Raw genomic sequence first — 230,686 nt, 5'->3', positions numbered from 1 at the left:
AGCATTCAAAGTACCGCCATTAATATCAATATTACCACCTGTATATGTTACCCCTTGAGGGCTAATAGATCCATTTATAGTTAAGGAAGCACCAGCCTTTAGTTCTAATGTAGAAATTGTAGATACTGTGGTTGCTGCAATAATGGGATATTTTGCAACAACAGGAATTATTACAGCAGCAGCTGCATCTGGTACAACACTATTATTCCAGTTCGTTGCTGTTTCAAAATCAGTATCTGTTGCGCCTGTCCATGTTTGTGCATTTAAATTAATGCTTGCCATAAAAGCGATTACCAAGATTGATAGCGCTTTCTTTTTTTCTAATTTTTTAATCATAATGAGCATTTTTTTTTTCATTTAACATTTTTAATAATCAACAAATGGTAGCCATATTTCAGAGTCATATTTTGTCTTTTTTTTTTTTGAAAAAAATTTAAAATATTTATTTGATCTATTTAGTTTTTCTAACATTTGAGCAGGCAAATTTCCGGACTATTTGCACATTATCTCTACAAAAATAGATTATTCATATTAACTACATGTATTTAGTATAGTTTAAATTTTTAATAAATGTAATTAATACATTTGTTGCTTTTTTAAATGATTTTTTTTTTATTTTTCATAATTTTTATTCAATCTAAAATGAAATATGCAAAAAAAATTATTCAAAAAACATGAGTCAAAAAAAAAACACTAGTTTTTCGGCTAGTGTTTTCTGTGATTTTTTCCAGGTTTTAGTTTATGTAAAGCTTTTTATGTCGAGCTAATCGGTAGTATTGCTTATTTTTTGCACATTATTTTTTTGAATAAGTTTACTATTGCTAAAACAATAAAACCAATTACAAGTCCAAAACTAAATTCTTTTACAACTGAAGGCCATTGGGGAAATAAATGATGTAAAAAATCAATTTTGTGTACAAATATCCCCCCTGCGACAAGCAGTAAAGCTATTGTGCCTATAATGGCTAGACTTTTGATAACTTTTGGTAAGGCCTGCACGAGTATGTTTCCTATGATTTTTAATAAACTACGGTCTTTGGTGCTATGTTTAATGAGTTTATAACCCAGTTCGTCCATACGTACAATCATTGCTACAATACCATAAACTCCCACTGTTGCGAGTATTGCAATTATAGAGACAACAATAATTTGTGAGAGTAGGGGTTTTTCGGTTACTGTGCTCAATGCAATAATTACAATCTCTACTGATAAAATAAAATCGGTTACTATCGCTGATTTTATTTTATCCTTTTCATGAGCCAGAATTTCTTCTTCTGAGAACTTTTTAAGTATTGTTTCAGTTGCTGCATGCTCACGATGAAATAGGAATTCATATATTTTTTCGGCACCTTCATAGGCTAAGTAAAGTCCGCCAAGCACCAAAACAATTATTACTGCTAAAGGGAAAAAAGCACTTAACAGAAATGCTATTGGTAAAATAATTATTTTGTTAATAAGAGAACCTTTTCCAATAGCCCACAATACAGGAAGTTCTCTTGAAGACATAAATCCTGAAGCTTTTTCGGCATTGACCGCTAAGTCATCTCCTAAAATACCAGCTGTTTTTTTTGCTGCAATTTTACTCATTACAGCAACATCATCCATAATTGCTGCGATATCATCCAATAGTACAAAAAAGCCTGATGCCATTATAATTGTTTTAGAAACTACGTTTGAATTTGGCATTATTCTGTCCAAATTTCTTTTCCGAGCTTTGATTATTTATGGATACTAATTTACTGGTTTTGATTGAATGTATGGTTATAACGAAAGTTGTTGTTAGAAACTATCCTTATATTTAAATAATAAACACCAGCCTTTCGACTGGTGCCTGTTATAATGATTCTTATTTATCAATGCTTTTTTTTGATAAAATTATTGAAAAGAGCAGTTCCGACTGCCTTGATGTCTGTTGAATGTTTTGAAACTACATTTGTTATTGCAAATTGCATAATTGTCCCCAATACTTTTTTTATGGGGCTGCTTTTGTGAGCTACCATGAAATTTTTAGCAATAAATCCACTAACTAAGCCCATAACATTCCCAAGTACATCTTCTTTTATTTTGGGTGATGTAGCAACGTCATGAACAAGATTCTGGATGAGGTTGAGAGGTTTTACACTTTCATATGCAATATGGAATTGTTCCTTTAGTAAGAACAAGTCAGTGTTGTATTGTTGCTCTGTAAGTAGTATTAATTCATTTAATGAATCGGTTTCGTTTGTCTTTTTCATAACGCTTTTTGTTTCATCATTTGTTTAATAATAGAATTACTAACTGGATATTTGAGCCATTGTTCTCTGAAAATTCTAAGAAAAATAGCAACTAACAAATAGAAAGCTCCAATTATAAAGAAACCATAAAATGCATCGCCTAATAGTTTGCCCAACCATAATGCTACACCAATGCTAATAATTATGATTGACAATACAACCGTCATACTAACAACAAGTATTGAAAAGAGTGATGAAACTATTTCGGCAGATTTATCTACAGCGTTTAGTTTTAACAATTTTATGCTTGTTTTGGTGTAATCTTCTGCTCGCTCAAAAAGCGTTGCTATGGGTGTTGTATTGTCATTCATAATATATTATTTAGAATTAAAAATTTTTTGCCTCATCATTGAATTCAGCTTGAACTTTCTCAAATTTATCAAGCTCATTTTCGGCTATGTTTTTTGCCTCACTTTTTACAGCTTGAATTTTTTCTTTCAAGGTATCTGCAATGCTGTTATATTTAGATTTTAACTCCTCTGCATAATCATGCCCTTTATCCGCGATTTGTTGACGGGTTATTGAACCTTTTTCAGGTGCAAATAAGATTCCTAATATTCCACCTACTGCAAGTCCTGCTACTGTTCCTAATACTACTTTACCTGTGCTCATGATATTTGATTTTGAATGTTAATGAATTTATTTATATGAATTTGAATTTTTAACTGCATTGACCTAAAAGAAACCAAAGAATTACAAAAACTAAAATAGTTCCAAAGCAACCACCGCCTAGTTTTTTTGCTCCATAACCTGCAAGTAATCCTCTGAATAAATTGTTCATGATTTTTGTTTTTATAAAGTTGCTAGTTTCAAGTCAATTATTGCTTTATTGCAATGATGTAAAGTTCAATTACTTTGCCTAAAAATATTTTATATTACTTTTTAAAAAAGTTATAAAATTTCTATGTAAAAAAAAAACACTGATTAAAAGATCAGTGTTTTGTTAGCTATTCCAAATGCGGAATTATTATTTGAATAATGAGTTGCAATTTTATTTAGTTACAACAGTAATTGTTGTTGTCTTACTATTTTTGTTCAGCTGGAATGTAAATATTAAAAATGGCACCTTTATTTAATTTACCGCTTGCAGTGATAATTCCATTATGATTTTCTACAATCTTTCTGGCAATGGTTAGACCAATACCAGTACCTTCATAATTACCCTTTTCATGTAAACGTTGAAAAATTTCAAATATCTTATACTTGAATTCAGGTTCGAATCCTATTCCGTTATCAGCAATACTAATATGATGATAGTCTAGTTTTAGAGCAAATTTTTTAGCGTTTAAAGCATCGTATTTTATAAAATCACATTTAATGGTAATATGACATTTCAGATCTGGCTTGCAAAATTTGAGCGAATTATTAATAAGGTTTTGTAGTAATTGGCGAAATTGAAACGGAATGATGTTAACATCACTAAGTTTATGAACTTCAATGGTGGCTCCTTTTTCCTGTAATTGTTCCTTAAGCGAAGCCATTACATCTTGAACAATTTTATTGAGATCACTGATTTCAAACTTCCTTTGTGCAACGGTGGTGCGGGAATAAGCAAGTAAATCGTTTATGAGCGTTTGCATGTGTAATGCCGAAAGCCTAGTGCGTTCTACATAATGTTTTCCTTTTGGAGATAAATTGTCATATTCTTCATCCAAAATCCTTCCGGAGAAAGCTTGAATTTTTCTCAAAGGCTCTTGTAGATCATGACTTGAAATGAATGTAAAAGATTCCAGTTCTTTATTGGCAATAAGTAATTCGGCAGCACGTTTTTCTTTTTCTTTGTTCTGAAAAGCAAGCTCTTTATTAGCAATGATTAATTCGGCAGCACGTTTTTCTTTTTCTTCATTTTGAAAAGCAAGCTCTTTATTGGCGATGATTAATTCGGCAGCACGTTTTTCTTTCTCAATAATTTGAAGTGCCAGTTCTTTGTTGGCAATCACTAATTCTGCTGCTCGTTTTTCTTTTTCTTTGTTTTGAAAAGCAAGCTCTTTATTAGCAATGATTAATTCGGCAGCACGTTTTTCTTTTTCTTCATTTTGAAAAGCAAGCTCTTTATTGGCAATGATTAATTCGGCAGCGCGTTTTTCTTTTTCAATAATCTGAAGTGCCAGTTCTTTGTTTGCAATCACTAATTCTGCTGCTCGTTTTTCTTTTTCTTTGTTTTGAAAAGCAAGCTCTTTATTAGCGATGATTAATTCTGCTGCTCGTTTTTCTTTTTCTTCATTTTGAAAGGCAAGCTCTTTATTGGCAATAATTAATTCTTCGGCATAATTTGTTTGATCTTCAGTCTGAGAATCATTATTTTTAGTTGCAGTAAGTAATTTTTTGCTCATTCACTTTAGATAATTCTCAAAGGTAGTCAAGTAGATTTACATTTTACGATTTTTACTGTCTTTGGTTTGAATACTGCTATGGTTAAATAGTTTCAATTACACTCTCTTGCAATCTTCTGGATTTTGGTGTGGCTTCAATTCGGTTGAAATCATCTTCGGATGCATAACCTACAGCCATTGCAAATAGTGGTTTGTATGCTGTCATATTTAGAATATCCATGTATTTATCTGATTCGATGCCTTCCATTGGTGTAGAATCCAGACCTAATGCAATACTAGCTGTTAAACCAACTCCCAAAGCAATATAAACTTGTTTAGACAGCCATATTTTCAAATCTGCTTCTGGCATAGTTGCTTTAATCTGTTTGTACCAGTCACTTCTAGCTTGCGGTAATTCGTTTTCAACCACTTTTTGAAAGGCATTTAGATCGTCGGCTACACTAAATACAACTAATAATGGTGCCTGATTTACTTTTTCTGTATTGTGCATTGAAACAGAAGCTAATTTGGCTTTGATTTCTGGATTTTGTACAAAGGTAAATTTCCAGGGCTGAATATTTATAGAAGATGGAGAGAGGCGCAGTATTTCTTTCAAAGCTTCAATTTTTTCTTGAGGTATTGTTTTATCTGCGTTATATTTCTTTGTACTGTATCTTTTTTCTATTAACTCTAAAATATTCATGGTTCTATTTTTTGATGTTTTATGGTATTAATTTATTAGATACAAAGTTAAGCCTTTTATTATTTATGGCTCTCCTTTCGATTTTGTAGGCGACACCTTTGTTTTGGATAGGCGTTCCTTTGATTTTTGGAGGCTCGCCTTTAGTTTAGGTAGGTGTTGTAGTATCTGTAGGGGAGTAGTCATTAGATTGTATAAACTTTTTTCAGGACGAATACGATCGCTCTTTATTTCCATAATCAATAACGCAGTTTTACTTCGTTAGTTCGCTATCGCTCGTGTGCAAACTGCGCCCATCCCAATTGGCAACTAAAACATTTCTATTGTCTACTCTCGTTTGTGGGCACAGTTTGTAAAACTGAACTATCATTAGCGAAAATATTTAATGCATATTCTAGGACGTTGGGGGGCTCCTATACTTTGTAATAGGTTCTCCTATGTTTTTGATAAGATCTCCTATAGTTTTGGTAGGAGCAGCTATGATTTTGATAGGAGCTCCTATAGTTTTAATAGGTTCTCCTATGTTTTTGATAAGAGCTCCTATAGTTTTGGTAGGAGTTCCTATGATTTTGGTAGGAGCTCCTACAGTTTTGATAGGAGCTCCTATGTTTTTGGTAGGAGGACTTATAATGGGAGTTGTCATTAGATTTTGTAAACTTTTTTTAGTACGAATACAATCGTTCATTATTTCCATAATGATAGTGCAGTTTTATAAACTGCGCCCATCCCAATTGGCAATTAAAACATCTCTATTGTTTGTTCTTGTTTGTGGGCACAGTTTGCACACGAGCGATAGCGAACTGACGAAGTAAAACTGCGCTATCGTTAACGAGGATATTTATTGCATATTTAGGACGTCGGGTAAATTGATTCTAACCCGGAATGATTTTGATAGTGAATGACTATTATTGTTTGGGTCATTGTCAAGAACGAAGCAATCACGCTAACATAAGTAATCATCATTAATTAATTTGAATTGATATACAAAGCATACATGCTAAAATGGTGACCAATTAGTAAATTATTAAAAGGTTTTACTAAATTAGATAAATTAATTATTCAAAATAATCTCACAAATAAAACATGAAACCAGGATTTGTCTACATAATTACGAATAAATACCAAACGGTAGTTTACACCGGAGTTACTTCAAATCTCCCTCAAAGAATTCTGGAACATAGAGAAAAAAAATATCCGAATTCGTTTTCAGCACGTTATGATGTAAACTTATTAGTTTACTATGAGCAATTTCAATGGATTGAAGATGCGATAACTCGGGAAAAACAAATAAAAGCAGGTTCAAGACAAGTGAAAAATGATTTAATACGTTCAATGAATCCAACTTTGAAAGATTTATTTGATGAAATCAAGGATATAATGACTGAGTAATAAAAAATAAAACTCCATAAAAACATCATTGGGAGGAACAAAGCAAATGTATTTAGTTTATGTAGAGCTAATCATTGTTTTAGTCTTTACAAGGAACGAAGTAACCTCATTTTGCTATATCTGTTTCAATGAATTACAGGGCTTGCTTATGATAGTGAGATTGCTTCGTTCCTCGCAAGGACTTTGATTGGGGAATTGTATTGGTTGCTCAGCGTGCGTGACGAAGTCGGGAGACTTCGAGGAGCGTGAGAATTTTTACGTTCGCTGAGTCCTTGCGAGGCACGAAGCAATCACATTTGCTATATCCGTTCCAAATGATTTGCTGGACTTGATTATGATAATGAGATTGTTTCGTGCCTCTCAATGACTTTGATTTCGGAATTGTATTGGTTACTCAGCGTGTGTGGCGAAGTCGGGGACTTCGCTGAGCGGAGAATTTTACGTTCGCTGAGTCCTTGCGAGGCACGAAGCAATCACATTTGCTATATCCGTTCCAACTGATTTGCTGGACTTGATTATGATAATGAGATTGTTTCGTGCCTCTCAATGACTTTGATTTCGGAATTGTATTGGTTGCTCAGCGTGCGTGACGGAGTCTGGAGACTTCGCTGAGCGGGGCTTGCTTATGATAGTGAGATTGCTTCGTTCTTCTCAATGACTTTGATTTCGGAATTGTATTGGTTGCTCAGTGTGCGTGACGAAGTCGGGAGACTTCGCAGAGCGGGGGAATTTTTACGTTCGCTGAGTCCTTACGAGGCACGAAGCAATCACATTTGCTATATCCATTCCAAATGAATTGTTGGGCTTGCTTATGATAGTGAGATTGCTTCGTTCCTCGCAAGGACTTTGATTTCGGAATTGTATTGGTTGCTCAGCGTGTGTGGCGAAGTCAGGAGACTTCGCAGAGCGGAACTTTTGCTTTTTTATTTATCGTTTTAATTCAGTTTCTATTTTCTTTATTATTCTGCGTCCAACATAATCTTTAAGTTTACAATTCCATTTAAAATATTCTCCCCAATAACTTGTAATTCTACTTTTTGTTAAATTCCAATACTTTGGATTTTCACGAATAAATTTCAAATAACTTTCAATTGATTTTTCATTTATTTGGCTTTCAATTTCACTAATTATTTCGATTACATATTCTGATAAAACTTTCATTTTATATGGAATTACAAAATCTTCAAAATTGTCTTTTAGTATTTCTAATCTTTGCTGTCTTAAAAAGCCATTTTTATGAGTTAGATACACACAGTTTAGAATTACGTTTTGAGTTTCTGTTAATTCATCTTCAAAATTGTGTTTTGGCTCGTTTGAGTAAATTCTGTTTGGAATAATAATAGTTTCGCCATTAATGAAAATTGGTTTTTCTAAATTTAGATGTATTTCTAATTTTTCATTATTCAAAAAATCTATTACGATTTCAACATCATTTTGTAATTCACTTGGGAATGAATTCATCAAAACGTTTCTGTTATTTTCGTTAATGTCTTTTGAAACACTCATTTTTCGGTACGGTTTTTCGAAAGTGACGCCCAACTCGTTTATAGTTCTGATAAAATCCAACTTTCTCACCTTAAATAGGGTCGCTTAGTCTTATACCTGTCAGGTTTTATTTGTTTTCAAATGTATAAAAAAAGTATTATAAATTTTAATGGTTTTCACTTTGCAGTAAAGTCAAATTGAAAACAAGTTTTGGAATAGTTTTTTGAAAAACAAAAGTTTTCGCTTAGCCCCGATGGAAGGGAAAATCCTTTTTAATCTCTTTTTTTGAGATTAAAAAGATTGGAATGACAGCGGGAGTGAAGTTGATGAAAAATCGAACACTTCTGCTCCTAAAACAAAAAAAAACTGCAAAGTGTTGCCACACAATGCAGTTTTAAAAAATTGATTCTGTTTATTTATTCGTGTACCAACTCCGTTTGATTTCTGAAAACCAATTCGCCATCAAAAGAATCCAGTAAAATAACACTATCCGTTTTGATGTTGCCAGCGAGGATTTCTTTGGACAATTTATTCAAAACGTCTCTTTGTATCACACGTTTTACTGGTCGGGCACCAAATTGCGGATCATATCCTTTTTCGGATAGATACTGGATAGCTTCAAGCGTTGCATTCATCGTAATGCCTTGTTGTTCCAACATTTTGGTAATGCTTTTTAATTGCAAACCAACGATTTGGGTAATATTGGCATTGGTCAATGGTGTAAACATCACGATTTCGTCAATACGATTGATGAACTCTGGACGCACGGTTTGTTTCAATAATCCGAGGACTTCTATTTTTGCTAATTCCGTAGCGGCTTCGACACTTCCTTTTAGGTTTTCAAACTTATCCTGTATGATTTGGCTTCCCATATTGGAAGTCATAATGATAATCGTGTTTTTGAAATCGGCCAAACGTCCTTTGTTATCCGTCAAACGTCCTTCGTCAAGTACTTGCAACAAGATATTGAAGGTATCAGGATGTGCTTTTTCGATTTCATCCAGCAAAATCACAGAATACGGCTTTCTACGGACGGCTTCGGTCAATTGTCCGCCTTCGTCATAACCCACATATCCCGGAGGTGCACCCACCAAACGGCTCACGCTGTGGCGTTCCTGGTATTCGCTCATATCGATTCGGGTCATGGCGTTTTCATCGTCGAATAAATATTCTGCCAAGGCTTTTGCTAATTCAGTTTTTCCAACCCCTGTAGTTCCAAGGAAAAGGAAGGTTCCTACTGGTTTTTTCATGTCCTGCAATCCCGCACGGCTTCGGCGTACGGCATCACTTACCGCTTCGATAGCTTCTTCTTGACCAACAACACGTCTGTGCAATTCTTCTTCAAGGTGCAATAGTTTTTCGCGTTCTCCCTGTAACATTTTCATCACAGGTATTCCAGTCCATTTGGCAACTACTTCGGCGATATCTTCTCGTGTCACTTCTTCTTTTATCAACGAAGTTCCCGATTGGTTTTCTTGTAATTGTTTGGTAAATGTAGCCAATCGCTCTTGAGCTTCTTTGATTTTTCCGTAACGGATTTCGGCTACTTTTCCATAATCACCATCACGCTCGGCACGTTCGGCTTCGTATTTGAAATCTTCGATTTCGGTTTTTACGGTTTGAATATTGTCTACTACATCTTTTTCAGATTTCCATTTGGTGTAAATGATGTTTCGGTCTTCTTTTAAATTAGCCAAATCCAAACCTAATACTTTAAGCTTGCTTTCGTCTTTTTCACGTTTGATAGCTTCAATTTCGATTTCCAACTGCATTATTTTTCGATCCAAAACGTCTAATTCCTCAGGTTTAGAGTTGATTTCCATGCGCAGTTTAGAAGCAGCTTCGTCTATTAAATCGATGGCTTTATCTGGAAGAAAACGATTGGTAATATAACGTTGCGAAAGGGTTACGGCAGCAATAATAGCATCGTCCTTGATTTGTACTTTATGATGTGTTTCGTATTTTTCCTTGATGCCTCGAAGGATAGAAATAGCACTTTCGGTATCGGGTTCTTCAATTATTATTTTTTGAAAACGACGCTCGAGTGCTTTGTCTTTTTCAAAATATTTTTGGTATTCGTCCAAAGTTGTAGCACCGATAGCACGCAATTCTCCACGAGCCAAAGCAGGTTTTAAAATGTTTGCGGCATCCATAGCACCTTCGCCACCGCCAGCTCCTACGAGAGTGTGAATTTCATCAATAAAAAGAACAATATCTCCTTCGGCAGCGGTTACTTCTTTCACTACCGATTTCAAGCGTTCTTCAAATTCGCCCTTGTATTTTGCACCAGCAATTAAAGCTCCCATATCCAGAGAGAAAACTATTTTATCTTTTAAATTATCAGGTACGTCACCATCTACAATACGGTGTGCCAATCCTTCAGCAATGGCCGTTTTACCCACACCAGGTTCCCCAACCAGCATCGGGTTGTTTTTGGTTCTTCGGGTCAGAATTTGCAATACACGTCGAATTTCTTCGTCACGGCCAATTACAGGGTCTAGTTTTCCAGTTCGAGCTAGTTCGTTGAGGTTTTTTGCATATTTATTTAATGAATTGTATGTTTCTTCGGCTGATGCTGAGGTTACTCTTTCGCCTTTGCGCAATTCTGCTATCGCAGCTTTCAATCCTTTTCCGGTCGCCCCTTGATCTTTTAGGATTTGAGATACTTTGCTTTTAGAGTCAAATATAGCCAGAATCAAATGTTCAATCGAAACGTATTCATCATTCATTTTTTTGGCAATAATTTCGGCCTCGTTCAAAGCGGTATTGGCCGCTCTCGAAAGCTGTATTTCGCCTCCTGAGACTTTTGGAAAACTCTGAATGGTTGCATCCAAAATTTGAAGAAACAATGGTACATTGACATTGAGTTTTTTCAAAAGGAATGGTGCCACATTTTCATCTACTTCAAAAATAGCTTTGAAAATGTGTTCGTTTTCTATTTGTTGCTGACCCAAACTCTGAACCAATTGCTGTGAAAGCTGAATGGCTTCTTGCGATTTAATAGTGAATTTATTAATGTTCATGATTAAAGGTTTTATATGTTTTTATATTGTTTAATAATTAACTTTGCAAAATAATCATCAAATGATATTCCACTATAAATTTACGGACAATTTGACGTTTAAGTGATGATTTTTATCATATTATAAAGACAAAAAGACATAAAATAAGACAAAATGAGTATATTCAATTCCCTATTTGGTAGTTCAGAAGAAAATAAAGAAACAGGAAGTAAGATCAATTGGATTCCACTTCAGTTTATGGGGCAATTGGATGAAATAGTTGGCTTTTCGAATCAAAATCCTGTAGTTATTTTTAAACATAGTACGCGTTGTAGCATAAGCAGGTTTGCCTTAAAACAATTTGAAGCAGAGGCGTCGCAATACAACGTCTTTACTGAGAAGAATGTTTCTATGTATTTCTTGGATTTATTGGAATACCGCGATATTTCTAATGAAATTGCAACTCGTTTTAATGTGTATCATCAATCGCCTCAATTATTGTTGATTAAAGAAGGAAAATCTGTTTATGATGTTTCGCATGATGCGATTAATGCGGGAGATTTAGCGGAGAGATTGTTGTAATACTGATGATATAACCGACGTAATTGGCCACAGATTATACGGATTTAACGGATTTGCACAGATTTCAATCATACTTTTAAAATCTGAGCAAATTTGTGTTATTTTTTTTTATTCTAAAATTCCCCACTCGAACCGCCACCGCTAAATCCACCACCACCAAACTCCATTGGAGATTCCTCAACTTTTACTTCAGGTTCAATGCCAAATTGCGATGCAACTACAAGAGTTTGTAGATTGGCAAAAGCATTTGGATTCGAAAAGCGATCTGCTTTGAAAGTTATTCCAGTTTCGTTGTATTTTGTTTTTTTTATCGAAAAATATGTAAATGCAAATAATACTAGTCCACCAATAGTCAAAGCTACTTCTGGTGGTAAAATATGATGATATGTTCTGAAAGTAAAAAAGCTAAAGCAAAGTGCCAGAAAGCCAATCCAAAGCATTATTCGGTCTTTGTTTTTTAAAGAATAAACGAGATACGTTACCGGTATTATAAATGTGAATGCCCAAAAGAGTAAAGCAAAAGGAATTTCAGGACTTAAACCACTGTAATATTCTCCAGAAAGTGATGCGTTTAATTCTCTTACCACATAATAATTCCCTGCTAAATAAAATAGAATTAAGCAGAATCCTTTAGTTAGTTTTAGTCCGTTATAATAATAGGGTGCAGTTAGATTTTGTAGCTTCTTTTTAGAGATAAAATAACCAATTCCAGATAATAACATCATAACGAAAGGTAATATGGCTTTTCCAATTATAAGATAATCAAAAAACAAATAAGCTACACTTCCTGTTATTCCAATGCAGGCCAGAAGCGCCAAAGGAAGATTGAGATACCGCAAATACGCTACACTTGATACAATTGCCATTACAATAATTACAGCCAGATAATTTGGATCGTAGTTTTGTTGAGATGTAAGTCCAATAGCAATTAGCAACGCTAAAATAGCACCCAAAATAAAAGCATCATCTAAGCCATAACCGAAAAAAAACATTTCTCGGGACATAAATTCTTTGACTCCAAAACCAATTAAGGCAAAGAGATAGATGAAAAATAAGTAGGCATTGTCGATGATACCTAATCCTAAAAGCGATAAAAAACCACATATGGAAGAATACAACATGCAGCCCAGAATAAAAAAGCCAATTCGAATAAAAATATTGTTTTGACTTTTAAGTTTTACTATCTGATTACTATGTGTTTTGTATTGTTCTGCACTAATAAAACCCGATTGTTTCAATCGATGGGCTTCTTCGTCTATATATACATTATCCAAAAGAGTTTTATCGTATGCTATCATGACTAGTTTTTTTATTAAAATGTTTGATCAGTTTTATGCAACTAACTATAGAAAATCCCAAGTATATAGGGATTATGAAGAAAAACATCACTATAAAATCATCAAAATGAACCAAACCAATAATCCTTACAAAAAAGATATTCATCCCTATATAACCATATAAAATAGTGAAAAGAAAGAAGGAAATGGATCTAATTTGAAAACTTAGATTATAAAAATAATATGTAGTTATTCCCAATATGAAGCCAAAAGGGAACCAGTAATCATCGCATAAATTCACCATACAAGCAATACCAACTAAATGCAAGGAAAAAGTGAGATAAACCAAATTAAAGTGTTTTTTTAAATTGATTTTACTGGCATATAAAGTCCAAAGCAACAATGTCAAACCAAAAGCCAGACCAATATAACTCAACGTTCTGTTATTAAATATCTCGTTTTCAAAATAATGTTTTGGATCGACTGAAAGTCCTAAATAAGCTGCCATCCCTGTTATGCCGATGGATAAAACACTTTTGTTATCAAAATAATAGGCACAAAAAAGGCTAATGATTGTTGGAATTAAAGTAGCCAATCCGTAATGAGTTCCAAAAGTTTGGTATTGAAACTGCAAATATCCAACAAATGTACAGCTCAAAATAACCGCAGTTAGTACCAAATAATCATATAGCGGATTAGGAAAAGGAGCTTCTTCTTTTTTGAAACCCAGATGATTTTTAAAACAAAAGTAAAAACAGATGAATGTAACTAATAGCAATAGTCCAAGAAGAACCGTATGTCCAATTGTATCGATATTTTGATAAATTAAAATTCCAATGCCGGAAGTAAACATAAGCATCGAAAGATATAATAAGAGTTTCAATTCATTATGAACCGAAAACAAATTCAAACTTCTATAGGTCTTAACGGCTTCAAATTGCTCTTTGGTTATGTGATTTTGGTTAAAAAGCGGTTGCGTTGCTTGTTCTTCTAAATTTGCCATATCATTTAGTTAAGATGTTTATCAAATATATACAATTTTTAGTACTAATTGACGACAAGTATTTACTGAAAAAATGCTTTTCCCAACCTGTAGTGCAATCGAGGATTTATCTCAGAAATAACTAAACTATTTTAAGTAAATTGTATTCTTCAACACAATGACGTATATTGCTAAGTCATAAAACATACTTGATGAGCGATTTAAAAAAATATACAAATAAAACGAAAGCTGCTTTTATTCTACTGATTGTTATGGTAATTATCTTATTGAGTAATTTCAATACGTTACATAATTCCAAAAAAACGAATGAGGATATCAATGCCATCTTTAATGATCGATTGGTTGTAGAGCATTATATTTTTCAATATGCAAATGAACTTCATTCGATAAAAGCAAACGCGATAAATCCTCAATTGAATGAGCTTCAAAAAATGGAGGGGATTGCAATAGCTTTGGGTAATATGCAAAATATTGATGCACTATATTCAAAGACGGTTTTAACAGCAAATGAAGGACTATTTTTTAAGTCCTTTTTATCTTCTTGTACTACTATTAAAGAACGGAACAGAAATAAAAACTGGAATCAAATTGTAAATTCTAGTAATCAGGCATTACAAACATTAGGGAAACTTTCTCATCTTCAAATTAAAGAAGGAAAATCTAAATTAGATCATTCTAATGCTTTACACAGCGGAAATAATAGCTTGGGAGAGCTTGAAATTGCCCTGCTTGTTATTCTAAGCGGCATTACAGTCTATTTGTTGATGGCTAAGAAAGATAAAATAAAAGTCAAAATACCTGAAGCACCAAGTTTGAATTAAGCGATAATTTAAAAAAAAGACATTAGAATTTACTTGAGAATCCTAATGTCTTTTTTTTAAAGTATAAGTTTATGAGAGCATGATTTAGCTTAATAAGCTTTTGCCATTTTCTCTTTAATTTCAAACAAACAAAGATTATTAATACTGCCTTCGTGTGTATGTTTGGTTTCTTTTGGTGATTGATAAGCGCCAGCTTCCAATTGTTCAGCAACGGCTTTATATGCATCTCTAAATGGCATTCCAGCTACTACCATTTCATTTAAAGTGTCTACAGTAAACAAATAATCGTATTTTTTGTCTGCCAAAATATTATCTTTTACTTTAATATCCTTGATAGAGAAGATAGCAATGTCTAAACAAGCTTTCAGGTTTTGAATCGCTGGGAACAAACCTTCTTTCAATAATTGAAAATCCCTGTGGTAACCACTTGGTAAATTATTGGTGATTAAGGTAATTTCATACGGCAAGGCTTGAATTTTGTTGCATTTTCCACGAATTAACTCAAAAACATCTGGGTTTTTCTTGTGAGGCATAATGCTCGAACCTGTTGTTAAATGAGAAGGTAAACCGATAAAATCAAAATTCTGACTCATATACAAACAAACGTCCATTGAGAATTTTGCCAAAGTTGCAGCAACACTGCTCATAGCAAAAGCTACTGTTTTCTCCGATTTTCCGCGGCTCATTTGTGCCGCAACCGAATTGTATTTCAACGTTTCAAAACCTAATTCTTTGGTAGTAAAAGTTCTGTTGATAGGGAATGAACTTCCGTAACCTGCAGCTGAACCCAATGGGTTTTGATCTACTACTTTCAAAGCGGCATTCAACATTGTAATATCGTCAATAAGGGTTTCGGCATAAGCAGAAAACCACATCCCGAAAGAAGATGGCATTGCAATTTGTAAATGTGTATAACCTGGCAACAATACGTTTTGGTGTTTTTCTGCCGATTCCATCATTAAATCAAAAAGCGTTTTTACCTGCTCTTTTAATTCTTTGACAGCATCTTTTAAGTATAAATTCACATCAACCAAAACCTGATCGTTACGGGAACGTGCGGTGTGGATTTTCTTTCCAGCATCGCCTAATTTTACAGTTAGTAAATATTCAATTTTAGAGTGAACATCTTCAAAACTATCTTCAATTTCGAAATTTCCTTTTTCGACATCAGCGATGATATCCTCTAAAGCTAATACTAAAGAAGTAGTTTCTTCAGAAGTTAATAAACCAATTTTACCCAACATTTTGGCGTGAGCAATTGAGCCTAAGGCATCGTATTTAGCTAAAACTAAATCCAATTCACGGTCATTTCCAACGGTGAAATGTTCTATTTGTTTATCTGTTGGTATTCCTTTTTCCCAAAGTTTCATAATAATGTTTTTTGTTTTGTAAATACAAGTCACAACTTGTACTTACGGCAAATTATTTTTTATTTATTTTTAATATCTCTTTATCAAAATCCGAAAGATAGTCTCTATCTTGGATTATCCTGAATTTATCAAATTCTGATTCTGCTTTTAATTTGGCTTCTAATTGTGTTATTTTTCCTCTGTCTAACAAAATTGGATAATTTGAAAGTTGTAAAAAATTATTCAAAAAAGTACTCCAATCCTCCATTTTCATTAACAATTGTCGTTTTGCATTATTTTCGGCTAAATCCAAATAAGCAGAAACAATTCGGTTTAATTCTTGAATATGGCTTTCGCTCAAATAGTTTTTAGCAACAACAACATCTGTTTTCTGAATTTTACCTTCTGGTGCGTCTTTCCAAGTAGTTAAACCCATGTATAACTTAGTTGCATCAGCCTCTGTATAAATTATTTCAGCGGCTGTTTTTCCTGTTATCGCCCAATGCAATTTGTTTTGTACCGAAGCAAAAAAATCTTTAGTTTCTAAAGCTCCTTTTTCATAATCGGCAGAAAGGGCATAAATATCTGTTATTTTTTGATAAAATCGTCTTTCTGAAGAACGAATTTCTCTTATTTTACCTAATAATTCCTCAAAATAATCTTTACCGAATGAGGTACCATTTTTTAACATTTCATCATTTAAAACAAATCCTTTAATGATAAATTCTTTCAAGGTTTTGGTTGCCCAAATTCTAAACTGTGTAGCTTGTTTGGAATTGACTCGGTAACCAATGGCGATTATGGCGTCAAGATTATAGAAAGAGGTATTATAATTTTTTCCATCTGTAGCAGTTGCTCGAATTTTTCGAGTAACTGAAATCTCTTCTAATTCTTGACTTTTAAAAATTTCTTTTAAATGATACGTTACCGTATGAGATTCTACTCCAAATAACGCTGCAATTGCTTTTTGTGTTAACCAAAAACTCTCATCTATATAGGTTACTTCGACATTGATTTTGCTGTCGCTAGTTTGATATAGTAAAATGGGTTTTTGCATGGTTATTATTTTATAAATTGACTTAGCTTTCCTAAATCCTTAGCCCCGATTGCTTCGCCAGCTCGCTGTCGCTCATGTGTAGTGAAAATCCTTTTATGGCGGGGTTCGCCATAAAAGATTACTTCACTTTGCATCTTTTTTTATAGGAGTTCAATGAACTTCTTTTGTAACGAATAGCGGGATTAGCTCCTGAAAATTATTTAATTCTTCAAGAAGTCTCCAAGTATTTTAATATACAATTGGATTCCTTCTTCGATTTCGTTTATAAATATAAATTCATCTGCTGAATGTGACCGCAAGCTTTCTCCTGGCCCTAACTTCAAGGATTGACAGCTCAAAACTGATTGATCAGAAAGGGTAGGTGAGCCATAAGTGGTTCTTCCTAACTTAATTCCTGCTTGTACCAATCCGTGCGAAACTGGAATTGATGAAGCATTTAAATGCATTGAGCGAGGCGTAACTTCGGCGTTAACATTGGCTCTTATGGTTTCTAAAATTTCGGTATTATTGTAACAATCAGTCACCCGAATATCGACAACCAAATGACATTCTGCAGGAACAACATTGTGTTGTTTTCCGGCTGTAACTTGGGTTACGGTCATTTTTACAGGACCTAAAACGTCTGATATTTTTTCGAATTGAAAGGTCTTAAACCAATCAATTACTGGCATTGCATTATAAATTGGATTGTCAGGATTGTTATGTGCGGCGTGACTTGCTGTTCCTTTTACTACAACATCTAGAACCAATAATCCTTTTTCGGCTACTGCCAATTGCATCAATGTTGGTTCACCAACGATAGCACATTCTAATTCTGGTAAATGTTTTAAAACACTATTTAATCCATTTTTTCCGCTGCTTTCTTCTTCTGCTGAAGCAACAATAACGATGTTATAAGGCAGATTTTTGGTAGCATAAAAATGTGTGAAAGTTGCGATTAGCGATACCAAACATCCGCCGGCATCATTGCTTCCAAGACCAAATAATTTTCCATCTTTTACAATCGCTTCAAAAGGATCGTTAGTGTAGCCTTGGTTAGGTCTTACCGTATCATGATGTGAATTGAGTAAAAGTGTAGGTTTGGATTTATCAAAATGTTGATTGTAAGCCCAAATATTATTGTTTTCCCGCTCAAAAGGGATGTTATTTTGTGTAAACCAATTTTCGATTAAAAGGGCTGTTTGATCTTCTTCGCTCGAAAAGGAAGGAGTTTGAATTAGCGATTTTAATAACGCAATGGCTTCTTGTATAAGAGTTTCTATGTTTTTCATAAAGTTATTGTGGTATGCAATGCAGCCTTGTTTTGTAACATTCTATGATGACCAATTTTTATTTGTTGAACGCCTTTAGACAAGCTATTGAAACAGTTGTCTAATTTAGGAATCATTCCAGAGTGAATGGCTCCTTCTTCTTTTAATTTCGCATATAGCGCTGAGTTTATTTGTTGAATTACCGAATCTTCATCTTCAACATCCGTTAGAACTCCCGCTTTTTCGAAGCAATAATTCAAAGTCACTTCAAAAACTTCGGAGGCTGCAATGGCTAATTCACTAGCAATCGTGTCGGCATTCGTATTCAATAATTGTCCGTTTTTATCGTGAGTGATAGCACAAAATACAGGAACAATTCCATTAGAAATCAAAGTTTCTAATAGAGGAGTATTGACTTTTTGCACATCTCCAACAAAGCCATAATCAATGGTTGGGTGATTTCTTTTGGTGGATTGAATTAAATTCCCATCAGCACCCGAAAAACCCATTGCATTAGTGTTATTGGCTTGTAATTGAGCGACAACATTTTTGTTAATTTCACCCGCATAAATCATTACTACAACATCCAGCATTGGTTTGTCGGTTATACGTCGACCCTCAATCATTTGAGGAATCAATCCGATACTTTGTGCCATTTTGGTAGCCGATTTTCCGCCACCGTGAACCAGGATTTTGTAGCCTTCAATCTTAGAGAAATCCGCTAAGAATTGTGACAATTCAGTTGGATTATCAATGATGTTTCCACCAATTTTTATGATAGATAATGGTTTTTTCATTTTACAAGTTTAAAAGTCTTTACTTTTTATTCTATTATCTATTTGTCTAATTTTTTCAAAATCTTCTGCAAAACCAATTGCGCTGAATACGTTCTATTATTCGCTTGCTCAATCACAATAGAATTTTCGCTGTCTATTACTTCGTCAGTAACGATGACATTTCTTCTTACAGGTAAACAGTGCATGAATTTAGCATTGTTTGTTAATGCCATTTTTTCGGCAGTAACAGTCCAATTTGGGTCGGAATTTGTAATTTTTCCGTATTCCTTATAATTGCTCCAGTTTTTAGTATAGATAAAATCTGCGTTTTCAAAAGCTTTGTTTTGATCGTGTTCGATTTTAGAATCTTTAGTAATTTCAGGATTCAGTTCGTAACCTTCTGGGTGCGTAATGACAAAATCCATTTCAGTTTGCAGTTGCATCATTTCTACGAATGAATTGGCAACAGCTTGAGGCAAAGCTCTTGGGTGAGGTGCCCATGATAATACCACTTTTGGTCTGTGTTTGGTTTTGTGTTCTGCCATTGTGATAGCATCGGCAAGGGATTGTAAAGGATGTCCCGTAGCACTTTCCATATTTACAACAGGGACAGTAGCGTATTTCAAGAAACCTGAGATTACGGTTTCGGCATTGTCTTTTTCTTTGTCTACTAATCCTGCAAAAGCTCTAATGGCAATTATATCTGCATATTGTGAAACTACTTCGGCAGCTTCTTTGATATGTTCCGAAGCACCTTGATTCATTACGGTTCCATCCTCAAATTCTAATGTCCAGCCTTCGCTTCCAAAGTTCATTACCATAACGTTCATTCCTAAATTTATGGCTGCTTTTTGAGTACTCAAACGGGTTCTCAAACTAGAGTTGAAAAACAACATTACTAAGGTTTTATTTTTTCCTAGTTTTTTATTTTTGAGTGGTTTTTTTTTGATATTTATGGCTTCTTTCACCCATTTTTGGAGTGAATCTATTTCTTTTATTGAAGTGTAGTTCATTTTTTTATAGTTTAATCGGGTTAATCGTTAATTTGTTTAATCGATTAAACGAATTAACGATTAACCAATTCAACTTTTTTTATAATTATAGTTTTAATGCGTATTGAGTCAATAATCCCACCAACAAAGCAATTCCAAAACTCAATAATGTTCCTATTAATATATATTCTGTCAATTTCCGTTCTTTGGATTCTTTTAAATCGCCAAATCTGAAAACTGATTTTGTGGCTAATAAAAAGCCAACTGCTTCAAAATGGTTGGTGCAAATAAATAGAAAAACCAATAATCTTTCGAGTATTCCAATGTATTTGCCAGCATTCTTTAGCGACTGCTCTTTTTCATTGGAAATCGCATCCGACCATGGTTTTATTAAAACACCCAAGATAATTGAAACGGGCTGTGTTAAAAAAAGAATCGCCGTTGCAAGTATTATAAATGTATCTGAAAGTAAAAAATCAAAAAGTTGTTTCTCGCTGTTTTGCCAATAGAGGCCTAAAAAAACAATTACAATGAGATGAAGTATTTGGTCAGTAATAAACCAAGTAATCTTAGAACTTTCTTTTTGAAATTTTAACTTGATATAATCGATAATCAAGTGGCTAAATGCTATGCTTGCTATTAATTTCCAACTGCTTATGTCAAATAAAAGAAGTAAAGACAGTAATCCATGTATGGATGCATGAGCATATAATTGCCACGCCAATCCTTTTTTTTCTTCTTTTGCTTTAACCCAACTATTGGGTTGTAATAAAAAATCACCCAATATATGTGCTAAAATTAATTTGACAAGAATCATCATGATAGTATTTCTTTTAGCTTAAAACGATACATTTTGTCTAATTCTTGTATTTCATCAACATGGGCACGTTTGAACCGGCCACTCACTGAATTTTGTCCAATACCTAAAATGGTTCCTATTTCAGTTTGTTTTTTTTCTGGATCTTCAAATAGGGTAGTAAACAATGTTGCCGAATTTACTGTCCAGGCATCCATTTGTATAACGGCTAATTTTAGATATAAATTCATCTCATAATCAAAATTTGGAAATGAGGACTGAATCGCTAATGTTGTTTTCTCTTTTTTTAATTTTTCAAATTTTTCACCCGAATTGATAAAAGCAGTACCATTACTTTCCGAAATTCTATCGGCAGTGTACTCTTTTGTACCTATGCCTATAGCCATCCGGACATCAATTGAATTGGCTTTTTTTCGGTCTTCATTCACATTAATACTTTTTATCAATGCTTTTATTTTTAATGCTAAAAGCAAGGCTTCTTCGGCATTCTCGATTTCAATTTGAAAATAATCACCTCTATAAATTTCCCATTTCTGAGGTGTTGAACCGTAATCGGCTAACAGCTTTTTTAAAGGAGTTATCCAAATTTCCTGATTCACTACTTTGCGTGAATTGATAATGTCGGCGGTTATAATTGCTATCATAATTCAAATATCGCATTAATTAGTGATATTTCAAAATATCGTGTAATTTAATGATATTTTAAAATATCGTTCAAAACAGTGATAAACTAAAATATCATCTTATCAACCGATATCATTAAATTATCTTCGTGAATTTAATTTTTGCCTCTATAGCTTTCAGCATAAAATTATCTTCGAGTCCGTTAACAACCCAAGTTTCGATGTTAGCAGCTTTGGCAATAGCTGCTGAATCAATTTTAGATTGCATGCCACCTGTTCCATGAGACGATTTTTTGTCGCCAATTTCCTTTTGCAACAGTGATAAATCGGTTACTAATTCTATTGTTTCAGGCACTTCATCGTTTATTGACGATTTAGTGTAAATTCCGTTAGTATTAGTTGCAATTATGAGAATATCAACGTTTAATAAAACAGCGGTTAATGCTGCTAACTTATCATTATCTCCAAATTTAATCTCATCGGTCGCAACCGTATCATTTTCATTGATAATCGGAATATAATTATTTTTGACTAATACATTGATCGTGTTTACAATGTTAACTTTGGATTGTTGTTTCTCAAAATCAGAGTAGGATAGAAGACATTGCGAGATATGCAATCCTAAATCACTAAAATTTTCATGGTAAATCCGCATCAAATGAGGCTGACCAATCGACGCTAAGGCTTGTTTTACAAAAACATCTTTATCATTATTGTCTAATTTTACAAATTGTTTGGCTGCAGCAATCGCTCCAGAGCTAACAATGATAAATTCATATTGGTCTTGTAAAGCGGCTATCTGCATCCCAATATCCTCAATCTTTCCTCTCGAAATATGATTGGTTTCTTTGGTTAAGGTGTTACTGCCTAATTTTAATAGTATTCTTTTTTTAGCCATTTTTTTTAAGTCTCTAAGGTTCTGAGTTGCTAAGATTCTAAGTTTCTACTTTGAATCTGAAATCAACAATCTGCAATCTAAATTCTGCAATCTGTCTTAGCGAATTTGTCCTTCACCATAAACATACCATTTATTGGTCACTAAATGCTGTAATCCAATTGGTCCGCGTTGGTGTAATTTATCTGTACTGATTGCCAATTCTCCTCCTAAACCAAATTGACCACCATCGGTAAAACGAGTGGAGGCATTTTGATAAACTGCTGCAGAATCTACATTGTCCATGAATTCTTGCGCAACAGCATCATTTTGTGTAATTATTGAAGCAGAATGTCCACCACAATATTTATTAATTTTTGCAATTGCCTCTTCATCAGAATTTACGACTCCAACAACAATTTTATAATTCAAAAACTCTTCGTACCAAATTTCTTCGTTTGGAATTACAGGCACCTGAGTCGCATTTGCGAAAGCAGTATCACCTAAAATTTCAACCTTATACTTTTTCAATTCATCAACTAATTGTTTGGCAAAAACTTCCCAATTAGGTAATTTGGTATCAATTAAAACCTTGTCTAAAGCATTACAAACACCAATATTGGTTGTTTTTCCATTGATAATAATGTCCAACGCTTTTTTCAAATCAGCTTCTTGATTTACGTAAACGAAGTTATTTCCACGACCACTTACAATAACTGGGCAAGTAGCGTGTTTTTTTGTAAACTCAATCAATTTTTCGCCGCCACGAGGCACGATTAAATCGACTTTTTGTGTTGGTTTTTCTAAGAAAGCCTGAGTTTCAACACGGTTGTAATTCAAATATTCAACCCAGTCTTTAGATATATCATTTTCTTCCAAGGCTTGGTGCCAAAGAGATACAATTTTCAAATTCGACAACAAAGATTCTTTTCCGCCTTTCAGCAAAATTTTGTTTCCGGATTTAAAAGCGATTCCTCCTGCTTCAACAGTTACGTCAGGACGTGATTCATAAATGATCATTATTGTTCCGAAAGCAGCCGTTTTATTGCTTACTTTCATTCCGTTTTCATGAGTGAAATTAAAACGAACCTGTCCAATAGGATCTTCCTGACTAGCCAATTGCTGCATCGACAAAATCATTCCGTCAATTTTAGCATCGTCTACCAACAAACGTTTTTCCATAGCCAAATCATCTCCAGAATAATTGCTCATATCCTGTTGATTAATTGCTTTAATGTCGGCTCTTTCTTGTTCTAAAAGTACAGCCATACGGCTTAAAACAGCATTTCTTTTTTCTATGGATAATAATGTGTTCATTTTTATAAAATTATAATCTTTGTCAAAGTTTTGAACTTTGACAAAGATTTATTGATTTTTATGATTTTAATTCAGCCAGTGATTCTTGTAATGCCACGATAAATGTATCTATAGCATCAGTAGTAATCGTCAACGGAGGAAGGATTCTCAATAGATTTTTATTGTTGGCTCCGCCTGTAAAAATGTATTTTTCAATGATCATTTTCTTTCTCAAAGCACTCACATCAAAATCAAATTCAACTCCTAGCATCAATCCTCTTCCTTTTACTTTCGTGATTTCAGGAATAACTTTGATTGCTTCAAAAAAGTATGCTGATACTTTGTTTGTATTTGCAATTAAGTTTTTATTTTCCATCACGTCCAAAACGGCAATACCCGCAGCACAAGCCAAATGACTTCCGCCAAAAGTAGTTCCTAATAATCCGTAACTCGCTTTGAATTTATGAGAAATCAAAACGCCTCCAATTGGGAAACCGTTCCCCATTCCTTTAGCAGTGGTTACAATATCTGGATTGATTCCGTGGTGTTGAAAAGCAAAAAACTTCCCGCTTCTTCCATAACCTGATTGTACTTCGTCTAGAATTAAAACGACATCATTAGCATTACAAACTTTTTCTAAAGCTTGAAAGAATTCTGTTGTTCCTTGGTCTAAACCACCAACTCCTTGAATTGGCTCGATAATTACGGCACAAACATCTCCTTTTTTCAATTCAGCTTCTACCAAATCAATTTGATTCAAAGGCAGGAAAGTAACTGCTTGTTGTGCGTTTAATGGCGCAACAATTTTTTTGTTATCGGTAACTGCAACAGCTGCAGAAGTTCTTCCGTGAAATGAATTATCAAAAGCGATTACTCTTGATTTATTGGTATGAAAAGAAGCTACTTTCAAAGCATTTTCATTCGCTTCAGCTCCAGAACTACAAAGGAATAAGCTGAAATCAGTCAAGCCAGAAGCTTTTCCTAATTTTTCTGCCAATTCTACTTGTAATGGATTCTGAATCGCATTTGAGTAAAAACTCAAATTATCCAATTGTTCTTTTACTTTGGCCACATAATCTGGTTGTGTGTGACCGATAGAGATTACTCCGTGACCAGAGTATAAATCTAAATATTCGATTCCTTTATCGTCTGTAATGGTACAATCTACTGCTTTTACAGGGGTAATAGGATATAATGGGTAAACGTCAAATAAGTTCATTTTTTTTTGTTTTTAGTTGATGGTTTTTGGTTGATAGTTGATAGCTAAGTTGGAAATCCCAACAACTAACAACTATCAACCAACAACCAATTTTAGAATCCGCTTGGTTTCAGGTGTAAACCTGTAGTTTCTTCAAGTCCAAACATTAAATTCATATTCTGAATCGCTTGTCCTGAAGCTCCTTTTGTTAAATTATCGATTACCGAAGTAATCAAAATCCGGTTTCCTTTTTTCATTAAACTGATGATACATTTGTTCGTTTGCACCACTTGTTTCATATTGATATCAGTAGTAGTAACGGTTACGAATGGCTGATCTTTGTAAAACGCTTGGTATTTTGCAACTACATCTTCCAAACTTTCTTCGATTGTTGTGTACAGTGTAGCAAAAATTCCTCTTGAGAAATCTCCTCTATTTGGAACAAAAATCAATTCGTCATTATAGGAAGCCTGCAATTGATTCACGCTTTGGTTTATTTCGCCCAAATGTTGGTGATTGAAAGCTTTGTAATGTGACATATTGTTGTTTCTCCAACTGAAATGTGTTGTATCAGAATGGCTTACTCCAGCTCCGGTACTTCCAGTTGTAGCGTTGATATGCACATCATCATTCAATAATCCGTGGGATGCTAATGGCAATAAAGCCAATTGAATTGCTGTTGCAAAACAACCTGGATTAGCGATATATTGTGCGCTTTTAATGTCGGCTTTGTTCAGTTCTGGCAAACCGTAAACGAAAGATTTTCCGTTGAAATGGTTGTCTTTTGTCAATCTGAAATCATTTCCTAAATCGATGATTTTGGTTTGGGCTGAAAACTGATTGCTTTCCAAAAATGAAATTGATTTTCCGTGCCCTAAACACAAGAAAACAACATCCACATTTGGATTTACGGTGTCGGTAAAATCCATTTCAATATCGCCCATCAAATCGTGGTGTGCAATAGAAAGTGGTTTTCCTGCATTCGTTGTACTGTATACGAAATCAAGTTTTGCATTTGGGTGAAACATCAATATTCTGATGAGTTCCCCTGCTGTGTAACCTGAACCGCCAATTATTCCAATTGAAATCATAATTTTAAATTTTTAAAACATTTTTTTTAACCATTAAGATATTAAGTTTCATTAAGCTTAATTTACTTAATATCTTAATGGTTAAAAATGGTTAAAAATGGTAAAAAAGCTTTAAAAAACTTTTTTATTTTGATGAAAACTATTCGTAAGTTTCGTTGTTTACAGATGAAAATATGTTTTGAGCATTACCTAGAATTTTGATAAACCCTTTTGCATCGTCAGACGTCCAAGCGTTGTTCATCTCTCCGTATTGACCAAAACCAGTGTTCATCAAATCATTTGCAGACTCAATTCCGTCTAATGAAAAGTGGTAAGGCTTCAAAGAAACAGTCACAGTTCCATTTACAGTTTTTTGAGTATCTTCAAGGAAAGTTTCGATGTTTCTCATTACAGGATCCAAAAATTGACCTTCGTGAAATAACATTCCGTACCAGTTTCCTAGTTGTTCTTTCCAGTATTGTTGCCATTTTCCAAGAGTGTGTTTCTCTAATAAATGGTGTGCTTTGATGATGATTATAGGAGCAGCAGCTTCAAAACCAACTCTTCCTTTGATTCCGATAATAGTGTCACCTACGTGAATATCTCTACCAATAGCGTAAGCACTTGCCAATTTTTCTAAAACTACAATATTGTTCGAAGGTTTGTCAGTTACACCATTTACGGCAACTAATTCTCCTTTTTTGAATTCTAAAGTTACTTTCTCTTCACCTTCTTTTGTCAATTGTGATGGATAAGCTTCGGTTGGTAATGGTTGCCCAGAAGTCAACGTTTCTTTTCCTCCAACACTTGTTCCCCAAAGTCCTTTGTTAATAGAGTATTGTGCTTTTTCCCAAGAATAGTGAACACCGTTTTTTGCTAAATAATCAACTTCTTCCTGACGAGATAATTTTAAGTCACGAATAGGAGTGATGATTTCAATTTCTGGAGCGATGGTTTGGAAAATCAAATCAAAACGGATTTGGTCATTTCCTGCACCAGTACTTCCGTGAGCGATAGCAGTAGCGCCAACGGATTTAGCGTATTTGATAGCTTCAATAGCTTGGAAAACACGTTCAGCACTTACTGACAAAGGATACGTATTGTTTTTTAATACATTTCCGTAAATCAAATATTTAATAGCTTTGTCGTAATATTTATCTAAAATGGTAAGGTTAGCGTGTTTTGCACTTCCTAATTCATAAGCTCTGTCTTCGATAGCTTTCAATTCAGCATCGTCAAATCCTCCTGTATTGATTAATACAGTATGCACTTCGTATCCTTGTTCGTTTTTTAAATATTTTAGACAGTAAGATGTGTCTAATCCTCCACTATACGCTAATACTACTTTTTTACTTCCCATTGTTTGAACTATTATTGACTATAAGCTATTTGTTTTGTAATTAGCTTTTAGCTGTTTATATTTATTTTGTTATTTTAGTTTCTTTATCTTTTTTTTCTAAAAAAAGTGCTGCTTTGATTTCTTTTAATCTATTCCAAATCCTTACATTAAAAGGGTGTTTTGGCGGATCCTTTGGTTTTTCTGCCGGATCGTAAAGCATTCCCGTACACAAACACATTTTATAATCTTTACTTTTTAAGATTTCAAAATTGGTGCAGGTTTGACAGCCTTTCCAAAAACTAGGATCGTTGGTAAGTTCTGAAAACGGAACTGGTTTGTAACCCAAATCCGAATTGATTTTCATTACCGCCAAGCCAGTTGTGATTCCGAATACTTTAGCATTTGGATATTTTTTTAACGAATAATCAAATACGAATGATTTTATTTGTTTTGCCAGTCCCAAATTTCTGTAATCAGGGTGTACAATCAAACCTGAGTGCGCCACATACTGACCGTGTTGCCAACTTTCGATATAGCAAAAACCAGCAAAGATTCCGTTATTAAGCGCAATAACAGCATCTCCTTTTTCCATCTTTTTTTGGATGTATTCTGGTGTTCTTTTGGCAATTCCAGTACCTCTCAACAGGGCAGATGATTCTATTGTGTCACATATTTCTTGTGCATATTTATAGTGTTCTTCCTGAGTTACTACAATAGAAATATTCATTTCAAGAGTTAAATTTTAGGTTAAAAAATGTACTGTAGCCCAATTTAGAATGTAATTGTTTTGCATTATCAAATATAGAATAAATGATAGAAATAACAATCCAATATATTGAATTACAGAGAGATAAAATTTGTTTGGTGTTTTTATTTGGATGTATTAATCCAAATAAATATGGAAATAATTTCAAAACGATAAAATAAGAAATGGATAAATATATTACGATTACACTATGGAAGCTATAATTATAGCATCCGTACTTCGGGAGAAGTCGTAGGTGTTATTATCCGAGAGATAATTGTTATATATGTTTCTGTTTTTTTCATCGGTGCAAAATTACAATTATTTTTTAAACCAAAGGCTAGTTTTTTCTTTAAAAGTCAATTTTTTAACAAATCGAAAAGTTTTTGTGGTAAAAAATAAAATTTGATTACAAAAGGCTGTTTTACAGAGCTATTTTTTCTTTTTTATCAAAGAAAAAGTCAGAATTTAAAATTGAGTTTTCTAAATTATTTATGTTGTTAGTTGGCAACAGTTTCTTTGGGCGTAACCCCCGCTAGAAAAAAGGGCTAGTTACTTTGTCGTCATTGCCCTTTTTTCTAGCGGGGGTCGTGCTATACGCGCTACTTCGGTAGCTAGCTTCTATCACTTACGCGGTCCTATCACCTTTGAGGAAAATGAAAAGATTTTGTTTTTTATAAGAACAGTAATAGTTTTGGCAAATAAAGACCTTTTAAATATTTGTAAGGGATATTGTTTATATTTGGGAAAGTTAAAAATGTGGTATAAAGCTTTGCTAATCTTCCTGATGATGGGGATATGGAAGGTCTTTTTCATATATATACAAGTTGTAAGTAAGTTTACCCCAAACTGCAAAAAGTCAACCAAAATGGAAAAATACCTGATTGTAATTATTATGAGTCTAAGTTTCACTTCTTTTGGACAGAATTGTTCTATGCTGAAAAATGGAAAATACGAAATGCGATATGACACAAAAGACAGAAATTCAAGCTTAATTGAAATAAACGGAAATCACTATTACACTTTCCAAGATAATGTCAAAAAAGATTATGAAATTAAAACATTAAGTAATTGCAGTTTTCAACTTGAAAATAATGATAAAGTTGACGAATCAAAACTTACAGAAGTTCAAAGAATGTTAGCTAAACAGAAACCATATTTTGAAATAATAAAAGTTGAAGGAAACGTGTATCATTTTGTTTGCAGAATAGATTTACACGTTCAATGTGGAAGTGGAAAGTTTATCCGAAAAGAAGAATAAAACCTGCTTACAACAGCTACAACGGATTTGGGCAATTGGCTTAATGGAAAGTTGGTTTTGTATTTGTTGAGATGATTTGGCAAATCCGAAGAATGGGCTTAATTTAGTCCCAAACCCGCAGTAATACCATAACGTTGGCTGATATTTAAAAAACAAAACATGATAGATAAAGAAACTTCCAAAGAGATAATAAATGAAGTAAAGGCTTTAACTACAGAAGTCTATAAAGATACCGCAAGCCCAGCTTTACAAGAGGTTGGAAGTGTAGCAGGAAGAACTGTTAAGGCTCTTTTGTCACCATTGAGAGGAATGCTGTGGGGTTGGGAAAGAATTGAAGGATATGTTGAAGAATCTGTAAAAAAGAGACTTGATAAAATACCCGAAGATAAAAGAAAATCACCTGAGCCAGAGATTGCTGTTCCATTGCTACAAGCGCTTACATATACTGCTCACAATGAGACTTTGAGAGAAATGTATATCAATCTTCTTGCAAATTCAATGAATGCAGACAAAGAAAATATTGTCCACCCTTCTTTTGTGGAGCTAATTAAACAAATGAATTCTTTAGATGCAAAAGTTTTCGATGAACTTTCCAAAACAAACCATTATCAAAAAATATTAAATCCTAAAATTATGTTGAAAGGACAAGGGAAATTCTTTTCAAATGCTACCCCCGAATGGTATGTAGGATGGACAATTGAAGGTTTTTCTGAATTTGATGTATCAGCTAGCTTCGTGAGATTAAGTAAATTTGGGCTTATTGAATTAATGTTTGATAGAACGGCTGGAAAAGATGGATATGCAGAAATTCGGAACACTCAATTTTTGCTGGCAATATTGACTAAATACCAGTTGGCAGATACCAATTCAGAATTAGAAATTGGAGGGACGGAAAGTATCGTATATGTGAATGAATATGGTTTACAGTTTAAAAATGCTTGCAAATAAAGACATCAGCTAATAGGTAGCTATTACAACAGATATGGACAATAAGCTTAATGGAAAGTTGGTTATGTGTAAATTGGAAAATTCGAAAATAGGCTTAATTTAGTCTCAAACCCTTTTTAAACAGTTCCCCCTTTTAAATTAAAAAAGTCAAATAAACCACCCATCATATAAATGGAAGAAAAACAAAGAAAAAAGAAACTGCTCATTAGAAAAATAATCAAAATCGTAATTATTGTAGTTATAATTGGGGCTGCTCAATACTATTTCATAAAGGAGCAACCTGTTAGTAATGAATTGACGGCTTTGGTGACCCAATACAATAGTGCTTGTCCTATAATGATAAGTGATGATATTCGTATGGAAAGTGTTAGTCAATTGCCTGATAATACGGTTCAATATGATTTTACTTTGGTACGGGTTCAAAAAGAAAGCATTGATGTTGCCGCTTTGAAAAAGTCTGTAGCAAAAGAAATTTTGAGTACCGCTAAAACAAATCCCAGTCTTGAAGCTTTTAGAGATAATGATTCGACAGTGATGTATGTCTATAGAGATACGAATCAAAAAATGCTGTTTAAAATTGAGCTAACACCAGAGTTGTATCAATAAATTGGTTTTACTTTATATTTGATAAAAAAAGCAACTCCAAACGGAGTTGCTTTTTTTATGGAATATAAAATTGTTTATTTTCTAAATGAATTACGACTAATAACCGAGTTGATTTTAGCTTTCAAATCTTCGCCTGTGTCATAAACCATTTGTTCACTTGTTGGGAATGGCACAATTTTTTTATCAAAATAATTATAATAGGAATCATCAGCAGCACGACGATCTCCTTTGTAAGTAGAGTAGATGTTTTCAAATACAAACTCGCTTGCAATTGGGAAAGATTCCAATGATTGATTGGTTTTATTGTCTACAAAATCAACTTTGGCGGTGATTTGGCATGATTTCAACTGTCGGACTTCATATATTCTTACCGATGCATTAACGAGATTGTCTACCATGACCGGTTTTCCGCGTCGGTCGAGAACTATTTTTCCGTTAGCGTCAACTTGTTGTTTTTGTCCGTCTACTATTTGACGTTCTTTTACAAATTCTCTTTCTTTTATTTGCTCAGGCGAAATTAAAATAGACCTAAAATTGATTAGCATTCCGTAATCGTAGTAAGTGTTTTTTTGTTTTACACTGTGATAAATAGTCCATTTGTCATTCAATTTATAACTTTTGAAGTCTAATAAATCATTTTGTAATTGAACAGGAATAATCATGTTGGTTTCGTTTTGAGTATTCACAATTACATAATCAGTTCCCTTAAATTGAGCTTCTTCGATGATTTTGTTGGCATCTTTGTAATTTGGATTTATTTTCTCCAAATACGTTAAATCATCATATACTTTGCGGTAATTCATTTTGTTTTTGGTGAGCATCAAAGCTTTTGAATTGGTATACAAATAATTAGACAAAGCGTTTTTGCTGCTAATAATTCCGTCGTTGTAATTATCAAATGGGAATATCGCATTTCGTCCTTCTTTGATTAATTTTAGAGGAAGTAATGGTTTTATTTTCTCTTGGCGGTCATTTAAAGCTAAGTAGGTATTGTATATTTTTTCCAGATTGCTTGGAATATTTTCTTTGCTTAAAAAACTGATAGTGTTTAGATCTCGTTCTTTAGCTTTGGCGAAAGCCTCTTCCAATAAATAGATATAATCCTGTTTGCTTTTTTTGTCTTTATTGGTGCGTAAATTAGAAAGAGCAATGTCGATTGCTGGATCATAATTTCCAGCAGATACATTGTTTTTAGTTTGTTTTAAACTACAAGAAGTGAGTAGGATGAAGAGTGTAATTATAAGCGTAATTTTTTTCATTTTATGGGGGATAACGAATGGTATTGTTGCAGTTTTTAGATTTTTTTGCAAACTTACTATTCCTTTAGGGGATTCTGCTTAAAAGATTTCAAAAAAAAACCGACAACTATAAAATTGTCGGTTTGTATAAAAAGAGTTTGTTTATTGTCTTACAAATGGAGGTAGTAATTTGCTCGAACATTCACCAAAACCAATACGAACTTGTCCGTTTTGACTGTGTCCTTTCATAATTACGGTATCGCCGTCGTTTATAAATTTACGTTCAGTACCATCATTTAATTGTATTGGATTTTTTCCGCCCCAAGTCAACTCAAGCATTGATCCAAAACTGTCTGGCGTTGGACCAGAAATCGTCCCAGATCCCATCATGTCACCAGAATTAACACGACAGCCGTTAGAGGTGTGATGTGCTAATTGTTGGCTCATTGTCCAATACATATATTTCAAGTTAGATTTAGTAACAACAGTTGGTTCCGAGTTTTCGGGAACAATGGCTACTTCAAGATTGATGTCGAATGTATGTTTTCCTTTTTGTTGTAAATAAGGGAAAGGCGTTGGTTCTTGTTTTGGTCCTTTGGTTCTAAAAGGTTCTAAAGCATCCATAGTGATGATCCAAGGAGAAATAGAAGTGGCAAAGTTTTTTGCTAAGAATGGTCCCAGCGGTACGTATTCCCATTTTTGAATATCACGAGCACTCCAGTCATTCATTAAAACCATTCCAAAAATATAATCTTCGGATTCGCTAATAGGAATATTTTCTCCCATAATGTTGCAATCAGTAGTAATGAAAGCAGTTTCCAATTCAAAATCAACGGATCTCGATGGTCCAAAAACTGGAGAAGATTCACCATTTGGAACGATTTGTCCCATCGGTCGGTGTACCGGAATTCCTGATGGAATAATAGAGGAACTTCTTCCGTGGTAGCCTACAGGAATGTGAAGCCAGTTTGGTAATAAAGCATGTTCGGGATCACGAAGCATTTTACCTACATTGGTAGCGTGTTCTTTGCTGGAATAAAAATCAGTATAATCACCAATTAATACTGGAAGTTGCATTTCTACATCATCCATCTTGAAAATTACTATTTTTCTATGTTTAGGATTGTCTCTTAATTCGGGATTTGTTGCGTCAAAAATATCGGCAATTCTGTTTCGAACCAATCGCCATGTTTTTTTACCATCTGAAATAAAATCATTCAGCGTATCCTGCATAAACATATCATCAGTCAATTCGATTCCTTCAAAATAATTTAATTGTTGTAGCGCCCCTAAGTCGATTGCGAAATCACCAATTCTAGTCCCTACTGTAACGACGTTCTCTTTGGTAAGAAAAACTCCGAACGGGATGTTTTGAATGGGAAAGTCACTATCAGAGGGTGCTTCTAACCATGATTTTCTTGTAGTATCGTTTGCAGTTATTGGCATGATAATGTTATTGTTTGTTGAAAAATTACTTGTCAAATATATTATAATCTAATTGTTTACCAAACGTTTTTTTGTATTTTTGCATCGAATTAACGAAAATCAAAGAAATGCAACGCGACAAACAAATTTTTGACCTTATTTTAGAAGAACAAGACAGACAAATTCACGGACTAGAGCTTATCGCTTCAGAGAATTTTGTAAGTGATGAAGTAATAGAAGCTGCTGGTTCTATTTTAACAAACAAATATGCTGAAGGATATCCTGGCAAAAGATACTACGGAGGTTGCGAAGTAGTTGATGTTGTTGAGCAAATTGCTATTGACAGAGCTAAAGAATTGTTTGGTGCTGAATACGCAAACGTACAGCCACACTCTGGTTCTCAGGCTAATGCTTCTGTGTACCATGCTTGTTTGACTCCTGGAGATAAAATATTAGGATTCGATTTGTCTCATGGTGGTCACTTAACTCACGGTTCTCCTGTAAACTTTTCAGGACGTGTTTACAATCCTGTTTTCTACGGTGTAGATAAAGAAACTGGAAGATTAGATTATGATAAAATTCAAGAAATAGCTACTAAAGAACAACCAAAATTAATCGTTGCGGGTGCTTCGGCATATTCTCGTGATATGGATTTTGAGCGTTTTAGAGTAATTGCTGATAGCGTTGGAGCAATTTTGATGGCTGATATTTCTCATCCAGCTGGGCTTATCGCAAAAGGTTTAATGAATGACCCAATTCCTCACTGTCATATTGTAACAACTACTACTCACAAAACATTACGTGGACCAAGAGGTGGTTTGATTTTGATGGGTAAAGATTTTGAAAATCCTTGGGGATTGAAAACTCCAAAAGGTGAAATCAGAATGATGTCTTCTTTATTAGACTTAGCTGTTTTTCCTGAAAATCAAGGTGGACCTTTAATGCATATTATTGCAGCAAAAGCAGTAGCTTTTGGAGAAGCTTTACAAGATGAGTTCTTTACTTATGCTATGCAATTGCAAAAAAATGCAAACGCAATGGCTGATGCTTTTGTAAAAAGAGGATACAATATTATCTCTGGAGGAACTGACAATCACATGATGTTAATTGACCTTAGAAACAAAAATATTTCTGGTAAAGAAGCTGAAAATGCTTTGGTAAAAGCAGAAATCACTGTAAATAAAAACATGGTTCCATTTGATGATAAATCACCATTTGTAACTTCTGGTATTCGTGTAGGTACTGCAGCAATCACAACTCGTGGTCTTGTTGAAGAAGATATGGAAACTATCGTTGATTTAATCGACAGAGTTTTATCAGATCATACTAACGAAGATGTTATTGAAGCTGTAGCTGCTGAAGTTGACGAAATGATGAGCGAAAGAGCTATTTTCGTTTTCTAAATTTTTGTTTAAAGTTTCAGGTTTAAAGTTTAAAGTTTTGTGTTTACGGAAACGTAGCACAAAATTTTAAACTTTTTTAGTTCTTAACAGAACCTGAAACTTAAAACCTGAAACAAAAAAAACTAAAAAAAAATGGGTGTATTACGATTACAACTGCCAACCGATCCTAGATGGGTAAATATTGTAGAAAAAAACATAGAAGAGATTCTTACCGATCATGCTTGGTGCGAACAAAAAGCGGCTACCAATGCTATTACGATTATAACGAATAATTCGGAGCATCAGGATTTGGTAAAGGATTTATTGGCTTTGGCCAAAGAAGAAATCGATCATTTTGAACAAGTTCATAACATTATCATTAAGCGTGGACTGAAATTAGGTCGCGAGCGCAAAGACGATTATGTAAATGAATTGTATTTGTACATGAAAAAAAGCGGTGATGGAAGCAGAGTTTCGGGTTTGGTGGAACGATTGCTGTTTTCGGCTATGATTGAGGCCAGAAGCTGTGAGCGTTTCAAAGTTTTATCCGAAAATATCCAAGACGAAGAATTAGCTGTTTTTTACAGAGAACTGATGGAAAGTGAAGCGGGACATTACACAACTTTCATAACCTACGCTAGAAAATATGGTGTTGGAATCGATGTTGAAAAACGTTGGAGAGAATGGCTGGCTTATGAAGAATCGGTTATCGCCAATTATGGTAAAGGAGAGACAATTCATGGATAAGTGTTTTTAGTTTCAAGTTTAAGGTTTTACTTGTGGATGGTTTCTAAAATCTGCATTCTAAAATCTAAAATTTAAATTTGTTGATAAAAGGATAATTAGTTTTCTTTTGCTTTTAATGTGTTAACTTTCAAAAACATTATATTTGAGAGTCACCAAAACGTAAAGCCATGAGAATAGAAACTGATTTGAAATTAGGGTTTAAAGATGTAATGATTAGGCCAAAAAGATCTACGTTAAAAAGCAGATCGGAAGTCTCTTTAGAACAAAATTTTAAATTTTTGCACAGTACAAGTACTTGGACAGGAATTCCAATTATGGCTGCGAATATGGATACTGTTGGCACTTTTGAAATGGCGGCAGTTTTGGCTAAAGAAAAGTTGTTTACAGCCATTCATAAACATTATTCTCCTCAAGAATGGAATGATTTTTTGCAAAATGTTTCTCCAGATTTCTATAATTATATTGCAATAAGTACAGGAACCGGAAAAGAAGATTCTTTAAAAATTACTACGATTATAAAAGCAAATCCATTACTTCGATTTATTTGCATTGATGTTGCCAACGGATATTCAGAACACTTTGTTCAGTTTTTAAAACAAACTCGCAAACAATTTCCAGATAAAGTTATTATTGCCGGCAATGTGGTTACTGGCGAAATGGTTGAAGAACTATTGCTGGCTGGTGCTGATATTGTAAAAGTCGGAATTGGCCCTGGCTCTGTATGCACAACTCGTGTAAAAACAGGAGTTGGATACCCACAGCTTTCGGCAATAATAGAATGTGCAGATGCGGCACATGGTTTAGGCGGACATATTATCAGCGATGGCGGTTGCGCTATTCCTGGTGATGTTGCAAAAGCTTTTGGTGCGGGATCCGATTTTGTGATGTTGGGCGGAATGCTAGCCGGACATACCGAAAGTGGAGGCGAATTGATTGAAATAAATGGACAAAAATTCAAACAATTTTACGGAATGAGTTCTACTACCGCAATGGATAAACACGTTGGTGGTGTTGCAGAATATAGAGCAAGCGAAGGTAAAACAGTTCAAGTGCCATTTAAAGGTCAGGTTATAAATACACTACTGGATATTTTGGGAGGTTTGCGAAGTACTTGTACTTATGTAGGCGCTTCAAGATTGAAAGAGCTTACCAAGCGAACCACGTTTATAAGAGTAAGCGAGCAGGAAAATCAGGTTTTTACGAATTAATTTAAAAATACTTCTTTACAAAAAATGATTGCAATTTCAGAAGCGGTTAGAAACGATATAAAAACAATTCAAAATATAGCTCATAAAACATGGCCACTTACATATGGTGAAATTCTATCCGAAGCGCAATTGCAATATATGCTGGATTTGTTTTATTCAGAAGAAGCTTTAACAGATCAATTTGATAAAAATGAACAATTATTTTATTTAATTAGCGAAGAAGAATCAATTTTGGGGTTTATTGGAATTGAGCATAATTATCAGAATCAAAACATTACCAAAATTCATAAAATATATCTTTTGCCTGAAACCCAAGGCAAAGGAATAGGTAAGATTGTTATTGAAGCTATCTCAAAATTAGCTTTAGAAAATAATGCAACTTCACTTTTATTAAATGTAAATCGATTTAATAAAGCTTTAAATTTCTATCAAAAAATTGGCTTTAAAATTATTGATGAAGTAAACATCGAAATAGGGAATGGTTATTTGATGGAAGATTATGTTATGGAGAAAGTTATTTAGAAAATATCAATTTTAAAAATTAGAAAACCGAAGCAAATGTGTTTCGGTTTTTTTATGTCTAATATCAATTTTTAAAAGAATTTCCGATGTTAATACTTTTAAAATTAATTATTAAACTTTAGTTATAATGTTTTGTTATACAGGTATGTATGTGATTTTTTGGTAATTTTAAAACTTGTTTTATTATAAATTTTAAATTAGAAAAACATGGAAACTTCACACATTTATCCAGGAGCATATACATTGAATGCGTATATAGCAGTTAAAGATTGCAATGATGCAATTGAGTTTTACAAAAAAGCATTTGGCGCAATAGAAAGAGGCAGATTATTGATGCCCGATGGGAAAATTGGTCATGCAGAAATATTAATAGAAGGCTCTTTATTGATGCTGGCCGAAGAAAATAGTGATTGGGGAAATGTAAGCCCCAAAACGATTGGTGGAAACCCTTTAATTTTTGGATTGTATGTTAAAGATGTAGATGCCGTATTTCAGAAAGCAATTGATACTGGTGCAACTGTTTTGATGCCTATTAAAGATGAATTTTACGGAGATCGTACCGGACAAGTACTGGATCCATTTGGCTATAAATGGATGATCGCTACTCATAAAGAAGATGTGAATTTTGAAGAAATGCAAAAACGATTCGATAAAATGTGTCAATAAAATAATCAATTTGTGTTTTTGTAGAATGTTGAAAATGAGTTTAAAAGAAAGAATTATTGTGTATTCATAAAGTTAATTAGTACTATATTGACAACTTAAAATGGTAACTTTACTAAGAATAGTATGATACAGATTAGCCGTTATAAGTAACTTAAATATATGTATTATGAAATCACAAATTGCTGTTTATGATACCCATGATAAAGCCGTCAACGCTATAAAACGATTGAGCCAGGAAAAATTTTCTATGGATCATGTTTCGCTCTTGGGTAAAGCAGAAGTAGTAGAGGATCACATTCAAATTAAATCACTAGATACTATAGATAAAACACCTGCAATTGTTGGAATGGGAGCAGGGACATTAGTAGGATTGCTTAGTGGTATTGGAGTTTTTGCTATTCCTGGTTTTGGTTTTTTATATGGAGCTGGTGCCCTTATTGGGATAATTGCCGGACTTGATTTGGGGTTAATTGCTGGTAGTTTAGTTTCACTTTTATCTTTTACCGGGCTAAAAGAGGAAGAAGTAGTTAAATGCCAAGAGCATGTAAAAGAAGGGAGATTTATTGTAATTGTAAAGGGAACTCTTGATGAAATTGAAAGAGCCAAACACATTTTACATACCGAAGGAAATCATTTGGAATTTATCAGTTAGGACATTCTTCAAAGTCCATGTTTTGAGATGGCTACACTTAGCTGTCTGATGTTTTTTTGTGTTTTTATAACATTACTTCACTATAATTTCATGTTTATAAAGCAGTCCTTTTAGGCCCTCTAATGAAAAGATAGCACGCTTCAATTTTGTGGTTTTTGGGTCAATGGTGTAATTATAACTGGTTTTAAAACTGGCTTTGTTCGCAATGGCTTTTGCAAATTCAGAGCGGTATAAATCGCAGTTATCGAAAAGGACTTCGGTCAAATCGGCAGCCATGAAATCTACAGCAATCAAACTGCAATTAATAAAAGGCGTTCCCTTTATTTTTAGGGTATAAAATTTTGAAAAATCAAGAATACAATCGTAAAAACGTACTTCAAAAATAAGTTTGCTGCACATCGCAAAATTAACTTCTTTGATTTTGCAACGATTGAATGTTACTGTTCTCAAAGCGACATGATTAATTTTGGCTTCGTTAAAAATGCAATCATTGAAAACACAATCGATAAAGGTTACATCCATAAAATTACAAGCAGAAAACGTACAACGATTAAATGTACAGCATTCAAATTCTTTGAAATTAACTTCATCCACATCATAAGTGTGGTTGTTGTATTCTAAATCGAAGAAGTATTCAGGCATGAAGGGATTTATACGGTTTGTAATATTTCAATCTTATAATATGGAACAAAGAAACAAAATTATAAATGGAAATAATATGGGTATTATGTAATTAAAAACCGAAATGGTGTAAAGCCTTAGTATTTTCTTTTCTCTATTTTTGGTAGCCAAATCAATAAATTATTGATTAACAAATAAAAACAGGTTATATGTGTTTTTTATTTTTCAGAAAAAAATAGCCCCATAGATATGATATTAATTGTTGATGATATACGGGCAAACCTTGTAGCCTTAAAAAAAGTATTAGAACTTCATAATTTTGACGTAGATACTGCAGAGTCGGGAGACGAAGCTTTGAAGAAAATCCTAAAAAAGGACTATTGTTTAATTATAATGGATGTTCAGATGCCAGGAATGGATGGTTTTGAAGTTGCTGAAATCCTAGCCGGTAGTAATCGTACAAAAGATATTCCTGTGATTTTTTTATCTGCGGTTAATAAACAAAAAAAATTCATTTTCAAAGGCTATGAAACGGGAGGGGTAGATTATATAACCAAACCTGTAGATTCAGATTTATTGATTTTAAAAGTAAAAACTTTTTTAAAAATCTATCATCAGAAAAATGAATTAAAATCAATACAAGATTTATTGTCAAAAGAAATTGAGATTAGAAAAGAAGCGCAAAATAATCTCGAAGAAAAAATAGCTGAAAGAACCAAGCAATTGGTTATGAAAAATGAAGAACTGGAACTTCGAAATCACGAATTGCAACAATTTTCTTGGGTGGTATCACATGATTTAAAAGAACCGATAAGAAAGGTTCAAATGTTTATTAAGATTATTAATGAACGATATCTTGTGAAAAATGAAAAATCAGTAGATTATGTGGCTCGAATTATACGCTCTGCAGAAAGAATGGAGGCTCTAATTACTGATTTACTGGACTATTCAAGGCTTTCTTCTACAGTAATTCCAGAACCAACAGATTTAAACGATATTTTACAGGAAATAGTAGCCGATTTCGATTTTTTAATTGACCAAAAAAGCGCAACGATACTAATTGATCCTCTTCCAACACTAATTGCAATTCCTAGTCAGCTCCGACAAGTATTTCAAAATTTGATTGGGAACTCCCTTAAATTTTCCAAAAAAGATGTTGCTCCCATTATAGAAATAACCTGTGAACGCATTGAAAATAAAGAATTCGACAGTGTTCCTTCGGCAACAGGAAATTTTGTTCGGCTAATTGTTAAGGACAACGGAATTGGCTTTGATGAAATTCATCTTGATCGAATTTTTATGATATTCCAAAGTCTGCACGATCGTCAAACGTATCAGGGAACAGGAATTGGATTGGCTATCACCAAAAAAATAATAGAAAAACACAATGGTTTAATAACGGCTAAAAGCGCAGAAGGAGAAGGAGCAAGCTTTATCATTATTTTGCCTATTGAAAGTGAATTAAAATAAACGTTATATAGTTAAAATTATAAAATACGCAGAATAGAAAATTGTCAGTAAACACAATTGATATGCAAATTACATATAACCAATAAATAGTTATTTATGAAAGATAATTTCAAGAGAAATCTCTTAATCAGTTCCTCCATTTCGTTACTTATTTTAATGCTCAGTTCCACAGCATCTTTTTTAAGCATACAGAATTTGTTAAGCAGTAATGCATTAGTAAATCACACCCAAGAAGTGATTTCTGATTTGAATAAAGGGAATTCACTTATGCTAGAGGCTCAATCTGCAATGAGGGGTTTTTTGGTAACAGGTAATGAAGGCTTTCTAGAGGATTTTACTGATATTGAAAAAGAATCGAATAATTATTTTAATAAATTAGAAACACTTACAGTTGATAATCCTAGACAACAGCTCAACTTATCGCGCTTGAAACCTTTGCGCGCTAATTTTTTTAAATATCTCAAAAAACGTATTGCACAAAAAAAAATTGATGATCCAGGTTTAAGTTATGATTTGACCATGGGAAAAGAACTGATGGCAGACATAAGTGTGATCAGCAAGGATATCGAGAATAATGAAAACAAGCTTTTAGCCGAAAGAAATTTAAACTCAGCTAACTATGGTTTTTATACGGTTATCTTGATTATAATTGCATTTATAATTTCTTTTGTTATTACGATTGTGTTTTTTATTAGGGTATTGAGAGATTATAATGAACGAACATTACTGCAAAATGAATTACTAAAAAAGGATGCTGAAACAGCTGAAAGAATTAGAGTTATTAGTGCTGTAGCAGCTGATATTTCGGATGGTAATTTTGAGATTAAGGTAGAAGATTTGCAGAGTGATGCATTGGGCAGTCTGGGAGAATCCCTAAATGTTATGGGACTTTCTTTGAAAAAATCATTTCATTTATTATCTGAAAAAGAATGGCTTCAAACAGGTATTGCCAGTATTAATAATGTAATGCTAGGCGAAAAACCAATGCGAATCCTAACAAAAGATGTCATAGAATTTTTGTGTGTTTATACCAAAAGTAGTGCAGGTGCTTTGTATATTGTAAATGGTGACGAACTAGAATTGTCAGGTACGTATAGTTATATTCCAAATAAGGATAGAGAGCGCATTAAAAAAGGGGATGGTTTGGTAGGTCAGGCTCTAGTTTCGGGTAAAGTTTTGGAATTAAAATCATTTTCTCCAGAAAATATCAAAGTTACTTATGCTTTGGGAGAAATGAAACCCGCTCATATTATAGCTGTGCCTTTGTATGATAATACCGTTGAAGGTGTTGTAGAATTGGCAAGTCTTAATGAATATTCCGAATTGGATTTGGAGTTTCTAACTAGTGTTGCCAATAATATCGGTATCACTTTAAAAGCAACTCAAAACCGTTTTAGACTGAATGAATTATTAGAAGAAACCCAAAGTCAGTCTGAAGAATTACGACTTCAGCATAGCGAAATGGAAGCTATTAATTCAGAATTGGAAACCCAAACCGAAAAACTGCAGGCTTCCGAAGAAGAATTACGAGTACAGCAGGAAGAACTACAACAAACCAACGAAGAATTGGCCGAACGCTCTGTTTTATTGGAAGAAAAAAATACTGAAATTCTAAAAAAATCGGAAGATTTAGAATTAAGTACTCGTTACAAATCAGAATTTTTGGCAAATATGTCGCACGAGTTACGAACGCCTTTAAATTCTATTTTATTATTGAGTCGTTTACTTTCTGAAAACAACGATGCCAATATGAATGAGGAACAAATCGAATTTGCCAAAGTAATTCAGAGTTCAGGAAACGGATTATTAGGACTTATTGATGAAATCCTTGATCTTTCTAAAATTGAAGCAGGGAAAATGGATTTGGAATTGATGGATGTTTCTACAAAAGAAATTACAGACAGCATAAAAAGCCTTTTCACGCAAGTAGCCAAAGAGAAAAAAATCCAATTTAAAATCATTGACGAACAAGCACCAATTGTGATTAAGACGGATAAAATGAGATTGGAACAAATTCTTAAAAATTTGGTTTCAAATGCTATAAAATTTACCGATGCAGGAGAAGTAACATTAGAAATTAAAAAAGACGACCACAACGATAAAACCCTTTGTTTTATAGTAAAAGATACAGGAATTGGTATTCCGCTCGAAAAACAGCCGTTAATTTTTGAAGCATTTCAGCAAGCCGATGGTTCTACAAAACGTAAATATGGCGGAACTGGTTTAGGATTATCAATAAGCAGAGAATTGGCAAAACTGTTGCGTGGAGAAATTTCAGTTAAGAGTAAAGTTGGTGAAGGAAGCGAGTTTACTTTATGTTTATCATTGACAGGTTTTTCTATTTCTAAAAATAGTAAAACTGCATTGTTGCCTGAAACAGAGAAAACAGAAACAGAGAAAACTGCAAAAGATGATGCGAAAGATAAGTTTATAAGTTTAGTCATTCCTGAAGAAATTGAAGACGACAGAAATTCAATTGTGCCAGATGATAAAATAATTTTGATTGTTGAGGATGATATTAATTTTGCCAAATCGTTACTTACTTTTAGCAGACAAAAAGGGTATAAAGCAATTGTGGCGGTTCGAGGTGATTATGCTTTAAGTTTTGCATTATTGTATAAACCCGTTGGAATATTACTAGACTTAGAACTTCCAATTTTAAATGGCTGGCAGGTGTTAGAAGGTTTGAAAAATAATATCCAAACCAAACACATTCCAGTTCATATTATGTCTTCGCATAAAGTAAAACAAGAAAGTTTATTGAAAGGTGCTATTAACTTTTTAGAAAAACCTGTCGCGTTTGAACAGATGCCTGAAATTTTTAAAAGAATTGAAACAATAATTAGTAAGCAATCGCAAAAAGTGCTGATTATAGAAGATAACACCAAGCATGCTAGAGCATTGTCTTATTTTTTAGAATCTAATAATATCAATTCAGAAATTAAAAGTGATATTGGTGAAAGTGTCGAAGCATTAGCCAAAAATGATCTTGATTGCGTTATTCTCGATATGGGAATTCCTGATAAAAATTCCTATGATATATTAGATATTGTCAAAAAAAATCCAGGATTGGAAAACTTGCCTGTCATTGTATTTACAGGTAAAAGCCTTTCGATAAAAGAAGAAGTGAAAATTAAAAAATATGCCGATTCTATTGTTGTAAAAACGGCACATTCTTTCCAAAGAATGTTAGATGAGGTTTCGCTTTTCCTTCATTTGGTAGAAGAAAATAAAAATTCGGATGGCAAAAATGAAGGGCACAAAAAACTTAATTTACTGAATAATGTTTTGGCCGAAAAAACCGTTTTAGTGGTAGACGATGATGTTCGAAATATTTTTTCACTGACCAAAGCTTTGGAAGTTTTTAAAATGAAAGTGATTACAGCTATAGATGGTAAAGAAGCGTTGAAAGCTTTAGAAGAATACCCTCATACTGATGTGATTTTATTGGATATGATGATGCCAAATATGGATGGATACGAAACGGCTCAAAGGATAAGAAGCAACCCGAAATTTAAAAAACTGCCCGTAATTGCGGTAACTGCCAAAGCGATGACAGGCGATAGGGAAAAATGTATTAATGCCGGAGCTTCAGATTATATTACAAAACCAATTGACATTGACCAACTATTGTCTTTATTGCGAGTTTGGTTATATGATAAGAATTAAAGTGATTACAGATGGATAAAAAAAGAGTTTTAATTATAGACGACGATAATAGAAATATTTTTGCTTTAACAGCCACATTAAAAACCAGATCCTTCGAATGTGTTTCCTGTTTGAGTGCCGAAGAAGCATTAGCAATGCTAAAAAATAAAGAGCAGTTTGATGCTATATTAATCGATATGATGATGCCAGAGATGGATGGTTATGAAGCTATTCCGCTGATAAAAGAAATTCCATCACAGGAAACTCCATTGGTAGTTGCTGTAACGGCTCAAGCGATGGTTGGAGATAAAGAAAAGTGCTTGGAAGCAGGTGCCGATTATTATATTTCAAAACCAATAGACGTAGATAAACTGTTGGCTATTTTAAGCACAATTTAGGATGATTGAAGATATTGAATTAGAAACGCTTATTAACGTAGTATATGAATATTACGGTTTTGATTTTGGAAGTTATTCCAAAGCCTCTTTAAAAAGGCGTGTCAACAGGCTTTATCATTTGGATGGCTTTCATCATTTTCACGAATTTTTAGCCAAAGTGCGGTCCGATGCTGAGTATTATAAACGAATGGTCGAAGAAATTACAGTAAACGTTACTGAAATGTTTCGCGATCCATTATTTTATGCTACACTTCGAAAAGAAATTCTTCCGCAATTGGGTACAAAACCCTTTATCAGAATTTGGCATGCGGGTTGTGCCACAGGCGAAGAAGTGTATTCGATGGCTATTTTACTTAAAGAAGCCAACTTGCTTCACAAATCATTAATCTATGCTACAGATATTAACGATCTGGTATTGAATACGGCTAAAAAAGGTGTTTTTCCTTTACGGGCGATGCAACAGTATTCCGAAAATTATTTGGCTTCCGAAGGCAAAGAAGATTTTTCTATTTATTACTCCGCCAATTATGGCATTGCAAAGTTCAATGAAGAGTTGTCCGAAAAAATGGTGTTCTCGCAACACAACTTGGTTTCGGACAGTTCGTTTAACGAATTTGATTTGATATTATGCCGAAACGTATTGATTTATTTTGATAATGATTTGCAGGAAAGAGCTTTAAAACTCTTTGATGACAGTCTTCCAAAACTTGGTTATCTGGTTTTAGGCACAAAAGAAACAATAAAGTATTCCGAATTACAAAGCAAATACAAGCAGTTTGGAAAAGAAAAAATATGGAGGAAAATAAAATAATATCAGGATGTAAGGTGGTGATTATTGGAGGTTCGGCTGGGAGTTTGAAAGTTTTGCTTCAAATTCTGCCACATTTTGTGTCCATTCCAACTTTTTCACTTGTTATTATTCTCCATCGAAAAAATGCAGAAGACTCTACTTTAGAAGAATTGATTGCTATGAAAACAGTTTTATCAGTAAAAGAAGTGGAAGATAAAACGTTGCTGGAACCCGGATTTATTTACATTGCTCCATCGGATTATCATTTGTTATTTGAAAAAAACGGACTCTTGTCTTTGGATATTTCTGAAAAAGTAAATTATAGCCGTCCCAGTATTGACGTTTCTTTTGAGTCTGCTGCAGAGGTGTATCAATCCTCGCTGGTAGGAATCCTATTATCTGGTGCCAATAGCGACGGAACGCAAGGACTCAAAGTAATCCAAAAGGCAGGAGGAAAAATAATTGTGCAAAAGCCAGCTACTGCCGAAATGCCTTTTATGCCAAATCATGCAATCCAAAATAGTTCTCCCGATTTTATTTTAGATGCAAATGAAATATTGTCTTTGCTTATCCATATTAATACCTCTTTTTAATAAATGAAAAGCAGTCATTTTGAAAAACTTAAAAGGAATAAGAAAGTATTCTAAATGAATTTTTAATTATTTACTTTAGGCAAAAAGCAATTTATAACTTAAAACGAAATTGGGTTTTGCTACTATTTTGAAATTTTAAAGTGTTTTGTTAGATAATTGAGCGCTGCTTTGTAAGGTAATACTTTTTTAAATCTTGAATAAATGTTCTAATTATCAAAAAATCAAATTGCAAACAAAATATTTGTAATCCTTAAACTACTAAAATAGGTGCTGATATTGTTAATAATGCATAAAGTATTGTAAAATATAGACGAGAGAAAACGTTTTCGTTGGCTTTTTTGTGTTTTCAAGTTTAAAAAAAGTTTTTTTATTTTAATCTTTTATTACTTTTGGTGTCATTATGAAAGGAGCTATTGTATATATCTATTATTTGTTTTTTCTGCTAATAGGCGGAGGACAATATATGCATGCAACTACATCTCCTAAATTCATTATAGCTGAATCACCTTCTTTTGATTTAATAAAAAATCATCAGGTAAAAGTTAAGAAAGCCGAAGCAGGCAATGTTTTAATTGAGGAAGCTGATACCGATTTAGATGAGGAGCTACATAGCGAAAATTTAAATAAAGGTAATTCCAATAAAGGCCTAGTTGCTAATAAAAATGTATTAGCAAACATGTATTTGACAATCTCAAATCAATTACATTACAAGGATAATTCCAAACAATTTAGTTTTTTTGCGCCATATTATGGCCGCTACAATCCTATTTATCTTAAAATAGGAGTTTTAAGAATTTGATTCTATTTCATATCACTTACTAAAGGTGTGATTTAGAGATGTCCAATGTTTGTATATTAATGTTGGTTTGTTATGTATTTTTCATCTTCGACAACTTTAAGTTTCACCTTGGTAACTGATGGTCACTTCTTGATCTAAGGAATTTCTATATTCCAAAATTTCCATTCGCTTAATTACCAATTTTATACTATGAAGAGAATTATCGTTTTCACTGGCTTAATTGCCGTGTTGTCACTTGCTAGCTGTAATAGCAAGAAAGAAGAAAAAGAAGAAGTCGAAACTTTTGCAGTTACTAATCCTGTAAAAATTGATACTTCGCTTACGAAGCAATATGTTGCACAAATAAAGTCTTTCCGAAATATCGAGATTCGTGCACAAGAAAAAGGATTTCTACAAAATATTTATGTTGATGAAGGTCAGTTTGTAAAAGCAGGCCAAGTATTGTTCCGTATTATGCCAAAAGTTTACGAAGCTGAATTATTAGGAGCTCAGGCTGAAGAAAAAGCAGCTGAAATTGAGCTTAAAAATGCTAAAACATTGGCAGACAAAAATATAGTTTCAAAAAATGAACAAGCTGTAGCCCAAGCCAAATTAGATCAGGCAAAAGCTGAAGTTGCCCTTGCAAAAGTTCATTTATCATTTACCGAAATCAGAGCTCCATTTGATGGAACGATCGACAGAATCCCTAAGAAATTGGGAAGTCTTATTGATGAAGGGGAGTTGCTTACAAGTCTTTCTGATAACAGTCAGATGTTTGCTTACTTCAATGTTTCTGAACCAGAATATTTGGATTATGAAACCAATATCAAAGGGAGATCTCAAAGTACAGTAGGTTTACTTTTGGCAAATGGTAACACATTTAAAGAAAAAGGAAATGTAGAAGTTATCGAAAGTGAATTTGATAATGAAACTGGAAATATTGCTTTTAGAGCGCGATTCCCTAATCCAGGTAAATTATTGAAACACGGAGAAACCGGAAAAGTATTAATGGAGGCTCCACTTCCTAATGTAACTGTGATTCCACAAAAAGCTACTTATGAAATTCAGGACAAAAAATATGTTTTTGTCGTGGATAAAAATGATGTTGTATCGTCTAGAGAAATTACTATCAAAGGAGAACTTCCTGATTTGTATTTGATTGACACTGGTATAACTGTAGGTGACAAAATCTTACTGGAAGGTGTTCAGAAGGTTAAAGACAATGACAAAATTCACTATAAATACGTAGCACCTCAAGAAGTTATCACTCATTTGCGATTAAAAGCAGAATAGAGATAGTTTCCAATTTGGTTTAATCATAAAAAATAGAAACAAATGTTTGATAAATTTATCCAAAGACCAGTTATGTCGATAGTAATATCGCTTATAATTGTCTTTTTAGGGGTGTTGTCGGTGATGAATTTGCCAATTACCCAATTTCCGTCCATATCGCCTCCAATGGTGAATATTACTGCGGATTACCCTGGTTCTAACGGGGAATTGATGATTAAGTCAGTAGTTATTCCTCTAGAAAGAGCTTTGAATGGAGTTCCGGGAATGAAATACATGACTTCTGATGCAGGAAATGACGGTGAAGCAAGTATACAAGTAGTATTCAACTTAGGAACCGATCCTAACCAAGCTGCTATTAACGTTCAAAACCGTGTAGCTTCTGTTACGAATAAGCTCCCTCCGTTAGTAGTTAGAGAGGGTGTGAAAATTACCCGTGAGGTTCCAAGTATGTTGATGTACGTGAATCTTTTCAGTACTGATAAAAATACGGATCAAAAGTTCTTGTATAATTATGCTGATATCAATGTTTTATCTGAATTAAAAAGGGTAAATGGTATTGGTTCTGGAGATATTTTAGGAACTCGTGAATATGCGATGCGTATTTGGTTGAAACCAGATCGTATGTTGGCTTATAAAATTTCTGCCGAAGAGGTAATGGAAGCATTATCAAGCCAAAGTTTGGAAGCTTCACCAGGAAAAACGGGTGAGGCATCTGGAAAACGCTCTCAAACATTCGAGTATGTATTGAAATATTCAGGAAGGTTTACTACCAAAGAGCAGTATGGAAATATAATAGTGAAATCCAGTCCTAATGGAGAGATTTTACGTTTGAAAGATATTGCCAATATAGAGTTTGGAAGTTCGATGTATGATATTTATTCGAATTTGAATGGAAAGCCATCTGCGGCAATCGTATTGAAACAATCTTTTGGAAGTAATGCAAATCAGGTTATTAAAGATTTAAAGACCAAATTAGAAACCATTAAGAAGAAATTCCCAAAAGGAATGGATTATGAGATTTCGTATGACGTTTCTAAATTCTTAGATGCTTCTATCGAAAAAGTAATTCACACTTTGATTGAAGCTTTCGTTTTGGTAGGATTGGTTGTGTTCCTTTTCTTAGGAGATTGGCGTTCTACGGTTATTCCTGCGATTGCGGTACCGGTTTCATTGATTGGAACTTTTGCGTTCATGCAGTTTTTTGATATTTCATTAAATTTAATTACGCTGTTTGCATTGGTATTGGCGATTGGTATTGTTGTTGATGATGCGATTGTGGTTATTGAGGCCGTTCACGCCAAGATGGAGGAAGAACATCTTTCGCCTTTAAAAGCGACTAAGAAAGCAATGCACGAAATTTCAGGAGCTATTATTGCGATTACATTCTTGATGGTTGCCGTATTTATTCCTGTTACATTCATGTCTGGTCCAGTTGGAATGTTTTACAGACAGTTCTCTATAACAATGGTAACTGCGATTGTACTATCGGGAGTTGTGGCATTGACGTTAACGCCTGCACTTTGTGCGATGATGTTGACTAATAATCATGGAGCGCCTAAAAAGAAAACACCTATAAATAATTTTGTAGATGGTTTTAATAACTTGTTTAACCTTACACAGACTAAATATCAAAATGTACTTGGAAAAATCGTAAACAGAAGAGCTGTTACTATTGTAGTGCTTTTAGGATTTTGTGCAGGAACATGGTTTGTAAGCAGCACGGTTCCTTCAGGATTTATTCCAAATGAGGATCAAGGGATGTTTTATGCAATTATTCAAACACCTCCGGGTTCATCGTTAGAAAGAACAAATAATATTTCTGAGAAACTTCAAAAAATTGCTGAAACTGTAGAGGGAGTACAATCTGTTTCTTCATTGGCAGGTTATGAAATTTTGACTGAAGGTACAGGTTCTAATGCAGGTACTTGTTTGATTAACCTTAAGGATTGGAGCGATAGAAAACAATCTGTTCAGGAGATTATGACCGAATTGGAAGAAAAGTCGAAAGATATTCCAGGTGCAAATATTGAATTTTTCCAACCGCCAGCGGTACCAGGATATGGAGCAGCAGGAGGATTTGAGCTTCGTTTATTGGATAAAACAGGTTCAGGTGATTACAAGAAAATGGAAAAAATCAATACTGATTTTGTAAAAGAATTGAACAAACATCCTGAATTGTCGAATGTATTTAGTTTCTATAGCGCCAGTTTCCCTCAGTATATGATGAAAGTGGATAACGATTTGGCACAACAAAAAGGAGTGTCTATCGAAAATGCGATGAATACATTATCTACGTTAGTGGGAAGTAACTACGAAATTAGTTTTATCAAATACGGAATTAACTATAAAGTTATCGTTCAGGCGTCTCCAGAATATCGTGCGAAGCCAGATGATATTTTAAAACTTTATGTAAAAAATAGCCGAGATGAAATGGTGCCTTTTTCTGCCTTTATGAAATTAGAAAAAGTATACGGTCTGTCAGAGATTACGAGACATAACATGTATACTTCTACTGAGATCAGTGGTGCAGCAGCTCCAGGATATAGTAGTGGAACTGCGATTAAAGTGATTCAGGAAGTAGCTGAGAAAACATTGCCTAGAGGATATGATATTGACTGGGCAGGTATTTCTGCCGATGAGGTGGCGCAAGGAAATCAGGCTATTTGGGTTTTCCTTATCTGTTTAGGTTTTGTTTACTTGGTTTTGGCAGCTCAATACGAAAGTTTTATTTTGCCTTTCTCAGTAATTTTATCTCTACCAGCAGGTATATTTGGAGCTTTCCTTTTATTGAAATTTACAGGTTTGGAGAACAATATCTATGCTCAGGTTGCCATGGTAATGCTTATTGGTTTACTAGGTAAAAATGCCGTTTTAATTGTGGAGTTTGCCATTCAAAGGCATGCGGCAGGAAAATCGGTGTTAGAAGCAGCGATGGAAGGTTCAAAAGCCAGGTTCCGTCCTATTTTGATGACTTCATTTGCTTTTATTGCAGGTTTGCTTCCATTGGCATTTGCAACAGGACCGGGTAAAATTGGTAATAGAACTATTGGTACTGCAGCAGCAGGAGGAATGTTGATAGGAACAATTTGCGGTGTATTTATTATACCAGGATTGTATTATGTTTTCGGTAGAATAGCTGAAAGATTTACCTATGTAAAAAATCAAAAAGAAAATCCATTAACCGAAGAATTTGACGATAATGATGCAGAATAAAAAGTCATTTAAATATATTATCCCGCTAGGTATTTGCCTGGCGGTGGTAAGTTGTACACCAGCTCTTGCCCCTTTGGCAGAAACTAAAGCTGTTCCGCAATCTTTCGATAAGAGTACTGATACAACCAATACATCTACCACACCTTGGCGTACTTATTTTAAGGATCCAAACTTGGTGAATCTGATTGACACTGCTTTGAAAAATAATCAGGAGCTGCAAATTACTTTGCAGGAAATCGAAATTGCCAAAAATGATATCCGCGTTAAAAAAGGGTTACTATTACCACAAGTTGGAATAGGAGCAGGGGCAGGAATTGAAAAAGTAGGACGTTATACGAGCCAAGGTGCCGGAGACGCTTCAACTGAAATACGTCCAGGTCAGGAAACGCCAGATCCATTAGGTGATTTTAAAATTGGTGCTTATGCGAACTGGGAAGTAGATGTTTGGAAAAAACTTCGTAATTCCAAGAAAGCAGCCGTGAGCCGTTATTTATCAACGGTTGAAGGGAAAAACTTTGTAATTACAAATCTTATTGCAGAGGTTGCCGATTCGTATTACGAATTGTTAGCTTTAGATAGTCAATTGGAAATTGTAAAACAGAATATCACTTTGCAAAGTAATGCTTTGGAAATCGTTAAAATTCAGAAAGATGCTGCTAGAGCAACTGAATTAGCTGTTCAAAAATTCCAAGCTGAAGTTATGGCTTCCAAAAGTATGGAGTTTGATATTCTTCAAAACATAAAAGAAACAGAGAATAAAATCAACTTTTTGCTAGGACAATATCCACAGGAGATTAAGAGAGATAAAACTGCTTTTGTAGATTTACTACCTGCTGAAGTTAAATCGGGTATTCCATCTCAAATGTTGGCTAATCGTCCTGATATCAAACAAGCTGAGTTAGAATTAGAAGCAGCAAAATTAGATGTAAAAGTAGCTCGTGCAGAGTTTTATCCTTCACTTGATATTTCTGCAGCAATAGGATTCAATGCTTTTAAACCATCTCTATTGTTCACGCTTCCTGAGTCATTGTTATATTCATTAGCAGGAGATATTGCAGCACCTTTGATTAACAGAAACGCGCTTAAAGCAGAATATAGTTCGGCAAATGCAAGACAAATTCAGGCTTTGTATAATTATGAGCGTACGATTTTAAATGCTTATATCGAAGTAGCTAATCAGCTTTCTAAAATTAATAATTTAGAAAAAAGCTATGATTTAAAATCACAACAAGTAGCCGCTTTAAATCGTTCGATTGATGTGGCGGGAGATTTATTCAAATCTGCCAGAGTTGATTATTTTGAAGTTTTAATGACACAGCGTGATGCTTTGGAATCTAAACTTGAATTAATTGACACTAAAAAAGAACAACTAAACGCTTCAGTCTTTGTATACAGAGATTTAGGTGGTGGTTGGAAATAATGCTATATTTTTTTTTTAAAGCCCTAAACATGTCAAAAGTGTTTAGGGCTTTTTTATTTTTGTAATCAAATATCTAGGTATTTGAATCCATTTTTTGTTGCAATTTTTTCGCTTCTTTATAATGATTTGTTAATAAAACAATTTGTTCTGAAGCCCATTCTTTAATATCATCATCAGTTGCTTCTTTAGAAATTTGAGTCATTTTATCAATTGCTTCGTTATGTCCTTCGGTCATCATATCAATAAATTTCTTATCAAAATCTGCACCAGATACTTTATTTAAACTATCATATTCTTTACGTCCCTCATCATTTACTGAAGTAGGAATCGTAATTGTTTTGTCGATTGCCAACATCTTTAAATCATTTAATGATTTTTTGTGATCTGCAAGTAAAGTCTCTGCGAATTTTTTTACGTCTTCACTTGATCCATTCATTAATTCCAATTTTCCAATTTGTATTTCGGATAGTTTTATAGAAGTTGCATCGTGCAATAAAGTAGAATCTTTTTTTACGCTATTTGTAGCAACGTTTTTAGAATTTTTAGTTTCATTTTTGCACGAGTTCATTGTCAATAATAATAATCCAGCGCTTAAAATAATTTTACTTAAATTGAATATATTTTTCATCTTTTCTATTTTTTTAAAGTTTAATAATAATATTTCAAACAAAGTTATAGTAAGAAGATACTTAAAATTTTATAGCTTTTAGCTGAAATATTACATTATTAACAGTTTAAATTTAAAAATGAAGAGTATTATAAAGGTGTACCCCAAAGCGATTTATTTAATTCGGCCAGAGTCGATTATTTTGAAGTTTTAATGACACTGCACGATGCATTGGAGTCTAAACTTGAATTTTTAGGAGCAGAAGTTTTCGGTTTTCATCAAGACTTCTCCTGCTGTCCACTATATCTCTTATGGCGAACCCCGCCACAAGAGGATGCCGTTTCCATCAGGGCTAGACGACAATTGCAGTAGTATAATCAACTTTTATAAGAGAAGAAATTTAATACACAATCGGATAATTAAAAGCAAATTCGGATTGTAATTGATTCTTAATTTAAATTTCTATATTCGATAGGGGTGTAGCCAGTATTTTTTTTAAACATTCGATTAAAATGTTGCGGGTATTTAAAACCAAGTTCATAAGCGATTTGACTAATTGATTTTTCGGTGTCGTAGATTTTTTCTTTGGCAAAATCGATAAGCTTTAATTGAATATGTTCCTGTGCTGATTTTCCAGTTTCTTTTTTGATTAAATCTCCAAAATAATTAGAAGATAAATTCAAACAATCAGCAAAATACCCCACAGACGGCAAACCTAAATTTTCAGAGGTTTCAGATTGAAAATAGTCATTCAATAGGCTTTCAAATTTGGATAAAATATCAGTATTGAGGTTTTCACGCGTTATAAACTGTCTGTCGTAAAAGCGAATACAATAGTTTAAAAGCAATTCAATGTTATTAGCAATAATATCTTTACTGTGTTTGTCTATAGATTGATCAATTTCGTATTCAAGTTTACTCAGTAAATCTTTTACAATTTGTTGTTCTTTTAAAGATAAATGAAGCGCTTCGTGCAATTCATAAGAGAAAAATGAATATTGACTCAGCTTTTTTCCCAATGAAGTTCCTTTTAATAAATCAGGATGAAATAATAAAGCAGATCCTGACGGTTGATAATCAGGGTCGTTAACTATTTCGACAACTTGACTAGGACCAATAAAAACAAGAGTTCCTTCATCATAATCATAGGTATTTCTGCCATATCTTAATTCTCCGCAATGTCCACCTTTCAAAAAAACAGAATAAAAATCTGTACTTATTTTAATATTGTTGGGTAAGGGTTTTGCATCGGCATTTTCAAATACACTTATTAGCGGGTGTTTGGTTTCGATACCTCTTAAAGCATTATACTCCGAAATTTTCGAAACTTTTATAATCTTGTCCATAATCTTTCCTTAAATTTATTATACAAATATAACTATCAAAATAGTAGATAGTTACGTTGTTTGTTCAAATCAGTAAAAATGGTAATAATTACAGTAATATGTATTATAGAAAGCACTTCGTATTGAGGGAAATTTGTATGGATTAAAAAAGGTTAAAAAGAAGTATTAAATAGCAAAGAAATACAAATGGAGAATAAAAAGAAAGTTTTATTGATCAATGCACATTTAACGTATCCAAATTGGACGGAAGGAACTTTAAATAATGCTTTTCAAAATGTAGCTAAAGAATTTTTTCAAGCGAAAGGGTATGAAGTTCTTGAAACTAAAATAGAAAGTGGTTATACTATCGAAGAGGAAGTAGAAAAACATTTAGAAACTGCCATAGTGATTTTACAAATGCCTGTTAATTGGTTTGGCGCTCCTTGGATTTATAAAAAATACGCTGATGAAGTTTTTAATAGTGCTCTTCACAGTCAAAAGTTCTTGTCAGGCGATGGAAGAACACGAGAAGATATAACTAAACAATATGGTAGCGGAGGAAAAATGCAAGGCAGAAAATTTATGATCTGCGCTACTCTAAATGCTCCAAAAGAAGCTTTTGATAATCCAGAGCAAAATTTATTGCAAGGAAAATCAAGCACAGATTTATTTTTGAATATAACCAGTAACTATCGTTTTTGCGGGTATGATATTGCACCAGAATTTAACTGTTATAACATTTTCAAAAGAGATGATATCGCAAAAGATTTAGAAAGTTATCCGCTTCATTTGGAGAAATTGCTAGCATCGTAAAAAGTAATACAGTGTTGTTATTGCGGACAATTATTCTTCACTATAAATTTAAAATTATAGATAGTATGCATATTGAAAATATTGATTTTGAAAAGCAGCAGATTCTTGAAGTAACCAGAAAACTGACAGATTTGATGATTGAAAGAAATCTGTTAGAGTTAAATAAGATTTTAGATAACCATTTTACCCTGACTCATATTACAGGCTACGTACAATCAAAAGAGGAATGGTTTTTGGAAATTGAAAGCGAGCGAATGAAATATTACTCTTTTAAAGAGGTGAAAACTTCGGTTAAAATCGAAGGAGACAAAGCTATATTTACTGGTCAGAATCTTTTGGATGCCAGAATTTGGGGAACGCGAAATAATTGGAGATTGCAACAGACGATGAATCTTGAAAAACGAAACGGGAACTGGATTATTTTAAAATCGACTGCAACTACGTTTTAAAGAATTTAAAAAAATAAAAACATGAAAAAGAGAATATTAGGACAAAATGGATTAGAAGTATCAGCTCTCGGAATGGGCTGTATGGGACTTAGTTTCGGTTATGGCCCAGCAACAGATAAAAATGAAGCTGTAAAATTAATTAGAAGTGCCTACGAGCAAGGAATTACTTTTTTTGATACCGCCGAAGCTTATGGTATTGCAAATGAAGAATTAGTGGGAGAGGCTTTGCAACCTTTTAGAAAAGAGGTGGTTATTGCAACTAAATTTGGTTTTAAAGAAGGAATTGTTGCAAAAGGCATGGACAGTAGACCTGAAAATATCAGGGCAGTTGCTGAGGAATCCTTGAAACGATTAAAAACGGATGTGATTGATTTATTCTATCAGCACAGAGTAGATCCAAACGTGCCTATGGAAGATGTGGCAGGAACTGTTAAAGATCTTATTAAGGAAGGAAAAGTAAAACACTTCGGGCTTTCGGAAGCAGGAGTTACATCTATTAGAAAAGCTCATGCAGTACAGCCTGTAACGGCTTTGCAAAGTGAATATTCAATTTGGTGGAGAGAACCCGAGCTGGAAATTTTGCCTGTGCTTGAAGAATTAGGGATTGGTTTTGTACCGTTTAGCCCTTTGGGAAGAGGATTTTTAACAGGTGCAATTAATGCAGATACAAAGTTTGACTCTGACGATTTTAGAAATATTGTTCCTCGTTTTACAGAGGAGAACAGAAAAGCTAATCAAAAGCTGATTGATTTATTAGCAGAGACTGCTTTTCTAAAACAAGCGACTCCGGCACAAATAGCTTTAAGTTGGTTATTGGCTCAAAAACCTTGGATTGTTCCTATTCCAGGAACGACAAAATCTCATCGTTTAACAGAGAATATTGGAGGAGCTACTGTTGATTTATCTCAAAAAGATATTCAGGCCATTGACGATGCTTTCGCAAAAACTACTATTCAGGGAGATCGTTATCCATCGCATTTACAAAAAGCAGTTGGTAATTAAACTAAAAATAAAAAAATGAAAAAAAGTTCATTCATAGAAAAAGGAAATCCAGCACCCGCAGATTATTTTTTGGGAGATGTCAATGTCAATTTGCTGCTTAAGGCGGAAGATTACAACACCATAATGGCAATTGTATCTTTTGATGCAGGAGCAAGAACCAATTGGCATACGCACACCAACGGTCAAATTTTGATTGTAGCAGAAGGCGTTGGTTATTATCAAGAAAAAGGAAAAGCCATTCAAGTGATTAAAGTGGGTGATGTGGTTCAGATTCCAGTTAATGTAGAACATTGGCACGGAGCTTCTCACGAAACTGCAATGAGGCATTTTGCAATTATCCCAGACAGCAAAACCGATAAAACCGAATGGCTGGCTCCAGTTACTGAAAACGAATACAATACTGAAATTATAAACGAACAATAAAATAAAATATGGAAACAATTAATATAAAAGCATTTGGAACAGCCGCTGCGGATGCGCCTTTAAAAGGATTAAACATAGAACGTAGAGTCGTACAATCAAACGATATTGAAATACAAATTTTGTATTGTGGTGTCTGCCATTCTGATTTACACACTGCCCGAAATGATTGGGGCGGAACTTTATATCCAGCTGTTCCTGGACACGAAATTGTGGGTAAAATCACTAAAGTAGGGAGTGGTGTAAGCAAATTTAAAGTTGGAGACTTAGCAGGAGTTGGCTGTTTGGTAGATTCTTGTAAAACTTGTAATAGCTGTAAAAACGATTTAGAGCAATATTGTTCTAATGGTTGGGTTGGAACCTATAACGGACAAGACAAACATCTTGGCGGACACACTTTTGGCGGTTACTCTGAAAAAATTGTTGTTAATGAAGATTTTGTTTTAAAAGTACCCGCTAATTTAGATTTGGCAGCTGTTGCTCCGCTGCTTTGTGCAGGAATTACCACTTGGTCTCCGTTAAGACATTGGAAAGTCGGAAAAGGAAGTAAAGTAGCTGTTGTTGGTTTAGGAGGTCTGGGTCACATGGCGGTAAAATTAGCTAAAGGTTTAGGTGCCGAGGTTACTTTGTTTTCAAGAACACCAGATAAAATTCAAGATGCGAAGGATTTAGGAGCTGATAAAGTAATCATTTCGACTGATGAAAATCAGATGAAAACTGTAAATGGGGAATTTGATTTAATTATTGATACCGTTCCTAATATTCATGATATCAACCCTTATGTTGCGACTTTGAATTATAGCGGAACTTTGGTTTTAGTGGGGTATCTTGGGCCATTGGATCCATTTTTGAATACAGTTCCATTGATTTTGGGAAGAAAATCAGTTGCTGGTTCTTTAATTGGTGGAATTGCCGAAACACAAGAAATGTTAGATTTTTGTGGCGAACATAATATCGTTTCAGATATCGAAATCATCAAGATGCAAGAGATTAATGAGGCGTATGAAAGAATGCTAAAAAGCGATGTAAAATATCGTTTTGTAATTGATATGGCTTCTTTATAAAGATTAATATATCGAAGATTTTCCACTTAAATCGAAACCAATAAGCACTAATAATAGCTTGGTTACGCTGTGGTGGTTGAAAATAAGGCTATATTTTTTTAAAGCCCTAAACATGTCAAAAGTGTTTAGGGCTTTTTGTTTCAAAAATAGTATGAAAATAATTTTTTGGAGCAGAACATTTCGGTAGTAATACCAGAAGTCCCGCTGTCCATTATATTCCCGATTAACAAAAACTACGGCAAAAAAGCCTTGTTTTTCTAAATCGGGAGATGCCATTTCCATCGGGGCTAGGCGACAAGTTTAGTTATTCAAAAATACAAAACCAACTTTCCATTAAGCCAAATGCCCAAATCCGTTTTAGTGGCTGTAGGCAGTAGTTTTTTTAGTTCTCAATTTTTACGATTATCTTTTTTTCAAAGTTTCTATTGTCGGATGTGCTACAACTAAATGTAACTTCGTAGTTGTCAGAAGTGAATACACTTTCTTTTTTTAGTTTTTTGCTAAATTCAAATACTTTATTTTCATTATAGGTATCATAAATTTCTATTTGATTTTTTATTTCTTCAATTGCAAATAAATTTTGATTTGCATTTATAGTTACATTTTTATATTTAAAAGGGTGGTCAAATTTTAATGAATATGTATTTTCTAGTAAAGAATTATCATAGACTCTTCCTCTTTTAAAGGCATAGCATTTTGTAGATAAACCTAAATCTAAACTAGCAATAAACTTGGTGTCATATCTAATTATAAAAATTATATCGTTTTTTAATACATCTGTTTGTGTGAAAGTATTATATTCTTTTTCTTTATTTATTTCATCAATTGTAGCTCCATTAAACTCAATATCTGAAATCAAATAATGTTGTGGCGAACAACTTTCACTTATAACAATTAGAGAAAGATAGATTCCTATTATCTTAAATAGTTTTTTCATATTCAATAATATTATTTTTTTCCTTTTCGGGAAAAATTACTGCCAACATTCCAGAACTACAGCGGTTAGGGACTAAATTATGCCCATTCTTCGGATTTGCCAAATCATTCAAATACAAAACCAATTATCCCATTAGGCTAATTGCCCAAATCTCTTGTAGTTGTAGTTGGTAGGCGCATTTCTATGAAACCCAATTTTCTGATATTTTAATTATTTTCCACTTATTCTTTACTTTCTTGAAATAGATACTATTTCCATAACCACATAGTCCTCCACAAATATATTCAACATTAAGATTTCCGCTTTCTTTGTTTTTATCAAATTTTATTTTTGAAATCTTTAATACTCCTGAAAAGTTAAATTTGTATTTTCTTTCAACAATATTTTCTTTAGGAAATTCATTTATGTTTTTTAGCTTGAATTTGCCATTCAATTTAATGTTTTTAAAATCAAGAATATAATCGTATCCGTAACACGAAATTTTTGGATCAAAAGCAATAATTACTTTAGAAGTGTCTTTTTCCACATCAGAAATTTGTTGTTTCCATTCTTTTAAATTTTTGATTTCTTCTAGAGTTGCTTTCGTTGAGTCAGTTTTAACATAATAACCTTCTTTGTTAAATATTAGTTTTCCATATCTAGGCGGAGGATTTGAAAATATTCTTACATCTTGACAAGTTGAGTCTACTATGCTTGGCAAAATCTCTGTCAAGACATTTCGGTTAAATTCAATCTCTCTGTTTATTTCAATCTCATTCTTATTATTTTTACAACTCGAAAAAAGAATAATAATAATTAAGAGAAATGTTATTTTTTGAAGTTTCTTCATAATATATCTGTCAATGTTCTAATACTATAGTGGGTTTAGAACTAAATTAAGCCCATTCTTCGGATTTGCCAAATCATCCCAAATACAAAACCAACTTTCCATTAAGCCTATTACCCAAATTCGCTGTAGCTGTTGTGAGCAGGCATTATTTTTCCCAATGATCTACCCGAATATTAGTTAAAGTTGAGTCTGCACTAAAATTTACAATCAAAGTTTTTGTTTCTATTGGGTCGATATCACTTCCATAATATGTGTAAATTTCATATTGAAGTTGAAGCGAATCCTTTTCGTCGCTCAATTGTTTTTTCCCTAGTAACTTCTCAGTGTCAGCGAATTTCATTCCAGGCTTTAAGTAGTTTTTTGAAAGGTCTTCAATCATTAATTCTCTATGATTATAGTCTAAATCATCTGGAGTATTCCATTGGATTTGATTAAATTTTATTTGTTCCTGTTTGCAGGAAGCAAATATTAGAATTATGACAAAAAAAGATAAGTATAGATTATTTCTCATTAGCAGTATGTTTGTTTATGCTTGCTCACAACGTTCTAGTATTAAAGCGGGTTTGGGATTAAATTAAGCCCATTCTTCGGATTTGCAAAATCATCCCAAATACAAAAACATTTTTCCATTAAGCCAATTACCCAAATCCGTTGTAGCTGTTAGCGGAGGTTTCTTTACTCCAGTATACCGAATAGCATCGGAAATCTTTTCTCTTTTATGTATAAACTTCTATCGGTATTATAGGTATTGTTATTACAAAGTCCAACTCCAAAACTTGGTGAAGGACTAATTTTCAAAATATATGTATCGCCATCTTTATACTTAGTTTCTGTACACAATGCAGATATATTTAACAATTGATTTTTATATTTCCCATCTAATATTTTAACTAGACTTGTTGAGCCAAATGCCATCGTTTCACTTTCACACCATTTTGGATTTATGGAACAAGTGGTTATAACTTTAACATGTACAGTTGACATTTTTAAATCATTTTCCATAGCATTTATTTCTTCAGAATTTAGTGAAAAAGATTCATTTCCATAGTTTTCTACTGTTTGTGAATAAATGTTATTGAAAGAAAACAACAAAATTAGAATATAAATTACTTTCATGGTTTTTGGGTGTTTTGTTGGAAATCTCAGCTAACGTCTTGGTACTACAGCGGGTTTGGGACTAAATTAAGTCCATTCTTCGGATTTGCCAAATCTTCCAAATACAAAACCAACTTTCCATTAAGTCAATTGCCCAAATCCGTTGTAGTAGTTGTTAGGCGTTTGGTTGTTTATTTATTGAATTTTCAATCTAGGATAAATTCAATTGCTGACTTTGAATGCAAAAGTGTTGTGTCAAAAATTGGAACTTTTACATCATTTTCTTTGATAATCATTGGTATTTCTGTGCAACCTAAAATAATTCCTTCGGCTCCATCTTCTATTAGTTTTTCAATAATTTTTAAATATTTTGCCTTAGTTTCTGGTTTTACTATTCCTTTCCCCAATTCATCAAATATTGTGTTGTGAAGAAATTCCCTGTCTTGCTCATTTGGAATAATGGCAGAAATTCCTTTTCCCTTAAGCTTTGATTTAAAGAAATCTAATTCCATGGTAAATTTAGTTCCCAACAGACCAACTTTTTTAATTCCTTTTTTTTCAATTTCGTTTGCAGTTGAAGTTGCAATGTGAATTAGTGGAATATCAATTTCCTTTTCAAGTCTTTCAGCAACTAGATGCATTGTATTTGCACACAAGACAATTGCTGTTGCTCCGCATGATTTTAAATGATTAGATGCTTTTAGAAGCATTTGAAAAGTGTTTTCCCAATCATTTGAATCGTTGTTTTTCTTAATATCTGCGTAATTAAACGAATAAATAATACATTCCGAAAAATTTAGGCCTCCTAATTTTTCATTTACGCCTTGATTTATTAAAGTATAATAATCAACGGTTGAAACCCAACTAATTCCGCCAATAAGTCCTATGATATTCATAATATATTCGTTTTTTTTCACTGTTAGGTTCTTGTCAACTGACGCATAACGTCTTGGTACTACAGCTTGTTTGGGACTAAATTAAGCCCATTCTTCGGATTTGCAAAATCATCACAAATACAAAACCAACTTTCCATTAAGCCAATTGCCCAAATCCGTTGTAGCTGTTAGTGGCTGTGTTTTATGTTCAATAAATTTTTAGGTGGGGTGGAAGTTTGTGGTCAATTTTTTTAAGCAAATATGGAGCTAGTATTATAGCTGAGATATTACAGAAAAACGTATAGTCGTAGAATAAACGAGTTTCTTTTGTTAAAAATATAGTAAGTATAACCGAAATAATCAGAAAGACAATCGTATTAGTAACACAAAAAAACCTAGGACTAAAGTCTTCACTTAGATAATAAACTATGGCTAAAGCCCAATAATAAAAAATAAAATGACAACCTTTTAAAAGTAATAGAAAAAATATATTAGCTTTTATTAATAGAAAGGCTGGAACACATAAAACAATAGCAATTATGGCTTCTGTTAACCATATAATCATTAAAGTTCTTATAATTTCTGATATTTTCATATTTTTTACTATCGTTTTTTTTCCAAGATAGCCACTAACGTCTTGGTATTACAGTGGGTTTCGGACTAAATTATGCCCTATTTTCGGATTTGCCAATTCATCCCAAACACAAAACCAACTTTTAATTAAGCTAATTGCCCAAATCCGTTGTAGTACCTATTGGCAGATGTATTTTTTAGGAAATCCAAGTTTCTTCAACTTTAGTAATTACCCATTTACCTTTTATCTTTTTAATGAAAACCAAATAGCCCAAGCCACATTTTCCTCCGCAACTGTAACTTACATCGAGGCTTCCAGATTCTTTTTTAGTGTCGAATTTTATGTTGGAAAAAGACATAGCACCAGCAAATTTACTATAGTTTGTTTTCCAATCCGTATATTCTAAATTTTGACCTCTTGGATGTTCACTTAAATGTCTAAGGGTAAATTTAGAACTTTTATATTTACCTAAGTCGGTTTTCTCATTAATCAATCCTTGGTTTCCTAATGCGATTATAAGGTTTAATGTGTCTTTTTTTAATGCAGATCTTTTTATTTCACATTCTAAATCTCTCTTGTGTTGACCGACAGAATCCAATCCAATCCACTTTCCATTTTTATCATAAATAGGTTTGCCTTGTTCTGGGAAACAGGTATAAAGTCTTTGATCCATGTATGTTGAATCAACAATTGTGATAAATAATTTATCAAAAATGGTTTGTTCGAATTCTTTATCTGTGATTTTGTTGTCACATCCAAAGAAACCAAAAATTAGTATAAATAATATGATGTTTACTGTTCGTCTCATAAATAAGTTTGCTAACGTTCTCGCGCTACAAGCAGTTTGGGACTATATTAAGCCCATTCTTCGGATTTGCCAAATATTCCAAATACAAAACCAACTTTCCATTAAGCCAAATGCCCAAATCCGTTGTAGAGGCTGTTACCAGCAGTACATTATTATCGTTATTCACAGTGACTTATTTTATAATTTTGAAGTTTTTTAGATGAATTAATCTTCAAAATATTCACCATGAGCTATTCTTATAATTTTGGAGTTTCTTGCGTCAATGATTATTAAAAAATTTCCATTGGATTTATTAGTTCCAAAAATAATCCAATAATTTTCTACGAAGATAATTTCATAAGGTTTTTGTTTTTCTATATGTTCTTTTCCGTATAGATTAAATAGAACTGGTTCGGCAACTTTTATTGCAATAATGCTATCCGTTATTATGTTAGTTTTATTATCTATGCGATTATCAAATTTAGGATATTGCAATGCATTTTTTAATTCTCTTTTAGCGTATTCTCGTTCTAAAATATTGTTTTTATTTTGTGAGTTACAATTAAGTGAAAACAGTAAAATAATAAAGAATAAATATTTCATATGTTTGGTTTTTAGCTTTCTACTGTTGTATTGCTGGTAACGTTCTGGCACTACAGCGGGTTTGGGACTAAATTAAGCCCATTCTTCGGATTTGCCAAATCTCCCAAGTACAAAACCATCTTTAAATTCAACCTAAAGCCCAAATCTCGTGTAACGGCTGTTAGCTGATGTTTCTTTCTTTAGTTTATCAGTTTTTTCAAAAATATCAACTTACATTGATAAAGCTAAAAATTGCAATTTTTTATATACGATGTTAGCTCAAGTTTTTTTTATCAGATATATCGTGATGAAATTCATATAATGTTTTTCCGTTTTTTACTTTTCGCCATTGTTTTCTGATTGGTCGTGATGCTAACCTTATTTTTCCTGCATTGAACATTCTACTTCTAAAAATTCGGTCAATCAATTCCTGTTCCGTTAATTTTATCCATTTCCCCTTGAGTTTAAATCCTCCGTGATTTCCCAATCTTGCTTTAAAATCAGTTCCGTCTTTTCTGATTTCTGTAAATGCGCCTGAATCTCCGTGAAGTGTAGGTATTTGATTCGGTTGTAATTCATAAAAAGCGTCATAAAAATTTAGAATACAACGATTATCAATTTCAGCAATAATATTTTTTATTCGTTCAATAGTAGAGTCGTTGTTCAATTCCAAATCAACAACAGTTTTTTCTCCATATTTCACACCTTTTATTCTGTCATAAAAGATTTGAAGAAAGTTTTTAAATGGATTAACTTTTGTGTTCATTTTTTCTAAAATATCAGCTAACTTATTTATACCCGCTACAAACCAGCGATAATCTACCTGATTTTTGAGGTATACTCGCTATTTTAATAGCGTATTTTCTCCAAATATAATGCTTTTCGTAATAAATTACTCTTTAGCTCCAATCACCTTTAATAATACTTGATTTTCATTTTCAAGCAATTTTATTTTTTCTTTCAAAGCTTCGATTTCATTGGTTGTTATTGCATCTGTCGGAGCATCTGTAGTATAGTTTTTAGGCAATTGCACAGCTATGTCCATCAGGAAATTGTGTTCTAAACCTTCGGAGAGTTTTAGGATAATATCGAGTGATAAGGTATTCACAGATATAAATTTTATTTGAATGAATTATAATTTAAAATTCATGCAAAAAATAATTTTATATTGTACATTTGTATAGAAATTAATGAGTTATGACAAAAGTAGAGGAGCTTAAAAAACAGTTGGAGCGAGGAAAAGTATATCGTCGGTCTGATTTGGCTAAATGGTCCAAATCGGTAGATCGTCATTTGGATGTGCTTTTAAAAGAGGATACTTTGCAAAAATTATCTCAGGGTCTGTATTATTTTCCAGAAGAAACAACTTTTGGTCAAACTCCGCCTGAAGATGAGGTGTTGGTGCGCAGTTTTCTTAAAGATGATCGTTTTTTACTCACTTCTCCAAATGCTTATAACAGTTTGGGTGTAGGCACCACACAGCTTTATAATCAAAGAATTGTTTACAATCATAAAAGACACGGTGAATTTAAATTGGGGAATAAAAAGTTTTCTTTTCGGGTAAAACCTCATTTTCCTAAAAAAGTAACACAAGAATTTTTAATAGTCGATTTGGTCAATAATCTGGAAACACTAGCAGAAGACCAGAAAGAAGTTTTGAAAAATCTGTCTGCCAAAGTTCGTTTGATGGATGCAGAAAAAATTCAAGAATCTGTTATGGAATACGGAAATGCCAAAACAAAAAAAATATTTGAATCTTTATTATCTTCTAAATAGCCATTATGTCTTCTGATTATCTACACAACCATAAAGATTTCTACAATTTACTGCGCATTATAGAAGATGAGACGGGAATTCAATCTGGATTAATCGAAAAAGATTATTGGATTATGCATACCTTATATGGTTTGAAAAAACAAGATTTTCAATTTGAATTAAAAGGAGGAACTTCTTTATCCAAAGGCTATCATATTATTGACCGTTTTTCGGAAGATATTGATATTCACATCAAGCCTCCTGCGGAAATGAATATTAATGAAAATCCTAAAAACAACAAACTAAATAATGTTGAAGCTAGGAGAAAATTTTACGATTGGTTAGCTCAAACAATACAAATTGCTGGAATTATTTCTGTTGAAAGAGATTATGCTTTTGATGATGTTGTTTCCTATCGAAGTGGCGGTGTGCGGCTGATTTATGAAAGTCAAACTAACCCAATTGATGGAGTTAAGGAAGGTATTTTATTAGAAGCAGGATTTGACAAAGTCACACCAAATTTTCCGCTAACGATAAGTTCATGGGCATATGAAAAAGCAAAGGAAAATAAAACAATTGATATTATTGATAACAGAGCTGTTGATATAATTTGTTATCACCCAGGTTTTACATTTGTTGAAAAACTGCAAACCATTGCTACAAAATTTAGACAGGAACAAGCCGATGGAAATCCACGAGCCAATTTGATGCGCCAATATTATGATGTGTATTGCTTGTTAGAAAATGAGGAAGTAAAAAAGTTTATTGGCACGCCAGAATATGAAAGTCATAAAATAGAACGGTTTCCAACTGTGGATTTAGAGATTCCTATAGCTGAAAATATGGCTTTCTTGTTAAGTGATACTGATTTAAGACGGGAATTCAGAAAGAGATATGTGGCTACAGCAGCATTATATTACAAAGGACAACCTGATTTTGATATAGTGTTGGAAAGGATAAATAAGTATTTGAAAAAATTATAGATTCAACGGAATAGTAAAGCCCTAAATAGGGCTTTTTTATATTTTAATTTAAAAACTCAGTACTTCCAATCCTCAAACAATGCTCGGTTCCTAAATAGAGTGGGTCTCCATGTTTTTCGGACCAAAAACCTTGTAATACATCTTTGGTGATGCATTTGTAAACAGCCACGCCTTTATACGTTTTGTTGTCTCCTCCTTCATAGTTAAAATTAATTACCAAAATATTGTCTTTAAAGAAGCCTTTGCCCTTTTGCTCTTGCTCATTATTAATAAGCCATTGCGCAATTATTCGGTTATTTTCGTCCAGTGATAAGCTCAAAATGCCTTTGTAAGTCATTTCGATGGTATCATCTTGATTGCTTCCGGAAATGGCATAATCGCCGATTAAATCTTGTATAGTCATTTGTTTTTTTAAGTATTTAAAATCACCAAAGTAAAAAGGTGATTAATAGACAATCAATTTTAGTCATATTTAAATTTGACATATAAATTAATGTACGAATACAATCCAAAGCCTTCAAGAGCTAATTTTTTCATGTTTTCAACGTGGGATTCTCCTGCTTTACCATAGCTGTACTGATAAGTGTTTCCTGAAGAAAAACTTACCTTAATATAGTCTGAACCAATTTCATATGATGAAACTCCTGAATCACCACATACATTTGCATATTTTTCCATAATTAAAACTTAGTATAAATTTTTGATATTTTTTATCTCTAATAATCTTGATTACTTCCCGAAATGGCATAATTGCCGATTAAATCTATAGCATTATTTGAAATAAAACCGTTGAAAGATAGGTTATTTTATCTTATCAATTAATACAAAGTTTGTTTTTGAAAATATAAAACGCATGAATTTGTATTCATCAACAGAAGTAATTATTTGATTTTGATAACAGTAAAACAAGGAAAAACTTTTGCATTTTTTTATTATTATTTTGAATGTGAAAATTATATAAGTAATTGATAAATGGATGTAAAATGTTAGAAATAGGAGTGTTATACATTTGAAATATCATAAAAAGGAATTTTTTTGATTTCAAATATTTATAATTTAATAAAAACAAAAAAGATGAAAAAGTTAGTATTAATGCTACTCCTTGTAGCAAGTTCAGCGAATATATGGGCACAGACTCCCAAAGTAGTTACGAGTGATAAAGATGGCTGGCATAAAATTGGTGAAACTACAGTTAGCTTAGATAAAGAGACTGATAAGATTCCAATTGTGGGTGCCAATCGTTTTGCTGCTATTAAACTTAAAGTTACCGATGCTTCCATTCGTTTAGAATCATTTGATATTTTTTATGGCGATGATGCAAAGAAAAGTGTAAAAATAGGAAAGGAAATAAAAGGTCCTGGAGAAACTTCAGTAGCCTATCTTGATGGTGAAAAAACTGTTAAAAGAGTAGACTTGTTTTACCATACTATTAGTCAGGGCAGCAATAAAAAAGCTCATGTTGAAGTTTGGGGATTGAAAACAAATCCGGATAAAAAATAATTTTTCTGTTGTAAAATATTCATTTAAAATAAAGTGTTATGCCTTGGACTAATAAAGATTATCCGCCTGCAATGAAAAATCTTCCAGTTAAAGTGCGCCACAAAGCTATTGAAATAGCAAATGCAATATTGGAAGACGGAAAACTCGACGAAGGTGCCGCAATTGCTACTGGTATTAGCAAAGCTAAAGATGTAGTGGCAGACCGAGAGAAGAAAAAAAGCTAGTTCAAAAAAGAACTCCTATTGCTAATCTGAAAGATTGGGGCGTCTTAAGATTATTAAGCAAAAGAGTGTATTAATGAAATAGCTAATCCATCGATAGTATCAGCTAAGTAGATTTGGTTTGAGAGATGGAAATTTTGACTTAAAGCAACTAAGTCAAAAATAGAAGGGTTAGGATAGTATTATTCTAACCCTTTTTCTATTCAGTTTTTTAATAAACTAATTTGAACTTCATGTCGATTATAAAAATTATGAAACTTTATATATGAATTGTATAACGCTATGGTTTAGTTTATTACGAAATTTGAATATATCAAAAAGGGAAAATTTACAACCATTTAATTAATTCCTATTTAGAGCAAAATGTTGAATTTATTTTAAAACACATTAAAAATGAAAAATTTATACTTAAAAGCTGGAAAAGCGCAAGATGTTTTTAATGATTTGAAAGATAATTTCAACGGTACATTAACGTACAATAATGATCAATATAATTTAGCATTAGATTCTAAATTGGCCAAAGGAAATATCAATGGAATCGTCTTTCCAGACGGAATGACTTACATGCAGTTTGATGTAATTTTTTATGATGATGTGAGACTAAGTATGGAACCATTTATGAATTTTCCGATTTTATTTGCGTACTGTAAAGAAGGAATCCTGAAACATAGTTTTGGAGAACATGGGGAAAGAAAAATGATTAAAAAACAACAAACAGGAATCCTTAAAAGTACTTCAAGTCTAAATAGTATACTGCATTTTGAAAAACGTATTCCAGTTAAATTTCATGCAATTGTAATAAATACAGTTGCTGATAATGAGTTTAATGGTCAGTTAGTTAAGAAATTAAAAAAAACATTTTTAGATGTAAAAGGAGATTATCTGGATATCAGTTTTCAAAATTTTAAAATTGCTCAAAAGATAGAAGAACTGAATATGTTGCTTCACAAAGGGATTGTTCGTAATTTATTAATAAACCGTATTCTGGATAAAATTATTGAAATTGAAATTGAACAACATACGGATGGTTTTACTTTGATGGCGCAGGCAATTAGTTCTTTCACAATAAAACAAATTGACGAAATAAAAAGAGTGTCGGATGTTGTTATAAATCTTTCTTTAGAATTATTTACAACCGATTATTTAATTCAAAAAGCAAAATTATCTGTATACAAATTGCAAAAAGAATTTAAAATACTGTTGAATAGAACAGTGCATGAGTTTCTAATTTATGTACGAATCGAAAGAGAAAGAGTATAACTCGAGTTAGCTGAAACAGCACGCAATATATATAGAAAACGGCTTTAACTAAGCTGTTTTCTTGTTTTCAGTAATTTGTATTTAAATCAGTGTATTAAGTTAAAATAAAGTTAGTTATGGAAAAGATAAAGAAATTCCCAAAACAAGAACAAACACTTCCTGGTCATGAATATAAAATGAATCCAGAGCCAGAAATTATTCGGGAAAATTATAAAGGAAGCGGTAAACTCAAAGATAAAGTTGCCTTGATAACAGGAGGAGACAGTGGGATTGGCCGTAGCGTTGCTGTACATTTTGCCAGAGAAGGGGCGAATGTGGCTATCATTTATTTGAAAGAAGATAAAGACGCTAAAAAAACCAAGGAATTAGTAGAACAAGAAGGAAAGGAATGCCTGATTATCAGTGGAGATTTAAAGGATATCAAATTCTGCGAAAGTGCTGTAAAGAAATGTATAAAAACATTTAGCGAATTGAATATAATTGTGAATAATGCTGCGGTGCAATTCCCTCATGAAACGTTCGAAAAAATTACGGCAATACAATTACAGACTACTTTTGAAACCAATATTTATCCTTATTTCTATATTACAAAATTTGCTTTGCAGTATTTAAAAGAAGGGGATTGTATCATTAATACAAGTTCGGTTACAGCGTATAGAGGAAGTGAGCATTTGGTAGATTATGCCAGTACGAAAGGCGCTATTGTTAGTTTTACCAGATCATTATCAGCTACACTTGTTGAAAGAAAAATACGTGTCAACGGTGTAGCTCCGGGACCTATTTGGACTCCTTTAATCCCTGCTAGTTTTGATAAAGATAAGGTCGCTGTTTTTGGGCAAAATACGCCTATGGGAAGAGCAGGACAGCCCTCAGAAGTAGGACCTGCGTATGTGTATTTAGCGTGTGAAGACAGCAGTTATGTGACAGGACAATTTATACATGTAAACGGGGGTGAAATGGTTGGCGGTTAAGTAAAACAGTTATTCTCCTGTTTTACTGTTAGGCGCATCAACGGGTTTGGATTGCGGAGATCCTTTTTGACGCAAATAAATAGAAAGTACTACAATAGCAAACACCGATAAGAATTCGCTTTGCCAGTTTTGGAATGATTCAAACCAAAATCTTGAATCGATAATATAGTTTTGAGCCGTTTTTATGGGTAGTTTTTTTAGCGAAAGCAATTTATTCTCATCGGCTAAACTGCCATAAAAATGTAAAATAAAACTAAGAAGAAACAATGCAAATAAGGCTATCGACAGAGAATGTTCGTATATGGCCAATATAAAGCCGCCTTTTTGAACAGGCCATGGGGCATCTTTTTTCGGGGATGAAAAATCTTCTTTATCCGCTTTATCTTTTGCATCAAAATCTTTCGACTCTGAAGAGCCTTTTTGCTGTAAAAAAATGGTAAAAACTACAAAAAACAACATTTGCAAAAATTCGCTTTCCCAATTCTCAAAAGTAGATTCTATAAAATGTCCAGAATGTAAATAGTCAAGATAGTTTACAGCAGGAGCACCGTTTTCTATCAGAAGTTTATTGTATTCCTTTAATCCAAAAATAATTTGGAATAGTATCGAAACTATAAATAAGAGAAGAAAAGAAAGTGATAATCCGTTATTTTTTAAAAACTTTTTCATTTGGGTTGATTTATTTTTTTCATTTCTAAAGCATTTAAAATTCCTGCTGTACTTGCCGTATTATTGAAATAAATGAAGGTCTGTTTGGTGTCATTTCGAGAAATAATATCATTTATCGTATTCAATTTTTCAGTGGAATAATCAGAATAAAACATTTTAGTATTTCCGTGAAGCCGAATATAGATAATTGGAAATGTAGTAAAAATGGTTTCTGGTAATTGCGGATGGCTTACACTACAAAAAGTAATATTGTTTTTATCTAATTCTTTCCATACTTCTGGAATCCACCAACTTTGATGACGAAATTCAATAATATTATCAAAATTCAAGTCCAACTGATTGATAATGAAAAGCAATTTTTCGGCTGAATACTGATAACTAGGAGGTAACTGAAATAAAATAGGGCCTAATTTATCTTTTAATCCGTTATCACAAATAGAGTAGAAGTCATTAATTAGTGCTTCACAGTCAACGAATTTTTTAGTGTGTGTGATTTCCTTAGGTGCCTTTACTGAAAACAAAAAATCTTCAGGAGTTTTTTGATACCAATCTTCCATTGTTTTCAAGGTTGGAAATTTATAAAACGTCCCGTTCATTTCATACGTATTAAAATGGGTGCAATAATACTCGAACCATTTGGAAGAAGGAATATCTTCGGGATAAAATACTTTTTTCCAATAGGAATTATAAAAACTAGAACAGCCGATGTATGGAATTTTTTTCATGAGTACAATGTTTGGCAATTTGGACAATAAAAACTTCTACGATTCTTAACGCCCGTCTTTTTATACTGAATGGGCAAATTGCATCTTTGACAGACTTTTTTGGTATACACTAACCAATGGTTTCTGAGTTGATAAATTTTTTTCCATTCCAAAAACTCAAAACTGTATTTGGAACATTCATTAATGATTGTATCTAATGTATCAGAAGAAATCTTGCCTGTTAAAGATTCCGGATGAATGAAAGTTCTATAGAGTACTTCGTTCTTAATTATATTTCCAACTCCTGCAAAAATGTTTTGATCTAGTAAGGCATCACAAATCATTTCGTCCGGAATTTTTTGGAGTTTTTTCTTTGCTAGTTTAGGATTCCAATCCTTGTTCATAACATCTGCAGACCAATCATAATGCAAATTAACATTGCCTTCCAGGAGTTTTATGGAGCAGGTATATAGATTTAATTCACCATTAGAAAAAACCAAACTTAGTCGGGGAGCACTATCTTTTCTTTCATTGATTCTATAAGTTCCAAACATTAATAAATGAACTTTTAGAGTAAAATCTTCGAAACAGATTAAAAAATGTTTTCCCCAACTCTTGAAAGAAATTATATTTTGATCTTTTATTCGATCCATATCAATTTTGCTATTACCAAAAGCGGAAATAACTTTCTGTCCAGTAAATTGCTGAACAGCTTCTTTTAAAATTACTATGGAAGGACCTTCTGGCATATTACGTTGAATAATTTTGAACTCTTGTCAAAATTACTTTCAGAAGTACTGATTTGCCTTATATTATTTATAATGAAGATTATATTATTTGCATTTTAAAAGGAAATTGTCAGTTTGTAATGTTTTGTTTTACAACGTATTATTCAGAGTAATTATGAAGTTTTAAACTCTTCTATAGTCACCTTTCCAATGTTTAATGGATTTTTTAATTGCTGTAGCTGAAAGATTTTCTAAAAGTGTTTTTTCAATAAGATTGTCTAGTTCTTCATCGGAGGCAAATCGTAAAGCAAATAATTGTTCATCGCTTAACTGATCCTCAAAGTTCTCCATTCTTTTTCCTGTAATAGAAAAATAACGATAGCGCAGTTCTAAAATTACAATTCGGTTTTGTAAAGTCAGGGCATAATGTTGTCGGAGCATAAACGCTAGGCAGAACAAAACAACAAATATAATACTGATAAAAATCCAAATCAATTTATCTTCAGTAGTATATGCAAAATACACACTAAAGCTTAGCAACAAAATTATAATTGGATAATACACAAAATGATGCGGAGTATAATAGCGGATATGATTTTGAAAGGATTGTTTTTCCATGATTTTGTTTTTTAAAATATTCAAAATCACTCTTTACTTTTAATTTTTAGGACAAGTATTTATGTTAAAATTCAAAGGAAGAAGATTTGTTTTTATGTATGCAGATTCATTACATCATTAAAAAGACCAAACACTTTCAGTAACCAGATGATTACAAAGATTACAACAACGATGTTAAAGATGTTTTTAATTTTAGGATCCATCGGAATGTAAGTGTTAACAAGCCAAAGAAGAACACCAATAACAATTAAGACGAGCAAGACGGTAACTAATGGCATAATATGTTTTTTTTAAGTTATATTCAAATGTACCTTAGTTTTAATCAATGAAATTATATAATTCTGACATTCAGTTATATAATTCTATCTGTGTTTTTTCTTGTACGTTTGAACCATAATAACTTTGAAAGAAAGTTTCATTAAAAACAATTAACTTCGTTAGATCTGGATGTTTTTATTTTTGTTTTTTTGATTTTATACGGAACAAAACACCCGAATTAACGTTTGAATAATTACATTCAAGGGTTAGATTCAAAAAACGGTTTCCAATTGAAAAATATACTTATTTATGAAAAGCACTAAATTACAAGCGTTTATTCCTCTTTTTTATGTGGTATGGTCAGATGATTTATTGACCGAAAAAGAGTTTGTGACTTTACAGGAATTTATTAATTCGCAGGATTGGTTTTCGGCAGAAGAGAAAGAAACATTACTTTCAAAAATCAGTATTTCTAATCCTCCATCCCGTCAGGATATTACGGATTGGAAAAATAAAATAGAACAAACCATTAAGGAGAATCCTGCTTTAAAATCTATTTTTGAAATAGCCGTAGCACTTTCCCAAAACGATGCTACGATTCAAAAATTAGAGCCCTCATTTGTAAAACTCGAAAATGATTTAGGAATTCTAGGAGAAGAAGCTATTAGTAATTTCAAAACAAAAGCAAAATCTCATACCGTTACTCAACAAACGGAAGCTAGTTTTGATATTCAAAAAATAACAGATCTTTTGGATGGGGAACAAGCGCCTATTATCAACAAAGTAAAATCTATTATTTCGAGACCTGAATTTAAATATGAAACGTCAACGGATATTGGTGTGCACCGTCAGAAAGTGTACGATTGGTGTAAAATTTTGGCCAACGAAAATCTTGGCAATATGGCATATCCGAAGCAATATGGAGGAGGAGAAAACATAGCCGATTATTTTTCGATTATGGAAACGTTGAGTTATCATGATTTGAGTCTGGTAATTAAATTTGGGGTGCAATTTGGGCTTTGGGGAATGAGTGTGCAATCGCTCGGTACAGAGAAACATTATGCTAAATATCTAAAAGACATTGGCACGCTAAAATTGCCTGGCTGTTTTGCAATGACCGAAACACATCACGGTTCGAATGTAAAAGGACTGGAAACCACAGCAACATATCATCACGAAAACCAGACTTTTACAATTCATACACCACACGAAAAAGCCCAAAAAGAATATATTGGCAATGCTGCACTTCATGGGCAAATGGCAACCGTTTTTGCCAAACTTATTATTGCAGGACATGATTATGGTGTGAATGCTTTTATTGTTCCTCTGCGTGATGAAAATGGTGTAGTTTTAAAAGGGATTACCATTGGAGATTGCGGTCATAAAATGGGATTGAATGGTGTAGATAACGGAACCATTCGTTTCGATGAAGTGGTAATTCCAAAAGAAAATATGCTGGATCGTTTTGCTTCGGTAAATGATAAAGGGGAGTTTGAAAGTCCGATTCCGAGTGATAACAGACGTTTTTTTACGATGTTGGGAACTTTAGTAGGCGGTAGAATCGGGATTCCACGTTCGGCATTGGCTGCAGCCAAAAGCGGACTTACCATTGCCATAAAATATAGTGACCAACGGAGACAATTTGGACCCGAAGGAGGTTCAGAAGTTTCTATCCTGAATTACCGTATGCACCAACGAAGATTATTGATTCCTTTAGCCAAAACTTATGCAGTACATTTTGCTTTACAATATTTGACTAAACGTTTTTTGAATAAAAAAGAAGTCGAAATGCAGGAAATAGAAGCTTTGGCAGCAGGATTAAAATCGTATTCAACCTGGAGTACTACGGCGATTTTACAGGAATGCAGAGAAGCTTGTGGCGGAAAAGGCTATCTATCAGAAAACAGAATTGATGCTTTAAAAAACGACACCGAAATTTACACCACTTTTGAAGGCGATAATACCGTTTTGATGCAATTAGTAGCAAAAAACCGTTTGTCCGAATTCAGAAAATCGTTTGGAGAAATGGGTTCTTTTGGTATCATTAATTATGTTTATGAAAATACCAAATCAGTTATAGCCGAAAAAAATCCTGTAGCTATTCGAAGAACAGATGTAGAACATTTATTAGATAGTGAGTTTCATTTGCAGGCTTTTCAGCATCGAGAAAAAACAATTTTGGCTTCGGCTGCTAAGCGTATAAAAAAATTAATTGATAATGGTTTAGATGCTTACGATGCTTTTAACGTGGTGCAACACCAAATGATAGATGTGGCTGAAGCATATTTAGACAGAGTAGTTTTGGAACAATTTCAAATTACTATTGCAGCAATTAAAGATCAAAATAGCAAAGCAATTTTAACCAAACTGAATCAATTGTATGCACTTTCGCAAATAGAAAAAAATAAAGCCTGGTATTTGGAAGATGGCTATATGGAAGCAATAAAAACGAAAGCCATCCGAAAAATAGTCAATCAGCTTTGTTGGGATATTCGACCAGATGCAGTGGCTTTGGTCAATGCTTTTGCAATTCCGGATTCCTGTTTAGCAGCTCCAATTGCTTTTTGAGTAGTTGAGTAAATGTTAACGAAGCCCCAAATAGTGTAAAGTATTTGGGGCTTTTTTGTGCTGTTCTAAAAAAAAATATAAAAATATTTGCGAAACCGAAAAGTTGCATATATATTTGCAATCAAATGGTTGCTTAATAAGAATTAAAAATGAGAAGAGATGTATTTCAAGCGATAGCTGATCCAACAAGAAGAGCTATTATTACTCTCATTGCCTTGCAAGCAATGACACCTAATGCTATTGCAGAACATTTTGAGACTACACGGCAAGCTGTTTCAAAACATTTAAAAATATTAGCAGAATGTGAGCTAGTAAAGCAGGAACAGCAGGGAAGAGAAATTTATTATAGCCTTGAAATTGACAAAATGAAAGAAATAGACCAATGGTTGGAACAATTTAAAAAGATTTGGGAAACCCGATTCAACCAACTCGATGATTTACTAGAAACAATTAAAAATAATAAAAAATGATGAATAGTAATCTAACATTCGATTTTACTGTAAACAAAGAAACGAATACAGTATATGTGAAAAAAGAATTTGCAGCTAAACCCGATTTGGTTTGGGATGCTTACACTAAACCGGAATTGCTTGATCAATGGTGGGCACCAAAACCTTGGTTGTCCAAAACCAAGTCAATGGAATTTAAAGAAGGTGGACGAAGATTGTATGCTATGTGTGGACCAGAAGGCGAGGAGCATTGGGCATTGGCAGATTTTATTTCTATTACGCCTAAAACTAGTTTCAAATTTTCGGATGCTTTTTGCGATGCAGCAGGAAATCTAAACATTGATATGCCTCGTTCTGACTGGGATGTAGACTTTGTTGATAAAGGAGATTCGACTTTGGTAAATATTACTATCAAACATAAAACCTTAGCCGATTTGGAAAAAATAATTAGTTTTGGCTTTAAAGAAGGCTTTACAATGGCATTAAATAATCTAGACGAAATTTTTGCTAATTCTTAATTAATAAAAATCTAAATATGAAAAATAAAATCATCTTCGTTTTAAGTCTATTATTTGGACTTATGTTTATCAATGCCGGACTTAATAAGTTTTTTTTCTACATGCCTATGCCTGAGAATTTGCCTGAAAAAATGCAAAAAGCTATGAGTGCTTTTAATGAAATTGGCTGGATTATGCCACTTGTTGGAACAGTCGAAGTTTTGGGCGGTTTATTAATCATCCTGCCAAAAACACGAGCATTAGGCGCTTTAATGATTCTGCCTGTTATGGTTGGAATTGTATTAACCAATATTGTGCAAGATACAAGCGGCTTACCATTTGCTTTAGTTTTAAGCGCTATTTTAATTTGTATTATGTATCAGAATAAAGAAAAATATGCGCCTTTGTTTTAAATAAAAATTAATAAAAAAAAAGATTTTAATATGCCGAATTTTAATCCAAATGTAGATGAGTATTTTGCTAAATCAGAAGAATTTGCAATACCCATTATGGAATATTTGCGTAAAATAATTCATGAGACTTGTCCAGAAGTTGAAGAAATAATGAAATGGGGATTGCCACATTTTGATTATAAAGGTGATATGATGTGCATTCTCGGATCATTTAAAAAACATTGTTCATTCAGTCTTTATAAGGCGGAATTAATGAGTGATGCAAAGATAATAGCAAGCGTTGAAGCGGGACAAAAAATGGGATATATGGATAAAATTAAAAGCTTATCTGATTTGCCAGAAGAAAAAAAATTGGTTGCTTATATAAAAGAAGCAATGGCTTTGAATGAAAAAGGAATCAAAAAAATTAAACCAAAATCTGAGCCAAAACAAGCGATTGAAATTCCTGACTATTTTAGTGAAAAACTGGCTTTAAATCCAAAGGCCAAAGAAGTTTTTGAAAACCAATCTCCTTCTTTTCGTAAAGAATATTTAGTTTGGATAATTGATGCAAAAACTGATGCAACCAGACAAAAAAGAATAGAAGAATCGTTAGAATGGATAGCCGAAGGAAAAGGCAGATTTTGGAAATACAAAAAGTAGAATAAGGACCAACTAAACCTAAACATTGACTGTTTAGGTTTTTTTAATTTCGGAGGTTATCTATTTAACATAGTTTGGTGATACAGATGTTTTCCAATAATTGACAATAGTTTTAAGTGCTATTTTGATTTCTTTAATGTATCAGGAGAAAGAAAAGTATTTGCATTTGTTTAAATAAAAAATTAATAATTGAAATAGAAATTATTTATTCAAAAATTATTCAGATTTAAGATATTACTTTGCCTCATAAATTTATCAATATGCGCTATTTTATCTTAATTTTTGTTTTCTTTTTGTCTTTTGCCACTTATTCACAATCTACTAAAAACAAAGGGAAGGTTACTGGAAAGGTAATGGATTCACAAACAAAAGGGCCTGTTGAAATGGCAATTGTCAGTATCTTCAAAGTAGGAGAAACCAAAGCTATTAACGGCATAAGCACAAATAAAAATGGGGGTTTTGCGATTGATAATCTTCCTAACGGAACTTACAGCATCACTATAGATTTTATCGGTTACAATAAAAAAGTTTTTGATACTGTCGATATTACTGCAAGCACGGCGGTTGTGAATTTGGGAACTGTTTTTCTGTCCCCATCTACAAACGAGCTTGATGAAGTAAAAGTAGTTTTGAAAAAAGCTACGATTCAAAACAAAATTGACAAAATGGTGTACAGTCCTGCTAATGACCTGACAAGCCAAGGAGGAGTTGCCACCGATGTTTTGAAAAATGTTCCAATGGTCAGTGTTGATATTGATGGAAAAATTGAGTTACAGGGAAATTCCAGTATTCGTTTTTTAATTAATGGAAAACCTTCCAGTATGTTTGGTGCAAGCATTACAGATGCCCTGCAAACCATACCTGCTGATCAGATAAAAAGCATTGAGGTTATTACCAGTCCCGGAGCCAAATATGATGCGGCAGGCACAGGAGGAATTATAAATATTATTCTAAAAGACAATAAAGTTGAAGGAATCAACAGCAGCATTAATCTGTCGGCTGGAACACGTTTGGAGAACGGATCGTTTAATTTGAATGCACGTCGAGGCAATTTCGGCGCAGGCATTTATTTTAGCGGCAACAAACAATTAGAGACAGAAACAAAAAGTTCCAGTGATCGAATATCTTATAATGACACTAGAGACACCATTAACAGACTGTATCAAAGCGGAATAAATCCCTTTACAAGAAGCGGTTACCGAACAGGAGTTAATTTAAATTGGAGTATAAGCCCGAAAGACGAATTGACAGCAACTCTGGGGTATGATTCCTTTACAAATAACTCAACGGGAATGACCCAGCAAAATCAGACTTCCTCTTTGGCTGACGGGACGATTTTTTCCCAGATTATCAGTGACAGAAATTCTACCAGTAATATGAAAGAGAATGCGACAGATTGGAGTTTAGAATATAAAAAGACTTTTGAAAAAGAAGATCAGGAATTGAATTTTCAGGTTACATCCAGCAATGGTAAAACCTCAATGAATTCTGGTAATAAAACTAGTTATGAAAATTATATTTATCCCGTATCAGGACTTAGAAACAACAATCCGGGAAAAGATCATCAGGTACAATTAGCTTTAGATTATGTACAGCCAGTAGCTGAAGATTTTATTATTGAAATGGGAGCGAAAACAGAATTTGAAAATTTAGAAAATAACGTGGTTACCGACACATTGAATGTTGATGGTTCGTATATAAACAATAAAGGGCAAACTTACGGATTCAATTATAAGCGCAATATTTATGCAGCTTATATCTCAAGCTCTTTTGCTTTATTCAACAGTTTTTTAATTGGTAAGGCTGGTCTGCGATATGAACGTACCAATACCATGGCAGATTTTGTAGGAGTGACTATACCGGATTACAACACTTTTGCTCCGTCTTTTACAATTCAGCACAAGTTTAGCAAAGATGAGTCTATAAAATTTGCATATAGTTATCGCATTGAAAGACCGGATTATGAGGATTTAAATCCATTTTTTAATATTAGTGACCCGCACAATATTAGTACAGGAAATCCTTTTCTGAAACCAGAAATAGGCAATCGATATGAATTGGGTTACAGTAAAAATTTCAGCAAAGGAACAAATATCTATTTTTCAGGATACTACCGCTACAATACGGATGACATACAAACCATGACTACATTTGAACCATTACTGACTATTGGAGGTACTGATTATACTGATGTGACTCTGACTAGACGTTACAATATTGGTTCTGAAACCACTATCGGAGCCAGTATTTTTGGAGCAGTTTCCATTGGCGACAAACTAAGCATCAAATCTAACTTTGATTGCGGAAACAGAACCAACAGCACGCCAGGTCTGGAGAGTGTTACCAGTTTTATTTATAGAGCCAATTTAAATTTAAGTTATACGTTTAGTCCAACCATGATGGGAGAAATATCAGGAAATTACCGTTCTTCTCAAAAAATCCTGCAAGGGGAGCGTCCAGCATCTTACTTCTACAATTTGGCATTGAGAAAACAGTTTTTTAATAAAAATGCAAGTGTAGGGATTACGATGGCCAATCCTTTTAGTAAATACATGACTCAAAAATCAAAAAGTTATGGCGAAAATTACGATCAGATAAACATCAAGGAAATTCCTGTTCAGTCTTTCGGTATTTCTTTTAGTTATAAATTTGGAAAACTCGAATTCAAAAAAGGAGAAAATGAGCAAAATGGACCGCAGGAACCAAACGTGCAATAACCTGATCCAGATAATTGTTTTTTGAAGTAGAAAGATTTGCTGCCTGTTCGCTATTGTTCAGGTGGCTTTTTGTTTTTAGAGAAAACCAACAAGCCTCATAACAGCACCCTACCTTTCATCAAATAATTTAAAGTATAATTTTTTGCATTAAACCAAACCAACTCTCAAAATACAGAATTAATTCAGAATCGTGTCGGTATTTTGTACTGATATTAGAATATTCAAAATGAAATACTTGTGTTTGCTTTCCGTGATATTATCGACTTCTCTTTTAGTCGCTCAAAACAATGTAACCGACACTATTGTCGTAAAAGACAGTGTGAAAAATTTAAGGTTTAATTACAAACAATTGATCATTCCCACTATATTAATTGGCTATGGTATTATTGGACTTAATAGTGATCAACTCAAAGGATATAATCTTGATGTTCAGGATGAAGTAACTGAAAATATCGATAAGAAATTTTCGATAGATGATATTATGCAATACGCACCTGCAGCCGCTGTTTATGGTTTAAATGCATGTGGCGTTGAAGGAAAAAATAATCTGAAAGACCGATCAATTATTCTGGCAAGTTCATACCTTATGATGAGTGTTACAGTTTTGGCTTTAAAAAGCATTACAAAGGTCGAAAGACCCGATGGTTCTTCGAATAATTCATTTCCTTCGGGACATACAGCAACTGCTTTTGCCGGAGCTGAATTCATGTACCAAGAATACAAAGATAAATCCATTTGGTACGGAATAAGCGGCTATGTTGTGGCTACTGCAACAGGTGCTTTTAGAGTTGTAAACAATAGACATTGGGTTACCGATGTGGTTGCTGGAGCTGGAATCGGGATACTAACTACTAAAGCTGCTTATTGGATGTATCCGTATTTGAACAAGAAAGTTTTTACTAAAAAAGAAAAAGAAAAAGAAAAGAAAGTTTCTTCGATGGTACTTCCTTACTACAATGGAAAGCAAATGGGTTGCGGCTTAGTAATGCAATTTTGATTTCATTAATAAACAACAAATAAAAATGAAACATTTACCCCAAATAAATAGTTTTTATTGGGCATTAATTATTAGTGCCAATACAATGGGAGAAACCGCGGGTGACTTAATCTCACAAACATTTAATTTAGGTTATGGTGGTGGGACAATTGTTTTACTTGCATTCTTTTTTATTGCGTTGGCAATTTCAATTGGTTCAAAAAATCAAAAACTACTTTTATATTGGATAGTAGTAACTTTGGCAAGTACAGTTGGAACAACAATTTCAGATTTCATAAGTAGGTCATTCTTTCATTTACAATTAGGGTTTACAGAAAATCAGGGATACACATTCGGTACAATACTATTAGTTGTTCTATTGATATTTACATTTGGCATTTGGAAATATCATTCAAAAACAAACACGATAGAAAACGGGCTAAATAAACGAACTGAATTTTTATACTGGATAGCAATCTTAACCTCAAGTACATTAGGAACTGCTTTTGGAGATTTATTGGCACATAACACACCATTAGGTTTTGACGGAGGAACTTTACTTTTATTAATACTTCTTATTTTTGTTATTGGACTTGTCTATTTGACAAAAATATCAAGAGAGTTTTTGTATTGGTTAGCAATCATTTTGACTCACCCAATTGGTGCTACAATGGGCGACTATTTGACAAAACCAGAAGGCATGAATTTGGGTAATATACATGCCTGTTTGGTATTAGTTGTTGTATTTATAGTAGTTATTGTCACAGGACAATTGACAAAAAAACAATTAGCTTAAATAAAAAAACTCCACTAATTTATTTATAAAAGTGAAGCATTTTTACTAAATTAGAACTGTAAATTTTTAAAATTTATAACTATATCCAAATCGTATTACTTGAGTTTCGTAGTAATCTTTACTAGTGTAACTAAAACCTTCTCCCTGAATTTCTTTTTGTATTACTAGTGTATTAAAGATATCCGTTGCATTTAGAAAAACTTCCCCTTTTCCTTTTTGAACTGTTTTTTTGATTCCTAGATCAACAGAAAATCTCGAATCTATTTTTCCTTGCGGGATAATATCTGGAGCAAGATAAATAACCGATACCTGACCTTTTACCGTTTTATTTAGTTGGAGGCTATTGTTCCATTTTAAATTTCCAGATACCATTTGCTGACGTTCGCCATAATAAGTGCTTGGAACAGGATATAAATTGGTTACAGTAAAAGCATCTATCGTATTTTGATACAGGTTTCCGTTTATATTGAAAGAATACCAAGGGTTTATTTCTTTTGAATATACCATTTCAACTCCCATAGATGTGCTTTTATCTGCATTTTGGAATACATTATAAATAAGTTTGCTGTCAGGGACAGTTGTAGCAATACGAGATATAGTTCCGTTTACGATTCTATAATAAAGGGAAGATGTAAAATAACCTTTTTCTAAATTTCGTTTATAACCTATTTCAAATGCATTCGTAAATTGTGGGCGAAGTCCTGGATTCCCTACTTTTATAATTTCGGCATCATCGTATTTAGGAAAAATACGAATATCTACTTCATTAGGTCTGTCCACTCTACGGTTGTAAAAAGCGGTTATTTTATTTTGATCATTTATTTTATAGCCAAATCGTAGGTTGGGAAAGGGTTCGGTGTAATTGTAACCATCACTTTTATAAGTAGGGTGATTTGGATTTACTTCATATTTTAGGTTTACATATTCCAGACGAAGTCCCAGTTCAGCTTCAATTGTATTCGTTTCATAAATGTAATTGGAATACAGCGCAGGAATGATTTCTTTATAAGTGGCCCAACCGCCAGCATTTTTGTCAATAGGAGAATTTTCTCCTGAGAAAAACTGCATATTGGTCGGGATTTCTCTGTTTCTAAATTTAAGACCTGTTTCAAAACGACCATATTTTAAAGGCTGAATATAATCGAAATTTACATCAACCACTTTTTCATCAGACAGGAGCTTAAAAGCATCTTTGCCTGTGAAAGTGAGCATGATATTATCAAAGAAGTATTTTTCATCTTCTCTGTGGTATGTATAATTGATTCCGGCATTCAATTTATGTCCCGCTTCTTTAAATTTATGTTCAAAAGAAACACTTGCCATAACGGTTGTTTTAAGTTCGTCTTCTAAGAATTGCCAAAGGCGCAGACGCTGAGAATAATCTTCATTAAAGAAAGGTTCTTCTCCGTGATCTATAATTTTTTCACTGCCAAAAAGCCCCGAAAAAGCAAAAGTATTTTGTTCATTATAATTCCAGTCGATACCCGTTTTAAGGGTTGTGAAATGAGTATCACGGTTTCTTTTAGTCTGCTGATTGATAACAATTCCATCGTCATAAGTCCTCGTTACAAATTCGTTTTTATTAAGCGTTTCTGTGTAGAGATAATCGGCTTGTAAATAGGTGTTTATTTTGTTCTTTCTATAGTTTAGCGACAGCGAAGGATTTATTTTTGGCGTGACTTGATATTGAGGGCTAATTGTTGGTAAATTTTCTTTACGTACCCATAGCGCACCATAACCAGAGCTGATTCCTATTTTACCATTAAAACCATCTTGTTTGTTTTTCTTGTAAATGATGTTGATGATTCCTGCGTTTCCATTAGCATCAAATTTAGCTGATGGATTATTTATAATTTCTATTTTTTCAATGGCAGATGCCGGAATATTATCCAAACCCGATTGATTTCCAAAACCAGTCAAGGCAGTTTGTTTTCCGTCTATTAGCACCATTACTTTATCATTACCTCGGAGTTGTACTTTACCATCGTGCATAGTAACACCAGGTAAATTTTGCATGGATTGTAAAACAGATCCGCCGCTTTGAGTAATATTGTCGGCAACAGAAAAAACTTTCTTATCCATTTTTGCACTTCCTTCTTGAGTTTTGGTGTTTACTATTATTTCAGATAATATGGTACTATCTTCTTCAAGATTTATACTATGTAAATCAAGAAAGGCAGACAGGTTTCCAACAAATATTTTTTGCACTATCGTTTTATATCCTGTTGCGCTGACTTCTAATGTATAATTTCCAGAAGGCACAGCAGAAAAGTTAAACCGACCTTCTTCATTACTTATAGTTCCAAAAATATTTTTTTGTTCTTTGGCTGATTTTAAAACAACATTCGCATACGGAATGGTACTTTTGGAAGTATTGTTTTTGATTAATCCGGAGATAGTTGCTGTATTGGTTTGTGCTATTCCATTAAAAAAAATCATTAACAGAAAGAATAGTGGTAGCGTTATTTTTAATTTCATTTTAAAGAAGTACTATTATTTAATAATAAAGAATAGTACAAATTTCAAAATTGATTTTGTAGTAAGTTTGAATTTTTAGAATTGAACGCTAAAACAATGCAATTGGTTATCAAAAGTATAATTGATTTCCCATTGATTGATTTCCGTTATTTTTTTTATGATGGCCAAACCAAGTCCATTTCCTTGTGAAGAAGGATTTATTTTAGAAAATCGGTTAAATAGTTTCTCGATTGTTAATGGTGTTTGCTGTCCCGTATTCAAAAAAATCAACTTACCGTCTTTTATTTTAATGATTATTGTTCCATTTTTTTCGTTGTGACGAATGGCATTCAGAAACAAATTATTGATTAAGACTTCTGTTAAGGCAGGATTTCCTGTAATCTTAAGTTCAGTATTGAATTCGGTAGTGATGGTAATGTTTTTGGCTTTGGCTTGTTCAATAAAAAAGTCAAGATGTTTTTCGATGTAGTCATTCAAAACGAAAGTGCTTTTCTCAAGATAGTTTCCACTATCAATTTTAGAAAGCAACAAAAGGTTTTTGTTAAGTCTGTTGAGTCTGGAAACATCATTATTCAATGAACTTAATACAGAAAGTTGTTCTTTATTTAACTCCAATTGGAGTAAAGTATCAATTTTGGTTTGAAATAAAGCCAGAGGCGTTTGTAGTTCGTGCGCTGCATTTTCTACGAATTCTCTTTGACTTTTATATATGGCAGTGTTTTTTTCAATAAGCTGTTCAAGGCTTTTGTTCAGTTGATTAAATTCATTTATATCAGTAGGGATAAAATGGGGAGGTTTATTTTTATCGATTTCAAAATCGTGTATTTGACCAAGCGTGTTGTAAAAAGGCTTCCATATTTTTGCAGCAGATGTTTTTGATATCCAAATGATTCCGATAAGCAAAATAACTATAATAAACAGAAACATGGCAGCTATATTTACTACCATTCCTTCCATCTCAACAAGATTTATTTTCTCTATATAAGTATATTTCTTGCCGTTTATAATGACTGGAGCATAAAGTATGCGGAATGGCTCTTTATCTTTAGCAATAGAATCGAATACTCTTTTACCAACAATAGAATCTTTCGTAACGCCCATATCGGGAACAATCATTACATCTTGATTGTATTTGTTCCATAGATTTATATCTTCCTGAGTAAAATCATTATGACTTTCTTTAACAAATGCACCTTTGTGGAAATGCAGGACTTCATCAGTTTCAAAAACATAAAGCATTTGACTAATGTAATAAAATAGGGGTGCCGATACCAACAGTGTAATAACAGCGAATATAAGAAAGCTGCTGGTTGTTTTATGAAGTAGTTTTTTACTCATTTTCCCATTTATATCCTAAACCATACGCTGTTTTGATGTAGTCACCACTTCCTGCAGCGTGAAGCTTCTTTTTTAGATTTTTAACATGTGCATATATAAAATCATGATTGTCAAGCATATCTGCCATATCTCCTGAAAGGTGTTCAGCAATAGCACCTTTGGACAAAACTTTATTATTGTTGCCAATTAAAAACAGTAGTAAATCTATTTCTTTTTTGGTTAAATCCAGTTTTTTATTGTTGACAGTTACTGTTTTAGATAAAATATCAATACTAATTTCATTAAAAATAATGTTGTTATTTCCTTGAAAGTTTTTGCGACGAATGAGTGCCTGCATTCGGACTAAGAGTTCCGAAAGATGAAATGGTTTTGTTAGAAAATCATCGGCACCAAGATTGAAACCTTCAATGCGGGTATCTAGAGTTTCTTTTGCCGATATAATGATAACGCCTTCTGTTTTGTTTTTGCTTTTTAATTCTTTTAGAATATCAAAGCCGTCGCCATCGGGCAGCATTAAATCCAATAAAATGCAGTCGTAATCGTAATTATCAATTTTTGTAAGTGCCAATGCGTAATTGCCAGCTGTTTCGCATTGAAAGCCATTGGTTTTAAAATAGTTTTTAATGCTTAGAGCAATTTCCTGCTCATCTTCTATAATTAGAATTTTCATACTGCAATTTACAAATCAATTTTGAAGAAAAACTGAATTTTAATTAAACTTTAAACTCATTTTGATAAAGTAAAATTCACAATAAATAGGAACTTGATTTATAAATTTAGCTCAGATATAACAATTATAGAGAAAGTTTTGATCAAGTGAACTTAGTTAAAATAGTAAAAAGAGTGAATGAAAAACGTTCTTTGTTTCCACAAAAATGAATAAATTTACAGCAATGGAAAAGACTTCAGTTTTCACTCTCACAATGTTGGAAACGTTACGATCTTCGAAATATTAGTATTTTTAAACCAGACTATACTTAGAATAAACTTTTAAAATTTTTATAATTATGATTGCTATTACCGCTATACTAAAAAGCAAAACCGATAATTCCGAGCAAGTTTTATCAATGCTTACTCATTTGGTTACTGAAACCAGAAAAGAACTTGCCTGCATTCGTTATGATTTGCATTATAACGAAAATGAGTTTGTTCTTTGGGAAGAATGGGAAAATCAGGATGGATTAGATTTGCATAATAAAGCACCTCATTTGCTAAATTTCATTGATGAAATTGGTGGTTTAGTAGAAGGTGGGATTCAGATTTATAAAACATTATCTACTTTTTAATTTCTTTTTTTGAAATAAAGCCAAAAGATTGCAAAACGGGGGATGTTAGAATTTCTCAAAACACAAAGAGCACTAGTATTTTTTACTGGTGCTCTTTGTGTTTTATAGAATATGGTATGTCTATTTAAACCTAAATATTTCTAAAATTGCATTCAAATCTATTTAAAAAAAACAAATTGATTTCTAATATTTTCAACTATCGTATGCTTCTATATTCTGAAATTGTCAAATTCAGAACAATATTTTCTCTGTTTTTACTTGTGTTTACTAATCATATCTAGCCATTTTATATCATATTCGGTCAGATGTCAATTTATGAATGGTTATTGCAATTTATGATAATTAAAAATAAAATTAAGGAAGCTACTTTTGTAAAGAATATAAATAGGTCACGATTAAATTAGTTAGCAGCCTATCTAAGTATCCTATTTTACTTAGATAGGCATTTTTTAATGTGTAATTTAAAAAATACAATTGTTTTAAGATAGAATTTACTATCCTATTGTGTTGACAGTCAGATAATTTTTGTTAAGATTAATGTGTTAAATTAGGTGATAATTTGGTTTTTGTTGTTAATTGTCTATCAAGTAAGTGGTTTTACTGTGATAGGCAATTTTTTTAATAAAAATTTAAAAACACAATTTTTAATAGAAAGAATAGTATTTTATTATATTAGTTTTGAATGAAATTGCATAACCGAGATAAATAATATGGGGTTACCAGCAATGATTTTAAAGTAAGTGTAAATTAAAATAAACAGATAAATAAATCAATAATTAAAAACCACATTATGAAGTATCTAAAAAATTTCTTTGCATTTTTTCTTTGCATTACAATGTTTTTCAATGCAACAGCGCAAAAGAAAGAACCAACCAAAGAATTTAATTTTGGTGAAAATACCAATAAAAAATCTGGTATAGCCATAGATAAAGCAGTTGTATATACAGACGCTGTTGGCTACGGATTCGATTTAGAGTCCGATAAAGAGATAACATTTGATAAAAAATCAATATCTGCTAAGAGCCCGTTCTATTTTTCGGCAAAACTTCCTGAAGGGAATTATATTGTTGAAGTAGTTTTGGGCGGGAATAGCAGCGGCGTGACAACTGTAAATGCGGAATCCCGAAGATTGATGGTGCGAGAAATTAAGACCGCTGAAAAAGAAACTAAAACGGAACGTTTTATAGTTAATGTAAGGACAGCAAAATTTGATAAAAATAATAGCATACGTCTTAAGCCTGCTGAACTTAGCGGTTTGAATTGGGACGATAAATTAACCTTAGGTTTTTTGGGAACTCCGATTATTCAAAGTATTAAAATCACAGCTGTTTCAAAAATTAAAACCCTCTATATTGCAGGAGATTCCACGGTTACGGATCAAGACAAGGAACCTTGGGGATCTTGGGGGCAATTTTTCCCTAATTATTTGACTGATGATGTAGTCGTTGCAAATTATGCTTGTTCTGGTTTAGCGCTTAGCTCTTTCAAATCAGGAAATCGATTGGAGAAAATTTTATACTTGATGCAACCGGGGGATTATCTTTTTATTGAGTTTGGACACAATGATGAAAAAGCAAAAGGCGAAGGCAAAGGTGCTTGGGGAGAATATACGACTTTATTGAAAGAATATGTTACAAGAGCAAGAAGTAAAGGTGGAATTCCAGTTTTGATAACTCCAACGCAAAGACGTCATTTTAATACTGATGGAACGTTAAATCCTACTCACGGTGAGTTTCCAGATGCAATGCGAAAAGTGGCTCAAGAGCTGCAAGTTCCTTTAATAGATGTGACTAATATGACCACATCTATGTATGAAAGCTGGGGAGAGAGCCTTTCAAAAAAAGCATTCGTTCAATATCCTGCAAACACTTTTCCAGGGCAAACAAAAACATTGGCAGACAATACACACTTTAATAGTTTTGGTGCCAACGAAGTTGCTAGATGTGTGGTACAGGGTATTAGAGATTTAAAATTGGATATTGCTAAAAATATAAAAACGACTGTTCCTAATTACGACCCAAAAAAACCTAGCCAGCCAAGTGATTGGACAGTACCTATGAGTAACAGATTTGAAATCACTAAACCAGATGGGAATTAAAATTTGAAATACTGAATAAAGCATTATTCAACATTACAGGATAACAAAAAGATTTCGCAGATTTAACGCAGATTCCGCATTAGACTTTATTATAAAGCCTAATGCGGAATTTGCGTTTATAGGAATTCAAATAGAGCTTAATTTGCAATTATTATTTAGGTTTTAGAAAAAAAACAAAAACAATAATGCTTTAAAGTATTGATTTTTAACATTTTGAATTCTAGTGTCTGATTTTGATATGCATTGGCAAGCTATGATAATGGATAATAGGAGGGTAAAATTAATTTTGAATCAATAATTATTGATCATTAAAATTAATAATTATTCAAACTATTAACCATTAAATTATTTATTATGAAAAAACAATTACTTTTTAATTTCTCAAAATCTCTTGTGAGAAAGATGCCTTTTAGAATAGCTGCTTTTGTAGCGTTGACACTTTTAGTTGGACAGTCTACTTTTGCTCAAGGTACATCATATGCATGGGTAGGGGGAACATCTTCTGAATTTACTACCTTTAGTAACTGGAACCCTGCACCAACAGCTTTTGTAGGTGGTTCTAATGGTGATAATTTTACTATCACTGCTACTGGTAGCAATAATAATGAGATAACTAATACAGCTGCAGTTAATTGTAGACAAATAACTATTGCTACAGGAGTAACTTTTATAGCAAATGCGGACATCACAACTAATAAAGCGGCTACAAGTTCGGCTAATGGTACATTAAATATCATTGCAGGTACAAGTAATTTTCCAAAATTTTATACGGGTAATAGCGCAGGATTTTCGGGTATTGTAAATGTTGCAACTGGTGCTATTTTGACAGGAAATGATGTGTGGAGAGTAGGTGCTCTTGGTACATCTCCTGGTACTATTAATATCAATGGCGGTACTTTGACTTTGGGTACAGCAGGTGGGTTGGTTTTAGGATATGCAACTTCAGGAATATTAAATATCAATTCTGGGACAGTAAATGTAAATTATACAGCCTTTACATCATTTGGGATTACTGCCAATGGTCTTGTTACTATCGATAATGGGAGTATGATAATTCCTGGAAATCAGACAGCTGCTGTTCAGACGTTCATTGATGCTGGTAAAATAAAAGCAGTAGCAGGAAAAACAATTTCGCTTGTGTATGATGGTGCAACCAAAACAACAGTTAGTGCAATAATACCAACAACTCTTGGCATTAATGATGTTAAAATTGATGAAAATGCGATTGTGATTTACGCACAAAACGAAAACATCAAAATTCAGTCAGGAAATATAATTTTGTCTGATGTCGTAATATATGATTTAAATGGTCGTTTGGTTGCTAGTAAAAATAACATTGGATCAAATGAAGCTAGCATTGCTGTAAATGGATCGAATAATGTGTATGTGGTTAAAATAACTACTACAGATGGTCGTATTGTGACAAAAAAAATAATTCAATAATAAACTCCATACAGGAACTTAAAAAACGTTCATATAATTGTGAAAATCCCGTTTTTGACGGGATTTTGCATTTTCCAAAAAGTCTTTGAAAGTCTATTTGCTAATTGGTCAGTCGAAATATTTTGATACACCATCTGCGAAGATTTCAATTCATTTGAGGCAGAGTTTAATTTGAATTCGTTTCGTATTAAAAGCAGTTAAAATAATAGCATCTTTTTAATGTAAGGTTGTTTTTTGCTCTTTTTATTATTGTTTTTGAAAAGAATAACATAATCCATGTGAAGGGTAATGTTTTTATTCTTTTTTGAGTTGAGTCTTAAAAAAATATTTTTGCTGTAGAGAAACGAAGAAAGGTTTGAACTGTATATTTTATTCCATCAGAACTTACCCTTTTTTTGTTGTAATTGTTTTGCAATGTGTAGAATATATCTTCAAATAATTAAAACCGTTTTTTTCTCCATCAAAGTGAATCCAATGTTCTTTTCGAAAAGGAAATCTCTTTTTTATAATTACTAATGCTAGATAATATGTAATAAAACCTCTGATTTTACTGAACTAAAATAGGTAAAACGATGACATACCCATTCATAAATACATTCTATAATTCTAGTCATAGTCTCTTGAAATTTTTATTTAAGGAAAAATAAAGTAATAAAAATTCTATATTCGTAATAAATAATAAAATAGTCCATTTGTTTCGATATATAATCCATTTTAAAATAAATTGTTAAATGTATTTTTGTTTTATTAATTAATTTAACCTCAATTCTATTTTTATGGAAGACCAAAATAAACAATTCAATAATTTCTATCTATTTGCCATCTCCATGGTTTCTGCCATGGGCGGATTGCTTTTCGGTTATGACTGGGTAGTTATTGGCGGTGCAAAACCTTTTTACGAACGTTTTTTTGACATAGCAACATTGGCAAACTTGCAAGCTTGGGCCATGAGTTCTGCTTTGGTCGGCTGTATTTTGGGTGCAGTTGTATCTGGTGTAATCAGTGATAAGTTTGGTCGAAAATGGCCATTGTTGCTTTCTGCTTTCCTATTTACAGTGGCTTCAGTTGGTACGGGATTAGCTTCAACCTATGTTGTATTTGTTTCTTTTAGGATAATTGGTGGTGTGGGTATCGGACTTGCTTCAGCTCTTTCGCCAATGTATATTGCCGAGGTGGCTCCATCTCATTTGAGAGGGCGTTTTGTTTCACTTAATCAAATGACTCTTGTTATAGGTATACTTGCCGCACAGATTGTTAACTTACTTATTGCCGAAAAAGTTCCGGCAGGAGTAACAGATGAATTCATTCGTAATTCATGGAATGGACAAATGGGCTGGCGTTGGATGTTTTATGCCTGTGCAGTACCTTCGGTTGTGTTTCTTATACTGGCATTTACGCTTCCTGAAAGTCCACGTTGGTTAATGAAAGCTGGTAAACAAGAAAAAGCGTTTCCTACATTGAACAAGATTGGAGGTGAAGCTTATGCTCGTGAAGAAATGGCTAATATTCAAGCTACTTTAGATGATGTTTCTGAAAAAATAGATTTCAAGGCTCTTTTCAATCCTAAATTCCGTAATGTACTTGTTATTGGTGTTGTAGTAGCCGTTTTCCAACAATGGTGTGGTATCAATACCGTTTTTAATTATGCTGAAGAAATTTTTACAGCCGCAGGTTACGGCGTAAGCGACACCTTGTTCAATATTGTGATTACCGGAACAGTAAATTTAGTATTTACATTGGTTGCAATGTTTACAGTTGACAAATGGGGACGCAAAAAATTGATGGTTTTTGGAGCAGCAGGCTTAGCCCTGACTTATTTACTTTTAGGAAGTGCGTTTTATTTTGAATTAAAAGGTGTAGCAGTTCTTTCATTAGTGGTAGTTGCTATTGCTATTTATGCCATGTCATTGGCACCGATAACTTGGGTAATTCTATCCGAGATTTTTCCTAATAGAGTGCGTGGAGCCGCAATGGCTTTGGCTACTTTTGCTTTATGGATTGCTTGTTTTATTCTGACCTATACTTTTCCATTACTTAATAAATCGTTTGGTGCGGCGGGAACATTCTGGGTGTATGCAGTAATATGCGTGCTTGGATTTGTATTTGTGCTTATAAAATTACCTGAAACAAAAGGAAAAACATTGGAAGAGATTGAGAATGAATTAGTGAAATAATATTTTCTATTCTTTTGAGAAAAGTAGCCAAAATATATAAGTTTTTAAGATGTACATCAGTCTAAAGGCGATGTAGCATCTAATAACTTTAGCCCAAATAATAAAGCGGAATAATATACATTGCAATTGTATATTATTCCGCTTTATTATTTGGGCTATTTTTATGCAAATATCAATTATGCAGCACTTACTTTAATTAATAAATTGGTCACCGATGTCACAGACTCCACTGATCTACAAAGGGCTCTATTTATGTTCTGCTTTTTACATTAATAAACAATCTGTTTTATCAGTCAAATCCGTGGCCAATGCCTTTGTTTTTAATCCGAGCTTTGTTTTTTCTCACGAAGGCGCAGAGACGTTAAAAATGAAAACATAATACAAGTGATATCTGTTTATAGTTCATATTAAGTTCTTCATAATAAGTATCAAGAATTATTGTTAGTTAAATAAAAGCTTTTTTAATGGAGCTGCTTTTTAATGATTTTTTATCAGCAAGATATCATCCACTTGACAAAAAGCATTGGCTGTACCTTCTGCCAAGAAACCGATTTCAACTTTTCCACCTTTGATAACAACATTTGTTATGCTAATTGTGTACCAAGATGGGTTTTCATTCTTAATGCTGTAATTGAATTTGCTTTTATTGCTTATAGCATACATTTCTAAATTAGTAAAACCACCACTGTTTTTAACTTTTGCAGACATTGTATATACTCCATCTGTCAGTTTCACATAAGGAGAAGAGGAGATGGTTTGGGATATTTTTCGCTTAAAATTAACTTTATCGCTGATATTCAGGCTTTTTTCACCTATTACAATCTTTCTGTCGCTTTCAGTATTATAATAGTTTAGTACTGGGGAATTAGGGTCAAGTCCAATTTTATTCCCTTCAATTATCTGAGTAGACCAGCCTGTTAACTGTGTTTGTACTGGTTTCGCTTGGCTGGGAATATACTTGCGGTCTGCTTCAAAGCTTCCGTTTTTTACATAATTGTTGTCTTCGGCTACATTCCATGTACCTGTTTTGGCATCAAGATTCCAAGAACCAAGGGAATTAAAATAAGGCGTCTTTCCGTTAAATGAAAGTGGGAACCATTGGTTGTATCCTAAACCATTCCCTGCAAAATCAGCCCATCTGTCTCCACAATAAACCACAGTTTCCTGTTTACTGCCTTTAACATTAATAAAAAATCCTGTTTGAGTAACATGTGCATAATCTTCTGAAGCACCATCCATAATCAACATTTGATTAGTTGGCAGGTAGGGTCCTCTAATGTCATCGGCCACTAAATAATAGGCATGAGAAGAATCCCAACCGTATATATTGGACGCAAACATATAATACTTGTTGTTGTACTTGAACATACAATTGCCTTCACGGCTTTCTCCTTTAAAAATCTGCGTGCAGTCTAACAGATTCACTTTTCCGTCTTTTACGCCAATTTCTGAAACATATATTTTGCTTCGTCCTTTTCCATAAGAATAAACAAGATAAGATTTGCCTGAATCTTCATCCGTAAATACCGTTTGATCGCCAGTATTGGTGGTTCCAATCATTTCTTCCATGCTTATTTCCTGATGCCAAGTAAATTTCCCTGTCGGCGAATCGGAAACGGCAAACAATACCTTATTACCATGCTGAACAACCATAGTATATTTATTTAACTCTTTAATGTAAGCTACTCCTAAGCGTCCCACCCAGGTCTTACCTTTTTTGTTTGTTTCGTCCTTAGTTAAAACATCTGCCTCAAATTTCCAGTTAACTAAATCAGTGGAAGAATAGCAAGTTACTGATTGAAATGTGGCATCAGGTCTAGTTATAGATGGATTTTTTCGATAACTGTCGGCTTCCTCATATTGAACACCATACCAGTAATATTTTTTTACGCCAGTCGTAGGTTCAATAAATTTAAAGATGCCGCCACCTTGACTGTAAATAGGTTGTCCATCTTTGGTGTCCCAGAATATATCATTTTTTATATTGGTACTTTGTCCATAATTAGGGACAGATATTCCTATGATACAAGCCAGTAACAACACAGTTACATTAAACGAATTATTTTTTATAATTTTCATATTTTGTTTTTATAAAATCAATTAAATATTTAGTGCTTTTTTTAATAATTTTCTATTTTTTTATTCAGGTTTTATCTGTTTTTAAAATCCTTTTTATATTAACGATATTAGAGCTCGCAAATATAAATATCCCTGCTAATCTCGTATAATCATGCTTTGCCATTATCAATCATTTTAGGACACATTAGCTATTAATGGTACTATATAAATTCTGTCGAATGAAAATCGTACTTGCACAATTCTCATTATTCTGAACTTATGGCGAAAGTGTTCAAATGAATGAAGTATAACTGAAAAAAAAACTCAACCCTTTTTCTTTTTTCTATAATCACTCGGAGATTGTCCCATAGTCTTGGTAAATATTCTACTAAAATAAAATGGATCATCAAATCCAACAAGCACGCTAATTTGGTTCATTTTCATATTTGAAAAGTCAATCAAATGACACGCTTCCTGAATTTTCAGATGAATAAGATAATTCAGTGGTGAGTAACCCGTTTTGCGGTGAAATAAGAGTGAGAAATGTGAAGTTGAAAATCCAACATAATCGGCTATTTCTTTCAGAGTAATTCGTTTTCGAACATTTTCGCGCATATAATGAATAGCTTCTTCAGCAACGTCTCGTTGTTGGGTTGCTTGATTAAAATCATTATTTCCTCGATAAGCGCCCAAATATTTTAATGATCCAAGAAAATAAAATAATGAAATGGTACTAAAATCTAAATTGCTTTTACTGTATCCGTTTTTAAGGGTTGCAAATATTTCTTCAAGTAATTTAAATCGCTCTTCAATTCTGGAATTTTTTTCTGCTAAAACTACTAATGGTTTGTCCATACTTTCAGCAAAATAATCCGCTTTTTCTCCATCGAAATGAATCCAATAAATTGTCCATGGTTTGTTACTTTCACTCCCGTAGGAATGTGCTTTTCCTTTTGGTAAAATAAAGACTTGATTTGCCGCTACTTTATGGATTTGATTGTCTATTTCAAACCAACCTTTACCTTCAATGCAATATATCAAAACATATTGTGAAGCTTCAACCGCAGTTCTTTTTCGAAAATGGAAATTCGCATTGGGATAGAAGCCTATGTCCGTAATATAGAGTAAACTTCCCAGCTCACTATTCTTGTATTCATCGATAATAGGATTGGGCAAAATGATAGCACGTTCTCCCGCAAAACCACTTTTAATTTTTGCCATAACTGCAATTGATTTTTAAAGTAACAGCCAAAAATAAAAGAAATTTTCGACATGAGCATAAATAATAATATAGTCCATGTAAATAGTAATATGTTCTATTAAATCAATTCAAGAATTGGTTTTAATTTGTAAAGAAAAAATAAACTTTACTAAAGTTAAATTTTCCTGAAATTATAAATTTCAATTGAGATTAATTAACTGATAATCTTCTTTATAAGTACATCTTGTGATAGTAATTATAATTAATTTCGAAAAGATTACATGGGATTTTAATTTTAATAAAATTCTTATTTTTTTTAATAACATTTTATAAGCAAGTAAACTGCATAAATAAGAGTTTGAAACATTAATATAAAGAATAATAAAAATATAAAATAATGAGTGTAAAAGCCTGGCAAGAGGATGTAATCATTCCAACATATGAAATCGGCAAAGCAGAGAAAAATCCAATATTTCTTGAAAAACGTGTTTATCAAGGAAGTAGTGGGGTAGTTTATCCTTATCCTGTGGTCGAGAAAATTGAAGATGAAAAAACAGACAAGATCTATCGTGCTGTTTATCTGGAAAATGAATATATCAAGGTGATGATTTTACCTGAGTTGGGTGGCCGCGTTCAAATGGCTTATGATAAAATCAAACAACGCCATTTTATTTATTACAATCAGGTGATTAAACCTGCATTGGTTGGGCTTACTGGTCCATGGATTTCGGGCGGAATAGAATTCAACTGGCCGCAACATCACCGTCCGAGTACTTTTTTACCAGTGGATCATACTATTGAAAATAATGCTGATGGCAGTATTACCGTTTGGGTGAGTGAAAACGAGAAAATGTTCCATCAAAAAGGGATGGCTGGATTTACTTTGCATCCTGGAAAAGCGTATTTGGAAATTAAAGGGAAATTATACAATCCAACTCCTGTTCCGCAGACTTTTCTTTGGTGGGCAAACCCAGCTGTTGCGGTAAATGAACATTATCAATCGGTTTTTCCACCGGATGTACATGCGGTTTTTGATCATGGAAAAAGAGATGTATCTACATTCCCAATTGCTACAGGAACTTATTATAAAGTAGATTATTCTGCTGGTGTCGATATTTCAAACTATAAAAACATTCCAGTTCCTACATCATATATGGCCATCAACTCGGATTTTAACTTCGTGGGAGGTTACGAGAATGATACCAAAGCTGGTGTACTGCATGTTGCCAATCATCATATTTCACCAGGAAAAAAACAATGGACTTGGGGGAATGGTGATTTCGGAAAAGCATGGGACAGAAACCTTACTGATGAAGACGGGCCTTACATCGAATTAATGGCAGGAGTTTTTACCGACAACCAACCCGATTTCAGCTGGATGCAGCCTTATGAAGAAAAAACATTTACACAATATTTCCTGCCATATCGCGAACTGGGAGTTGTAAAAAATGCTTCACAGGATTTGCTTTTAAATATCGATAAAGAAGGAGATAAAGCCATTGTGAAGATTTTCGCAACCTCTTTACAAAAAAATGCAAGGATTGTACTCGAAGGCTTTTTCGAAGAAACCTTGGATTTAAGTCCTGAGCAGGTTTATGAACGTGAAATTTCAGTTGGAGACATTGCTGCAATTACTTTAAAGCTATTTGTATATGCAGCAAATGGTAGACAATTATTAAGCATTAAAGCAGAAGAGCAAGAAGGAAAAGAAACTCCTGAAGCTGCAAAACCTGCTTTTTCTCCAGAAGAAACGCCTACATGTGAGCAATTGTATCTTACGGGCTTACATTTAGAACAATACCGTCATGCTACTTACGTTGCCACTGATTATTACTTGGAAGCGTTAAAACGTGACCCCTCAGACGTGAGAAACAACAATGCTATGGGACTTTGGCAGCTTCGACGTGGAAAATTTGCCGAATCTGAAAAGTATTTCAATGTGGCAATCGAAACCCAATTACAACGCAACCCGAATCCATACGATGGCGAGCCACGATACAATCTAGGTCTTGCCCTTCAATACCAAGGTAAAAACAAAGAAGCATACGACGCTTTCTATAAATCGTGCTGGAATGCTGCTATGCAGGATGCTGGATATTTTGGATGCGCACAGATTTCATGTAAAAAGGACAATCTAGACGATGCACTTCATGAAATCGACAAATCGTTGGTACGCAATTGGCATAACCACAAAGCCCGCGCTTTGAAGACAGCTATCTTACGAAAATCAGGAAAAGAAAAAGATGCTTTGACATTAATTGAAGATTCGTTGAAAATCGATTTATTCAATTTTGGATGTCGTTTTGAACATTATCTTATTTCAAATTCTACTGCTGTTTTGGAAGAAATGCATAGATTAATGCGTGGTGAAATCCATAATTATGAAGTCGTTGCATTGGATTATATTGCTGTTGGAATGTACGATGAAGCAATTCAATTGTTGGAAGAAGGAATCAAAGTTTGTCCAACAACTCCAATGACTTATTACTATATGGGTTGGGCATTGAGTTTGGCTAACAAAAATGCTAAAGCCGTGTTTGAGACAGCTGCGAATCATGCTCCTGAATATTGTTTCCCAAATCGCTTGGAAGCAATACTTGCATTGGAAGCGGCACAAAAAATAAATTCAAAAGATTCAAAAGCACCTTATTATTTGGGTAATTTATGGTACGACAAGCGCCAATATCCTGAAGCTATTGCCAGCTGGGAAAAGTCGGTTGAAATTGACGACACATTCCCAACAGTAGTGAGAAATTTGTCTTTGGCTTATTTTAATAAATTACAGCAAGAAGAAAAAGCGTTGCAATATCTTGAGAAAGCATTTGCTTTGGATACCACTGATTCCCGAATCTTGATGGAATTAGACCAATTATACAAACGTCTTTGTAAACCACATGCAGAACGACTGGCATTTTTGGAAAAATACTTCAATCTGGTAATCCAGCGTGATGATGTTTATCTGGAATATGCTACTTTGTGCAATCACCTTGGAAATTATGCGAAAGCGATTGAATTAATTGACAATCGTATTTTTCATCCTTGGGAAGGCGGCGAAGGAAAAGTTCCGGCTCAATACCAAACGGCAAGAGTGGAATTGGCTAAGCAATTTTTGGCTGACAAAAACTTCGAAAAAGCAATCAACTTATTGGAAGAATGTTTAATATATCCACATAATCTCGGAGAAGGAAAACTATCAGGTGCACAAGAAAATGATTTCCATTATTGGTTGGGTTGTGCCTACGAAGGTTTGGGGCAAATGAATGAAGCCCGCAAATACTGGGAATTGGCCAAAGACGGAAATACAGAACCTGCTGCAGCTATATTTTACAATGACCAAAAACCAGATAAAATATTTTATCAGGGATTAGCATTGCTAAAATTAGACTCACAAAATCAAGCCAATATCAGATTCGACAAGTTGATTGCTTTTGGAGAAAAACATTTGAACGAAAAAATAAAACTAGATTATTTTGCTGTATCATTACCTGATTTATTAATCTGGGAGGATGATTTAACTTTCCGAAATAAAATCCATTGTCATTATATGCTTGGTTTGGGATATTTGGGATTAGGTGAAATTGCCAAAGCAAAAACACATTTGCAAGAAGCTTCAAAAATGGATTTAAACCATCAGGGAGTTCAGGTACATGTGTCCTTAATCAATGAATATAAAGAAACTAATCAATTATCTAAATAGTTCCTATTTTATGAAATAAGCATGGTAGTAAATAGGTCGCAAACACCAATGATGATATGCGACTCGAGCGAAAGCGATTGGCGAAGCAATTACATATGACCCATAAAAAACAATATATATCAACATATGAAAAAAAATATAATCTCAAAATCATTATTGAGTTTAACTACGGCAGCTCTGGTTTCCTTTACGGTATCTGCTCAAAAGAACTACCAGGTTGACGTAACTAAGGTTCGAACCGATGTAAAACGCGGTCATCTCGATTTGGGTGGACGCAGTGTAAAAGGCGATACTATTGGTGTAAATAGTTTCTATCTAGAAAAAAACGGTAAGCCTTTTATTCCGGTTATCGGGGAGTTTCACTTTAGTCGTTTTCCACATCAATATTGGGATGAAGAGCTAAAAAAAATGAAAGCCGGTGGGATTACGATGGTGGCTACCTATGTTTTTTGGAACATGCATGAATTTAAAGAAGGTAAATTCGACTGGACGGGCGATTTGGATGTTCGTCATTTTACGGAACTGTGTGCCAAAAATGGACTCGATGTATTAATGCGTGTTGGTCCTTTCGATCATGGCGAAATACGCAATGGCGGATTGCCTGATTGGTTGTACGGAAGACCTATTGATGTACGAAGCAATGACCCTGCCTATCTGACTTATGTAAATCGATTGTATCAGGAAATTGGTAAACAATTAAAAGGTTTAATGTTTAAAGATGGCGGCCCTATCCTTGGAGTTCAAATTGAAAATGAATACCAACACTCGGCAGCGCCTTGGGGATTTACCTATCAGGATGCTCCGCGTGAAAATACAGTTGCACAACGTGACAAGAATATTACGCAAATAGGTGTTGGAATAAATAATGTTGGGAATGAATTTGCTGATGTTGGAAAAGATCATATGAAAACACTCAAATCATTGGCTATTAAGGCTGGATTGGTTGCACCAATATACACTGCAACTGGTTGGGGATATGCTTCCATTATAGAAAAAGGTTCTATTCCAGTAATGGCTGGTTATGCATTTCCATTTTGGGAATCGAGCATTAGGCCTTCTCCGTTTTATTTATTTAAAGACATTCGCCAAAAACCTGATTATTCTCCGGTAAGTTATGATGTGAATTTATATCCGTCGTTAGCCGCTGAACTAGGTACAGGTATGGCTGTTACTTATTCGCGCAGACCGCATGTACCTGGTGAAAGTTTCCTGCCTATGATGGTACGTACTGTGGGAAGCGGAACTAATGGACTTGGATTTTATATGTATCATGGCGGTACAACGCCTTCTGTTGGAAACTACTTTTTTGCGGAAGGATTTGGATTGCATAATAAATCCTATGATTATCAATCTCCTATCGGTGAGTTTGGAAAGATCAGCAGTGGTTTTTATTCATTAAAATTAATCAATTATTTTCTTAGTTCATTTGGTAATGATTTAGCACCACTTTATACTGTTTTGCCTGCAACGAATGATGCAATTAAAGCTGATAATGCTACGACTTTGCGTTATTCAGTAAGAACAGATGGAAATAAAGGATATGTATTTATGCATAACTATCAGGATCACTTAGTGACTTCTGATATGACGGGACTTAAAATTGATGTTACTACTAAATCTGGTGTAATCACATTTCCACAAACAGGAACTTTTACGCTTAAAGCAGGAAGTTCGGCAATTTTTCCTTTCAATACCAATTATGACGGCATCGATGTGAAGATAGCTACTGTTCAGCCATATACTCGTTTTGTTAATAATAGTAAACCTTACAACGTATTTGTTTCGATTGACGGTATTGCTCCAGAGATGGTGTTTAAGGGCAAAGTGAAAGTGAGCGGCACAGGAATCAAAACAACAATGAGAGAAGGTAATACCGTTGTGGCTTTTGCTGCTGGAAAAATTAATGATTTTCAGATAAATGGTGTTTCGTTTTTGATACTTCCATACGATCAGGCTCTAAATGCTTATGTAGTTGGAACAAAAGATGCACATCTTGTTATTAGCAAATCATTGGTTCTTGAAGAAGGACAAAACATTTCTTTGACTACTACTGATGCAACATCAATAGAATTGGGTGTTTATCCAGCTGTAAATAAAATCACAACTTCAGGCAACAGTACTGCAAAAGTTCCATCTTCTATAAAAAATATCAGTCAATGGAAATTAAACGTTTCTAAAATTGAATCAAATATTGAGCTTGTCAAAACTGACGATCGTCATTTTGTACTTAAAGCACAGAATGTTGATTGGACAAAAATGAATGATGTTTCTATCACTTTTGATTATCGTGGTGATCGCGGTGTATGTATGATGAACGGTGAACTTCAAACCGACAATCTATATACCAGCGCTCCTTGGAATATTGGTTTGAAGCGATTTGCGGAAGCATTGAAAAATAACGAAATGTATTTTTACTTTATACCAATGGCAAAAGATGCTCCTTATTTAAGTTATCTTGACAAAGAAGTTGTACCTAATTTCGGTGATAAAAAGGAATTTCTAGAAATTAAACAACCTCAGATTTCTGTTGAATATAAAGTAAATGTTGAGTTTAAATAAAACACAGAATTTGATTTAATCAAATATTAAAACTGACTTTTTTAATGTAGAAACCATCTTAAAAAGTCAGTTTTTTATTTGAAGACACATTAGTATTTATAGACTTTGATTGACATCCTAGATTAAGGAAATAGATTTTGAAAGTCGACAAACAGTTATGCAACTCGACTGTGCTCGTTGTGACAAAATAGTATTGGACTAAATTTTAGCAACGTTTGGTATAAATTTATAAATAGGATTACTAAATTTTGTGATAAAATAAAATTTATAAAAATAAAACTCCCAATAATTTCCATAAAATACAAAGTAAATGTAGTTTTGGATAAAAAGTAATTGAATAAAATAAAAAATGAAATTATCTAAACTAATATTTGTCATTGCCATCTTTATGACAATGATTTCCAAAGCACAAGTTTCGGGAAAACCAGGCACATTTATTGCTGACGACAAAAGCTTCCTGTTAAATGGAAAACCATTTATTGTGCGTGCAGGCGAAATCCATTTCCCGAGAATTCCACGCGAATACTGGGAACAACGCATTCAAATGTGCAAAGCCATGGGAATGAATACCATTTGTATTTATCTTTTTTGGAATTTTCATGAACAGCAGCCTGATAAATTTGATTTTACAGGTCAAAAAGACGTCGCAGAATTTGTGAAGCTAGTTCAAAAAAACGGAATGTATTGCATTGTCCGTCCTGGACCTTATGCCTGTGCTGAATGGGATATGGGCGGTTTGCCTTGGTGGCTTTTGAAGAAAAAGGATATTCAGGTACGTACCAAAGATAATCCTTATTTTATGGAGCGTTCCATCAAGTATTTGAAGGAAGTGGGGAAACAACTAGCACCTTACCAAATTCAAAATGGTGGAAACATTATTATGGTTCAGGTAGAAAATGAATATGGTGTTTGGGGTACTGATACTGCTTATATGGGGCAAGTTCGTGATGCCATTCGTGCGTCAGGATTTGACAAAGTACAATTGTTTCGCTGCGATTGGAGTTCTAATTTTTTCAAATATGATGTGGATGGGGTTTATACGGCATTAAATTTTGGAGCAGGTTCGAATATTGAAAAACAATTTGAAAAGTATAAAGAAGTTTATCCGAAAGCTCCGCTAATGTGTAGTGAATATTGGACTGGTTGGTTTGATTACTGGGGACGAGCACATGAAACCCGATCAATAAGTAGTTTTATCGGAAGTTTAAAAGACATGTTGGATCGCAATATTTCGTTTAGTTTGTATATGGCACATGGTGGAACTTCTTTTGGTCAGTGGGGTGGAGCCAACGCACCTCCTTTTGGTGCAATGGTATCATCATATGATTATAATGCTCCAATAAATGAGGGAGGACAACCTACAGATAAATTTTATGCTGTTCGTGATTTAATGAAAAATTATCTAAATGCAGGCGAAACTATTCCAGAACCACCTGCAAATTATCCTGTAATTTCAATTCCTAAGATTACATTTAATGAGTCTGCTCAACTATTCGAAAATCTTCCGAAAGCCAATCAATCGGAAACTATAAAACCTATGGAAGAGTTTAACCAAGGTTGGGGGCGAATTTTGTATCGCACCAAATTACCAGAGTGTACTACTTCATTTGATATAAAAATTACCGAGTTACATGATTGGGCAGCTGTTTATATCAATGGTAAATTAATTGGCAATTTGGATCGTCGCAAAGATGAAAAGACAATCAAAATACCTCCGGTAAAAAAAGGAGATATTCTGGATATTTTAGTAGATGCTTTGGGTAGAGTGAACTATGGAAAGACTATCATTGATCGAAAAGGGATAACCGAAAAAGTAGAGATGCTTACATCTGCCAGTACAAATATTCTAAAAGATTGGGAAGTTTTTAATTTTCCAGTAGACTATGAATTTCAGAAAAACTTGAAATTTAAAAAAGCGAAAGCAAGCGGTCCAGCTTGGTATAAAGCCACTTTTGATTTAAAATCTACTGGTGACACTTATATCGATATGAGCACTTGGGGTAAAGGAATGATTTGGGTTAATGGCTATAATTTGGGCCGTTATTGGAAAATTGGACCTCAACAAACCATGTATATGCCAGGATGCTGGTTGAAAAAAGGAAAAAATGAGATTATTATTCTCGATTTAGAAACTCCTAAAGACAATCAAATTGTGGGTATAACTACACCTATTTTGGATAAAATAGTCGTTGATGAATCACTTTTACACCGTAAAAAAGGAGAAACATTGGATTTATCAGCTGAAACTCCTTCTGATGAGGGAACTTTTACTAGCGGTCAAGGTTGGAAAGAAGTAATTCTTAAAAAAGAGTCTGAAGGGCGTTACTTTTGTTTTGAGGCGTTAAGTTCTCAAAATCCTAAAGATCAAAGCAGCAGTATTGCTGAATTAGAACTAATTGGTGCTGATGGTTTGTCAATTAATCGTTCTAATTGGAAAATTATTTATGCTGACAGTGAAGAGGTTTCGGTAGGGAACTATTCGGCCGAAAAAATATTCGACCAACAGGAATCTACTTTTTGGTCTACCGCTTGGACAGTTTCAAAAACACCTCATCCACATCAGGTGGTAATAGATTTAGGTAATACAATTAAAATTAAAGGATTTAAATATTTGCCACGTACGGATAAGAGTACCAATGGTAATGTATTATCTTATCGTTTTTATATTAAAGAAAATTCGTTTACCATTAAAAAATAAAGGATTTTTGGAAGGAGCAATTTTCCAGCTCCTTCCAAATTTTCTCCAAATTTGATGATAAGTTAGATGCCAAAGTTGTCGAAGATACCTCTATACTTGTAGTTAATGAATTAAATAATTGCATTTTTGTTTTGATAAAATAGCTGCCATTGTTTTTTCATTATTCCGATTAGCTTTTCATACATTACTCATACACTATCTATACTTTATCTATACCTTATCTATGCTTTGTTTCTTCCTATGGAAATAATAATCTAATTTTTTTTTAAATCCATAATTTTATTCCAAAAAAAATAATTTGGTGTGCCTGCACCTATAATTTTTACGTTAAACTCTATTTAAATTTTGATTGATATTTCTAATATTATATTTATTTAATTATATTTGATAGCTATGAGATAACTCAAATCAATGTTTATTATTATATAAGTCAAACAGTAAAGATTATAAAACAAGCAATATGAATTATAAAAATATATTACACGTTGATGATGATTCTGATGATTGCGAATTATTTATGGAAGCTTTGCAAGAGGTTTCAGGTGCATTGTATACAGCTATTTATAATCCAGTAGAAGCCCTTAGAAAATTAATAGATAAGGAGATTAAACCAGATGTAATTTTTCTGGATTTAAATATGCCTTTTATGTCCGGACTGGAATTTTTAACTGAAATAAAAAAAAACGAAATAATAAAAGAAATACCTGTTATTATTTTTTCTACGTCACAATTTAGTGACATAATTCAGGAAGCTAAAGAGTATGGTGCACATGATTTTATTTCGAAACCAAATAACTTTAATGACCTAAAAGAAATTTTAAGCAAATATGCACATACTCTTTAAGGTGCATTATTTTGTGTTCATGGTTATTGGCCACATTGAAATAAAATTATTCTGTGCATAGTCCTTTTTATACATAAAAAGTATTGCGTATTCTAAAATATTTAATTTTTTGGAATGAAATGAAATTATCTACTCAAATTCTTTTAGCATTTACTCTGATAATTTTGTTGTCAGTTGCAGATTCCTATACGAATTATACGCTGTCGAAAAAAGTACAGCTTAACTCGCAGTTTCTTGCCAGATCTGAAGAGATAATACGAACTTCTAATAAAACTCATAAAGCTATTATCGAGATGCAAAGTGCCTTTCGGGGTTTTCTGCTCACGGATGATCATACTTTTCTCCATTCCTATTTTATAGGACTTAAAAAAGTGCCTTTTTTGATAAAAGAGCAGCAAATTCGCATTAGAAATAATAATACACAACGTGCTATATTAGATTCTATCAGCACACTTCATAATAGCTGGATTCGATATTCGGAACAATTAATAAAATCAAGAAAGGAAAAACCGGACTCTTATAAAAATCTTTTTGATAGCTCACTAAAAAGATATGTAGGAAAGAAAATAAACGATGCTATTTCCGAAAAATTCTCAAGATTTGATAAAATCGAATATAGAATGAGGAAATATCATACCGAAACCTTACTCGATTCTTTACAATATGCCCGTACTTTTTCGCGTATTTTCCTCACTCTGACAATTATCGTGGGACTTTTGAGTACTATTTTTATAATGTATGTTACCAATAAAAGAATTACTTCGATGGTTCGGCTTGCTGAGGATATTTCAAAAGGGAATTTTACACGAGTAAAGGACACGAGAAATGATGAATTATCTGCTTTGGTAATTTCTCTTAATTCGATGTCTGAAAAATTAGATAAAAACATTCGGGAACTAAAAAATAGAAATGCCGAGCTCAATAAGTTTGCCTATGTGGTTTCTCATGATTTAAAAGCACCAATTAGGGGAATTCATAATGTAGTAAGATGGATCGAAGAAGATCATGAAAAGGAACTCTCGCCGGAGCTAAAAAAATATCTTACCATTATTCCACAAAAGACTATGCGAATGGAAGCTTTGATTAATGGTTTACTGGATTATGCAAGATTAAATATTCAGGCTCCTTCAGAGCATATAAATACCAATACTTTGGTTCAGGAAATTGCAGCTTCAATTGTTCCTAGAAACTTTACATTAGAAATAGGCAATCTTCCCGATTTGTTTACTGAAAGAATTAAATTAGAGCAGGTTTTTGCTAATTTAATCAGTAATTCGGTGAAATATACTCCACAAGAAGAAGCTGTAATTCAAATAACCTGCAGAAAACTGCCAGATTGTTATGAGTTTTCAGTGAAAGATAATGGAATTGGAATTGCAGTAGAATATCATCAAAAAATATTTGAAATATTTCAGACACTTCGCGAACAAAATGAACAGGAAAGTACCGGAGTAGGTTTGGCAATTGTAAAAAAAATAATCGACGATCAACAAGAAAGCATTACTGTTAAATCAACATTGGGAAAAGGTGCAGCGTTTATCTTTACCTGGAGAAATAATTAAACTATGAAAAAGCCAACAATTTTATTAGTAGAAGATGATGAACTTGACATTATAAGTGTGGAGCGTTCTTTAAAAAAAATAGAAAGTGAGTATGTTCTTTATACTGCTTATAATGGTATAGAAGCATTAAAAATACTAAGAGATAAAAATTTAGGACTAATTCCTGATGTAGTTCTCTTAGACATAAATATGCCCAGAATGAACGGAATAGAATTTTTGAAAATTATTAGAGAAGATAAAAATTTTAGTAGTTTGAAGGTTTTTATAATGACGACCTCTTCTGAAAATGACGACCGATTTGAAGCTGAACAATTAGGAATATCAGGTTATATTATAAAGCCATTAAATTATACCGATAATTCAAAGAGGACTGACTCTATGGATGCCTTTGTTCAATTTCATCTAAGGAAAATATTGCTGAATGAAAGTTTATAAAATAGTATTAAATTGCTGTAATTGAATTTTAATGAATGTATAAGATTTTTTGAATCACTTTATATAAAGAAATTGGAATATGAAAAAATCAAAAGAAAATACTACTGAAAACCCTGAAGGCATATTAGTACTTCCGGTCGTTTCTGCAGAAAAACCATTAAAAATAAAAGCTAAAAAAGTAGATTCTGAAGAATCTATTTTGACCGATGCGGAATTTTTAAAGATTTTGATTAAAGTGAAAAATGGCAATTTTAGCCAGCGTTTTCCAACGGATCAAAATGGAGTCAAAAGATCTATTTGTGATACTTTAAATGAAATCATCGATCTTAATGAACGTATGTTTTTTGAGTTTCAAAAGGTAGGAAAGAGTATTGGTAAACAGGGTAAACTTACGAATAGAGTAGCTTTGGATGGTGCAAGAGGTTCTTGGAGTTCCTGCGTTGATTCGGTAAATACACTTATTTCTGATCTTGTGCATCCAACTATCGAAATTGCTCACGTAATTACTTCGGTAGCAAAAGGAAATTTGTCACAGGAAATGCCACTTTCTATTGAAGGAAATCCATTGCAGGGAGAATTCCTTAGAATTGCAAAAGAGGTAAACGGAATGGTAAAACAGCTGAATCTGTTTTCGATGGAGGTAACCCGTGTGGCACGTGAGGTAGGAACAGAAGGAAAATTGGGTGGTCAGGCAAAAGTACGTGGTGTTGGTGGAGTTTGGAAAGATTTGACGGATTCTGTAAATAAAATGGCGAGTAACTTAACTGGTCAGGTACGAAATATTGCCGATGTAACAACGGCGGTAGCAAAAGGAGATTTATCTAAAAAAATTACCGTTGACGTAAAAGGAGAAATCCTTGAACTTAAAAATACCATCAATACGATGGTGGATCAGCTGAATTCGTTTTCATCTGAGGTAACCCGTGTGGCGAGAGAGGTAGGAACCGAAGGAAAATTGGGTGGTCAGGCGCAGGTAAAAGGAGTTGGAGGAACCTGGAAAGATTTAACCGATTCGGTAAATCAAATGGCATCCAACTTAACAGGTCAGGTGCGTAACATTGCCGATGTAACAACGGCGGTGGCAAAAGGAGATCTTTCTAAAAAAATTACTGTTGACGTAAAAGGAGAGATTTTAGAATTAAAAAACACTATCAATACGATGGTGGATCAGTTGAACTCATTTTCATCTGAGGTAACGCGTGTATCACGTGAAGTAGGTTCGGAAGGAAAACTCGGTGGTCAGGCAAGAGTACGTGGGGTTGGTGGAGTTTGGAAAGATTTGACCGATTCGGTAAATCAGATGGCATCCAACTTAACTGGTCAGGTGCGTAATATTGCCGAGGTAACAACGGCGGTAGCAAAAGGCGATTTATCTAAAAAAATTACAGTAAACGTTGCGGGAGAAATCCTGGAGCTTAAAAATACGATCAACACGATGGTGGATCAGCTGAATTCATTCGGTTCCGAGGTAACTCGTGTGGCGCGTGAAGTAGGTTCAGAAGGAAAACTGGGAGGTCAGGCAAAAGTAAAAGGGGTTGGTGGAACATGGAAAGATTTAACCGATTCGGTGAACCAGATGGCATCCAACTTAACTGGTCAGGTACGTAACATTGCCGAGGTAACAACAGCGGTAGCAAACGGAGATTTATCCAAAAAAATTACTGCTGTGGCCGAAGGGGAAATTCTGGAGCTGAAAAAAACCATTAATACGATGGTGGATCAGCTGAATTCCTTTTCATCTGAGGTTACTCGTGTGGCACTTGAGGTAGGAACAGAAGGAAAACTGGGAGGTCAGGCAAAAGTAAAAGGTGTCGGTGGAACCTGGAAAGATTTAACAGATTCCGTGAACCAAATGGCATCGAACTTAACGGGTCAGGTGCGTAACATTGCAGAGGTGACGACAGCGGTAGCAAAAGGCGATTTATCACGCCAGATTACCGTTGATACAAAAGGAGAAATTCTGGAGCTTAAAAATACGATTAATACGATGGTGGGCCAGCTGAACTCTTTTGCATCTGAGGTAACTCGTGTAGCGCGTGAGGTGGGTACCGAAGGAAAACTGGGAGGCCAGGCACAGGTAGAAGGTGTTGGTGGAACGTGGAAAGATTTAACAGACTCCGTAAACCAGATGGCATCGAATTTAACTGGTCAGGTACGTAACATTGCCGAAGTAACCACAGCAGTAGCAAAAGGAGATTTGTCGCTCCAAATTACCGTTGACGTAAAAGGAGAAATCTTAGAGCTTAAAAATACAATTAATACTATGGTGGATCAGCTTCGAGGATTTGCTTCGGAGGTAACAAGGGTATCAAGAGAGGTAGGAACCGAAGGAAAACTGGGAGGTCAGGCGAATGTGCCAGGAGTTGCGGGAACCTGGAAAGATTTAACGGATTCGGTTAACCAGATGGCAGGTAACTTAACCGCTCAGGTACGTAATATTGCCGATGTGGCGATTGCTGTAGCAAATGGGGATATGTCCCGAAAAATTACCGTTGACGTTCGTGGAGAAATTCTTCAATTGAAAGAAACGCTGAATACAATGGTGGATCAGCTTCGTGAGTTTGCATCCGAGGTAACCCGTGTGGCGCGTGAGGTAGGAACAGAAGGAAAACTAGGAGGTCAGGCGAATGTACCAGGAGTTGCCGGAACGTGGAAAGATTTGACCGATTCTGTTAACCAGATGGCGGGTAACTTAACCACTCAGGTACGTAACATTGCCGAGGTAACGATTGCCGTAGCGAATGGAGATATGTCGAAAAAAATTACTGCCGACGTTCGTGGAGAGATTCTTCAATTAAAAGAAACCGTAAATACGATGGTGGATCAGCTTAGAAGTTTTGCTTCGGAGGTAACAAGGGTATCCAGAGAGGTAGGAACCGAAGGGAAACTGGGAGGACAAGCATTCGTACCTGGAGTTGCGGGGACTTGGAAAGATTTAACAGATTCGGTTAATCAGATGGCTTCTAACTTAACAGGTCAGGTGCGTAATATTGCAGATGTAACCAAAGCGGTAGCCAATGGTGACCTTTCTAAACAAATTACCGTTGACGTAAAAGGAGAAATTCTGGATTTGAAAAATACTTTTAACACGATGGTGGAACAGTTAAACTCGTTTTCATCCGAGGTAACACGTGTGGCGCGTGAAGTTGGTACCGAAGGAAAACTGGGAGGACAATCTGAAGTAAAAGGGGTTGCGGGAACCTGGAAAGATTTAACAGATTCGGTTAACTTGATGGCTTCGAACTTAACTTCTCAGGTGCGTGGAATCGCAAAAGTGGTAACATCAGTAGCTAAAGGAAATCTAAAACAAAAATTATCAATTGATGCCAAAGGCGAGGTGGCGCAATTGACTGATACAATCAATGAAATGATTGATACACTTGCAACTTTCTCTGATCAGGTAACAACGGTTGCCCGTGAGGTGGGAGCAGAAGGAAAACTAGGAGGTCAGGCGAATGTACCGGGAGCATCAGGAACATGGAAGAATTTAACAGAAAACGTAAACCAGCTGGCGGCAAATTTGACCACGCAGGTACGTGCGATTTCTGAGGTGGCATCGGCGGTAACGCAGGGAGATTTAACCAGAACCATTGGTGTTGAAGCAAAAGGTGAAGTTGAAGCCTTAAAAGATACGATCAACCAGATGATTTCGAACCTTAAAGCAACGACTTTAAGAAATCAGGAACAAGACTGGCTGAAATCGAATTTGGCTAAGTTTACCCAAATGCTTCAAGGGCAAAAAGAACTGAATTCGGTTACCAAAAAAATCCTTTCGGAGTTGGCGACGGTTGTTACGGCTCAACATGGATTATTTTATATTTTGCAGGAAGGTGAAAATTTTGATGATTCAAAACTGAATCTGATTGCATCATACGCTTATATTAAAAGAAAAGATTCTCCAACGCAATACGCCATGGGCGAGGGATTGATTGGTCAGGTTGCGGTTGAAAAAGAGAGAATTATTTTGAGTAATGTTCCTAAAGATTACATCAAAATAAACTCCGGACTTGGAGATGCTAAACCAAAAGATGTGATCATTTTACCCGTATTATTTGAAGGACAATTAAAAGCCGTTATTGAATTAGCTTCATTGGATACTTTTAGCGAAACGCACTTGGATTTCCTTGAAGGATTAACAGAAAGTATTGGTATTGTATTGAATACGATCGAATCAAATTCAAGAACGGAAGAACTTTTGGTACAATCACAATCATTAGCAGGAGAGCTAAAAAGCCAGCAGGAAGTATTGAAAAACACCAATGAGGAACTGGAAGAAAAAGCCTTTTTATTAGCTAATCAAAAAGAAGAGGTAGAGCTTAAAAATCAGGAAGTTGAGGTTGCCAGAAAAGCTTTGGAAGAAAAAGCCGATCAGCTGACTTTGACATCCAAATATAAATCAGAGTTTTTAGCGAATATGTCGCACGAGTTAAGAACGCCATTGAATAGTTTGCAGATTTTAGCGAACGAATTAATTGCGAATCGTGACGGAAATTTATCTGAAAAACAAATTCAGTTTGCGAAAACAATTAACTCTTGTGGTGATGACCTTATTCAGCTGATTAATGATATTCTTGACTTATCTAAAATTGAATCCGGATATATTTCGGTGGATTATAACCCAATCAGTTTTGAAGAAATCAGCCGATTTGTGGCTTCTACTTTCAATCCAATTTCTGAAGCCAAACATCTTCGTTTTAATATTACGATGGATGATAATCTTCCGGAATTGATAGAAACAGATTCACAAAGGTTAAATCAAATTTTGAAAAACCTGCTTTCAAATTCTTTCAAATTTACCGAAAAAGGAGAAGTAAAACTTAAAATTTACAAAGCACATAACAACTGGAAAATTAATAATATCAGTCTTGAAAATGCAGAAGATGTCGTAGCATTTGAAATTTCAGATACTGGAATTGGAATTTCCAAAGAAAAACAAAATATCATTTTTGAAGCTTTCCAACAGGCCGAAGGTTCAACAAGTCGTAAATATGGAGGAACAGGTTTAGGACTTTCTATTAGCCGCGGACTTTCTGATTTATTGGGAGGAAGTATTGAATTGGAGAGTGAAACAAACATCGGAAGTAAATTTACTTTATTTCTTCCTTTAAAATATGTTCATATTCCTGAAATAGAAGATATTGATGTCGAAGAAGAAACCGATATTAAAGGCCGAATTAAATCATTGCCATCAGAAAAATTTAATAGATCTGATATTGATTTGTTTTTCGTTGATGAGGTAGGGGATGACAGAACTGATATTAAACCCGATGATAAAGTGCTCTTGATTGCTGAAGATAATCTGACTTTTGCCAAAATTATGCTGGAGCAGGCGCATCTCAATGGAATCAAGGCGATTGTTACCACAAAAGGAAATGATGTCATTGATTTCATCAATCAGTTTCGTCCTCACGCAATTACGATGGATTTGAATATGCCGGATACCAGCGGCTGGAAAATTCTCGACAGACTAAAAACAGATTTTAACCTGCGTCATATTCCGGTTTATATTATTTCGGGTGAAGACGAAAGAAATAAAGGGCTAAAACGCGGGGCAAGAAACTTCTTTCTGAAACCAGTAAAGAATGATTCGCTAAACTATCTGTTTAATGATATTCATGATTTTAAAAACAAAAAAGCTAAAAATCTTTTAGTTGTTGATGATAATCAGGATGAATTAGACCGAATATTAAAAGCTATTGAAGGCGATGATATTACTGTTTTTAGTGCCAAAACAGCTAAAGAAGCAGTGGAGCAGATACAACAAAAATCATTTGATTGTATTATTTTAGACTTGGTTTTGCCAGATGCAGATGGTCTTGATATAATTAGCGATTTAGAAAATAATATAGCAGGACAGGAGACGGCAATTATTATACATTCGGCTGGTGATGTCAATAAGAAACAAAGAGCAAGACTTAATAGATTTGCCCATAGTATTATTTTAAAAAGTGCGGTTTCGATGGACGAGCTAATTGATCAGACCGCTTTATTTATGCACCGTGTCCATAAAGAACTGCCTGATGCGATGAGAAGCAGTATAGAATCTTTTTATTTAAAAGAAGATATTTTGCCAGGAAAGAAAGTATTACTCGTAGATGATGATGTTCGTAATTTATTTGCCTTAACAACTGCTTTAGAACGTTATGGATTAGATGTTATCAGTGCAGAAAGTGGTCAGGAAGCGATTGATATTCTTAATGAAAAGAACAATATTGATATTGTCCTGATGGATATTATGATGCCGGAAATGGATGGTTATGAGACTATGAAACGTATTCGAAAAGATGCCAGACATAAAGATCTTACTATTATTGCCGTAACAGCAAAAGCAATGAAAGGTGACAGACAGCGTTGTATTGAATCGGGAGCTTCGGATTATATAACCAAACCTGTAAATGTAGAACAGTTATCTTCGCTAATGCGTGTGTGGCTTAAATAATAATTTTATTTTTAATGCAGATATAATGGAAGATAAGGCAGTTAAAATATTAATAGTGGATGACAAAAAAGAAAACTTACTTTCTTTGCAAGTCATTCTGGCTAATAGAGGTTATCAGTTTGTTGAAGCAACATCAGGAAAAGATGCATTGCGAATCTTACTGAAAAATCAGGATTTTGCCATTATACTGATGGATGTACAAATGCCGTTGATGGATGGTTTTGAAACAGCTGAATTAATTCGGCAAAGCGATAAACTAAAACATGTTCCTATCATTTTTCTAACTGCCAATATGAATAGTTCGGAATACATTTTTAAAGGGTATCAATCGGGTGCTGTTGATTATATGATTAAGCCGTTATCGCCCGAAATATTACAAGCCAAAGTCATGGTTTTTACCGAATTGTTTCGAAAAAATCAGGAGTTAAAAAAGAAGGAAGAAGAAACCCATGCACTTAATGAAATTATTTTAAAAACCAATAAAGAACTCGCTTCTCAATATGCCGCAATAGAAAAACATGCGGAAGAACTTAAAAAGAAAAACATGGAATTGGATGCTTTTACTTATATATCCAGTCATGATCTTCAAGAGCCTTTACGAAAAATTCAGACTTTTACGAATCGCATCCTTCATAATGAATATCCGAATTTGTCAGAAGACGGTAAACAGAAATTTGACAGAATTCTTTATGCCACTAATAGAATGCGTGAACTAATCAATAGTCTTTTGACTTTTTCCCGCGTCACTATTGTAGAGCGGAGATTTGAAAAAGTAGATCTCGATACAGTTGTTGATGACGTAAAGGAAGCATTAAAAGAAAATCTATTAGAAACAAACAGTGTTATTACAACCGAGTTTCATGATTCAGTCAAAATTATTCCTTTTCAATTTGTACAGCTGATGGAAAATCTAATTCACAACTCAATTAAATTTGCAAAAGCAGAAGTTCCATTGCATATACATATAAAAAGCAGGCTTATAGATGGTACTGAATTAGAGAGAAAAACGAATTACTATCACATTAGTTTTGCTGATAATGGAATTGGATTTGAGCCACAGTACAATGAAAAAATATTTGGAGTTTTTCAGAAATTACATGGCAGAGATATTTATGAAGGTACTGGTATTGGGCTTGCCATTGTCAAGAAAATTGTTGAAAATCATAACGGTATCATAACAGCCAATGGAGAGAGTATGCAAGGTGCGACATTTAATATATACTTGCCAGCTGAGTAAGATATTTACATAGCGTAGAGAATATTAATGAAACTGTTTTTTTAGCAAATCAGCAATAAACGATATTCTCCTTCATTTTCTATTGGTGCTCTGTGAATACATGGTGGTACTTGTTGTTTTGGATGATCCACTGCCAGACGCCAAAGATGTCCTAATCCTAAATTAATAGGCACTATATGGGGTTGTGCCTCATAATGCAGATCAAAATAATTTTCTTTCAAAAAGTTTTCAAATTCCTCCGATGGTCCGTTATGTAACGTTGCCAGCTTTTTTCGAATTTCAGGGATTAGAATTTTTTGTACCGCTTGTTCATTAGAAATAATATCACTTGCAGCTCCGTGATAGGTGCATAGAAAAGTATCCGTTGCAATTGGTGAACGATCTACATGATACGAATACACATCAGTGGATATGAAATCAAATTCATCATCCCGTTCATAGCATTTAAGTAAATTAAGAGAAGGGGATGCTCCAAAATCGGTTAATAATTGTAAATCATTTAAAATGATTTCTCTTGCTATAATTCCCTTTTCAGATAGTTGGAGTGCCAATAGATCTTCAGGATAAACTTCTGTTATATTTTCTTTTATCTGCAGTTGACTTACAATGTCTTCAAAATCACCTTCCAAATTTCTGTACCAACATAGCGCATTCATTTCTCCGTTAAAATCAGTATTTACAAGTTCAGAAAAAGTGGATGCTATTCCTATTTGTCTGTTGTTAGAAAATGTATTGCTCATAGTATGATATCAAGAAGCTGGTTACTTAACGCATTACAAAATTATGCAATTCCGAGTGTACTTTTGCAACTAAAAAATTGGAATGAAGAGAAAAGAAGCAGGAGGAAGGGGAACCGCTTTACAAACGCTTCATTTAGTATGTGGGATTGAGAAAAAATTAGCCACAGATTGTACGGATTGAACAGATTGTCACGGATTTAATTATAATGGTATTGTTGGTTTAAAAAAAGTAAATCTTTGTCACCCATTTTTAATACTTGATTATATTATAGTATTAGGACATCAATAATGAGTATGAGATCGATATATGTATGAAGAGGCTAGTTTACTGTATGAAATATCAATAATAGCTGTTCAACTAATTTGACGAATGTCTACCAAAAACTCTTTTTAATTTTAATTCATTTATATAACCGAAACCTTATAACTCATTATGAAATTTAGAAAAACCTTTTCCAGTTTAGCTCTTATGATTTTTCCATTAGTGATTTTGGCGCAGGCCAAAGTGACTGTTTCCATCCAAAACAATTCGTCTTTGGAACGAAAAGCAGCCGTAGTGGCCATATCTTGGAAAACGATTACATCTCATTATCCTCAAATTGATACTACCAATTTTGTTGTCATTAACTCAATTACCAAAAAGCAAATTCCTTTTCAGTTGGAACACCAAGGACTGCCTGAAATTCAAAATTTATTGATACAGCTTGATTTTAAAGCAAAAACTACACTTCCTGTTTTTATACAAAAAGGAAAACCAGAAACTTTTATTGCTAAAACTTATGCTCGTTATGTCCCGGAGCGTAAAGATGATTTTGCTTGGGAAAATGACAAGATAGCCTTTCGTGCCTACGGAAAAGCATTAGAACACACCGAGTATGATGCCTATGGTTTAGATGTTTGGGTAAAACGAACCGATAGGCTCATAATCAACGAAAGATATAAGCGAAACGAATACCATATCGACCATGGTGACGGAATGGATTATTATCATGTTGGATTTTCATTGGGAGCGGGGAATATGGCACCTTATGTAAAAGACTCCATTTATTATTCGGCAAATTACCGTCAATGGAAAGTATTGGACAATGGACCTTTGCGCTCTACTTTTCAATTAACATTTGATACTTGGAATGCTGGCGGAATAAAAGTTAAAGCCACAAAAACTATTTCTCTAGATGCGGGTTCTCAACTCAACAGAATAGAAAATCTTTATTCTTTTGACGGTGATAAACCACTACCTGTAGTAGTAGGTATAATCAAAAGACCTGAAAATGGTGTTATATCATTAAATGAACAACAGGGACTTATGGGGTATTGGGAGCCTGTTCATGGCCAAGATGGTACAACTGGTGTTGGTGCTTTATTAACCTCACCTGTGACGAATATGATGGTGACCAACAAACAAATTTTGGCAAGAACTGAAGTTAAAAACAATGTTCCTGTCATTTACTACAGTGGAGCTGCTTGGGATAAGGCTGGAGAAATTACCGATGCCAAAAAATGGCAGAACTACTTGAATAATTTTTATCAGCAAATAAAAGAACCTTTACTTGTAAGTGTAAAATAATCCTAATCTTTTAAAATTATTAAAATTTCGGATATGCTAAGATTCAAATGTTTGTAAAAGAATTAAATTAAAGCATATAAACTGATTTAAAAGCCCATTTCGTAAGAAGTGGGCTTTTGGGCTTATACTCTCACATACAAATTCCCGTTGATGTAGTACTTACTTTTCAAAATGAATCAGAAATGATTATTATTGAAAAGCTTTTTTTTTGTAACAACGTTGTGAATTTATGTGTTTTTTATCTTAAATATCTAGTGTTTTTAAAATTTTATAGATACCTTTAAGGTACAATTAAGGTATATTGATTCTAAATTATTTAATTTTTATGTTAATGCTTCGCTATGACTTTTAATGGTAAATTTAAAGGAATGTAAAATTTACTAAGTGGTAAAGTGACTAATTCCAGAATATTGGAGACTTGAATACTGTCTATTGAATTTGCAATATTGATTCATTTTATAAAGTTTCTACTATTTCCTTGGCTTTTACAAATTGCAGATTATCGTAATGTGAAATTTTTGTTATATTTAATTGATAAATCATAATATTTTATAAAGAATGAATTATATCTTATAAAATAATATATTTGGCTCGAAATTTGGCAAAAAGAAATACCACAGATAAATACTATTAATCCTAAGCGGTTTTATGAAATTAAACGATATACAAATTCTTGAAAGACTTAAAGAAGATGATCCTATTGCATACAATCAATTGTTTGATAAGTATTATATGCCTTTGTGTACTTATAGTTTTAAATATTGTGATTCGTTTCAGTTAGCCGAAGATATTGTACAGGATTTATTTATAAAGCTTTGGGATGAAAAGTTATATACGAAAATCGACAATGCTATAGGACCTTATTTGTTCAAATCTGTAAAAAATAATACTTTACAGGCTATCAAAAAGGAATCTAAGTATCAATTTAAAGATATCGAAAATGTTGTCAATAAATTAATGGAGGAGGAACAATTAGATTTTGCTACTTTGGAAGAAGAAAAAAAGAAGCTTTTTGAACAAGTAGAAGCTTTACCTGAAAAAAGCAAGGAAGTTTTTAAAGCTATTGTATTGGATAATATGAAATATAAAGACGTGGCTGAACAGCTTGATATTTCAGTAAATACGGTGAAAACTCATTATGCAAGAGCCTTAAAACAACTTCGCGGTAAACTTGATGTAATTGTAATATTAATGTTAGTTTAAAAAAAAGTAAATTTTTTGTCACCCATTTTTGATCTTTGATTATATATATAATATAACACATCAATAATGAGTAAAATTAGCGCCCATATTTTAAAACTTATTTCGTTATACACGACGAAAGAAATAAGTGAAACCGAATTTAACGATTTGCAAAAATGGTTAGATGAGGCACCTGCAAACAAAGTTCTGTTTAAGGATATATTGTTACTGTATAAAAAATCCAGACAAATAGCATTTGCTGATCATATCGATAAAGATAAAGCATGGACTAAAATTGTCTCTAGACTAGAAAACCCTTTAGTGCAAGTTGTTAAAGAAGAGCCTAAGGTGATTTCTATTAGAAATCGTTGGTTCAAATATGCAGCTGCAGCCGTTGTGGTTGGAATATTAGCCACTACCTACGTTTTTAGAAATAATTTATCTACTACTACACCTATAGAGGTTACTCCAGCAATTGTTACTACTGCTATTGAACCTGGAACGGATAAAGCAACATTAACCCTTGAAGACGGTTCTGTAGTGGTATTAAAAAGTGGCAATAGTTTCCATACACATAATGCGACCAGCAACGGAAAGAATATTGTTTATAAAGGTGCACAACAAGAGCAAACAAAAATTGCCTACAATTACCTAACTATACCGAGAGGAGGACAATTCTCAATTAAATTATCGGATGGAACACAAGTATGGTTAAATTCGGAATCTCAATTAAAATTTCCTGTAGCTTTTGTTGAAGGTGAACTTCGTCAAGTGGAGCTAGTGTATGGTGAAGCCTATTTCGATGTTTCTCCTAGTACAGCACATAAAGGTGCTAAGTTCCAGGTTTTGAATAAATCTCAAGAAGTAGAGGTGGTAGGTACGGAGTTTAACATTAAAGCCTACAAAGATGAAACTAATGTTTATACAACCTTGGTTGAAGGTAAAGTGGATGTAACTGCCGAAAACAGCAAACAGAGATTAATACCGAACCAACAGTCAAATCTAAACCTGAAATCTAAAACATTAGTGGTTAACACTGTTGATGTCTATAATGAAATATCCTGGAAGGAAGGGGTTTTTAGTTTCAAAAGAAAATCTTTGGAAGACATAATGAAGGTACTATCCAGATGGTATGATTTGGATGTAGAATTTGCAAATCCTGAACTTAAAAAATCCGGATTCAATGGTACTATAGGAAAAGACCAAAAGATAGAAGAAGTTTTAGAAACTATTAAAGGTTTTGGAATTATTAAAGATTATAAAATTACAGGTAAAACTGTGATTCTGAAATAAAATAAAATTATTTAAAAGAAAAGGGAACGAAGTCAAACATTTGGCGGTGCATAGACTTCGACCCTCTAAATGAGTATTAATTAAACCATTATTCAACTAACACAATGCAAAATTATGAAATTTAAATTAACCAAGGGACATTCGTTATTTCGAAAACGAATATTATTTACTATTATGAAAACATTTCTTTTCTTATTAAGTATAACGCTATTTAGCTTCACGACCGAAAAATCATTTTCTCAACAGAAAGTGACTATTGAGGAAGATAGAATGGTGCCGGTAGATGAAGTTTTTAACATTATTCAAAAACAGACTAAATATCGTTTTATTTACCCTGAAGATCTGTTTGCGAATATGCCGAAAGTAAAATTGAAAAAAGGCGCAATCGAAGTTTCAAAATTATTGGAACAAAGTTTATTGGGCGGTAATTTTAATTTTAAATTATCGGGTGATAATAATATTATTATCAAAGAAAATATCAAAACTAATAATGCAAATAGCAAGGTACAGAAGCGTCGTATATCGGGAAAGATTACCAATCAAGCTGGTGGCCAACCTTTATCTGGTGCAAATATTCTGGAAAAAGGAACTACTAATGTTGCTCAATCAGACTATACCGGAAATTTTTCTCTTGAGCTGAGCAGTGAAAACGCAGTTCTTGTAGTAACTTATATCGGTTTTGATAAACAGGAGGTTAAAGTGAATGGTAGAACTACTGTCAATATTTCCCTAAAAGAAAGCACAGGAACTTTGAATGATGTTGTAGTTGTAGGGTACGGTACAGTAAAAAGAAAAGATATCACTGGTTCTGTTGCTTCGGTATCTATGACAGACATAATAAAAGCGCCTGTGCGTTCATTCGATGAAGCTTTGGCAGGACGTGTAGCAGGGGTACAGGTTAGCTCAGGTGATGGTCAACCTGGAGCAGGAATAAATATTGTAATCCGTGGAAACAACTCGGTTACCCAATCCAATGCTCCTCTGTATGTTATTGATGGTTTCCCTATAGAAGGTATGGACAACAACAGCCTTAATCCACAGGATATTGAAACTATTGATATTTTGAAAGATGCCTCTGCAACCGCCATTTATGGAGCAAGGGGAGCCAATGGTGTTATAGTAATCACCACTAAAAAAGGAAAAGTGGGCAAACCCGTGTTTACCTTCATGAATACCACAGCCATTCAGCAATTGAACAACAAAGTGCAAGTGATGGACCCTTACGAATTTGTGAAAATGCAAATTGAAAGAGACCCTACACCTATTGGTGCAGCACCTTTCAAAAGTCCAACACAACTTTACTTACCACCAGGAAGAACTATAGATAGTTACAAAACTATGGAAGGTGATGACTGGCAGGATAAAACGTTAAAAAGTGCTTTCATGAATACTTACGATCTATCCGTAAGCGGAGGAACCCAAAAAACAAAATATTTTCTATCAGGAAATGTTGTGGATCAAGATGGTATCGTAATTAATTCCAACTACATTAGATACCAAGGCCGCTTAACTTTGGATCACCAATTTAGTAAAAAATTTAAAGTGGGAATCAATACGAATTACAGTTATACGAATGCAAGTGGAAACGTGCCTTCTCAAAATACTGGTAGTTACTCGAATTATACTATGTACTCTATTTGGGGGTATCGTCCTATCACAGGATACGGCACTTCTTCAATAGATCCGGATACTGAACTTACAGATCCAGATATCAATCGTTCTGCAGATTATCGTGTTCAGCCGGTTATTAATTTAGAAAATCAACTCAATGAAAGAGTAACAAACAATTTAATTGCCAATGGGTATTTGGAATACGAGTTTATCCCTAGTTTAAAACTTCGCGTTACTGGTGGAATTGTTGACACCAAAAATACAAATAACATTTTCAATAACCATTTGACCTCAGGCGGGATGGCTGGAAGTGTTAACGGGATTAATGGTAGGATCATGAGAAATAATACTCAAAACTTGCTGAATGAAAACACCTTGACTTGGAGTAAAACATATAATAAACACAGCATAAATACATTGGGTGGTTTTACTATGCAAAAAGGAACTAGTGAAAATTATGGAGTAATAGGTAATTTTCTTCCAAATGAGGAAATGGGGCTTGATGCTTTACAGTATGATACTCCGCTAGAATATCAAGGTGTTCGACCAAAGGTTGATAATACACATTCTGTTTGGACAATGGCTTCTTTTCTTGGAAGGGTAAATTATAACTATGATTCAAGATATTTACTTACTGCATCTATGAGAGCTGACGGTTCGTCTAAGTTTTCTTCTAAAAATCACTGGGGATATTTCCCATCGGGAGCTTTCTCATGGAGATTTAAAAATGAAAAATTCCTGAAAAAGAATAAGACATTATCAGATGGTAAGTTTAGAGCTTCTTATGGTGAAACTGGAAATAATAGAGTAGGTGATTTTGACTACCTGACTAAATTTAATTCTCCGTATGATAAAGGTTATGTATTTAACAATGAATATGTGGATGGTATTGTTACGTCAAATTTAGGGAATGAAAATTTGAAATGGGAAACTACGGCACAAACCAATTTTGGTATTGATTTAGGATTTTTTAATCAACGCATCACCTTTGTTGCCGATGTGTATAAAAAAGAAACCAAAGATTTATTATTAAAAGCTGATCTTCCTGCTTCTTCAGGTTACTTAAACGCTTCCAAAAATGTTGGTTCGATGGAAAATAAAGGTTTGGAGCTTACTTTAAACACCGTAAACGTAAAAACGCCTACTTTTTCTTGGTCAACGTCTTTTAATATTTCATTTAATGAAAATAAAATAACTGGATTGGCAGATAATCAGACTGAATTGAAATCCAATATCTACTGGGATGTTGCATGGCAAAATGTACCTTATTCAATTGCAAAAGTTGGAGAGCCAATTGGACAAATGTATGGTTATGTATATGAAGGAACTTATAAAACCAGCATGTTCGACTATGATGCTAGCGGTACTCCTCTACTAAAATTAGGTGTTCCAGATAACGGTAACGTAAGAACTGCGATACGTCCAGGAGATATCAAATTTAAAGATATCAACGGCGATGGAAAACTTACTGCTGATGATGCGGGTGTAATAGGACATACTTTACCAAAACACGTAGGAGGTTTTACTAATAATTTTACTTACAAAGGATTTGATTTGAATGTGTTTTTTCAATGGTCATATGGTAATGACCTGATGAATACCAACCGTATTTTGTTTGAAGGAGGAAGTAACAATGCTAACCTTAATATGTTTGCAACTTATGCAGATCGTTGGAATGCTGGTAACCCGGATTCTAATATACCTCGTCTTGGAGGAACTACTGCAGCTATTGCTGGTTACTCTACTCGTACAATAGAAGACGGTTCGTACATCAGACTTAAAACAGTTTCTTTTGGTTATAATTTTGATGAAAAATTGGTTAGTAAATTTAAAATGAAATCATTAAGACTTTATACTTCAGCTCAAAACCTAATTACTTGGACTAAATATACAGGTATGGATCCTGAAGTAAGCACTTACAGTTCTGCTTTGGTTGCAGGGTTTGATTTCTCAGCCTATCCTAGAGCTCGTACAATAGCAATTGGAGCCAGAGCTTCGTTTTAATATTTAAAAATAAAAACAAATGAAAAAGATATATTTTTTAGTTGCAGCCTTGGCACTTACTACAGTGTCTTGTGAAGATTTTTTAAACACTGAGCCTATCGATACCGTTTTTGCCGACCAATTTTTTACTGATGAGGCTGGGCTTACAAAAGGTTTGGCAGGGGTTTACGATGCCTTGAACAATCAAAGTTCGGATTGTTATTATCAAGATATGCTATGGGAATGGACTGATGTAACTACTGACGAAAGTGTTTATGTAAGCAGTACAATATCCGGTGTTAGGGGGAACAATTTTAATACTGCAGATGCTGTAGTAGGTAAGTTATGGAATACTCTTTATATGGGTATTGACCGTGCCAATCAAGTGATTGCGAATATCAACAAACCCGTAATGGACGAAACAAAGCGTCAGGAGATATTGGGTGAAGCCCTATTTTTAAGAGGCTATTATCATTTTCTTTTGGTCGAACATTTCCGTAATATTCCGTTGAAATTGACGGCTACGACAGGTCCGGATGATGTGTATATTGCTCAGTCAGCTCCTGCTGATACTTATGCTCAAATCATTAAAGATATGACCGATGCCGAAAGTAAAGTGTATGAGTCAACAGCACCTGAGTTAGGAGGTTCTTCTGGCCGTATTACAAAAACCGCAATACAAGGAATTTTAGCGCGAGTTTATTTGACAATGGCTGGAGTTCCTAACAATGACCCAACCGCATATGCGGAAGCATTGAAGTGGGCTACCAAGGTGAAAAATTCTGGGCAGCATGCTTTGAACACCACTTTTGATGCGTCATTAAACACGCCTGCTGTTACTCTAGTCCCTGCAACTGGTGCGAATATCAATGTTCTTGCTTTTACTAATAATGCCTATGCCCAAACTTTTATTAATATGTGCCAGAATAAGTACAATATTAAGGAATCTATGTGGGAAGTTGATTTTAAAGGAAACAATACGGATGGTAAAGTGGAATTTGGTCGTGTAGGTAGTACTATTGGAATTTCAATGCAAAATCTTGCCTTCCAGAACTCTATCGGATTCTGTTATGGAACATCAGCGGGTATCGCAAGATTATGGGAAGCTTATAAACCGGGTGATTTGCGTCGCGACTGGGCAATGTCACCGTTTACCTTTACGGCAGTAACTTTAAAAGGTGATAAAGATGTTTCTATGGTACAAACTCCTTATGCCACAACCAATCATTATAGATATATTGGTAAATGGAGAAGATTATACGAGGCAGGAGTAAAAGATAAAAATAATACCTCGATCAACTGGCCTATATTGCGTTATTCAGATGTATTGTTAATGTTGGCCGAGGCCGAAAATAAAGTAAATGGTCCTACTGCAATTGCATACGATGCCGTTAATCAAGTAAGAAGAAGAGCTTTTGGATTAAATATTAACGTCGCTTCTGCTGTTTCTGATTTACCTGCCGGTTTATCAAAGGATAATTTTCAATTAGCCATTGAACAAGAGCGTACTCTTGAATTGTGTTTCGAAGGCTTCCGTCGCTTGGATTTGATTCGTTGGGGTAAATATGTTTCCACAATGAAATCAGTGGGTGCTGAAATACGTAATAACACACAAAACACGGGATATAAAGTTTATGCTGCTGGAGCAGAAAACGCTGCAGACAAATACACGTTATTTCCTATTCCTTTGAGAGAAATGGGAGTAAACACTAAACTGGTTCAAAACGAACTTTGGAAATAGTAAAACTAGCTTAGCTCGTTGGGTGTAATTATTTAAGACTTTAATGAATTACACCCATCTGAGTTAGCTTATAAAAAATATAATTCGTTTTTAAATAAAAACTTTTTAACAATACAAATCATGGGAAAAAAATCTCTTAAAAATATAATTCACAATATTTTGGGGCTATGTCTGATAGGTCTTTTAGCATCTTGCTCAACAGATGACAATGAAGCTGTGGCAATTAACAGCGTTACAGTGACTAAAAATAATGCCTACATCGAAGAAAAAATAACTTTGAATATTGACGGAACCGGCTATACAGACGCAAATCTATATAGTCTTAATACTGCAACACCACTTAAATTTGCCAAAACAGCAGCTACCACATTTGATATAACGTCAGCTGTGGCCGCTCCGAGATCATTAGTATTTGCGCAGTTAAAGAACGCTGACAGCAAAACAGAAAGTGGTATAGAAGTGGGTTTTTTTACTCACGGAGTTGACGCTACTTATACTTACGCAGAAGGAATTAGACCGACCGATCCATCTTCTAAAGTTTTGGAACTTTTGGGAGCGCCAACCAACAAAACAACTTCAACTACGGATTCTTCAGTTGAGTTATGGGCATATCCATCAAAAGGAATTTCTGTTGCAATTAGAAAAACAACTGCAGGTACGTTTGAAGTAAACAATATAAATCTAAACAGTTCTAATTTTTTTACTACCATGCCTGATGGTACTAAAGTGAATTATACAAACTATGCTGGTGACTTGGGAAATGCTTGGAAAATAAACAACACAAACACAAAAATGGATGCTATTATTACTAAATTTGGAGCCCCAACTGTAAAAGCCAGCGATCCTAATGATCCAACATCTCAATTAAGAACTTATACTTTCTCCAATAATACCAGATTTAGTTTTTATGGAGCTACAGAAAATGATTACGTAGGTAAAGTGGTTCAATCTTTTAGTTTGTAAATCTATTGAAAATAATTATTTATTCAAAAAGCCTCAAATATTGGGGCTTTTCGATTAATAAATACCCACTTTAAAATAATAATTACGTTAAAATAACTATCCGTGACTAATACCAATTTTGAAAATGGCACACGGATGACACGGATTTAAGCCGATAAAAACGGATTTTTACATTAATATCAGCGACCCGAACCCAAAAGGCAGACTGGCCAAGCAAAATCCGTGTCATCTGCGTGCTTTATTGGGTTATTAGTCCGCTTAGCGAACAGTCATATAAAATAATCTATAAAATGAAGAAACTTTTAGCACTATTAATTATTTCCCTATGTCTAAACAACGTTAAACTGTTGGGGCAAAATGATGGCACTACCAATAAAGTCATTGCCGACAGAATCATAAAAGTGGATTATAATAAATCGACAGGAGCACTTAATACCATGTTCAAAGAATGTATTGGAGCAGGAAGAGCCAATGAAGGATTGCGGGCAGACTGGCAGCAACAACTGACTTTGCTAAAAAAGGAATGTGATTTTAAATACATTCGGATGCATGGTTTATTGACTGATGATATGGGGGTTTATCGTGAAGACAAAAATGGAAATCCCGAATACAATTATCAATATATTGACGCTCTTTTTGATTTTCTTTTGAATATCAAAATGAAGCCTTTTGTAGAATTAGGATTTATGCCTTCGGCATTGGCCAGCGGAAGCCAAACCATTTTTTGGTGGAAAGGAAATATAACGCCTCCGAAAGATTATAAAAAATGGGAAGACCTAATCCGTAATCTAACACAGCATTTTACGGAACGCTATGGTGCCGAAGAGGTAAAGACTTGGTATTTTGAAGTTTGGAACGAACCCAATTTAGCAAATATTTTTTGGAAGGGAACTCGAGAGGACTATTTTAAATTGTATGATTATTCGGCAAGAGCCGTCAAGAGCGTAAATCCAGCTTATAAAGTGGGAGGTCCCGGAACTGCCGGAGCGGCTTGGGTTCCGGAAACAATTGCATTTTGCAACGAGAACAATGTTCCGATAGATTTTATTTCAACACATACTTACGGGACTAAGAGTGGTTTTGTGGATGAATTTGGAACTAAGGGACATATTTTGAGTAAAGACGAAGAAAGTGTAAGCAGGAATGTTATTAATTCTCGCAAGCAAATTGCAAGTTCTGCAAAGCCAAATCTTGAATTGCATTATACCGAATGGAGTACATCACCAACTCCGACTGATCCAATTCACGACAGTTATCATTCGGCGGCTTTTATTCTTCAAAAACTCAAACAAGTGGGTAATGCGGCAAATTCTATGTCTTATTGGGTTTTTACTGATATTTTTGAGGAAGCTGGTCCAAGATTTACTCCTTTTCACGGTGGATTCGGATTGATGAATACTCAAGGGATTAAGAAACCGGCTTATTTCTCCTATTCTTTTTTGAACAAATTGGGAGCAACGGAACTTCAAAATAGCGATACGGAATCTTGGGCTACCAAAAACAAAAAAGGAGATATGCAGCTGCTATTTTGGGATTATACGAATACGCATCCCGGCGATGCAGTTAATAATCAGCAATATTATAATAAAGATTTACCTTCCAAACCAAAAGGAAGCGTAAAAATTGAAGTAGCTGGACTCCAAAAAGGGAAATATACTTTGGAAATATACAAAGTTGGATACAAAGTTAATGATGTTTACACAGACTATTTAGGAATGAATAAACCACATGATCTAACTAAGGAACAAGTAAATATCCTGAAACAAAAGAATAATGGCGAGCCAATTGCCATAGAAAAAATAACTATCGATTCCAAAGGGAAATACAGCAGAGATATTAAGATTAATGAAAATGATGTGGTATTCCTGAATTTTATAAAACAATAAATCTAAATGAAATCGCCATTAGCAAAAGGTTTGCGTAAGCAAATGAAATTCGCTGAACACCTATGAAAAATATTAACTCAGTGAAGCAAATACCAATAAATAAATAGGCGACACGAGCGTTAGCGAAATGGCGAAGCATAATATATATGCCTATAATAAATAACTTTTACATATATGAAAAAGAGATACATTACTAGTTTACTAGCCATCTTATTGATTTCGCAAACACAATTTGCAAAATCAATCCTAACTTCTTCTTCAAAATGCAGCAACACCATACGAGGGGTTATAAAACCAACCAATACCCATCTTAGCTTAAAGCCAAAAGATGTCAACTGGCCTGAAAAGCTAATCAAAGAAATAACGCGTCATAAAACTAAAGCTGGGGCAACCGACACTTTATTTATTGATTTTAAGCCAGGCACCTATACGCTCACTCAGCCAATTATATTAAACTTAAAAAATGAGAATACAGCTCCTGTGCTGATCAGCGGATTAGGAAAAGTAATTATTAGCGCTGGAAAAATAGTAAAGAACAACTTTTTTAGAGAAATCTCAGACTCCCAAATAAAGGCCCGCATCATTAGCCCAGAAGCCAGGAACAAAGTACTAGAGTATGATCTTAAAAAGGACGGAGCCCTTGATCTGGGAGAAATTAAACCTATTGGCTTTGGGCGTCCTGATGAGACTCCACCAACCCAGTTGTTTTATAATGGCTCAAGGATGACCCTTGCCCGTTACCCGAATGCGGGGGATCCTTACTTGTTAAAAAAGAGAACCACTGTAATACCTATCAATAAAGTGGTCGATCCGGGATTGGAAAAAGTAGAATTACCCGTGGAGGGAGTGCAAGCATCACAAAAAGCCTACAGTGGCACATTTGAATATACCGACGCAAGGGTTAAAAAATGGCTAAATGCAAATGATGTCTGGGTTGACGGTATTTTTGCGAGAGATTGGGCATGGTCATTAAACAAAGTGAATAAGATCGACACGATTAATAAAACGATTTCTTTACTGTATAAAGAAAAATATGACCTAAAAGCGGATGGCTCTTTTTTCTTTGCCTGCAACTTGCTTGAAGAGATTGATGTCCCAGGAGAGTATTATATAGATAGGGCTGCTGGCAAGTTATATTTTTACCCGCCTTTAGATTTTGATTCAAAAAAATCTATCCTACAATTAACTGATCTCCCGAGTGACATGATCCAGCTCAAAGGAGTTAGCCATGTCACGTTTAAGCAAATTGCTTTCCAACTTGGTAGAAGTCGGGCAGTTAATCTTGAAGAATGTAATGACATTGCTTTTTTGAACTGTGAGTTTAGCAATTTGGGCAAAGGAGCGCTGGCGGTAAAAGGCAATAACGTAGTAATAGACAATTGCCAGATCCATGCCATTGGCGGCACTGCTATAAGCCTTAATGGTGGCGACACTGAAACACTAACTAAGTCGAATAACGTGGTTCAACATTGTCAGATATATGATTGGGCCTATTATAATAGGGTTTACACGCCTGCCATTGCATTGGCCGGAGTTGGTAACAAAGTGTTAAAAAACAACCTATTTAATGCACCACATGGCGCGATCACCATCTCAGGAAATGACCATTTGATCGAAAGCAATGAAATTCACGACATTTTGTATGAGTTTAAGGATTTTGGTGGCATCTATGCTTTTCTGGGTGCTAATCAGCTCATGCGTGGGCAGGTGATCAGAGGTAATTATTTTCATGACATCGGTTTGTTAGATAAACATGTTCACGCCGTTTATGCTGATGAGGGAACCGCAGGGTGGCTGGTAGATCATAATCTTTTCTATAAAATTGGTAATCCAGGTAATCAGGTTATCGCAGTATTTACCAATACAGGTTCTCACATCATTGTTCAGAACAACATTTTTCTAGATTGTAGTGAAACCTTCGAAGTTAGTTTTCATTTTACAACCTGGGGTAAAAAACGCTATTCCGATTATTTTACAAAACAGTGGAATGAAAAATACTCAAAGGATGGTTCGATATCCAGTGTTTATCTTGCCCACTATCCAGAACTTGCAAATTTCATGAAGGAAGAACGGATATATGTGAATACTAATTCTTTTATCGGTAATACCGTTGGAAATTTCACAAATCCATTGGGGCATAAAAATTATTTTAGAACGGTAAGTGATCTACCCAATGCGGATTACCTAGTTACCGCAAGGGATAATAATTTTACCACAGACACGAGCTTACCTGCATTTTTGGATGAATGGAATAAGAGTAAGGATAGGGAAATGCTAAAGAAAAGTGCACCTAAGCTATTACAAGACATCTTAAATAATCTTCAGTGATTCAAAGCACTGTTTCGTAAGATAGTAATTAAAACCAACGGTTACTTTGAAAAAATTAATTGATGATAATAAGTAACTCGGGGAATATTCTCGGGTATTCGCCGCAATAGTAAACATAAACTAAGTCTTCACACCACAGATTCTCCAAAGTTAAGGTTAATGTCATTACGTTAAGGGATTGTTTTTTTTGCACGCAGATTTGCTTCGCCAGTTCGCTATCTCGTGTGCAAAATCGTGCTATCCGTGCGAGATATTTATTACATATCCGAGCGATCGGGTTAAATAGATCTAAAATATACACTCCAATAAACAAAAAATCACGACTATTGAGTCGTGATTTTTTGTTTTTGTTTTCATGCAATTTTCAGATTTTATCCTTAAAAAGTCTTTCTAAATATTCTGTTTTTTCCTTCTCTGCTTGTACTAAACGTTCGTACAATTCCACAACTTTATCAAGGGGATTAAATGTTGCAAACATACCTTGATTGAAACTATTTCCTTGACTGGAACTATTATCATAAAAATTATTAAAAAAATTAAAAACAGCATCCTCAGAAAAATTAGTAATGGCTTGTGGAGTAACTCCTAATGCTTTTGCAATTTCTTTCAATTTTTCTTCCTCTATAGTCTCACTATTTTCCATACTAGAAACCGTTTGCTGACTTACTCCCATAGCAATTGCCAAAGCTTCTTGTTTCATCCCTCTCAATTCTCTGATTCGGCTAATATTACGCCCAATGTGTTTTGGCTTAGTGTTTGTTTCCATGCAGTAAAGGTATTAAATCGTTGCGAAATTTCTAATTGGTAAAATACCAATGTTTCTTGTAAAATACAATCCTCATTAGTTTGGCATTGTAAGAACTGTTTGGACTTACTGTGACCAAAACAAAAATACACATTTGTTAGATAAGTTTCATTCAAAAAATAAAATAATGAATCTCTAGATTTCAACTTACTGTAGCATGTTGAAACTTTTATTGCTTACTCTCCTTTATCGGCACGGTTTACTTCGTCAGCTCGCTAAGGCTCGGGTTGCAGATTTACGCAGATAAATGAGTAAAAAAATCTGTTAAAATCTGCGTGCTGTTTTTTATAAATGCTCTTAACTTCATGATGTAGAGCTAAGAGAGACTAATCTATGAGATCTCCTAATATATCACTGTTATCCTAAACTCCAATATTCAGGTTTTATTTCCCATTCCCACTGCAGAAATCCAGTATAATCCCAAATTGGTGCAATATCAAAATGGTAAAAGTGTTTTAGAACAACTTCAATATGAACTTAGCAAAATTATAATGTTAATGTTTAATTAAAAAAAAGTAAATTTTTTGTCACCCATATTTGATCTTTAATTATTTATATCTAATAGTAAAGCATCAATAATGAGTTAAATAAGCATTTATGTTTTAAAACTTATTTCGTTGTATCAGATAAATATTGCTCTCAGGAATTTTATAAAATTTGCTTTTAATGACAACCTTTTCATAAAATTAATTATTTAACCTAAAACAAAAACAATGAAAAAAATTACACTTATTTTACTTCTACTTATTTGCAGTTTTACTAACAAAGCCCTTGCTGCAGCTTGGTATACCAATACAACGTCTAGCATCACAGCGGCTGGAGCCGCCACAAACTGGACAAATGATCCTACTGGAGCTACAGGTTACAGCAATCCTGCCTTTGCAGCTACCGACACTTTTACTGTTTTAAGCGGAGGAGTAGTTACAATTACCAACACAGTAGCCATGACTATTGGTGCTTTAACAATTAAATCAGGGGGAAGCGTAACCGCAAATATGACCACCGCCATCACTACTACAATTACAGGGAATTTAACAATCGACCAAGGAGGTTCAATTACCACAAATACAGTCTCTGGAAGTGTATTTAGAACTAATGGAACTCTAAACTGGAATGGGACAATAAGAACAAATGGAGATGGAGTAACGTTAACTGCAGGTGGTAATTTCAGCACATACGGAAATATTACAGGAGCAACAGCTATGCACGACGTTAATAGCGACAGAGCTATATACATAGTTGGTTCTGGAAAAACTATTAATTTAAAACAAGTTCCAGGATTAAAAGATAAATTTGCAGGCCTTCAAATTGCTCTTAACCCTGCTGGAAATCTAACCTTAGCTGGAGATTGTGTCATTTATGACCCAATATTCTTTAATAACGCTAACGCAAAAAACCTTGACCTTGCAGGATTTAGCCTACAGACAACTTTAATCAGAAATGAATCACCCACTACTGGAACAGGCACGATAACAGGAAGCGCTACCTCAAATCTTACCATTTCAGGCGGATACACTACTTCTTATTTCAAATTAGCTACTGGAGGCGAAACCTTCAACAGTATTAATTTAGATACCGCATTCAACGCTGGAACAGGAACCACCACCATAACCGGAAACCCTACTGTAAACACCTTAACTTTTGGTCTACCTACAGGAGATACAAGTGTAAAAAAATTAATCGTAACTGGAAATTTTACATTAGCCGATAATGGTACTATGCGCGTAGAAGCAAAAGGAACTGCTGTAGCAGGTACTGACTACAGCCAATTAGCAGTAACTGGAAACACAACCATAGGCACCAACACAACACTTAAAATTGATTATATTAACGGATATACCCCAGCACTTGGAGCTGCCTTCAATTTTGGAACCTATACTGTTGCTAACACAGGAACATTTACTACAATGACACCATCAGCAGGTACAGGTACAACAATTTACACATCAAATAAAATTACCTACACAAACAACACTAGCTTATCTACACAAAAAAATACTATCGCAGAAGGAATCCAGATGTATCCTAATCCAATTACTAATGTTTTAAACATTAACGCTCCAAGAGCAACTGCAGCTATCGCTGTTCAGGTAGTTGATTTATCTGGAAAAACAGTAGCTTCTACAGTTAGTAACACTACTTCAGCAACTGTTTCTTTATCAAGCGCAGCAGCTGGAATTTATTTAGTAAAAGTAACAGATGGCAAATCATCTTACACTCAAAAAGTGATTAAAAAATAATAAGCGAATTTAGAAATTAAGCTTCAAAATAAAGAAGGCGTCTAAAATTTTTAGGCGCTTTCTTTGTTTAAAAAACTTCTATTCTTTGTAATCTTCAAGTCTTAGCTCAAGAGCACAAAATAGGACGGTAAAAGAATCGTCAGTTCGGGGTTTATTTTTTTTACACAAAAAAAAAACATCACCACAAATAAATCAAAATTGATGTTTTATGTTTTCTCAAGAGTATCCTTATACCATTTAAGTTTAAAAATTACTGGAATAAATTTGATAATATTCTATCTAACTCTTTTTATTTACCGCAAAGTACGCAAGGTTTTTATTGCAATCTCTATATTTCGTAAGGCTCGCAAAGTGTTGTGTTCGTTGTGCTTTTTTAAGAATCAAAATCCTTGCGTTCCTTGCTGTTAAAATTATTTAGCCTTTATTAAAGTTAGCTCTCCATTGTCAAAGTCCCAAAGCTACTTTCTTGAAATCTGGGTTAAAACAACTTCGATATAAACTCCGTCTAATTATAATGTTAATGTTAGTTTAAAAAAAAGTAAATTTTTTGTCACCCATATTTGGTATTTAAGTATATACATAATAGTAAAGCATCAATAATAAGATAAACAAGCATTTATGTTTTAAAACTTATTTCGTTGTACCGGAGAAATATAACTCTCAGGGATTTTACAAAATTTGCTTTCTTTTTAACTACACAAAATAAACCACTAGAATTTTAAAAATGAGAAAATTAATCCTCTTATTCCTCTTCTTTTCTTGTCTTGGCTCCTTGGCTCAGAAATCAAAGAATAGTTTAGAAATGAAAAAAATAATTGCTGATAATTTTAAACTGGCTGTAAAACAATACCAGCTTTTGGAGAAAAATACTCCATTGGACTCCATGCCGAAAACATTTGAAAAAAATCGCAATAAAAACAGTGACATCTACTGGTGGACCAGCGGTTTTTTTACGGGTTCTTTATTGTATATCTATGAATACACGAAGAATCCTGTTATTCTAAGCGATGCTAAAAAACGCCTTGCACTTTTGAAGCCGGTACAAAATTATACCGAGAATCACGATTTGGGTTTCATGATGTATTGTAGTTATGGAAATGCGTATCGTCTTTTCAAAGACCCTGCCTATAAAGACATAATCATTCAATCATCAAAATCATTGGTAACACGTTATCGTCCTAATGCCAAAGTAATCCAATCATGGAATGTTGATGAGATAATGAAAAAGCATGGCCTTATTGGTCCAGTGATTATTGATAATATGATGAATCTGGAGATGTTAGAATGGGCCAGTCAAAACAGCGCCGACAAAAGTTTTGCCGATATTGCCAGAAACCATGCCAACACTACGCTCAAAAATCATTTTCGTGCAGATAATAGCAGTTACCATGTGGTAGATTATAATTTAAACACTGGGGAAATTCATAAAAAAGTTACTAATCAAGGTACTGCAGATGAAAGCGCCTGGAGCCGAGGACAAGCTTGGGGGTTGTATGGTTATACGATGATGTATAGATTTACAAAGGATAAACGCTATTTGGATCAGGCACAAAAGATCGAGAAATTTATCTTTACTAATCCCAATATGCCATCCGACCTTGTCCCTTACTGGGATTTCAATGCTCCTGGTATTCCCAATGCCTACCGCGATGCATCTTCGGCTGCCATCAATGCTTCAGCATTATTGGAATTGGCACAATATGTTGGCAAGGAACAAAGTAATACATACGTTAAGACTGCTGAAAAAATTATTCGCAGTTTATCCTCTGCAACTTATCTGGCTAAACCAGGAGAAAATGGAGGTTATTTGTTGATGCATAATGTAGGGAACATCCCTGCTCATTCTGAGATTGACACAACGCTAACTTATGCCGATTATTATTTCTTAGAAGCATTGCTGAGATATAAAAAATGGTATCTGTAATGTTCCATCCCATAAAAGAGAAATAATATTTTAAACTCTTTAGGATTAAGTTCTTGTAGTTCTACTTCAAAAAAATAATGTCAATTAATAGCTCTGGAGCCTGTGCCCCAAGGTAGCTTGTATAAAAAAAACTCTTTATTCAAATGAAAAAAAAATATAATCAATTCCATTTTTCTCACGCTGTATTGTTTGTGTTTTTCCTTATGGGAGGAATTAACACTGCTTTTTCTCAAATGAATAAGAGCATAGTTTCCCAAACAATTACTGATAAAATAGTAAAGGACTTGACACGCAGCCTGCCGGACAGTAAGTTAGTTGATAAAAATTTAGCTACTATAAAACCAGATGGAAGCTGGCCGGACATAGAGTATTCGAGTAAAGAATTTGCTGTTTGGCCTCCAGAGAAACATTTGGTAAACATACAAACGCTTATTAAAGCTTATGTCACAAAAAATAGCAGCTATTATGCCGATGATAAAGTATTTAAAGACATCACTAATGCATTGCAATATTGGTATAATTTAGATCCAAAAAGCGATAATTGGTGGTGGAATCAAATCTGTACACCCAAATCGATAGGTGAATCGCTTATTATGATGAACTATGGCAATAAGAAAATCGATGCTTTACTGCAGCAAAAACTTATTGAAAGAATGAAACAGAGTGATCCTGAAAAATGGACCGGAGCCAATAAAACAGATATTGCACAGCATTTTTTCTACAGAGCTTTATTGACTGAAGATGATGCCTTACTGAATTATTCTTTAAAAGAATTTTTTAGTCCAGTTAGTTTAGTTTATAAAAAAGAAGGTATGCAGTACGATAACTCTTATATGCAACATGGACTACAATTGTATGTTGGAGGTTATGGTACCGTATTTCTAGAGGGTGTTTTTAAAGTAGCTAATTATGTAAATGGGACTCCCTATACCTTAAGTTCTGATAAAATGGCACTTCTGTCCAAATTTTTTAAAGACACCTATCTTAAAACCATTCGTTCGAAATACTCTGATTTTAGTGTTATGGGACGTAGTTTAAGCAGGCCAAATGCGTTGGATATGAGTGGTGCAGGTGGTAAATTATTGCTTGCAAAAGAGGTCGATCCTTTAAACAGGTCGGAATGGGATGCTGCCCAACTGCGAATCAGCGGAAAAGAAACACCATCTTACAAGATTACAGCGGCACATAATCAATATTTTAATTCGGATTATGCCTTGCATCAAAGACCGAGCTATTCGTTTAATGTGCGCATGGCAAGTAAACGCACTATACGTTGTGAAACAGGTAACAATGAAAATTTGTTAGGCCGATATATATCTAATGGAGCAACCAATATCCAAATTACTGGTCCGGAATATTATAACATCATGCCTGTTTGGGAATGGGATAAAATTCCAGGTATAACCAGCAGAGATTATGTGAATGACAAAATAGAGACGATATCTTGGGGTGAGTCCGGCAGTAATGATTTTGCTGGAGGAGTTAGTGATGGAGTTTATGGGGCCAACGGTTATATGCTGAATTTTGATAATCTTCAAGCAAAAAAAGCCTGGTTCTTTTTTGATAATGAAATTGTGTGTTTGGGAACGGACATTAAAAGTGATGAACCAGAAAATGTTAACACAACCATTAATCAGTGCTGGTTAAAGGGGGATACAGAGAGTTCATTAAAAAATAATCCAATAGCAAAAGATACAATAGTTACAAGTAAGGATAAATCAAAAACTTGGTTTTTACACGACAATGTTGGTTATTATTTTCCACAAGGCGGCGATATCACTTTGAGTACAAATGTCCAAAAAGGGAACTGGTATCATATCAATAATTCTTACTCCAAGGATGAGATTACAGGGAATGTATTTAAACTGTGGCTTGATCATGGGGTAAAACCGCAAAATGCCGAGTATGCCTATATCGTACTTCCAGGAGTAAAAAGCGAGAAAGAAATGAACAAGTTTAAAGCGAATGAACTGGAGATTATTGCCAATAATTCGGCTATACAGGCGGTTTACCATAAGCCTTTGGACATACTGCAGCTTGTTTTTTATGAACCAGGTTCCATAAAGGTGGCTTCTACAGAAATAAAGGTTGATAAGCCTTGTATTTTGATGATCAAAAACTTTAGCGGTCAACGCATAATAGCAATGGCTGATCCTTTGTATAAGGAAACAACAGCAACGCTAACCCTTACAAATACAGGTACTAAAGAAGCAACTGAGTTTAAAGTTGATTTTCCTCAAAATGAGTATGCGGGATCTACTGTTGAAGTTAAACAATAAAAGGAGCTCAAATAAAGAACATATATTTTTGATAATGACTTTACTGGTGTCATTAATTTCTATTACTAATGATTTTTAAAAACTAAAAATGAAAAAAACGACCTTTTTAATAATAGCAGTAATGCTCTTATTTACGAAAAAATCTTTTGCAGCCGATGGCTATACGGTTACTTCGCCTAACGGCAAACTTAAACTCAATATTCGCACAGCAGATTCTCCAAAAGCTAAGGGAGAGTTAATTTATGATGTCTCCTATAAAGGAACCCCCGTTATTTTAAACTCCAATATGGGAATCAACGGTTGGGACAGTGGCTTTACAATAGAAAAAGAAGAAAAAAGTACAAATAATACGGTGTGGAAGCCCATTTACGGCGAGCGTTCCGAGATACATGATAATTACAATCAAACCATATTCATCGTTAAGCGAGAAGGGAAAGATTCAAAATTGCATGTTGTCGTACGTGCTTATAATGAGGGAATCGCTTTTAGATATGTATTTGCAGAAAGAGAAAACGCAACAGGATACAGAAGAGGGGGAGATTTTATGAAAATTACCTCAGACAAGACCACGTTTGCGGTTCCCGAAAAGACTTTTTGTTATCTGACCTATACGGCTCAGGGGATTCCGGAATTATTGCCGATTAAGGATTGGAAAGGGGAGGCAGAAAGACCTTTGACATTAAAATTCGATAATGGGCTTTATGCAGCATTGGGTGAAGCTGCTTTAGTGAATTTTTCACGTACCAAATTCAGGGTTGAAAAAGGAGAAGAAAACATTATCCGCAGCTCTATGTATGATATGGTCGAGGAATTTGCTCCTCTTGAAATGCCTTGGAAACTGATTATGGTTGCTGAAAAGCCTACTGATTTATTGGCCAATAATGATATTTATCTAAATCTGAATCCTGAATCAAAAATCAAAAATACGGATTGGATCAAGCCAGGAAAGGTTATGCGTATAAATTCGCTCACTACAAAGGCTGGAAAAACTGCGGTTGATTTTGCCGAAAAGAGAAAATTGCAATACGTGGAATTTGATGCAGGTTGGTATGGTGCCGAAACAGTGATGAATTCAGACCCTCGTCGATATGACCGCGTGGATCCTGATCGTTCTTTGGCGAATGATTTGAATTTGGAAGAAGTTATAAAGTATGCAAAATCCAAAGGAATTGGTGTTTGGGTGTATGTTAATCAAAGGGCGCTGGAGAATCATCTCGATGAAATTCTGCCGCTTTACCAGTCATGGGGAGTTGTGGGAATTAAGTTTGGCTTTGTGAGCGTGGGGAGTTATCGATGGACAACATGGTTGCACGAAGCTGTTATCAAATGTGCCAAGTACAACCTTATGGTTGATATACATGATGAGTACCGCCCTACGGGATTCAGCCGTACCTATCCTAATTTGTTGTCTCAGGAAGGAGTTCGTGGTAACGAAGAATTTCCAGATGCAAACGTTAACACTACTTTGCCATTTACCCGTTTTCTTTGCGGTCCGGCAGATTACACCTTTTGTTATTTTACTCGTAAAGAGTTTAGGCCGAGTCTTAAAGAAGAACGCTCATTGAAAAACACTTCAGCACATCAATTGGCCGCTACAGTGGTGTTCTATAGTCCATTACAGTTTTTGTATTGGTACGATGGCCCTTCAGATGTGTTGGATGTTCCTGAATTAGCCTTTTTTGACCAACTGCCTACAGTTTGGGACGACACCAAGATTTTGAGTGGAATTATCGGTGAATCTATAGCCGTGGCACGTCGTAGTGGCAAAAAATGGTTCGTGGGTTGTATAACTAATAATGAAAAACGTACGATCGACTTTTCGTTTGATTTCCTGGATCCTTCCAAAAAATATCAGGCAACTATTTATTCTGATGGAGGAGAAAATGTAAAAACACCAACGCATGTCAAAATAGAAAATAAGAAGGTTTCTTCTGCTTCGAAGTTAAAATTAGAATTGCTTGCCAGAGGCGGTTGTTCAATGATCGTCGAGGAAATTTAAAAAAGAATAAAGAGAGAAGAATAGAGAGAGAAGAATAAAAAGTAGAGAATATAAGAATAAAAAGGAAGGTATAAAGAATATATAAGGATTAGGATTGAAGATGCCACTACATCGGAAGATAGAAAGAAAGATGGAAAGATGGTGTAGTGGCTAAAGTTAATTTGTTAAATGAGTTTTATTTTAAGGCTCATAGAACAATCCAAATGTTGAAAGTAATTAAATGATTTATTAAATAACTAAAATAAAAATTATGAGAAAGAATTTATTTTTAATGGCATTTTGCTTTGCAAGTTTTACTATCGTTCAGGCGAAAACAGTATCGGTTGTATTAAATGCAAGTGATGATAAATTAAATCCTGAAGTAAAGGGTAAATCACAACAAGCGGTTTTGTCTAAAAAAAGAGCTGCTGTTTCTTCTGTAAATTCGGGAATGACTGCAAGTACTGTCGTATTTAAAGAAAACAATCCAGTTGCAACTGTAGCTCAATTAGCTCCTGTGGCGGATTGTTATGTAACTGATGGAGCCAGTGCAGATATGAATTTTGGATCTAATGCCGCATTGGTACTTAAAAAATCTAGTCCTGGATTTGATAGGGAAATTTACATGAAGTTTGACTTAGACGGTACAGATGCTTTTAATAAAGCCGTATTGAGATTGTACATCAGTTTTGCAGGTCCCGCCATCACTACTACAACCTGGCAAGTATATGCTGTACCTATGGATGCTTGGACAGAAAAAGCTATTACTTCTAAAAACAAGCCTGCATCTGGCACTTTGTTAGCAACTATCAATGGTCAAGGCACTAAAACATGGGCAGAATGGGATATTACTAGTCAGGCATTAGCAGAACTTTCGGGAAATAAAAGATTGTCGCTTCGTATTGTTTCTACAAATGCTACTGGTGCGGTTGATGTAACATTTGTTTCGAAAGAAGGAGAAGCAGCACTTCGTCCACAATTGGTATTATCTAAATAAAGGTTGTTTAAGGTTGATTTTCCTCAAAATGAGTATGGAGGCTCTATTGTTGAAGTTAAAAAGAAATGAAGAGGTAAGAGTGAATATCTGAGAGTCAAGAAGAGTAGAGAATAAAGATTAGAGAATAAAGAATATAAGAATAAAAAGGAAGGCATAAAGAATACATAAGAATTAGGATTGAAGGTGCCACTACATCGGGAGATAGAAAGATGGTGTAGTGGCTTAAGTTAATTTGTTAAATGAGTCTTATTTTAAGGCTCATGTATTAATCCAAATATTAGAATTAATTAACTGATTTTTAGAATAACTAAATTAAGAAATTATGAGAAAGAATTTATTTTTTATGGCATTTTGCTTTGCAAGTTTTACTATCGTTCAAGCGCAAACAACATCGGCTATATTAAATGGAAGTGATGATAAATTACATTCTGAGCTAAAGGGTAAATCACAACAAGTCGGTTTGTCCAAAAAAACAATTGTTGTTTCTTCTGTAGATTCGGGAAAGATCGGAAGTCCTGTCGTATCTAAAGAAAACAATCCAATTGCAATTGTAGCTCAATTAGCTCCTGTGGCAGATTCTTATGTAACTGATGGAGTTAGTGAAGATACCAATTTTGGATCTAATGCCACATTAGTACTTAAAAAATCTGGTCCTGGATATGATAGGGAAATTTACATGAAATTTGACTTGGAAGGTGCATGTGCTTTTGATAAAGCTGTACTGAGATTATACATCAATTCTGCAGCTGCCGCCATTACGACTACAACCTGGCAAGTATATGCTGTGCCTTCAGATTTTTGGACAGAAAAAGCTATTACCTCGAAAAGTAAGCCTGAATCTGGTACTTTATTAGCAACTATCACTGGTCAAGCCGTTAATAGATGGGCAGAATGGGATATTACTAGTCAGGCATTAGCAGAACTTTCGGGAAATAAAAGATTGTCGCTTCGTATTGTTTCGACCAATTCTGTTGGGGCAGTTGATGCAACGTTTGTTTCGAAAGAAGGGACTTCAGAACTTCGCCCACAGCTGGTATTATCTAAATAAGGGTTGTTTAAGGTTGATTTTCCTCAAAATGAGTATGTAGGTTCTATTGTTGAAGTTAAAAAGAAATGAAGAGATAAGAGTGAATATTTGAGAGTCATGAGACAAGAGTAGAGAATAAAGATTAGAGAATAAAAAATATAGAATATAAGAATAAAAAGGAAGGCATAAAGAATACATAAGAATTAGGATTGAAAATGCCACTACATCAGAAAACAGAACGTATCTGAAGTGGCTTAGATTAATTTGTTACATGAGTTTACTATTAGGCTCATAGAACAATCCAAATGTTGAAACCAAAAAACTATTTAAAAATTATTAATTAATTTAATTATGAAAAAAATTTTATTTTCAATGGTAGTTTGCTTTTTAAGCTTTACTATGGTTCATGCAAAAACACCGTTTTTTGCACTAAATGGAAGTTCTAATAAGTCAAATCCTCAGATAAAGAGGAAGTTGCCTCATGTCGGTTCGGTCACGAAAAGAGCTGTTCTTTCCTCTTACTATGTTTCTCCTACAGGGAGTGATTCCAATTCAGGGATGTCCACTACAGCGCCTTTCAAGACAATTAATAAAGCTGCTTCAGTTGCTCAGGCTGGTGATGTATGTTATATCATGCGTGGAGTGTATCGTGAAACGGTTACTCCTGTAAATTCGGGATCTACCGGAAGTCCTATTGTATTTACAAAGTATAATAATGACAAAGTGGTAATAATGGGTACCGACTCTATTTCAAATTGGCAACCTTATAAAAACGGAATATATAAAGCCTATGTTCAAGGTGCAGTAACACAATTGTTAGTAAATAATACGCTGGGACAAGAGGCGCGCTACCCAAATTCAGACGGAAATAATTTAAGTACCGCAAGTTGGGCACCTGTTACTATTGATGCCAGCGGGAATGCCACGATTACAGGTCTAAGTTCATCTTCCAATTATTGGAAAGGGGCAACTTTTTTAGGCATTGTAGCTAAAAAATGGGTATCAGTTAATGGAGTAGTCGATGCGTCGAGCGGCAATACAATACATTGTATAACTCGTTCTTCAGCATGGCCAGGTACGTATTCAGCCAATTATATTGGTAGCGGTAAAGGATATATTACGAACCACCTCAATGCTCTTGATGCTGTGAACGAGTGGCATTGGCAAAAGGATACATTATACTATTATCCTCAAGATCCTTCTAAATTGGCTCAATTACAGGCCAGAAAACGCACGAATGGTTTTGATTTGTCTTCTAAATCTAATATAAATATTACTGGAATAAATTTCTTGTTTGCAAGTATTAAGATGGAGAATTCTTCAAATTGTACCATTGACGGTGTAAATGTATTATACCCAACCCCATATAATAAAAATTTTAAATATGGATTCCAAAGAACTGATTTTAATTTATGGGAAAATAAAGGTGTGTCTATTTCTGGAACGAACAATATTGTTAAAAATTCGTACATCGCTCATAGTTGGGGTGATGGAATAAGTGTGGGTGGGACAAATAATACGGTGGACAATTCTTTGGTAGAAGATTGTGATTGGATAGGTAATGATAATGCTCCAATAAATGTTATTGGATCGGGTCATAACATTACGCATTCCACATTACGTAATGCAGGACGATCTTCAATTGTCCACCGTATAAGCCCGAATACAAATATTACCTATAATAACATTTCTGACGCTGGATATATTACGTCAGATCTTGGAATTACTTATACTTATGGTACAAATGGTCATAAGGCTCAAATAGCCTATAATTGGGTACATGATAATCATGCGGAGAACTTAGGTGAGGGAATTTATCTGGATAATGCCGATACGCTATTTGTTGTGCATCACAATGTAATATGGAAAGCGGTAACGGCTTTACGTACCAATATGCCAGCAGTAAATCACGAAATTTATAATAATACTGCTTGGTTATGTACAAATAGTATGGGTGCTTGGGGTGTTGCTGGGACTACTATTGTAAATCAAACTGTACGTAATAATCTTTCGGATAAGCCATGGAATCAATATACTACAGCCAGTAATAATCTTGTGACATCTAGTCCAGGGTTTACCAATCCTACTAATAATGATTACACACTACAATCAACATCGCCAGCAAAAGATTATGGTGTTGCAGTTCCGGGAATCACAGATGGTTTTGTGGGAACAGCTCCAGACGCAGGGGCTTATGAATACGGAGGCACCAATTGGGTACCCGGTTCTACGGTTCAGTCTAAAACAATTCAGCAAATTCTATTAGGTGCAGTAAAATTACCGCAAACAATAACTTTTAACGCATTATCAAATGTATTAAATGGTAGCTCAGATATTACCTTAACTGCTACTTCAGATTCAGGTTTACCGATTACTTATACGACTTCTGATGCAAATGTTGCCACCATAGTTAGCGGTAAATTACATATAGTTGGATTTGGCAGCTGTACCATTACAGCAAGTCAGGCAGGAGATAGCAATTATGATGCTGCATCGAGTGTAAGCCAGTCTTTACAAGTTAGTAACTCAATTATATTACCTCCTGTGGCAGATGCTTTGGTACGCGATGGGAGCTCTGCAGCTCTGAATTTTGGTACATTGAGCACATTAGTCACTAAATATGATGGTGTCAATACCGGATACAATAGAGAGACTTATTTAAAATTTGATCTGAACAGTATAAATAACATAGATACTGCCACCTTGCGATTAAACATTGCTGGTGCCGGTACCAATGTAGCTTCTACTACTTGGCAGGTATATTATGTTCCTACAGATTCCTGGACAGAAACGGGAGTTAACTGGACTAACAAGCCTGCATCAAGTACTTTGTTGGCAACCATCAATGGTCAAGGTTCGGGATGGGTTGACTGGAATATCAGCAGTCAGGCGTTAGCAGAACTTTCGGGAGATAAAATAGTGTCGCTTCGTATAGTTTCAACATTTTTGAGCTCAAATGCCGACGTGACATTCAATTCGAAGGAAGCGACCAATTCAACACTTCGACCTCAACTTTTGTTAACAAAAAATCAATTGCCATCCGTGTCTGTTACTTCTCCAATAAACAATACTATAGCCTCAGCTCCTGCGACTTTTACTATTACGGCAGATGCTGCCGATGCTGACGGAACAGTCAGTAAAGTTGAATTTTTTCAGGGGACTACAAAGCTAGGTGAAGCTTTGACTGCACCTTATAGTTATTCGTGGAGTAATGCAACAGCAGGGAAGTATTCAATTACAGCAGTTGCTACTGATAATAATGGTGCTACTACCACTTCAGCAATTGTTACTGTTCTTGTAAATACGACAATCGCTCCGCTGGCAGATGCGTTGGTGCGTGATGGAAGCTCTGCCGATCTCAATTTTGGTACAATGAACACGTTAGTGGTTAAATATGATGGTGTTAATACTGGATATAACAGGGATACTTACCTGAAATTTGATCTGAACGGTATAAATAATTTTGATACCGCCACCTTGCGATTGAACATAGTCGGTGCCGGTGCCAATGTGGCTTCTAACACTTTTAAGGTGTATTATGTACCTACAGATTCCTGGACAGAAACCGGTGTTACCTGGAACAACAAGCCTGCATCAGGTACTTTGTTGGCCACTATCAGCGGTCAAGGCTCAGGTTGGGCTGAATGGAATATCAGCAGTCAGGCATTGGCGGAACTTGCAGGGGATAAAATAGTATCTCTTCGAATTGTAGAAACTACTTTAATCGCAGCTTCCGACGTAACGTTTCGTTCAAAGGAAACTACCGATCCAGCGCTTCGTCCGCAGCTTGTCTTATCTCAAAACTCAGTGACAGGAAAGCAATCATCCTCAGCTAAAATTGCCGCTGTAGCTACAGACGACACAGATAAAAATGTAAGTGTTCAAGTCTATCCAGTTCCTGTAAAAGATATATTGAACATTACTATTAAAGGATATAGCGGTCCTTCTGAAGCAGTTGTGTTTGATCTAGCTGGACAAATGATATTGAATAAAAAATTGGAAAGCAGCGATGCCAAATTAAATGTGTCCACATTGGCAGAGGGAGTTTATTTAGTTAAGATAAGTACAGAAGGAAAGACTTTAACGACGACGAGAATAATAAAAAGAGATTAATAAGTTTGAGGCAATAGAGCATTCCATTATTTTGAGGAATGTTCTATTGCAAAACTTAAAGAATAGCTACTTTTTGAATAACCAATAAGGTGCAATAAAAATTAAAAATTGCTAATAAGTTAATGAGAAAAAAAAATATTTTGAAGTTTTACAGAGTAGGTTTTGCATTTATTTTAATTAATAGCATTGCCATGCCTGTATTTGGCCAAGTGCATGCTAATACTTCTAAGCCAATAGCGGCTGTTATCGGGACTCCTCCCGTTATCCTTACTTTGGGTTCAACCACCGGAGCCAAGCCGATTTCCCCGCTGTTCAGTGGCATCAGCATGGAGACTGAGGCTGTATTGCCACACGAAGACGGCTCGTATTTTTTTAGTGCCAAGAATGAAAAGCTGGTAGCCCTTTTTAGGGAACTGGGTGTGAAGCACTTGCGCCTGGGAGGTAACACAGTGGACGATATGACTAAGACTCCTAGTCTGGCAGATATCGACCAACTTTTTGCTTTTGCCAAACGTGCAGGAGTAAAGGTCACTTATTCCGTGAGACTAAAAAATGGGGACCCTAAAGAGAGTGCCAAAATTGCCAAGCACATCTACGATCACTATAAAGATATAATTACAGGTATAACCATTGGGAATGAAGCCGATCAATACTACGTCGATAAGTTGCCAGAATTTCTTGCGGATGTGAAAGCCCACATTAAAGCCATGCACGATGCTGTGCCTGATGTTGCTATTAATGGCCCAGGTGTTCATCTCAACGCGCCCTGGCTATTGAAGTATTCTCAAACTTTTAAGGGTATGGTGAAGATCGACTATTTCAGTAATCACGCCTACTTCGGCGGTAATGCGTATGGCAATGCAAAACCTCCGGTTGATCGTGACCCAGCTCCTTTATGGAAAGAGATGTTGTCTCCGGAATGGCATAAAAAATATGCCGAGCTTTATAATGGGTTCGGATCAGAGATAAGCAAAGAGGGATTTTCGTACCGTATCGATGAAACGAATAGTTATTACATGGGTGGCGCGCCGGGAGCAAGTAATTCCATGGCTGGAGCCATCTGGGCACTTGATTACCTTTATTGGTGGGCAGAGCACGGAGCGGCTGGCATCAACTTTCACACCGGTAGTACGCTTCCATACAAAAAAGGATTGATTCCCAACAACGCTACCCGCAAGCCCGGTTTTTATGCTGCATTCTGGAATCTGCCAAGCGGCGGCTATGCCACGCAAGCTGTCGGTTATGGTATTAAGGCCTTTGACCTAGGTTGTCATGGCAAACTTTTTAAAGTCGAAGTTAGTTCTGAAGGTATGGCTCAGGTTTCTGCCCACGCCGTGCTTGCTGATGACGGTAGCATATACCTGACCATTCTTAACAAGGAGATCGGAGCCGCTCCGCGTGTCATTATTCTGAAGCATTCTGGTAAGGAAGTGTTTTCCAAAGTCGAATCCCTCTCGCTCGGCGTTAAGGGTAACAACGCTGGTGCAATCGAAGGCTTTAGACTGGGTGGTGCGGCTATTGACTCCAACGGCTTCTGGAAAGGTAAATGGAACGAGGAACGTGCCAAGGGGGATTCTATTTCCGTGACCGTTGCTCCAACCTCTGCACTAATCTTGCACCTAAGTAATAATGCTAAGTAAATATTGAAAGCAGGACTGATAAATCCTCACTATGGAATTTGATATATTTTTTACTAACAAAGTCTAAAGCCTTGAATTTATTGAGATTTTAACAAGGTCGAAAGTAATAAGAGGGAATTAAAAAGAGAGAGGAATGATGATACAAATTAGAAACTATAATTAATTGATCACAATTTTAAAATTATGAAAAAAGTACTATCAAGTCTAGTATTGAGTTGTATTATTACAATGTCTTTGCAGGCACAAACGTATACCCCTTCTGAAGGGAATCTAAAAAACAGAAAAGAATTTCAGGATATGAAGTTCGGGATGTTCATTCACTTCGGACCTTATAGTGTTCTTGGCAATGGGGAATGGGTTATGAACAACACAAACATCACAGTATCAGAATACGGAAGATTGATTAATGTATTCAATCCTCAGGATTTTGATGCTAAGAAATGGGTTGCGATTGCAAAATCGGCAGGTATGAAATACATTACTTTCACCACGAGACACCATGATAGCTTCAGTAATTTTGATACTAAATTATCCGATTGGAAAATTACAAATACGCATTTCAAAAGAGATTTATTAAAAGAATTGGCTGATGAATGTCACAAACAGGGCATTAAGTTATTTTGCTATTATTCACTTTTAGACTGGACAAGAACCGATTACCAATACCAAACAGGGAAAACAGGAAAAGGAACTGGCAGAACTCAAAAAGGTGATTGGAACAGTTACATTAGTTTTATGAAAGGACAATTGACCGAATTATTGACTAATTACGGAGAAATTACCGGAATTTGGTTTGACGGACATTGGGATCAGGTGGATCCAAATGACAAGACAGCAACACCAAAGGTTGAGTGGCATTATATTGAAATTTACAAATTGATTCATTCAATTCAACCTGATTGTCTTATTACAAATAACCGTCATCAGGCTCCTCTTCCGGGAGAAGATTTTCAGGCATTCGAAAAAGATTTGCCAGGTGGCAATACAACTGGTTGGGGAGGAGAGGCTGTTTCTCAACTTCCATTAGAAACTTGCGAGACGATGAATGAATCTTGGGGTTATAATATTACAGATAGAAAATACAAGTCTACTAAAGACCTCTTACATTACATGATAAATGCTGCCGGTTTGAATGCTAATTTTCTATTGAATATTGGACCAATGCCTGATGGAACCATTCAGCCTGAATTTGTGAGTACGTTAGGAGAAATCGGGGACTGGATGAAGAAAAATGGAGCAAGTATTTATGGCACTAGAGGCGGAGTTTTAAAACCGCAAGAGTGGGGAGTAGTTACTGCCAAAGATAAAACTTGGTATGCTCATATCATCAACAAACCGAAACAGGAATCGTACATCTTTATTCCTGATGTGAAAAATAAAATCAAGAACTGTAATTTGTTTAATACAAAAACGGAGCTGAAATTTAAACAGCAGCCTGAAGGTGTTTTTGTTTATTTAGGCAATACTCAGATCGATGCAGTCGATACGATTTTGGAAATACATTTTTAGTAAACTGATAAATAAATTTATTCACTTCGAAGATTTTTTTTAATAATTATATTGGAAAAATGGTTTCGTGGCATTCATTTTAAGCATGTTAGTAGTTTTTTTTAAATAGTGATTTTTTTTGGTTAGTTAGTAAAAGGGCATGAAAAATAGCTTGTGTCAGGGGAAATAAGCTATTTAATTTATGCCCTTTTCAAATACAATCCTTAAATAAAATAAATGCTTTCAAGCTTGATTTTCCTTATAATGAATAAAAAATGGGTCAATAATAGAACTTAAAAATAAGACAAAAGCAATGAAAAATTTAGGAGTTAGTTTTGGTTATGCCGGTATTGTAAAAGGGAGAATCCTTCCGAATCAACTTTTTAAATGCCGGTTTTTTTCTTTTTTGTTGATGATAAATTGAAAGTTACAATTCCCTCCAAAAGCAAGAAGTGGTTTGTGTTTAATTAATTCAATGCAATTAAAATATTTAGAAAAATATACTTTTTCTAATCCAAATTTCTAACCAATTGAAATCATAGTTACAATTAAATTTAGTTTATGAAAAAAGAATTTATTACCGCAAAATTGATTGCCTGCTTATTATTAAGTATAGCATCATCTCCAATTTTTGGACAAGAAAAAGACAAGGATCGAGTTAAACTGGAGCATGGACAAATCGGAAATGTAGCAGATAAAAATGCTACATATACCCATACGAGCAGTCCTGATGCACAATGGTATCCCGATGCCGGGTTAGGACTTTTCGTTCATTGGGGATTGTCATCTGTAAAAAATATGGATGCATCCTGGCCAATGGTAATCGGTTGGGAGCTACGATCGAAAAAAATGGATACACTGGAAATTAAAAGGGTAATAAAGGAGCGGGATTACAAAGCAATAAATGGTAAAAGGACAATTATAACCCCAAATGAATACTGGGCAATGGCAAAGGATTTGGATGCAAAAAATTATGATCCTGATAAATGGATTAAGGCCGCGAAAGAAGCGGGCTTTACCTATGCCGTAATAACCACCAAACACCACGAGGGATTTGCTCTATGGCCAAGTGCTTATGGTGATTTTAGCACTAAAAACTTTATGGGCGGTAAGGATTTAGTGAGACCTTTTGTAAATGCCTGTCGTAAATATGGTTTAAAGGTTGGGCTTTATTTCTCGCCACCTGATTGGTATTTTAACAAGGATTATGAGAATTTCTTTTTTCAGGAGTCAAGAGTGTTGAATCCCACTTTCCCTGAATTGGATGCAAATTTGAATCCTCGAACTTCAAAACCAACTGCCGAAGAAACTGCTAAACACCGTGCTGCCTATGCTGCAATGGTACGTGGGCAATTAACGGAACTGCTCACGAATTATGGCAAAATAGACCTGCTCTGGTTTGATGGCCGTGCAGCAGTAGATAATCCTACCAAGGTGCTCACTCAGGAAGAGATCAGGCGTTTGCAGCCAGGTATAGTCATGAATCCTCGTATGCATGGCACAGGCGATTTTATAACTTTTGAAAGAACTCCTCCTTCAAAGGATCCCGGTGATATCTGGGCAGAGTTCTGCAATACTTGGACAGACAGTTGGAGTAACAGCAATACGCTTCCCTTTCGTTCCAATGCATTTATCTTGGGGCAATATGTTGCCATGCGTGCCTGGGGCGTTAATTATTTGCCAAGTATTGGTCCGAAAGCTGATGGTTCTATGTCAGAAGCTGTGTATCAGAATATGGAAGTTATCGCAAAATGGATGAAAGCAAATGGCAAGGCAGTAAAAAATACAAAGCAATTGCCTACTGATGAAACCGCTTCGGTACCTGCAACGTCAAACAACAATTTTCGTTACCTTTTCGCTATCCCTGAATTTAAGGACAATGGGGTGTTTGAGAAAGACAGGCTTCCGGCCAAAGATATTTTGTTGACCTTAAAAACAGCAAATAAACCAAAGAAAGTCAAGTTGTTGGGGTCAGGTAAATCGTTAGATTTTAGTTATGTTGATCAACAAGTACAAGTTAAACTTCAAGCATCCATACGTACCAATCTGGTAGATGTTGTACAAATTGAATTGTGAAATTAACGAATCGTTTATTTCAGAGACGATTTTTAAAATAAATGCTTTCAAGGTTAATTTTCCTCAAAATGAGTATGCGTAAGCAACTGTTGAAGTTGAAAAATTAAAAGAATAAAAATGAAATCAATGAAATATTTTGGTGTTAGTTTTGGTTATGCCGGTATTGTAGAAGGGAGAGTCCTTCTGAATCAACTTTTTAAATACCGGTTTTTTTCATTTTTGTTGATGATGTTGTGCGCAACTGTGCAACAAGTTTCTGCGCAAAATCTGGACACCAAAGAATTGCCACTATACGACAAAACCGGGTTACAAAGTAAGGAAGATTGGCTGCTTGCCAAAACCTCCAAAAAATCTGGTATATATAGAACCAGCGAAGGGAATCTTGCTTTAAGCAATGGGCTCGTAACAAGAATGTTCTCGATGACTCCAAATGGAGCCACAATAGGTTTTGATAATTTGGTTACCAATGAATCTCTGCTGAGGGCAGTTGGACCAGAAGCCGTTCTTTGGATAAACGGACAAGAAATAAAAGTGGGAGGCTTAACGGGACAGCCCATTGGAAATTATTTGCTAAAAAAATGGATACCAACACTCAAGGCAGATCCGTTTGCTTTGAAATTGGTTTCATTTACTACAAATCCCATTCGTGAAAGGTTTGAATGGAACAGAAAAACAAATTGGATGCCAAAACAACTAGCATGGCCTCCGCAGGGAATGGAACTTACATTTACCTATAAAGCAGATGCCTATATTATAGACAAGATTTTCAATGCAAGTTCTTCGGATAGCCAGCGAAAAGTAATTTTTAAGGACGATTTTCGTGAAGTGTCATCCCAATGGAAAGTAGTGACCGAAGCAGGGGCAAATGTTTCGTTTAATAATGAAGGGAAAGCGGGAGAAATTTTGGCACCTACCAATTCCATTGCCTATGCAGAGCAATCCATTCCAAAAGACACGCAGGTAATTATTTGCAAATTGAATAGCGGAACTGATGGTTTAGAAAATAACAGCCCGTATAACCCTTATGGATTAGGAGTTTCATTGGTGTTTGCCGATGGCAAAACCAGTAAATTTTGCATTCAACCTTCTGGCAAACGCATAACCATTAATCATCAAGACAGGTCACTTCAATGGAGTGGTTATAATCCGGGTAAGGATGTTTGGATACGAATCATGTTCTTGGGAGAAAAGATGGCTTGCAGTAAATCTGAAGACGGAGAAATTTTTTCAGAAAGTATCGAATTGCCGCTAGCTTCAATGCCAACAGCTATTCGTGTTGGAAAAACTGATCCAAGAGGAGGCAAAGAGGAAAGCAGTGATAAGGGCGCCATCGGGCGAAGCAAAATAGATCAGGTAGTTATGCTGGGAGAGCCTTTGGTCAAAACAACCAAACTGGATTATCTTTCGGATTTGGAAGTGCAAATACATTATGAAGTCTATGACGGATTGCCTTTGATGAGCAAATGGGTAACAATCAAAAATAATAGTTCTACCGAAATACTTGTCAATAATGTAAAAAGCGAACATCTGGCTGCTACAGAAGTAGAGAGTGAAGCCTCGGGGCAAACTTGGCGATTGCCTCCTATTTTTACGGAAACAGATTATGCTTTTGGCGGCATGAATGCCAAGGCCAATTCACAAACTGTAGAATGGCAACCAGACCCGTCCTATACAACACAAGTAGATTACGGTTTGAAAAATCCCAATGTTTTGGTTTGCAAACCACAGATGGGCATTAATCAGGAACTGAGTTCAGGCAAATCGTTTGAAAGTGTAAGACTTTGGGAACTTGTTTTTGATAGTTATGACCGTGAAAGGAGAGGATTATCCCAACGAAAATTGTATCGAACCATTGCGCCATGGGTAACCGAAAACCCTTCGATTATGCACGTGAGTAAAGCTGACGATAAATCGGTTAAAGAAGCCATTGATCAATGTGCAGAAGTGGGGTTTGAAATGGTGATCATGACCTTTGGAAGTGGAGCAAACCTGGAAGATGGTTCTGCAGCCAATCTTGATCGAATGAAGAAATTAGAAGATTATGCTCGATCCAAAAATATTGTTTTGGGAGGATATTCATTACTCGCAAGCAGATCCATTAACAAGGAAACGGATGTGGTGATGCCCAAACCGGACATGAAGCCAACGTTTAGTAAAGCTCCTTGCTTGCAAAGTGTATGGGGGCAAGATTATTTTAAAAAACTGTATACCTATTTTGAAACCACGGGACAAGGGGTGTTTGAACACGATGGTTCCTATCCAGGAGATATTTGCGCATCAACCACTCACATAGGGCATAAAGATTTGGGCGATTCCCAATGGAAGCAATTTACGGAAATTCGGGATTTCTACCGTTGGTGCCGTGGAAAAGGAATTTATTTGAATATACCAGATTGGTATTTTTTGAATGGCGGATCTAAAACAGCAATGGGATATCGTGAGACCAATTGGTCACTTCCAAGAGAATACCAAGAATTGATAGAACGCCAAAACATATTTGATGGCACTTGGGAAAAAACACCTTCGATGGGTTGGATGTTTGTTCCATTGGTGCAATACCACGGTGGTGGACCAACAGCAACTATAGAACCATTGAAAGAGCATTTACCACATTATGAACAACGTTTGGCCAACCTTTTCGGAGCCGGAGTTCAGGCCTGTTATCGCGGGCCGAGACTTTATGACAGTCCACAAACTATGGTACTTGTAAAAAAATGGGTTGACTTTTATAAAAAACACAGAAGTGTGTTGGATGGGGATATTATCCATCTTCGCAGGGCCGATGGCAGGGATTATGATGCCATATTGCATGTTAACCCCCTTGGGAAAGAAAAAGGATTGTTGATGGTGTATAACCCATTGGACGAGCCAATTGTTAGAGAAATTGATGTCGATCTTTATTATACAGGATTGAAAAACCAAGCAGCGGTTAGTGAAAATGATGGAGTGTCAAGAAAACAGACATTAACTGGAACTAAAACTAAATTGAAAGTTACAATTCCTGCCAAAAGCCAGAAGTGGTTTGTGTTTAATTAATTTAATGAGATTTAAATATTTATGATAATATACTTTTAATCCAATTTAAAACCATTTAAAAACATTGTTACAGCTAAAATATAATTTATGAAAAAAGAATTTACAACCACAAAATTAATTACCTGCTTGCTATTGAGTATAGTTTCATCTCAAACTTTTGGGCAAGATAAAGAAAAGGAAAACGACCAAGTAAAAATGCAGCATGCCCAACTTGGAATCCAAGAGGATAAAAAAGTCACGAACAGCCATACTACCAATCCTGACGCGCAATGGTTTCCTGACGCGGGTTTTGGTTTGTTTGTACATTGGAGTATCTGTTCAGTAAAAGAAATAGATACATCCTGGCCAATGATGCAGGGCACGCAAATTGGGTGGCGTGCCGCCAACAATAAACTTGATCCCGCCGAAGTGAAAAAGATAATGGATTCCGGAAATTACACCAAAGGAGCTCCTTGTGAGGCAGCCAATAACTGTATTACGCCTGCGCAGTATTGGGATCTGGCCAAAGAATTTAATCCAAAAAGCTACGATCCCAGAAAGTGGGTAAAAGCAGCCAAAGAAGCAGGTATGACCTATGCTGTTTTGACTACAAGACACCACGACGGTTTTGCTTTGTGGCCAAGTGCTTATGGTAGTTTCAGTACCAAAAATTACATGGGCGGACGTGATTTGGTCAAAGATTTTGTGGCAGCTTGTAGAGAATATGGATTAAAAGTGGGCTTGTATTATTCGGGTCCAGACTGGCGCGAAAATGGTGAATATCAAAATTTCATGTATGGTGGACTGAAAAAAATGTATTCTGATATCCCCGAATTGGATGCCGATTTACAAGTGAAGAAGACCATAAAAACAGATGCCGAAAAGCAGGCACACTATGATAAAATGGCTGCCTACATAAAAGGGCAGGTTGAAGAGCTACTAACCAAATATGGCAAAATCGATATGATATGGTTTGATGGAGGACCAGATATCCCACATGGAAACCCGGCTTGGAAAGAATGCATCACCATGGATCGCATTTACCAGCTACAACCTGGTATTGTTGTTAGTCCTAGGTTTTTTGGTAAAGGTGATTATAAAACCTTTGAACAGGAGAGAGCTTTGCCAACCACCAAACAGGATGGATGGGCTGAACTTTGTGTGACCAGTACCGGTTGGGATTGGGGATATACAAACAAACCAATGAAATCTAGTGCCTTTTTAATGGATTATTTGATTAAGAGCAGGGCTGTGAACACTAATTTCTTGTTGAATTATGGTCCAACCAAAGATGGTGTTTTTTCAAACAACACCTATGATCAATTGAAGGATTTTGCGCAATGGATGAAGATAAATGGCAGTTCGATCAAAGGGACAAAAGCACTTGACGCTTCTGAATCGGCTTCAGTTTCGGCAACGGCAGGCAAGGGGCACCGTTATCTTTTTGTAGTTCAAAAAGACGAAAAAGCACCGTTGACGGATGAAAAAGTCGAATTCAAAACCAAACTAGGCATCAAAAAAGTTTCATTGTTGGGTTCCAAAGACAAACTTAAATACACCATTGAGAATGAAACCTTGACTGTGTATGTATCTGCAAAGCAGAGAACGGTAATGCCAAATGTAATTGATGTGGAATTGAAATAATTTAGTTTCTCTAATTAATAGCCTGAACTATTTATGGCGAAAAAGTGCAAACACTATACTCCACATAGCGGGATTTTGAGATTTACTTACCCGAAAAGTCAACCATCTCGTACGTAAAATAGATTTGGTGGTTTATTATTTTTTAAACTCATTTAAAATGAAAAAACAATTATTAACAATTTTGGGATGCTTGATGTTTTTGTCAGTGACCGCTCAAAAAGTAAGTGCCCCATCACCGTATGGAGTTTTGCCCAGCAAACAGCATTTGCGTTGGCAGGAAATGGAACAATATGTTCTTGTTCATTTTACTCCTACTACTTTTCAGAACAAAGAATGGGGGTATGGTGATGCTGATCCTAAAATTTTCAATCCATCAAAATTTGATGCGGATCAAATCGTGAATGCTGCAAAAAGCGGAGGCTTCAAAGGAGTGATTCTTGTTGCCAAACATCACGACGGATTCTGTTTATGGCCGACCAAAACTACGCCTTACAACATCAGCAAAAGTCCTTTCCAAAACGGAAAAGGCGATATGGTGAAAGAATTTGAAGTTGCAACACGGAATGCAGGAATGCAATTTGGGCTTTATTGCTCGCCTTGGGACAGAAATAATGAAGATTATGGAAAACCAGAATATGTAGAAAAATACCGTGCACAATTGAGAGAATTGTATTCGAATTATGGAAAATTATTTATCACTTGGTTTGATGGTGCCAATGGTGGTGATGGTTATTATGGCGGCAAAAATGAAAAAAGAAATATTGACCGTTCTACTTATTACGGTTGGGACACCACTTGGGCTATTTCCAGAGAAATGCAGCCTGGAGCCGTTATTTTTGCTGATAATGGTGATGTTCGTTGGGTAGGAAATGAAAAAGGGTTTGCTAATGAAACATCATGGGCAACTTTTAATCCTGAACCGTTACCGGGTAAAACAAAAGCCGTACCTGGAGAAACCAATTCTAAAAAAGCACTAGAGGGAACAAGAAATGGTCTGTTTTGGAAACCTGCCGAATGTGATGTTCCGTTGAGAAAAGGATGGTTTTACCATGCTAACGAAGACGATCAGGTAAAATCGGTTTCAAAATTATTTGATATTTATTGTAAAACTGTTGGAAGAGGTGGTTGTTTAGATTTAGGACTTGCACCAGATACTACAGGTTTGCTGCATCAAAATGATGTAAAAGCGTTGAGGGATTTTGGCGATTTCTTAAAACAATTATTTGCTAACAACCTTGCAAAATCGGCAGTAATCAAAGCTTCGGAAGTTAGAGGTGGTGATTATAAGTCTTTTGGGACCAAAAATCTGACTGATGAAGACCGTTACTCTTACTGGGCAACAAGTGATGAAGTGAAGAAAGCTTTCATCACTTTGGAATGGAAAAAAGAACAAACGTTTAATGTTATCCGCCTGAGAGAAAACATCAAACTAGGTCAACGCATTGAGAAAATAGAAATTGATGCTTTTGTCGATGGAAGTTGGAAAAAAATAGGTGAAACAACCAGCATTGGTGGAAACCGATTGGTTCGCTTGCAAAATTATATTTCAACTGCAAAATTGAGAATTCGAATCGAAGAATCACCTGTTTGCATTGCTCTAAGCGAAGTGGGAGTGTTTAAAGAACCGGAACAATTGGCAGTTCCAAAAATTAAAAGAGACAAAGACGGAATGGTTTCTATTTCCACTGAAATGCCAGTCAACAAAATACATTATACAATTGACGGAACAGAACCTACTGCACAATCTCCGGTTTATGGAAGTGCATTTTCATTTTTGGCTTCAGGTGATGTGAAAGCGAAATCATTTGGAACACATATGAAGTCTGGTGAAACTGCAATTCAATCGTTTAATGTTTGTAAAAAAGACTGGAAAGTAATTACCGCAACTTTTGAAAATCAGGAGAAAGAAAAATCATCAAATGCCATTGATGAAGATATTGAAACTGTTTGGAGTACTTCTGATAATACGTCAGCAACAACTTTACCACAGTCAATTAGTATCGATATGGGAAAAGAAATGACCATCGTTTCGTTGTCCTATTTGCCTCGTCAGAACGGAACTGGTGGAATTGTAAAAAATTACCAGTGGCAAACAAGTATGGATAATACAACTTGGACAACAGTTACAGAAGGAGAATTTTCTAATTTGAAAAGCAATCCAGTTGAGCAAAACATTGCTTTGCAAGTACCAGTAAAAGCCAGATATTTAAAATTCATCGGGAAAAGTAGTGTCGATGGGAATTATATCACTGTTGCAGAATTGGGTGTAAAAACAACAAAATAGGTTGTGTTTGATATGGAAACGAAATCAGAGTGTCAAATTTAGAAAATTGAACTCGGTTACATTTAGTGCAAAACGCTAGTTTAGGTCAAGTATCAATATAAATAAGTAACATTCATAATCTCAATTTTAAATGAATAATTGTATGAGAAAAGTTTTTCAATATGTGTTGTTAATGCTAATTAGCTGCAGTATATATGCCCAAAGTAGTTCTTTGGCCAATAGTAAAGCTCGTTTTAAAGAATACCATGTATCGGTAAATGGTAATGATTCTAATGATGGAAGCAGTGCTCAACCATTCAAGACCATTTCGACTGCTGCCAATCTGGCAATGCCGGGTGATGTAATCACAGTTCATGCAGGAACTTATAGGGAACAAATTACGCCTCCTCGTGGAGGTGATTCTGAAAACAAACGAATTACTTACCAAGCAGCCAAAGGAGAGAAAGTTGAAATTAAAGGTTCTGAAATAATTAAAGGTTGGGAAAAAACAGAAAATGATACTTGGGTTGTAAAAATACCGAACAGTTTTTTCGGAAAATTTAATCCTTATAGTGACTTAATTCAGGGTGCTTGGTACTGGCCTCCAAAAGGAAGTAAATTTCATACTGGAGCCGTTTATCTTAATGGTGATTGGTTGATGGAAGCATTGACCAAAGAAGATGCAACGAAACCAGTGAGTGAAAAAGGCTCGCTTTGGTGGGCTGAGGTTGATGCTACCACAACTACTATATGGGTACAATTTAAAAACGTGGATCCTAATAAAGAAATGGTCGAAATCAACGTTCGTCAAAAAGTTTTTTATCCAGAGAAATTATTTACCAATTTTATAACCGTTCGAGGTTTTACAATGGAACAGGCAGCAACCAATTGGGCACCTCCAACGGCTGAACAAATGGGATTGATTGGTACCAACTGGAGTAAGGGCTGGGTTATCGAAAATAATACCGTTCAATATTCCAAATGTGTGGGAATCGCATTGGGTAAATACGACGATTCTTTAGATAACAGGGATAGCGAGTCATCAATGGGATATGTAGGTACCATTAACAGAGCCTTGAAGTTTGGTTGGAATAAAGGAACGATAGGAGGACATTTGGTACGTAACAATACCGTTGCTTACTGTGAACAAGCCGGAATTGTTGGTAGCTTGGGTTGTGCTTACAGTATTGTGGAAGATAATACCATTCATGATATTCATGTACGAAAATTGTTTGGTGGGGCAGAAATGGGTGCTATTAAATTTCATGGGGGAGTAGATGTACAAATACAGAATAATCATATTTATAATTCCAATTTAGGTATTTGGTTGGATTGGATGGGACAGGGAGCACAGGTAAAAAATAATTTGTTACATAACAACGACCTCGATATTTATTTAGAAGTAAACCATGGACCAACACTTTTGAGTAACAATATTTTTCTTTCCAAAAAAAATCTACTGGCTGTTTCAAGCGGGCTTGCATTTACGCATAATTTATTTGCGGGAATATTGGAGGTTAAATATTATGACAGTCGTCTAACTCCTTATCTGAAACCACATTCCACTTATGTTGATGGATTGCTTGATAACCCAGCAGGAGATGTTCAATTCATTAACAATTTATTTGTGAGTGGAAGTGATGCCAGCTTATACAAGAAGAATATTTTGCCTGTAATCTTTGATGGCAATGTATATACAAAAGGAGCACAAAATGCAATTTCAGGCATCAAAGAAAGAGATTTAGGTAAAGTAACTGACGAAGAAAAGGAAAAGATTAATAAAATGCCAATTACTGATGCTGTAGAGAAGAATTTTATAGAAAACAAAGATTTTGATGCAGCTGTAAATTTGGTGACAGAGGGAGGTAAAATTTATTTAGAAATAGCAATGGATAAAAATTGGTTATCTCAACAAAAAAGAAATTTGGTAACAACAAATTCTTTAACGAAAGCTATTGTTACTGGCTTACCTTTTGAAAATGGAGACAGTTCTCCCCTAAAAATTAATGTTGACTATTCTGGAAATAAGCGTAATGAGCAAAATCCTTCACCAGGCCCATTCGAAATTAAAGTATCAGGAAAGCAAAAAATACAGGTATATCCTATTCTGAAGTAGTAATTTGAGAAAGACGTTATAATAAATTGATTGCATTTTCAAGTATAATGGGAAAAGTTATAATGCTTTGGAAGGTCTTACTCATCGTGAAATAGAAATTGTAAAGCTCCTTGTTCGAAGTTATGTAAAGAACAATAAATGTAAAAGATAGAAATAAAGAAACTATAAAAATTAAGTTATGCTAAAAAGTAGTATCGATAAAGCCATGGGCTTTGAAAAAAGATTTGAGAATATAAGAACTGTTGTTTTATGAAAATTCATCGGTTGTGTCGAAAGCTATTGCAAAAGAAATAGCGTCACTCATTAAATTTCAATTTAATTTTTAATTATGGATAATTATATACTTATAGTCGGTGATCAGTTAAATGTAAGGTCAGGGACATCAATTTTGTTAGAAAAAAAACTTAACAGTGTCTCCGCTTTTGAAGTACATAATTTTCGGGACGCATTTCTTGCGTGCCACACTATTATTTTTGATTTAGTGATATTGGACATTAATCTGTCTTTTGGAAGAAAATGCAAGGTAATAGAGACTTTGCGGAATTTGCAAAAAAATGTAAAAATAGTCATGTTTTTAGCACAAGAGGAGAATGTTTATGCATTGCGTTATATTAAGGCTGGAGCTAATGAATTTTTAAACACGTGCAATAATGGTAATGCACTAGTCAGAGCAGTAGAAAAAGTTTTGGAATAAGTATACGTTCTATTTTGTATACTATATTGTCGTAAAGTATTGATGCTTAATGATTAATGTAAAGTAAGTTCTAAAAGTACACGCTTACTTGATACAATTGTAATGTTAAAAAAAAGTAAATTTTTTGTCACCCATTTTTGGTCTTTAATGATATATAAAGTATAAGAAGTTAATTGAAAATAGATGACCACTGTTGAAGAAATTGTAAACATGGCGTATTCTCATTGTTTGACAAATTGAACCACATCTGATTGTAAAGGAATTTTAAAAGATTCCTTGCCGATTTTTTGATTTTAGATAACAAATAGACTTTTTTGAATTATTAATGATGTGCAAAGCCGCACTTGTAGGAGTTATAAAATGAAAATATTTTTTATGGTTTTGGAAAATGAAATGCATAGACGTTTTAAAAAATAAATAATACCGACCGTTGGTTTCGAATGAACCAGTTCTTCAGGTAATTCATAATTGAAAAGATCATTGGTTTCGATTAAAGCAACAGCTTCAAAATAATATTTTAGTAAAGAATAATAAACTTAAAAATAAAAGATTAAAATACAATGAAAAGTACGATAGACAAAGCCACAGGATTTGAAAAAAGATTCGAAAATATTAATACAGTCGTTTTTCAAAATTCAACTGAAGCATCAAAAGCAGTTGCCCAACAAATAGCAGCACTTATCAAATCAAAACAGGCAAATAACGAATCCTGCATATTGGGGTTAGCAACTGGATCTTCACCAAAAGGATTGTATGCCGAATTAGTTCGTTTACACAAAGAAGAAGGATTGAGTTTTAAAAATGTGATTTCTTTCAATTTGGATGAATATTATCCAATGGAACCAGATTCTATAAACAGCTACGTTCGATTTATGAAAGAATTGCTGTTTAATCAGGTTGATATCCTGCCTGAAAACGTACATGTTCCTGATGGTACTTTGTCAAAAGAAGAAATAGCAGATTATTGTGCCAATTATGAAGCTAAAATCGAAGCTTTGGGAGGTATCGATTTACAGATTCTTGGAATTGGAGGTAACGGACATATCGGATTCAATGAATCAGGTTCATTACAGAATTCCAAAACAAGATTAGTAGCATTGGATCATATTACGAGAGTGGCAGCAAGTGGTGATTTCTCAGGATTGAGCAATACACCAAGAACAGCAATCACGCTTGGGGTAAAAAAAATAATGGAAGCCAAACAGGTGATTCTGATGGCTTGGGGAGAAGGAAAATCAAACATCATCAAAGCTTCTGTTGAAGGTACGGTGACGAATCAGATACCAGCTTCCTTTTTACAGGAACACAAAAATGCCGTTTTTGTTTTAGACAAAGAAGCTTCTTCAAAACTAACCAGAATCAATACTCCTTGGTTGGTTGAAAAAATCGTTTGGACTGATAAACTAATCCGTAAAGCGGTATTAGGTTTAGCACTTCATTTAAAGAAACCTATTTTAATGCTTACCGATGCCGATTATATCGAAAATGGAATGAGCGATTTGTTGGCCAATTCAGGACCTGCTTACGATATCAACATTAAAATTTTCAATAAATTACAAAATACAATTACAGGTTGGCCAGGAGGAAAACCCAATGCTGATGATTCCAACAGACCTGAAAGAGCAGAACCAGCTAGAAAACGTGTTCTGATTTTTAGTCCACATCCTGATGATGACATTATCAGTATGGGAGGTACTTTCATGAGGCTGCAACAACAGGGACATGAAGTGCATGTGGCTTACCAAACTTCAGGAAACATTGCAGTGGCTGATGATGAGGCATTGCGTTTTGCCAGCTTTGTTTGTGACTATAATGATAAGTTTGGCATTAAAAATGAAGAAGCCGGAATGATTTATAAAAAGGCTGTGGCTTTTTTAAAGAATAAAAAAGCCAGTGAAATAGATATTCCGGAAGTTAGATATATAAAAGGATTGATTAGAAAAGGAGAAGCTCGCGCTACAAGCCATTTTGTTGGTTTGCCGGACGAACAAATTCATTTTATGGAGCTTCCTTTTTATGAAACAGGAACCATCGAGAAAAATCCTATTGGTCAGGAAGATATTCAATTGACGATGGATTTAATAGAAAAAATCAAACCACATCAAATCTACGCTGCAGGAGATTTGGCGGATCCACACGGAACTCACAAAGTATGTCTGGATGCTATTTTTGAAGCTGTAAAAGCATTAAAACCAAAACCGTTTATGAATGATTGTTGGGTTTGGTTGTACAGAGGAGCATGGCAGGAATGGGGGATCGACGAAGTTGAAATGGCTGTACCAATGAGTCCAGATCAGGTTTTGGCTAAACGTCACGGAATCTTTAAACACCAATCACAAAAAGACGGTGTTGTTTTTCAAGGGACAGATGCAAGGGAATTTTGGCAAAGAGCCGAAGACAGAAACAGTGAAACTGCAATGTTTTATAGACAACTAGGACTTGCTACTTATGCAGCAATGGAGGCTTTTGTCAGATGGGAATATTAATAGAAACAGCTTTATAGATTCTGGTCTCGGGACACACAATTATACTTTTATTTGGTGACTACCCGAGACAACTTAAATCATTAAGATATGATTTTTGTAAAATAAATGAATAAAATAAATACGTATGTCAATAAACTTATTTGATTTAACTGGTAAAACTGCACTAGTTACAGGTGGCGTACATGGTCTGGGAATGGCTATGGCAAAAGGACTTGGACATGCAGGAGCCAAAATTGTAATAAACGATCGTTCATCACAAGTTGCTTTAGACAATGCAGTTGCCGAATATAAATCAGTGGGAATTGATGCCTATGGATACATATTTGATGTTACCGATGAAACTGCCGTAATTACAAATATCAACAAAATCGAAGCCGAAGTAGGACCAATCGATATCTTGATTAACAATGCAGGAATTATTAAAAGAACTCCAATCATTGAAATGGAAGTCGAAGATTTTGCGGAGGTAATCAAAGTGGATTTAATTAGCCCTTTTATTGTTTCCAAAAATGTAGCGAAAGGTATGATTCAACGTGGAGGTGGAAAGATTATAAACATCTGCTCCATGATGAGTGAATTGGGTAGAGACTCTGTGAGTGCTTATGCTTCTGCAAAAGGAGGTTTAAAAATGTTAACCAAAAACATGGCTACCGAATGGGCTAAATTCAATATACAAACCAATGGAATTGGTCCAGGATATTTTGCCACTAAACAAACAGCACCCATTAGAGTAGATGGTCATCCATTTAATGATTTTATAATAAAAAGAACTCCTGCTGCCCGTTGGGGTGAACCTGAAGATTTACAAGGAGCTGCGATATTCTTAAGCTCTAAGGCAAGTGATTTTGTTAATGGACATATTCTTTATGTAGATGGAGGGATATTGGCAACTATTGGGAAACCTTCTAATGAAGAGTAATATAAATTATATGCTTGTCCGCTTGTTCCCTAATAAGCCGAAAAATTGCCCACAGATTGAACGGATTAAACAGATTGGTACCGATTTTTTTATGATTTCATTTAGCATTTGTGCAAATTCGTGATCAGAACGATAGCGAACAGGCGAAGCAAATCTGTATCAAACAGTTTTATTTGGCGTGATTACGGACAAGCATAATAAATTAATCACTTAGATGCATAGGCAAAAACTAATTTAAAATTATCAATATAAACGAAAATGTTATGAATGTAATGAATAATACCTTATCAATTAAACAAAATAGTACATTGATACCAATGGCAATTTTGACTTTTATGTTTTTTATTTTTGGATTTGTAACTTGGCTAAACGGCCCTTTAATTCCGTTTTTTAAGTTAGCCTGTGAATTAACCGAATCACAGGCCTATTTTGTGACTTTTGCCTTTTATATTGCTTATTTTGTTATGGCAATTCCTTCTTCCGGACTAATTGAAAGAGTGGGTTATAAAAATGGTTTATCAATAGGATTGATCATTATTTCATTTGGAGCCCTTATGTTTTATCCTGCTGCAGAATCAAGGACTTTTGTTATGTTCTTGGGGGCATTATTCATTATGGGAACAGGTTTGGCTGTTTTGCAAACTGCCGCTAATCCTTATGTCGTGGTGATTGGTCCTCGCGAAAGCGCTGCAGCGCGCATTAGTATTTTGGGAATGGCAAATAAATTGGCTGGATTTATAGCGCCACTTGCATTAACTACTTTAGTATTGTCTAATATGGGAGACTATACCGCTGATAAAATTGCTTCTCTGAACGTTACGCAGAAAGCAGCTGCATTAGACTCTCTTGCCTTGCAATTGCAGGTTCCTTATATTTTTATGGGATTAATTATATTCGTTTTGGCAATATTGGTCAAATTCTCGCCACTTCCTGAAATAAGCCTGGATGAAGATGGAGATGTGGCGCATCAAAGCATTTTTCAGCAAATAAGAAATGTTTTAAAGCGACCTCAATTAGTTTTGGGTGTGATCACTTTGATGTTATACGTAGCCGCAGAAGTTTTAGCAGGAGATTCAATAGGAGGTTTCGGAAAAAGATTAGGTGTATATGGTGATAATGGTGATTTTTATCTAAAACTAACTTCCTTTACTATGACTGCCATGGTTATAGGTTATATTTTAGGGATAACTTTAATTCCGAAATATGTGTCACAAGTCACCGCTCTAAAAGTATCGGGTTTACTGGGGGTTATTTTGGTATTATTAATTGTGTTTATTTCGCCTAATATAATGATTGCATTACCTGGAATTCCCCTATTACCACTTGTAATTATTCTGGTGGCATTAATGGGGCTTTCCAATGCATTATGCTGGCCGGCAATTTGGCCTATGGCACTTCAAGACTTGGGAGGTTATACTAAAATTGGTGGTGCTATGTTAATTATGGCCATTATAGGTGGTGCTGTTTTTCCATTATTATATGGTGCAATTGCCGATTCTATTGATGTAAGCAACCAAGCTGAAATTCTTGAAGGAACAGCAAAAAGTGGAAATCAACTTGCTTATTTAATATTGTTGCCTTCCTATCTTATGATTCTATTTTTTGCAATAAAAGGACACAAATACAGGAGTTGGAATAAAGCCTAAAAATAGCATATTTCAATAAATTAAAAAATGTGATTATGGCAGCTCTAAATGCACAGCAAAAAGTTATATTATGAAAAATAAATTTAAATTACTATTTACTGCATGTATCTGTATTAGTACATTATCTATTCACGCTCAGGGTGATTTTAGCATGAAAGCTGATAAATCAGAAGAAGAGGGATATGTTAGGACTAAAGATCCATTGGTAAAAGCCAATCTGGATAAATGGCAAGGATATAAATTTGGAGTCTTAATTCACATGGGACTTTACACTCAATTGGGATTCCTTGAATCTTGGGGATTGGTGCCTGAACCTTGGGTAACCAGAGACGGTTATGACAATTATAACAAATACGCTGCTGATTACAAAAATGCACAATACAAATTGAACCCAACAAATCTGGATTCAGAAAAATGGGCCAAAATGGTCAAAAATGCCGGAGCAAAATATTTAATTTTTACGTCCAAACACCATGACGGATTTTGTATGTATGATTCGAAATTTACCGATTTCAAAATTACAAATCCAGCATTGCCTTATGCCAAAAATCCTAAAGCCGATGTATTAAAAAACGTATTGGATGCTTCAAGAAAGGAAGGATTAGCAGTGGGGGTCTATTTTTCAAAACCCGATTTTGGAACTGAAGATTTCTGGTGGTCGTATTATCCGCCAAAAGACAGAAACCCTACGTATGACATTACAAAATTTCCAGATAGATGGAAAAATTATGTAAAATATACTCAAAATCAATTGAACGAATTAACTACGAATTACGGAAAAGTTGATATTCTTTGGCTTGACGGATGTTGGGTTCGTCCATTGTCAACCATCAATAAAAGAGTCGAAGAATACTGTAAATATCCTTATGATATGGATATTGATATGAAATTGATTTCGGAAACGGCCCGCAAAAAACAGCCAGGAATGCTGGTTGTAGATCGTTGGGTTCCGAGTGCATATGAGGATTATTTGACTCCAGAGCAAGTAACACCTGTAAAACCACTAAGCGTGCCTTGGGAAAGCTGCATAACTCTTGGAAACGCTTGGGGGTGGGTGCCAAATGATAATTATAAATCTTCAAAAGAAGTAGTGCAACTGATGACCAGTATCGTTGTAAAAGGTGGAAACCTTTTACTGGGAATTGGCCCAGATGCTAAAGGAGAATTTGATCCAAAAGTTGAAAAAACTTTGGCTGGTGTTGGGAAATGGCTGGCGGTAAACGGTGAAGCTATCTACGACACCAAACCTGTTGCGCCTTACTTAGATGGAAAACTGGGGTATACTCAAAAAAGGAATGCGATTTATGGCATTTATATGCCTACAAAAGATGAAAAAGAATTGCCTGCCGAAATAACTCTCAAAACCGATCTAAAAGGCAGTTTGAAAGCAATCTTATTGAGCAATAAACAAAAATTGACTAGCAAAAAAGTAAACGACGGAATCGTTGTTTCGATTCCAAAAGAACTAAGAACTTCATTAGCTAGTCAAGAAGCGATAGTAATTAAAATAACTAAATAATTTTTTTTAAACTTTTTGATATTGATTGCCCAAGAAAAAGTAGTAACGATAGCTTTGACATAAAAAGCAATAGTTATGGTTTGATTCTTCAACTATAGATTTGTGGTTGAGTACGTTGTGGTGGAGTCATTTTAGAAAAACCTAAACAGGAATAAAACTCTAAATTCTTTTATAATCAATACACAAATCCCTGTATCCGTTAATTACAGAAGCAAAGGTTCATAATTGATGATAACCATATCATTAATTATGAACCTTTTGTTTATTATATTTTCACTTTTTATCAGCCCAACAAATAGCCTATATTTTTAAACAATGTTCGTAGATTGAATTATTCTTTAAATGTATTAAACAGCATTAAAAAGTGAAGACTTTTTTGAGATGGACAGTAAACGCTTTTCGCATAGAAATCAACATAGTAATACTAACTTATTGTTTGGTATCAATTAATTTCAAAATTAATCGTTCAAACTACAAAATTCTATAAATTTTATTAATATTTTTTTATATAAATTATTGTAAATGAATTACTTATTTGTAATGTTGCGATAATGTCAATGAGTTTTACTTTAATAAGCAGTTTTTTAATTTGTTTTAAGTAAATACTAGTTGAGAATATAAATAGGTATAGGGTTTCTCGATATTTCCATTGATACTGTTAAAATATAATATTTAAGAGCGTTAAATTAACTTCAATTTAAATGACATGTAATTATAATGTTAATATTAGTTTAAAAAAAAGTAAATTTTTTGTCACCCATTTTTAATCTTATGTCATCTAGTAGTATAAGGCCTTAATTTTTAGTGGAATATGCAGCTTTTTTTGAGATTTTCCCCATCCTATTGGGTTGAAAAAATAAGCGAAGTAGTGTTTAGTAACTAGAGAAATGGTTAAATATACGCCTGAAAACTATTAATCGCCTTAATAGTGGCTTTGTCAGTTCTAGTTTTTATGTACTTTATAGTAAAGCTGATCCGCAAACAGAAATACTAAAGACATATGGAGTGTAAATCTAGAAAGTCACATTCTATTATTATTTAATTTGTGTTCGGCAGAGTTGAAAAGTCTGTCATTTTACAGTGTTAACAGTTGTAGTAGTTACTTTCTTTAGCGCTAAGATAAATAGTGCATCAGCTATTTCGCCTTAGATCTATTCAAAAGAAAAGTAATGACTAGGCAAGTTTAGAGAAATGCTTGTAAATGTGTAATTACTCTTTTATTGGGGTCGACAAAAAAAATGATTTGTTCGTATACAGATATAGCGCCAGGTTCGTAAGTCTTAGTGTTTTTACACGTTCATACTTAGGTTCTTTGGAAAGAAAACAAGTTCTGAAATTATAATAATTTAAAAATTAAAAACTCCATTTATTATGTAGCATTATTTACTAGAATCTATTAATTAACTCAATAAACCACTATTACGAAATGAAAAAAAAATCTACTTTTTTGTTGCTGATTTTTCTCAGCTTCATTCCCAGAGTTCTAGCCACAGATTTTTACACAGCATCTGCAACGGCAACCCTTGTGGGGAATACCGGTGCTGTAAACGCAAACTGGACGACCAATCCAGACGGAATTACCGGCCTAGGTACAGTTGCCATCGCCACAACCGACAACCTTATTATTTTGAGTGGCGGTACGGCCACCATTTCTGCTTCTGCTACTATAAACATTGGTGCTCTAACGATCAATAATGGCGGAACAATTATTCATCCTAATAGCGCTACGGGAACTGACTTTAATATTAGAGGACTCCTAACATGGAATGGAAATATTAAAACATTGCAGGCAGTATCCGGAAGCAATTTTTTTAATGTATATGGAGATATTGTTGGAAGTACTGCTCAACTTGACCCGGCCAGCAACAGAACGGTGTATGTGAGAGGTGACGGATTAAGAACCATTAACTTAACCCAGGTTGCCACAAGTATTATCAATACAACAACTGCAGGTATTAATATTTATAATAATCGTAAGTTGGTTGGAAATTGTAAGTGGTACAGTCCGCTTATTTTTAGCGGCGGTCCTAGTCCTGCCACGATATTAGACCTTAACGGATATGATTTGCAGGTTTCCAGTATTCAAACCGGGAATTCTACTCGTTTATTGAAATGCAACCCAAATTCCAGCCTTTCTATTTCTGGAGGACAACAGACTACAAACCTCTTTTTGGATCCTTCGGCGTCAACGCTTAATAAACTGACCATCGATTCTGCAATGACTCCTGCTAATTCAGGATCAGCTATCAATATAACTGGCGATCTTGCCGTAAATACATTATACTTTGGTCTAGCTTCTGGCAGTACGCTTACGAGGTCAATAACGGTAAATGGTACTGTTGCATTGGCCGACAGTGGTAATATGCGCGTAGAAACCAAAGGAACAACGGCTGGTACCTTATATGACCAATTAAAAGCGACCGGAAACATCACCATCGGCAGTGCTACAACATTGCAGGTTGATCTCGTAAATTCATATAGTCCTCCAGCGGGATCGCTTTTCAATTTTATGCAATCAACAGGAACGGGTACAACGATCACAGGAAGTTTTGCAACAGTTAAAAATCCAAAGGATTATGTAACTACTGTTACCTATCCTTCGGCAAACACGCTGCAATACAAAGTAGATGATAAAATCTGTTCCTACACCCCAACTCCAGACCTACCTTTGTTAGCATCAAATGCAACGATTGATGCAGAAATAGAGACCATCTTAAAACGCTATTCCGATGCTTATTTGGGTACCGCTGCGCCGACAACCGCTGCGCTTAATGCTGCTATCGCAAGTTATAATGCACTTGGCATTACGGTGAACGGAAATACCATCACTGGAACTATTACCAATTACAGTCAGGCTGCTTTTTTAAAAACTTTTGCCCAACAACTCAAGTTTCATCCCGAAGATACCGATACCTATACTAAGGCTCTTAATACGGTGTGGCTGGTTTCCTATCGTATATGCAAGGGGACATTAGCTGTAGACGGCATTCAATATGACTATACGAAATTTGCCCAACCAGCAATACTGATTCCTCAAATCAGAACCAACGCAATGGTAAAGAGTTTATTTGAAAATGTACTCTACAAACAGAATGATTTTGACTACATGTGGAATTCCAGTTATCAAGGAGGGATCAACATAGATCACGTTGGTAACAGTGGAACTGTTATGATGGCCTATGTAAAATGGTTGGACTCTGCCGATGAGCGCTATCGCTATATGACTGCTTTTAAGCGAAAGATGGACTATTTCATGGCTTATACACCAGGAACTATGGATGGAATAAAAGCAGACGGATCTATTTTTCATCACAACGTATCCTATCCAGGATATACGTATAATTATAATACTGCTGCTAGTATCGTTTATTATTTGCGAGGCACTTCTTTTGTGGTTAGTACCGACTCTTATCTTCGCTTAAGAGATGGAATGATGGCACAGGCAATGTTTTGTAATGATACTAGAGTGAGATCTATAACTATGGCTGGAAGAAATCCCAACATAACCGACATTGATATTAGTATAGGTGCATTCCGGAATATGGCAATGGCGGGAGGAAGCATTTTGGGTACTGGAAGTTCAGATCCGGTTGTGGCTACTCTTCACAATCGTATATGGCCTGGTACCTATACACCGCTGGGCAATGCCGCTGTGGCACCGTTTAATTCAGGTTTTTTTCAGATGAATCATTCTATGGCTGGAATTTATCGCAATAACAATTGGGTGGCCACGATCAAAGGATTTAATGATAATATGATGGGTGCAGAAACCTATGGCCCTGAGCTGTCAAGTAAAAACCGTTTTGGACGTTATCAAAGTTATGGCGTCGTTGATATAATGTATCCCGGAACTTCCGTAGAGAATGGTTATGACGTAACTACTAGGGATTGGAATTTTGTGCCCGGCGCTACAGTGATCCGACTTTCATGGGATAAGCTTGATGCAGAAAAATCGAACCAAGAGCAACTCCAACAAAAAAGATTTGCAGGTTCTTTAAGTTTTATAAATAAAAACAGTGATTATCTAAAGGCGGATCACGGTACTTACGGTATGTTTGCGATGGATTTTCAAGAGCAATCGGGTCTAGGATGGGGAACTTCCACCTATTCTTCGGATAATCATAATGCCACTTTTGTTTTCAAGAAATCGGTATTCGCATTTGATAACCTATTGATTTGTCTGGGTTCAAACATTGGCAACAATGATGCCGTAAATACTACTCTGACTACATTGTATCAGCGCAAGGCAATTACAGGAAAAGAAGTGGTGAATGTGGACAGTAATTTATTACCGACATCCGACTACAGTAATACGTACGATGCTGCGACTAGCCACTGGCTTATAGATAACTTCAGCACCGGTTTCTATGTGTTTCCAGGAAGTGGAACCATTAAACTGACAAAAGCGAACCAACAAACACCACAACATGATCAGTTATGGAATCAGCAAACTGTTTCCAATAATCCAGTAGGGAATTATGCTATCGGTTATCTCGATCATGGAACAGCTCCATCCAATCAAGGTTACGAATATATTTGCATGCCTGGGGCTACTGCTACAGACATGACCACTCTGGACAGTCAAATTGGAGCCGGCAGCAAGCCTTATACGGTTTACCGTAAAGATAATATTGCCCATATTGTGGAATACAAGCCAACTCCCACTTCCAATTCAATATTTGGGTATTCTTTTTTTAGCGCGGTTTCAGGAATAAACAATTCGGGTCAAGTGACCAGTGCAGATTATCCTTGTCTAGTGATGTCGCAATATGATTCGGCGCAAAAAAACCTTAAATTAGCGGTAAATAATCCCGATCTAGGATTTCTTAAAGCGATAGGTACTTCATCAGTGCAAAGTACTCCATCTGTGGACAAACAGATAAATATTAAACTAAAGGGAACCAACTGGCAATTTGCTCAACCAAATACAAGAGCGGCTATAACAGGCACTGCAAACGGAGAAACGACAGTTCAGTTCACAGTGGTGGATGGATTACCAGTAGAGATTAATTTGGTTTGGGTTCCTACTCCTCAGACTATAACTTTTAATGCAATACCGACAAAAAAAGCTACTGATGCTGTATTTGATTTGACGGCAACGGCTTCGTCAGGTTTAGCGGTTGCTTATACCAGTTCTAATACTGCTGTGGCTACAATAAGCGGTGCTACCGTAACTATCGTAGGTGAAGGTACTAGTACCATTACGGCTTCACAAGATGGAAATGATGTTTATGCAGCTGCCGCACCAGTAGCTCAAACATTTAAAGTGAATGCACTTCCTACGGTATCTATTACATCACCGGTTACTAATACGACATTAACCACACCTGCAACTTTAACTATTGATGCTGCAGTTGCTGATACAGATGGGACAATTAGTAAAGTGGAGTTTTTCCAAGGAACTACTAAACTAGGCGAGGTTCTTACAGCACCTTATAGTTTTAGTTGGGCAAATGTGCCTGCCGGAAAATACTCAATTACGGCAGTTGCCACAGATAACGATGGTGCCACTGCAACTTCAGAAATTGTTACTGTTATCGTAAATACAACAATCAATCCGCTGGCAGATGATTATGTAAGAAACGGTACTTATGCTGTGGACAATTATGGGACATCAACTTCATTGGTACTAAAAAAAGATCCGACTTCATACGGTAGAGAAATATTTTTAAAATTTGACTTGAACGGTGTAAGTAGTTTTGATAATGCCGTTTTGCGATTAAATATCGTTAGTGCAGGTACAGCCGTGACTGCAACCACTTGGCAGGTGTACTATGTGTCTACAGATACTTGGACAGAAACTGGTCTTAACTGGAATAACAAACCAGCGTCAAGCACTTTGCTGGCAACTGTCACCGGTCAGGCCTCTGGATGGGTTGAGTGGAATATCAGTAGCCAGGCATTAGCAGAACTTTCAGGAGATAAGACATTGTCACTTCAGATCGTTTCAACGGTTGCTAATGGTGCATCAGATGCGACTTTCACTTCGAAGGAAAGTGGAAATGCAACACTCCGCCCTCAACTGCAGTTAACATCTTCTTCACAAACAGGAAGAATGAGCAAGGAAGAGATAGGTAAAAGTATCATAGCGCCAGAAACTAATAGGGACACTATAGAAATATACCCTAATCCTGTAGAAGATCTGTTGCATATAGATCTTGCCAAACTCAATGGACCTACAGAAGCACAGGTGTATGACATGCAAGGCCGTATCTTGTTTAATCAAAAATTGAATGAAGGCAGTGTTGTATTAAACGTGTCAAATCTTTCGGCAGGAATATATGTTGTTAAGATATATGCTGGCAGTGTGGAGATAGCAGTGAAGAAAATGGTGAAAAAGTAAAAAGTTGTAATGCATTTAGATTTTTTATATTACTAAATGAATAAAATTTCCTGCAGGACTTACTAAGTTGTAAGCCTGCAGGATTTTTTTTAATAAAGATGTCCTGGTTTATTTGATGAATAATCTTTTAGGTCAAAAGAAAGAAAATAGAATAAAAAAAAACCGCATAAATAGTCAGTATTTTCTATAGTGGACATTCGTGATGGCTGCAAATGATTAGTTAAAGATATTGAAAATGTTGTAAATAATTTAATGGAGTAGGATTCATTAGACTTTTTTGCTTTAGAAGAGGGAAAAGAAGCTCTTCCCGAAAAAAGCAAAGAAGTTTTTAAAGCCATTGTATTGGAAAACATGAAGTATAAAGAGATAACAGAACAACTCGAAATTTCAATTAATACTGTAAAAATGCATTATACAATAGTCTTAAAACAACTTAGCGGTAAACTGGACATAATTATAATGTTATTGTTAGTTTAAAAAAAAGTAAATTTTTGTCACCCATTTTTGATTTTATATTATCTGTATATAACATAAGGCACTAATAGCAAGTGAAATAATCAGCTATGTTTTAAAATTTATTGTTTTATACTCGGGAAGAAATAAGTGAAATAGAGTTTTACGATTGAGAGAAATAGTTAAATAACGCTTGAAATTATTAATGCATAATGGTGTTTTGCTAAGTATGGATTCACATTCATAAGGAATACGCCAGATTTGTAAGTATTGACATTTTTGCTCAGTTCATCCTTGGATTCTTAAAAAACAAATTCTAAAACTATGCTAATTTTAAGAATGAAAGACTCCAAATTTATTATGTAGCCACTATTTACCAGAATCTATTGATTAACTAAATAACCACATTACAAAATGAAAAAAAAAACTACTTTTTTGTTGCTGATTTTTTTAAGCTTCATTCCCAGAGTTTTTGCTACGAATTTTTACACCGCATCTGCCTCGGCAACATTAGGAGGTAACACTGGTGCAGTAAACGCCAACTGGACTACCAATTCAGATGGAATTACCGGTCTTACCACGGTTGCTATGTCCATAACTGACAATCTTATTATTTTGAATGGTGGTACGGTCACCATTTCGACTTCTGGCACCATGAACATTGGAGCTCTAACGATCAATAATGGAGGAACAATTATTCATGCTAATAATGCTACAGGAACTGACTTTAATATTAGAGGGCTTCTAACATGGAATGGAAATATTAAAACACTACAGGCAGTATCTGGCAGTAATTTTTTTAATGTATTTGGAGACATTGTTGGAAGCACTGCTCAACTTGACCTGGCCAGTAACAGAACGGTGTATGTGAGAGGTGACGGATTAAGAACCATTAGCTTAACTCAGGTTGCCACAAGTATTATCAATACTCAGGGTGCAGGTATTAATATTTACAATAATCGTAAATTGGTTGGAAATTGTAAGTGGTACAGTCCGCTTATTTTTAGCGGGGGGCCTAGTCCTGCTACGATATTAGACCTTAACGGATATGATTTACAGGTTTCCAGTATTCAAACCGGGAATTCAACCCGTCTGTTGAAATGCAACCCAAATTCCAGCCTTTCTATTTCTGGAGGACAACAGGTTACTACACTCTTTTTGGATCCTTCGGGGGCAACGCTTAAACAACTGACCGTCGATTCGGCAATGACTCCAGCGAATTCGGGGGCAGCTATCAATATAACTGGAGATCTTGCCGTAAGCACATTGTACTTTGGTCTAGCTTCTGGCAGTACGCTTACGAGGTCAATAACGGTAAATGGGAATATTGCATTGGCAGACAACGGAACTATGCGCGTAGAAACCAAAGGAACAACGGCTGGTAGTACATACGATCAATTAAAAGCAACTGGAAACATCACCATCGGCAGTGCTACGACATTGCAGGTTGATCTCATTAATTCATATAGTCCTCCAGTCGGATCACTTTTCAATTTTGTGCAATCCACTGGAGTGGGTACAACGATCATAGGAAGCTTTACAACAGTTAAAGATCCAAAAGACTATGTAAGCATGGTTACTTATCCTTCCGCAAACACGCTACAATACAAAGTAGATGACAAAATCTGTTCTTACACTCCAAGTCCAGACTTACCTTTGGTAGCCTCAAATGCAACGATCGATGCAGAAATAGAGACCATCTACAACCGCTATTCCGATGCTTATTTGGGTACCGTTGCGCCAACTACCGCAGCACTTAATGCCGCCATTGCAAGTTATAATGCACTTGGTATTACGGTAAACGGAAATAGCATCGCTGGGACTATTACTAATTACAGTCAGGCCGCGTTTTTAAAAACTTTTGCCCAACAACTCAAATTTCATCCTGAAGATACCGACACCTATACCAAAGCTCTTAATACAGTATGGTTGGTTTCTTCTCGTATATGTCAAGGAGTATTAGCTATAGACGGTATTCAATATGACTATACGAAATTTGCTCAGCCGGCAATACTGATTCCACAAATCAGAACCAATGTATTGGTAAAGAATTTATTTGAAAATGTGCTGTACAAACAAAATGATTTTGACTATATATGGAAATCCAGCTATCAGGGAGGAATTAACATAGATCACGTTGGCAACAGTGGAACAGTTATGATGGCCTATGCAAAATGGTTGGACTCTGCCGATGAACGCTATCGTTATATGACTGCTTTTAAGCGAATGATGGGTTATTTCATGGCTTATACACCAGGAACTATGGATGGAATAAAATCGGACGGCTCTAGTTTTCATCACAACGTATCCTATCCAGGATATACGTATAATTATAATACTGCTGCCAATATCGTTTATTATTTGAGAGGCACTTCTTTCGAAGTAAACACTGATTCTTATCTTCGCTTAAGAGATGCGATGATGGCACAAGCAATGATTTGCAATGATATTGGAGAGAGATCTATAGCTATGGCTGGGAGGAATCCCCACATAACTGATATTGATATTAGTAGAGACGCATTCCGTAATATGGCAGTGGCTGGAGGAAGCATTTTGGGTACTGGAAGTTCAGATCCAGTTGTGGCTACTCTTCACAATCGTATATGGCCTGGTACCTATGCACCGCTTGGCAATGCCACTGTGGCGCCATTTAATTCAGGTTTTTTTCAGATGAATCATTCCATGGCTGGAATTTATCGTAAAAACGATTGGGTGGCCACGATCAAAGGATTTAATGACAATATGATGGGCGCAGAAACCTATGGCCCTGAGTTGTCAAGTAAAAACCGTTTTGGACGTTATCAAAGTTATGGTGTTGTTGATATCATGTATCCTGGAACTTCCGTAGCGAATGGTTATGATGTAACTACTAGGGATTGGAATTTTGTGCCGGGTGCTACAGTGATTCGACTTCCATGGAATAAGCTTGATGCAGAAAAATCGAACCAAGAGCAACTCCAACAAAAAAGATTTGCGGGTTCTTTAAGTTTTATAAATAAAAATAGTGATTATCTAAAGGCGGATCACGGTACTTACGGTATGTTTGCGATGGATTTTCAAGAGCAAGCGGGTCTAGGATGGGGAACTTCCACCTATTCTTCGGATAATCATAATGCCACTTTTGTTTTCAAGAAATCGGTATTTGCATTTGATAATATGTTGATTTGTCTGGGTTCAAACATTGGCAACAATGATGCCGTAAACACGACTCTGACAACTTTGTATCAACGTAAAGCAATAACAGGGAAAGAAGTGGTGAATGTGGATAGTAATGTATTGCCGACATCCGACTATAGCAATACTTACGATGGAGCTGCCAGCCATTGGCTTATCGATAACTTCAGCACCGGTTTCTATGTGTTTCCTGGAAGTGGAACCATTAAGCTGACAAAAGCGAACCAACAAACGCCACAACATGATCTGTTATGGAATCAGCAAACTATTGCCAATAATCCAGTAGGGAATTATGCCATCGGTTATCTCGATCATGGAACAGCTCCATCCAATCAAGGCTATGAATACATTTGTATACCTGGGGCTACAGCCACAGACATGACCACTCTAAACAGTCAAATTGGAGCAGGCAACAAGCCTTATACGGTTCACCGAAAAGATAATATTGCTCATATTGTGGAATACAAACCAACTGCCACTTCAAATTCAATATTTGGATATTCTTTTTTTAGTGCGATTTCTGGAATAAACAATTCAGGACAAGTAACCAGCGCAGATTATCCTTGCTTGGTGATGTCTCAATATGATTCGGCATCAAAAAAACTTGCACTGACGGTAAACAATCCCGATTTAGGATTTCTGAAAGCGATAGGTACTTCATCAGTGCAAAGCACTCCATCAGTAGATAAGCAAATAAACATTAAAATAAAGGGAACCGAGTGGGAACTTTCTCAGCCAAATACAAGAGCTGTCATAACAGGTACTGCAAACGGAGAAACAACAATTCAGTTCACGGTTGTGGATGGGTTGCCAGTAGAAATTACGGTTAATAATACTCAGACTCCCAGTTTATCAATAGGGAATTTTGAAAGAGAAAATGGTGTAACGTTCTATCCTAATCCTGTGAAAGATGTATTGTATATAGATCTTGCCAAAGACAATCGTACTACTGAAGCACAGGTGTTTGATATGCAAGGTCGTATGTTGTTGAATCAAAAATTAAATGGAAGTAATGCCGTAAATGTATCAAAACTATCAACAGGAATTTATATTGTTAAGATATATGCTGGCAGTGAGAAGATAGTATCGAAGAAAATAATAAAGAAGTAAAAAGGTTAAATCCATTTAGATTTTTTTTATATTTATAAGTAAGCATAATATCCTGCAGGCTTTGTTAAATTTGTTGCCTGCAGGATATTTTAAAAGCAAAAAAATTAGTAATATGTGAACTGGGTAATCGTTCTGATAAAATTGAACAGTCCCAAAAGTTACTAACTTTTGAAACAGTCCATTTTTAAGATATATGGGTTCGCATGGTCAAAATAGATTTGTATCTAATTATATGAATCAAATCAATAGTAATAGTTTAACTATAATGTTATTATTCTCGAAATGAAAATTGTAAAAACAAATATTGCTTCCTATACTAATACTGCACTTTCTGTATTTTCGCGGGAAGAATCTTTTTTTCAGTCCCCTTTTCATTCACATCCGGAATTTGAGTTGGTTTATATTTTAGAAAGTCATGGAAAACGCATTATCGGAAACTCGATAGAGTCATTTGAAGCGGGAGATATGGTATTTCTAGGAGATGATATTCCGCATGTTTGGCTTAATGATGAAGCTTTTTATAAGGAAAATGATAGTCTGAAAGCCAAAGCCATTGTGATTTATTTTAGCAAAGACCTTTTTGGGAAATCTTTTTATGAATTACCGGAAGCTCAGGAAGTCAAAAAATTTCTTTCTCAAGCGATGAAAGGCGTGGCTATCACAGGTCAGACAAATAGCCTGATTGCCAAAAAAATGAAAAAATCACTAAAAATGAAAGGCTTTGAGGTTATCGTGGGACTACTTGAAATTTTGTCTCTTTTGTCAAAAAGCAAAGATTTGAGATACATCAATGATGATCAGTATATCTCTATGAATGATGATAATAAAAATGATCGTCTTGTAGCTGTTTTTCAATATGTGAAAGCAAATTATAATAAAGATATTTCTCTTGATGAAATTTCTCAAATCGCCAATTTGACACCCACTTCTTTTTGCAGAATGTTTAAAGCTAAAACCAAAAAGCCATTTGTGGAATACCTGAATGAAATCAGAGTATCAAATGCATGCAAATATTTATTAGAAACCAATCTGGGAATTTCTGAAATTGCCTATGAATGCGGTTATAAAACAGCTTCAAACTTCAATAAGCTGTTTAAAAAAATAATAGGAACTACTCCTAAAGAATATCGAAAAAGAGCTTTAGCCTAAGTTTTAAAAAATCTAATCCTTAATTCGTTACCATTAACTGAATTTGTCTTATTCTATTTTCCAGGATAAGACAATTTCGTGTGTTTATTTATCAAATCTGTTTTATTTTTATTGTAATACCATTAGTACCTATAAAATAGTCTAATCTACTCGTTCTTTTTCTCCAATGCTTCCTCAAAAAATAATTCCATAGCAAGGGCTATGCAATGATTTTTATCATTGTCTTGAAAAAAAAATAACTTCGCATCTTTAGACCATTTTATATCCACTAATAGTATAATTATTATTGCGTTTTTTTGAGTATTTCGCTATGAAATTAATGGATGCTTTTTTAAAAGATAAAAGATTGTCAAAATGTATGACATTTATTGTCCTTTTTGTGAAATTAATAATAAAGATAATAAAAGATTAATTAATGATAATTTTGAGGTATAATAAAACATAATAATGAAATAATTTTATTTTTTGAAATTGTAATGAAAACATTGTGTCTGAATATCTATAACGTTATAGTAAATAAACTTGTTTTTGAAATCGGGCATCGAAAAGGAATCAATTTTTAATCAAATAATTTAGGTTTTTGAACCTTACATTTTAAATAAAATAATATGGTAACTCAAAAATATTGTCTTGCACTAGATTTGAATGAAGATCCGAATTTAATGGCCGAATACAAAAAATATCACGAAAAGATCTGGCCAGAAATCACGGAAAGTATTGTTGGTTCCGGAATCGAAAACCTTGATATTTATTGCGTTGGAAACAGGATGTTTATGATTATTGAGGCTAATGAAACTTTTACTTTTGAAAGAAAAGGAGAGATGGATGCTAATAATCCGATCGTTCAGAAATGGGAAGAATTAATGTGGAAATACCAAAAGGCATTGCCATGGGCAAAAGAAGGCGAAAAATGGATGATGATGGAAAAAATATTTGACCTGCATAAGAACAGATAGTGACCCATATTTTTGGAAATACCATCCTGTAAAAGATGCTAGGATTAGTCAAATTTTATCATCTTGAATAAACTCTTAATTAATAAAAAAATAAAAAACTATCCAACCTAAATAGAGAACAAATGAATCTTAATCTTGATAAGAAAATAATTATTGTAACTGGTGGTGCAAAAGGAATAGGACTTGGAATCTGTAAAGTTTTGGCTGCTGAAGGTGCTATTCCCGTAATCGTGGGAAGAGTTGATGTTGATAATCAAATTGCAATTAAAGAAATCGAAGCTGATGGTGGAAAAGCACTTTCTGTTGTAGCCGAATTAACCAATCCTGATGATTGTAAAAATGCCGTTGATCAGGTAATTGCATTATGTGGCCGTATTGATGGATTAATCAATAATGCTGGTGTAAATGATGGTGTAGGTTTGGAAAGCGGAGACTATGAAAAATTTATGGCATCAGTTCATAAAAACCTGGTACATTATTATTTGATGGCGCAACACGCTTTGCCGGAATTGAAAAAAACAAAGGGAGCGATTGTAAATATTGGTTCAAAAACAGCAGATACTGGGCAAGGAAATACTTCTGCTTATGCTGCTTCAAACGGTGGTCGTAATGCCTTAACGCGCGAATGGGCAGTTGAATTGTTAAAATACGGAATCCGTGTCAATTCGGTTATCGTAGCAGAATGTTATACGCCGTTATATGATTCATGGATTAAGACCCTTGAAAATCCTGAAGAAAAATTAAAAGAAATCAAAGCTAAAATTCCGTTCGAAAACAGAATGACTACAGCTGAAGAAATTGCAAACATGGCGGTATTCTTATTGTCTGACAAATCAAGCCATACAACAGGTCAATTGATTTATGTAGATGGAGGATACACACATTTGGACCGTTCATTGTAATTTTTAAATAAAAAAGAAGATAATTAGTAATTAAACAAGGGCAATATTGAATTAATAAAAGTAGTGCAAGTACTCTATTTTTATATTGCCAGAAATCTACAAATTTAATAAAAAGTATATGGCACTAGTAACACAATTAAATGTTGAAAAGAATGTGAGTTCTAAGGAGAATAAAAAATGGCTGTTCCCTTTTATATTGGTAACAAGCTTGTTTTTTTTCTGGGGGTTTGTGCACAATTTAGATCCGATACTTATTCCTCATTTAAGGAAAGCATTTAATCTAACGGATTTAGAATCTTCTTTGATTGATTCTTCTGTTTTCATCGCCTATTTTGTAATGGCTTTGCCAGCAGGTTATATCATGAGAAAATACGGTTATAAATCGGGTATTATGATCGGGTTGATTTTGTTTGGTATTGGTTCCATTTTGTTTGTTCCAGCCGCAAATTCACTACAATATATTTATTTTTTAGGGGCTTTATTTGTTATCGCCTGTGGACTTACGTTTTTGGAAACGGCAGCCAATCCTTACGTTACGATATTGGGAGCATCAGAAACGGCAACAAAGAGATTGAATTTTTCACAGTCTTTTAATGGATTGGCTGCTTTTATTGCACCAGCTTATATTGGACCGATAATCTTGTCCGGAAAGAACTTAACTAAGGTTGAAATGGATGCCATGTCGCCTGCAGCACTGCATGCCCATATTTTGGAAGAAGCGGCAAGCGTAAAAATGCCTTACCTGATTTTGGGACTGATTATTTTATCAGTAGCAGTAGTTTTTTATTTTACCAATATGCCTGATGTAAAAGATGAAGATAAAGATGGGGCAGATGGCGCAAGTTTTGGAGGTGCTTTAAAATCAATGCGTTTGCGCTGGGGGATTTTGGCACAATTCTTTTATGTAGGAGCCCAAGTTTGCGTGGCTAGTTTTTTTATTAAAATGGCGACTAGTTCAGCAGGTTTAGACGAAGATACGGCAGCTAAATATTTAGGCTTTTTTGGTTTAACATTTATGTTGGGACGTTTTGCAGGAACATTTTTCATGCAATATATACAGCCAAGAAAATTATTGATTATTTATTCGATTATTGCGATTTTCTTATCCATAGTGGCTATAATGGGAACAGGAATGATAGTGGTTTATACTTTAATTGCGATTGCATTTTTTATGAGCATCATGTTTCCTACTATTTTTTCTATGGGAATTGACGGTCTCGGGCATAATACCAAAATCGGATCTTCATTGATAGTAATGTCGATCGTTGGAGGAGCTTTACTCCCTCCGGTTTTAGGCTTCATTTCAGATGCTACCGGAAGTATTCAAAACGGTTATGTTGTTCCGCTGACTTGTTTTTCAGTAATATTATTATTCGCATTTAACGGTCATAAAACAAATAAAGCATAAATTCTATTTATAGTATGTTAGAAAATAAAGTTAAAAATTTAGTGATAAAAATGCATCCAGGAGATAATGTTCTGGTAGCTTTAACAGATTTGGAAAAAGGAGAAAGTGTAACTTTTGAAGAACAAACTTATATCCTTCAAGACACTATTAAGGCAAAGCATAAATTTTACACAACTGATTTGAAAGCGGGTGCTGAGATAATCATGTATGGTGTTTTAGTTGGAAAAGTGCAGTATGATGTCGTAAAGGGGGGCCTGATGACAACAGCTAATCTGAAACATGCTGCAGAACCATACGGATATCGTCATGTTGATTTTTCATGGCAGGCACCCGATGTTTCAAAATATGAAAACAGGACTTTCAAAGGGTATAAAAGAAAAGACGGTCGTGTTGGAACTGCCAACTATTGGTTATTTGTACCAACCGTTTTTTGTGAAAACCGAAATCTGGATGTAATTAAAGAAGCCCTGCACAACGAATTGGGCTATTCTGTAAGTGATAAATACACACAATACACCCACCAATTATTGGAGGCATACCAAAATGGAGAAAATATTGATGCTGTCAATATGCAGCTCTCTCCAAATAATACCGTCAATCGTGTTTTTAAAAATGTGGACGGCATTAAATTCCTAAATCATCAAGGAGGTTGTGGTGGTACACGTCAGGATGCGGCTACGTTGAGCGCTTTATTGGCTTCGTATGCCAATCATCCCAATGTGGCTGGTATTACCTTGTTGAGTTTAGGCTGTCAGCATTTGCAGGTACAGGATTTTGTAAACGATGTCAAAAAGCAAAATCCATCCTTCGATAAACCGTTATTTATTTTTGAGCAGCAACAAGCAGAAAGCGAAGAAGTATTAGTCGCTAATGCTATCAAAAAAACATTTGAAGGATTAATTGAAATAAACAAAGAAGAGCGAACTGCTGCGCCATTAAGCGAACTTTGCATTGGTGTAAAATGTGGAGGGAGTGATGGTTTTAGCGGAGTTTCAGCTAATCCAGCCGTTGGTTACACAGCGGATTTATTAGTTGCTTTGGGCGCTAAAGTTTTATTGGCCGAGTTTCCAGAATTATGTGGAGTGGAGCAAAATCTTATTGATCGTTGTACAACAGAAACGACAGCAAAAAAATTCATTGATTTAATGCAGTCTTATGATGCTTTGGCACATAAAGTGGGTTCGGGTTTTCATATGAATCCATCTCCGGGAAATATTAAGGACGGATTAATAACTGATGCTATAAAAAGTGCTGGTGCCGCCAAAAAAGGAGGAACAGCACCCGTAATTGATGTATTGGATTATACCGAGCCAGCAACAAAAGCAGGTTTGAGTTTGGTTTGTACACCAGGAAATGATGTGGAAGCAACTACTGGTAAAGCAGCATCTGGAGCAACATTAATATTGTTTACTACTGGATTGGGAACGCCGACGGGAAATCCGGTTTGTCCTGTTATTAAAGTAGCTACAAACTCTATTTTGGCAAAAAAGATGCGTGATATCATCGATATTGATTGTGGTCCGATTATTAGTGGAGAAAAAACCATTGAAGAAATGGGAGAAGATATTCTGGAATATTGTATTAAAGCAGCAAGCGGAGAAATTATTCCAAAAGCTGTTTTATTAAATCAAGATGATTTTATACCTTGGAAACGTGGTGTATCTTTGTAAAAATTAAAAATCTTAAATTAAAAATATGTTTTCATTACAAAACAAAAAAGCGGTTGTTACCGGTGGTGGCAGCGGAATTGGGAAAGCTATTTCTGCTTTATTTGCAAAGCAGGGAGCTGAAGTACATATTATTGAATTAACTGAAGAAAGTGCCAAAACAGCTGTTGATGAAATAAAGGCAAGTGGAGGAAACGTATTTTCACACGCTTGTAATGTAGCCAGCCAGCAAGAAGTTTTAGCAATATTCGAAAAAATTGGAAACATTAATATTCTGGTGAACAATGCTGGAATTGCGCATGTTGGTAAAGTTGATACTACTGCTGAAGAAGATTTTGACAGAATTATGAATGTTAATGTAAAAGGGGTGTATAATTGTTTATATGCTTCGATACCACAATTCCGACTTTCAAATGGTGGTGTGATTGTTAACATGGCGTCTATAGCTGCCTGGGTTGGAATTCCGGATCGATTTGCTTATTCTACTGCAAAAGGAGCTGTTATGGCAATGACTTTATCAGTTGCAAAAGATTATATAGGCGAAAATATTCGTTGCAATTCTATTTCTCCGGCAAGAGTTCACACGCCTTTTGTGGATGGTTTTATTTCTAAAAATTATGCCGGTAAAGAAGCGGAAATGTTCGAAAAATTATCGCAGTCACAACCGATAGGACGTATGGGAAAACCTGATGAAATTGCTGCTTTGGTTTTGTTTTTATGCAGTGACGAGTCTGGTTTTATTACTGGTAGTGACTATCCAATTGATGGCGGTTTTATTAAATTAAATAACTAATTATAAATGAAGGTTGCCTTATTTGTACCTTGTTATATAGACCAGTTTTACCCCAATGTGGGTATTGCCACTCTGCAATTATTAGAAAAATTGGGTTGCGAGGTTGCTTTTCCTTTGGAACAAACCTGTTGTGGTCAGCCAATGGCTAATAGCGGTTTTGCAGATCTGAGCAATGGTTGTGATGCCAATTTTGTTAAAAATTTTTCCGGATTTGATTATATCGTTGCTCCTTCGGGTAGTTGTGTTTTGCATATAAAAGAACATTTGTATGATTTTGATAACGAACAGGAAGCACTAAATATTCGCAATTCTATTTATGAACTTACCGAGTTTTTGACTGATATTTTGAAGGTTAAAAACATTTCAGCAAGTTTTCCTTATAAAGTAGGACTGCATAACAGCTGCCACGGACAAAGAGGATTAGATCTTTCTTCAATGACAGAAAGAATGTTGCCTCAATTCTCGAAGCCTGAGCAATTGCTGCAACTGGTAGACGGAATAGAACTGAGAAAACCAAAACGAAATGATGAATGCTGTGGTTTTGGAGGTACTTTTTGTGTTTTTGAAGAAGCGGTAAGCGTAAAAATGGGTAAGGACAGAACAAAAGAACACGAAGATAACGACGTTGACTATATTACCGGTGGAGATACCAGTTGCCTGATGCATCTCGAAGGTATATTAAAGAGGCAGAAAAGTAAAGTAAAAACTATTCATATTGCTGAGATATTGAATAGTGTGTTGTAAAAGAAATGAAATTAGTCTTGAGTAAAGATTGAAATAAATGTAAAGGTATGACCGTAAAACATGCTGCACTAGCAAAAAAGTTTATAAAAGATGAGCCAAGAACCAACTGGCATGACGATACCTTATGGTTTGTTCGTGAAAAGCGGGATAAGGCAGCTCATGGTTTACCGGAATGGGAACAATTAAGGGAATGGGGCTCGCAGATTAAAAACAGCACCCTTTCCAACCTGTCCTATTATTTAAAAGAATTTGAAGAAAAAGCCACAGCTAATGGTATAAAAGTACACTGGGCTTCAGATGCCAAAGAACACAATGAGATAATCCATAAAATTATCCAACAACACAGCATTCAAAAAATCGTGAAAAGCAAAAGTATGCTTACCGAAGAATGCCATTTGAATGAATTTTTACAGCAACACGGAATAGAAGTCGTTGATACTGATCTTGGAGAACGCATTGTTCAATTTCGAAAAGAGCCTCCCAGTCACATTGTATTGCCCGCAATTCATTTAAAAAAAGAAGATGTAAGTGCTACTTTTCATAAGCATCTGCAGACTGAAAAAGGGAATAACGATCCACAATATCTGACAGAGGCTGCAAGACAGCATCTGCGTAATAAATTCGTAGAATCACAATTAGCCATCACGGGTGTCAATTTTGCAATCGCCGAAACGGGCGGTTTTGTTGTTTGTACCAATGAAGGAAATGCCGATATGGGAGCTCATACAGCTGCTGTGCACATTGCCTGTATGGGTTTTGAAAAATTGATTCCAAAAGCGGAGCATCTCTCTGTATTTTTGAGACTATTAGCAAGAAGCGCCACCGGTCAGCCCATTACGACTTATTCGAGTCATTTTCATAAACCGAGAGAGGATCAGGAGATGCATATCGTAATTGTTGATAATGGCCGCAGCAAACAATTAGGACGAGAAGATTTTAGAAATTCGTTGAAATGCATCCGTTGTGCCGCTTGTTTTAATACATGTCCCGTTTACCGCCGAAGTGGAGGACATAGTTATCATACGGCCGTTGCAGGACCAATAGGTTCTATTCTAAATCCAAATTTGGATATGAAAGCGAATGCTGATTTGCCTTTCGCATCCACTTTATGTGGCAGTTGTACCAATGTGTGTCCGGTGAAAATCAATATCCACGAACAATTATGGAAATGGAGACAAGTGATTGTAGCTGAAGGATATGTGGCTACAAGTAAAAAAATTAGCATGAAAGGAATGAGTTTTATTTTCTCGAATCCTAAAATGTATCGTTTGATCGGAAAAACAGGGAGAGTAGTCATGCAAATACTACCATTTATAGTCAATAATCCATTAAATGTTTGGTATAAACAAAGAGAAATGCCAAAAGCTCCAAAGGATTCATTCCGTGATTGGTATTTAAAAAACAAAAAATAAACATCTGACAGCAAGAGTGTATGAGTGCAAGAGAAAATATATTGAATGCCATAGCGATGAATCAGCCTGACTGGGTTGAACTGCCTGTTATTGATACTGATTCAACGATTCATTATGACGATTTATTTACTCAGTTTAAAACGGTATTGGAAAGTATTGGTGGCAAAGTGGAATTAATTTCGGATCTAAGCATACTAAAAAAACAATTAATCGTTGATAAAATAACTGGTAATTATGTGGTAAATACTGTAACAGCACTTGGTGAGGTTGATGGAGAAGTATTTTATTTACCAGCATCAGAATTAGAAAAAGTTGAAAAAGCGTATGTTAAAGGCACAATTGGAGTAGCAGAAAATGGTGCAATATGGATTTATGAAAGTCAAATGGTGAACAGGCTTATTCCTTTTATTTGCCAACATTTAATTTTGATAATCGATAAAAAAGATATTGTAGATAATTTACATTTGGCGTATCAAAAAATTGATGTTTCAAAAGAAGGATTTGGTACATTTATAGCTGGACCTTCCAAAACTGCCGATATAGAACAGTCTTTGGTAATAGGAGCACACGGTGCAAGAAGTGCCACAATTTATGTTATTGAATAAAAGAGAAGTATAATATAATAAAAAATAATAAAATGAAATTAATACGATTTGGAGAAGCGGGTAAAGAGAAACCAGGTATTTTAATAGGAGAAAAAAGATTTGATGTATCTTCAATTGTTTCGGATTTTAACGAAGCCTTTTTTGAAGAAAATGGATTGGAAAAATTAAGAAAAGCTTTAGAAAGCAATCCAGTATTGCCAGAAGTTGGTGCGGAAGTACGTTTGGGTTCGCCAGTGGCAAGACCATCAAAAATAATCTGTATCGGATTGAATTATGTAGATCACTGTCATGAAACTGGTGCTCCAATTCCAACAGAACCGATTATCTTTTTTAAATCAACGACTTCTTTATGTGGTCCGAATGATAATTTAATTATTCCAAAAAACAGTGAAAAAACAGATTGGGAAATTGAATTGGCTTTTGTTGTAGGCAAAAAAGCAAGTTATGTGGAAGAAGCCGAAGCTTTGGATTATGTGGCTGGTTATGCTTTATTAAATGATTACAGCGAAAGAGCTTTTCAAATCGAAATGGGAGGTCAATGGGCAAAAGGAAAAGGCTGCGATACGTTTGCGCCTCTTGGACCATTCTTGGCTACTCAGGATGAAATTGCTGATGTAAATAATATACCAATGTGGCTAACTGTGAATGGAAAAACATTTCAAAGCAGCAACACATCGAACTTAGTTTTCAAAATTCCATTTTTAGTACATTATTTAAGCCAGTTCATGACTTTGATGCCTGGTGATATCATCAGTACAGGAACGCCTCCGGGAGTTGGTTTAGGTATTAAGCCAAATCCTATTTACATCAAAGCGGGAGATGTTATCGAATTAGGAATGGAAGGTTTAGGAAGCAGTAAACAAACTGCTGTGGCTTATAGTAAGTAAAAATAAAAGTTCTTTTTTCAGATTCAAAATGTTTAAAATCTAAATAGTTTAAAACAATTTACTTAATTTAGTCTCAATTCCTCTGTAGCTCAAAACTCTGGAGGGCAGTAATTCACTAATAGTAAATTAAATAATCTAAAGTAATAGTAAATAAATGGAAACAACATTTAAGATTTGGAGAACGAACAGAGATTTATATTTAGAATTTTTTGATAAATATACTGTAGAGCAATTGAATAAAATACCTGTTGGATTTAGCAATAATTTGATCTGGAACATTGGACATATAATAGTTGCTCAACAAATATTAATTTATAAGTCTTCAGATTTGCAGGAATATATTTCACAAGAATTATTTGAACTTTATAAGCCAGGATCAAAACCAACGGGAAAAACATCAGAGGATGAAATAAAACAATTGAAAGAGCTATTAATTTCTCTAATAGAAAAAACAGAAACTGATTTTTATAAAGGAGCATTTAAAATATATAATGAGCGAACAACAAGTTTGGGATTCCACTTGGGTTCATTAAAAGAAGCACTTGAATATAATAATTATCACGAAGGACAGCATTTAGGATTTATGATGAATATTAGAAAATTCATTTGAAAAATGTCTTGAATAAAATTAAAAACCTCCAAAATCAAATGACTTTGGAGGTTTTTGTCTAAAAAATAGTATTCAGACAGTTTTTTTGTGTTTATTTTTATATTGGATTAATCTTCGTTTGAAGGCTTTCCAATAGTAGCCAATATTCCTCCATCTACGTAAAGAATGTGTCCGTTAACAAAATCACTTGCTTTTGAAGACAAGAAGATAGCAGCCCCCTGCAAATCATCCGGATCACCCCAACGGGCAGCAGGAGTTCTTTTTATTATAAAATCATTAAAAGGGTGACCGTCTACTCTAATCGGTGCTGTTTGACTAGTTGCAAAGTATCCTGGACCGATTCCGTTGGTTTGAATGTTAAATTTAGCCCATTCTGTAGCCATATTTTTGGTTAACATCTTAAGTCCTCCTTTAGCAGCGGCGTAAGCACTTACCGAGTCTCTGCCCAATTCACTCATCATGGAGCAGATGTTTATAATTTTTCCTCCTCCACGTTGAATCATACCTTTGGCAACATTTTTGGAAACAATGAAAGGACTGATTAAATCCACAGTTATTACTGCTGTAAAATCTTCAACCTCCATTTCAATAATAGGAGTTCTTTTTATTATACCCGCGTTGTTGATTAAAATATCGATAGGACCAACTTCAGCTTCTATCTGTTTAATGTTTGCAATTACAGCTGTCTCATCACATACATTAAACACATATCCGTAAGCTTCAATTCCCACCGATTTGTATTCGGCAACAGCTTTATCTATAGCTTCTTGTGAAAGATCATTTACCACAATTTTAGCACCTGCATGCCCAAGTCCTTTGGCCATAGACATTCCAAGTCCATGGACTCCGCCCGTAATAAGTGCTGTTTTTCCAGCTAAATCAAATAAGTTAATTGACATTTTTTTAGTTTTTAATTAATAATTGTTTTGGTGTTATTTTACGTTTATGATAAAAGGATTTTTTAGTTCCTGATAAAAATGATCCAAGTAGTCAAACCATTGTTTTGAATTGGTAATTTTTCCTGCTTTGTCCCAAGCGGCACCAGTGTAGTAAATGATTGGAGTATTATTTTTCACTTCTGTTTTTGTTAAAATTTGCTTGTTGGTTACCATCATATTACTTACAGGAGTTATCAATATAGATCCAACACCAGTTGTGCCATCTTGACCATGAGTAGGTTCCCAATAGCCCATAATCCCTTGTTGTTCATTTAATGATATGTTTCCATTTTCAGGTCTTTTTATTATTCCCACTACTACAGGAAGCGGTTTGTCTCCGTCAAAAGAATAAACGTTTTCTATTCTGTTAAGTTGGGAACCTGCGTCGAGAGAAATTGTCTTAGTGGCTTTAACTTTTATTCCGCCTGCGTTCCAAGTATCGAATGTCAATTGAAATGTAGAGCGTAAAGGGCCATTATCTAATACTTTCCACTGACGGTAATTTGCTGAGTAGTAAATGGAGTCCTTTATATATGGTGCCATATTTCCCGCTCCCAATGAAAAACCTACATGATAATAATCCATTCCGTCTCCATGATCGATATGATATTCATTTCGTTTATACCTTTCATTGAGTATGAGTCTATCGGTACGTTTAACCCAAACATCAAAACCAAAGGCATCCTCTTTTGTGTTTTCTAATGCTTTTCCGTAGGCACGAAAGGCAATTTGGTCGTTTTCCCATGCAAAATCATCTTTACGTTCCGGGACATAACGGCAATAAGTTTTTACAAAGAAAGTTTCGGGTTTTCCTTTTTGGATGAAAATCGAAAGTGTTGATTTTGCTTTGACATCAACCTGTACCAATAAATTTTGAATTACAGGCAGTCCGCGATGTTCCAACTGAAAAGGGATTTGTTTTTTGGTAACTGAATTAATTACCACAAAATTGGTAGTGTCTATTTGAGGATATTGGGAAATAACAGTTTTCCAAGGTATTTCCACCACAGCTGCTTTTCGTTCCAAAGCAGAATTGTTTTGAATGGAAACAGTTACTTTAGCTTGTGCCAAAAGAGCCAAAGGAAAAATAATAAAAGTAAAGCCGAAAAAGAATTTTATAGTTTTCATGTAAGATTTATTTTAAATTATTAGTTGCACAATGATCCATATCTCCATAATCTAAATTTTCGCCCGCCATACCCCAAATAAAAGTATAGTTGGAAGTCCCAGCACCAGAATGGATGGACCAGTTGGGAGATATTACTGCTTGTTCGTTCTGCATCCAAATATGTCTTGTTTCCTGCGGTTGTCCCATAAAATGACAAACACTTTGATTTTCGGGAACTTCAAAATAAAAATAAACCTCCATGCGTCTGTCATGAACGTGAGCTGGCATGGTGTTCCATACACTTCCTGATTTAAGTTCTGTCATTCCCATTTGAACTTGACAAGTCTGTAAAACACTATTGACGATTAATTTTTTAATGGTACGGTGATTGGCTGTTTCCAGTGATCCTAATTCTACAACTTCTGCTTCTGCTTCAGTTATTTTTTTTGATGGATAAGTATGATGGGCGGGAGCAGAGTTCAAATAGAATTTTGCCGGATTACTCGAATCCTTTGATTCAAAAAACACTTCTTTAGTCCCTTTTCCAAGATACAAAGCTTCTTTATAGTCAATCTCAAATTGTTCACCATCTGCGGTAATTACTCCTTTTCCTCCCACGTTGATGATACCAATTTCTCTTCTTTCCAAAAAATATTCGGCTTTTAGATTATCTGGATTTGGCATTGCCAATGTTTGGTTTATAGGCATTGCCCCACCCGTAATAAATCTGTCGTAATGAGATAGAACGAGCTTAACTTCATCACTGCTAAAAAGGCTTTCGATTAAAAAATTTTCACGCAGCGCTTCAGTGTTCATTTGTTTTGCTTCATTTGGACTTACTGCAAAACGACTTTCAAAATTGGAATTCATACTATTTATTTTTTGTTTCTTGAGTTTAGTGGATAAGTTATAAAAATGTTCTATTTGTAAGATTTGTATGTTTTTTTAATGTTAAAGAGCATTAAGCCATTCAGGAGTTTTATTTAATCTTAATTTTAATTGGGCTTCATACAGAGAAGCTGGTTTCACTTGTTCATCGATTGATTCCGAATACCCCAACTGCTCTGTTTTGAAAGTTGTTCCTTTGCTGCGGAATCCGACAATGATTGGATTTGGGATTTTCCACCAGACATTGGTTGTGGGCCAGAATTCAAATTCTTTTACAGGATCATTGGTTTGCTTGTAATTCCAAAGAACGAGACCCTGCATGTGATTGGGCATATTTTCTATAGCGCCGCCGGCTCGGCTGTTCATTAAACCACCTTCTACATTGTCTAACAAAGTATTTCTGGGTTGGCTTGCATGCGATTCGAAACAAGTAGTGGCGGGGTAGCTGCATTTCCATATAACGGTATTCATTGATCCATGTGAGGAACCAAAGGAATGCCATTGAGAAGCTTCGTCAACACATTTGGCTATTAATACATTTGTAGAGCCATTAGAATTAATGGCCTGATGTCCTGCATTGCCTGTTATTGTACAATTGAGAATCGAAATATTGGCACTTTGTGATATTCCTGCTGCATTGGTACAATCAGTAAAGCGGCAGTTTTTTATCCAGGAATTGGTGGTACGTGAAAGCGATAATAAGTTGAAGCCGCTGTCATCTTTCCAAGATCGGTGATGGACAAATTTTTCTTTCCAGTTGCCCACAAAGGCGATATCCTCAATGCCAACTTCTTCGCTGTTCGCAAATTTGTAAACTTCCCATTTGTATTTGGTGTCAATATCGTAGGCAATAGGAGCCATAAGAGTAATGGTTTCTTTCTGTATTTTTTTTATCTGATAAAATACTTTTACATCAATGCCTTTATTGACCAGATAATCCCAAGTTGGATTGGGTTGATTGTTTTTCAGTTCTGCGTCGATTAATTCTTTACTGTTGTTTAACAGTTTCAGGATTATCCAATCACCTTCTTTTAAATCTTTAGTTGCACTTAGTGTTAATGTGAATTCACCTATTTTTGTTGATGCCGTCACGGTTCCTATTTTCTCGTCTTTTCCGCCGGCACTAAAAGAAAATAAAGCCGGAACACTCCACATTTGTGTTGGGTTTTTAGGAGACAGCATGTTTTTCATGAATAATTCTGTTCCATTAGAACCCGATCCGCTTCCCCTGAAAATGATTCGGCTTCCTTTGGAAACGATGGAATTGGGTAGGTCTGAGTCTTCATTGACATTAAAACGCCCTTTTGGGAAAAACACAATGCCACCACCAAGAGCGTTGGCGGCGGCGATTGCATTTTGAATTGCTGTTTTGTCTGAAATATTATCGTTTGGTATTGCGCCAAAATCGACTACATTAAAAATTTTGTAATTTTTACTATTTGGAATCTCTTTTTCTCCATTATGGTACCCTGCATAAGAGAAATCAGGTAATAGACTTTTGTCATTCTTGTAATTTGTAAAAATGGTTGCTTCTTTTTGTGCAAATGTTGCAGAAATGCAAAGAAGAAACAGTGTATTATAACTAAGTTTTAAAAACTTTTTTTTAAGCGTATTATTTATCATCATATTATTTTTATGAATATCTGTGACTAGTACCAAACTATTAAAATTAGCCACTCCTGATCTATTGGGATAAAAGATTTACAAACATTTTTCTAAAAAAAAAAGTAATTAAAATCTGCGACCCGAGCGATAGCGAAAAGGCGAAGCAAATCAATAGCAAAAAAATATTGGTATTCTTAGCGGACAGTCATATTAGTTTTAATGTGTTTGTTTAAAATTATTATTTAAGCTTAATTGTATAAAATAATTTGAAATAGACGTTTTACCTATTTACATCCAAACGGGTTATAATAATTTTTTCTTATTTGTTCCAAAAGTATCTATAATGATTGGGTTTAAAGTGGGGGTAATAGTTCTTTGAAGGGGGTAATTGGTCATTTATTTATAGAATCAATAACACAAGGACTTGTTGCAGCTTGAGTAACTGTAAGTTCTCTTCGTTGTGTTTTTTGGATGGTTTTTAATCTTAAATTATTGTTTAGAGATAACTTCTTTCATTATTTTTCACTTACACAGTTTATCGGATAGTTTTTTACTTAAAAATAATATACTGTTTGTTGAACTGATTTGTATTCTTGAAATATCGATTTAAAATCGGCGATTTTATTTTATCATTTTCTTGTCATCTATGGATTTAAACCGCATAAAAGCAATGATTATACCAACAAATGCCAAAAGAAAGATATGATCATCAATAGGTACCGTTACTGGAGCATCTGGATCAGGACCTGGATCTGGTGGTTGTGCCAAAATCGGACTTGTTATAATAAATAAAAATATGCTGGCTAATACTTTTAGAATTGATCTCATGATCTTATTGAATTATTAATTTTTTAGTCGTTTGAGTTTCGCTGTTTGTTATTTTTAGGATATAAACCCCTGCAGCCCATCCATTCGTTTGTATCGTAGTGGTAGTTCCTGGATTTGATTTTTGTGAATGTATCACTTGACCGTTAAGATTGTCGATTTCAATTGTTGAAGTACCGTCTTTTTGATTTTGTCCGTTTGTTATATTGAATTGATTGTGAGCAGGATTTGGCCATAATTGAATTTTAGAATCCAATTCTTTTTGTGCAACCGATAAAGCTCCCGATTGTTTCAAATTGATGACAAAACGGGCAGTTCCTTGACTTGCAGGCGTTCCGTCTATAGTAAAATTGTAATTAGTACCCTGAGTTAATACCGTTGTAGTATTTAATGCATTGTCTATTAAAACGGCTTGATAATCAGATGGAATACTGTTTTCGGCAATATTGAAAGTATATTGTTTTGAAATTGTGGAATTAATCCCTAACGGAATAGTTTGCTCTTTCAATTCTAATTCTGCCACAGCCATATTCTGATTGTTTGCACCAATGCTATAAAAATCCAATACAGTATTTGGTAATTTTCCAAAATCGATATTGCTTTCTGCATCGCCTGGAGCTTTAAATTGAAGGGCTAATGCATCGTAATAAACGCCATTGCTGCTTACGTTTATTTTTAAAGCATTTGTAGTAGCAGATTTCTTTTGGGCAGTTTTATGGCTGAAATTACCAGCTGGAGCTGTAACTGCTCCTGTATAAATCGCTGTTTTAGGTACATTAATAGTACCAGCTGAAGAAGCTTGCACGAAAATGGCGCCCATTGGAGGAAGTACAACATCGGTGGCACTACCTGCAGATCCAGAAGTTGTTGGGGAGTAATACCCACCATATTTAATTATTAAATCTGCATTACTTCCGCTGGAACCGATGGTTGGGTTATAATAGGAAACCGTGTTGCTTAGACCTGTACTTGCGGCTATAATACTGCGAACACTTACGGGTGCCGTATAAGGATTGGCAACTAAATAAAATTGACCAGCTGTTGTAGCAATCGCAGATGGCGCAGCATTAGCCGCTGTCCCTGTGATGGAAAGAGTTACATTGGACGGAGGAGAAACGCTGTATGAATTAGTTGTAACTTCAGAAGTTCTGCCTCTTAGGAAAATTTTATAAGCTTGACCAGAAGTCATGTTGTCTGTATTGCTACCAGTCGTCCAAGTATTTGTGGCCGAATCATAGGTTCCTGAAGCAGCTGCACCAAGAGTAATAGGGGTGGTACTGTTAGTTGCCAATGTTCCAAAAGTTATCGTAGTAAGAGGATTACTCAATAATCTCCAACCGCGTTGGTTGCTGCTCAAATAGTGTTCTAAGGTTACATTAGGTACTGAAGTGCCACTTACTAAACATCCTCCTATTGGGATTGAATAGGTTACAGCTGTCCAAGGTATAGCCGTATCTCCTGTACCAGTGGCTCTTGTCAGAGTTCCTGTAGCTGGAACTGGAGTTGAGGCATTAGAGGGCGCTGTAGCAACTAGTGTAGTGGAGCCACTGTTTCTAGCTGTGGTTACTGTATAAGTAACACCGTTATTCGTATAAGTGTCCCCTATAGCATTTGCAGCACTAGCAGCTGGTGTGGTAAACGTGTAAATAGTAGTGCCGGCACTAGTAGCAGGAGATTTATTTATTAACGATCCATTATTTGTTAATGTACCATCATTTGTTAATACACCATAATTTATTAATGTATTTCCCGGACTTACAGTTAGTGAAGCAGCTGTGCTAATTGTTGATGTGAGACCTGATGCTCCAGTATTAATTGTGGCATTTGTAGCAATTACCACGTTATTTCCTCCGTTAGGGTTACTAACGGGATTAACGATATTAAAACTACCAAAAATAGAAGTACCTCCGCCAGTAATCGTTGTATTACTACCGCCTGATACTTCTGCTACCGGTACGATATTGATTCTCATAGAGCTAATAAAGCTTGCACTTACTGAAGGCGTTAAATTAATTGTACCAAGATTATTAATAACGTTTCCAGGACCACATAATGATAGACTGCTAGCTGTGTTTCCTGTAGGAATGCCAATTTTAAGCGATGCCAGAGGCGCTACATAAATTGATTTAAATGAAATGAACAATATAGAACTTCCATCTGCCGGTGTAAAAGTGTTATTGGTACTGACAGTAGCACCTCCTGTATTAATTGATGAATTACTGTCATTCACATAAACATCTCCAATAGTAGAAGATCTAGTATTGCGACTATTCCCGATTAAGTTATGGTTGACATATAAATGTGGAATAATGTTATAGCCAAAAATGATGGCCGCTGAAGCATAACTAATAAGCGCTGGTTGCGAAATACCAATAGTGGTACCACTTACCGAGGTGACATATGTACCAAGTGGAAAATATTGTGAACCTCCAAAGTTTGCGATGCCGGAAATTAACATCCCTTTTTGTACTAATGAGTTTGGGCTTGCCAAAGTTATAGAGTAACTGCCTGCAGTGGTTGTCGTAGTGGTTTCTTTAGTGTAAAAAGTAATATTCGTACCATCTGCAGTAGCAGGTGCAGAAAGAGTCAATGATGTTCCACTTATTGCAGTAACTCTTGCACCAGGTGAAATTTCGTTACCAGAAATTGCCATACCTATAACAATTGCAGGGTTTGAGCTAGGTAAAGTTACCAAATTAGAACCATTTGTTATTAGACATCCACTTATGCTTATTTGATCTCGAAAGGATAATGGGGTATTCGAAAGTGTAGAGGTAGTGGCTTGAGATAGGGTTAAAGAAGTCCCTGAAACACTAGTAACAATTGTTCCATCAGGTACTCCAGAACCAGTGACAAATTGATTTACCCTGATTAAAGTATTAGGTGCAGTAAGGGTAACGGAGGTCGATGTTGACGTGTTTGCATTTTGAACAACTGTTACAGAAGTGTTACTGAAAGGAGCATATTTTGCAGCTGCCCAGGTACTTCCATCGAAGGTTTCGAAAATGGCTGGATTGTCAACCAAACCAGCACTCTTGGTTCTATAATCTCCTGCGGTTTGCGCAATCACGTTTGTCATTACCAAGATAAAGGTAAAAAGGAGACCTGTTCGTAAAGTAAGTTTCTTTTTCATAAATTTTTTACCGTTTAATGTTGCTTTAAAATTACAAATATCATGACAACTGTTTGTTTGTGAGTAGTTTTGGCTAATCATATTTCATCAGTTCGAGTGATTTTTGATAGAAAATCGTATCGATAATCTAAATAAAATTCTTATAAATTCGTGATAAAAATTTTTCTTATATAAGTAAGCTTTAAATTAATCTCAAAAACCGCCATATTACTATATGGCGGTTGTGTTGTATTTGTTTAATTCCGCTTCCATTTGAATTGGATTTTCAGCTTCAGTCTTCTATTGTTTTAATTTAATCTTTTACCTTGTTTTGTAATATTATTATGCTGAATTATTTTCATTCGTCTTTTATAATTATTTTAAAAAATAAAAACTGTAATAATCGAACTCAGATTGGAATGTATCATTTCGCTTTTTGCAGAAAGGTTTTATAAATACCATTTTTTGTATCGCAATAGTGCTTCCAAGAAATAATAGTCAGCATAAGTAAGAGGCACATCTATTTCACCGCCATGTGGTATGGATCCCACGCTATGCTCTAAAATATAGCCACCATTAGAACCTAATTGAGCTCTATATTTTGAACTTGATAATGACTTCAAAATAGTTTCTGCCACATTTACGTAGTTTTGTTTTTCTTTACCTGAAGTGTATTGGCCAAGTTCTAACAAAGCAGAAGCATATATAGAACCTGAAGAAGCATCACGTAGTGCATTTGGTATTCCAGGTGCGTCAAAATCCCAATACGGAATTTTGTCTTTTGGCAAGTTTGGATTATTCAGTATGAATTTAGCAATGTTTTGTGCCTGTTTTAAATAAGCTGGGTTTTTGGTAAATCGATACATCATCGTATAGCCATATAGAGCCCAACCTTGTCCACGGCTCCAAGCGCTTTCATCGGCTGCGCCTTGGGCAGTAACTTTTTTTAGGACTTCTCCCGTATTCATATCGTAATCCAACACATGGTAGCTGCTGTAATCTGGGCGAAAATGATTTTTCATTGTACTGTTGGCATGGTTCTCGGCAATATTGGCAAACGTTTTGTCGGTGCTGTTTTGACTGGCCCATTCCAACATCTCCAGATTCATCATGTTATCGATGATAACGGGGCCTTTATATCCTTTGTTTTTTAATCCGCCGTCATTAGCATTCCATGATTGGATAACCTTTGCATTTGGACGGTAACGGGTAGATAATGATTTTGCCGACTGAATAATTACGTCTTTGTATGCAGGGTCTTGGGTAAGGCGGTAGGCATTGCCAAAGCTGCAATACATCATAAAGCCTAAATCATGGTTTTCTGTGAAATTTTTTACAGGCTCTAAAATTGCAAGACGTTTTTTGGCAATATTTAAAGTAGCAGGATTTTTAGTATATTCATAGATGTACAATAAAGTACCTGGATAAAAACCGCTGCACCACCAGTAAATATTACTGTTTACAGGATGATTTTTTTCGAATGTTTTTGGCATGGAATCCAGCGGAGTGTTTTTCTCCAAAAGCTGATATTGTTTTTCTGCAAATTTGAAATTATCTGCAATTAAATTTTTCATTGCCAAATCATTTTTTGTCTTTTGGGCAAAATTGCTAAGGCTAAAAAGACACAAGGAGATTAGAATGAGTTTTTTCATTTTTCAGAGTTAAAAATTATATTGTTTTGATTAAAAAAATAAGCCCGGAGAAATATCTTCCGGGCTTATTGCTAATTAATTAAAAGCCAGGGTTATTTTCGGTTATAAAAGTGTTTGAAGCCATTTCTAAAGAAGGGATTGGAAACAACAGGAATTTATTACCATTGGCAAAAGCATTTTTCCCCGCTAAAGCCCCATATCGCTGCGGTGCAGCAATAATCAAAGGCCCATTGGTAAGAGGACTTGCATCCATATCATCACTTGCCGCTTTCAAGTTAGTAATAAATTTGCCCCAACGGATTAAGTCCATTCTACGTAATCCCTCAAAACACAACTCACGCATACGCTCGTCTTCAATAAATAATTGAAAAGAATCTTTTCCACCCGCAGCAGCTGTTGTTGCTGCATCGGATAGTGCGTACGGTGCTGAAACATTAACTTGTCCATATCCTCTGCGGCGTACCTGATTGACCGCAGCTTGTGCGGCTGCAGTTGGGCCGTTTACCTTATTTTCTGCTTCAGCAAACATCAAAAGGACATCAGCATATCTCAAGATAGGAAAATTGATGGCAGTATAATTTTGATCACCAGAAAGATTAACTTCATATTCTCTTCTCCACTTTCCACAATCCCTTCCATATTGTACCGTCTTATTTATATTGGTTTTAACAGCGGTTGTGTTATTAATTGTGTAAGTAGTCAAATTCCAGTCACGACGCAAATCGGCACCTGTGGCATCATATTTTTTGAATAACAATCCAGTTCCTTTTATGAAACCCCAGCAATAGGTTCCAAATAAAGCATTGGTAGCAGCTGGTTGAAAAGTAATACCACTATTATTTCCTACACGTCCACCTTCATTATATCCGCCGCCACGAGCTTTAAAATCGGCTTCCCACATCAATTCATTTGTATCGTAACTGTCTGAAGCTTCAGTGATAAATACTTGACGGTAAGCGTTATTAGAGGCAACACCATTAGAAGGATTAACCACATTATAATAAGTTGCAGGTTTACCAGCGGGTGCTGTAGTCTGAAAACTAACATTTAAACTATGCTGGCCTGAATCGATTACTTTTTTGGACCAGGCCAGTGCCTCAGCGTATTTTGAAGTATCATTCAAAGGAAAACCTGCCATTTGCAGGCACACTCTGGCAAGAACTCCCTGTACTACTGTCTTGTAAACACGGCTTGAATATGTCAATTTGGTTGGACTTACTTTAGCTTCCGCATCTGTCATGTCCTTTAATATTTGGGCGTAAACATCTTTGGCAGGTATTCTGGCCATTTGAACATCATTAGGGCTTGTCGTAGGTGTCAATCGCAAAGGCACATCACCAAATCGAGTTACCAGCATAAAATGGTAGTACCCTCTTAAAAATAAGGCTTCACCCAATATTTGTTGTCTTTTTTCCTCATCCATTTGGGGCAAATTAATATGCGCTATCAAATCATTAGCTCTGTTAATTCCGTCATAAAGATTAAACCAATAATCAGAAACGTTTACAGCAGTAGGATCAAAACTATAAACCATTGTACCTGTTAGTTGGGTTGGACGGCCATAATACCCTTCGTCTGTAGCAGAATCCAATTGCCACCACAACTGGCTGCCATATAATTTTTCTGATCCTATTGGATCATATACTCCCGCTAAAGCATTGGTAATCCCTTGTTCATCTGTATAATACTGCTCTATTGCTATTTTCTGAATAGGCTCTGTACTTAAATAATCTTCACAAGAACTGGTGCTCAATACTACCAGGCCTAATAATATATATATCTTTTTCATTTTGAAAGTAATTTAATGTTGTTAAAAGGAAATGTTTGCTGTAAAAAATACAGTACGTGCTCTAGGATAAGATGAATAATCAAATCCAGGTGTTAAAGCAGAATTGTAAGTATTTACTTCAGGGTCTGATCCGCTATATTTAGTCCAGGTATATATATTCGATGCTGATAATGAAAATCTCATCGATTTAAGGTGCATTTTTTCAATAAATTTTTTATCAAAATTATATCCCACTGCCACATTTTTCAATCTCAAGTAAGAACCGTCTTCAACTAGTCTTGACGAATAGGCAACAGGCGTACCAACAAAACCTTTTGTTCTTACAACATCAGAATCTGGATTTTCCGGAGTCCAACGATCTTGATAGCTAGAAAATTGATTTAAGCCTTCACGTCCAGCTCCTGCTCCTAATTGATTACCATCGAATACAATACGGTTGGCGTTTATAATATCGTTACCGTATGACCATTGGAAGAAAATGTTTAAATCAAAGTTTTTGTATGTAAAGTTGTTGCTAAATCCACCTGTATTAAGTGGGTTACCATTTCCTATTGTAGTATAATCTTTTGCTGTAATAGTATTATCCCCATTTTGATCAACATATTTTACATCCCCTGGCTGAACATTTACATTTCCATTATTGGCAAGACCTGCTTTTAACTTGTAAGGATCTGCTGTTGTACCACTACCTGTAAAATCCTGGTATTTATAAGTTCCAGCGTACTCAAATCCGTACATTTGCCCTAAAGGCTGGCCAACAACTGCATTATATGCACTTACTCCTTTATAATCCGTATCCCAATTTACAACGGATTCCAAGTTATTTTGTCCTTCTGCCAAGGCCAACAATTTATTTCTGTTAAAGGAAATATTGGCACTCGTGGTCCAGCTAAAATCTTTAGAAACAATATTTTTTGTTGTTAAAGTTAATTCCAAACCTTTGTTTTCTACACTACCAATATTTTTGAATGCTGAGGTGAATCCTGTTGATAATGGAAGGTTGGTTTTAAGTAACAAATCTTTGGTTGTTTTTTTATACACATCTGCACTAAAAGTGATTCTTTGCTTAAAGAAGCCTAAATCCAGACCTGCATCAATTTGTTCGGTAGTTTCCCACTTCAAATCAGAGTTACCAAGTTTTTGAGCTGTTGCTCCTGTTACATGATTGTTGTCGAATACATAAGTACCGTAAAAAGGGTTTCCTGGATCATAATAAGTGGTAAGATAATCAAAATCACCTACACGGTTGTTACCAGTTTGTCCATAACTTGCACGCAATTTACCTTCAGATAAGTATTCATTTTTTATGAACTTCTCTTCGCTAAATTTCCAGGAAACGGCTCCTGATGGGAAATATCCCCAATGGTTGCTTGAAGGGAATTTAGATGATCCATCAGCTCTGTATGAAGCTGTTAAGAAATATTTAGATGCATAATCATAATTTACCCTTCCTAGAAAAGAAGCCATAGTCCAAACTGAATTACCCGGATCAATTCTTAAAGCTGTACCTAAATCAAGTGAATCAAACATTAAGCCTTCACTAGCAGCAGGTATTTTGTTTGCTGCCTTACCATAAGACTCACTTTCTTGCTTTTGGTTGGTAAAACCTCCTAAAACAACAAAATGGTGTTTTTTTATTCTTTTATCCCAGGTTAGGGTGTTTTCATTCAGCCAGTTGGTATAATTATTATTCATCATTTTTCCATTAACACCACTTGCACTACCTGGACGTCCTAATGCAGTATAGGAATTATAGAATTCATCCTTTTCGACTTTGTTACTAACATAACCCAACGTTGATCGCAATTTTAATTCTTTAGTAATAAAATATTCAAGATATCCATTTACAGAAAAATTGTTCGTAGTAGTTACATTATAAGTGTTCTTAAGGTTCAGGACAGGGTTTACTCTTAAGTCAAATCCTGAGTTAAGATTCGGATCTATAAATTCGTCCTCTGGATTTGCTACACTAGGCGAATATGGGCGCATTCCCCATACAGAAACCATCACGTTGGCTGATCCATTATAAATTGCTGCACTTGGGTCAATTCCTGTTTGTTTCAAATAGCTATAATTTGAATTACCACCAATTTTTAATTTATTAGTAATTTGATAATCAACATTGGCACGTCCCTGATATCTTGTATAATTTGAATTTAACAAAATACCGTCCTGATCAGTAGTTGATCCGCTAACGAGATATTTGATTTTTTTGGTTCCTCCTGATATAGAAAGATCATTCTTTTTGAACAAAGCAGTACGGGTTGATAAATCCTGCCAATCTGTTGCTGGTACATTTCTATAATCTTCAAGTGTTTTCCCTGGATCTGTAATATAGAGTTTATAAGGTGGTATCGGAGAAACTGTAGTTCCAGGTGGAATAGGATTTGATGGACTGCCTATAGTGTTATATTCTAATTGATACTTCACAAAATCATAGGTACTCATCATGTCCATCTTTTTGGCAATTTCCTGAACACCAATGGAACTAGAAAAAGAGAAAACAGGTTTCCCTTGCTTACCTCTTTTAGTTTGGATTACGATAACACCATTAGCTCCTCTTGCACCATAAATAGCGGTTGCCGATGCATCTTTTAATACGTCTATAGAAGCGATATCCTCCGGATTGATTACGTTATTGTTTGCTCCTTCAACCAAAAAACCATCAATAACATACAAAGGACTATTAGCTTGTGTTACCGAGTTATTCCCCCTGATAACAATATTGGTACCTGCACCAGGCATACCGTCTGCTGATGTTACCTGAACCCCAGCCACACGTCCAGCTAACGCATCATCGAAAGAACGAATCGGAGTTCTGCTTAAATCAGACATAGATACACTGGAAACAGCTCCCGTTAAATCTTTTCTTTTTACAGTTCCGTATCCAATTACTACAATTTCTTCTAGATTACTAGTTGATGTTTCTAAAGATACATCAATCTTGGTTCTTGTGTCAACTGATATAGTTTTGGTATTGAAACCAACAAATGAGAACACCAGTTGGTCGCTGGCAGAAGCAGCAATTTTATAGCTTCCATCAAAATCGGTGCTAGTTACTGTTTTGGTACCTTTAACTGTAACGGTCACTCCAGTAATTGGAGATTTGTTTTCATCTCTTACGAATCCACTTACCGTTTTGCTCTGTGCTTGCGCAAAATGTGAAGCAAAAATCATAAACAGACCAACTAAAAAGTATTTGGTAATACTAATGGAATGTTGGTAATTAAATTTGTTTTCTTTTTTCATAGTGATTAAATCATTTAATAAATGGTTAGATTAGTTTTCTTAACTGTTCCAAAATTAGTTATAACGATAGCGTATAAAGTGGGGGTAATAGTTCTTTGAAGGGGGGTAATCAGTCCTATTTAGTTATAAAAATGAATAAAAATAAAAATTACCGCTCTGTTTTTAGTAAAAAAGCATTTATATAGGTAGAAAGAAACATTAATCGTTTTTTTGTTTTTCTATGATGTAAAACGGTTAATTGCAAAAGGAACAAAATTTAAAGGATTCAATTCCTATTTTACGATTTCTTTTAGGATAACTGATATTAGTATAATTTCTGAAATAACGTATGAATTTATTAGTAGTTTAATTCGTAAGTATATGAAAGATGTTCTTTATAAGAAGCATGAAAAAATCAAATTAAAAATATTTTAACTTTAAAAATGTTTAAGCAGTAAAATATTTAATAAAATATATTTTATCAGATTTTTTTTTGAATAAATTTGCAACTAGTATTTACAAACTCATAAGCAAATACAAAAATAAATTAGAATTGATTTTGAGCTATTAAAAAAACAAGAAAAATAGCTTTATACTTATATGATCTATTTAATATTAGATTAATTTTCTTTATTTTTCATCCTCTATTTGCATAAGTCCTACAAACATGAAATTAAGAAGTATCATATTATTTGTTTTTTTTAATCTGCTCGTATGCCCAATTTTTGGACAAGGCTCAGCTAATTTTAAAAATTTAAAATTTAAGCATTTATCAGTAAAAGAAGGTTTGTCTCAAAGTTCCGTAATGTGTGTTTTTCAGGATCACAAAGGTTTTTTGTGGTTTGGAACCAGAGACGGATTAAATAGATACGACGGTTATACTTTTAAAAATTACCGCTATAATTCACAAGATTCCGGTAGTCTTAGTAATAATTATATTAGGGTAATATATGAAGATGAAAACAATAACTTATGGATAGGAACCGATAATGGTTTAAATAAATATATTTCAGATCAGGAGAGCTTTATAAGGTACAGCCCAACAGCTATTGATAAAAAGGAAAAAGAATCTGATAAAGGAATTTGGACTATTGCTACATATAACAAAGATTGTTTGTTGGTAGGGACAAATTTTGGTTTGAAAACATTTAATACTAAAAGCGGTCTTTTTGAACAATGCTATATTGTTACACCAAAAAAGACTGATTCAAGTGTTAACCACGTAATGAGTTTATTAAAAACCCAAGATGGCGATTTTTGGATTTGTTCTAATATGGGAATGGATTTTTATAGTCCGAAAAGGAACATAAAAATCCATTATTTTTATGCTCAAAATGGCACAAAAAACATTGCTGTTGATTTTTCGACTATTTACCAGGATAGAGAAAAAAATCTGTGGTTGGGTTATAAGGGAGGATTAGCATTATTTAATAAAAAGAAGAATGTTTTTGAGCAATTTGTAATACACTCGGGAGATATCTTAAATATTACTGATGAGGTGAGGACTATTGAACAAGATTATTTAGGTAATTTTTGGGTGGGTACCTACAATGGACTTTATATAATTAACAGTGATAAAAGTGCCATTACACATATTCGACACGATGAGAACGATTCAAATAGTCTCAGTCAGAATTCCATTTATAAAATATTTGAAGACAGCAAAGGTGATATTTGGATAGGATCTTATTACGGAGGAATTGATTTTTACGACCGAAGTTATGATGTATTTAAGAACTTTTCTTCTGGTACAAACAACACAAAACTTAATTACAAGGTTGTAAGTTCTATAATTGAAGATGGTAGTCAAAATCTATGGATTGGAACCGAAGGCGGTGGGATCAATTTTTTGAACAGAAAGACAGGACTTTTTTCGTATTACAAGCATAATGAGAACGATTCTAATAGCCTAAGTGCTGATAATGTAAAATCCATGATTCAAACGAGAGGCGGAAACTTTTGGATTGGAACACATGATGGAGGTCTTAACTTTTTAAACCCTAACCAAAGACCTTTTCAGTTTAAAAAATACAAAAAGATAGCTGGAGATAATAACAGCTTAAGTAACAACAGAGTTATTTCATTATTTGAGGATTACAAAAATAATATCTGGATTGGTACCGATGGTGGAGGGATTAATGTTCTGGATCCCGTTTCAAAAGCCATACAAAGGATTCCTGATCCATCCGAAGCGATTGGTTATATGGTTTATTCTATTACAAAAACCTCAAACAAAAATATCATATTAATTGCAGGAAATAAAGGTTTGGCCAAAGTGAATTGCATAACCCATAAAATAATGCCTGTTCCTTACAAGATTAAAAAAAATTTATATAATACTAATAATACGGCTTATGCCTATGAGGATGCTTCTAAAAACATTTGGATTGCTACCGGAGGAAATGGGTTATATCATTATAATACAGTTTCAAAAAAGAGCACAAAATATGGAATCGCCGAAGGATTGCCTAATGAAGTTGTTTCCGGAGTTTTAGAAGATGATTATAATAATTTATGGATAACATCCAATTTTGGCATAAGCCGTTTTAATTTAAAATCGCATCAATTTAAAAATTTTGATATTTCAGACGGGCTTCTAGGAAACGAGTTTAATGACGGATCTTTTTTAAAACTAAAAAATGGGGATTTGATGTTTGGCGGGGTAAATGGAATAAATTTTTTTAACCCCAATAATATTGTTGAAAACGCCTATACCCCTCCAGTTTATATTACTTCTGTTTTTGTAAACAATAAGCCTTTTTTAGAAAAAGATACGGCCGAGAACAGGATAGAACTGGATTATGATCAAAATGATTTCAGTTTTAATTTTGTGGCTCTAAGTTACTCACAGTCTAATAAAAATCAGTATGCCTATAAGTTGGAAGGGTTTGATAAAGATTGGCATTATATCGGAAATAAAAAATCGGCAACTTATACCAACATAGATGCGGGTAACTATGTTTTTAAGATAAAGGCGTCTAACAATGATGGTTTATGGAATGAAAAAGGTGATGCCATCGACGTGAAAATATATCCGGCGCCATGGAGATCCTGGTGGGCCTATCTTATTTATTTAATACTTATTACAGCATCTATATATAATTTTAGAAAGTATAGCCTATTGAGAATTCATGAAAAAAATGAATTAAGGCGAGAACGATTGGAAAAAGAAAAAATGGCAGAAATTAATCAAATGAAATTACAGTTATTCACTAATATTTCTCATGATTTCCGCACACCGTTAACACTTATTATGGGGCCTTTGGAGCGAATGATTGCAAAGAAAGCCGGAGATGCTGCTATACAGGAACAGCATGAGAATATGCACAGGAATGCCAGTGTGCTACTCCAGTTGGTAAATCAGTTGCTCGATTTTAGAAAAAGTGAATCCGGTAAACTGAAAATAAAAGCATCAAAAAACAATATTGTCCCTTTTGTGGAAAACATTAAATTATCGTTTGATGAATTGGCGAAAGCAAAGGAAATCAATTATACGTTTCATGCAGCCAGTCAGGATATTGAAGTTTGGTTTGATACCATCAATCTGAAAAAAGTAATTTATAATTTACTTTCCAACGCATTTAAATTCACGCCAAACTCGGGCGAAATAGCTATTTCGGTTTCCACTGTAATTGAAAAAGATAAAAAAGGAAAGCTGACAGATTTTCTGGAATTAGTAATTCGGGACAATGGAAAGGGAATTCCCGAAAAGAAACATAAATTCATTTTTGATCTATTCTATCAGTTAGATGACGAAGAAAATGCACGATTGGGGACAGGAATTGGTCTGGCCTTGACAAAAAATATTGTAAAACTTCATAAAGGAATTATCAAGGCAGTTAGTAATGAAGGCGAGGGTACTTCATTCATTGTTTTATTGCCTTTAGGAATTAAGCATTTGAATGACAGTCAAATTGTGTATGGTTCAGATAACGCTATTGATGATGAAAGTTCCTATTATGTAGGTAAACCTGATTATTTGAGTAACACACCGGTCAATGAGATAGTTGAAGAAGAGGTAAATACAGATAAATCACGTCCGACATTATTATTGGTTGAGGATAACAATGAATTGAGGGCATTCATTAAGAGCATCTTCTCCGATTATACTATTTATGAAGCTGAAAATGGACAAGAGGGTTTGGATATTGCAAATGAAAATGTAATAGATTTAATTATTAGCGATGTTATGATGCCGGTAATGAATGGTATTGAATTGTGTGCCAAGATTAAAACCAATATTTTAACCAGCCATATTCCGGTAATACTCTTAACGGCTAAAACTTCTGAAGAATCACAAAAATCAGGATATACAACAGGGGCTGATGCTTACATCACAAAACCTTTTGATGCGGAAATACTGGAAATTCGAGTAAAGAATATAATAAGATCAAGAAAGTTTCTTATACAGAAGTTTAAGAAAGAAGCAATACTTGAACCAAAAGAGTTAGCGGCAACTTCTGCCGATGAACTGTTTTTGCAAAAGGCAATTGATTTAATAGAGAAAAACATCTACAATTCAGAGTACAGCATTGATGATTTTATCTCTGAAATGAGTATGAGCCGTTCCGTGTTATACAGAAAATTGAAAGCGTTGACAGATCAATCCATAACAGAATTTATAAGAACCATAAAGCTGAAAAGAGCAGGCCAGTTGATTTTAAAATCTCAATCGAGTATTTCGGAAATTGCTTTCGATCTCGGTTTTAACGATTTGAAGTATTTTAGAACATGTTTTCAAAAATTATTCAATGAATTGCCTTCTCAGTATCGTGCCAAACATTCCGAAAATTTAAAAGATAATATGGAGAATGATTTGAATGAAGATGTTTAAATCTTATAATTTAAAATAACACTTCGTTTTAAAAAAGAACAGCAGGATATTCCTGCTGTTCTTTTTTTTATGTACCTGTTGGTTAGATAGTTAAGTTTTTTTGTTTTATAAAACACAACAAAAATGGTCGATAATTCCCCCTTGTAAGAATAGGTACCCCCTCTACAAAAAAAAGAATCTAATGTATTTTTACATCTGTTGATTAGATTGTCAGAAAAATACAAAGGCTTTTTTTGTTTATGAGTTTTGATAAAAAAAAGAACCATAAAACAAACATTAAGTTTAGTGTAGAATTGATCAATATACTCAACGATCTTTTAAAATTTTAATAATTTTTTTCACCCAAAATTGCTAAAAAGTAATCAATACTAAAGGAGCATATTGCTTTAATTATTGTATACTAAAACGCTATTGTATCATTTGGAGAAAACACGAATGCTAAAAAACGGATTTTACAGATTGAATCGTAAAAGTTGTCATAGGCAGTGAAGGATTTCTTGAAAAATGGAGGTGAAGATTTTGTCTTGCACTGATTGCATAAACTATTGCCAGGATTAAAAGGAAATAGTTTTTGGCAATCGTATTGCAACGTAATAAGTATATAAGTAATTAAATAGAAATAATATGGCTCAACATAAAATTGTAATTTTTTTAGCGGCAATTATGCTGTCTAGCTGTGATTATAGAGGAGAAAATTCAGTAAAATTTAAAAGTGATTTTGAAGATATTGAAACAGGTTCTCTGGCAGGTTCAGAATATCTCCCTGTTCCTTTAAATGATTGGAAGGTTTCTGATAATCGGGTAGAATGTCTGGTCAGTAATAAAAACAGGAATCTGCAATTGTTAACAAGAGAATTGGGAACTCATGAAGGAACTTTAGAGATGACCGTTCGGGTTGGTTTTTTTAATCAATCACTATCAAGCAGAAATGATAATTGGGCTGGATTTAGTATCGGTTCAAAAGATAAAAAAAAATATAATGGTGTAAAAATAGGAGTTTGTACTAATGGAGCATTATTTATTGGTGAGCCTAGTCCTAATGATAAAAACATAGAGGTTATAAATTCTTTAGCAAAAGGATTGGATTTAAAAATTGTCGTTACTCCAATTGAAAATAATTATACTATTGATTTTTCTACCATTGATATTTCAACTGGACAAGTCTTAGCAAATATTTCCAAAACACATGTCCCAAAAAACTGGCTGATGGGAGAATTATTACTAACAAGTAATTTTGAAAACACAGAAACAGATAAAACAAACACCCAAAAAAGTGTTTGGTTTGAGGACTGGGAAATTAAAGGAACAAAAGTAAATAATACTGAAAAAAAGACATCTATATAACTACATGATTTTAATAAGGAAAAATATAAGCTGTTTTAATAGAATCTAGGTTTCTAAGTATTTAATTGAACCCAACGGCTTATAATTAGTATTGTTATTTTAAACCAAATCTATACATCAAATGAAAAAACTATTCTATTTATTTCCGATGTTGTTGTTTTCCGTTTTGGCAAACGCACAAAATCCTGTTACTATTGCTGGTGCCTTTTCTCACAGACCATCTCAAAATGGGAACGAAATTACGAAAGCTTATGATGGTAATTTAAATTCCATGTATCACTCAGATTGGTCTATAAATGCCATACCTGATACGCTTGATTTTTATTTTTCCGGAGCTAAAAGCATTAACAAAATCGACTACACACCAAGACAGCAGCAGTCGAATGGTATCTGGACTATTGTTGATGTTTATTATGCCACCGCAGCTGCTCCAGACGTTTTTGTAAATAAGTTAAGTACTATTAACTGGACTCTAACAAATACAGTAAAAACGATTGACATGACTGCCGATCCGATTGTAAAACCTTTTATCGTGCGCCTTGTAGTTAAAGCCGCGGGAGGCAACTTCTCCAGCTGTGCCGAGATTAATTTTTCCTCAGCAGAAACGGGAACGGCTGTAAATACAGCGGACTGTGATAACCCCAGCACCGAAGATTTTTCGGCTTTTGCGACCGTTAAACTAAATGTCTCAAGTGCGAGTGTAAGCCCTGCTTCAGCAAATCCACCTGGTAGCTTGCTCCCATCCCTCTCCCTCACTAGTATTAAGATCGTTTTTGTTTATGGCATCTATGAATCCATCTCTTAGGAGGCAGGAAGTGTCTATAGAATTAATACTAGAGATCCAATCGATTGTTTATTTGTTTACTTTAATTTATTAGCTTAGCGGCCATAAAAGCAAACAAGCATATTTTCCCACTTAAGACAAATCTTAAAAAAAAACCTACCCATGAAGTACAAAATTGTGATGCTTATCATCGTCCTTAATTTTACTGCACTGTTTTCGCAGGAAGCAGCAACAATAAGAGCAACAACACCACTCGAAAATGTTACTATCAAAGGAAGAAAGAAGAATGTAAAAGAGATACACGAGTTTAAAAGACATGCCCAAAGTACTGAAGTACTGACTCACAGCGAGCTAAACAGAAACAACCCTGCTTTTATAGAGCAGAGTTTAAACACCATGGCGGGAGTTCAGGTTGACAAAAGAACCCAGCTTGGAGGACAACGAATCGTGATCAGAGGTTATGGAAACGACCAGAAATTCAACAATTGGGGAATTAAAGTCTACTTTAACAACATGCCGGTAACCACCGCCGACGGGGTAACGATTCTGGATGATATTGATTTCACAACTGTGGATAATATTGAAGTAATTAAAGGACCCGCAGCAAGCGAATATGGAGCCGGTGTGGGAGGAACAGTTCGTTTTTACCTTAAAACACCCGAAGAAAAAGGACTGTCTTTTGACCAAAAAAGCACTTTCGGAAGCTTCAATTTGTTTCAGTCTTCTTCTAGGATCAATTACAAACAAGACAAATCTTCGATGTTTCTGAATTATACTCATTTGGAATCAAACGGATACAGGCCACACGGAGCCAGCGCCAAAACCAGTGCAACTTACTTTGGCGAGTTTGCCGTTTCAGCTAAGGAAAAGATGGGCTTATACATGAGCTACAATGATTCTTATGAGCAGATTGCCGGACAGATTTCTTACGCCGATTATTATGCGGGCAAAGATCCGGGTAACAGCGCCTATAGCAGCAAAAATGCAGGTTTAAGCATTAAGTCGACCCGAATTGGAGTTTCTTATGAAAACAAATTCAGTTCAAAATTCAGAAACAACACTACCCTTTTCTATTATAATTCAGATCAGGAATCAATTTCGGCAGGAGCTTACGGTGTAAGCACGAACCCCAATAAAGGCTTGCGTTCTGTTTTCAGCTGGAAAGAAAACATTAACAAAAACTGGGACAATGATTTAGACTTTGGAACAGAAATTCAACAATCTACCTCTTTAGCATCCAGCTACAGATTCCTGGGAACCGACCCGAACCAACCTTTGTTGGTTAGCGATATCTCTAAGGCATCTTACTTTCAATACAAAAACAATCAGTTAACTGGATTTGCAAATGACCGCATCACTTATAAGCCAGCTGATCTTTCTTTCATCTTCGGAATCAGTGCAAACAGCGTGGATTTCAACAGAAAAGACCTGTATGCAGTACCAGGATTGATTAATGGTCACGTAGATCAGTCATTTGCAAAATCATTCGGAACGGCTTTCAATCCGCGTGTTGCCATCCAAAAGACGATCAACAAAAACCATATCATCAATTTAAGCTACAACAACGGGTATAACAGTCCCACGGCAGCTACTTCTTACATTGCGGCAACCAATCAGACTAATGATAATCTGAAAGCCGAAAAGGCAAGAATGATTGACTTTTCCGCTCATGGTTTGTTGTTCGACACCAAATTTGATTACCAGTTTGCCGTATTCAATATGGAAATTGACGACAAACTGACTCAACTTTCAGCGATCAATCCGCAGGGAGGTGCTGCTTATACTTATTGGGCCAATACCGGAAACCAAAGCAATAAAGGAATTGAAGCAAGTCTTGGGTATTTATTGGAATTGAAACAAGGCAGTTTTCTGAAATCAATTCAACCTTTTGGCAGCATGTCTTTCAACAATTTCAAGTATACCGATTTCAAAACTCAAACCGGATCTGCATTGGTGGATTATTCGCAAAAAAAGGTTGTGGGCGTGCCGAACCAGAAATTTACTGTGGGGATAGACTTCGAAACTGAAAACGGTCTCTATTGGAACAATACCTTCAATCATATCGGAAACGTTTACACTGATTTCGGAAACACCAATTCCGTAAAAGGTTTTGACCAATTGAATTCAAAAATAGGCTACCGAAGGGACTTTTTTGAACACAAATTGATGCTTGACCTTTATGTGGCAGGAAACAACCTTACAAACCAAATTAATTACACCTTTCTGTTCCTCGGAAACAACATAAACGACCACGACAACGGCAGCAACTACCCAACAGGCGTCGCGACCGACGTAAATCCAGGGCCTTCGAAAGCTTATTACTTTGGAGGCGTAAATCTTAAATTTTATTTATAATCTGAGCTCGATTATTGTAGCTTTTTATTTTTTTAATCATTATGAAAAGATCAAATCTTTCTTATTAGCCCCGATAGAAGTGGAAATACTTATGTTCTGGTTCCGATAGCTATCGGAAGGCACATAAGTATTGAAAACGGATAGCGGGTGCAGTCATTATTAAAATACGAATCTTTCTGTTGCAATCAATTAGTTTTAAAACAGATAAACGTGGCTTACGATAACGTTTTCGACTTAATACAAGCGCTTTTTAACGCATATCACTGGTTACCAAAAAAATAAATTAATACATTTATTATTCTTTAAGTTAATAATCGATCCTAAATCTATTATAAAATGAGAAAACCTACTATTATATTGCTTCCATTGTTACTCTTTTTCCAACTGTCGATTGCACAATCACAGATTGGGAAAGAAAAATTGAAAGAGTATCGCGATAGTCCCAAGTGGATAGAAATGATGAATGATCCTAATGCGAATTTCTATGAAACTAATGTAGCTTTTGATGAATTTTGGAAAGGAAAACCCAATCCGCTCGAATTGATGGAGGGAGAAGAAGAAGCGTTCGAAGAATTAGAAGAAAGATCATTTGTTTCCAGACTCTTTAAAAGCAATAAAGAACTAAAAGAAGAATCGCTTAAGTATGCCGAAGATTTTAAGAAATTCAAATTTTGGAAAACCCAAAACGAAGGTTTTGTAAAAGCTGACGGAAGAGTAATGACTCAGGATGAAATTCAGCAGCTGGTTCAGCAAGAATTACAAAGCAGGCAAAATACTAAAAAATAATTCCCCCGCAACCTTAAATATAACCTATGCAAACAAACCTACGTATTGCGGCAGCACTAGTATTATCCCTTTTCATTAACCTTACAAGTGCCCAGACTCCTAATTGGAAAAATATTGGCCCCATACCCTTTCCAAAAAAAACCATTGGTCAGGTACACGGTATTGGACGTTGTTCCCAGATTAAATTTCACGCCACTGATCCCAACAAAATGTATGTTGCCAGTGCTTCAGGAGGATTGTACCAGAGTAATGATAAAGGCCTTAACTGGAATGTATTAGGAACGGATCAGATCACTAGAACTGGATCTGCTTCTATAGCCGTAAATCCTACCAACGATCAGGTAATTTATTGGGGAACAGGTGATGCAAATTATTACAGTACTGGTGTCGGTGTCTATAAGACAACCAATGGAGGAGCCAGTTGGACTGCATCTAATTCCGGAATGGGGAACCGACTGGTTATCGACATGATTTTTCTTCCTACGGATAACAATACTATCATTGCCGCTACGAATAATGGTATATATAAATCAACAGACGCAGGTGCTAATTGGGTCTTAAAATCTGCTGCGGGCATTCAATTTCAGGATATCTGTTACAAGCCAGGCACAAACGGTCAGATAGTTTATGCAGCAGCTGCTAAAAGTTTTTATCGTTCCGTTGATGCTGGAGAAACTTGGACTCAAATTACTTCTCCTGCCTTTGTATTTGGGGCTAACGGGACAAGAGTATCAGTTTGTGAAGCTGATCCAAGTGTTGTTTATGTTGCACACGTTGGTGCTAATACTATAGGGGAAATTTATAAATCTACAGACGGAGGAAGTACTTTTACGAACATGCGTCCGGCTTCGGATACGAATTGTATTGCTGGATATTCTGCAACTGGAGGTGGTCAGGGAGGTTATAATTTTGATATAGATGTCAATCCTGCTGATCCAAATGAGATTTATTTGTGTGCTCACTTGATATGGCGTTCTACAGATGGAGGTGTCACATGGGTACAGCAACAAAAAAGTTGGGCAGGCTACCTTCATACTGATCAGCATCAAATTTTATTTGATCCTTATGTTAGCGGTCAACTTTGGAATGCCAACGATGGCGGAGTTTGGAGCAATACAGCTAATGGAACGGGAAATTGGGCTACAAAGTCTGATGGTATAGCAGCCACCGAAGTTTATTATGGTGCCATCTCTAAAGCGAATAGAAACATAGGATATATAGGTACACAGGATAATGGTGGATTTTATTACTATAACGGCTCCTTTTATAATGACAGAGGAGGTGACTATGGACCATCTATGTGGTTTGACTACTCAGGTTATTATTATGCTGAATCAACTACCGAAAGACGTTTCTATCCTTCGGGTTCTAGTTCGTCTACGGGTCTTCCAGAACTGCCATCGTATGGGAAATTTACTTTTATCCCGGGAAATAAGGATATTGGTTATCACGCTAGTGCCCAAAAAATTTATCGTTGTACTAATTTAACGTCAGCCAATCCTTCCTGGACACTTATTTATACTACACCATTAGGTAAGACAAAAGATCTTAAGGTAGATCCTGACAATCCAGATCGGTTATATGTCTTTACGGATGGACCGGCATTATACAGATCAGACGATGCAATGACTGCCGCTTCTTTTGTTCAGACAGCACTTCCTGCTACGGCAACTAGCGGTTCTATAGCTCCCATACCTAATTCAGATGTTATTTACTTAGGGCAGGGGTCAGGCATTTATCGTTCTGCAGATAAAGGGGCAACTTGGAAAGCTACAAATGGATTTCCTGGTGCAAAAGTAGTAGAGCTCGTAGCTGATGAAAAAAGTACGAATGAGGCAATTTATGCTTCTTATGCCTTAGGCGTTTATTATAAAGACAACACCAAACCATCTTGGATAAATTACGCTGCAGGCCTTCCTATAATTTGCGGCATAACCGATATGGATATTTATAATGATGGTATTTCTAAAGGTGTATTGAATGTTTATTACTATGGAAGAGGAACATGGCAGACTGACTTAGTTCCTCCTCCTAGTAACATTACGGTAGCTATAACTTCGCCTGCCAGCAATACAACATATAGTGCACCTGCGACTATTAATCTCAGTGCAGCAGCTTCCGCAAGTTCAGGAAATATTACTAAAGTAGAATTCTATAATGGAACTACGTTGATAGGTACAAGTACATCTTCTCCATATACTTATTCCTGGAGTGGAGTATCCTCTGGAACCTATGCTCTGACTGCTGTGGCTTATGATAATTTAGGAAATAAGAAAAGCTCTGACTTAGTAACTATTACGGTTAATTTTGTTTGTAATAAAGCCACAGGCACACCTTTTGGTACGACTCGTTATGCTGCAGGTTCTGAATTTGACAAAGCATTTGACGGAGATACAAATACAGCTTTTGATGCTCAATCAGCTAATTCAGGTTATACCGGATTGGATCTTGGAGCTGCAAAGGTCGTTACAAATATCAGATATTATCCACGATCAGGAAATGCAGGAAGAATGGCTGGCGGAAAATTCCAAGGTAGTAATGTTGCTAATTTCAGTAGTGGGGTTGTAGATTTATACACCATCCCAACAGCGCCAAATTATGCTTGGCAAGACGTTAGCATACCTAACAGTATTGCCTACAGATATTACAGATATTTATCCCCGTCCAACGGTTATTGTAATGTGGCAGAAATTGAATTCTGTGCTTCCAATGCGCTTCCAACAGTAAACATTACAGCTCCGCTCAATAATACACTTTATTCTGCTGTTCCTGCGAATATAAATATTACGGCAACTGCTTCTGATCCGGATGGATCGATAAGTAAGGTTGAATTTTATCAAGGGGGGACTTTGATTGGTACTGCTGCGTCAAGTCCGTATTCGTTTAACTGGACGGGTGTTCCTGCCGGTACTTACCAGCTTAATGCCAAGGCTTATGATAATCTGAATGCTGTAGCGGTTTCCTCTAATATTACCGTCATAGTAGGAAATCAAAAACCAACAGTTTCAATTATTTCGCCTGACGATTATGCTGTCTATACCAATCCTGCAACTATTAACATTTATGCAGCAGCTTCTGACCCTGATGGCACCATCAGTAAAGTGGAATTTTATAATGGCGGCACTTTGTTAGGAACTTCAACGACCAGCCCATACAGTTACAATTGGACAAACGTGCCGATAGGCACCTATAAGCTGACAGCTAAGGCTTATGATAATAACGGAGGGACTGCAAACTCCTCACCTATAACTGTTAATGTTGTTTTCTCTTGTACTTCGCTTTCAGGCACCCCTTTTGGAACTAGTCCTTACGCTGCTGGTTCTGAATATGATAAAGCATTTGATGGTAAAACAGGTACCTTCTTTGATGCTACTTCACGTAGTTCAGGTTATACTGGATTAGATCTTGGAACTGCAAAAGTTATTAAAGGAATACGTTTCTATCCAAGGGGACCTTATGAAGACAGAATGAACGGCGGAAAATTTCAAGGTAGTAATGTTGCTAATTTCAGTAGTGGGGTTGTGGATCTATACACCATCCCTTCTGTTCCAAGTTCGGGATGGAATGGGGTAACAGTCTCCAATGCTACTGCTTTCCGATATGTGAGATATTTATCTGGAGTGGGTGGCTTTTGTAATGTAGCTGAAATAGAATTTTGCGGGTTGGACAGTGCGCCTCCAACGGTAACCATTACTGCTCCGGCTAATGGCGCTGCTTATCTAGCTCCAGCAACGATTAATATTGCCGCCAATGTAACTGGTTCCGTAAGCAAAGTGGAATTCTATATAGGGGCTTCTTTAATTGGTACAGCTACTAATAGCCCATACAATTATAACTGGACAGGAGTAGGTGCTGGAACTTACAATCTGATAGCAAAAGCTTATGATAATACCGGGGCGGTTATTTCTTCAGCTCCCGTGAACTTTACGGTCAATGATAAAAATAATAATAATAATGTTCCAACTGTAAGCATTACCGCTCCGGCTAACAATGCAATGTTTATTGCTCCGGCCACTTTCGTTATATCAGCCACAGCTAATGATACAGACGGAAACATAGACAAAGTAGAATTCTATAACGGAACGACTTTATTATCGACTTCAACAACTAGTCCGTATGCATACACTTGGAGCAATGCAGCTGCAGGAACATACACGCTGACTGCCAGAGCTTACGATAATGATGGAGCTGTTACGACTTCTTCCGCAGTATCAGTCAGAGTGAACCAACCACCTACAGTAAGCATTACTGCTCCAGCCAACAATGCAATTTATACTGCTCCAGCCACTTTCGCTATATCAGCCACAGCTAATGATACCGATGGAAACATAAGCAAAGTAGAATTCTATAATGGTACTGCGCTATTGGGAACAGTTAATGCGAGTCCGTATACTTTCAATTGGAACAATGTAGCCGCCGGAACATACACATTAACAGCTAAAGCTTACGATAATAATGATGTTGCTGCCACTTCTTCTGCAGTCTCGGTCAGAGTAAACCAACCTCCTACAGTAAGTATTATTGATCCAGCGAATAATAGCAGCTATATTGCTCCAGCCACTTTCGACGTATCAGCCACGGCTAATGATTCTGACGGAACAATTTCTAAGGTAGAATTCTATAATGGTGTTACACTATTGGCAACAGCCTATGCAAGTCCATACACTTTCAATTGGAACAATGTAGCTGCTGGAACCTACACGTTAATAGCCAAAGCTTATGATAATAATAATGTTGTTACCATCTCTTATCCAATTGAAATTAAGGTAAATACACTAGTCAATCAATCTCCTTCGGTTAGCATTACTTCTCCTGCTAATAATGCTGTATTTATTGCTCCTGCAACTATTACGATCAATGCTGACGCAACCGACCCTGATGGAACAATTTCTAAGGTGGAATTCTATAATGGAACAACTTTATTATCGACTTCAACAACTAGTCCGTATACATACACTTGGAACAATGTGGCGGCCGGAAGTTACGAGATAATGGTAAAAGCGTTTGATAACGATGCAGAAGCTACATCGTCTGTGGTAAACGTAGTCGTTAATAATAATCAACCTCCTTCAGCTAGCATTACTTCGCCGGCTAATAATACAGTATTTATTGCTCCTGCAAGTATTACAATCGATGCTTTGGCAGAAGATTCTGATGGTACAATTTCTAAGGTAGAATTCTATAACGGAACAACTTTATTATCGACTTCAATAGGTCCTAGGTATACATACAGTTGGGACAATGTTGTGGCCGGAAGTTACGCTATAACTGTAAAATCGTATGATAATTTAAATGCAGCAACTACATCGTCTGTGGTAAACGTAGTCGTTAATAATAGTAATAATAATCAATTTCCGACGGTAAGCATTACTTCTCCGGCTAATAATACAGTATTTATTGCTCCTGCAAGTATTACAATCGATGCTGTAGCAGCCGATTCTGATGGAACAATTTCTAAGGTGGAATTCTATAACGGAACAACTTTATTATCGACTTCAACAACCAGTCCATATACATACACTTGGAACAATGTGGCGGCTGGAACTTATGCCATAACTGCAAAATCGTATGATGACTTAAATGCAACAGCTACATCGCCTGTGGTAAACGTAATAGTTAATAATAATAATCAACCTCCTTCAGCTAGCATTATTTCTCCGGCTAATAATACAGTATTTATTGCTCCTGCAAGTATTACAATCGATGCTTTAGCAGAAGATTCTGACGGAACAATTTCTAAGGTAGAATTCTATAACGGAACCACTTTATTATCGACTTCAATAACCGATCCATATACATACACTTGGAACAATGTGGCTGCAGGAACGTACGCGTTGATTGTCAAAGCTTACGATAATAATGATGTTGCTACCACTTCTTCTGCAGTATCAGTCAGAGTGAACCAACCACCTACAGTAAATATTACCGCTCCGGCCAACAATGCAGTTTATGCCGCTCCAGCCACTTTCGCCATAACAGCCACCGTTAACGATGCCGACGGAAACATTAGCAAAGTGGAATTCTATAATGGAGCTGTACTGTTGGGAACCGTTACTGCAAGTCCGTATACTTATACTTGGACAAATGCGGCTGCGGGTACTTATATATTAACTGCTAAGGTTTATGATAATGATAATGCTACCGCTACTTCGTCTTCGATTACGGTAATTGTAAACAATGCGCCTACAGTAAGTATTACTGCTCCAGCGAATAACAGCAGCTATACTGCCCCTGCTTTTGTAACTATTACTGCTACGGCTTCGGATACAGATGGAAGTGTGAACCGAGTAGAATTCTATAATGGAATTAATTTAATTGCTACTTCAACCACTACTCCATACACTTGTAACTTAACAAATCTTCCTGCAGGTGCTTACTCATTGACCGCCAAAGTCTATGATGATAGAGGTACATCTACTGCTTCTTCTCCAATTGCAATTACGGTAAATACACCAGTGAATCAATCTCCTTCGGCTAGCATCACTTCGCCTGCTAATAATACAACATTTATTGCTCCCACAAGCATTACAATCAATGCTATAGCAGCCGATTCTGATGGAACAATTTCTAAGGTAGAATTCTATAACGGAGCCACTTTATTATCGACTTCAACAACCAGTCCATATAAATACACTTGGAACAATGTGGCAGCCGGAACTTATGCTTTAACGGTAAAATCGTATGATAACTTAAATACAACAGCTACATCATCAGTGGTAAACGTAGTGGTTAATAATAATCAAGTTCCGACGGTAAGGGTTACTTCTCCTGCTAATAATACAGCATTTATTGCTCCTGCAAGTGTTACAATCAATGCTGTAGCAGCTGATTCTGATGGAACAATTTCTAAGGTAGAATTCTATAACGGAGCAACTTTATTATCAACATCAACAACCAGTCCGTATACATACACTTGGAACAATGTAGCGGCCGGAACTTATCAGATAGTAGCAAAAGCCACAGACAATACAGGAAACGTTACCAGCTCGACTCCTGTAACTATTGTTGTGAAAGCTAAGCCAATTGTTAGTATGATATCTCCTTCTGTAAATGATCAGGTGGTAGATAGTGGAAGTGATATTTTGTTCAATTTCAATGTGACTGATCCTGATAGGGTATTAAAATCCATTATTATTAAAGACAATGGGGTGATAATTTCTACACTAAATAAGTCTCCTTATTCATTTACTCTTACTAATATGAGTTCGGGAGACAATCATTTCACAGCAGCTGCTGTCCTTGAAAATGGTACCGAATATACATTTGCAAGTTTGAATATAATAGGTAGAAATTGCAAAAGTGAAGTATGGAATGCTTCAACTGATTATTTAATTGGAGATCAGGTAATCTATCAGAATAGTATTTACAGAGCCTTGGTAATTAATACGAACAAGCAACCAGATCAAGATAGTTCCATTTGGTCTAAGATAGGAACTTGTGAAAATCAAGGACTTGAATATAGTTGGGCACGTCTCTACACCTTATATCCCAATCCATGTACAACATATTTCAATATCAAATTTTTTGATTGTGCCGGAAAGAGTTTTTATTATCGGATAGTAGATATAAGCGGTAGGCTCATTAGAGATAAAAGCAGTGAGAGTATCAAGGATGCGATATTTGAGAAAGAGGTAAAAATTCAAGGATTGTCTTCAGGGACTTACATTGTATATATTCATATAGATGAGAAGGTATTTAGTGAAAAAATAATTGTCGTAGAAAAACCTTCTATGTATAAGAAAAAAAAATAATGTTTTATACCATTTAGAAATATAAAGTAATCCAATTCTTGCTCCCTCTCCTTTGGAGAGGGCCGGGGTGAGGTAAAACAAATAAACTATTTTATATTTCTAAATGGTTTTAATTATTTTTCACGTAAGGTAAGAGAAGAATAATCAACCATTATTGATATTCTAGTGGTTGTGTAATCATAAAGCTTTATGATACAATATCCACAACCCTTTTTTATCTACAAGAAAAATTTTAAATCAATTTATTAATAATTATCAAATTAAATGAAAAAAGTGAACTCTTTAGCAGCATTCTTCGTTGCTATTACTGCTTATTCGCAACAAATTGTCGACACAACAGAGTCAGAAAAATTAAAAGAATTACATATAACTACAGAGCGTTACTCCAAGTCTACTCAAAATATTGAGTCCATTTTGCAAAAGGAAATAGAACTTCAAAAAAGTCAAAACACTGCCGATTTACTAGCTAATACAGGTACAGTATCGCAACAGGGTGGAGGAAGTCCCGTGTTAAGAGGGTTTGAAGCCAATAAGATTCTGCTTTTGGTGGATGGAATCAGAATGAACAACCTTATTTACAGAGCAGGACATTTACAGAATATAATTACTGTTGACGAAAACATATTGGAACAGATTGATGTTCTATTTGGACCTGCATCTACTGTTTTTGGGAGTGATGCCTTGGGTGGTGCCATTAACATGAAAACCAAAAAACCGATGTTTCTGACCCAAACAAATAATAAAGTGTTTTCGGGAAATTCTAGTATAAAACTTCAGGGATTTGTAAAACCCAAAATCGCTATTTAGGTTTTGGGCTTTCTTTTTGAAATCCTATACTGAAATCAAGAGTTTTACTCATTTTTATAAAATCAGTCTGTAGATGAATTATTCTTTAGACCCAGAAACAGCTAGGCTATATGGAATAAATTTAAAAATTAAATTGAATGAAAGGAAATAAAACAGTAGTATTGGTTTTTGTAGGATTTTTTTCTTTTTTTATCGTAAAAGCACAGGAAGTGTCTTGGGAAAAAAGAACTGTCAACAATCTCAGTAATATGGCGGATTCACTCACTAAAAATCTAAAACCATGGAAAGTGCCTTCAGCTATATTCAAGGTCGAAAGCTACGGTGCCATTGCTGACGGTCAAACCTTGAATACTGTCGCTATTCAAAAAGCAATTGATGCCTGTTCAAAAAAAGGCGGCGGAACAGTTTTGTTTTCAAATGGGAATTATGTGACAGGAACGATAGTATTAAAATCGAATGTAATGCTCGAAGTGTCAAAAAAGGCTAAAATATTGGGCAGTACCAATATTAAGGATTATCCATATAAAATAGAGTCTTTCGTAAGCATAATGAGTGAAACGTATGAATTTAAGCAATCACTGATTTATGCCGAAAAGGCTATAAATGTTGGCATTAAAGGAAAAGGCGAAATATATTTTAGGGGAGAAAAAGTAAATTTTCCCGGACCAGAAACAATAGGCAAGATTGTGGATAGGCCTTTAGGGATCCGAATGATTGAATGCAAAAACATAGTACTTCAAGATATTTCGTTAAAAAATTCTGCTGCTTGGATGCAAAATTATTTATACTGTGAAAACTTAATTTTTGACGGAATAAATGTCTTCAACCACGCTAATTATAATAATGATGGTTTAGACCCCGATGGATGCAAAAACGTGATTGTTCGGAATTGTTTCATTAATTCCGAAGATGATGCAATGTGCCTAAAAGGAGCAAGTAACCGTTTGTCTGAAAATATATTAATTGAAAATTCTACTTTTTATTCAACTTGTAATTCATTAAAAATAGGCACAGATACACAAGGTTCTTTTAAAAATATAATAGCACGAAATTTAGTTCTGGGAGGTGTACCAAAATCGTTTGACTCATTTAGGGGGTATGAAGTAAGCTCAGGTATTACTTTAGCGACTGTCGATGGTGGAAATGTTGAAAATATTTTTATTTCAAACATTACCATTGATCAATCACGTTGCCCAATTTTTATTCGAATAGGAAGTAGGGGAAGGGTAATAAAGGGAATTCAAAAACCAATTTCAGGTTCTATGAAACAGGTCGTGATTACTAACGTAAAGGGAAAATCAAATTTTGTGCAGGGATCGTTAATCACAGGGATAGGCGGTCATGTTATTGAAGATGTTGTAATTAGAAATGTGAACATTTCGATGGAAGGCGGTGGAACTAAAGAAATGGCAAACGCAACTGTTGCCGAAGATGAAGGAGGGTATCCTGATGCAGGTAAATTTTCTAGAAAAGGGCTTCCTTCGTATGGGTTTTATATACGACACGCCAGAAATATACTTTTAGATAATGTAAAAATCACCCCAATAAATTCGGATGATAGACCAGATTTTAAATCAGGTGGGGATATTCAAAATATCATCATAAATGGAAATACATTGGATAAATAGAAATATTCTGGTTTGCAGAATTTGGAGTAAGGGTAGAAGCAAGTCATGGTTTTCCTAATGAGTAAATCCAGAAAAAAGTCCTGAAATTTTGCATCTTATTTTGCACTTTCTGCTCTTCTAGTTTCAGCGCTCAATGTTACATTGGCGTCTGGGATGAATGCTTCCTTCAGGATACCGTCAACAGTGGTTCTGAAATAAACATTTCTAATTTACTCTCATTGCGATGTGCTTTCAAAAAGAAAATCAATCCACAGCTTTTTTTGCACAATGCATAATTTGACTTATTAGATTAGTAAATGTAGAATTATAGGGTCATTTAAACACAATGTAAATGTGTTTAACACTTTTGTTTGTAAGATTTTCATGAAGCGTCAGCAAGTTTTCAAAATGGGCTACGATTGTGCCATAACGATTTCTGTGCTTATGCACTTTTGGATGCAAACAGAATAAATACCTCCCCTTGAAAGAACGATTACCCCCACTTTATTGCCTATTGTTATAGTTATTTTTGGAATATTGGGAGAACTAATTTTGGAATATAAACGAACAAAAACCGGATCAATATGATTTTACGGTGCAAAATGGTGTGGCCGAAATTGTTCGTCTAATTCTAAAATAAAAAAACGAGATTTATTGTGTTGTTAATCAAATTACTACGTTGTAATTAAATTGAAAATTGTATTTAGTTACTATTTAAAACCTACATCCTTTTAGCATGAAAATAATTATCAGAATTTGCAGTTTACTATTTTGTTTTCAATCCTTTTCACAAACCGTTAGTAATCAAGAAAAAATACGAAATTACATAGAAACCTATTTTTATTACGATAGAGAAATTATACATGTCGATTTCAATAAAAACATTTATGCAAATAATGAGGATCTTGCTTTCAAAGGATATGTTTGGAGCAAGAACAGCAACATGCCGCACGCCAATACCACCAATATGGAATTGGTAATCTATAATGAACAACAAGAAATCGTTCAAAGACAATTACTTTTTACGAACAAAGGCACTTTTACTGGAGGAATTCATCTGAACAATAAATTCAAAGCAGGCAAATACTACTTCCATTTTTACACCAATTGGATGAATAATTTCAAAGAAGACGACTCTTTTACCCAAGAGATTGAAATCATCGACATAAACCAACCATACAATTTTAAAACAAAAGAACCGAACTGGAAAAATCCAACCATAACCATCTATCCTGAAGGCGGTTCGATTATATCTGATATCAACAATACAATTGGGGTTAACATCAAAGACTGCAATAAAAAAGGAATAGAGACAGACGGAATTGTTTTAGACTCCAAATCAAATGAAGTTTCGCATTTCCATACCAACAAAATGGGAAATGGGGCTTTTTATTTCATTCCTAAAAATAACGAAATTTATATCCTAAAAATAAAAACCGACAAATTAACCGCATCCCAAATATTGCCCAAGGTCCAAGAAACAGGAATCATTGTCACTTATAACAACCTATCTAACAACAAACTTATAGTTGATGTTAAGACAAATGAAAAAGGAGTTGAACTGTATCAAGACAAAAAATTCGTCTTACTATTTCAACAGAACGGAAACTTCTCACAGAAAGAAATTACTTTTAAAAACAAGGCAAATGAGCAGCCTTTACTTCTTGACAAAGGTAAATTACCAACTGGTGTCAATAGTATTCGGCTAATTGATGAAGACTTAAATGAAATCTCAGAAAGATTGTTATACATCTATGCTGAAAAAGCACCAATTACAACACTTGAGGCAAAACCAATTGCCGACGACAGCATACTATTGTCAGGAAAGACAGAAGCTATCCAAGCCGATTTAAGCATGAGTGTACTACCCGAAAAGAACGTCTGTGTTAATCAAAACAGATCCATTATTGGCACTTTTTACCTTAACGCCTATTTAGAAAATCCAGAAATAGACAATTACTCCTATTACAATCCTGAAAATAGCGATGGAAAACGAGATATGGAACTATTAATGCTTAACCAAAATAAAAGTAAGTTCTTGTGGGACAATATAAAATCTGAACCAAAAAAGATCACGTATACCTTTGAAAAAGGAGTAACAATAAGCGGAAAAGTAGAAAAAAAATTAGAACCAAATTCTAAATACAAAATTTCCCTTGTTTCATTTAAAGACAATTTATTTGACCAAACCCCCGTCGATCAAAATAATGATTTTAAATTTGAAAACTATATTGCTAAAGACTCAACTGTATATGTTTTACAAATGGTGAATGAAAAAGGCATATCAAAAGCTTCTAAAATTGAAGCGAAGATACCTCCTTATCCATCCAACTTTGTATTGCCGTTTCAATTTAACCAAAGCTGTCCTGCCGAAAAAAAACAGGAAAATGCTTTTACATTTAATGCTCCTCAAAAAGAAAACGTTCTAAAAGAAGTCATTATTCTGAACAACTCAAAAACGGCTTTGACTCATCAATCAAGCATGAGTGGCAATGCTTCAGCTTACAAAATCACAGAAAAAGATTTTGAAAAGGTTTTAAATTTTATAGGAAGACATGGCTATCGCACTGGGGTTACAGAGACAAATGATGTTTTTATCAGAAGCAATAGAAACTTCGATTTAAGCGATTCATCAGGTTCTCCTGCTGTGTATATAGATGACATTCAATTATTGGATCTAAACTTCATATTTAACCTAACCTTAAATGATGTGGACGAAATCTATATTGACGAATCTGGGGCCTCCGACATAACAACAACCAGCCATGGAACGATTAAAATCTACCTCAGAGATCAAGCCAAAAAAAGAAATTACAATGTCAAATTCTCTTCATTAATCGTGACAAGAGGCTTTACTCAAGACATACAATACAAGAATTCACTATTCGAAACCCCAAATGAATTTTCCTATTTTGGAACTTTAAATTGGACGCCAAACATCGCCATAAAAGACAATCCAAATTATGAAATTAAGTTCCCAAATGACAATCAAAAAGAAATTCAGGTTTTGTTACAAGGATTTTCTCAAGACGGACAATTAATTTCAGAAATTAAAAAAATCCCCATATCATCGACTCAATAACATCTCTTAAACTTTAAAAAAAAATAAAACCATTAAGGGATTTTAGATTGAAGATTGCTTCGCCTGTTCGCCTTTCAGGCTCGGGTAACGATTTATGATTTGCTTCGCCTGTTCGCTATCGCTTGAGTCAGATTTGGTGTTGCTAAATATTAGATTGTCGATTTTAGTAGGCCAATTCCATCCTAAATCAAAAATCGTTAATCAAAAATCAGCAATCAAATTATTTTTCTTCCTTAATTTAATGACATTGGGCTTTAGCCGTTTAGTTCGTGTGATTATTTTCAACGTATAGAATCTATAATAAAGCATACTCTAACGGAATAGCCAAACACGTTAGAGTATGCTTATTTTTAATATTGGGTATTTCGTTTTTACATAAAGCACAAGAAATGAACGAATAATGATTTATGTACTTGTTTGCTTTTGGTACAAACAGAATAAATTACTCCCCTATAAAGAACTGATACCCCCACTTTATTTTTGTTGTTATAGTTATTTTTGGAACATTGAGAGAACCAACTCCACCATTTTTTTTAACCAATCTTTTTGTGAAAAAACTAAAATAATGAAAAACAAATTATTGATTGTCATTTTGATATCCTGTCTTTTTGGGCATGACGGAATTGCCCAAGCGCAAAATAATTCATTTACTCTTGGAAAAAAAGAATTCCTGTTAAACGGGAAACCATTCATTATTCGTGCGGCCGAGCTGCATTACCCTCGTATTCCAAAACAATATTGGGAGCAAAGAATCCAACTTTGCAAAGCCATGGGAATGAATACCGTTTGTATTTATCTGTTTTGGAATATACACGAACAAAAACCAGATCAATATGATTTTACCGGGCAAAATGATGTGGCCGAATTTGTACGCCTTATTCAAAAAAACGGTATGTACTGTATCGTGCGTCCTGGTCCTTATGTATGTGCTGAATGGGATATGGGAGGGTTGCCATGGTGGTTACTGAAAAAAAAGGACATCCATCTGCGTGAACTTTCGGATTCTTATTTTATGGAGCGTACCAAAAAGTTTTTGGATGTAGCAGGGAAACAATTGGCTCCTTTACAAATTCAA

At 34.8% G+C, this 230,686-nt stretch carries 164 protein-coding genes and 1 pseudogene (2 of these 165 only partly in view); 103 read left to right on the top strand and 62 right to left on the bottom strand.

What is annotated here, in order from left to right:
* The 8 genes from ACUN3A_RS01950 to ACUN3A_RS01915 all read right to left on the bottom strand — a co-directional run.
* Nucleotides 1-336, bottom strand: the 5' portion of a protein-coding gene (locus ACUN3A_RS01950; RefSeq protein WP_445549671.1) for a T9SS type A sorting domain-containing protein. Its footprint begins 738 nt before the window's first position; only the first 336 of its 1,074 coding nucleotides appear in the window; it begins with the start codon at nucleotides 334-336; the stop codon falls past the left edge of the window.
* Nucleotides 337-780: 444 nt separating this feature from the next.
* Nucleotides 781-1,650, bottom strand: a complete 870-nt coding sequence (locus ACUN3A_RS01945; RefSeq protein ID WP_445552803.1) for a DUF808 domain-containing protein — start codon at nucleotides 1,648-1,650, stop codon at nucleotides 781-783.
* A gap of 203 nt (nucleotides 1,651-1,853) precedes the next feature.
* The gene (locus ACUN3A_RS01940) at nucleotides 1,854-2,234 is read right to left on the bottom strand and encodes a hypothetical protein (RefSeq protein WP_445549670.1); all 381 of its coding nucleotides are present in this window, start codon (nucleotides 2,232-2,234) and stop codon (nucleotides 1,854-1,856) included.
* The gene (locus ACUN3A_RS01935) at nucleotides 2,231-2,584 is read right to left on the bottom strand and encodes a hypothetical protein (RefSeq protein ID WP_445549669.1); all 354 of its coding nucleotides are present in this window, start codon (nucleotides 2,582-2,584) and stop codon (nucleotides 2,231-2,233) included. Before ACUN3A_RS01935 ends, ACUN3A_RS01940 begins: the two co-directional genes overlap by 4 nt.
* 16 nt (nucleotides 2,585-2,600) lie before the next feature.
* Complete coding sequence (locus ACUN3A_RS01930) at nucleotides 2,601-2,885, bottom strand: YtxH domain-containing protein (RefSeq protein WP_445549668.1); 285 nt, start codon at nucleotides 2,883-2,885, stop codon at nucleotides 2,601-2,603.
* A gap of 413 nt (nucleotides 2,886-3,298) precedes the next feature.
* Nucleotides 3,299-4,606: a sensor histidine kinase gene (locus ACUN3A_RS01925; RefSeq protein WP_445549667.1), complete on the bottom strand. Its 1,308-nt coding sequence runs from the start codon at nucleotides 4,604-4,606 to the stop codon at nucleotides 3,299-3,301.
* Nucleotides 4,607-4,688: 82 nt separating this feature from the next.
* Complete coding sequence (locus ACUN3A_RS01920; protein ID WP_445549666.1) at nucleotides 4,689-5,288, bottom strand: nitroreductase family protein; 600 nt, start codon at nucleotides 5,286-5,288, stop codon at nucleotides 4,689-4,691.
* Nucleotides 5,289-5,679: 391 nt separating this feature from the next.
* Entirely contained in the window at nucleotides 5,680-5,979 is a 300-nt protein-coding gene (locus tag ACUN3A_RS01915) for a hypothetical protein (protein WP_445549665.1), read from the bottom strand.
* Nucleotides 5,980-6,368: 389 nt separating this feature from the next.
* Between ACUN3A_RS01915 and ACUN3A_RS01910 the strand changes: the two genes are divergently transcribed.
* Nucleotides 6,369-6,674, top strand: coding sequence for a GIY-YIG nuclease family protein (locus tag ACUN3A_RS01910; protein ID WP_445549664.1), 306 nt, complete (start codon nucleotides 6,369-6,371; stop codon nucleotides 6,672-6,674).
* A 927-nt stretch (nucleotides 6,675-7,601) separates the two neighbouring features.
* Here the strand turns inward: ACUN3A_RS01910 and ACUN3A_RS01905 are convergent.
* Entirely contained in the window at nucleotides 7,602-8,180 is a 579-nt protein-coding gene (locus ACUN3A_RS01905; RefSeq protein ID WP_445549663.1) for a hypothetical protein, read from the bottom strand.
* A 395-nt stretch (nucleotides 8,181-8,575) separates the two neighbouring features.
* Nucleotides 8,576-11,182, bottom strand: a complete 2,607-nt coding sequence (gene clpB, locus ACUN3A_RS01900; RefSeq protein ID WP_445549662.1) for an ATP-dependent chaperone ClpB — start codon at nucleotides 11,180-11,182, stop codon at nucleotides 8,576-8,578.
* 153 nt (nucleotides 11,183-11,335) lie between these two features.
* On the opposite strand from clpB, the gene ytxJ reads away from it, so the two are divergent.
* The gene (gene ytxJ, locus ACUN3A_RS01895) at nucleotides 11,336-11,743 is read left to right on the top strand and encodes a bacillithiol system redox-active protein YtxJ (protein WP_445549661.1); all 408 of its coding nucleotides are present in this window, start codon (nucleotides 11,336-11,338) and stop codon (nucleotides 11,741-11,743) included.
* 113 nt (nucleotides 11,744-11,856) lie between these two features.
* Here the strand turns inward: ytxJ and ACUN3A_RS01890 are convergent, their stop codons facing one another.
* Together ACUN3A_RS01890 and ACUN3A_RS01885 are read right to left on the bottom strand one after the other, a co-directional pair.
* Nucleotides 11,857-13,041 (bottom strand): hypothetical protein, encoded by a 1,185-nt coding sequence (locus tag ACUN3A_RS01890; RefSeq protein WP_445549660.1) that lies wholly within the window; start codon nucleotides 13,039-13,041, stop codon nucleotides 11,857-11,859.
* On the bottom strand, nucleotides 13,025-14,023 hold the full coding sequence (locus ACUN3A_RS01885) for a DUF2157 domain-containing protein (protein ID WP_445549659.1): 999 nt from the start codon (nucleotides 14,021-14,023) through the stop codon (nucleotides 13,025-13,027). The genes ACUN3A_RS01890 and ACUN3A_RS01885 overlap by 17 nt, the downstream gene beginning before the upstream one ends.
* A 191-nt stretch (nucleotides 14,024-14,214) precedes the next feature.
* On the opposite strand from ACUN3A_RS01885, the gene ACUN3A_RS01880 reads away from it, so the two are divergent.
* Nucleotides 14,215-14,844, top strand: coding sequence for an MCP four helix bundle domain-containing protein (locus tag ACUN3A_RS01880; RefSeq protein ID WP_445549658.1), 630 nt, complete (start codon nucleotides 14,215-14,217; stop codon nucleotides 14,842-14,844).
* Between the two features lie 89 nt (nucleotides 14,845-14,933).
* On the opposite strand, the gene argH is transcribed toward ACUN3A_RS01880, so the two are convergent.
* From argH to ACUN3A_RS01815, 13 genes are all read right to left on the bottom strand, one after another.
* Nucleotides 14,934-16,214, bottom strand: a complete 1,281-nt coding sequence (gene argH / locus ACUN3A_RS01875; RefSeq protein WP_445549657.1) for an argininosuccinate lyase — start codon at nucleotides 16,212-16,214, stop codon at nucleotides 14,934-14,936.
* A 52-nt stretch (nucleotides 16,215-16,266) separates the two neighbouring features.
* On the bottom strand, nucleotides 16,267-17,250 hold the full coding sequence (locus ACUN3A_RS01870) for a virulence RhuM family protein (protein WP_445549656.1): 984 nt from the start codon (nucleotides 17,248-17,250) through the stop codon (nucleotides 16,267-16,269).
* A 200-nt stretch (nucleotides 17,251-17,450) separates the two neighbouring features.
* Entirely contained in the window at nucleotides 17,451-18,521 is a 1,071-nt protein-coding gene (locus ACUN3A_RS01865; protein WP_445549655.1) for a M20 family metallo-hydrolase, read from the bottom strand.
* Nucleotides 18,518-19,297, bottom strand: a complete 780-nt coding sequence (gene argB / locus ACUN3A_RS01860) for an acetylglutamate kinase (protein ID WP_445549654.1) — start codon at nucleotides 19,295-19,297, stop codon at nucleotides 18,518-18,520. The genes ACUN3A_RS01865 and argB overlap by 4 nt, the downstream gene beginning before the upstream one ends.
* 38 nt (nucleotides 19,298-19,335) lie before the next feature.
* Entirely contained in the window at nucleotides 19,336-20,289 is a 954-nt protein-coding gene (locus ACUN3A_RS01855) for an N-acetylornithine carbamoyltransferase (protein WP_445549653.1), read from the bottom strand.
* An 85-nt stretch (nucleotides 20,290-20,374) separates the two neighbouring features.
* The gene (locus ACUN3A_RS01850) at nucleotides 20,375-21,088 is read right to left on the bottom strand and encodes a DUF3307 domain-containing protein (RefSeq protein WP_445549652.1); all 714 of its coding nucleotides are present in this window, start codon (nucleotides 21,086-21,088) and stop codon (nucleotides 20,375-20,377) included.
* A complete protein-coding gene (locus ACUN3A_RS01845) occupies nucleotides 21,085-21,729 on the bottom strand; it encodes a transcriptional regulator (protein WP_445549651.1) in 645 nt (214 codons plus the stop codon). Before ACUN3A_RS01845 ends, ACUN3A_RS01850 begins: the two co-directional genes overlap by 4 nt.
* 115 nt (nucleotides 21,730-21,844) lie before the next feature.
* A complete protein-coding gene (gene proB, locus ACUN3A_RS01840) occupies nucleotides 21,845-22,606 on the bottom strand; it encodes a glutamate 5-kinase (protein WP_445549650.1) in 762 nt (253 codons plus the stop codon).
* A 96-nt stretch (nucleotides 22,607-22,702) separates the two neighbouring features.
* Entirely contained in the window at nucleotides 22,703-23,899 is a 1,197-nt protein-coding gene (locus tag ACUN3A_RS01835) for a glutamate-5-semialdehyde dehydrogenase (RefSeq protein ID WP_445549649.1), read from the bottom strand.
* 58 nt (nucleotides 23,900-23,957) lie between these two features.
* Nucleotides 23,958-25,097, bottom strand: a complete 1,140-nt coding sequence (locus ACUN3A_RS01830; RefSeq protein ID WP_445549648.1) for an aspartate aminotransferase family protein — start codon at nucleotides 25,095-25,097, stop codon at nucleotides 23,958-23,960.
* Between the two features lie 92 nt (nucleotides 25,098-25,189).
* The gene (argC, locus tag ACUN3A_RS01825) at nucleotides 25,190-26,167 is read right to left on the bottom strand and encodes an N-acetyl-gamma-glutamyl-phosphate reductase (RefSeq protein ID WP_445549647.1); all 978 of its coding nucleotides are present in this window, start codon (nucleotides 26,165-26,167) and stop codon (nucleotides 25,190-25,192) included.
* 139 nt (nucleotides 26,168-26,306) lie between these two features.
* Nucleotides 26,307-27,506 carry an argininosuccinate synthase gene (locus tag ACUN3A_RS01820; RefSeq protein WP_445549646.1) on the bottom strand — a complete coding sequence of 400 codons (1,200 nt, stop codon included), beginning with the start codon at nucleotides 27,504-27,506 and terminating at the stop codon, nucleotides 26,307-26,309.
* A 61-nt stretch (nucleotides 27,507-27,567) separates the two neighbouring features.
* Nucleotides 27,568-28,212, bottom strand: coding sequence for a GNAT family N-acetyltransferase (locus tag ACUN3A_RS01815; protein ID WP_445549645.1), 645 nt, complete (start codon nucleotides 28,210-28,212; stop codon nucleotides 27,568-27,570).
* Between the two features lie 886 nt (nucleotides 28,213-29,098).
* On the opposite strand from ACUN3A_RS01815, the gene ACUN3A_RS01810 reads away from it, so the two are divergent.
* The 3 genes from ACUN3A_RS01810 (at nucleotide 29,099) to ACUN3A_RS01800 (ending at nucleotide 31,045) form a co-directional block, all read left to right on the top strand.
* Entirely contained in the window at nucleotides 29,099-29,491 is a 393-nt protein-coding gene (locus ACUN3A_RS01810; protein WP_445549644.1) for a hypothetical protein, read from the top strand.
* A 159-nt stretch (nucleotides 29,492-29,650) separates the two neighbouring features.
* Entirely contained in the window at nucleotides 29,651-30,439 is a 789-nt protein-coding gene (locus ACUN3A_RS01805; RefSeq protein ID WP_445549643.1) for a DUF4393 domain-containing protein, read from the top strand.
* A 171-nt stretch (nucleotides 30,440-30,610) separates the two neighbouring features.
* Nucleotides 30,611-31,045, top strand: coding sequence for a hypothetical protein (locus tag ACUN3A_RS01800; RefSeq protein WP_445549642.1), 435 nt, complete (start codon nucleotides 30,611-30,613; stop codon nucleotides 31,043-31,045).
* 74 nt (nucleotides 31,046-31,119) lie between these two features.
* Here the strand turns inward: ACUN3A_RS01800 and ACUN3A_RS01795 are convergent, their stop codons facing one another.
* Together ACUN3A_RS01795 and fahA are read right to left on the bottom strand one after the other, a co-directional pair.
* Complete coding sequence (locus tag ACUN3A_RS01795) at nucleotides 31,120-32,304, bottom strand: hypothetical protein (protein WP_445549641.1); 1,185 nt, start codon at nucleotides 32,302-32,304, stop codon at nucleotides 31,120-31,122.
* Nucleotides 32,305-32,445: 141 nt separating this feature from the next.
* Entirely contained in the window at nucleotides 32,446-33,729 is a 1,284-nt protein-coding gene (gene fahA, locus ACUN3A_RS01790) for a fumarylacetoacetase (protein ID WP_445549640.1), read from the bottom strand.
* Between the two features lie 107 nt (nucleotides 33,730-33,836).
* On the opposite strand from fahA, the gene glyA reads away from it, so the two are divergent.
* The 6 genes from glyA (at nucleotide 33,837) to ACUN3A_RS01760 (ending at nucleotide 38,885) form a co-directional block, all read left to right on the top strand.
* A complete protein-coding gene (gene glyA, locus ACUN3A_RS01785; protein WP_445549639.1) occupies nucleotides 33,837-35,111 on the top strand; it encodes a serine hydroxymethyltransferase in 1,275 nt (424 codons plus the stop codon).
* Nucleotides 35,112-35,243: 132 nt separating this feature from the next.
* Entirely contained in the window at nucleotides 35,244-35,837 is a 594-nt protein-coding gene (locus ACUN3A_RS01780) for a tRNA-(ms[2]io[6]A)-hydroxylase (protein WP_445549638.1), read from the top strand.
* A gap of 167 nt (nucleotides 35,838-36,004) precedes the next feature.
* Nucleotides 36,005-37,045, top strand: a complete 1,041-nt coding sequence (locus tag ACUN3A_RS01775) for a GMP reductase (protein WP_445549637.1) — start codon at nucleotides 36,005-36,007, stop codon at nucleotides 37,043-37,045.
* Nucleotides 37,046-37,069: 24 nt separating this feature from the next.
* Nucleotides 37,070-37,567: a GNAT family N-acetyltransferase gene (locus tag ACUN3A_RS01770; RefSeq protein WP_445549636.1), complete on the top strand. Its 498-nt coding sequence runs from the start codon at nucleotides 37,070-37,072 to the stop codon at nucleotides 37,565-37,567.
* A 207-nt stretch (nucleotides 37,568-37,774) separates the two neighbouring features.
* Nucleotides 37,775-38,233 (top strand): VOC family protein, encoded by a 459-nt coding sequence (locus ACUN3A_RS01765; protein ID WP_445549635.1) that lies wholly within the window; start codon nucleotides 37,775-37,777, stop codon nucleotides 38,231-38,233.
* A gap of 166 nt (nucleotides 38,234-38,399) precedes the next feature.
* A complete protein-coding gene (locus tag ACUN3A_RS01760; RefSeq protein WP_445549634.1) occupies nucleotides 38,400-38,885 on the top strand; it encodes a hypothetical protein in 486 nt (161 codons plus the stop codon).
* A gap of 72 nt (nucleotides 38,886-38,957) precedes the next feature.
* On the opposite strand, the gene ACUN3A_RS01755 is transcribed toward ACUN3A_RS01760, so the two are convergent.
* Nucleotides 38,958-39,527, bottom strand: coding sequence for a pentapeptide repeat-containing protein (locus ACUN3A_RS01755; protein ID WP_445549633.1), 570 nt, complete (start codon nucleotides 39,525-39,527; stop codon nucleotides 38,958-38,960).
* 228 nt (nucleotides 39,528-39,755) lie between these two features.
* On the opposite strand from ACUN3A_RS01755, the gene ACUN3A_RS01750 reads away from it, so the two are divergent.
* The 9 genes from ACUN3A_RS01750 (at nucleotide 39,756) to ACUN3A_RS01710 (ending at nucleotide 53,109) form a co-directional block, all read left to right on the top strand.
* Nucleotides 39,756-40,976, top strand: coding sequence for a hybrid sensor histidine kinase/response regulator (locus ACUN3A_RS01750; protein ID WP_445549632.1), 1,221 nt, complete (start codon nucleotides 39,756-39,758; stop codon nucleotides 40,974-40,976).
* Between the two features lie 96 nt (nucleotides 40,977-41,072).
* A complete protein-coding gene (locus tag ACUN3A_RS01745; RefSeq protein WP_445549631.1) occupies nucleotides 41,073-44,645 on the top strand; it encodes a response regulator in 3,573 nt (1,190 codons plus the stop codon).
* 11 nt (nucleotides 44,646-44,656) lie between these two features.
* Nucleotides 44,657-45,022 carry a response regulator gene (locus ACUN3A_RS01740; RefSeq protein WP_445549630.1) on the top strand — a complete coding sequence of 122 codons (366 nt, stop codon included), beginning with the start codon at nucleotides 44,657-44,659 and terminating at the stop codon, nucleotides 45,020-45,022.
* A gap of 1 nt (nucleotide 45,023) precedes the next feature.
* Complete coding sequence (locus tag ACUN3A_RS01735; RefSeq protein WP_445549629.1) at nucleotides 45,024-45,833, top strand: CheR family methyltransferase; 810 nt, start codon at nucleotides 45,024-45,026, stop codon at nucleotides 45,831-45,833.
* Nucleotides 45,815-46,405, top strand: a complete 591-nt coding sequence (locus tag ACUN3A_RS01730; RefSeq protein WP_445549628.1) for a chemotaxis protein CheB — start codon at nucleotides 45,815-45,817, stop codon at nucleotides 46,403-46,405. Before ACUN3A_RS01735 ends, ACUN3A_RS01730 begins: the two co-directional genes overlap by 19 nt.
* A 400-nt stretch (nucleotides 46,406-46,805) precedes the next feature.
* Nucleotides 46,806-47,204, top strand: a complete 399-nt coding sequence (locus ACUN3A_RS01725; RefSeq protein ID WP_445549627.1) for a hypothetical protein — start codon at nucleotides 46,806-46,808, stop codon at nucleotides 47,202-47,204.
* 189 nt (nucleotides 47,205-47,393) lie between these two features.
* Nucleotides 47,394-48,476, top strand: a complete 1,083-nt coding sequence (locus ACUN3A_RS01720; protein WP_445549626.1) for an efflux RND transporter periplasmic adaptor subunit — start codon at nucleotides 47,394-47,396, stop codon at nucleotides 48,474-48,476.
* A gap of 42 nt (nucleotides 48,477-48,518) precedes the next feature.
* The gene (locus ACUN3A_RS01715; protein ID WP_445549625.1) at nucleotides 48,519-51,689 is read left to right on the top strand and encodes an efflux RND transporter permease subunit; all 3,171 of its coding nucleotides are present in this window, start codon (nucleotides 48,519-48,521) and stop codon (nucleotides 51,687-51,689) included.
* Nucleotides 51,679-53,109 carry a TolC family protein gene (locus ACUN3A_RS01710; RefSeq protein ID WP_445552802.1) on the top strand — a complete coding sequence of 477 codons (1,431 nt, stop codon included), beginning with the start codon at nucleotides 51,679-51,681 and terminating at the stop codon, nucleotides 53,107-53,109. The genes ACUN3A_RS01715 and ACUN3A_RS01710 overlap by 11 nt, the downstream gene beginning before the upstream one ends.
* 73 nt (nucleotides 53,110-53,182) lie before the next feature.
* Here the strand turns inward: ACUN3A_RS01710 and ACUN3A_RS01705 are convergent, their stop codons facing one another.
* Both ACUN3A_RS01705 and ACUN3A_RS01700 read right to left on the bottom strand, forming a co-directional pair.
* Entirely contained in the window at nucleotides 53,183-53,737 is a 555-nt protein-coding gene (locus tag ACUN3A_RS01705) for a DUF4142 domain-containing protein (protein ID WP_445549624.1), read from the bottom strand.
* A gap of 428 nt (nucleotides 53,738-54,165) precedes the next feature.
* Nucleotides 54,166-55,062, bottom strand: coding sequence for a helix-turn-helix domain-containing protein (locus tag ACUN3A_RS01700; protein ID WP_445549623.1), 897 nt, complete (start codon nucleotides 55,060-55,062; stop codon nucleotides 54,166-54,168).
* A 186-nt stretch (nucleotides 55,063-55,248) separates the two neighbouring features.
* Here ACUN3A_RS01700 and ACUN3A_RS01695 point away from each other — a divergent pair, with 186 nt between their 5' ends.
* From ACUN3A_RS01695 to ACUN3A_RS01675, 5 genes are all read left to right on the top strand, one after another.
* Entirely contained in the window at nucleotides 55,249-55,854 is a 606-nt protein-coding gene (locus ACUN3A_RS01695) for an NAD(P)H-dependent oxidoreductase (protein WP_445549622.1), read from the top strand.
* Nucleotides 55,855-55,919: 65 nt separating this feature from the next.
* Nucleotides 55,920-56,303, top strand: coding sequence for a nuclear transport factor 2 family protein (locus ACUN3A_RS01690; RefSeq protein ID WP_445549621.1), 384 nt, complete (start codon nucleotides 55,920-55,922; stop codon nucleotides 56,301-56,303).
* A 21-nt stretch (nucleotides 56,304-56,324) separates the two neighbouring features.
* Entirely contained in the window at nucleotides 56,325-57,305 is a 981-nt protein-coding gene (locus ACUN3A_RS01685; RefSeq protein WP_445549620.1) for an aldo/keto reductase, read from the top strand.
* Between the two features lie 15 nt (nucleotides 57,306-57,320).
* Nucleotides 57,321-57,728, top strand: a complete 408-nt coding sequence (locus ACUN3A_RS01680) for a cupin domain-containing protein (RefSeq protein WP_445549619.1) — start codon at nucleotides 57,321-57,323, stop codon at nucleotides 57,726-57,728.
* A gap of 8 nt (nucleotides 57,729-57,736) precedes the next feature.
* On the top strand, nucleotides 57,737-58,789 hold the full coding sequence (locus ACUN3A_RS01675; RefSeq protein ID WP_445549618.1) for an NAD(P)-dependent alcohol dehydrogenase: 1,053 nt from the start codon (nucleotides 57,737-57,739) through the stop codon (nucleotides 58,787-58,789).
* A gap of 382 nt (nucleotides 58,790-59,171) precedes the next feature.
* Here ACUN3A_RS01675 and ACUN3A_RS01670 read toward each other — a convergent pair whose 3' ends face one another.
* The 9 genes from ACUN3A_RS01670 to ACUN3A_RS01630 all read right to left on the bottom strand — a co-directional run bounded on the left by ACUN3A_RS01670 (nucleotide 59,172) and on the right by ACUN3A_RS01630 (nucleotide 65,576).
* Entirely contained in the window at nucleotides 59,172-59,726 is a 555-nt protein-coding gene (locus ACUN3A_RS01670) for a hypothetical protein (RefSeq protein WP_445549617.1), read from the bottom strand.
* A 181-nt stretch (nucleotides 59,727-59,907) separates the two neighbouring features.
* Complete coding sequence (locus ACUN3A_RS01665) at nucleotides 59,908-60,555, bottom strand: hypothetical protein (RefSeq protein WP_445549616.1); 648 nt, start codon at nucleotides 60,553-60,555, stop codon at nucleotides 59,908-59,910.
* 145 nt (nucleotides 60,556-60,700) lie between these two features.
* Nucleotides 60,701-61,066 (bottom strand): hypothetical protein, encoded by a 366-nt coding sequence (locus tag ACUN3A_RS01660; RefSeq protein ID WP_445549615.1) that lies wholly within the window; start codon nucleotides 61,064-61,066, stop codon nucleotides 60,701-60,703.
* Nucleotides 61,067-61,230: 164 nt separating this feature from the next.
* Entirely contained in the window at nucleotides 61,231-61,671 is a 441-nt protein-coding gene (locus ACUN3A_RS01655; protein ID WP_445549614.1) for a hypothetical protein, read from the bottom strand.
* A 185-nt stretch (nucleotides 61,672-61,856) separates the two neighbouring features.
* Complete coding sequence (locus ACUN3A_RS01650) at nucleotides 61,857-62,546, bottom strand: aspartate/glutamate racemase family protein (protein WP_445549613.1); 690 nt, start codon at nucleotides 62,544-62,546, stop codon at nucleotides 61,857-61,859.
* A 749-nt stretch (nucleotides 62,547-63,295) separates the two neighbouring features.
* A complete protein-coding gene (locus ACUN3A_RS01645) occupies nucleotides 63,296-63,907 on the bottom strand; it encodes a hypothetical protein (protein WP_445549612.1) in 612 nt (203 codons plus the stop codon).
* 204 nt (nucleotides 63,908-64,111) lie between these two features.
* Nucleotides 64,112-64,489 (bottom strand): NTF2 fold immunity protein, encoded by a 378-nt coding sequence (locus ACUN3A_RS01640; protein ID WP_445549611.1) that lies wholly within the window; start codon nucleotides 64,487-64,489, stop codon nucleotides 64,112-64,114.
* A 253-nt stretch (nucleotides 64,490-64,742) separates the two neighbouring features.
* Nucleotides 64,743-65,234: a hypothetical protein gene (locus ACUN3A_RS01635; RefSeq protein WP_445549610.1), complete on the bottom strand. Its 492-nt coding sequence runs from the start codon at nucleotides 65,232-65,234 to the stop codon at nucleotides 64,743-64,745.
* Nucleotides 65,235-65,360: 126 nt separating this feature from the next.
* On the bottom strand, nucleotides 65,361-65,576 hold the full coding sequence (locus ACUN3A_RS01630) for a hypothetical protein (RefSeq protein WP_445549609.1): 216 nt from the start codon (nucleotides 65,574-65,576) through the stop codon (nucleotides 65,361-65,363).
* 89 nt (nucleotides 65,577-65,665) lie between these two features.
* Here ACUN3A_RS01630 and ACUN3A_RS01625 point away from each other — a divergent pair, with 89 nt between their 5' ends.
* Together ACUN3A_RS01625 and ACUN3A_RS01620 are read left to right on the top strand one after the other, a co-directional pair.
* Entirely contained in the window at nucleotides 65,666-66,244 is a 579-nt protein-coding gene (locus ACUN3A_RS01625) for a DUF6088 family protein (protein ID WP_445549608.1), read from the top strand.
* A gap of 5 nt (nucleotides 66,245-66,249) precedes the next feature.
* Nucleotides 66,250-67,206 carry a nucleotidyl transferase AbiEii/AbiGii toxin family protein gene (locus ACUN3A_RS01620; protein WP_445549607.1) on the top strand — a complete coding sequence of 319 codons (957 nt, stop codon included), beginning with the start codon at nucleotides 66,250-66,252 and terminating at the stop codon, nucleotides 67,204-67,206.
* A gap of 43 nt (nucleotides 67,207-67,249) precedes the next feature.
* Here the strand turns inward: ACUN3A_RS01620 and ACUN3A_RS01615 are convergent, their stop codons facing one another.
* Nucleotides 67,250-67,609 carry a hypothetical protein gene (locus ACUN3A_RS01615; RefSeq protein ID WP_445549606.1) on the bottom strand — a complete coding sequence of 120 codons (360 nt, stop codon included), beginning with the start codon at nucleotides 67,607-67,609 and terminating at the stop codon, nucleotides 67,250-67,252.
* Nucleotides 67,610-67,668: 59 nt separating this feature from the next.
* Nucleotides 67,669-67,884, bottom strand: coding sequence for a hypothetical protein (locus ACUN3A_RS01610; protein ID WP_445549605.1), 216 nt, complete (start codon nucleotides 67,882-67,884; stop codon nucleotides 67,669-67,671).
* A 396-nt stretch (nucleotides 67,885-68,280) separates the two neighbouring features.
* Here ACUN3A_RS01610 and ACUN3A_RS01605 point away from each other — a divergent pair, with 396 nt between their 5' ends.
* The 4 genes from ACUN3A_RS01605 (at nucleotide 68,281) to ACUN3A_RS01590 (ending at nucleotide 71,158) form a co-directional block, all read left to right on the top strand.
* Nucleotides 68,281-68,706 (top strand): hypothetical protein, encoded by a 426-nt coding sequence (locus ACUN3A_RS01605; RefSeq protein WP_445549604.1) that lies wholly within the window; start codon nucleotides 68,281-68,283, stop codon nucleotides 68,704-68,706.
* 38 nt (nucleotides 68,707-68,744) lie between these two features.
* On the top strand, nucleotides 68,745-68,930 hold the full coding sequence (locus ACUN3A_RS01600) for a hypothetical protein (protein WP_445549603.1): 186 nt from the start codon (nucleotides 68,745-68,747) through the stop codon (nucleotides 68,928-68,930).
* A gap of 390 nt (nucleotides 68,931-69,320) precedes the next feature.
* Nucleotides 69,321-70,187 carry a hypothetical protein gene (locus ACUN3A_RS01595; protein ID WP_445549602.1) on the top strand — a complete coding sequence of 289 codons (867 nt, stop codon included), beginning with the start codon at nucleotides 69,321-69,323 and terminating at the stop codon, nucleotides 70,185-70,187.
* Between the two features lie 116 nt (nucleotides 70,188-70,303).
* Complete coding sequence (locus ACUN3A_RS01590) at nucleotides 70,304-71,158, top strand: SDR family oxidoreductase (protein WP_445549601.1); 855 nt, start codon at nucleotides 70,304-70,306, stop codon at nucleotides 71,156-71,158.
* A 9-nt stretch (nucleotides 71,159-71,167) separates the two neighbouring features.
* On the opposite strand, the gene ACUN3A_RS01585 is transcribed toward ACUN3A_RS01590, so the two are convergent.
* The 5 genes from ACUN3A_RS01585 to ACUN3A_RS01565 all read right to left on the bottom strand — a co-directional run bounded on the left by ACUN3A_RS01585 (nucleotide 71,168) and on the right by ACUN3A_RS01565 (nucleotide 74,155).
* Complete coding sequence (locus tag ACUN3A_RS01585) at nucleotides 71,168-71,827, bottom strand: DUF6766 family protein (RefSeq protein WP_445549600.1); 660 nt, start codon at nucleotides 71,825-71,827, stop codon at nucleotides 71,168-71,170.
* On the bottom strand, nucleotides 71,824-72,552 hold the full coding sequence (locus tag ACUN3A_RS01580; RefSeq protein WP_445549599.1) for a DUF72 domain-containing protein: 729 nt from the start codon (nucleotides 72,550-72,552) through the stop codon (nucleotides 71,824-71,826). The genes ACUN3A_RS01585 and ACUN3A_RS01580 overlap by 4 nt, the downstream gene beginning before the upstream one ends.
* Nucleotides 72,549-73,280, bottom strand: a complete 732-nt coding sequence (locus ACUN3A_RS01575; protein ID WP_445549598.1) for a DNA-formamidopyrimidine glycosylase family protein — start codon at nucleotides 73,278-73,280, stop codon at nucleotides 72,549-72,551. The genes ACUN3A_RS01580 and ACUN3A_RS01575 overlap by 4 nt, the downstream gene beginning before the upstream one ends.
* Nucleotides 73,281-73,442: 162 nt before the next feature.
* A complete protein-coding gene (locus tag ACUN3A_RS01570) occupies nucleotides 73,443-73,877 on the bottom strand; it encodes a DUF6526 family protein (RefSeq protein ID WP_445549597.1) in 435 nt (144 codons plus the stop codon).
* Nucleotides 73,878-73,969: 92 nt separating this feature from the next.
* Nucleotides 73,970-74,155, bottom strand: a complete 186-nt coding sequence (locus ACUN3A_RS01565) for a Thivi_2564 family membrane protein (RefSeq protein WP_445549596.1) — start codon at nucleotides 74,153-74,155, stop codon at nucleotides 73,970-73,972.
* Between the two features lie 289 nt (nucleotides 74,156-74,444).
* Here ACUN3A_RS01565 and ACUN3A_RS01560 point away from each other — a divergent pair, with 289 nt between their 5' ends.
* The 8 genes from ACUN3A_RS01560 to ACUN3A_RS01525 all read left to right on the top strand — a co-directional run bounded on the left by ACUN3A_RS01560 (nucleotide 74,445) and on the right by ACUN3A_RS01525 (nucleotide 83,193).
* Nucleotides 74,445-76,703, top strand: coding sequence for an acyl-CoA dehydrogenase family protein (locus ACUN3A_RS01560; protein WP_445549595.1), 2,259 nt, complete (start codon nucleotides 74,445-74,447; stop codon nucleotides 76,701-76,703).
* A 149-nt stretch (nucleotides 76,704-76,852) separates the two neighbouring features.
* Nucleotides 76,853-77,173 carry an ArsR/SmtB family transcription factor gene (locus ACUN3A_RS01555; protein WP_445549594.1) on the top strand — a complete coding sequence of 107 codons (321 nt, stop codon included), beginning with the start codon at nucleotides 76,853-76,855 and terminating at the stop codon, nucleotides 77,171-77,173.
* Entirely contained in the window at nucleotides 77,173-77,670 is a 498-nt protein-coding gene (locus ACUN3A_RS01550) for an SRPBCC family protein (RefSeq protein WP_445552801.1), read from the top strand. The genes ACUN3A_RS01555 and ACUN3A_RS01550 overlap by 1 nt, the downstream gene beginning before the upstream one ends.
* A gap of 17 nt (nucleotides 77,671-77,687) precedes the next feature.
* Nucleotides 77,688-78,062, top strand: coding sequence for a DoxX family protein (locus ACUN3A_RS01545; RefSeq protein ID WP_445549593.1), 375 nt, complete (start codon nucleotides 77,688-77,690; stop codon nucleotides 78,060-78,062).
* Nucleotides 78,063-78,092: 30 nt separating this feature from the next.
* Nucleotides 78,093-78,704, top strand: coding sequence for a YdeI/OmpD-associated family protein (locus tag ACUN3A_RS01540; RefSeq protein WP_445549592.1), 612 nt, complete (start codon nucleotides 78,093-78,095; stop codon nucleotides 78,702-78,704).
* Nucleotides 78,705-78,964: 260 nt separating this feature from the next.
* A complete protein-coding gene (locus ACUN3A_RS01535) occupies nucleotides 78,965-81,421 on the top strand; it encodes a TonB-dependent receptor domain-containing protein (RefSeq protein ID WP_445549591.1) in 2,457 nt (818 codons plus the stop codon).
* Nucleotides 81,422-81,647: 226 nt separating this feature from the next.
* Nucleotides 81,648-82,418 (top strand): phosphatase PAP2 family protein, encoded by a 771-nt coding sequence (locus ACUN3A_RS01530; protein ID WP_445549590.1) that lies wholly within the window; start codon nucleotides 81,648-81,650, stop codon nucleotides 82,416-82,418.
* Between the two features lie 25 nt (nucleotides 82,419-82,443).
* The gene (locus tag ACUN3A_RS01525) at nucleotides 82,444-83,193 is read left to right on the top strand and encodes a hypothetical protein (RefSeq protein WP_445549589.1); all 750 of its coding nucleotides are present in this window, start codon (nucleotides 82,444-82,446) and stop codon (nucleotides 83,191-83,193) included.
* A gap of 66 nt (nucleotides 83,194-83,259) precedes the next feature.
* Here ACUN3A_RS01525 and ACUN3A_RS01520 read toward each other — a convergent pair whose 3' ends face one another.
* The 3 genes from ACUN3A_RS01520 to ACUN3A_RS01510 all read right to left on the bottom strand — a co-directional run bounded on the left by ACUN3A_RS01520 (nucleotide 83,260) and on the right by ACUN3A_RS01510 (nucleotide 87,679).
* Nucleotides 83,260-85,671, bottom strand: a complete 2,412-nt coding sequence (locus ACUN3A_RS01520; RefSeq protein WP_445549588.1) for a TonB-dependent receptor domain-containing protein — start codon at nucleotides 85,669-85,671, stop codon at nucleotides 83,260-83,262.
* A 75-nt stretch (nucleotides 85,672-85,746) separates the two neighbouring features.
* On the bottom strand, nucleotides 85,747-87,009 hold the full coding sequence (locus ACUN3A_RS01515) for a sensor histidine kinase (RefSeq protein WP_445549587.1): 1,263 nt from the start codon (nucleotides 87,007-87,009) through the stop codon (nucleotides 85,747-85,749).
* Nucleotides 87,002-87,679, bottom strand: coding sequence for a response regulator transcription factor (locus ACUN3A_RS01510; RefSeq protein ID WP_445549586.1), 678 nt, complete (start codon nucleotides 87,677-87,679; stop codon nucleotides 87,002-87,004). The genes ACUN3A_RS01515 and ACUN3A_RS01510 overlap by 8 nt, the downstream gene beginning before the upstream one ends.
* Before the next feature lie 337 nt (nucleotides 87,680-88,016).
* Here ACUN3A_RS01510 and ACUN3A_RS01505 point away from each other — a divergent pair, with 337 nt between their 5' ends.
* From ACUN3A_RS01505 to ACUN3A_RS01490, 4 genes are all read left to right on the top strand, one after another.
* On the top strand, nucleotides 88,017-88,295 hold the full coding sequence (locus ACUN3A_RS01505) for a putative quinol monooxygenase (protein WP_445549585.1): 279 nt from the start codon (nucleotides 88,017-88,019) through the stop codon (nucleotides 88,293-88,295).
* A gap of 790 nt (nucleotides 88,296-89,085) precedes the next feature.
* Nucleotides 89,086-90,393, top strand: coding sequence for a rhamnogalacturonan acetylesterase (locus tag ACUN3A_RS01500; protein ID WP_445549584.1), 1,308 nt, complete (start codon nucleotides 89,086-89,088; stop codon nucleotides 90,391-90,393).
* Between the two features lie 354 nt (nucleotides 90,394-90,747).
* A complete protein-coding gene (locus tag ACUN3A_RS01495) occupies nucleotides 90,748-91,836 on the top strand; it encodes a T9SS sorting signal type C domain-containing protein (protein ID WP_445549583.1) in 1,089 nt (362 codons plus the stop codon).
* A 776-nt stretch (nucleotides 91,837-92,612) separates the two neighbouring features.
* Complete coding sequence (locus ACUN3A_RS01490) at nucleotides 92,613-94,010, top strand: sugar porter family MFS transporter (RefSeq protein WP_445549582.1); 1,398 nt, start codon at nucleotides 92,613-92,615, stop codon at nucleotides 94,008-94,010.
* Between the two features lie 477 nt (nucleotides 94,011-94,487).
* Here the strand turns inward: ACUN3A_RS01490 and ACUN3A_RS01485 are convergent, their stop codons facing one another.
* Nucleotides 94,488-96,089, bottom strand: a complete 1,602-nt coding sequence (locus ACUN3A_RS01485; protein WP_445549581.1) for a family 43 glycosylhydrolase — start codon at nucleotides 96,087-96,089, stop codon at nucleotides 94,488-94,490.
* 303 nt (nucleotides 96,090-96,392) lie between these two features.
* Nucleotides 96,393-97,289, bottom strand: a complete 897-nt coding sequence (locus ACUN3A_RS01480; RefSeq protein WP_445549580.1) for an AraC family transcriptional regulator — start codon at nucleotides 97,287-97,289, stop codon at nucleotides 96,393-96,395.
* Between the two features lie 377 nt (nucleotides 97,290-97,666).
* Here ACUN3A_RS01480 and ACUN3A_RS01475 point away from each other — a divergent pair, with 377 nt between their 5' ends.
* The 8 genes from ACUN3A_RS01475 (at nucleotide 97,667) to ACUN3A_RS01440 (ending at nucleotide 116,740) form a co-directional block, all read left to right on the top strand.
* Nucleotides 97,667-100,966: a DUF5107 domain-containing protein gene (locus tag ACUN3A_RS01475; RefSeq protein ID WP_445549579.1), complete on the top strand. Its 3,300-nt coding sequence runs from the start codon at nucleotides 97,667-97,669 to the stop codon at nucleotides 100,964-100,966.
* Between the two features lie 126 nt (nucleotides 100,967-101,092).
* A complete protein-coding gene (locus ACUN3A_RS01470) occupies nucleotides 101,093-103,525 on the top strand; it encodes a beta-galactosidase (protein ID WP_445549578.1) in 2,433 nt (810 codons plus the stop codon).
* Between the two features lie 349 nt (nucleotides 103,526-103,874).
* A complete protein-coding gene (locus ACUN3A_RS01465) occupies nucleotides 103,875-106,223 on the top strand; it encodes a beta-galactosidase (protein ID WP_445549577.1) in 2,349 nt (782 codons plus the stop codon).
* 460 nt (nucleotides 106,224-106,683) lie between these two features.
* Nucleotides 106,684-107,067: a response regulator gene (locus ACUN3A_RS01460; protein ID WP_445549576.1), complete on the top strand. Its 384-nt coding sequence runs from the start codon at nucleotides 106,684-106,686 to the stop codon at nucleotides 107,065-107,067.
* Between the two features lie 119 nt (nucleotides 107,068-107,186).
* Entirely contained in the window at nucleotides 107,187-108,629 is a 1,443-nt protein-coding gene (locus tag ACUN3A_RS01455; protein WP_445549575.1) for an ATP-binding protein, read from the top strand.
* Between the two features lie 3 nt (nucleotides 108,630-108,632).
* Complete coding sequence (locus ACUN3A_RS01450) at nucleotides 108,633-109,064, top strand: response regulator (protein WP_445549574.1); 432 nt, start codon at nucleotides 108,633-108,635, stop codon at nucleotides 109,062-109,064.
* 79 nt (nucleotides 109,065-109,143) lie between these two features.
* A complete protein-coding gene (locus ACUN3A_RS01445) occupies nucleotides 109,144-115,503 on the top strand; it encodes a HAMP domain-containing protein (RefSeq protein WP_445549573.1) in 6,360 nt (2,119 codons plus the stop codon).
* Nucleotides 115,504-115,528: 25 nt separating this feature from the next.
* Nucleotides 115,529-116,740, top strand: coding sequence for a sensor histidine kinase (locus ACUN3A_RS01440; protein WP_445549572.1), 1,212 nt, complete (start codon nucleotides 115,529-115,531; stop codon nucleotides 116,738-116,740).
* A gap of 41 nt (nucleotides 116,741-116,781) precedes the next feature.
* Here the strand turns inward: ACUN3A_RS01440 and ACUN3A_RS01435 are convergent, their stop codons facing one another.
* Nucleotides 116,782-117,480: a DUF1826 domain-containing protein gene (locus tag ACUN3A_RS01435; RefSeq protein WP_445549571.1), complete on the bottom strand. Its 699-nt coding sequence runs from the start codon at nucleotides 117,478-117,480 to the stop codon at nucleotides 116,782-116,784.
* Nucleotides 117,481-117,913: 433 nt separating this feature from the next.
* Here ACUN3A_RS01435 and ACUN3A_RS01430 point away from each other — a divergent pair, with 433 nt between their 5' ends.
* From ACUN3A_RS01430 to ACUN3A_RS01395, 8 genes are all read left to right on the top strand, one after another.
* The gene (locus tag ACUN3A_RS01430) at nucleotides 117,914-119,047 is read left to right on the top strand and encodes a DUF4861 family protein (protein WP_445549570.1); all 1,134 of its coding nucleotides are present in this window, start codon (nucleotides 117,914-117,916) and stop codon (nucleotides 119,045-119,047) included.
* A gap of 648 nt (nucleotides 119,048-119,695) precedes the next feature.
* Nucleotides 119,696-120,250: an RNA polymerase sigma factor gene (locus tag ACUN3A_RS01425; protein WP_445549569.1), complete on the top strand. Its 555-nt coding sequence runs from the start codon at nucleotides 119,696-119,698 to the stop codon at nucleotides 120,248-120,250.
* A gap of 66 nt (nucleotides 120,251-120,316) precedes the next feature.
* Complete coding sequence (locus ACUN3A_RS01420) at nucleotides 120,317-121,522, top strand: FecR family protein (protein ID WP_445549568.1); 1,206 nt, start codon at nucleotides 120,317-120,319, stop codon at nucleotides 121,520-121,522.
* Nucleotides 121,523-121,696: 174 nt separating this feature from the next.
* Complete coding sequence (locus ACUN3A_RS01415; RefSeq protein ID WP_445549567.1) at nucleotides 121,697-125,137, top strand: SusC/RagA family TonB-linked outer membrane protein; 3,441 nt, start codon at nucleotides 121,697-121,699, stop codon at nucleotides 125,135-125,137.
* Nucleotides 125,138-125,156: 19 nt separating this feature from the next.
* The gene (locus ACUN3A_RS01410) at nucleotides 125,157-126,857 is read left to right on the top strand and encodes a RagB/SusD family nutrient uptake outer membrane protein (RefSeq protein ID WP_445549566.1); all 1,701 of its coding nucleotides are present in this window, start codon (nucleotides 125,157-125,159) and stop codon (nucleotides 126,855-126,857) included.
* A 120-nt stretch (nucleotides 126,858-126,977) separates the two neighbouring features.
* On the top strand, nucleotides 126,978-127,820 hold the full coding sequence (locus tag ACUN3A_RS01405) for a hypothetical protein (RefSeq protein ID WP_445549565.1): 843 nt from the start codon (nucleotides 126,978-126,980) through the stop codon (nucleotides 127,818-127,820).
* Between the two features lie 290 nt (nucleotides 127,821-128,110).
* Nucleotides 128,111-129,706: a GH39 family glycosyl hydrolase gene (locus ACUN3A_RS01400; protein WP_445549564.1), complete on the top strand. Its 1,596-nt coding sequence runs from the start codon at nucleotides 128,111-128,113 to the stop codon at nucleotides 129,704-129,706.
* Nucleotides 129,707-129,880: 174 nt separating this feature from the next.
* A complete protein-coding gene (locus ACUN3A_RS01395) occupies nucleotides 129,881-132,034 on the top strand; it encodes a right-handed parallel beta-helix repeat-containing protein (protein ID WP_445549563.1) in 2,154 nt (717 codons plus the stop codon).
* A gap of 364 nt (nucleotides 132,035-132,398) precedes the next feature.
* On the opposite strand, the gene ACUN3A_RS01390 is transcribed toward ACUN3A_RS01395, so the two are convergent.
* The gene (locus ACUN3A_RS01390; RefSeq protein ID WP_445549562.1) at nucleotides 132,399-132,800 is read right to left on the bottom strand and encodes a helix-turn-helix domain-containing protein; all 402 of its coding nucleotides are present in this window, start codon (nucleotides 132,798-132,800) and stop codon (nucleotides 132,399-132,401) included.
* Nucleotides 132,801-133,552: 752 nt separating this feature from the next.
* Between ACUN3A_RS01390 and ACUN3A_RS01385 the strand changes: the two genes are divergently transcribed.
* From ACUN3A_RS01385 to ACUN3A_RS01225, 33 genes and pseudogenes are all read left to right on the top strand, one after another.
* Nucleotides 133,553-135,079 (top strand): T9SS type A sorting domain-containing protein, encoded by a 1,527-nt coding sequence (locus ACUN3A_RS01385; RefSeq protein ID WP_445549561.1) that lies wholly within the window; start codon nucleotides 133,553-133,555, stop codon nucleotides 135,077-135,079.
* Between the two features lie 802 nt (nucleotides 135,080-135,881).
* Nucleotides 135,882-137,003 (top strand): glycoside hydrolase family 88 protein, encoded by a 1,122-nt coding sequence (locus tag ACUN3A_RS01380; protein WP_445549560.1) that lies wholly within the window; start codon nucleotides 135,882-135,884, stop codon nucleotides 137,001-137,003.
* A gap of 143 nt (nucleotides 137,004-137,146) precedes the next feature.
* Entirely contained in the window at nucleotides 137,147-139,282 is a 2,136-nt protein-coding gene (cslA, locus tag ACUN3A_RS01375; protein WP_445549559.1) for a chondroitinase-AC, read from the top strand.
* 88 nt (nucleotides 139,283-139,370) lie between these two features.
* Entirely contained in the window at nucleotides 139,371-141,281 is a 1,911-nt protein-coding gene (locus tag ACUN3A_RS01370; RefSeq protein WP_445549558.1) for a glycoside hydrolase family 97 catalytic domain-containing protein, read from the top strand.
* A 250-nt stretch (nucleotides 141,282-141,531) separates the two neighbouring features.
* Complete coding sequence (locus ACUN3A_RS01365) at nucleotides 141,532-142,257, top strand: CBM96 family carbohydrate-binding protein (RefSeq protein WP_445549557.1); 726 nt, start codon at nucleotides 141,532-141,534, stop codon at nucleotides 142,255-142,257.
* A gap of 322 nt (nucleotides 142,258-142,579) precedes the next feature.
* Nucleotides 142,580-143,305: a CBM96 family carbohydrate-binding protein gene (locus ACUN3A_RS01360; protein ID WP_445549556.1), complete on the top strand. Its 726-nt coding sequence runs from the start codon at nucleotides 142,580-142,582 to the stop codon at nucleotides 143,303-143,305.
* Nucleotides 143,306-143,635: 330 nt separating this feature from the next.
* Nucleotides 143,636-147,397: a CBM96 family carbohydrate-binding protein gene (locus tag ACUN3A_RS01355; RefSeq protein ID WP_445549555.1), complete on the top strand. Its 3,762-nt coding sequence runs from the start codon at nucleotides 143,636-143,638 to the stop codon at nucleotides 147,395-147,397.
* Between the two features lie 122 nt (nucleotides 147,398-147,519).
* Nucleotides 147,520-149,037, top strand: coding sequence for a hypothetical protein (locus tag ACUN3A_RS01350; protein WP_445549554.1), 1,518 nt, complete (start codon nucleotides 147,520-147,522; stop codon nucleotides 149,035-149,037).
* A 183-nt stretch (nucleotides 149,038-149,220) separates the two neighbouring features.
* Nucleotides 149,221-150,546, top strand: coding sequence for an alpha-L-fucosidase (locus tag ACUN3A_RS01345; protein WP_445549553.1), 1,326 nt, complete (start codon nucleotides 149,221-149,223; stop codon nucleotides 150,544-150,546).
* A gap of 540 nt (nucleotides 150,547-151,086) precedes the next feature.
* Entirely contained in the window at nucleotides 151,087-152,601 is a 1,515-nt protein-coding gene (locus tag ACUN3A_RS01340; protein ID WP_445549552.1) for an alpha-L-fucosidase, read from the top strand.
* Nucleotides 152,602-152,718: 117 nt separating this feature from the next.
* Nucleotides 152,719-155,637: a hypothetical protein gene (locus ACUN3A_RS01335; RefSeq protein ID WP_445549551.1), complete on the top strand. Its 2,919-nt coding sequence runs from the start codon at nucleotides 152,719-152,721 to the stop codon at nucleotides 155,635-155,637.
* An 87-nt stretch (nucleotides 155,638-155,724) separates the two neighbouring features.
* On the top strand, nucleotides 155,725-157,260 hold the full coding sequence (locus tag ACUN3A_RS01330; protein WP_445549550.1) for an alpha-L-fucosidase: 1,536 nt from the start codon (nucleotides 155,725-155,727) through the stop codon (nucleotides 157,258-157,260).
* A 157-nt stretch (nucleotides 157,261-157,417) separates the two neighbouring features.
* Entirely contained in the window at nucleotides 157,418-159,544 is a 2,127-nt protein-coding gene (locus tag ACUN3A_RS01325) for an alpha-L-fucosidase (RefSeq protein ID WP_445549549.1), read from the top strand.
* A gap of 142 nt (nucleotides 159,545-159,686) precedes the next feature.
* Complete coding sequence (locus tag ACUN3A_RS01320; protein ID WP_445549548.1) at nucleotides 159,687-161,639, top strand: right-handed parallel beta-helix repeat-containing protein; 1,953 nt, start codon at nucleotides 159,687-159,689, stop codon at nucleotides 161,637-161,639.
* Between the two features lie 328 nt (nucleotides 161,640-161,967).
* Nucleotides 161,968-162,333 (top strand): response regulator, encoded by a 366-nt coding sequence (locus ACUN3A_RS01315; protein ID WP_445549547.1) that lies wholly within the window; start codon nucleotides 161,968-161,970, stop codon nucleotides 162,331-162,333.
* 560 nt (nucleotides 162,334-162,893) lie between these two features.
* Complete coding sequence (gene nagB / locus ACUN3A_RS01310; protein WP_445549546.1) at nucleotides 162,894-164,819, top strand: glucosamine-6-phosphate deaminase; 1,926 nt, start codon at nucleotides 162,894-162,896, stop codon at nucleotides 164,817-164,819.
* A 124-nt stretch (nucleotides 164,820-164,943) separates the two neighbouring features.
* Nucleotides 164,944-165,738 carry a gluconate 5-dehydrogenase gene (locus tag ACUN3A_RS01305; RefSeq protein ID WP_445549545.1) on the top strand — a complete coding sequence of 265 codons (795 nt, stop codon included), beginning with the start codon at nucleotides 164,944-164,946 and terminating at the stop codon, nucleotides 165,736-165,738.
* Between the two features lie 263 nt (nucleotides 165,739-166,001).
* On the top strand, nucleotides 166,002-167,384 hold the full coding sequence (locus ACUN3A_RS01300) for a sugar MFS transporter (RefSeq protein ID WP_445549544.1): 1,383 nt from the start codon (nucleotides 166,002-166,004) through the stop codon (nucleotides 167,382-167,384).
* Nucleotides 167,385-167,454: 70 nt separating this feature from the next.
* Nucleotides 167,455-168,903, top strand: coding sequence for an alpha-L-fucosidase (locus ACUN3A_RS01295; protein ID WP_445549543.1), 1,449 nt, complete (start codon nucleotides 167,455-167,457; stop codon nucleotides 168,901-168,903).
* 1,426 nt (nucleotides 168,904-170,329) lie between these two features.
* Nucleotides 170,330-175,246, top strand: coding sequence for a CBM96 family carbohydrate-binding protein (locus ACUN3A_RS01290; protein WP_445549542.1), 4,917 nt, complete (start codon nucleotides 170,330-170,332; stop codon nucleotides 175,244-175,246).
* 300 nt (nucleotides 175,247-175,546) lie between these two features.
* Nucleotides 175,547-175,723, top strand: a pseudogene (locus ACUN3A_RS01285) (sigma factor-like helix-turn-helix DNA-binding protein); the annotation flags it as partial.
* A gap of 390 nt (nucleotides 175,724-176,113) precedes the next feature.
* Complete coding sequence (locus tag ACUN3A_RS01280; protein ID WP_445549541.1) at nucleotides 176,114-179,983, top strand: chondroitinase family polysaccharide lyase; 3,870 nt, start codon at nucleotides 176,114-176,116, stop codon at nucleotides 179,981-179,983.
* A 282-nt stretch (nucleotides 179,984-180,265) separates the two neighbouring features.
* Complete coding sequence (locus ACUN3A_RS01275; RefSeq protein ID WP_445549540.1) at nucleotides 180,266-181,132, top strand: AraC family transcriptional regulator; 867 nt, start codon at nucleotides 180,266-180,268, stop codon at nucleotides 181,130-181,132.
* 608 nt (nucleotides 181,133-181,740) lie between these two features.
* Nucleotides 181,741-182,088, top strand: a complete 348-nt coding sequence (locus tag ACUN3A_RS01270) for an L-rhamnose mutarotase (RefSeq protein ID WP_445549539.1) — start codon at nucleotides 181,741-181,743, stop codon at nucleotides 182,086-182,088.
* Between the two features lie 122 nt (nucleotides 182,089-182,210).
* On the top strand, nucleotides 182,211-182,990 hold the full coding sequence (locus ACUN3A_RS01265) for an SDR family oxidoreductase (protein WP_445549538.1): 780 nt from the start codon (nucleotides 182,211-182,213) through the stop codon (nucleotides 182,988-182,990).
* Nucleotides 182,991-183,108: 118 nt separating this feature from the next.
* Nucleotides 183,109-184,398: an L-fucose:H+ symporter permease gene (gene fucP / locus ACUN3A_RS01260; RefSeq protein ID WP_445549537.1), complete on the top strand. Its 1,290-nt coding sequence runs from the start codon at nucleotides 183,109-183,111 to the stop codon at nucleotides 184,396-184,398.
* Nucleotides 184,399-184,412: 14 nt separating this feature from the next.
* The gene (locus ACUN3A_RS01255) at nucleotides 184,413-186,068 is read left to right on the top strand and encodes a UxaA family hydrolase (RefSeq protein WP_445549536.1); all 1,656 of its coding nucleotides are present in this window, start codon (nucleotides 184,413-184,415) and stop codon (nucleotides 186,066-186,068) included.
* 25 nt (nucleotides 186,069-186,093) lie between these two features.
* A complete protein-coding gene (locus tag ACUN3A_RS01250; protein WP_445549535.1) occupies nucleotides 186,094-186,858 on the top strand; it encodes an SDR family NAD(P)-dependent oxidoreductase in 765 nt (254 codons plus the stop codon).
* Nucleotides 186,859-186,864: 6 nt separating this feature from the next.
* Complete coding sequence (locus ACUN3A_RS01245) at nucleotides 186,865-187,602, top strand: (Fe-S)-binding protein (RefSeq protein ID WP_445549534.1); 738 nt, start codon at nucleotides 186,865-186,867, stop codon at nucleotides 187,600-187,602.
* A 47-nt stretch (nucleotides 187,603-187,649) separates the two neighbouring features.
* On the top strand, nucleotides 187,650-189,014 hold the full coding sequence (locus ACUN3A_RS01240) for a lactate utilization protein B (protein ID WP_445549533.1): 1,365 nt from the start codon (nucleotides 187,650-187,652) through the stop codon (nucleotides 189,012-189,014).
* Between the two features lie 20 nt (nucleotides 189,015-189,034).
* Entirely contained in the window at nucleotides 189,035-189,619 is a 585-nt protein-coding gene (locus ACUN3A_RS01235; protein ID WP_445549532.1) for a LutC/YkgG family protein, read from the top strand.
* 32 nt (nucleotides 189,620-189,651) lie between these two features.
* Nucleotides 189,652-190,506 carry a fumarylacetoacetate hydrolase family protein gene (locus ACUN3A_RS01230; protein WP_445549531.1) on the top strand — a complete coding sequence of 285 codons (855 nt, stop codon included), beginning with the start codon at nucleotides 189,652-189,654 and terminating at the stop codon, nucleotides 190,504-190,506.
* A gap of 154 nt (nucleotides 190,507-190,660) precedes the next feature.
* Nucleotides 190,661-191,116: a DinB family protein gene (locus ACUN3A_RS01225; RefSeq protein ID WP_445549530.1), complete on the top strand. Its 456-nt coding sequence runs from the start codon at nucleotides 190,661-190,663 to the stop codon at nucleotides 191,114-191,116.
* Nucleotides 191,117-191,223: 107 nt separating this feature from the next.
* Here ACUN3A_RS01225 and ACUN3A_RS01220 read toward each other — a convergent pair whose 3' ends face one another.
* The 9 genes from ACUN3A_RS01220 to ACUN3A_RS01180 form a co-directional block, all read right to left on the bottom strand.
* Entirely contained in the window at nucleotides 191,224-192,015 is a 792-nt protein-coding gene (locus ACUN3A_RS01220; RefSeq protein WP_445549529.1) for a gluconate 5-dehydrogenase, read from the bottom strand.
* A gap of 33 nt (nucleotides 192,016-192,048) precedes the next feature.
* Entirely contained in the window at nucleotides 192,049-193,182 is a 1,134-nt protein-coding gene (locus ACUN3A_RS01215) for a DUF4861 family protein (RefSeq protein WP_445549528.1), read from the bottom strand.
* A gap of 7 nt (nucleotides 193,183-193,189) precedes the next feature.
* Nucleotides 193,190-194,032, bottom strand: coding sequence for a 5-dehydro-4-deoxy-D-glucuronate isomerase (kduI, locus tag ACUN3A_RS01210; RefSeq protein WP_445549527.1), 843 nt, complete (start codon nucleotides 194,030-194,032; stop codon nucleotides 193,190-193,192).
* An 81-nt stretch (nucleotides 194,033-194,113) separates the two neighbouring features.
* Nucleotides 194,114-195,676 carry a DUF4955 domain-containing protein gene (locus ACUN3A_RS01205; protein ID WP_445549526.1) on the bottom strand — a complete coding sequence of 521 codons (1,563 nt, stop codon included), beginning with the start codon at nucleotides 195,674-195,676 and terminating at the stop codon, nucleotides 194,114-194,116.
* A gap of 600 nt (nucleotides 195,677-196,276) precedes the next feature.
* On the bottom strand, nucleotides 196,277-196,483 hold the full coding sequence (locus ACUN3A_RS01200) for a hypothetical protein (protein WP_445549525.1): 207 nt from the start codon (nucleotides 196,481-196,483) through the stop codon (nucleotides 196,277-196,279).
* A 4-nt stretch (nucleotides 196,484-196,487) separates the two neighbouring features.
* Complete coding sequence (locus ACUN3A_RS01195) at nucleotides 196,488-199,613, bottom strand: beta strand repeat-containing protein (RefSeq protein WP_445549524.1); 3,126 nt, start codon at nucleotides 199,611-199,613, stop codon at nucleotides 196,488-196,490.
* Between the two features lie 428 nt (nucleotides 199,614-200,041).
* Nucleotides 200,042-201,166: a glycoside hydrolase family 88 protein gene (locus tag ACUN3A_RS01190; RefSeq protein ID WP_445549523.1), complete on the bottom strand. Its 1,125-nt coding sequence runs from the start codon at nucleotides 201,164-201,166 to the stop codon at nucleotides 200,042-200,044.
* Nucleotides 201,167-201,323: 157 nt separating this feature from the next.
* Nucleotides 201,324-203,033 carry a RagB/SusD family nutrient uptake outer membrane protein gene (locus ACUN3A_RS01185; protein WP_445549522.1) on the bottom strand — a complete coding sequence of 570 codons (1,710 nt, stop codon included), beginning with the start codon at nucleotides 203,031-203,033 and terminating at the stop codon, nucleotides 201,324-201,326.
* 21 nt (nucleotides 203,034-203,054) lie between these two features.
* Nucleotides 203,055-206,282, bottom strand: coding sequence for a SusC/RagA family TonB-linked outer membrane protein (locus tag ACUN3A_RS01180; protein WP_445549521.1), 3,228 nt, complete (start codon nucleotides 206,280-206,282; stop codon nucleotides 203,055-203,057).
* Between the two features lie 646 nt (nucleotides 206,283-206,928).
* Here ACUN3A_RS01180 and ACUN3A_RS01175 point away from each other — a divergent pair.
* The 10 genes from ACUN3A_RS01175 to ACUN3A_RS01130 all read left to right on the top strand — a co-directional run.
* Nucleotides 206,929-211,095 carry a hybrid sensor histidine kinase/response regulator transcription factor gene (locus ACUN3A_RS01175; RefSeq protein ID WP_445549520.1) on the top strand — a complete coding sequence of 1,389 codons (4,167 nt, stop codon included), beginning with the start codon at nucleotides 206,929-206,931 and terminating at the stop codon, nucleotides 211,093-211,095.
* Nucleotides 211,096-211,719: 624 nt separating this feature from the next.
* Entirely contained in the window at nucleotides 211,720-212,439 is a 720-nt protein-coding gene (locus ACUN3A_RS01170) for a hypothetical protein (RefSeq protein WP_445549519.1), read from the top strand.
* Between the two features lie 121 nt (nucleotides 212,440-212,560).
* Nucleotides 212,561-213,244, top strand: coding sequence for a discoidin domain-containing protein (locus tag ACUN3A_RS01165; RefSeq protein WP_445549518.1), 684 nt, complete (start codon nucleotides 212,561-212,563; stop codon nucleotides 213,242-213,244).
* Between the two features lie 141 nt (nucleotides 213,245-213,385).
* Nucleotides 213,386-215,578 carry a TonB-dependent receptor gene (locus tag ACUN3A_RS01160; protein WP_445549517.1) on the top strand — a complete coding sequence of 731 codons (2,193 nt, stop codon included), beginning with the start codon at nucleotides 213,386-213,388 and terminating at the stop codon, nucleotides 215,576-215,578.
* A gap of 336 nt (nucleotides 215,579-215,914) precedes the next feature.
* Complete coding sequence (locus ACUN3A_RS01155) at nucleotides 215,915-216,364, top strand: hypothetical protein (protein WP_445549516.1); 450 nt, start codon at nucleotides 215,915-215,917, stop codon at nucleotides 216,362-216,364.
* A 26-nt stretch (nucleotides 216,365-216,390) separates the two neighbouring features.
* Entirely contained in the window at nucleotides 216,391-224,115 is a 7,725-nt protein-coding gene (locus tag ACUN3A_RS01150) for an Ig-like domain-containing protein (protein ID WP_445549515.1), read from the top strand.
* A 264-nt stretch (nucleotides 224,116-224,379) separates the two neighbouring features.
* Nucleotides 224,380-224,922, top strand: coding sequence for a TonB-dependent receptor (locus ACUN3A_RS01145; protein WP_445549514.1), 543 nt, complete (start codon nucleotides 224,380-224,382; stop codon nucleotides 224,920-224,922).
* A 137-nt stretch (nucleotides 224,923-225,059) separates the two neighbouring features.
* Nucleotides 225,060-226,550, top strand: a complete 1,491-nt coding sequence (locus ACUN3A_RS01140) for a glycoside hydrolase family 28 protein (RefSeq protein ID WP_445549513.1) — start codon at nucleotides 225,060-225,062, stop codon at nucleotides 226,548-226,550.
* A 715-nt stretch (nucleotides 226,551-227,265) separates the two neighbouring features.
* Complete coding sequence (locus ACUN3A_RS01135; RefSeq protein WP_445549512.1) at nucleotides 227,266-229,611, top strand: hypothetical protein; 2,346 nt, start codon at nucleotides 227,266-227,268, stop codon at nucleotides 229,609-229,611.
* Between the two features lie 565 nt (nucleotides 229,612-230,176).
* On the top strand, nucleotides 230,177-230,686 hold the start of the coding sequence (locus ACUN3A_RS01130; protein WP_445549511.1) for a beta-galactosidase. 1,827 nt of this gene lie beyond the right edge of the window; 510 of the gene's 2,337 nt are visible here — the first part of the coding sequence; its start codon is at nucleotides 230,177-230,179; the stop codon falls past the right edge of the window.

The organism is Flavobacterium sp. WC2509 (assembly GCF_052683105.1).
Note: the sequence above shows the minus strand (reverse complement) of the source record. Positions and strands in the feature narration are given on the sequence as shown.

What these genes read in the sequence shown, in the direction of transcription:
- ACUN3A_RS01455 (WP_445549575.1), top strand. Translation starts at nt 107,187, where the DNA reads ATGAAATTATCTACTCAAATTCTTTTAGCATTTACTCTGATAATTTTG.
- ACUN3A_RS01765 (WP_445549635.1), top strand. Translation starts at nt 37,775, where the DNA reads ATGGAAACTTCACACATTTATCCAGGAGCATATACATTGAATGCGTAT.
- ACUN3A_RS01640 (WP_445549611.1), bottom strand. Translation starts at nt 64,489, where the DNA reads ATGAAATATTTATTCTTTATTATTTTACTGTTTTCACTTAATTGTAAC.
- ACUN3A_RS01735 (WP_445549629.1), top strand. Translation starts at nt 45,024, where the DNA reads ATGATTGAAGATATTGAATTAGAAACGCTTATTAACGTAGTATATGAA.
- fucP (WP_445549537.1), top strand. Translation starts at nt 183,109, where the DNA reads ATGGCACTAGTAACACAATTAAATGTTGAAAAGAATGTGAGTTCTAAG.
- ACUN3A_RS01595 (WP_445549602.1), top strand. Translation starts at nt 69,321, where the DNA reads ATGAAAAATTTATACTTAAAAGCTGGAAAAGCGCAAGATGTTTTTAAT.
- ACUN3A_RS01835 (WP_445549649.1), bottom strand. Translation starts at nt 23,899, where the DNA reads ATGAACACATTATTATCCATAGAAAAAAGAAATGCTGTTTTAAGCCGT.
- ACUN3A_RS01745 (WP_445549631.1), top strand. Translation starts at nt 41,073, where the DNA reads ATGAAAGATAATTTCAAGAGAAATCTCTTAATCAGTTCCTCCATTTCG.
- ACUN3A_RS01440 (WP_445549572.1), top strand. Translation starts at nt 115,529, where the DNA reads ATGGAAGATAAGGCAGTTAAAATATTAATAGTGGATGACAAAAAAGAA.
- ACUN3A_RS01445 (WP_445549573.1), top strand. Translation starts at nt 109,144, where the DNA reads ATGAAAAAATCAAAAGAAAATACTACTGAAAACCCTGAAGGCATATTA.
- ACUN3A_RS01585 (WP_445549600.1), bottom strand. Translation starts at nt 71,827, where the DNA reads ATGAAAAAGTTTTTAAAAAATAACGGATTATCACTTTCTTTTCTTCTC.
- ACUN3A_RS01880 (WP_445549658.1), top strand. Translation starts at nt 14,215, where the DNA reads ATGAGCGATTTAAAAAAATATACAAATAAAACGAAAGCTGCTTTTATT.
- ACUN3A_RS01865 (WP_445549655.1), bottom strand. Translation starts at nt 18,521, where the DNA reads ATGAAAAACATAGAAACTCTTATACAAGAAGCCATTGCGTTATTAAAA.
- ACUN3A_RS01155 (WP_445549516.1), top strand. Translation starts at nt 215,915, where the DNA reads ATGAGAAAACCTACTATTATATTGCTTCCATTGTTACTCTTTTTCCAA.
- ACUN3A_RS01460 (WP_445549576.1), top strand. Translation starts at nt 106,684, where the DNA reads ATGAATTATAAAAATATATTACACGTTGATGATGATTCTGATGATTGC.
- ACUN3A_RS01300 (WP_445549544.1), top strand. Translation starts at nt 166,002, where the DNA reads ATGAATGTAATGAATAATACCTTATCAATTAAACAAAATAGTACATTG.
- ACUN3A_RS01775 (WP_445549637.1), top strand. Translation starts at nt 36,005, where the DNA reads ATGAGAATAGAAACTGATTTGAAATTAGGGTTTAAAGATGTAATGATT.
- proB (WP_445549650.1), bottom strand. Translation starts at nt 22,606, where the DNA reads ATGGCTAAAAAAAGAATACTATTAAAATTAGGCAGTAACACCTTAACC.
- ACUN3A_RS01225 (WP_445549530.1), top strand. Translation starts at nt 190,661, where the DNA reads ATGGAAACAACATTTAAGATTTGGAGAACGAACAGAGATTTATATTTA.
- ACUN3A_RS01270 (WP_445549539.1), top strand. Translation starts at nt 181,741, where the DNA reads ATGGTAACTCAAAAATATTGTCTTGCACTAGATTTGAATGAAGATCCG.
- nagB (WP_445549546.1), top strand. Translation starts at nt 162,894, where the DNA reads ATGAAAAGTACGATAGACAAAGCCACAGGATTTGAAAAAAGATTCGAA.
- ACUN3A_RS01175 (WP_445549520.1), top strand. Translation starts at nt 206,929, where the DNA reads ATGAAATTAAGAAGTATCATATTATTTGTTTTTTTTAATCTGCTCGTA.
- ACUN3A_RS01415 (WP_445549567.1), top strand. Translation starts at nt 121,697, where the DNA reads ATGAAAACATTTCTTTTCTTATTAAGTATAACGCTATTTAGCTTCACG.
- ACUN3A_RS01870 (WP_445549656.1), bottom strand. Translation starts at nt 17,250, where the DNA reads ATGCAAAAACCCATTTTACTATATCAAACTAGCGACAGCAAAATCAAT.
- ACUN3A_RS01385 (WP_445549561.1), top strand. Translation starts at nt 133,553, where the DNA reads ATGAAAAAAATTACACTTATTTTACTTCTACTTATTTGCAGTTTTACT.
- ACUN3A_RS01245 (WP_445549534.1), top strand. Translation starts at nt 186,865, where the DNA reads ATGAAGGTTGCCTTATTTGTACCTTGTTATATAGACCAGTTTTACCCC.
- ACUN3A_RS01515 (WP_445549587.1), bottom strand. Translation starts at nt 87,009, where the DNA reads ATGAGTAAAAAACTACTTCATAAAACAACCAGCAGCTTTCTTATATTC.
- ACUN3A_RS01180 (WP_445549521.1), bottom strand. Translation starts at nt 206,282, where the DNA reads ATGAAAAAAGAAAACAAATTTAATTACCAACATTCCATTAGTATTACC.
- ACUN3A_RS01885 (WP_445549659.1), bottom strand. Translation starts at nt 14,023, where the DNA reads ATGGCAAATTTAGAAGAACAAGCAACGCAACCGCTTTTTAACCAAAAT.
- ACUN3A_RS01850 (WP_445549652.1), bottom strand. Translation starts at nt 21,088, where the DNA reads ATGATGATTCTTGTCAAATTAATTTTAGCACATATATTGGGTGATTTT.
- ACUN3A_RS01700 (WP_445549623.1), bottom strand. Translation starts at nt 55,062, where the DNA reads ATGGACAAGATTATAAAAGTTTCGAAAATTTCGGAGTATAATGCTTTA.
- ACUN3A_RS01605 (WP_445549604.1), top strand. Translation starts at nt 68,281, where the DNA reads ATGAAAAAGTTAGTATTAATGCTACTCCTTGTAGCAAGTTCAGCGAAT.
- ACUN3A_RS01730 (WP_445549628.1), top strand. Translation starts at nt 45,815, where the DNA reads ATGGAGGAAAATAAAATAATATCAGGATGTAAGGTGGTGATTATTGGA.
- ACUN3A_RS01660 (WP_445549615.1), bottom strand. Translation starts at nt 61,066, where the DNA reads ATGAGAAATAATCTATACTTATCTTTTTTTGTCATAATTCTAATATTT.
- ACUN3A_RS01910 (WP_445549664.1), top strand. Translation starts at nt 6,369, where the DNA reads ATGAAACCAGGATTTGTCTACATAATTACGAATAAATACCAAACGGTA.
- ACUN3A_RS01400 (WP_445549564.1), top strand. Translation starts at nt 128,111, where the DNA reads ATGAAGAAACTTTTAGCACTATTAATTATTTCCCTATGTCTAAACAAC.
- ACUN3A_RS01935 (WP_445549669.1), bottom strand. Translation starts at nt 2,584, where the DNA reads ATGAATGACAATACAACACCCATAGCAACGCTTTTTGAGCGAGCAGAA.
- ACUN3A_RS01625 (WP_445549608.1), top strand. Translation starts at nt 65,666, where the DNA reads ATGACAAAAGTAGAGGAGCTTAAAAAACAGTTGGAGCGAGGAAAAGTA.
- ACUN3A_RS01165 (WP_445549518.1), top strand. Translation starts at nt 212,561, where the DNA reads ATGAAAAAACTATTCTATTTATTTCCGATGTTGTTGTTTTCCGTTTTG.
- ACUN3A_RS01615 (WP_445549606.1), bottom strand. Translation starts at nt 67,609, where the DNA reads ATGACTATACAAGATTTAATCGGCGATTATGCCATTTCCGGAAGCAAT.
- ACUN3A_RS01150 (WP_445549515.1), top strand. Translation starts at nt 216,391, where the DNA reads ATGCAAACAAACCTACGTATTGCGGCAGCACTAGTATTATCCCTTTTC.
- ACUN3A_RS01720 (WP_445549626.1), top strand. Translation starts at nt 47,394, where the DNA reads ATGAAGAGAATTATCGTTTTCACTGGCTTAATTGCCGTGTTGTCACTT.
- ACUN3A_RS01280 (WP_445549541.1), top strand. Translation starts at nt 176,114, where the DNA reads ATGAAAAAAAAAACTACTTTTTTGTTGCTGATTTTTTTAAGCTTCATT.
- ACUN3A_RS01360 (WP_445549556.1), top strand. Translation starts at nt 142,580, where the DNA reads ATGAGAAAGAATTTATTTTTTATGGCATTTTGCTTTGCAAGTTTTACT.
- ACUN3A_RS01380 (WP_445549560.1), top strand. Translation starts at nt 135,882, where the DNA reads ATGAAAAAAATAATTGCTGATAATTTTAAACTGGCTGTAAAACAATAC.
- ACUN3A_RS01575 (WP_445549598.1), bottom strand. Translation starts at nt 73,280, where the DNA reads ATGCCAGAAGGTCCTTCCATAGTAATTTTAAAAGAAGCTGTTCAGCAA.
- ACUN3A_RS01540 (WP_445549592.1), top strand. Translation starts at nt 78,093, where the DNA reads ATGCCGAATTTTAATCCAAATGTAGATGAGTATTTTGCTAAATCAGAA.
- ACUN3A_RS01695 (WP_445549622.1), top strand. Translation starts at nt 55,249, where the DNA reads ATGGAGAATAAAAAGAAAGTTTTATTGATCAATGCACATTTAACGTAT.
- argB (WP_445549654.1), bottom strand. Translation starts at nt 19,297, where the DNA reads ATGAAAAAACCATTATCTATCATAAAAATTGGTGGAAACATCATTGAT.
- ACUN3A_RS01810 (WP_445549644.1), top strand. Translation starts at nt 29,099, where the DNA reads ATGGAAAAATACCTGATTGTAATTATTATGAGTCTAAGTTTCACTTCT.
- ACUN3A_RS01350 (WP_445549554.1), top strand. Translation starts at nt 147,520, where the DNA reads ATGAGAAAAAAAAATATTTTGAAGTTTTACAGAGTAGGTTTTGCATTT.
- ACUN3A_RS01945 (WP_445552803.1), bottom strand. Translation starts at nt 1,650, where the DNA reads ATGGCATCAGGCTTTTTTGTACTATTGGATGATATCGCAGCAATTATG.
- ACUN3A_RS01490 (WP_445549582.1), top strand. Translation starts at nt 92,613, where the DNA reads ATGGAAGACCAAAATAAACAATTCAATAATTTCTATCTATTTGCCATC.
- ACUN3A_RS01510 (WP_445549586.1), bottom strand. Translation starts at nt 87,679, where the DNA reads ATGAAAATTCTAATTATAGAAGATGAGCAGGAAATTGCTCTAAGCATT.
- ACUN3A_RS01755 (WP_445549633.1), bottom strand. Translation starts at nt 39,527, where the DNA reads ATGCCTGAATACTTCTTCGATTTAGAATACAACAACCACACTTATGAT.
- ACUN3A_RS01580 (WP_445549599.1), bottom strand. Translation starts at nt 72,552, where the DNA reads ATGAAAAAAATTCCATACATCGGCTGTTCTAGTTTTTATAATTCCTAT.
- ACUN3A_RS01770 (WP_445549636.1), top strand. Translation starts at nt 37,070, where the DNA reads ATGATTGCAATTTCAGAAGCGGTTAGAAACGATATAAAAACAATTCAA.
- ACUN3A_RS01435 (WP_445549571.1), bottom strand. Translation starts at nt 117,480, where the DNA reads ATGAGCAATACATTTTCTAACAACAGACAAATAGGAATAGCATCCACT.
- ACUN3A_RS01355 (WP_445549555.1), top strand. Translation starts at nt 143,636, where the DNA reads ATGAAAAAAATTTTATTTTCAATGGTAGTTTGCTTTTTAAGCTTTACT.
- ACUN3A_RS01725 (WP_445549627.1), top strand. Translation starts at nt 46,806, where the DNA reads ATGAAAGGAGCTATTGTATATATCTATTATTTGTTTTTTCTGCTAATA.
- ytxJ (WP_445549661.1), top strand. Translation starts at nt 11,336, where the DNA reads ATGAGTATATTCAATTCCCTATTTGGTAGTTCAGAAGAAAATAAAGAA.
- ACUN3A_RS01845 (WP_445549651.1), bottom strand. Translation starts at nt 21,729, where the DNA reads ATGATAGCAATTATAACCGCCGACATTATCAATTCACGCAAAGTAGTG.
- ACUN3A_RS01330 (WP_445549550.1), top strand. Translation starts at nt 155,725, where the DNA reads ATGAAAAAAGAATTTACAACCACAAAATTAATTACCTGCTTGCTATTG.
- argC (WP_445549647.1), bottom strand. Translation starts at nt 26,167, where the DNA reads ATGATTTCAATTGGAATAATTGGCGGTTCAGGTTACACAGCAGGGGAA.
- ACUN3A_RS01620 (WP_445549607.1), top strand. Translation starts at nt 66,250, where the DNA reads ATGTCTTCTGATTATCTACACAACCATAAAGATTTCTACAATTTACTG.
- ACUN3A_RS01680 (WP_445549619.1), top strand. Translation starts at nt 57,321, where the DNA reads ATGAAAAAAAGTTCATTCATAGAAAAAGGAAATCCAGCACCCGCAGAT.
- ACUN3A_RS01185 (WP_445549522.1), bottom strand. Translation starts at nt 203,033, where the DNA reads ATGAAAAAGATATATATATTATTAGGCCTGGTAGTATTGAGCACCAGT.
- ACUN3A_RS01570 (WP_445549597.1), bottom strand. Translation starts at nt 73,877, where the DNA reads ATGGAAAAACAATCCTTTCAAAATCATATCCGCTATTATACTCCGCAT.
- ACUN3A_RS01820 (WP_445549646.1), bottom strand. Translation starts at nt 27,506, where the DNA reads ATGGGAAGTAAAAAAGTAGTATTAGCGTATAGTGGAGGATTAGACACA.
- ACUN3A_RS01405 (WP_445549565.1), top strand. Translation starts at nt 126,978, where the DNA reads ATGGGAAAAAAATCTCTTAAAAATATAATTCACAATATTTTGGGGCTA.
- ACUN3A_RS01920 (WP_445549666.1), bottom strand. Translation starts at nt 5,288, where the DNA reads ATGAATATTTTAGAGTTAATAGAAAAAAGATACAGTACAAAGAAATAT.
- ACUN3A_RS01750 (WP_445549632.1), top strand. Translation starts at nt 39,756, where the DNA reads ATGATATTAATTGTTGATGATATACGGGCAAACCTTGTAGCCTTAAAA.
- ACUN3A_RS01670 (WP_445549617.1), bottom strand. Translation starts at nt 59,726, where the DNA reads ATGAAAAAACTATTTAAGATAATAGGAATCTATCTTTCTCTAATTGTT.
- ACUN3A_RS01470 (WP_445549578.1), top strand. Translation starts at nt 101,093, where the DNA reads ATGAAAAAAAATATAATCTCAAAATCATTATTGAGTTTAACTACGGCA.
- ACUN3A_RS01915 (WP_445549665.1), bottom strand. Translation starts at nt 5,979, where the DNA reads ATGGAAATAATGAACGATTGTATTCGTACTAAAAAAAGTTTACAAAAT.
- ACUN3A_RS01830 (WP_445549648.1), bottom strand. Translation starts at nt 25,097, where the DNA reads ATGAACTTATTTGACGTTTACCCATTATATCCTATTACCCCTGTAAAA.
- ACUN3A_RS01135 (WP_445549512.1), top strand. Translation starts at nt 227,266, where the DNA reads ATGAAAATAATTATCAGAATTTGCAGTTTACTATTTTGTTTTCAATCC.
- ACUN3A_RS01760 (WP_445549634.1), top strand. Translation starts at nt 38,400, where the DNA reads ATGAAATCACAAATTGCTGTTTATGATACCCATGATAAAGCCGTCAAC.
- ACUN3A_RS01230 (WP_445549531.1), top strand. Translation starts at nt 189,652, where the DNA reads ATGAAATTAATACGATTTGGAGAAGCGGGTAAAGAGAAACCAGGTATT.
- ACUN3A_RS01665 (WP_445549616.1), bottom strand. Translation starts at nt 60,555, where the DNA reads ATGAAGAAACTTCAAAAAATAACATTTCTCTTAATTATTATTATTCTT.
- ACUN3A_RS01335 (WP_445549551.1), top strand. Translation starts at nt 152,719, where the DNA reads ATGAAATCAATGAAATATTTTGGTGTTAGTTTTGGTTATGCCGGTATT.
- ACUN3A_RS01600 (WP_445549603.1), top strand. Translation starts at nt 68,745, where the DNA reads ATGCCTTGGACTAATAAAGATTATCCGCCTGCAATGAAAAATCTTCCA.
- ACUN3A_RS01655 (WP_445549614.1), bottom strand. Translation starts at nt 61,671, where the DNA reads ATGAAAGTAATTTATATTCTAATTTTGTTGTTTTCTTTCAATAACATT.
- ACUN3A_RS01930 (WP_445549668.1), bottom strand. Translation starts at nt 2,885, where the DNA reads ATGAGCACAGGTAAAGTAGTATTAGGAACAGTAGCAGGACTTGCAGTA.
- ACUN3A_RS01815 (WP_445549645.1), bottom strand. Translation starts at nt 28,212, where the DNA reads ATGAATATTTCTATTGTAGTAACTCAGGAAGAACACTATAAATATGCA.
- ACUN3A_RS01555 (WP_445549594.1), top strand. Translation starts at nt 76,853, where the DNA reads ATGAGAAGAGATGTATTTCAAGCGATAGCTGATCCAACAAGAAGAGCT.
- ACUN3A_RS01315 (WP_445549547.1), top strand. Translation starts at nt 161,968, where the DNA reads ATGGATAATTATATACTTATAGTCGGTGATCAGTTAAATGTAAGGTCA.
- ACUN3A_RS01890 (WP_445549660.1), bottom strand. Translation starts at nt 13,041, where the DNA reads ATGATAGCATACGATAAAACTCTTTTGGATAATGTATATATAGACGAA.
- ACUN3A_RS01550 (WP_445552801.1), top strand. Translation starts at nt 77,173, where the DNA reads ATGAATAGTAATCTAACATTCGATTTTACTGTAAACAAAGAAACGAAT.
- ACUN3A_RS01395 (WP_445549563.1), top strand. Translation starts at nt 129,881, where the DNA reads ATGAAAAAGAGATACATTACTAGTTTACTAGCCATCTTATTGATTTCG.
- ACUN3A_RS01220 (WP_445549529.1), bottom strand. Translation starts at nt 192,015, where the DNA reads ATGTCAATTAACTTATTTGATTTAGCTGGAAAAACAGCACTTATTACG.
- ACUN3A_RS01800 (WP_445549642.1), top strand. Translation starts at nt 30,611, where the DNA reads ATGGAAGAAAAACAAAGAAAAAAGAAACTGCTCATTAGAAAAATAATC.
- ACUN3A_RS01290 (WP_445549542.1), top strand. Translation starts at nt 170,330, where the DNA reads ATGAAAAAAAAATCTACTTTTTTGTTGCTGATTTTTCTCAGCTTCATT.
- fahA (WP_445549640.1), bottom strand. Translation starts at nt 33,729, where the DNA reads ATGCCAATAACTGCAAACGATACTACAAGAAAATCATGGTTAGAAGCA.
- ACUN3A_RS01855 (WP_445549653.1), bottom strand. Translation starts at nt 20,289, where the DNA reads ATGAACTACACTTCAATAAAAGAAATAGATTCACTCCAAAAATGGGTG.
- ACUN3A_RS01325 (WP_445549549.1), top strand. Translation starts at nt 157,418, where the DNA reads ATGAAAAAACAATTATTAACAATTTTGGGATGCTTGATGTTTTTGTCA.
- ACUN3A_RS01940 (WP_445549670.1), bottom strand. Translation starts at nt 2,234, where the DNA reads ATGAAAAAGACAAACGAAACCGATTCATTAAATGAATTAATACTACTT.
- ACUN3A_RS01505 (WP_445549585.1), top strand. Translation starts at nt 88,017, where the DNA reads ATGATTGCTATTACCGCTATACTAAAAAGCAAAACCGATAATTCCGAG.
- ACUN3A_RS01140 (WP_445549513.1), top strand. Translation starts at nt 225,060, where the DNA reads ATGAAAGGAAATAAAACAGTAGTATTGGTTTTTGTAGGATTTTTTTCT.
- ACUN3A_RS01255 (WP_445549536.1), top strand. Translation starts at nt 184,413, where the DNA reads ATGTTAGAAAATAAAGTTAAAAATTTAGTGATAAAAATGCATCCAGGA.
- kduI (WP_445549527.1), bottom strand. Translation starts at nt 194,032, where the DNA reads ATGAATTCCAATTTTGAAAGTCGTTTTGCAGTAAGTCCAAATGAAGCA.
- ACUN3A_RS01250 (WP_445549535.1), top strand. Translation starts at nt 186,094, where the DNA reads ATGTTTTCATTACAAAACAAAAAAGCGGTTGTTACCGGTGGTGGCAGC.
- ACUN3A_RS01450 (WP_445549574.1), top strand. Translation starts at nt 108,633, where the DNA reads ATGAAAAAGCCAACAATTTTATTAGTAGAAGATGATGAACTTGACATT.
- glyA (WP_445549639.1), top strand. Translation starts at nt 33,837, where the DNA reads ATGCAACGCGACAAACAAATTTTTGACCTTATTTTAGAAGAACAAGAC.
- ACUN3A_RS01645 (WP_445549612.1), bottom strand. Translation starts at nt 63,907, where the DNA reads ATGAGACGAACAGTAAACATCATATTATTTATACTAATTTTTGGTTTC.
- ACUN3A_RS01345 (WP_445549553.1), top strand. Translation starts at nt 149,221, where the DNA reads ATGAAAAAAGTACTATCAAGTCTAGTATTGAGTTGTATTATTACAATG.
- ACUN3A_RS01295 (WP_445549543.1), top strand. Translation starts at nt 167,455, where the DNA reads ATGAAAAATAAATTTAAATTACTATTTACTGCATGTATCTGTATTAGT.
- ACUN3A_RS01500 (WP_445549584.1), top strand. Translation starts at nt 89,086, where the DNA reads ATGAAGTATCTAAAAAATTTCTTTGCATTTTTTCTTTGCATTACAATG.
- ACUN3A_RS01200 (WP_445549525.1), bottom strand. Translation starts at nt 196,483, where the DNA reads ATGAGATCAATTCTAAAAGTATTAGCCAGCATATTTTTATTTATTATA.
- ACUN3A_RS01370 (WP_445549558.1), top strand. Translation starts at nt 139,371, where the DNA reads ATGAAAAAAACGACCTTTTTAATAATAGCAGTAATGCTCTTATTTACG.
- ACUN3A_RS01170 (WP_445549519.1), top strand. Translation starts at nt 211,720, where the DNA reads ATGGCTCAACATAAAATTGTAATTTTTTTAGCGGCAATTATGCTGTCT.
- ACUN3A_RS01905 (WP_445549663.1), bottom strand. Translation starts at nt 8,180, where the DNA reads ATGAGTGTTTCAAAAGACATTAACGAAAATAACAGAAACGTTTTGATG.
- ACUN3A_RS01520 (WP_445549588.1), bottom strand. Translation starts at nt 85,671, where the DNA reads ATGAAATTAAAAATAACGCTACCACTATTCTTTCTGTTAATGATTTTT.
- argH (WP_445549657.1), bottom strand. Translation starts at nt 16,214, where the DNA reads ATGAAACTTTGGGAAAAAGGAATACCAACAGATAAACAAATAGAACAT.
- ACUN3A_RS01710 (WP_445552802.1), top strand. Translation starts at nt 51,679, where the DNA reads ATGCAGAATAAAAAGTCATTTAAATATATTATCCCGCTAGGTATTTGC.
- ACUN3A_RS01545 (WP_445549593.1), top strand. Translation starts at nt 77,688, where the DNA reads ATGAAAAATAAAATCATCTTCGTTTTAAGTCTATTATTTGGACTTATG.
- ACUN3A_RS01740 (WP_445549630.1), top strand. Translation starts at nt 44,657, where the DNA reads ATGGATAAAAAAAGAGTTTTAATTATAGACGACGATAATAGAAATATT.
- ACUN3A_RS01195 (WP_445549524.1), bottom strand. Translation starts at nt 199,613, where the DNA reads ATGAAAAAGAAACTTACTTTACGAACAGGTCTCCTTTTTACCTTTATC.
- ACUN3A_RS01160 (WP_445549517.1), top strand. Translation starts at nt 213,386, where the DNA reads ATGAAGTACAAAATTGTGATGCTTATCATCGTCCTTAATTTTACTGCA.
- ACUN3A_RS01795 (WP_445549641.1), bottom strand. Translation starts at nt 32,304, where the DNA reads ATGAAAAAAATTACGCTTATAATTACACTCTTCATCCTACTCACTTCT.
- ACUN3A_RS01805 (WP_445549643.1), top strand. Translation starts at nt 29,651, where the DNA reads ATGATAGATAAAGAAACTTCCAAAGAGATAATAAATGAAGTAAAGGCT.
- ACUN3A_RS01365 (WP_445549557.1), top strand. Translation starts at nt 141,532, where the DNA reads ATGAGAAAGAATTTATTTTTAATGGCATTTTGCTTTGCAAGTTTTACT.
- ACUN3A_RS01925 (WP_445549667.1), bottom strand. Translation starts at nt 4,606, where the DNA reads ATGAGCAAAAAATTACTTACTGCAACTAAAAATAATGATTCTCAGACT.
- cslA (WP_445549559.1), top strand. Translation starts at nt 137,147, where the DNA reads ATGAAAAAAAAATATAATCAATTCCATTTTTCTCACGCTGTATTGTTT.
- ACUN3A_RS01675 (WP_445549618.1), top strand. Translation starts at nt 57,737, where the DNA reads ATGGAAACAATTAATATAAAAGCATTTGGAACAGCCGCTGCGGATGCG.
- ACUN3A_RS01320 (WP_445549548.1), top strand. Translation starts at nt 159,687, where the DNA reads ATGAGAAAAGTTTTTCAATATGTGTTGTTAATGCTAATTAGCTGCAGT.
- ACUN3A_RS01240 (WP_445549533.1), top strand. Translation starts at nt 187,650, where the DNA reads ATGACCGTAAAACATGCTGCACTAGCAAAAAAGTTTATAAAAGATGAG.
- ACUN3A_RS01485 (WP_445549581.1), bottom strand. Translation starts at nt 96,089, where the DNA reads ATGAAAATTATAAAAAATAATTCGTTTAATGTAACTGTGTTGTTACTG.
- ACUN3A_RS01685 (WP_445549620.1), top strand. Translation starts at nt 56,325, where the DNA reads ATGAAAAAGAGAATATTAGGACAAAATGGATTAGAAGTATCAGCTCTC.
- ACUN3A_RS01410 (WP_445549566.1), top strand. Translation starts at nt 125,157, where the DNA reads ATGAAAAAGATATATTTTTTAGTTGCAGCCTTGGCACTTACTACAGTG.
- ACUN3A_RS01340 (WP_445549552.1), top strand. Translation starts at nt 151,087, where the DNA reads ATGAAAAAAGAATTTATTACCGCAAAATTGATTGCCTGCTTATTATTA.
- ACUN3A_RS01565 (WP_445549596.1), bottom strand. Translation starts at nt 74,155, where the DNA reads ATGCCATTAGTTACCGTCTTGCTCGTCTTAATTGTTATTGGTGTTCTT.
- ACUN3A_RS01475 (WP_445549579.1), top strand. Translation starts at nt 97,667, where the DNA reads ATGAGTGTAAAAGCCTGGCAAGAGGATGTAATCATTCCAACATATGAA.
- ACUN3A_RS01145 (WP_445549514.1), top strand. Translation starts at nt 224,380, where the DNA reads ATGAAAAAAGTGAACTCTTTAGCAGCATTCTTCGTTGCTATTACTGCT.
- ACUN3A_RS01420 (WP_445549568.1), top strand. Translation starts at nt 120,317, where the DNA reads ATGAGTAAAATTAGCGCCCATATTTTAAAACTTATTTCGTTATACACG.
- ACUN3A_RS01530 (WP_445549590.1), top strand. Translation starts at nt 81,648, where the DNA reads ATGAAATACTTGTGTTTGCTTTCCGTGATATTATCGACTTCTCTTTTA.
- ACUN3A_RS01560 (WP_445549595.1), top strand. Translation starts at nt 74,445, where the DNA reads ATGAAAAGCACTAAATTACAAGCGTTTATTCCTCTTTTTTATGTGGTA.
- ACUN3A_RS01780 (WP_445549638.1), top strand. Translation starts at nt 35,244, where the DNA reads ATGGGTGTATTACGATTACAACTGCCAACCGATCCTAGATGGGTAAAT.
- ACUN3A_RS01635 (WP_445549610.1), bottom strand. Translation starts at nt 65,234, where the DNA reads ATGAACACAAAAGTTAATCCATTTAAAAACTTTCTTCAAATCTTTTAT.
- ACUN3A_RS01715 (WP_445549625.1), top strand. Translation starts at nt 48,519, where the DNA reads ATGTTTGATAAATTTATCCAAAGACCAGTTATGTCGATAGTAATATCG.
- ACUN3A_RS01190 (WP_445549523.1), bottom strand. Translation starts at nt 201,166, where the DNA reads ATGAAAAATTTAATTGCAGATAATTTCAAATTTGCAGAAAAACAATAT.
- ACUN3A_RS01265 (WP_445549538.1), top strand. Translation starts at nt 182,211, where the DNA reads ATGAATCTTAATCTTGATAAGAAAATAATTATTGTAACTGGTGGTGCA.
- ACUN3A_RS01705 (WP_445549624.1), bottom strand. Translation starts at nt 53,737, where the DNA reads ATGAAAAATATATTCAATTTAAGTAAAATTATTTTAAGCGCTGGATTA.
- ACUN3A_RS01690 (WP_445549621.1), top strand. Translation starts at nt 55,920, where the DNA reads ATGCATATTGAAAATATTGATTTTGAAAAGCAGCAGATTCTTGAAGTA.
- ACUN3A_RS01305 (WP_445549545.1), top strand. Translation starts at nt 164,944, where the DNA reads ATGTCAATAAACTTATTTGATTTAACTGGTAAAACTGCACTAGTTACA.
- ACUN3A_RS01535 (WP_445549591.1), top strand. Translation starts at nt 78,965, where the DNA reads ATGCGCTATTTTATCTTAATTTTTGTTTTCTTTTTGTCTTTTGCCACT.
- ACUN3A_RS01430 (WP_445549570.1), top strand. Translation starts at nt 117,914, where the DNA reads ATGAAATTTAGAAAAACCTTTTCCAGTTTAGCTCTTATGATTTTTCCA.
- ACUN3A_RS01495 (WP_445549583.1), top strand. Translation starts at nt 90,748, where the DNA reads ATGAAAAAACAATTACTTTTTAATTTCTCAAAATCTCTTGTGAGAAAG.
- ACUN3A_RS01525 (WP_445549589.1), top strand. Translation starts at nt 82,444, where the DNA reads ATGAAACATTTACCCCAAATAAATAGTTTTTATTGGGCATTAATTATT.
- ACUN3A_RS01235 (WP_445549532.1), top strand. Translation starts at nt 189,035, where the DNA reads ATGAGTGCAAGAGAAAATATATTGAATGCCATAGCGATGAATCAGCCT.
- ACUN3A_RS01480 (WP_445549580.1), bottom strand. Translation starts at nt 97,289, where the DNA reads ATGGCAAAAATTAAAAGTGGTTTTGCGGGAGAACGTGCTATCATTTTG.
- ACUN3A_RS01425 (WP_445549569.1), top strand. Translation starts at nt 119,696, where the DNA reads ATGAAATTAAACGATATACAAATTCTTGAAAGACTTAAAGAAGATGAT.
- ACUN3A_RS01205 (WP_445549526.1), bottom strand. Translation starts at nt 195,676, where the DNA reads ATGATGATAAATAATACGCTTAAAAAAAAGTTTTTAAAACTTAGTTAT.
- ACUN3A_RS01465 (WP_445549577.1), top strand. Translation starts at nt 103,875, where the DNA reads ATGAAATTATCTAAACTAATATTTGTCATTGCCATCTTTATGACAATG.
- ACUN3A_RS01650 (WP_445549613.1), bottom strand. Translation starts at nt 62,546, where the DNA reads ATGAATATCATAGGACTTATTGGCGGAATTAGTTGGGTTTCAACCGTT.
- ACUN3A_RS01390 (WP_445549562.1), bottom strand. Translation starts at nt 132,800, where the DNA reads ATGGAAACAAACACTAAGCCAAAACACATTGGGCGTAATATTAGCCGA.
- ACUN3A_RS01610 (WP_445549605.1), bottom strand. Translation starts at nt 67,884, where the DNA reads ATGGAAAAATATGCAAATGTATGTGGTGATTCAGGAGTTTCATCATAT.
- ACUN3A_RS01275 (WP_445549540.1), top strand. Translation starts at nt 180,266, where the DNA reads ATGAAAATTGTAAAAACAAATATTGCTTCCTATACTAATACTGCACTT.
- ACUN3A_RS01215 (WP_445549528.1), bottom strand. Translation starts at nt 193,182, where the DNA reads ATGAAAACTATAAAATTCTTTTTCGGCTTTACTTTTATTATTTTTCCT.
- clpB (WP_445549662.1), bottom strand. Translation starts at nt 11,182, where the DNA reads ATGAACATTAATAAATTCACTATTAAATCGCAAGAAGCCATTCAGCTT.
- ACUN3A_RS01590 (WP_445549601.1), top strand. Translation starts at nt 70,304, where the DNA reads ATGGAAAAGATAAAGAAATTCCCAAAACAAGAACAAACACTTCCTGGT.